Here is a 165,151-nt window from a genome sequence, read left to right on the forward strand (position 1 = left end):
CTCCGTGAAACGCCGCTGCCTCCGGTCCCGAAGGGTCACCATCGAAACGGCCAAGTTGTTGTGCAACATCGAAAAAACCCGGCGCCGGTAGTCCGCTCCGCGCTCGGCTGATCACGAACGCGGCAATAAAGGGGCGCTTGTTCGCCGCATCCTCTTTCATTAAGTGCTCAAGCGCTTCCGTGATCTGATGAATCGTATTCGGCGGCGCGACCTCCAGGGCGTCGGCGAGCGCCTTATAGGTAGTCGGTTCCGCCCGCCCGGCGATTCGTTGAAGATACGTCCGGACACGCTGGACTAACGCGGGGTTTGTCGTCAGCGAACCATCTACCGGCAAGACCGTCATGGTTCATCCCTCGCCTGAGTTCGCCGTGGCGGAGGCCTTTGGCTTCTCCTTCTTTGGTTTTTTAGCTTCCTTATTACTTTTGGCCATTGTCTTTCCTTTTACAAAAATAGCCCGATCTCCACCGTACCCGACTCTATTCACAAAACCCACTACTTCCGCTTTGGGTCAATTGCAGACAACAGGCAAAAACAATCGGGACGTCCCCTCTACCTTTCCAAGCCGACATAATTTGGATCTCCGGTTCCGCGGAAATGACGCCCGTCTACAACGTCACTTAATCCATCGATCTAATTTCAAGGAATGCTGTCTGAAATTTTTTGCTTAGAAATCACTGCGCTTAAGTTAAGTTAATGTAACAGTGCTCTAAAATTCAAACCCGTAATAGGCATATAAGCCAAGTGTTTCTCTTCGAACGCTTTCTTCTTCTGCAACTCCCCAACCCGCCATTATTTCAATCCCAATATCAAACGCATAACCAACAGAAAAGGCGGCGATGTAATCGTCATTGTCCACACCGCTAATTTCTGTGTCACGGCGTTGGTAAGTAGCGGACCCAAACCATTGGTCATAATTCAGGCCGAGCCCGATAGTCGCATATTTTGCGGTATTCCCATCAATGGCATCAGCATTATCGAAATAAGCAATCTCTGCCAGTGGCAGCAGAAGGAAATTTTCACTTATCGGCAATTCATACTGAACGCCAACAACATATCCAAGCTGGGTTTTATCGCCATCAATTCCATTATTCAGCGCCGAGAATCCTGCGTGATAGCTGAAACCTTCAACGGCATTGAACTGACCATCCAGGGCAAGTGCAAAGTTAGACAAATCCTCTGTATTGGTAGCCCCTCCGTCCGATTGCAACAAAGGCCCACGGCTTGTACCAAAGGAATCGCTTAAAAAACTAGTATCCAAGCTAAAGATACTAGCGGAGACGGTATGCTCACCCGCCGCATCAAAATTAACACTTCCGCCAAATCCAAGCATCTCCGCAAGTTCATAGTCTTCATTGATATCAGTTCCGAAAAGGCCAGGAGTTGCATACCAGGCAATACCAAAATTTGGTGTAAACTTACCGCCGTAAACAGAAAACTGATCCGTTTCGTAATTGGCTGTCAATACACCCACATAATATCCCTGATCTTCAAATGCCCGATTCTCTTCTGCAGCCTCCACCGGTTCTGCTGTTCCTTCAAAATTGAAAGAAAATTCCTTAGTGAATTCCAGTGTGGCACCTAGCGTGATCGTAGGATATAGGTCGTTGAGTTCTTGACTTTCATCTTCGGATTTATACACCCAGTCATCCTCCAATTCTATATCCAGAAACCCGGAGAATTTGGGGTATGACATCTCGTCAGCCAAGGCAGTAGTCCCGATCATCAAAAAAGGAACACAGAGCAAAGGAATTTTCTTCATCAATCTGTCTTTCGAATGTTATTTTACAACGACGTGTAGAATTCGGCTTCTAAGCGCCTCCGACAGTCTGGCTTAATCCAGTGTTGCATTTTGGAGGCTCCTCCAATTTTGAATTGTAATGTTATAACATAACATTTAACGATAGCAATGTTATAACATTACATTTTTAAGAAACTACCATTAATGAATTTGCCGCTAAGAACTATTTCTGGCGTTGTCACGTTAAATTTGTGGTGAGGAAATCACTGGTTTCTTAATCTCGGTCGATGAATAATTGTTTTTTAGCGGCGTCGTTTCTCTCCTCACATCAATCAACATAAAATTTGACTTTATGCCCGGTTTACGCAGAGCTATCGGGACGTTTTCTCTATTTTCCCAAGCCGACATCATGTGAACTTCCGGTTCCACGGAAATGGCTCCTTATTATAAAGTCGGCTTTCTGGTGATTTTCGTGACCCTGTTATGGAGAGCGCCCGTGCAGGAGGGGTTATGAGGTGGCGGTTAGCTATTGCGCCTTACCTCTAATAGCCGACGTTCATTCCCTAAATATGAGGATGTGCTTGTTTCTGCTTTGTGCCAAAAAGGGACGTTGAAAATACATTTCTTTCTTGCCATCCCCAAAGCGTACTATATAACATACGCTAATATGAAATTTAGTGTGAGGATTGTTGGATGTCCAGTCGAAACCGCCGTATCCGGCCACTCTCTGCAAATCACCTACTCGTCCATGAGGCACTCGAAAAGGCTGGGGGGCCGGTTTCTGCATATGATCTTTTGGGAGAACTCAGAGGCAAAGGCGTGACGGCACCGCCAACGGTGTATCGGGCACTCAAACGGTTGACGAAAGACGGACGAGTGCACAGGATTGAATCCCTTAACGCCTATGTCGTGTGTGCGGTAGATCATGCCCACCACAATAATGCCGGCTTTGCAATTTGCGATGATTGTGGTTCGGTGACCGAGTTTCCTAGCGAGGAGATCCAGGCACCAGTCGAAGAATGGGCGAAAGAAACAGCCTTTCAGCTTGCTGCCGTGTCACTTGAACTTCATGGTCGGTGTGACTCATGCGTTTTCGCTCATGCCGAGAGGCTGAGCTGACTGTGCAGTGCGTTATCCAAACACTCCTTTGAAAGAGCACTACAACGAGACATCTCCCCTATCTCATAGAAATCAAAGCCGGATTTAAAAAGGAATTCTTTATGCAAAAACGCATTATGGCCAGTATCTTAATTGGACTTTTCACTGGTACCGGAGCTACAAGCCATGCGGCTGAGACAATGCCCAGGCAAATGGATGCGCACGAGCACGGTCATGGTGAACTTATGATGGTGCATGAAGGCAACAACGTCATGATCGAACTGAAATTACCCGGCGTCGATGTCGTAGGCTTTGAACATACCCCTGAAACGGAAGAACAAAAAAATGCTGTTTCAGAGGCCATTGCCAAACTGAGGAATGCACCAGAGATATTCACCCTGAAGGAAAAGGCCCAATGTCGGTTTGTAAAAGTGCAGGCATCGTCACCCTTGGCCAGGGATGACGGCGATCATGACCATGATGGCAAACACGATGAAAAGCATGATGATGCGTCTCATGAACAACATGAAGACGAGGGGCATGCTGAATTCAGGGCAGAATATCACATCCATTGTGAAGCGCCCGAGCATTTCAGGAGCCTCGATGTTGGACTTTTTCGCGCCTTTCCATCGCTTGAGGAAATCGACTATCAAATATTGGTGCCCGAAGGCCAGTACAGTGGTGAGCTGGAGGCGGACAAGACGCTTCTCCGCTTTTGAACGGAGTCAATGATGGAACCCAATGGCAAAACCGAAAATAGCCCCCCCATCGTTGCGCTGAAGGAAATGAGATTTCAGTGGCAAGGCTCGACAACTGAGACACTAAACATCGAAAGCCTCTCAGTTGCCATGGGAGAACGTGTATTTGTCAAGGGCAACTCTGGTAGCGGCAAAACCACGTTGCTGAATATTATTGCGGGTGTCATCGTGCCAACTAAAGGCGACGTTAAAGTGCTTGGCGAGCAACTAAATTTATTGCCGTCCTGGAAACGTGATGCCTTCCGTTCCCAGCATGTCGGCATCATTTTTCAGATATTTAATCTCATACCGTATTTGTCCCTAATCGACAATGTGACACTGCCCTGCAGTTTCTCAGCAGAAAGAAAAACCAAAGCCATCGAAAGATCAGGGTCACTGGAAAATGAGGCCCGTCGCCTGCTGGAACATCTGGATCTGGATTTAGAAAATCTAGCTGGCAAGCCTGTCAGTCGTCTCAGTGTTGGACAGCAGCAACGTGTGGCCGTTGCCCGTGCGCTCATGGGCGGACCGGAGTTAGTAATTGCGGATGAACCAACGTCGGCGTTGGATGCCGACACGCGCGAGGCATTTCTGGAATTGTTGTTTCAGGAAGTTGAAGACAATGAGGCGACATTGATTTTCGTCAGTCATGATGCCAGCCTTGAGCGGTATTTCGATCGAGGTCTTCATCTTAACGATATCAATCAGGCGACAGGAGAGTTGGTGTGATCATCCTCCGACTGGTGCTGAAAAGTTTGTGGAATCGGCGGGGCGTTGCCGCCCTGACTGTGTTCGCCATTACCATCAGCGTAACCTTGTTCCTAAGTGTAGATAAAATCAGGACTGGCGCACGGGATGGCTTTGCCAACACAATTTCCGGGACAGATGTGATCGTGGGTGCGCGCACCGGTCCGGTCCAATTGCTTCTATATGCTGTCTTTCGCATTGGCAATGCGACCAACAACATATCCTGGGAAAGCTATTTAGATATAGAGAAACGCCGCGAAACCGATTGGGTAGTGCCGCTCTCGCTAGGTGACTCCCACAAAGGGTTTCGGGTTTTAGGAACAACTCAGGCATATTTCGAGAAATTTCGTTATGCTCGCAAACGGTCATTATCCTTTCAGGACGGGCGGCCTTTCAGCCATGTTCTTGATGTTGTACTCGGAGCAGAGGTAGCACAGGAACTGGGCTATGATGTGGGCGACAAGATTGTCATTTCCCATGGATTAGACAAAGCGGGCTTCACAAAACATGACAATCTACCGTTTTCCATCGTCGGCGTACTGGCTGCGACGGGAACACCGGTAGATCAAACGGTACATATCAGCCTGCAGAGTATCGAAGCAATCCATATCGGTTGGGGAAGCGGAAACGGCACCCGTAACAAAGCGATTGGCCCGCAAGATATTGAGAATATGGAATTGCAACCCAAGGCGGTCACAGCCGTCCTCGTCGGTCTTAAATCAAAAATGCAAGTATTTCGATTTCAACGGGCCATCAACGAATATTCAGGTGAACCTCTTATGGCGATCCTGCCGGGCGTGGCACTTCAAGAACTTTGGTCGTTAATGGGCACCGCAGAGAAAGCGCTGGTGATTATCAGTACGTTTGTCGTAATTGCAGGCCTATTGGGTATGTTAACCATGATTTTGTCCGGACTGAACGAACGACGCCGGGAAATGGCGATTTTACGCTCTGTCGGGGCCATGCCGGTGCATATTATGGCTCTATTCGTTACTGAAGCCCTGTTATTGTCCGTAGTTGGTGCTTGTCTGGGCGTAGTGCTGACTTTTGTCGGTTTGGGCCTTGCTCAACCCTTCATTGAAGCCCAATACGGGCTTTACCTGACAATTTCGCCTCCGGGCATGCGTGAAGGGATTGTTGTGTTGGGTGTTGCTGCGGCAGGTGCTATAGTCGGCCTATGGCCGGCATGGAGCGCCTATCGACTGTCCGTTGCCGATGGCCTTGTTGTTCGCCTATAGGAGGGCCGTTGAATTGAATAAGGTAATTTTGGCATTTTTTGTTGTAGCTCTGGCGTTTCCTATTGTTGCCTTTTCAACAGAGCCTGAGCGGAAAATCAGTTGGGATGACCTTTATCTCCCGCCTCCGCAGGATGTCACAATGCAAATGAAAGTCCTTAGAGACGGAGATCTGGCTGACACGCTTTCCAATGAAGAATTGCAAAGCAGATGGGAAGCGCTCGAAGAGCAGGCCTACCCAGTTGTTGAAGAAATGGACGGACAGATTGTTCGCATACCTGGATTTATCGTTCCTGTTGATTTTGAGGACAACGTAGTTCGTGAATTCCTTCTGGTTCCTTATTTCGGCGCCTGCATACACACACCGCCACCGCCGCCCAATCAGGTCATTTTCGTCAAGGCTGGAATAGATTTTGAAATGACGGAACTGTATGATCCTGTGTGGGTGACAGGCGAGATCAGAGTATTGAACAAGAGTACCGAGCTGGCCGAGACCGGTTATACTCTCACTGCGAATAGTATCTTTCCATATGTTGAGGACTGATGTCGCAAGATGTCTGCTTTGGGTCAAGAACAGCTGTTTTCGATAGTCTGAAAACACTTCTGCTTTGTCGCCGCATAACGGACATTGAAAATATATTTTCAGATTTCTCAGAAATAACTTCCGCTATCCACACTGTAATGGACACAAACTCGTCGGCAGTGTAGTGGCGGCGTGTCTTATGTTTGATTGTACGAATCGTATATTCTGAATCCGGTCCACGGGTTCCTGAATTTTGTCTCATGAACGCTGGAGAAAAACACTTATTGTTGGAAAATGATTGTAGTTTAATCATTCTCTAACCGGTTGGACGACCTTAAGTTTTACTAGGGGGTTACTCGCCAAAAACTGGCGGGCGTTTTCATATTTCCAGCTTTCTTTTTCTAAACAATTGTTATTGGAACACTGAGCCAGTGAAAGTTCTAAACGGAAGGCTTCGAGAGGATCAAATAGCAGCGCATATGCCAAATGCTGATCGCTCGAAATACTGCCTGGTAGTTTTTTAGCATAAAATTCCTCAAAATTTTGGTCTCTGAAAATATGCCAGCCAGCGCCGGGGAGCCATCTTGGACTAACCGGGCCTTTGCCGTCCAAATCCCTTGCCAGAAATGGTTTTTGCTGCTGCAAGTCGATTAGAGTTTGTTGCGCGGCAATTCTTTGATTGTAAGTAAATTGGTACTTAGCATCCGCCAAACCAAGCAGACTTATCCCAGCGTGATTAATATCTTCATACCGTTCCTTAGACATGATTTTCGGTTTTTGTTTCGGACGTGATTTGGATATCTTATCTTTCTTCGTCCATCCGGCGTAATAGGGTTTAGGCCAGTAGCGCCAAAAAGCATTTGGCTTTGCTTTGTCCACTATTTCCCAGCTATCGACAAACGCTTTTGCTAGTCTATTGGCTCTCGTCACTAGTGCTTCATTGTCAGATACCTCGCCAACATGTCGCAAAACCGGCACCCACATCATGTGCCAGTTCCATGGAGCCCACATTCCATCAAAGCGAAAATTTGCGCCATACGGTATGTGATAAAATCCAGTCTCGTCATCATACCATTGTTCGTAGGCTCTCACGAGTTGTTGGGCATTGTGATCTATTCGACCCTTTAAGCGAACCGAACATTTCATTGCTAGTGACCGACAACTCGCAATTAAACTGGCCGAAATCATCGCTTGATTGATCATAAAGGAAATGGGTGTTTTGCCATCTGCGGAATAGATCCGGGAAGCCCATGCAGACGATGGATTATAATCGCCAACAATATTCAATTGCCCATTTGATTGATCCAGTGTGTTTGTCATCGCCCGCGTCGCAAGCGCTGAAAAAACCGAATGTTGTGTTTTCCGATAAAGCTCTGCAAGTGTTCTGGTCCGATATGACTGACTCCAACTTTGTTTTCCGCTTTCGTCAGAGCCAACAGACATGGGTTCACCTAAGTTTCTGAGAAGACTACCGGATACTGCATGAAAGAATTGCCTCCCATTATTGTTTCCTGAAACACTCAAAACAGGCACCGTACCATTTTGGTATTTTGCCCAAGAATAGGCAAGGAATTCATCTTTTTCAGTTGCGCGAATATCCGTTATTCTGCCTGTTTCAAAATCCAAAAATTTAACATCACTTCCTCGATCGGAATCGCAGTACGCTGCTAAAGCAATACCTGTATTGACAACTTTACTACTCAGAACGGAACATGCGGCCAATTCTCCAATACGAATTCCTTTGGTTGAAATCTTTCCATTCTGATCACGGGGGAACCGCCAAAATTGTGTGAATTGCGTTTTGTCCACATAAACAGAAATGAAAACGTTTTCTTTTCGATAACCGAGGATATTAACCAAAGACAGTCGAGGCCATTTCAAAATAGGGCGCCCATTCTGATACAGCTCGACAACTGCTTTTGGGCCCTTAGTCGTCCGGATGTAAACAGTAGATCCCGATTTATCGAAACGAAAACTGTTTATTCGAGATACGTCAGAAATATCGTAACCATCAACAATTATTTTGCGATTATAAGTTACTGTCGCCCGAAAGGCACCAGCTTCCCAATAGGATTCCAAAATGTTATCGCCACTGCGCGAAACCGAAACCAAATTTTCACGACGAATACCTTTTCGTTCGGACAACCCACTAGCGGTATCAATGGAAAATCCAGTCCCTTGCTGCAAAATATGCCAGTTTAAGGCCGTATCCAAATCCGCGGCATAAAGCGGCGAGGCAACAAACGTCATAAGCAATGCCAATGTAAAATTTTTCACGGTTCTCACCTTAAAAATTGAAATAAATAAATTCAGTCAACTCATCCAAGCGATAAATCTGGATGATGCTTGCCAATCCGATAATAAAAAGCGCCGCCGACCACCCTGGCGACGGACGCCATGCCAGAGATCGCCACCAAGACATCGATTGCCAAGCCCGACCTTTTATCAAGGCCCTAATCTCAAGGGCGGGACGATACTTCCGAACAATTTCAACTGAGTTGGGATAAACAAATACAATAACAGCGAGAAAAAATGCCTGGGCCCAGAAAAATCCACCATCCTGCAAGATATCTACCCAAATTTTTGCACTATGGTATTCGGAGACACCGAACATTCCGCCTAAAATTTTAGTGGCGCCGGAAATACTCTCTGCGCGGAAAAAGACCCACGCAATGATTACCGCCGTCAAGGTAAACATCCGTGCGCCCATACTGTAAACGAAGGGGGATAGATACGTTTCGCCGAGGGCAGGTAGGTCTAAACCTCTCCAGGCATGATTGATAATCAGATACGTACCGTGCAACGCCCCCCATATAACGAAATTCCAACTAGCGCCGTGCCATAAGCCACCAAGGATCATGGTCGCTGTGAGGTTGATGTATCTACGGGGAACGCCTTTTCTGTTACCCCCCATCGGAAAATAGAGATAATCGCGCAAAAAGGTAGATAAGGTGATATGCCAGCGCCGCCAGAAATCAATTATGCTCAAGGATTTGTATGGCGAATTGAAATTCAACGGTAACCGAATTCCAAACATCCGAGCAATACCGAGCGCCATATCGCAGTATCCAGAAAAATCAAAGTAGATTTGGAAGGTATACGCAATTGCACCCATCCAAGCGGCTTCCATAGGCACTGCTTGACCAGCGTCCGCAAGGTTGAAGACACTGTTTGCCATTGGTGCAACGCCATCGGCCAGCACAATTTTCTTAAATAACCCAATAACAAAAAGTGTTGTACCGACGGAAAAGTTCAAAAGCGATTGATGCCGAAATATCGACAATTTAAATTGCGGTATCGTATGCTTTTGCAGAACAATTGGTCCGGCAATCAATTGGGGAAAGAAAACGACAAAAAGACAATATCTGGCGAAGTCACATTTCACCACGTTTCCTGCATATGTATCGTAAAGAAAAGAAATCTGCTGAAAAGTGAAAAATGAAATAGCTAACGGCAACACGACATGCAGTAAGGGTGTCTGCGTTTCCGTAATCAAATTGAAATTACCAATCAAAAAATCGGCATATTTGAAGTAACCTAGCGTTGCCAGATTTCCAATCGTGCCAATAATAAGAGCTACCTTACTTTGCTTTTTCAAGATTATTTTGTGTAATCCAAAATTGATACCGACTGACGACAGCAACAGGATCAAATGTAAAGGTGACCACCACCCATAGAAACCCAGAGATGAAATAATAAGCCACCAAATTATTCCTTTCTCCCAGTTTAGATGACGTAAAAGGAAAAATACGGCCAAGACAGGCGGCATAAATAGATAAATAAACTCCAGTGAACTAAAAACCATTACCTGTACTCCCCTTCCTTAACCACAAAATCTGACGACTTCGTATTTGACGCCATTGATGCTTCCAGTTCCTTGAGGAAACTTTGCGAACCGGAATGACCTAAGCGACTCCCCAATCCAGCAAGGCGCAGGGCCGCCTCTCGATCTTTCTCTACGAGGTCGCCTGTCTCATACAGCCGCGCAAGTTCTTCCATAGATCCGCCGTGACCAGCCGCAACACCGCGATCAAACCAATGGACCGCACCTTGTTTTGGTAATCCGTATTTTTGTTCAAGATGGAATCTGCCGAGGCTTGTCATGGCTCCGCTATGGCCATTTTCTGCTGCTTTTCGGAGCCAAAAGATTGCATCTTGAGGCTGTTGCTCGGCGGTTGGATTTGAGAGCAACAACCTTGCAAGATCATGCATTCCACCGTTGCTCCCAAGGTAAGCGGCACGGCGGAGCCATTTTTCGGCCATATCCAAATCTTGTTCAACCAGAGCACCTTTTCGATACAACCGCCCGAGCTGTTTTGCCGCTGATGGAGAACCCGCTGTAGCTTTCCTATCCAATTGTATCAACGCTTGAGAAGTAAGATCTTGCGCTCGCTCAGGGTCCACTCTCAAACCATATTTTCCATCCTTCAGCAAACGAGCGAATTTTAGATGCGCTTGCTCATTTCCAGTTGTTATGGCTCGTTCGTAGTAATAGACCGCCTCTTTAAAGTCCTGATCGACGCCGAGGCCTTTTTCATAATGAATCGCCAACTGTAATGCCGCTCTACTAAATCGCCAATCCATTGCCTTCTTGAACCATTCAACGGCAATTGTGTTGCAATCCTTACCTTGCGACCGTTGAAAGAGACGACCGAGTTCATAAGCGGATTCACCTCTAAACGAAAACCCATACTGTACAGCCAGCAGCAGAAAATGCCTCGCCTTGTCTAGATTGGGATCGATTCCCCATCCCTTGCTGTAGGCCTTCGCGGCATAGAACATTGCTTCGGGATACCCTTGAAGCGCATAATTCTCGTAGACTATAAATGCCTCTGATAGAGCACCTTGTTTTTGTAGTGCACGAGCCTGGCCTAAAGCTTCAATAACGACAGGGTCCTGGCGTGCGTTCTTCGCTGGAACCTCCGCCATTCCAACAATGTTGTATAGAAATACAGCCAAAAGAACCGGCGGGATGACAGACAATCCAGCGAGAATTTTTTTGTTTTGACTACTCATCGATCGCCCTCCAGATCCGGCAGGACTTACCCTCTAAGACCTCCATAAAATCGTCAGAGAAGCGCGTTAATACATCTTTCTTCCGAAGAGGGCAGGAAATTTCCTTCCGGCGTTTTAAAGCGAGATTCAAGACTCTTTCTGAAGGTTCTGAAAGTTGCGCAAGTTCACCAACAATTTGTTTAGAAATCTTGTAATTGAAATGATAAGCGTCGGTAAAATTCGCCAAATTGCGGGTTAGTTTATTATCGAAATCAAAATCAACTACAGTGCCGAGTGAAACTAGCCTCTTACGAAGGTTATGCCGTTCTGCACCGAGACCAAATTCAGCAATACGCTGCTGCATCTCGACAATTGTCGGCGGAATAACAAAGATTAGATCAACATTATTCTGTCGACACCAGATAGAAATTTCTGAAAGTTGTGACCAAAATAAATCTGCGGCTTCAAAAGATTGCCAATCCGATGCAGCATTCTTTCGCACTTGGCGTTCGAATTTGCCGGTCAAATTTCTTCTACTTACTGACGCATGCCAAAATTTCCCCCATTTACCCAATTGGGTTAGAAAATGCGATTTACTTATCGGCGTGTACACAGGATAAGGCGTCGCTTGGATTTCTTGCGGAAGAATACAGTTGGCGCAGCGCTCGGGAAGAAGCAGCTGTTCCAGCCTCCCCTTTTCAGAAAATGGAGGTTCAGCAGCCTGTGCTGTCGATACCAAACTTAAATCTAACTTGGTCGAAACTTTGAATCTGTCTTCAAATGAATTAGCGAGAAGTTTTACGCTGATGCGAGAGGTGAACCAATTAGAGTAATATTTCAAAGAGCTACTTGTCAGCCGAATAGCTTCAGGAACTCTGTTCATCCCGCCTTTGTGGTCAAGATCGAAACTTCTAAGTTGAATACCGACAACCAAAGTCCGCAGATTCTTATTCGTCTTTACATATTGAAACGTATCATAAACTTCATGGAGGGTCGCACCGCCATAGGCGAAATTATAGGCACCGTCTACTCCCAACTCCTGCCAATATTTGTCGCGCAGCGCCCGTGCCCGACTATCGCCCAAAATCACCAAATTTGATTTTTCACTAGGATAGTGAACCATTTTCCACAAGGGATAATGAGATTTCTCACTAATTTTTTCTTTTTCTAAGTCGATTTTGACAATGTTGCCAACCTCATATGGATCAACAATGATATTCAGAAAAAGAGGCCCTAATCCGAAAACAAACATAAGAACAGAAATCACAAAATAGAAACGTGGTGTTTTTTTGAATTCGATCATTTGGATACTCCTTTCTTACTTCAAATGTAAAAGAGCAAGTATCAGGCCATACTAGACAAATAATTTTCTATTTAGAAACAACATGTTATAATATATTTCATTCCACGTAGGTTTTAAAAATCAAAGTGATAGTCATTTTGAGAATACGAAACTAACTATTTCCAATAGTGGACATTACCAGTGTCATGCTCGGAAAATCCACGAGCTTCGAATAATGCAAGGTTGTCAACGCCAGAAGCACAACAGCGATTGTTGTACACCAAACCGCCATAGAATTTCTGGCCGTCTCAACTATGGAACTCCCTCCTGAGCCAGAGCTTTGATTACCGCGATTAGACCATTTCTGTTTTGAAAGACGAAAAATGCAGTAGACTTTTACCGAGGCGTTAATCAGTTGATTTAAGTAGAGGATCCAGGGATAGGCCATTTCTACTTTTCGCGAATAACCATACAAAAAAAGTGACAACAGCATTCGACTGAGTGCAACGAAAACGATGTAGGAAACAATATATGTAGGGCCTGTTGCAATTGTTGCAAATACTGCGAGTACAGGGCTCAACAACATGGTCCACATGGATAATCGCTGGTCAATCAAACACCACCAAATGAAAAATGGCATTTTCGTAGGCCCCAATGCAATGGCACGCGCACCATTTCTCAGCATATTTCCGGACCAGCGCCGAAAATTCTGAACCATTCGATCCATCCCTGAACCATCAATAACTTCAACGGTATAGCCCAGAGCGTCTGGAACATAGAGCATCTTGGCATTATTTTTTAGCATGTAATACCAGGTGCTTTTGTCATCTCCGGACAGAAATCTAAAATCCCCCCAAAGCCAATGGTTTAGGTGATCCGCTTCAAGAAGCCGTATAAATTCCAGTTTTAAAAGATGAGAGGCCCGAAATACTGACATGCGCCCGGTTAGCGTGAGAACGCGACCAGATAAGGCATGAGACTGCATCGCCAAGCGGCGCTGTGAAAATCTCATTTTAAGCCAAGTCTCAATCCATTTCGGACCAATACAAATAACTTCTTCATCCGTGGTACAAGCTTGAAGATCCGGATACAAATGGAATAAAGGCATACAACGACCGACCGCACCCTCCGCGAGGATAAAGTCGCCATCCATAAAAACCACGAGATCATCTTTATCAACCGATGCTCTGCTCATTGCCCTCAAAACCAAGCCTATGGCCGCCCGTTTCCCCGGCACGTTCTGTCGAATAATGCGAAGAGTTACATCGAGGCCTTTTGCCTCCCTCTTCATGAATTCTGCAACAATATCTTCGTCAAATCGGTCAGATGATCCGAGCCAGATAGTACCTGGAACGTTTGCGTTGCGGATTTCGAGCAATATGGAGCGGATAACTTTTTCCGTTATGTCTCTATGTTCTTTGTAGGTCGTCATCATGAAATGCATATGCTGAGGACGCCAACCGGCGTTCCAAATGGCTTCTCCCTTTTTACGAAGTTTGGGGTAGACAACATGGCCGTAAATTAATGCTCGAACGGCATGGGTAAACCACCAGCCATATCTCCAGATCCCTAATGCACCGACAACCACTGTTACCTGCCGCGCCTCTGGATCCCATAATCGATTGGGCAAAAGCAGGATAGCGAGAACGCAGCATGATAAATAAAAAGCAATATTGAATAGTGCCCACGGGTTCCATTTTTGCCAACCTTTTGGCCAATAAGTTGGATCGTCTACATGATGCCGTTGATTAGATTTGTTGATATTTGCCATTTGCCTGCTTTTCCCGTGGGGCGAAATTAATAACTCCTTTGATCTTCGCCCAAATGTCATTTGTTTCTTTACGGTCAAAAATCACAACTACTGGAAGTCCTGCGCGCACATGTGCCGCAAATAGCGGATCCAGATTTAGTTTGAGGGTTACGGCTGCAGTTTTGTCTTTTTCATCTTGCCAGGTATACTGTGTAGCTCCCTTATTCAGGAGTAATGAACTCCGATCTATTTTAGAAACAATAGCCGGAAAATTTTTGCTCATTGCCGGTATATATACAGAAGCTTCGTCGTATAGGCCTATTTGAAGAATTTCGTCCTGATTCATATAGGCCGTAACAGAAATTTCATCCGCTCGCTCCAAAACAACAACGGGTTCGTTGCGCAATACATTTGTATTAGAGGATTTAAACAAGCTTACAACTCTTCCATCAAAAGGCGCTCGCATTACCAATTTTCCTTTGGCCTGTTCCAGTTGGTTCAGTTTTTCTGTTTCCATTTCCAAGCTGCTGTAGGCCATCTCAAGATCGACGGCCAGCATATCCAGATCGGCTACAAATTCTTTGTGATTGTAATGGCGCCTTTTCGAAACCGCATCCATAGCAGTATGTTTTTCTAAGAGTAGTTCAGCTTCTTTAACTGCGGCTTCAGCTATAATCTGGTCTTCTTTTGCCCTCTCCAGTTGAACATCCGTAGCGACGCCTTTTTGCTTGAGTTTACTCATTCGTACAAATCGAGAGTCTGCAGACTTCAATCGTTCTCTTAACGAAGAAAGTCGAGCCTTTGAAATTACCATATCTGTACGATTTACGATCTGATAGAGCTTCATACGCTCCGTCTCGATCCGCTGTTTTTGCTTCGCCTGCCAAAGAGATTTGCTTGCCGCTTCCACTTTTAGCCTTGCGTCCTCTATTCGTCGCTCAAGCTTTAAATCAACAATGGTCAGAAGTTCATCGCCAGCCCTTACGTCGTGACCTGTTTTATAGTTAATTTTGCGAATAATTCCATCAACTGGCATTCTGAGTGTTTGTAGTTCCGTTGAGACAACGGAACTCGGAATTTCAAGACGCATAAAATTCGAATAAAGCAATATTCCCAGATAGGAAAAAACAGCCAAACCAAGAAATACGTAGAAGGTCGACATTACAATGGTTTTGACTGGAATGCGTCGTACCGGTGTTTCGGAAACATGGTTTTTAGAAGGCTCCGTGGAAATCGGCGTGACCGGAACATCTATTCGACAAATACTGTCTTCGACAGTGCCCATCTGACCACGAACCAAATCTTCTATGAAATAACTGAGAAGGTCAGAAGATCGCTCACTCAAGTTCACAAATTGCATACCCGCGAAAGATTTCTCAAAATCTATTCTGGCAACGCTAACTTCCGCCTCAAATGTCATTTCGTATCCCTGAAAAGGCAGCGTTATACTAATTGTAATTTCGTCTCCAAGATCAGGTAATTTTCGATCCGTAAATGAGAGGCCTAACCCTCCTAAACTCCAATTGTCTGCAAGAATTCGCTCGTAACCAAGAAGTTTCACATACAAAGGTGCTGTAAGACGGTGATGCCTTCTCTGGCTAGGTTTCTCGCGTATCACTTTCATAGGAACATGCATTTCTTATAAAATAAGACCTTCAAAGACGCCGTTTGAACGCGCGCGCTTCATTCCCTTCGTACTAAGCAAGGAATAGGCCATAAATTTTATGTTTATTATCAGGTAGTTGTGTCTAATCGAAACCAGCAACACGAGAAATTTTTCAAAATGACAATCAATTTGAAAAATCCGATGAGAAAGAAATTGTTCTGGGAAAACCGTTAATTTTTACGTGATTTCAATCTTTTAGGGCTATTCATGACAGGAAATCTTATCGACAGAATGAAATTTCATCGGCAGAATGAAGTACGGATACGCCCATGAACTTAACCAGAAAGCGCCATCAAGTTCCATGACAATTGATCACCGGCAACATATCTTACTCGTTGAGGACGACCCTCCCTTGGCGAGGGTGTATCAGGAGTACTTAAAAAACGAGCCATACCAAATTACCCACGTGGCCCGCGGTGAAGAAGCGATGAACGCTCTTAAAACAACAATCCCAGATGCCGTTCTCTTGGACCTTAAACTCCCTGATATGAACGGCATCGAAATTCTTAAGCATATTCAAAATACCAAAATATCAACCACTGTCATCGTCATTACGGCCCATGGCTCTATCAACACCGCTGTAGAGGCAATGCAAGCTGGCGCTGCTGATTTTGTTCTTAAACCTTTCAATGCGGATCGCCTCGTTTACACATTGCGAAACGCGCTCGAACGTGATCAGCTTTCGCGGATAGTTAAAACATTTAAAGAAGATTTCAATCGCCAAGAGTTCGCGGGTTTCATCGGGTCTTCACTTTCCATGCAGGCTGTTTACCGGATAATTGACAATGCAGCTTCAAGTTCCGCTACAATTTTTATAACCGGGGAATCCGGAACTGGAAAAGAAGTTTGCGCTGAAGCAATTCACGATAAAAGCCCCCGAAGGAACAGAAGAATTGTTGCGCTAAATTGTGGCGCTATACCCAAAGACCTGATGGAAAGTGAGATTTTTGGGCATGTGAAAGGGGCTTTTACCGGCGCTCAATCTAACCGCGATGGAGCGGCCAAGCTTGCTGATGGTGGAACATTATTTTTAGATGAAATTTGCGAAATGGATCCGACATTGCAAGTGAAGCTTTTGAGGTTTATCCAATCAGGCACGTTTCAGAAGGTTGGAAATTCTGAAACGGAAACTGTTGACGTCCGTTTTATCTGCGCGACCAACAAAGATCCCTGGAAAGAAGTACAAGCAGGGAACTTCCGCGAAGACCTTTATTATCGGTTACACGTAATTCCACTTCATATGCCGCCTCTACGCGAACGGGAAAATGATGTAATAGAAATCGCAGAACATTTTCTTGAAACCTATGCTTCAGAAGAAGGTAAGGATTTCAATCAATTATCCGAGGATGTAAAGAATATTTTCTTATCGCAAGGCTGGCCTGGAAATGTGCGTCAGCTGCAAAATACTCTTCGCAATGCTGTGGTTCTGAATGAAGGAGATATTTTGGATGAAAGCATGCTCCCAGATATGGTGAGCCACAATTTCATCGCCAACCCGGTGACTTCAACGCGCGACCAATCTCTATCACCACAGGTCACAAATCACTTAAAAAATCCAGTAGATGGGGACGAGACGTCCACCATCGCACCAATGTGGCAGGTTGAGAGGCAAATGATCGAAATTGCAATGAGTGAATTCGAAGACAATGTTCACAAAGTTGCAACGGTTCTAGAAATTAGCCCCTCGACTTTATATCGACGCCTTAGAGAAATCGAAGATGATAAAAAACAGAAAGAAAACCAGGCATAATTGCGTTTTCTTCCTGAATTTTTCTCCGGTTTAGTAGGCTCACAAAGCCCACCAGCTAAATAGCTTGTTTTGGATTTGTGTCTTTTTCTCTTACGCGCCCATACACGTCTTCCAGTCTGACGATATCATCTTCACCTAGATAATTGCCTACTTGTACTTCAATCAAACGGACAGGAACGCTACCTGGATTGTAAAGCCGGTGAACTGCGCCCACAGGAATGTATACTGATTCATTTGCCGATAATTGGCTAGTTTCATCGCCTACGGTTACTTCAGCTGTTCCGGCAACCACCACCCAATGTTCCGACCGATGGTGATGGTACTGAAGAGATAGTTTTTCGCCTGGATAAACAACAATGTGTTTCACCTGATGCGCCTCGCCTAAATCAAGACCCTCATAAGTTCCCCAAGGTCTATGGACTTTTTTGTGGTTATCCGCTTCCTTACGCCGCTTTTTCTGCAGCGAACCAACTATAGCCTTAACTTCCTGCGCTCTATTCTTTGGGGCAACAAGCAGCGCGTCAGGCGTATCAATTATGACATGATCTTCAAGTCCAATTGCGGCAATCAATCGCGTATCTCCGAAAATACAGGTATCTTTGCAATCCTCTAAAATTGCGTCACCTTGAACAACGTTTCCATAATCATCAGATGATTTTTGATCCGAAAAGCTTGGCCATGAGCCAATGTCACTCCAACCTATTTCCGCCGCGACTACAACGGCATTTGATGTCCTCTCCATAACCGCATAGTCAATTGATATACTTTTCGATCGGCAAAATTCTTGTGGGTCCGGCCGTAACGTTCCTGCCCCATTCTTTCCGTTTGAGTAAGCGGCACGACAGGATGCATACATCTCTGGCTCGAATTTTCGAATTTCCGCCAGATATTTTTTTGCCGAGAACAGAAACATTCCGCTGTTCCAATAGTAATCTCCGGAAGCAACAAATTCCTTTGCTTTGTCCAAACTTGGCTTTTCTTTGAAACTACCAACTTGGAAGCATTCACTATCATGTTGGAACGCTTTCCCTTTCTGGATGTACCCATATCCGGTTTCCGGGGAATGGGCTGTCATCCCAAATGTTACCAACGCACCTTCTTGTGCCGCTGTCGAACCGGTTTGCACCATTTCATTAAAGGCAGATGGATTGCCTATTACATGGTCAGAAGGTAAAACTAGTAAAAGAGCATCTTGATTTCCGTTTAGCGCTGACAATGCAGCCAATGCAATTGCTGGCGCTGTATTTCTCCCTTCGGGTTCGAGAATGAAAGTACCCATCGTCAATTTTGCTTCTGTTAGTTGACGCTTTATGAGGAACTCGAAATCTTCGTTGGTTACAAAAATTGCAGGTTTGAACTGTTTTTTATCACCAACATGTTCAGCAATGTTCTGCAGCATCGACTTTTCGTCCAACAGGGATAGAAACTGCTTCGGCATAGACTTACGCGATGCAGGCCAAAGCCGTGTTCCTGATCCACCACATAAAATGACAGGTTGAACGAGTGCAGTACGTGAAAGTTTCTTGGGCATAGATTGCTCCTTCAGTTTTGCGAGTGAACGAATTTCGTGACTGAGTGAGTAATCGCAATGACTGTGCCAAAGGAATTGGCTGAGTAGAATGGCTTAAAACTGGGAAATACCGGCGCCCATCGATGACAGATTTACTTTCCTGACACGCAAATTGAGAATTCACACAACATTTTCTCAAAATGGCGAATGTCGTGGTCATGCTGAACAAATGGTTTCTTAATAGAGGTAACTATAAATCGTTTGTTTTCTTCTTTTTGGTTCGTATGAAATTGCGGCTTTCGAAGCCACTCCTGATCAATGTCAGAATGACAATATTATCAAAACGCAACGCCAATATGATAAATAAATTAAATAATAGAAGCTGTGGAATTTTATAGCTCCTTGTTTTTAAACATTATTTATGGATATCAGCATTCTGGCCTGTTCTCTGCAACTTTGCTGTCAGTGAAATTCTCTGAGGAGCAAAGTTAATGACAAAGACAATGAATAATACGGCGAATGATGTCTCAAATTGTTTTGACAATAGTCTAAATAATATACTGCCGCGCCTAAGTATTTTCGGCCTTGGCTACGTTGGCGCCGTATCGGCGGCCTGCTTCGCAGAACTTGGGCATCAAGTAATCGGTATCGATCCAGACGCTCGCAAGGTCGCTTGTATCAAGTCAGGGAAAGCACCAATTGTAGAACCCGGCCTCAACGATCTTTTGTCCAAGGGAATTGGTCAATCCCTAATAGACGCATCTTATGATGCTGCATTTGGAATTGCAGAATCTGATATTTCATTTGTTTGCGTTGGAACGCCAAGCGCCAGCGACGGCCGCTGCGATTTAAAATACTTAGAACAGGTATCAAGAGATATCGGTAAAGCTCTTAGAAACAAAGAAGGCTATCACGTCGTCATTTTTCGAAGCACAATTCCTCCAGGAACCACTAATAAAATCCTAAAACCGATTTTAGAATCTGAGTCAGGGAAAAAAGCCGGTGTTGATTTTGGTCTTGGGTTTCATCCTGAGTTCTTACGTGAAAGCACTGCAATCGAAGATTTCTACGAACCACCAAAAACAGTAATTGGTGGAATTGACCAGCAATCCAAATCAGTCATTGCTGCTATGTATGCCGGTATTGATGACACCGTAATTGAAACATCAATTGAAGCCGCAGAAATGGTTAAATATGTGGATAACACCTGGCACGCACTTAAAGTTTCCTTTGCCAATGAAATAGGGAAAATTTGTCAAGCGGCGGGGGTTGATAGCCATGAGGTTATGGACATCTTTGCCAAAGACACAAAACTCAATATATCATCCTACTATATGAAACCGGGGTATGCTTTTGGCGGTTCTTGCCTGCCCAAAGATGTGCGGGGCATTAATCATCTTGCGAGCGATTACGGATTAGATACCCCTATTCTCAGGAACATCATTGCCAGCAATGAAGCACAGATTGCCCATGCTGCGGAAATTGTTGAACAAACGCGGCCAAAAACCATTGCATTTCTCGGCGTAACCTTTAAAGCCGATACAGATGATCTTCGTGAAAGCCCTGTTCTGCCGTTGATCGAGAACCTTTTGGATAAAGGATACGATGTCCGGATTTACGATCAAAATTTGGACCTGGAATCCTCAGTTCGACATCATTTGCAGCACTCTAAACACTCGAAATCAGATAAAGTTGATTTGATGTCACGGCTTCCCGAGTTCGTCTGCACTACAGCTAAAAGCGCCTGTCAAAACGCAGACACTATTGTCGTATCGCATAGTGATGAGGCCTTTAGGAAGGTAATATCTTCACGGCAATCAAATCAGAAAGTTGTTGATCTTGTACGTATCTTCAGTCAACGGCAAGGCTGGCAGGAAATGTTTGATGCAGGCATGAACGACTATATCCAAAAGCCTGCGCAATCCGCGATGATTGAAGAAAAATTAATGCTGTGGACGCAAAAACCTGAACATCAGGGACTCTCAATATTGCTAGCAGAAGACGATCCTGTGAATGCAGCGGTTATTCTATCCAAACTTAAAAAATTCGGACACGCGGTGCATGTCGTTGCAAATGGACGGGAAGCCGTTGAAGTTGCATCAATCAAATATTTCGATGTTGTTCTAATGGATGTCCTAATGCCAGAAATGAACGGTATCGAAGCAACTCAAAAAATTCGCGCCCTCTCTTTAGAAAACCAAACCCTTCCGATCCTCGCATTAACGGCGCATGCCATGCCAGAGCAAAGTGCTACTTACTCCGGCATTTGCTGGTAACTGATTGAATAAGGAGTATGTCTCATGGAATTTTACCAGGACATAATGAATCCGAACCCACGAGACTCATCTTTGAAAAACAGTAGCCTAGGGGCAGAGATAAATAGCGGGCAATCGCATAAGTTTAACAAAGCTATCTTGCGTGAATCAGACATACGAGGAATTGTCGGTGAAAATCTCGACGCTACTGATGCTTACTATATTGGGCGATCTTTTGGTTCTGTTGTTCGTCTTTGCGGAGGCGAAACAGTTGCTGTCGGATATGACGGCCGACTTTCATCGCCAGGGCTTGCTCACGCGTTAGCAGAAGGCCTGAAGCATTGTGGCGTACAAGTTCTTGATATTGGTCTAGGACCAAGCCCTATGTTGTATTATGCGGTTCATTCTCTAAATTTGCATGGTGGAATAATGGTAACAGGTTCTCATAACCCGGCTGAATATAATGGTTTTAAACTGATGTTGGCGCAAAGCTCATTTTATGGAGCAGAAATACAAAAATTGGAAAAAATCGCATTGGCGGGGGAATTCGTAACTGGAGAGGGCCGCGTAGATCCGACGGTAATACTGCCCGAATACATAAATAGGCTACTCCAGGATGCGATTGATTTTTCAGGCCTAAGAGTAGCCTGGGATCCGGGAAACGGCGCAGCCGCTGAGATCATCTGCAAGTTGACTAAAAAATTAAAGGGGACACATTTTCTTATCAATGAAAGAATTGACGGTACATTTCCAGCCCATCATCCCGATCCAACGGTTCCCGAAAACCTTGCCCAGCTTATTGAAACTGTAAGATTAAATAATTGCGACCTCGGGATTGCCTTTGATGGTGACGGCGATCGTATTGGTGTTGTTGATAGCAGCGGCAGAATATTGTGGGGAGATCAATTGATGCAACTTTTTGCAAAAGAAGTATTAATGGAATCGCCAGGAGCGCCAATTATAGCCGATGTAAAGGCTTCACAATCTCTCTTTGATGAAATTTCTAATATGGGTGGCACGCCCATAATGTGGAAAACTGGCCACTCTCTTATCAAGTCAAAAATGGCTGAAACAAAAGCTCCGCTTGCCGGTGAAATGAGCGGCCATATATTCTTCGCGGATAAATACTATGGATTTGATGACGCGGTTTATGCTGCGATACGCCTTTTATCCATTCTCGCAAAATCTTCAACTTCAGCGACTGAGGTATTTAATTCACTACCACAGGCTGTTAACACTCCGGAGATCCGATTTGACTGCCCGGAAGATGAAAAAAAAGCCATTGTAGATCGTGTTCGTAGAAGCTTAAAAAAATCGAACGCAAACATGATTTGTATTGACGGCGTCAGAGTTGAAACAGAAAATGGATGGTGGTTGTTACGGGCCTCTAATACTCAACCCGTTCTTGTCGCACGGTGCGAGTCTACAAACCAAACTGGTTTGAAAATATTATTTGCAGAATTAACAACTCATTTAAAACAAAACGGATATCAAGGCACTATTCCGCATTTTTAATATTTTGGGAATATTGCTCTAATGCTTCGTGTGCATCAAAGCACTGCTTTTCCAATTCACTAGCGAGTGCAGTGACTTTATCGACATCTGACCTAGCAGCGGCTTGTTCCAACTCCAAGGAAAGATTGTTAAGTCGATCAGCGCCAAACGTCGCTGAACTGCTTTTCAACGAATGTGCTTCCAATTCAATCCGCTCCATATCATGAGTAATCAAGGCAGATGCAATGAAGTCTTTGCGTTCATCCATGCTGCCTAAATAGGTGTCAATCAATTCCGGCAGCAAGGAGAACTCAGTATCATTTCCGAGGTCTTCTAACGCACGTTCATTCAATATGAGAATACTCTCTGAAATCAGGTCGGATTTATGTTCTATGGACGTCGCCATTATATCGTCAGATGGTTTCTCCGAAATTTCTATCCAGCGAGAAATTTTCCGCAATAATATGGATTTTCTAATCGGCTTAGACATGTAGTCGTCCATACCATTGTCCAGAATACTTTCTCTATCTCCTTGCATGACATGCGCCGTCATTGCAATTATTGGTGTTCGGGATCTTTTGCCAGGTAATTTTCGAATTGCGGCCGTAGCTTCCAATCCATCCATCTCAGGCATTCCTATGTCCATCAATACAAGATCATAGGGCCGGGCAGTTAGAGCTTTAACAGCTTCCAAACCATTTGCTACAACGTCCACTTGAAGTTGTTCCTTTTCCAGCATTGCTCTTGCAACAACTTGATTGGCGGGATTATCTTCGGCCAGCAATATCCGAATGTTTCTCAATCGATCAAAAGAAATCTCGGTAGTGTCATGACTGTCCTGCGACATTGTTTCCAGCGATGCTGAGATTTCTTTTTCTGTCGCAGGTTCCAAATCTACTTCAAACCAAAATGTGCTGCCTTTTCCTAACTCACTAGTAAAATCAATAGTACCGTCCATATGATTTATGAGCCTGCGGGAAATAGCGAGACCGAGCCCTGTCCCCTGGAATTTCTGGCTGTAAGTAGGCGTCAGCGTCAAAAATTCAGAGAATAGTTCTTCGTGATGTTTCATATCAATACCGACACCAGTATCTTCTACTTCTGCTCTTAATCGTATTCTTCCATCTTGCGCAGTTGTCGATGAAATTCTGAGAATCACATTTCCGTTTTCTGTAAATTTAACGGCGTTTGAAGTTAGATTGAGTAATACTTGGCGAATTCGGCTCGGGTCCCCTTTCAGGTAAGTTTTCCCTCCTATCGCGGACTCATAAATAACTTTCGTATGATTTTCATCGGCCCTTGGCTTGATCACATCAAGAATATCATGGACGATTTCCTCCGGTGAAAAAACGACCGTTTCAAAATCAAGATGCCCGGCTTCCATTTTCGAGAAATCAAGAATATCATTTATGACGTCGAGCAGCGACTCAGCAGATCGACGTCCTGATTGCACATATTCGGCTTGGTTTGAATTAAGTTCCGTATCTTGCAATAACCCAAGAAAACCCAGGACACCATTTAGCGGCGTTCGAATTTCGTGACTCATCATGGCCAAAAACTCAGACTTAGCTTTATTGGCAATTTCCGCACGGTCTCTTGCAATCTTTAGTGCTTCCGCATCCGCCCGCTGCTCCGTCGTATCGCGGATATAGCCCACAAAATTTGGCCCTTCTGCTTCTTGAGATACAGAAATAGATAAAGTTATCGGAAACTCAGTGCCATCGCTCCTAACAGCTTCAATTTCAATATGTTGACCAAGTACGGGACCCTCACCTGTCTCAATATACTTTTTCAAGCCTTGCCGATGTGCATCACTATAACGCGCAGGAATGATAAGGTCCGCCATTTCTCGGCCAATTGCCTCATGACGTTTATATCCAAACGTTCTTTCGGCGGAAGGATTAAACTCTATTATTTTGCCGTACTGATCCATCTGAACAATACAATCAAGTGCAGTGTCTACGGTTGCCCTGGTTCTTTCTGCGCTTTCCCAAAGCGCTTTTTCCCGATCCTTTAGCTCTGTAATATCAATGCGGAATCCAACGGTTCCCCCACTTTCTGTTCGACGTTCCAAAATGCGCAACCATTGACCAGAGTCCAATTCCTGCTCAACTGAACCAGAGGGATTTCTATGATTTTCCAATCGTTCAGCCAGCCATTCTTCTTCTCGACCGAGGGCTTCTGGATATTGACCTCTTTCCATACCGAACCGAACAATTTCCTCAAACGTACTTCCGGGTCGAATAATATTTGAACTTTTCGAATAAATATCACGATACTTCTGGTTGCAGATAACCAGAATATCTTGCTCATTGAACAAAACAAATCCATCTGGCAAAGCGTCAATGGCTTCAAGCAACTGGCTTCTAGTTCTTCGAAGATCTTCTTCCGCTATTTTGCGATTTGTAATATCAACTACGGTTGATTGGATGGCACTTTGACCCTGCCAAGTCACAATCCTCACCCGGTTCTCGAGCCAGATAATTTTACCGCCCTTAGTTTCGCCGCGATACTCGTAATTTGAGGGGACAGCCATATTTTGCGTAAGTTTGCTGTCATAGTCTGTAATTCGGTCCAACTCGCCCGTAGCGAAAAGGGATTCAACGGAAGAGAGCTTGAGCAATTCATCTAGATCCGCATATCCAAAGATATCTGCGTAGGCTTGATTGACAAATAAAGGTTCGAAATTGCGATGAACCAAAATTCCTTGTATGGATCCTTCTATCAAATTACGAAAGCGCTCTTCGCTTTCCCTAAGTTTGCGGCGGTCGGCAGCTTGCTCATGGATCAAACCCGTTACGCGCTTTCCCGCGTCCCTTAAATCCAGGAACTCTCTGGAGGTATATCTCGGCATTACAATATCCCTGATATCACCGCCCTGCATAACTCTATCCAAACCTCCATGCAGTTGTTCTACGGGAACAACGATAACGCGTCTAATAACAAGGATGAATAGCAAACCAAGAATAAGCATGCCGGCAATTATATAAAGCCGAACGGAAAAAAGATTGTCTTCTATTTCACGATCATACTTCTCAAAACCCCATTGTATTTTTAGGATACCCACAATTTCATTTTCAAAATGAATATCGATTTCTTCGAAAAAATGTGAAGCGGGATGAATTGTTGCGTGACTTTTCCACTGGGAAACGAGGTTGCCCTTTTCATCCATCACGTCAATAAAATGTAAATCGTCAATATCGTTGCCAGCTTGCGTGAGGGTCGCCGCCAAATTCATTCTATCACCGGACACAAGGTCTTCAGCAATGATACGCGACAATAATGCAGAGATCCCTGACGTCCGCAATACCATGTCTTGATACATCTTCTGAGATTCAATCCGAGAGACGATTTCGCCGATCAAAATACCGCAAACGATGGCCAACACGAGTACGACAGATATGACTTGTGTCCACAAGGACCATGATCGGGGGCGCTTAGTTGTCAATTTCGTCTCACTTCTTGCCGGCAGGCATCAATGGCATAGCAAGTTCATTATTGAACACTATCCCAATATGAACTTCACATAACTAACATGCCATAGCAATGTGAACAGTTTCTAGTTTTCTAGACCCCTATTCCCCTTCAGCATTAGTGATACAGAATATTGAGTTTGCTTAACAGAGGGTTTGTGTTTGATCGTAAGGAATGGAGATGAAACTAAGCAAAGGAATACGAATGCGTAAATTCGTTCACTTACAAAGCTTTAACAATAAGTTGAAGGTATTAGCAAGTTAGAGAAACCACTGAGATGCGCCTCAGACTCTCCCTCCGAAGGCAGAGGTCACACGTTCGAATCGTGTCGGGTGCGCCAATCTTTTCAATGGCTTAGGCTATTGTTGACTTTGCGGATTGTGAGCTGGGGAAGCAGAGGGGAAGCAATAAAGATTGGGCAAAAGCATATTTATTGGACCCTTAAGCCGAACGGTTTTTCCCGGGTTACCCGTCCTTCCTAGTCAGGTTTTGCCGCTGGTTAAGACTGTTGTCGCCTATAGAGGCGTTGCAGTTCACGCACTAATGCGCATGCCGGTTGACACGCCATCTGGTGATTTATGAAATTTCCCGTCCTTCATGATCGCAACTAATCGATTTTTATCTTGAAGGATACGAACATCCGTTAATGGATCACCGTCAACCAAAAGCATATCGGCAAGATATCCTTCACGGATGAGCCCCAATTCATTTTCCATCTGCATGATTTGTCCGCCATATTTGGTTGCGGCCTGGATAGCTTCCATAGGTGTAAATCCGAGAAGATCGACGAAATATTCCAAATCCTTGGCGTTAGTACCCATAGGGGTCCAGGCAAAGCCATAATCGCCACCAATCAACACGCGAATGCCACGTTTATGCATTTTCTTCATTGTATCAATGGCGTTTTCTAGCTCGCGCTCGTAAGCGATAGATAGAGGGTCTCCCGGCTTGATACCGTATTCACCAGCGTTTCTCGCGGTATTTATCAGCCAGGCGAGGCCGGGCGCAACAATATGTTTATCTTTCGCCGCCTCTAGCATATCGAGAGCTTCTTCGTCAGAAAAAGACGCGTGATAAATAGTGTCAATGCCATGTTTGACGCAAAGTTTAATGGATTCGGCAGAACGGGCATGGGCAGCCAATGATTTACCCCGGCGCTTTGTTTCCGAGACAGCCATAGCAATTTCTTCTTGAGACATCTGATTGACTTCCGCGCCCATTCCCGCAATTTCTTCACCTGAAAGATTGAGCTTGATCGTATCGTTACCCCATTTGAGCATCTCTCGAACCGCGGCGCGAATTTCCTCTGGCCCCGACACAACAATGCCAAGGTTCAAGCCTTCATGGGGAATATGCGGCGGCACCATATCACCCAACCCGCCGATTGTGGTTATCTCGGGGCTTGCCGCTGTATAACGAGGGCCCGGGCAGCGCCCGGCATTGATTGCATCACGGATAACAACATCCAACCGCGGCTTTGCTGCTGCGGCTCCTCTCCCTGCCGTAAAACCGGCATCAAGAACGATTTTAGCCATATCGATACAGCTCAACACATGTTCTTCAATCGGCATCATTTGAATGGGGGCAATTCCTGGAGCATTATTCCAACTTAGATGAAGGTGCGCGTCAATAAGGCCGGGCATCAGGGTCATTCCACGACCATCGACCCGCTGACCACCATTATTGTTCCAAGTTGATCCCATACCACTTCGGCTAATCGTTTTGATCCGGTTGCCAGAAACTGTGACATCCCCCGAATACGGAGCCTCTCCAGTTCCATCTAGAATTCGGACATTTCCGAATGTGATATCGGCATTTCCATTACCAACTTCGCTACCGCCGCTCCAACTTGTAAAAGTATTATCTGACATTGGTCCTTCTCCTTATTATTTGTAAACTGCGGCCAGATGGTTGCGCAACAGTTCGGTAGATCGACCCGGCGCCTCCACCATCATCCAGTGTCCGACTTCGGGAATAATCTCCAAATGGGCAGTCGTTAAATTTTTCGCAAGCTGCTGGGCCATGGATACTGGCGCCACCGGATCTGCGTCTCCTGCTACCAGCAATGTAGGAACATTTATCGATGTATGATCCGCGGCTGAAGCCACGCTAAGCGCGTCACAGTGATTAGCGTACCCACTTGGATTCTGCCTTAAAATACTCTCCCGAACAAATGCGGAAGCAACAGGGCTCCCCTCGGAAACACTTCCCGCTGAAATGCTATTGGCTATCGCCGCTAATTGTCCGGTACGCGCCTGCTGGCCTCGTTCCTTTAAAGCCTGACGCGCGGCAACGGGTGGCTCCAGTAACGGGCCAAATAAAGTCATTCCGTCTACAATCCCCGTAGAACCGGCCGCAAGATATTGGCATATAAGCGTGCCCATGGAATGCCCGACAAAGTGGGCCTTCTTTACACCCGCAGCCTGCAACATATCAAAAACTGCAGAAGCAAGACCTTTAAGGTCAGCCCGGCCTGGCCTAAGACCTGAACGCCCTGCACCCGGTAAATCTGGCCGATAAGTCTTATATCCATCTAAAGCTGGCAACAAAGTTTGGAAGCTATTGGATGTACCGCCCAAACCATGGATCATTACAACGGGCAAGCCTTCTCCCTCGACTTCCATAATCATACTACCGAAGGAAAAGTCTGGCATATCTCAGATCTCCTCCACCGGGTTTTCCAGCGTCCCAATTCCGCCTATTTCTATTGCGACAATATCTCCACCAGCCAGATATCTCGGCGGTTTAAATCCGATACCGACACCTGCGGGCGTCCCAGTGGCTATTACATCACCGGAATTCAAAGTGATACCATTGGAAATCGCTGCTATGATTGTCGGAACGTCAAAAATCAACAAACCGGTATTCGAATCCTGCCGTAATTCTCCATTTACCCAGCATTTAATGGGTGTGTCGGCTAAATCAATCTCATCAGCAGTTACCGCCCAGGGGCCCATGGGACAAAAGCTGTCCTGAGATTTTCCAATCAGCCACTGATTATGATGTCCCTGTAAATCCCGCGACGTTACGTCATTGACAATCGTGTAGCCCCAGACATGCGACAACGCATCTTTTTTTGAAATATTCCGGCCGGGCTTACCAATAATGACAGCTAGTTCTGCTTCATAATCAACGGTGTTTGTAACTGACTTATCTAGCTTTATAGCTGATCCTGTCGCCTCAACAGTTTCAGGAAGTTTCGAAAATACGATAGGCGCTTCTGGCACGGCGCCTTTGGCTGCAGAGCTATCAAAGCCAGAAGCCGCAAATTCCTCTGCGTGAGCATAATAATTTTTGCCGACGCAAAATACATTTCGGCTTGGTCGCGGAACCGGTGCAAGCAATTCGACATCTGACACAGGGATTTTATCTGTGACAGCCGGTGAAGGGCGGCCAATTAAACTGACAACACCATCCTGCTCGAAAACACTTTCTGGAACATCAAGACATTCCAAGACCGTGTCGTTGTCAGCAAGTCTTCCGAGATGTTGTTTGCCATTATGAGTGAAAACCGCGAATTTCATTTCCTGCCTTTCAGTAGCTCATCGGGAATTAGAATGGTCGAGCCGGTGGTCATCCGGCCCTCCAATTGCCGATGCGCTTCTGGCGCGTTCGACAAAGGGTATTTCTGGCCGATTTCAATCGAAATAATTCGTTTTTCAAGAACACCAAAAAGCCTTTCGGTAATCGCCCGTAATTTTTCAGGCGTGTCCGTATAATGGCCAAAATTTGGGCGAGAAACAGTAGCTGAGCGAGAAGACAGGGATCCAATATCATAGGATCCAATATCTCCAGATGCCTGCCCGAAACTGATGAGGTGACCACAATCTGCCAATGCCGCAACTGAATGAGAAAAACTGTCCTTACCCACCGCATCGTAAATGACGTCCGCACCATGACCTTTCGTCAAGCGAAGAACCTGATCTTCCAAACTTTCCGAACCTGGTAAAATGACGTGATGAGCGCCTGACGCCCTGGCGATGCGTGCTTTTTCCTCACTGGAAGTTGCCCCGATTACTGTTGCCCCAAGATGATTGGCCCATTGACAAATAATTTTGCCGACGCCGCCGGCCGGTGCATATACAAGAACAATTTCGCCTCGCTTCAGCGCGTGAACACGATGCAATAAAAACTCTGCGGAAATACCTTTTAGTAAGCCGGCGGCAGCAACTTCATCATCCAAAAAATCTGGCAAAGAAAATACCAGGTCGGCCTTCATTGTCCTTACCGTGGTATAAGCGCCGACGGGAGGGCAGGCGTAGCCAACCCGTTGCCCCTGTGCGAGATGCCGAACTCCATCACCAACGGACTCCACGATACCAACTGCTTCCATACCTGGAATACCCGGCAACTCAAGCAAATCAAAATAACCCGAGCGGCAATATACATCTATGAAATTGACACCGATTGCTGTTTGGCAAATACGCACTTCGCCGGCCGCAGGTGCCACGCACACAACCGGGGAAAGGTAAAATTCTTCCGGGCCTCCATATCGATCAAGCATAACAGCTGTTCCTTCAAGAGGACTTTGATCGATTGGTGCGGCCGACTGCCCTGAAGTGCTTTCCCCAACGCGGGACCGGATCGCTTCGAAACCCCCTTCATAGACACCGTTTGCAACAAGCTCAGCAAGCTCATCTTCTTGTCCTTGTGGCGTCTCGAACCGTGAAAACCAGTTCCAATAAGTCGCATTCCCATCGGTTACCGGCCTTAATGACACTTCAGCAACATAATTTCTAAGAGGAATGTCACTTTCGACAATAGCATATCGGAAACTATGTTCCTTATCTGACATAGAGAGAAGTTGCTCTCGCAAGTTCTCGCCGCTCGTCAGTTGAAAATTACGAATTGCCCCGATTTGATCTGTTCGTTTTCCGTTATCCAAAACGCTCGTTGCAACAGCTGGGTGCCAACTGTCATGGCCATTGAAATCACGCAACAGTTCCCAAACTTCGTTAATTGGGGCGTTTATTACTGTGCTGCGTTGAACTGTCACCATTTCAGGTTTTAACCCGATCTTTAAGGCAATTTATTCCACCCAGAAAGACATTCTCGCCTATATGTGTCACCAATTCACTTTCACGCGCCGGGACACAATCAAATTCCGCAGTCCACTCCATAAATGTCCTGTTACCATCAGTAATCGGAAGCAGCTTCACTGTTGCAATATAGTTTTCAACCCCCATCGGGCTTTCTAGAATTGAATATGAAAAACTGTAATCATAATCCGAAAGTGCTAGCAACTGTTCGCGAATGAAACCACCGTCTATCAAGCGAAAAGCGCGGACACTGCCAATTTGATCGGCAGGTCGGTCCTGCTCAATTCGGCTTTCTGCGACAAAATCTGTCCAATTTGGCAGACCATTAAAATCACGGATTACAGACCACACCTTATCAACAGATGAAGGGAGGATGGAGGATACATATACCTGCGCCATGCTTAATCTTTCTTTTTCTTATCGTCGCTTGAATTTGCGGCAAGGCTTTGCACGTCCTTTGCCGATCTAAAGATATCTCCCATTTTCGAGACGCCGGCGTCCGGAATTCCAATTTCCTTCATCATTTCGTCAATTAAGGGTGCCTGTGCACGATAGCGAAGGGCGCTTTCAATGACTTCATCGGTTGGCGAACGATGTCTACCTCCACTTCCACCCGTTAACCCATCAACATGGAGTATCTTGATACCTTCAATATTTTCCATCGGTTTTACGCTTTCGCGAACGATACCTTCCAGGCGATCTAACAGCTTCGATCTTAATCTACCTGCTCGTGCATCTTCACTGAGTATATTCTCGGCTTCGTTCAACAATCTCTGTGCTTCTGCAGAAACCGCAGCCGTAATTTTATCTGATTCAGCCGCGATTTTCGCTGTATCGGCATCTTTCTCGGCTAGAAGTTTATCAATCGCAGCAACTCGCTCCGCAATTTTTGTTTCTCTAATCGTCACAACTTTTTCAGCTGCCTCCACCGCGGACGCTTCGGCCGTTTCAGTTTCCACACGTGCACTGGCTTCATCAGTGCGTTTACCCAACACCAAGATTTGACGTTCTATTTCTGCCAATTCTAACGCCTGATTCCGCTCAATCTCCAACCGTTTCAGATCACGTTCTTTAAGAATACGCGCCTCATCCAAACCGCGATCTGACGCGATCCGTGCTCTTTCCAATTCTTCCTGGGCGGAAATTTCGTTTTCTTCCACTGACTGGCGTAAGGAAATTTGCTGCGAACGTAACAATCGATCCCGTTCAATTCGAGCCTTATCGAGCGCCTGCTCTTGGACAATGCGCGCCGCCTCAACCGTTTTGTGGGCAGAAATTTTAGCCGTTTCTATTTGTTGATTGCGAGCTATATCTCGGTTTTCTGTTTCCTCTTCTGCCATTATCCTGGTTTCTTGCAATAACCGATCTGAAACAATTCGAGCGCGTTCGATATCCTCATTCGCCGCAATTTCAGCAGAATCTATTTCGTGGCGCTGCTGTATTTGCTTTTCTCTTATTTTCTTTTCACGCTCAATTCGAAGAGTCTCAAGTTCCTGTTCTTGAGCAATTCTGATTTTCTCAACAGCTTCTTGAGCATCAATTTCCGCTGCTTGAAGCGCTTTTTGCCGAGAAATTTCCAGTTCACGCGTTTTCTGTTCATTGGCAATACGTGATTTTTCTGAATCTGCTTCACTGGCAGTTCGCGTATGTACGATCTCAGCTCTCTGCTCAGCCCTAAGCGCTTCCAATTCTCGTTCTTGCGTAAGCCTGGAACTCTCACTTTCTTGCTCCAGTTTCAAAGTTTCCTTTTCGGCTTCAAGATTACGAGTGCGTATCGCAACGACAGACGATTGTTCAATGTCATTTCGCATTTTCCGACGGGTTTCAATGGTTTCGATCAGCTGCGTCAAACCTTCGGCATCGAAACGATTTGCGGGATTAAAGTGCTCGAGATCTGTCTGGTCCAGATCGGTGATGGCAACTGTCTCCAATTCCAGCCCGTTGCTGGCCAGTATATCTGCCGCACGCTCATCAACCTTTGTGACATAGTCGCCACGCTTTTCGTGCATTTCATCAAGTGTCATCTCCGCCGCAACGGAGCGCAATGCGCCAATGAATTTACCAGAAAGAAGATCCGCAAGGTCCTCAGATACTAGAGTCTTCCGACCAAGTGTCGACGCTGCGGCTGCGACCGCTTTTTTCTCCTGAATGACACGGACAAAAAACTCTGCATTGATATCTACGCGCATACGATCTTTAGTAATAATTGCGTTTTCTTTGGTTCGCTTCACTGGAATGCGAACAACATTAAGATTCACCGACGTGGTTTCATGAACAATTGGGAAGACCAAGGCGCCACCATTTATGACCACTTTTTCTCCGCCTAAACCGGTTCGGACGAACGCAACTTCTTTCGTCGACCTGTGATAGAGCCAATGCAAAAGATACGCCGCAATAACGATTACGATTATCGCAATTATTAGGACCAGGATAATTGATCCGGCAAGACCAGTTGTCATTTTGTCACCCTCTCTTTAGCCAATATTCAAAGCCTTAAAGGCCTTGGTTTGTTCTGTTAATGCGCGTTCTGTTGGCAAGCGCTCCATTGAAGATGCTCCGTAAAAACCGTGGCAAACCTTAGCATTATCCAACACATACTGCGCATCTTCCGGCATTGATACCGGACCGCCATGTACCAGAATGATAACATCCGGATTGACCGCGAGAGCAGCACCGCCCCATTTATCTACAAGAGCTGGGCAGTCTTCCAATTTCAAGGCTGTATCTGCGCCAATCGAGCCGCCTGTTGTTAGGCCCATATGGCAAACAATAATGTCCGCCCCAGCTGCGGCCATGGCTGCGGCATTTTCTTCGCTGAAAACGTATGGCGTCGTAAACATGTCTTTCTTATGCGCAAGATTGATCATGTCCACTTCAAGTGAATAAGACATTCCGGTTTCTTCCAGATTTTCTCGGAAAGTTCCGTCAATCAAGCCGACGGTTGGGAAATTCTGGACGCCAGAAAAGCCGACTGCTTTCACCTGATCAAGATAATGATCAAAATGACAAAACGGGTCAGTACCGTTCACACCCGCCAAGACGGGCGTCTGCTCAACAACTGGTAATACTTCGCGGGCCATCTCCATAACGATTTCATTCGCATTTCCATAAGCTAGCATTCCAGATAAAGAACCCCGGCCAGCCATGCGATAGCGACCAGAATTATATATGACAATAAGATCGATTCCTCCCGCTTCCTCGCATTTGGCGGATAGGCCGGTGCCGGCCCCTCCACCAATTATTGGAATGCCATCTTTTTTCATGGACTGGAATTTGGTCATTAAGTCTTTACGCTCAATACGCGACATGTCTTTTGCTCCTCGTCGTCGTGCTTATTTCTTCTAATGCAATTTCAACCACTTCCGTAAAAGCGGGGTCGTTAATATTGTGGGGGCTAACAATCACTCGGCGGTTCGATGTTTCCTGAATTCGACTTCTCAATGCGTCGAACAAAGCTTTATCCGCTGCGGGATCATGAAAGGGTTGACCGGGCGCATCCAAAGCGGAAACACCGCCCTCTGGAATAACAAACCGAACCGGCCCGTTCATTTGATTGATACGATCTGCGATCCATTCCCCCATCCGCGTATTTTCCTCTGCAGTCGTTCGCATCAAAGTAACACTCGGATTATGTTCAACAAAAAGACGGCTACTATACTTTTCAGGTACTGTGTTTCTGGCGCCAAAGTTGACCATATCCAAAGCGCCAACCGAGCCAACCCAAGGTATACTTGTCCTGATAAAGGCGCCGAATCGATCTTCGTTCGAGGGGAAGACACCTCCCATCATCATGTCGCACACTTCGGTCGTAGTCAGATCTATAGCGGCTTCAATAAGACCGCTGTCCGCCAGTTTTTCCATAGACCTGCCGCCGGTTCCTGTCGCATGGAAAACCAGACACTCATAAATCGGATCAAGTGCCGCCGTAAGCTGCTGAACAGCCTGTGTCGTCACGCCGAACATGGTTAAGCCCAGACCGGGTTTATCGTCGAGTTCTTCCGCATATCTTGGTGATTTCTGCCGATCTTGAAACATTCCCACCATGGCGTTGGCACCATTTGCAAGAACCTGCCGCGAGATTTTATTCAGTCCCTGAACATCCGTTACGGAATACATCATCATAATGTCCGTCGGCCCCACATAATGGCCAACTTCACCGGATGCCACTGTTGATATCATGACCTTTGGAACACCAATTGGAAGTTGTCGCATAGCAGGCGTCGCCAGCGAAGTTCCACCGGATCCCCCGGCAGAAATAATGCCACCTACACCGCCTTGTCGGACAATCCAATTTTCAAAGGCGAGGGCCATTGCCTCTACGGCTTTACCGCGATCATCCAGAAAAACAGCATTTGTTCCGCCCGGATGAAACGCCGCTATTAAATGGGGAGGAACATCGGCAGAAGACGGCTTTTGCGACGTGGAAACATCAATCGTTTTCACGGTAATATCGTGCCGCGCAATTTCATCGCGTATAAAGCCCAATTCCAATCTTTTCGTATCAAACGTTCCAACCACATAGACTTCATTACTACTGGACGTATCCCGAGATATTCTTGGCTCCCGGAACATCGGTGTTGGAATAGCATCAAAAGGAAGAGGCGGTTTTTCCTCATTTTTTTCAGTTACTGTTGTTTCTTTCCATCCGTCTTTCGACCAGCGTGTCGGCGGCTGATAAACTCTGATTTTTTCGACGGTATCTGACGTTTCTTCATCTTGGGCAGGCGCTTCCACTTCGGCCGGAACAGAAACTTCTTGGGAAACCGGTTCCGGAAGTTCAACATCTTCATGTGAATGGCGTCCAACGCCCAGAAGTCGCTCCTGAAGCGGTCGGTCCGACGCCAGTTGCTGAGACGGAATAACACGGCTGATACGGCCATTGACCATTATGGCAACATTTTCGGATATGGCCGTTGCGACGGCGATATTCTGCTCAATCAATAAAATGGCAACGTCCGAGTCGGACGCGAGGTCCGCCAACAATCTTTCCAATTGACTCACAATGACCGGCGCAAGCCCTTCTGTGGGTTCATCAAGTATCAATAATTGCGGGTCTTGCAACAGAGCCCGCGATATCGCGAGCATTTGCTGCTCACCACCGGACAGTTGTCCTGCGCCATTCCGCCGTCTTTCGTACAGCCTTGGAAAAGTCTCGTATATGCGCTCTATGTTCCAGGAACCACCTTTGTCGCTTAACTGCATATGTTCATCGACGCTTAAAGACGGCCAGAGACGACGACCTTGAGGGGTATATCCAATTCCTTTATTGGCAATTTTGTAGGGCGGCATTCCCGATATTTCTTCGCCGTGATACTTAATTGATCCGCGTCGCGCAGGAAGCAATCCCATAATTGAATTGCATAATGTTGTCTTTCCCATACCGTTACGGCCGACAACGGAATGAACACCATGATCGAGTGAAAGATTTACACCCTGCAGGGCGTGGGATTGTCCGTAATAAACATGCAAATCCTTTATTTCCAAGGCCGCGGCAGGGGCTCTGCGATTACTATTACGATCAGCCATTGCCGTGCCCCAGATAAAGCTCTTGCACTTCTGGATCATTTTCTATTTCGTCGGGCGTGCCTTCTTTGAAAATCCGACCATTGTGCATCATGGTAACCGTTTCCGCGACGCGAAGGGCTACATCCATGTCATGCTCAATAATTACAAATCCAATATGCGCAGGCAAACTTTGGAGAATTTCTATAAGCTGCGTGCGTTCTGTCGGTGATAGCCCTGCCGCTGGTTCATCAAACAATATAAGACGGGGGGCTCCGGAAAGGGCTAGCGCTATTTCAAGTTGCCGTTGTTGGCCATGACTAAGTTCTGCGACAAGTGTTTGGGTGACGTCTTCCAGATGTACGGCGCTAGCCAATACTTCTGCAAGCTCCATTGCGCTGTCATCCCATTTCGGGCGGCGCAATGAAAACCTGCCGCGGCTAACACCCCGACACGCCAGATAGATATTGTCAATGACACTTAGGCCATCAAACAACAAGGAAATTTGATACGTCCGCCTCAAACCCCGACGGATACGTTCATGACTGGGTAGATCCGTAACATCCTCACCGAACAAACGAACACGCCCGGTTGTCGTCGGATAGTCGCCAGTAATGGCGTTAAACAGAGTGGTCTTGCCCGCGCCATTTGAGCCTAATACCGCCCGCCGCTCTCCCGCTTTAACGGTCAGATTTATATCCGCCAAAGCAACCAGCGCACCAAAATGGCGGCTGACGGCTTCCAGTTCCAGCGCAAATTGGCCAGTACTTTGAAGGCGAGAGAGTGCGTCGATATTAGGCATTGTCGTTCAGTCTTCCTTAGCTACAGCTTGGGTTTTCACGACCGACCTTGCCGTATTTCATGAATTCTTCATAAGAAACACCAAGGGTCTGATTAACTGCAGGGACGATTTTAATTGTTTTATTGGCTAATTTGCCGTCAGCATCTTCAACAACTTCCGTTAGGAAAACATCAGCGATAGCTTGACGGCGCTCGTCGAGTTTGACCATGCCAGTCGGGGTATCAAAGGACAATTTAGCCAAAGCTGCGCGATACTTTTCGCCACCATCAGAAAGATCGCCATTGACCTCAGCTAAGCCCAACAGAGCTGCCTTGGTACTGATGTAGTAACCCACTGAAAATAGTGAAGGTCTTGGGAAACCATCTGGAAATCGCTTTTGATAGGTTTTGACAAATTTATTCCAACGAGGATCATCCCAAGTGTCTGAAACCGGACCGCCTGAAGGGGTGCCAATAACGGATTTACGAGTTTTCCCTTTGGAGCCAAGTACGGATTGATCAACGGTAATTGTACCACCAATAAGAGGCAGGTCTCCGCCCGCCTGTTCGTACTGAGTAAGGAAGTTGACGGCGTCAGCACCGCCAAGAGCGACAAAGATAGCGTCAACGTCATCGGGAAGTGCTGCAATGACTGAAGAATAATCTTTGTTACCAATAGGCACCCAGAAGCGTGCCTCAATATCAGACTTGCCGCCTAAACGACAGAAGGGCTCAAGAAAACCAAAAACCTGAGTATAAGGGAATGAATAATCTTCTGCCAGAACAGCAACGTTCCGATAACCTTTTTCATTGTAAGCATATTCACCAAGACCAGCCATCCATTGTGCGCCATCGCCGCCAAACCGGAAAAAGTTGTCAGCCGGGCTACGCAGTGTTGTATCCTGAGCGGCTGATGTGCCGTTGAGGAAAGTTACGTTGGGTTGAGTCTTGGCATAATCCTTTACGGCCAACCCTTCAGAACCGGACAAAGGGCCGACGAGGATCTGGACGCCGTCCTGCTCAACCAATTTTCGTGTTGCTCGAATGGCACTGTCTGGAGTCGCATCAGAGGAGCCGGAAATCAATTCGATCTTTTTACCGGCAACCATGTAGTTGACCTCTTCGAGTGCCATGGTGACACCTCGCATGCTCTCTTCTCCAAGTACGGCGAATGCGCCTTCATGGGTCGCTAATGCGCCCATCTTGATACTGTCCTCAGCAACCGCGGGGCCAGCCAGTGACGCTGCCACTGCAGCCGCCATTGTATATTTTAAGATTCCCATAACTATGCGTTCCTCCTCTATTTAGTTTTTATCAGACGATCCGGCTTCTGCCGTTTCGCTATTTGCAACACGGCCAGCAGAAAGCTGAGTGTCTCTTTTAAACCGAAGTTTGGGGCGAATCCGGTTCCAAAGTCCTAGTAGGCCATCGGGTGAAAATAGAACGACAAGTAAAAATGCCGTTCCGATCACCATATTGAAACGCTCCCTATCAATAAGGTCGATGGCGAAATTCTCGAGTAATACAAATGCAATGGCGCCTAAAAACGGGCCGATTGGGTGGCGCATACCGCCGACAACCGCAATTACCAGAATATCAATTGCGACATCAACGCCAATAGTGCCAGGTGATACGCGACCGTTAAACCAGACAAGCAGCACACCTGCGACACCAGCAATAATCCCGGAAAAGAAATACGCCGTAATTCGGTGTAGAGTCACGTTGTACCCGAGCGCCCGCATTCTGCGGGGATTATCCCGAATGGCTTGTAAACTGAGGCCAAAAGTCGACTTCGCGCCGTAATAGACAGCCCAGAAGAAACCGGCGGCAACGAAAAGGGCTAAATAATAGAACGGAGTTGGATTGCGCCAATACACACCGAAAACTGTGGGAGGCTCAACTCCCGCAAATCCGCTAAATCCATTAAAAAGAACATAATTCTGTCGCACGAAGAAGAAAAACGCCACGGCAATGGCCAGCGTAATCATGATGGTATAAATACCTTCTGTCCGTACCGATACTGCACCAATAAAAGCACTGAAAAGCGCAGCACCTGTAATCGAAACCACTACAGTGAGCCACCAGGGCCAGCCAAGGCCCATAACTTCAACACTATTATCACCCAGTATCGCCATTAGGTAAGCTGCGAAACCAGCAACGGTTACCTGCGCTAAACTGACCATTCCGCCATATCCGGCGAGCATCATCAATGACAGGGCGATGGTTCCGAGAATTAGAGTATAAGCCCCTATCTGAAAAACGAAAAAATCACTGGCAAATGCTGGATAGGCCAATAGAAAAATGCCGGCCAGGATTGCCGCTGGATGAATTTCGGTTATAGAGAAAGATCCGGAGAAAATACTACGAGTATTCATCTATCGTTCTCCCATGATACCCTGCGGCCTAACCGCTAGGACAACCACCATAATCAGAAATGTCAGAACAACGCCGTACGTGGGAAAGTATGCAAGCCCAAACTGTTCGGCCAAACCAATGATCAGTGCCCCGATAGCAGCGCCGGAGATGGACCCGAGACCACCAACAATGACCACAACAAGGGATGCTAACAGGTAACGGACGTCTTCGCCGGGCGCAATTGACAACGCCGTACCACCAATAACACCGGCAAAACCTGCGAGACCGGCACCAATTGCGAAAACGACTGAAAACACCAACTGGACATTGACACCAGAAGCCGACAGCATTTCGCGATCATTGACTCCGGCTCTTATCATCATGCCGATTTTCGTACGGTTCAAGAACAACCATAAACCAACGCCGACCGCGACGGCAACCGCCAGAACGGCCAACCGATACACCGGATATTTAATATATACTTCCGCACCAGAAGACTTAATGACCGAGATAACGGGTAATACGGTCGCACCAAACAACCAGTCCGGCGGAGAAAATTGATAGGTTGTACCTGTCCAGACAGCGAGCATTACGTCCGCGGCGATTATGGAAATTCCGATTGTCACCAATGTCTGACGTAAATCATCCCCTTCCATTCTTCGAAATATCAAGACCTGCAGCAAGATGCCGCTAAAACCGACCGCGAGGAATGCAACCACCAATCCTAGGAACCAATTACCTGTATACTCTGCGATTTCGAACCCTATGTATCCGCCCAGCAAATACATGGCGCCATGGGCAAGATTTACATTTCGCATCAGCCCGAAGATCAATGTGAATCCACTGGCAACAAGAAAATAGAGTCCGCCTAGTGTAATACCGTTCAACAAGGTGTTTACAAAAGTTTTCTTCCGGCCGAGCGCTTGTACTAGCCAATCTGGCCAGACGGCGAAGATCATCCACAACAACATTGCTGCAGCCACCAGTATCACAATGGCCCAGAAGGTATGCCGTTCTACAAAATTTCTCATTTTGCAGGCTCGGATTGGCTCGTCCGAAAAACGGACAGCATGTGATAGAATCTATCTTTCAATATTTTCCCTTAATCTCACCTCCAGTCTTTCTGAAGGCGCCCTCCCCAAGATTAATTCGACGATTTGAGGTTAGTTGTTTCTCTTTTTAGTCGAACTGCGTCTTTTCATTTTCTTTAAGCGTGCCTTAAATAGTATCTTTTATGCAATAGCGAGTATTTTCCATTCGGGGTAAATTTGGGTAAAAAATCATCCATACCGTTGAATCTTAGTGATCAGCTTTAGCCGCCTATAGCATCTGACTTCAATTCAATTAGCCAAACCGAGCTTCGTTCCCTTATTCGCCTAAAAAAATACGACTTCTGATTCTTGATGCCGTTTTGTACCAGAAAAATCTAAAACAAATTTTATAATTGGTGTCAATTTTTTACAGACTCTAAAATAAAATACATTAATATCAATATGTTATACATTTATAAATACATACCAATATAATTATTGGTATGTTACTATTGATGCTACATTAGGAATCGGAAGAGAATATTTTGGTAAAAACGAGAGAATCGGCAACGATCGCACTTGAAAATTTCATTGAAAGCGGTCATTACGCACCACAATCGAAACTGGCGCCAGAACGTGAACTTGCTGCACTACTACAAATATCTCGATCAACCCTTCGTGCTGCCTTGGCAACTTTGGAGGCGAAAGGAAAGGTATGGCGACATGTGGGGCGCGGTACTTTTGTTGGAAAACGCCCGCCGGAAGGAAAAGAAACTTTCCCCCTTCCCGCTGATATGACTAATCCAGCAGAAGTAATGGAAGTTCGTCTTATCATCGAGCCGCAAATTGCCGATCTCGCGGCCCAAAGATCAACGGCTGCAGATATTGCCTTTATGAAACAATGCCTGGATAAAGGAGAAGCTGCCCGCGATACTGCGACGTACGAAATGTGGGACGGAGCATTGCACCGCGCAATTGCAGAAGCCGCAGGAAACTCCTTATTGCTTGCTCTTTTTACCGCCGTTAATACAATCCGAGAGCATGCGGTCTGGGGCAAACTCAAAGAAGCAACGCTGACGGATCAACGGCGCAGGCGGTATTCGATACAACATAGAAGTCTCGTCCGTGCCATAGAACAACGCGACGCTGTAGATTGTATGCGTTTAATGCGTGAACATCTTACAGCGGTTCGTGACGATATGTTAAATCGGCGTGTTTAGATATGTCTAAGATAGAAATGCTTTCTTGGAAAATCGTTCTCCGCGAGAATATACGAGTACGTGAAGCAAACATTCCAGAACAAGTGCTAACAATCGCGCCCGCTTTTCAGCATGACAACATGCCCCTAGAAGTTAGTTTGTTGCTGCCAACCAGTATGGGCCCCAGGCATTTTTTAAAGGAAATCAACCAGAATACTTCCGTAAGCGACAGTGCAATACTTGGCCTGTTCCTGAATGATCCACTATTGAATATCACAACTGAAAAATCTCGGTTACTGCAATCGGGCTTTCAGTGGATAGCAAATTTACCAAGCGTGGAACAACAAGATCACGAATTTGCGCAGCAACTGTCAGATGTCGGTATCGACAGGCAACGAGAATTTGATCATCTCGAGCGGCTAAAATCTGAAGGATTCAAAATAGCTGTTGTATTGTCAGATAGCGCCGCCGTACCCAGTGTCGTTAAAATAAACCCGGAAATTATTATTGTGGTTCCAAGGGTTTCCGACTTCGCAGCAGGATTCGCGTCACCACGTCAGCGCAATCAAGCGGCACAGGATGTCTTTCAGGCGACGCAAATTTTAGGTTGGTCTGGCATATTACTTGGATACGGTGACCATAGCGAGATTGATCATGAACGTCTCTGGCCAAATTGTGTTCACGGTCTTTTGTGCCGCCCTTTACCAGTGCTTCCCTGACTAACCAGAGAGCTCAAATTTCTTGATTTTGTTATAAAGCGTTTTTCGTGACATCCCCAAAGCCAATGCTGTTTTTCCTCGATTAAAGCCATTTCGCCAGAGCGCTTCAACAATGCGATCTTTTTCTGGCAGCCTATCTACAAAATCCTGTTCATTGCGTTTGTCAACATAGCTCAACTTTCCAGCAATCTCTTCAGGTTGAACGGGCTGCTTGGACGGCCGTCCTTTTAAGCTTCCGAGCAGTTTTTGAAGTTCCTGCTCATTTCCAGGCCAATGATATGCCCGAAGTTTCTGGATGGCGGCTGGAGCAAAAACAGGATCCCCAGACGCCACCGTTCCTTGTTCCGACAAAAATTCTATAATAGCTTGTAGATCTGTCAATCGATCCCGAAGCGGAGGAAGCCGGAGCGTCCAGCCAGAAATGCAAGACATCAGCTCTGGCTCGAGGCCCGCCGCAAGAAGGTCTTCTTCGATCCTACCTTCGCGGACCGACAAATGGCTAAGAAATACAATCCTAGGTTCAAGAGGGAGCGACTTTCGGGACCCCGATACCTGAAAAAACCCGTCTTGTAGTGCACGTGCCAAACGCCTCTGAAGTGCCTTCGTCAACCGCTCCGGCGCTTGGATGACAACAAGCTTCGCATTCGCATCGGACAATACAGGTTTTTGGCTATTAATACTGTCACGATGGCCGAAGAGAACATTTCGAGCACGGGCTGGAAAATTCTGATCCGCAACATCAATTTGCGTAAAATTCATTTCATCTCTTGGCTTTTGTGCACCACCAAGCACTTTAATAACCGGGCCCGTCGACTGGCCCGGTTCGGCAACAAGCAGCACCGGATTCCGTGTCGTGATCATTTGTCGTAAACGGCGTAACATAGCCAGATGGCTGCTGGCATGGCCGACAAATCCAAACTGAACCGCCCATTGCACCAGTGCCCGATCGTCATTCTTTAGACCAGCGCGGGCTGAACTGGCCTGCCGAAAACCATCGATCAAGCTCGCAACAGACGATTCCAGAGGCATGCGGTCTATGGTTGATCCGCCAACATATCCATCCAATGGGGCGAGTTCAAGGACCCTCGAAAGATCTTCAGGAGTCGCAATCGGGCCGCCTTCAACCAAAAATTTGGACTGAGGATTAATGCGTTTCACAAGACGGCCAATTTCTCGCGCAGCCACGGCGACCTCCTCTATGGATGTGCGCCTTCGATGGCCTAAGGCACCGCCAGCATTCCATCCAATATTCAGGCAGATCATATCTATTCCAGCATCTGCGGCCAACCTTGCCTGTGTCCTGCTTGCGCAATAAAACATCGCGGTCAAACCAGTATCCTGGACGGCTCTTAAAAGCTCAACTTCCTGCTCAATCCCACGGCCGGCACGGGAAAGGATCTGTTGCATCGGCCGTGAATAATGCATGCAGCTTGGAAAATTTACAGCTCCAGCAAATCCCTCTTCGCTAATCTTCTTTGCTGTGCCAACAGGGTCAAAAAATTTATTCCAGACATTTGTTCCCAGCAACACAGGTATTTTGCACAATGCAAGCAACTCTTCCCTAGCAAAACCATCTGTAATGGCATTTGCGTTATAAACCGGAAGCATGCAGGCGATCGACGGAACACCCATATTCCGAAAACGCCCAGCGTTTATGGCCAGAAGAAAATCTGCCCCACCGTGCTCGGCAGCCAAAGCGTTACTTCCGGATCCAATCGCCGCTCCAATTAGAAAATCAGACTTCACTTGACCTCTCTCAAATATATGATGGCGCCTTGCTCACCATAGCACATGTGTAATGCAGTCCCATAAATTTTGAAAAAAACTCCCGGTGTCATGGTCTGAAATTAAGCCAAATATACAATAAAGCTATACGTCTTCCGCCAATGGTTACGCCTTGAGTCTGAATTTCTTGGCAATGGCCATTTTACACCTCTAGCTACAATGTTAACGTCACCCTTGGAGCCCAAACCATTCGAAGATCAGTCTCAAATTGCATCACACTCAGCAGCGCTGAACGTGCCCCGATAGGCCATCGGGGACGTGCCAACATGCCTCTGAAAAGCTCGCCTGAGGCGCTGCTCATCTAAAAAGCCGGTGTTGAAGGCGATTTTGGCAAGCGGCAAATTGCTTCTGGCAAGTGCATGTTTGGCGGCATCGACTCGCATCATCTCTACCGTTTTAGCGGGTGTAATGCCCGTTTTCTCTTTGTATTTTCGTGAGAAGCTGCGGGGGCTCATGGCTAGACGTTCTGCCATCTTTGGGACACTCAGATCGCTTTGCAAATGCCCCGCGATCCAGGCATGAAGATCCGCGAACAGACCCTCGGTCTCTGATGCCTGAATGCTCAATATGTCGCTGAACTGCGACTGCCCGCCAGGGCGTTTGAAAAAAACGACCAAAGCCTGTGCAACTTGCATCGCGGCGGTGTGCCCCATGTCCTCTTCGATCATTGCGAGGGCCAGATCGATGCCGGCCGTAACACCTGCTGACGACCACATTGCGCCGTTCCTCACAAAGAGCGGATCGCGTTTAACATTGATTTTGGGAAAACGCCTTTGCAGTTCCTCAACATGACGCCAATGTGTTGTGACATTCTGCCCGTCTAATAGTCCTGCAGCTGCTGTCAGAAAAGATCCCATGCAAGTTGATGCTACTCGCCTGCAATTGGGACTTTGCGCTTTGATCCAAGACACAATATTTCGTTGGTCTAAAGCGTCAAAAACTCCGTCGCCACCTGCTACTATCAGTGTGTCGATGGGTTGGACGGCGGCGTGATCAAGCGAAACCGTACCGAGATCAACCAGGCAATCAGTGGCGACAGGCCCGCCTTCAGGAGAGGCAATCGCGACTTCATAGACGCGCCGCCCTTCCGCGATCTCTGTGTTGTTCGCGCTTGAGAAGGCCTGCAACGGACCTGCAACATCCAAGAGTGTCACGCCCGGATAGATGACAAAGACAACGCGTTTGGCTTCAGTTTCAATAGTTCTGCTGATATTGGCTTTTTTTGACTGCATACTGTCATTTAAGCCAACCGAAGTGATGTGTAAACCCATTATAGAACACATACTGAAAGGCATACGCTTGACCAACTCATCTAAAAATTACCGATCCTTTCTAGTCATAGGGCTCTCTTTTCTCGCGTTAGCATTGACATTTTCAGCGCGCGCTTCCCTAGGATTGATTATGCCTGTACTGGAACAGGAAATGGGGTGGTCTCGCGGTTTCACCTCCGGAGCAGCAGCTCTTGCCTTGTTGGTGATGGCGGTCATAGCTCCCTTTGGAGGCCGGCTTGTTGATAAGCAGGGCGCCCGGGTCATTCTGCTGATCGGTCTGGGGGCTCTTGCCACAGGGTGTTTTCTCATCGCGGCCACAGCCAATCCGATCGCCTTCTTCCTTGCGTTCAGCGGTATTGCGGCAGTGGGGTTTGGCCTAGTCGCCACACATATCGTCTCAACAGCCGTTGAACAGGAAGTCACGCACAACAAGGGCCTTGCCATAGGTATTGCGACCTCCGGCTCTACGGGCGGCCAATTTCTTTTTGTGCCACTGTTGGCACTGCTGATTGGCACTTATGATTGGCGCATGGCCTTTGTTGCTTTGGGGCTCGGAACGGTCGTTATCATGGCCTGCGTGTACCGTTGGTTTCCACGACATTCGCCGCTTTCTTCTGATACCGTGATCTCGACGAGTTCACGACCCAACCTTTTGCAGGATGTTATCAGTATCTTGAAACTGCCCACATTTCAGATTCTGTTCTGGAGCTACTTAATTTGCGGATACACAACATCTGGCGTGATCGAAACACATTTTCTGCCCTATGCTTCCTTCTGTGGCTTTGGTCCTGTTCCCTCCGCCACCGCCTATGGGCTTTTGTCGGCTATTAATCTCGTCGGCATGATTCTAGCTGGATGGCTGACCGACCGCGTGAACAGACCGCTGCTGCTTGGCGGTATTTATCTCGTTCGCGGGCTCACTTTCGTCATCTTAATCAGTGTCGGCACCAGCTTTGAAACTCTAATATTCTTCTCGATCCTATTTGGTCTGGTTGATTACTCCACAGTACCGGTAACAGCCAGCCTAGTGGCGACGCATATTGGAAAAAGTGTCATGGGATTGGCCTTCGGCTTGATTTCGGCCGGGCATCAGATCGGTGCCGCCCTTGGCGCCTATTTCGGAGGTGTACTTTATGACCTTTATGCCCAATATGATTGGGTCTGGTGGTCATCGCTTTGGCTCGCTGTTTTTGCCGGTGTACTAGTATTCTTGATCAAAGAAAAACCGGAGGAAAATTCCGCACAAACTACATAGGTTTCTGAGCCCACAGCTCCTCAGTGTCTGAGAAGCCGACATATGCGCCGACGATCGCAATGTCAGAATTATCTTTATGGGCGTCATTTTTCGCTAAATGGCGACGGGAAAATGTGGCCGAAAGAGACATTCGGGGAAGATGTCCAATGTCCGCTTAAAGTAGCGATGATGTTTTTAAACAAGTTATGTTCCTGCTATGAATTGTAGCTATGCCCCCTAAACTGCACGTCTACCTAAAAAGGTTGATCCTTAGCTGAGGCCTAGGCGCAAAAATCACGTGGGCTGCACCCTAGAGTGCGGCGAAACATGTAACTGAACGCGCTTGATGATCCATATCCCATATCGAATGCAACAGAGCTGACTTTCTCTCCTGCGGCAAGCTTTGAAATGGCGTGAAGAACTCTAGCGTATCGCAACCACCTCGAAGGAGGCATGCCCGTTTCAGCGACGAATAATCTTTCGATAGTTTTGCGGCTGGCCGGAGCATTGGTAAGCCAAGTGTCGACCGACGTGATAATGCCCGGGTTAACGAGCGCAGCTTCGGCAACCCGACGAATTCGCGTGTCCTGGGGCATTGCTATAGAGAGAGGTACATCCCGTGCTGCAACAAGTTCATGGCGAAGTAGGTCATGAAGAGCATTATTGTGGTCGTTAGCACGGCCAGATTCTTTGTAGGGCATGGTGCTGGCCATCAAGGCGCTCATTAACGGCGTCATTTCCATGATTCGGCACATCTCACCGATTTTCTTGGCTTCGTCTTGGTTCACATCGACATAACGCATTTCGTTGTTTGCGCCATATCGCATCCAGTGTTCGACGTGCGGTGGAATCCACAACGTCATGGCCGGGCTGAGGAGCAGAACGCGACCCGGCGTGCCGACATACATGGACCCAGAAGCGGCAGAAATGAGCTGGCCGAAGTCGTGGGCGTGCCAGTCGTAGCTCTCACCAGATGTCGGCTTGACTGTCTCTCCTAGATAGCGGGGCACAACGGTTCCGGCAGGATTGTTGAGAGGATGGTGCTGCGGGTGGGTCATGAGTATTGACGATTCCTCGATATATTTTGTCTTTGCATCGACTGTAAGACATATAGAATTGATATAAAGTGCACAAGTATTTCGGGCAGGTTGTCCGCAATTTTGGATGACAGTTTGCTGACGCTATGAAAAACCGTACCTTAACAATTTGGCTCATGCTTGGGCATTTCGCCAACGATTGGCCGATCACTGCGCTCTGGTTGATCGTACCGGCAGTCGGCCTCTCGATGGGGCTTTCTCCCGTTGAGGTTGGCCTTCTATTTACCATTGGTAACTTCGGCGCCGCTCTTGCGTATCTGCCCGCCGGCATCCTCGCAGATCACGTTTCAAATCGCGGACGATTGTTGCTCGCAACATTTTGGTGGGTCAGCGCGGGCTATCTGTTAGCGGCCACAGCGTCCGGATTCTGGAGCCTTGCGTTGCTGCTTGCCCTTGCCGGGATGGGGGATGCCGCATGGCATCCAATTGCAACGGCCGTCCTGACGCGCGAAAACAAGGAGCGCCGCGCTTATGTGCTCGGTTTGCACGCCGTCGGTGGTTCAATGGCTGAAGTCCTGGCCCCACTTGCTGCCGGCGTGCTCCTGGCATATGTCGATTGGCGAACGGTGCTGGCGCTTTCGACAGTGCCCACCATGATTATGGGAATTTGCTTTATCTGGGTGGCCCGCACGATCCCGCAGGTTAAGAAAAAGCGGGTGAAAAAGCATGATTTTATTCATCTTCTGAATATTTGGCGTAAGGGCAACGGCCTCCGCATGGTGGCGATGATCTGCTTCTACAATATGTCATTGATGGCGCTTTTCAGCATGATTCCCCTTTACCTGGCGGCCCAGCATGGACTGGAAACCTGGATTGTTGGCCTGGTGATTTCAGGGATATTGATCTTTGGCGCGCTGGCCCAGCCCGGGATCGGAAAAGTTTCTGATGTTGTCGGGCGCAAAATTATTGTGGTCGGCGGAAACCTGATAGCAGGGCTGGCCTGTATCGCGCTTGTTTTCCAACCGTCCCTTTGGATTATGATCCTTGCAATGTTCGTTGCGATCACCCCACTGGTCGCGATCCGCGCAGCGGTTCTTGCGGGGGCGGTCGATCACTCTGACCGCAGCGAAGGGGCAACACTTGGCCTTGCCTTTGTGTTATTGGACGGGATCGGGGCGTTCGGTTCGTTGCTTGCCGGAGCCGCCGCCAACATTTCGTGGGTGTATATGTTTGGTCTTGCTGCCGCTTTCTCGATGAGCGCTGCTGCACTCGGTATATTCACAGTTTTCGGACGCACGGCAGGTTCAACGCCACGGACACAGTCTCCAACGAAAGCAGGACTTAGCTAATCCTATGCTCGCGGTTTCTTTGTCCACAGTGCCTAAAAATGCTAAACCCATTTTTATGATGGCGGGCACGAAAAACCTTAGCCCTGCTTATCGTTTATTGTCAGGCCCGTTCAAAAATCGCAGCCAAACCCTGACCGCCACCAATGCACATGGTTTCCAGCCCGTACTTCACATTGCGCCGATCCATTTCCCTGAGCAAAGTGGCAAGAATACGCCCACCTGTTGCCCCAACCGGGTGACCAAGCGAAATACCAGAACCGTTTACGTTCATCCGCTCAAAATCAGACTCGGTTAAATTCCAGTCACGAGTACACGCCAGAACCTGCGCTGCAAACGCCTCGTTCAGTTCAATAAGATCAATATCCTTGAGACTGAGCCCTGCCCGCTCAAGCGCCTTGGCAGTTGCGGGTACAGGTCCTATACCCATGATTTCAGGTCCAACACCAGCAACACTCCAGCTTACCATGCGGCCATAGGCTTTCAGACCCAGCTCAGCGGCAATTGCACGGGTGGTGACTACACAGGCTGAAGCCCCATCATTCTGCCCGCTTGCATTTCCAGCAGTGACGGTTGACTCGGGGTCAGCTTTACCGAGGATAGGCCGAAGCTTGGCCAGTCCGTCTACGGTTGCTTCCGGACGGGGATGCTCGTCTTTGGCAAAAACAGTGTCGCCCTTACGATTTGAAACAGTCACCGGTATAATCTCATCGTCGAAGTGCCCCGCGTCCTGCGCTGCCACCGCGCGACGATGGGATTCAACTGCAAACCGATCCTGCTCGTCTCGCGGAACATTGTGGCTGCGCCGTAAATTCTCCGCTGTTTCCAGCATGCCGCCTGCAACAGGAAAATTAATTCCACCTGCTGTGACACGACCCCGTGCCAGCGCATCATGAAACTCTAGCGATGTACCCTTGATCCCCCATCGTCCGGAAGTCGAATAGAACGGCGCGTTGGACATGGATTCAGCTCCGCCCGCTATCACCAGGGACGATCCACCGGTTGCAACTTGCATAACCGAATTGATGATTGCCTGCAGGCCAGAGCCACAACGGCGGTCCAGCTGATAGCCTCCAATACCGATCGGTAGTCCGGCATCGAGACCAACCACTCGCCCAACTGCCGGAGCATCCATCGAAGGATAGCATTGGGCAAAGATCACATCCTCGACTCGTTCAGCCAATCCCTCGCAACGAGAGAGCAAACCCTCAATGGCTATACGTCCAAGTTCATGAGCATGTAGATCCTTGAATTGGCCTCCGAAGCGGCCGACCGGCGTGCGAACTGGTTCACAAATTACAACTTCTTTTAGCATTTTTCTTTTCCTTACTTCTTTGAGTGGCAGGTTTATGTATTTCTATTCAGTGGTAATTTTAAAGATGGCGAAGAACCATCCGCCAGCAATCGTATCCTCACCTAAATTATATGAGACCTAGTTATTGATTTACACAATACGCGCACCAAAGGCTAGGGTAGTTAAGGTTGAACGCCTTCAGATAACTGCTCACCAATCCATTTTCTGAGCTTCCTAGTTTTTCACGGTTTCTCGCGCATATTGGAAACTGGTATAATGTATCAAGATCTTCACCATTACCATTGTATATAGAAGCAAAGCTTTTCATAAAGTGTGGGTAATAATATAGCCGTACATGCCTTTTAGCCCCTCCAAAGGCAGAGAGCATACGTTCGAACCGTGTCGGGTGCGCCAATTTTTTCAATGGCTTAGGTAATTTTCGCTTCACCCGTATTTTGCTCGGGGAAGCATGGGGTTGCCCAATGAAATTAAACCCAAACTGTTCCTCTAATTCCTCGCCGCCTTACACAATCTGCAGATAACCCAAATATTCATTGGTCGGAACGAAGAGGCCGGTGATCGGATCAAGCGTTAAGTTAGTATATTCTATCGCATTTGCCGCAAGCTTTAAGTCGCTCATCTAATCTTCCCCTCAATTATTTACTTGGATAGGAGACACTGACCCGCATCAGCATCCCATCTGGAAACCATTTGACCCCAACACGCTGACTATAGGCCCGCCATCTTACAAAATACCGCCACAGACCACTCGTTGGGTATTTCGGGAACTGCCCATCCTTCAGACACCACGAACCGCCAACTCCCGGCATTCTTGCCCTCAGATCAAAGCCAAACTGCAACATTAACGAGCCACCGCCGCCTTGCCAGATTGGCCCTTCTGCTCTAAATCCCTGATATCTCAGCCATTCCATAACGGCCTCAGGGCTTCTCAAATCACTGAATATTCGAAATAAACAGACTTTGGCGTCATCATCAGTATTGATCTCGTCCCAGTCGATATGATACAGCGCCGGAACGGCCTCCGTTGCCAACTCCGCAGCATTGGATTTAAGACAGGAACTGACATCCGGGAATTCCTTAATGGCCTTTTTCATGCCCAAAGTGATATTCATCGCTCCAAAGCCCGGCCTGTAAACCGGTGGATACTTTGGTGCCCGAAAATCCTCCGTCTGTACATAGCCAAACGCAAACAGCCCCAGAAACAAAGCCGCCGTTCCCGAAGCCGCCCACCGGTACCCAAACCGGCGCCCCGCATACCGAAACAAAGCTCCTGCCAGCCCCAAAATCAGGGCGATCAGGAGCACCAAAATCAGGACCATCATCACCAGCTCGCTGCCAAAAATCCGTTGCAGCACTAGCATCACTGTTAGCACGATCCCCAGAAATATCAATTTCTTCCGATGTCGTTTGATAAATCCCATTGCCTCAACCTCGCAAACTCAGCACGCAACCCTGACGATTGTTTATGGTAACCACATGGTTAATCCCACTGCCGTTCTTGCCGATTTCTAAAATTCACTCTGCCGTGGCAATGGTTCCAGTAGGATGGAATTCACCTTCCGGAAGATCGCCAGACATCACCTGTTTATAGGCATGCCAAGTTGCGTGGCCGATAAGCGGCAGAGTGAATATTAGCCCGATCCCGGCTGTGGCTAGGCCAATTCCGATGAATATCACGATAATCATTGCCCATAGGATCATTGCGTTACGGTTATGAGCGACCGCATAGGCACTCGTAATGATTGACGGTAAAAGCACAGAATTTCGGTCTATCATCATCGGCATGGAAAAAGCACCGACAAAGAAGATACAAGTGGCAAAAACAGCGCCAACAACGGCCATGGAAATCCCGAAATATACACCTTCCATACTAAGAGAACGCATCAAGATGATGCCCCAGTCCGGCATAACACCCGGGAAATTCAATGCAAAAACTGTGAAGGAAATGCGGATCCAAATCTGAAAAACAAAGGCAAGCGCTATACCAAAGCCAAAAATTCCCAATTTATTGTAGCGCGCGGCGGTAACCGTAGCCCAAAGAGAGACCTTCTCGCCAGCAGCATGACGACGGCTAATTTCGTAAAACCCAATCCCGACAGCAGGGCCGATAAGGAGAAAGCCGGTCAGGCCGGGCAGGATTAAATACGGCCAGCCCAAGAAGTAGAAACCAAAAGATAAAATTAGCCCGATGATAATGAACAAAGCGGCATAGCTGACACTTACAGCAGTGTTGGCTTTCAGGTCCCTCCAGCCAGCGGCGAGCCATTTCCAGACATCTTCCGTACCAACTTCGCCTACCAAGGCCATCTCCTTGATTAGGAAAATGACATTTTGTGGTCTGTGATGCGGTTGCGGGGTTTGTGATTCGTGTGGTTGTGGCGTGCTTGCTGGTGGCTCCCCAATAGGTGTGGTGTTTTCTTCATTTTTCATGTGTCCTCCCAAGTACACCTATATATCCGAGAAGCCTAAAAGGATTATGAGGTATAGTAAAGTCTCCTAGAGGTTTCAAAAGGAGTAAGGCCGATCTTTTTAATCACCGCCGCCGGACCACGCCCATAGGCATATCGGAAAGCCGCTTCATCTCAGATGTTTCAAACAGAGCCGGGTTGTCCAGAAAATTTAGCATCATGTCCGTGGCATCGCCACCCCAGAAAATCTCGCCTTCCGCTACGAACGTCGGCACACCAAACACGCCAGCGGTGATCGCTTGGTCGGTGTTACTGCGTAAAGTCTCTTTGACTTGTGGGCGAGACATGGCTGCTTCAGGATCGGGAATACCTAAAGCCTGCGCCATCGCCTCAACGCCCTCTCGCGTATCAGGTTGTAGGCCTCTCCCGTAAATCACGTCGTAAACAGCGCGGACATGTTCGATCCGGCTACCTGCGGCCACGCACAAGCGAAGTGCGGGAAGCGGATTATAAGGATGGCTTGGAGGCATTGTGAAAGGGATGCCCAACTGGTCGGCATTCCATTTAAAAAATCGATAGACAAAGCGTCGTTTAGGCAGAACTTCTGCCGGTCCAAGCTGCCCCCAATGCTTCAACAGGCTCCCAAAAACCACAGGAACAAGTGTGACTTCCACGTTACTTGGTAACTTGGAAAATTGGGCCATTTGCAGATATGCAAAAGGTGAAATAAAATCGAAATACCAGGTGACTTTGGTCATGTCCGGCAGCTCCGTGCATTAGCTGACACAAATATTATTACGAGACTTACTCGCACAATCGTTTATCCTATGTTCAAAAATAACGGAGTCAACCAACATGATCGACCTTTACACTTCCCCCACACCAAATGGCTGGAAGGCCGCGATGATGCTCGAAGAAATTGCTTTGGATTATACCGTCAAATACATTGATCTGGCCGCCGGGGATCAGCATAAACCCGCATTTCTTGAAATGAATCCAAATGGGCGGATACCCGTAATTGTGGATCGCGATGCGAACGACCTTACCGTATTTGATTCAAACGCTATCTTGTTCTACCTCGCGGAAAAAACAGGAAAACTTATACCCACATCTGGTCCCGCGCGCCACGACGTAATGCAATGGATGATGTTTCAGGCCAGCGGGATTGGACCCATGCAGGGGCAGGCCGTAGCTTTCGAGCGTTATTTTCCTGAAGATGTGCCGGCTGCCCGAACCCGGTATCACAATGAAACCCGCAGGCTCTACGCCGTGCTGAACACTCAGCTCTCGAACCGTGAATGGCTGGCCGGTGATTTTTCAATTGCTGATATTTCAAATTGGTCCTGGATCCGCAGTCATAGATGGGCTCGCATTCCAACTGACGGCTTGCCTCACCTTGAACGCTGGATGGGCCAGCTGCGCGCTCGACCTGCCTGCGAGAGGGGCCTCAATATTCCGCCTTCGGCGGGGCGCGCGGATGCGGTCAAATCACTCGGCAGCGCGATGACGACAACATGACAGAAGAAAAACCAGCGATAGGCATCAATGGGATGGCTCACGTGATTTTGACGGTTAGCCAGTTCGATAAAGCTCGCACATTTTATTCAGGGCTTTTGCCACAATTTGGTATGGCCCTAGTCCAGGATGGTCCGGATTTCTGCTACCATGTTGGCGCCCGCACCGCGATCGGAGTCCGCAAATGTGACCCTGAGTTTGAAGGCGAGCGCTTTCAACAATATCGAGTTGGATTACATCATCTGTGCCTTCGCGCTCGGTCACGTGAAGACGTTGATAAAACGGCATCGCTAGCCGCCGATTTGGGGGCAACTATTATCCGTGGCCCAGAGGAACGTGACTGGGCGCCCGGTTACTACTACGTGTTGTTCGAAGATCCAGATGGCATCCGTCTGGAAGTCAATTTCATACCCGGCGCGGGATTACTAAAAGAAGGTGAAAATTTCGGATCCGCAGACGATTATGTTCGCGTGGGGGGACAGGACCTGGTGGACGACAATTAGCAGAGTGACGTTATCCAGACGTCACACATCGCGGCAAAATTATCTTCCGTCGATGCCACTGCTTATTGAACCCGATAATAATATGATCGCATTTTTAATGTTGCACTGCTGACGTCTCTATTACATTGACAACAACCGCTGTATTTGCAGTATTGGTACCGAAAAATAATAATAATCAGGGAGTGAACAATGTCCGAATCCGATCAAGAATTATTTAACCTCGCAATGTCTGAAGACGCGCAACCACTGATGTATGCGGTAAAAAAGCATATTCAGGAAAATGTTGACCCTATTTCCGATGAATTCTTTGCCCTCGACAAGGGGAAGGAAGACCGCTGGGTTTGGCATCCACGCCAAATGGAATTGCTCGACGGCGCCAAAGCGAAAGCAAAAGAATCTGGATTATGGAATTTCTTTTTGCCGGACGCTGAAACTGGCGAAGGGTTAAGCAATCTTGACTATGCCTACATTGCCGCCGAACTGGGTAAAAACCCGCTAGCGCCAGAGACCCTCAATTGTAGTGCTCCGGATACTGGAAATATGGAAGTGTTGGAGCGGGTAGGCACACCCGCCCAGAAGGCAAAGTGGCTAACTCCGTTGTTGAACGGCGAGATTCGTTCTGCGTACGCGATGACAGAGCCCAGCGTCGCCTCGTCTGATGCGAAGAATGTTTCCACACGAGCCGTTCTAGAGAATGGCGAATGGGTTATCAACGGCGAAAAATTCTACATTTCCGGCGCCGGCGACCCACGGTGCAAAATCATGATCGTCATGGTCAAAACCAGCCCAGACGCCGCTTCCTCAAAGCAACAGTCTCAGATCCTGGTACCCATTGACACCCCTGGCGTTGATATTGTGGAAGGCATGCAATTCTTCGGCGAAGACGGCGCGCCACACGGTCATATGCGCATCATTTTCGACAATGTACGGGTACCAGAAGAGAATATTTTGTTAGGCGAAGGCCGCGGCTTCGAAATTTCGCAAGTGCGACTTGGGCCAGGCCGGATACATCATTGTATGCGTTCCATCGGCCAAGCGGAAAAGGCGCTAGAGTTAATGGTCAAACGCGCAGGCAGCCGAGAAGCTTTTGGTAAACCAATATTAAAGCTCGGTAAGAATGTTGAAGTCATTGCCCGTGCGCGTATTGAAATCGATGCAATGCGATTAATGGTGCTGCAAGCAGCGAAAGCAATGGACGTACTGGGAAATCGGGAAGCCCGGATTTATGTTAGTGCCGTAAAAGCGATGGTTCCGGAAAAGGTATGCCAGATTATCGACCAGGCAATTCAGATACATGGTGCAACGGGTGTCTCACAATGGACGCCATTACCCAGCATGTATGCCATGCAACGGATTTTACGTCTTGCTGATGGCCCTGATGAAGTTCATCATATGGTCGTTGGCCGCGCCGAAGCACAGAAACATGATTGTTGGTAGAATCTAGCATTAGACCGTTTAGTAATTTAAATTGAATTCATCCCACGATTTTACCTCTCTTCAGATGGAAGAAATATCGTGGGATGAATAATCGTATGTAACAGGGCACCTACCCGAACTAATCATGATTTAGGCCGATTTACGGGATCTAACACCCTCACATAACACTCAAAGAACGTTTGAAGTGTATGCGCGGTTTGCTGTCGGACTGATCACCAATTGATTAATACAAATCCGTTCATGCATCTGTGCGAGAAACAAGATCGTTTGACCCAAGTCTTCAGCTTGTAACATAACTTCCTTTTGCTCGTCCGTAATTGGCACCGGCCGATTATCAAGAATTGGCGTCGCCACCTCACCGGGACATAAAGCACAAGATCGAATCCCATGGATTGCTTCTTCCATATTAATAGATTCACTCATCGCGACCATGCCATGTTTCGCCGCGTTATAGGCAGGGCCGGTCATTTTCGAGACATGCACACCCGCCCAGGATGCGACATTGATTATCAACCCAGATTTTTGCTCTCTCATTATCGGCAAGACCGCGCTACAGCAGTAAAAGGCACCATTGAGATCAATACTAATAACGTCGTCCCATCCTTTGGTACTGACGTCATTCCAAGATCTAGCCTTCACGTTGATACCAGCACTTAGAACCGCGATATCAAGACGCCCGAACTTTTCGCTGATACGTGCGACTACCCGTTCGACTGCCGTTGCATCCGCTACATCTAGCTCCTCGATTACAGGCTCGATGCCAAAAGTTCTTACAAGCTCCGCGGTTTCATCGAGATTAGATCTTCGGCGGCCAGACAGAATAACATTCATACCCGCACTCGCCAGAGAAACCGCGGCCGCTTGACCAATTCCTGTCCCTGCACCGGTAATCCAGGCTACTTTTTTTGTAAGGTCGCGTTGATAGCCAACTTCATTCGATGTGGAAGAATTCGCCATAGATGGTATCCCTTATTTTTTTCTATTTTTATGATGATTACGTTTCTACGCAGAAAAGTCACGATAATATGGAAACTATCCGGCACAAACACAGTACTTCTGTCAGCACCGACCCCGTAATGTAAGAAAGCAAGCAAATCCAATTTCGCATGGTTTCATTCACTCTGAATTACGATCAGCCCCAAAAGCGCCCCTATTTAAATTGAAAAAAGTAATATATTTCAATCAATTAGCGCACAATAGTCGATGGTGAAAAATGCAGTGTAGCATCTCATTATCAAAAGAGTTTAATAGAAATACACCCAAAAGTTGTGTAATAAATTTTTGGATTCCAGATTAGCACGCTCAACTACACCCGCATATATTTTTCTCTATGTCAAAAAAACACAAGTAATAATTATCTTGGATGATCAATTTTGCAAACTGTCTCCACAATTCATGAATACACTAACAACAATTAATTGCAAAACTGCGCGTTTTTGTGGCTTTTTCTACATTATTTAACCTGATAACCACATAAAGGACGGCAAAACAAAGCGACTCCAATGCGGCATAAAGAGTGAAATAGCATTATTTACCTTGACAATCGGGCTTCCAATTTCATACTTCATACTCCTTTTAAGGGTTTAGGATAAAAAGTAATGCGTACGGACAACCTAAAAAAATCAATTTCGGAAAACTCATTTTTGCTCTCCCTGCCGCGTATTCTCATCGTGGATAGTGATAGATCGTTTGTCTCAGAATTATCTGATTACATGGTGGAGAATGGCTTCGTCGTCGACATGGCAACAAGCATCCAACAAGCCTTTGAGATAGGCGCAGACCGCTTTTATGACATCGTGATTGTGAACACTCACGTAGTGGGCGTAAGCGGAATACATTTGATTAATTCAATCAATGAAGAAATGGGTGTCATAAAGATTGCAATAATTGATGATCACTCACAAGAAACCGCAAAAATCGCGGCCCTTGAAGCCGGCGCCAATGATTGCCTGTCTAAGCCAGTAAACTGCCGAGAACTCATATTACGAATTCGACATCAAAAGAAACTGAATGTGGCGGCCGATACCTCGGATGCTCCACCCTTCGTCGCAGTCACCACAAAACAAGAGATTTACTCGCCCACTCAAAAGAAACTTAATTTAAGTGGAAATGAATTTCAATTGATGGTGCTGTTCATGAATAATAGCAATGAAGTGATAACACGAGATTTCATTTCTGCTGAAATTTACTCTACGCAATGGACTTACGAAGATCGACGAATTGATAATTTGGTTGCCAATCTCCGAAAAGTTATAGAACCGGTAGGCGAACCGCCCATTTACATAAAAACTGTCCGGAACAAAGGCTATGTTTTCGTTGGAGGTGCGGAAATTAGCGCAACGTAATTGACTTAAATTTCAATAGGTACCTCACGCTATGCAGTGTCTTTCCGAAATTTCATGGTTATCCATCAAACATCCTTTGCAAGCGGCAAGTAATCTTTGATAATGCAATTGTCGAGGTGAATCCTGGCGCCATATTAATCCAATCGATCTAGTAACAGGAAATCCTTGAATTTTACGGAGCTTCACTCGGTCTTCTTTTCCAAATTCAGACACTACATAGTATTCAGGAAAAAATGATAATCCTTTACCGATGGATACCATTTGCCGGATAGCGTCCAAATTGTTGCCTACATACTCTTTGTGTATTGACGCGCCAACGGCGTCGCAAAATTCTTGGAGTCTCTTGCGATAACAAGTATAGTCATAGGATAATCCGAAAAACTTCTCGCCCTTGAACATTTCGGGCAAAAGACGTTCGCATTGGGAAAATTCGTGATCAATTGGAATACCAATCCACAAGGGTTCGGCGATAAGCTCATCATATACCAGCGTTGTTAGATCCTCGAACGGGGAAGTTAACGCGCAATCCAATTCACCATTTATTAGGCCTTCGTGCATATCGCCCCAACTGCTCTCCATAATACAAATTTCCAATCCTGAATATTGTGTGTTTAGTGCAGGCAAGAGATACGGCAGAAAATATGGACCAAAAGTTGGGCCTACTCCCAACCGAATTTTTCTTCCAAGATTATCATTAGTACTAGCAGCCGTGTCCATTATCTCCGTCAGGCCTGCCAAAACGCTTTTAGATTGATCGATTATCTTATGCCCAACTGGCGTCGGCCAAGCCCCATTCCTGGACCTTTCGATAAGAGTTACTTGAAGCCGATCTTCCAAAAGCTGGATTTGTATCGATAAAGTCGGCTGCGAAACATGGCACAGCCGAGCGGCCTCCGAAAAATTACCAGTTTTGCTGACCGCAACTAAATACTCAAGTTGCCGGGGGGAAGGTCGAAAGCACGCCATACGATTGATCTCTCTTGTACATACTACTTACTTCCTTGTTATATAGGAAAGCCCAATAACGGGAACAACCAGCGAACCGCTAATTATCCAAACTTGCTTTTAGAAACCCTAAAATCAGAGCCATACAGTTTCTCTATACTGCACATAACCATTATGAATTTGATCCTCAATCAAAACGGCTTAGATTTCGATTAATGTGAATTGAATGGAAGACGAAAGCAATTAAGGACCTAACATTAAGGTTAGTTATTGTTATCGTCACAACATAGTTTGACGTAATTTTGAGCGCTGTTTCAAAGCGCTAATCTAGATCGTTGGAGAGAAACAAATGTTTCCTCCCAAGCTTTCAATTGTCGGCAATCAATCCACTTTTTAGAAACATTTGATTCGCGCCGGCACATTATACTGCGCGGGAGATACTCCATGACTGCTCAAGCCAAGCCAAGGTCCTCATGCACCACAGCTAACTTAAATAGTGCGCAAGAATCCTTCACTATTCAGGAATTAAGGATACTTGCCGCTCGCGCAAGTACCCTAGAAGAACGGTTAACGGGACAATACGTCCCAAAGGAAACGCAGAAGAATTTTGCCCTAGCAAAAAGCCGTTTCAAGACTTGGATTAAATCGGCATCTGGAGGAGATCCTTTCTTGATGGGCGATATACTGGCAGAGCAGAGAATAGATCCGTCGAAAGCAGAACCGCTATTTGGCGACGTAACGCTCGGATCCAACCAGCATCTTCCAGAATGGACGAACTTATTAAAACAGCTGCTCAGCAACCACAAGGAAAATGAACCCACTCATGAAGCATATAAGGCCCTGCCAAAAGATTTGCTTTCCCACGAGAAGATTTTCTACCCCTTGGTCGAAAAAGCAAGGCACTTGCGAGATGTCAAAACCGAAGATAATTGGCTGCAAAACCTATCGTGTGAAGCACTTTTGGATCTGGATTTTGCTTTACTTGAGTCCATTTCAGACTGCTGTATCAAGGCAACAAATACTGCGGCAAAATTTGGTATTAGCAGCGAGCAAAATACCACTATTCAAATAGTAAATAAGGAGGGGCTGAAAAAATTCTTCTATAAACGACCCGTACTTGCGCGGCTGATTACAACAATGGCCGCGCAATGGCAAGCCACCACCCTGGAATTTTTGGAGCGATTATATCAGGACTTAAGCACCGAAATTTTTTCGTTGACGCAGACCCATACTACAGGAAAGGTCACAAATATCGAATATGGCCTTTCTGAATTATATAATGAAGGAAAATCTGTCTATAAGCTGACTTTTGAGAATAATCTTAGTATTGGATACAAACCAAGGGATTTACGTATTGATCAAGCATGGAACACACTGATTCAATGGCTTGATAGTCATGGCGCCCCGCTGTCCGCCGGAGTTCCAAATACGCAAGTGTGCAATGGTTACGGTTGGGTGGAATGGATCGCTCCCAAATCATGCGAGACAATCGCAGAAGCAGAGGAATTCTTTCAACGCTCAGGCGCCACTCTTTGCTTAATCCGATTACTTCAAGGGAACGACTTTCATTTTGGAAATATAATCGGATCCGGCACTACACCTATCCCGCTTGATCTTGAAACAATTGTACAAGCACAACCGAAGAGAAACACTCAATTGCTAGGTGCGGAAAAGGCATTCGAAAAGGCTTCTGAGGCCATTGTAAATTCTGTCTTAAACACAGGATATCTACCGGGCTGGTTTAGCACTTCAAATGAGCAAACGGCCCGGCTGGGCGGCCTCGATAATGTAGAATTATCCTCTACTCCTATTGATAGCACTAATTCTCAAAGCCGGAAAATCTCTAACAAAAATACTCACTATCACAATATCCCTAGTTTGCATGGATCATTATTGAACGTGAAAGAATATGAAAAACTCGTAATTGCGGGCTATGAAGCAATGTTCGCCTTTTTCATCAAGCATGGGCCAAGAGTCATTGAATTTGGTGGCCCGCTAGACACTTTTCAAAATGTCTCCTTCCGTTCAATTTTGAGGCCGACACATGTTTATACGAAGATGATGGAAAAGGCCCTCAAACCCAAAAATTTGGGTAACGGTGTTACTTGGAATTCGTATTTTGACATGTTGCTCCGATCAGAATTTACGCGAGAAGAATTCAACGCAACTGCAGTGTTTAGAAACTATGAAAGAGCCTGTCTTACGACATTTAATATTCCCTTTTATAGCGGCACCCCGACATCTGTGAACCTGTTGTGCGGCGATCAACGCATCGTCAAAGACTTTTTCAATGTTCCTTGCCTCGATCAAGTTAAATCACGCCTGCAAAACTTGAACTCCGAAATACTCAAGGGTGATCGCCTCATGATCCAGCAATGTATTAGCGTCACTAAGATAGTTGAACCCCATGGTTCGTTGCCGGCCGCAAAAGGATCATTTTTGGCTCCAGCGAGTAACAAGAGGATTATTGAACAAGCAAAAATCTTGGAAAAGGAAATCAATAAGTCGGCCTTGAAATCCGGTGGTGGATCAGCTTGGCTTGGGTTATTACCGGTTACAGCTGATGAGCGTAAATTACAACTCAGCATACTCCCACCATCGTTTTTTTGTGGCACACTTGGAATAGGCCTTTTTCAAGCCGCACTTTACAAAATAACCAGTGAAGAAATCTATCGAAGCCGTGCTGTCGAAACAACTGCGATTGTTCTCGAGCGCGCAAGGGATATTGCCCAAATGCAACGCATGGGACACTCCATGTCGCTCGGACTTGGATTTGGCCTTGGAGGAATTATTTACGCCCTTGTAGCCTTTGCTGATATGCTGAATGAAAGTCGATATTTAAGCTTTGCGCAAATCTTCGCACAAACAATAACGCCTGCGAAAATAGCATCCAGTAAAGATTGCGGGCTGATGTCTGGGGTTGCCGGATCGATGATCGGTCTCCAAGCTTTTTATCATCGGTATCCCAGCCCAGAAATCGCAAATCAGATCCGAGATTGCGGACGGCATCTTTTGGATAGTTCAACCGCCCTAACTTGTGGAAGTAAAGCTTGGAGAAGCCAGAACTGGGCCGTACCTTTAACGGGACTAATGCATGGTGCCAGCGGCATCGCGCTCGCACTCTCCCGCGCAGCAAAAGTATTCAATCTACCGCAATTTAATGACGCGGCAATAGATGGTCTTGAATATGAAAGTGCTTTACGAAACAGGTTTGGATCTTGGCCAGACTTACGGGATGTAGACAATTCAACTGATTTTTCTCCAGCACCTCAATTACTTGGATATGCTAATGGTTTGGCAGGTATCGGTTTGGTGCGTCTGGAGCTTGAAGCACTAAAAAGCCCCTATACCAGCTATTCAGAAGATATAGACTACGCAGTAAAAAGATTATCCAATCAGTCGTTATCAGACGCCGACGATCTTTTTTCCGGAAATATCGGTATCCTATTTTTTCTGGTCCGAGCTGCGCGAGACACCCGCAATAAAAAACTAGAAAAGCAGGCGCTCTCACAAATTTCTAGTGTTTTAATAAACGCTCAAAAGAAAAAAAGCTTTCAGTGGCGGGTGGGAAATGACGCCGAGAATCCTGGTTTCTTTAACGGTGCTGCTGGGGTCGGAATGGCACTTTTACAAATTGCCTCTCCCGATCAAATTCCGGACATTCTCTCATTGAGGCATAGCAATTAAAGTACCAAACGGTTTTCCCGAAATACCAAAAGAAAGTTATAGAACCGTCATACTTAAGGGTAGCAAAAATATCATACCCATTTAACTATTTCCAAGTTCGCGAAGCGCGCTAATCTCTCGAGTTCTTTGCTTAGCTTAGCTCTTCTATTCTCCGACCACTTTACGCTGGATTCAGGCCAAAACTGGATAACCTGCAGAGCCTTATCTTTACGGTCCGCTTTTAGTTCTATGCGGCCGATAAAACGATTCCCTTCAAGCAGAGGATAAACATAATACCCCCATTTTCGTTTGGCGGCTGGAACGAAAATCTCGATCCGGTAGTCAAAGCCAAATAGCTTAGCAAGGCGCGATCGATTACGTATTGATGGATCAAACGGATTTAAAATCCTCAATCGGGACGTCGGAGAAGGTGCTGTATTTAGTCGGTCTTCAATATTTATTGGCGCAACGGCTTTTGACCAATTTCCGTCAACATCTTCGATTTCTACGGGGATCAGCTCCTTGCTGTATTGTTCGGCCCAGTTTTTAACCTCTGCCCGATCCGTAGCCGCCCAAAACCGTTGAATATCTCCCAGAGATCCGAAACCCAATCGACTTAACGCCGCAGTGCAAAGCCAATTGACTTGTGCCTCGTCCTCATGATCAAATTCAAGAATTTCGGCGGGTATGATCCGCTCAGACAAATCATAGAATTTCTTGAAGCTTTCGCGATGAGATGTCGACAATTCACCGGAGTACCACATCTGATCAAGCATCAACTTATGGGGCGGTCGAGACCACATCTTCTGTTTCCCCGTTACCCTTGTGTCGAACGCGTGTGTAGAAAGCGGTCCTTCTTTTTCTATCCGGGCTCGTATTTCGTCACGACCTGTTTTGCCGAGTGGTGTGCGATAGTAATTTGAATTTTGAACACGCTCTCCCAACCGGGAAAATTGCCGTCTCCACATTGGGTAAAATTCCATCGGAAGAACGGAAGCATCGTGTGTAAAATGCTCGAAAATATCACGATCTTTTGCCAAAAGTTTATCAAGCATTCCTTCGCGGTAATTCTGATTGCGGCTCCATAAAATGTGATGATGCGCCCGGGATACATTCTGAATTGTATCCAATTGAACAAACCCGAGATTTTTTATGATTTCCAAGGTGTCAACAGAACCAGTCGGCGCTGCCGAAAGCAAATTTGTATGTAGCCACAGCCTTCGAGCTGTTCGATTTTCTATCTTTAATACCATGGTATTCTTTATGACATGTTTTTACGCCTGCACAACATTCGTCTAATAACAGATCAGTTAAGGTGATATGGCATAATTGAAATTATGATTTTAAAGCAGAATATCTTGGATTTGTTTATGGTTCCAACAAAACTGGAAGCGGCAGAGTAAACATACGGTGGTTCCCGTGACTCGTTCTCAAGAGCGGTCATTGCCAAGAGCCATAACTCGTCGAGTTATTGCTAATAGTCGGTCACAGGCGTCGATCAAACAGGGTGATAAACACTCGCAATACATTTTGTCAAAATTAGCGGCCGCGCGCTTTGTCGAGATCTACCATAATCTTGTCAATCATCACGAAAACCGCATCTCTTGATGCTGTACTTTTACCGCCAGCACTTGGCTCTTCTTGTGCTTGAACACCAAACATTCCAGTGCGATAAACACTGATCGGAAACTCAATAAACCGGTCAAGAACGACGCGCGCTTCTGGATTTTCCGTGACAACTTCTTCGCCTTTCAGGTAAGTCTGCAGATTCAGGGAAACTGTTGTTGCACATTGCGTCCCCAATAACCCAAAGCTGTTGCTCGCGACATTCAATAAAACATTCATTCTCCTATGATAACGCGTTTTTTGATCAGAGAGTTCATCATACCATTACAATAACACTGGCCGTAGAAATTTTTTTCAAACCCCATTATTCAAGACTGTTTATTGTCAGCATCCGATTAAGGAAGAATATACTCGGGCACGCGCCGGTGCCACCCCGTATCTAGTCCTGTGCTGTTCTAATTGTAACTGCCATCAGAGAAATCGCATCGATCGGTGATGGAGCATCCCTAGAAAACCTTAACAAGGGAAACTTTAGCAACATATTGAAAGACGGCTATGTCTGAGCCTCGAGGTTCTGATTTGGACTCTTGTTTTTTTTAGCACCCGAAAAAACACCTGAATAATATCCACGGCTGTGTCACAGTGGTTGCCACAACAGATGACCTTTTAGAGCTGCATAGCTTACAGTTTAGAATACATTCCAACCCTGTAATAAGTTGATATCGATGTCCATTACTAAGAGGAAAGAATAGTGCCGCTGGGGTGACTTGAACACCCGACCTATGCATTACGAATTTTAACGTCCAGACCTTTGAATTACTTTGGATATGGCAGGCTAGCGCACGCTAACGCCTTATAAGTACTGATCTATTTTTGGCAGCTGTTTTGGACAGAGCCAGACGACGTTTGCCAAGGTTGGACACAGATTCCCTACTATGGCCCTACTAATTACAACCCCACCCTACTAACGGGGAATAACGGCACCTTTGGTCATGCCGCTCTCGGTCCAGATGAGTTGGCTGTCATAGGAGATCAATCTGAGCATTGACGAATATTGGTTGCGCCGAATGTCCGCTTTTTGACGTAAAGCCGTCCCCGATGATATTCGCGCTCTATGTCCACCAATGACCCAAAGCGGAAGTGCGCAGGTTTGTCCAAACTTCCACTCTGCGGGCAAATCCGCCGAAATATTTTGCCATGCTATCCAGATAGAGGCACAAAATTAATAAGCATTTCGGTACTGTTACTATTACGCGCCAAATCTTGGTTCTGGAACACCTTGGATGCCCAGGTCATAGATGGCAAACAGGCTTCCGCGCAGGACACCATCATCGGGAAAACGTGGAAGAGGAGGTTTTGCCATCGAAGTTACATATAAAACATCCATTTTTGGGCCGCCGAAATTGACACTCGTAACTTTCTTAACAGGCATCTCTATAATCCGGTCAATCATACCATCAGGCGCATAACGTACAAGTTTGCCATCATAAACAAGCGCATTCCACAGGTACCCTTCGGCATCTACTGTTGATCCATCTGCCGCGCCACCGTTACGACAGTCAACTTTGGCAAACGTGCGCCGATTTGAAAGGTTTCCCGTGTCAATATCATAGTCATAGGCCCAAATCTCACCTGTCCAGGTGTCCTGAAAATAGAAAGTTTTATCATCGGGGCTGAAGCACGGGCCGTTGGAACAGATTATTCCATCCTCTACCTTTGTGACGATTAAATCCGGATCTACTCGATAAAGAGCACCAGATGGGCCTTCTTCCTTTGTATCCATAGAGCCTGCAAAGAAGCGGCCTAGTCTATCAACCTTACCATCATTGATGCGGTTATTAGGTATATCTGGTTCCGGGTCGTGAAAAAGGTCACATTCTCCAGTTCCAAAATCCAGTAGATGGAACCCCTGCTGCAATGATACGATAGCACCTTCGCCATTTTTTCTTAGGGCCATAGATCCGATTTTTCCTGGCACGTCCCAAGCGCGTATCTCGGTTCCTTCGGCGGTGCAGCGAAAGACACGCCCGTCTATCGAATCTATAAAATAAAGGCGCTGCTGGTCGATATCCCAAACTGGCCCTTCTCCAAGAGTGGTTTTTACATCCAATAAAACTTCGATACGCATTTATTGCCTCCATCAATCATGACTGAATATTTGACTGCTAGAAAGCGACCTGATCGCCGCCTTTTAGTGAAAGAATCTCCCGAGCTTCGTCTGGTGTGGCAACACTCAGGCCAAGACCTTCTATGATCTTTCGAACTTTTGTAACCTGAACTGCACTGGACGTCGCAAGCTCACCTTTTCCGGCCCAAATACTATCTTCCAGCCCAACCCTCACATTGCCTCCAAGGGCGGCAGCTTGTGCAGCAATTCTGAACTGATTTGACCCTGCTCCAAGAACTGACCAGCGATAGTCCGTTCCAAATAATCGATCCGCTGTACGTTTCATATGCATAACGTCTTCTGGATGGGGTCCTATGCCTCCAAGAAGTCCAAATACTGATTGGACAAAGAACGGGGCTTTGACCAATCCACGATCTGCAAAGTGTGCGAGATTGTAGAGGTGAGAAATATCATAGCACTCAAATTCAAATCGCGTGCCATTGCCATAACATGTCGACAACACATACTCGATGTCTTTGAAGGAGTTTCTGAAGACTAGATCGCGCGAACCTTCAAGATGCTCTCGTTCCCATTCAAACTTGAATTCCTTGTATTTATTGAGAAGCGGAAACAGTCCAAAATTCATGGACCCCATGTTAAGAGAAGCTACTTCAGGCTGATATGTGGCTGCAGGGCTCACGCGTTCTTGAACTGTCATATATGGGCTGCCGCCCGTGGTAATATTGACAACTGCATTAGTGCCTTGTTTGATGCGAGGCAAAAAAGGTGCAAAGGCTTCTGGATTTTGGTCAGGTTGGCCGGTTTCAGGATTGCGGGCATGAAGATGTAGGATAGCTGCTCCGGCCTCAGCGGCCGCCAGGGCATCTGCGGCAATTTCATCGGCGGTGATAGGCAGATGAGGCGTCATGCTTGGCGTGTGAATGGCGCCTGTTACTGCGCAGGTAATAATAACTTTACCTTTTTGCGATTGGGTTGTCATTGTCTCACTTTCTGATCCTGACGATGAATTTCATTGCTATAGAGCCTCCACATTTCCATCGACTGCGAGAGACTGACCTGATAAGTTTTTGCCAACATCGGAAAGCACAAAAGCCACGGTGTTAGCGATATCGTCCATGGTGACCATTCGGCGGAGTGATATATTTTTCAGATATTCCGCCTCCATATCTTCGTAGCAAACGCCAATCTGTTCAGCGCGATTACGAATTACTCCTTCCATGCGGGCCCCTTCCACAATGCCGGGAAGAATTGCGTTCACTCGGATATTGTCCGGTCCCAATTCTTTGGCAAGGCTTTGCGTAAGACCAATGATTCCGAATTTTGCAGAAGAATACGGTGTTCTGAAGGCATATCCGTGTTTGCCTGCCGCTGATGACATGTTCACAATTGAGCCGCCACCGGCCTCCTTAATCATTGAAACGGCACTTCGTGCGCACAGAAATTGGCCGGTAAGGTCTATATCAATACACCGCTTCCAGTCTTCTATAGAAATGTCCTCAATCTTGCTTGTGGGACCCGCTATTCCAGCGTTGTTGATTAAAGAGTCCAATCCACCAAGTTGTTGTTTCACAGCCTCAAAAAAGGCTTCTACAGCGGCTGGGTCGGAAACATCAGCGTTCATAGCCAAACAATTGCCGAGCTCTTTGCGGGCAAATTTGATTGCCGTATCGTCAACATCGCAAATCGCCAGTATTGCTCCTTGCATTGATAAAGCCTTTGCAATGGCAAAGCCAATGCCATTGGCACCTGCTGTTATCACTACGCGTTGTCCTTTCAAACCCGGCAATTGAAACTGGTTAATATTTTCCAAATTACTCACTCCTTTTTTCCCGCAATGCGATAACAGCAGCGAGAATTACCAATCCAAAAAATACGGAACGAAAAGCAAACGGTAAGGTTGTACCTGCAAGCAGTGTTTGCATGGCGGTCAGTAAAAGTGCGCCCCCGAGCATACCCAGGTAATGGCCGCGCCCACCGGTAATCAATGCTCCGCCAACCACAACGACCGCAATAGAAGGAAGCATGTAATCATCTCCCATGCCTAGGCTTGCCTGTCCCGAAAATCCAGTCAATAAAATCCCAACCAGAGCGGCACAAAGAGCTGACAATATATAGACGCCAATCAGGACTTTGTTGGTCTTTACACCTGACAAACGTGCGGCTTCCTCACTGTTGCCGACTGCATAAATTCGCCGTCCGAATGCAGTACGGCTCAGTAGCAAAACACCAAACATGCCGAAGATTGACAATAAAAATATGACCGGTGTAATGCCCAATGCTTTGCCCGTCATCAGCCAGCGCAGGGCTGGAGCGGCAAAGCCTGAAGGCGTGCCATCTGAGTAAATCAGCGCCGCGCCCTGTATTATCCCGTTCATTGCAAGAGTTACAACAATTGGAGATAGACCCAGAGCAACGACCCCCAATCCATTAATCAAACCGATCCCTGCTGCTGTAATTAGAACCAGCGGCACTGCATATATGAGTGCCAAGTCAGCGCCTTGAACTATGTCCGCCACCAGAATGCCGGACAGGCCAATCACCCAGGGAACAGACAGGTCTAGGCCACCGGTTAAAATCACAGAACCTTGGCCTAGGGCTAAAATGGCAAGAAAAGAGGATAGGACAAACAAAGCGTCCCAATAACGGAAGCCAGTGAAAACACCACCAAGCACAAATTCTGTGACAATCACCACTATCAGCAGGCAGCCGTAGGCTGGTAACGCGTAGCGTAGGGTTTCCCCATGTTTTTTTATGAATCCCGGTTTAGATGAAGCAGTAACTTGTTCACTGGAAACGAACGACAAACGTCGATCAATTTGTTCAAGCTGTGAAACCAACATTTTCTTTTGTCGTGCAAGATGCCGCCGACCAAAATCTTTTATTCTATTGGTAAGGATGCTGTTTTTCGAAAAAGTGCCAGCTAAAACGGCAATGATCAATACTGCACTTTCAGTAATCGTCGAATAATACGCCGACACATTGAGCGAAAGCAGGATGTTGATTACAATAATTAGAATGTAGGCGCCAAATACCGTGCCTATCAGTCCGCCTTTGCCGCCGCCAAGCCGAGTACCGCCAATCACAACCGCCGCAAATGTCGGAAGTAGCAAGGAATTACCGACGAGGGGATCACCGGAGCCTGTCTGCGCACTGACAAATACACCTGCCAACCCGTAAAGGCCTCCTGCCAATACGTATGTGAAAAATGTTACCAACGTCGTTCGCATGCCCGTGGCTTTGGCGGCTTCAGGATCACTTCCGATAGCATATAATGCTAGTCCAAAACGGGTATTGGCTAACCAAAGCCAAAGAAGGAGGAGAACACCGATCAAAACAACTGACGCAGGAAGCACGCCGTCTATTGCATCGCCCATATAAATGTTTCCCAAAGAAGGAGAAACAAATCCGCCCGGTTTATCGAGGACAAGCAGCGTTCCTCCTTGAATGATAAACATGGTCGCCAAAGTGACAACTATGGGCTGCAATCGAAGAAAGGCGATAAAGAATCCATTAAAGGCACCAACAATCATACCGACCCCAACTCCCACTGAGGTCCATAAAATCACGGATGCTTCAAAATCTGACGGATCCATGAAAGATGCAAGGACAGCATTGACCAGGGAAACCACTGCTCCAGCTGACAGATCAAATCCGCCTGACAGGATCACAAGAGTTTGCCCCATGGACGCAAGGGCTGTAGTTGCACCTCCACTTGCAAGAAAAGACAGGTCAAAATAAGAAAGCGGATATGGACTGATCCAGCTGGTTGTAAGCAGCAAACAAACGAATACACTCATGGCAACCAAAACGGAATGATTGCGCCGTAAAATATTGCTGTATGCTGGATTTCCCAATGTACGGGCCGGTTTTTGATTGGCGGTGCGCGTGTTCATCAAACTGCTCCCAATACACGCCTGGATTTGGATGCTTTTCCTCCGAGGGCGGCTTCCATCATAGCCGTTTCGTTAATTTCTTCGCCGCTTAGCCAGCGGTTAATCTGCCCTTCATACAAAACAGCAACACGGTCGCTGAGATGAACTAGTTCAGGAATTTCAGTCGAGTGAAATAAAATAGCCCCGCCCATCTTGGTATAGGCGTGCATCAACTGATAGATTTGGTGTTTTGTACCAACATCAATGCCCCGTGTAGGATCAAAGAGCAGAAGAATTCGGCTTCGAGAGAATAGCCATTTTGCAATCGCTATCTTTTGTTGGTTACCGCCGGAAAAAGTTCCAACGGAAGTGAAACTCGCCCTGGCATCTACTTCCATTGAAGCAAAAACCTGATCTGCCTGCGCACTTTCGGCGGCAAGGTCTATCAAGCCGTGGCGGCAATATTCATCAACTACTGGAAGGCTAATATTTTTAATGCCATCCAGCTTCAGAAACAGGCCTTGAGTCTTTCGTTCTTCGGGCACCATCCCAATTCCAACCGATGGATGTACCGCATCCGCAGGTGAGGCAAGGTATATGCTTTTACCATCCAAAAGCATTTCACCCTCTTCAATGGGAATTGCCCCAAACAAGGACAGGAAAAGCGCCTGAGCTCCCATGCCCTGCAGGCCCGCTACTCCAAGTATTTCACCGGGGTGTAGATCAATATCGATGGCACTGAGTTTATCGCCTGCGGCAAGATTTCTAGCCTGAAGTACAGGCGAAGCATTACTCAACTCTGCAACGCACATTCTTGGTGGAAAGGTATTGTCTACTGAACGACCTATAATAAGTTCAAGCACTTCATTGTCACTAATGCCTGCAACATCAGCGGATTTCACATGTTCGCCGTTACGCAATATCGTCAGCGTGTCACAAAAAGCTCGCACTTCCGCCATCCGATGGGTAATGAAAATTACTGTAATACTCTTCTCTTTACATTGTGCTGTAATTTGCCCCAGCCATTCCACATCGTCACCAGAAAGAGAGGATGTTGGTTCATCCAACAGTAAAATTTTCGGTTTCTTATATAAGGCTCTGGCAATTTCTATTTTTTGTTTTGTTGCCAAGTCCAACCCACCGGCTAGCGCGGACAACTCGATGTTAAGACCAAGCTTGTCAAAATGGGATGAAACTGCACGTCCAGCCCGGTTTCTTTGCAAAATCGAGAGAAAATTCGTTGGTCCGGCAGGCAACATCATATTGTCAAGAACGGTAAGATCAGGGATTAATGTCAATTCCTGAAAAGCCGTCTGTATGCCGATTTTGTGGGCGTCTCGCGGACTCTTGAAACTTACATTTTGCCCATCAACTTTAATTCCACCTGTATCCGGTTGAACCAGGCCGGAGAGCAATTTCATGGTAGTGGATTTGCCCGCACCATTTTCACCAAGCAAGGCATGTACGCTTCCAGCTTCTACTGAAAAACTGACATTCTTGTTGGCAATTGTTGGCCCAAATGCCTTGGTGAAATTGTATATCTCTACTGCGGGTGCGATTGACACAGGCGACCTCGTTGAAATTACCAAGCTAACATTGTAAGAGTTGGCTTGGCCACCCGGGGCGGCCAAGCCATAAATTTTTAAAGGTCAGGTTGGCCAACAAGAGCAGCATTCAATCCAACTTCCGGCAGTTCCGCCGAATAGATTGAAGCAAACCAACCAGGATTGGATACAAGCGAAGGTAAGAAGGCGTTGCAACCCGCTTTCATCTCTTCCCATGAGCCTGTTTCACATAACTTGATGGATTCACTGGTCACGATTGGCAGCGGTAGTGTCGTCAGCTTCGGCACATCTTTACCCTCGAGAATATCGATGGCAAGTTTCAAAGCCAGCGCACCGGAATAGGGTGGAGAGGCATAGGAGATGCGAGGAGCGCCTAACGGTGCATACGGCAAGGAAGCCCCCTCGACCTTAGTCCCTTCAGGGAGCATCTGTATGCGCCCCCCATTAGCTCCTTCACCCGCACACGGGAGGAGATCACTTGATTGAGTGCCAGCCTCAAGCTGCATGGCATTGGCAGTAAAACAGCCCACCTGCATCCAAAGTCCGTCTATGTCGTTCCATTCACGGGTCGCAAGAATTTTAGATAGTTCGGTACGTGCAACTGCCTGACTCCACATGCCGATGGCTTCACCAACAATATTGATACCGGGATGTTTGGCAAAAACGTCCTTAGCAGCTTTTGTACGCGCTGCATCTACCGATGTACCAGGTACACCTGTCATCATCACGATATCGCCTTTACCGTTAAGACTCTTGACAAGCCACTCAGCGGTAACCCTGCCTGCCTCGAGTTGATCAATGGTGACATTGTATGCGCAGGGTTCGGAGATTTCTCCGTCATAGGCAATGATTGTTACACCCTTGGCGCAGGCATTTTTTACTACATTGTTCAGCGCGGTCGGAGAGATTGGATAAACCACAATAGCGTCTGCTCCGGCTTGTACCATGGCATTAATTTGTTGAATTTGACGCTGCGCACTTGGGCCAGCGACCTGCACCTGCAAATTCATTTTCTCGGCAAACTTTGGATGTGATGCGAGTGCCTTGACCATATTGGCCGCTTCAGCTTGCCAGTCATTCCCGATATAACTCATTGACAGATATATATTTTTCTTTTCTTCGGCCTGCACCGCGCCTACAGCAAGTACAGACGTTGCAGCAACAAATGCCGCTATTTTTAATTTCTTTAAAAGAGACATGTTTCCTCCCTAGATCTTCGGTTAAGTATTAAAATGCAGTATATTGATAATTGATATTTGATCAAAAGTCAAAACTCTTTTAATATGATATCAAATGAACTACTCTCTCATATCGGAAAGCGAGGCTGTTGAATGGGCATGAAATCAATTGAATCAATCACTCCGTTAAAACGGAAAACACTGCAAACGGAAGTGTATCGACAATTGTGCAGTCTTATTTTGGAGGGGGGCCTGGCGCCAGGTGAATCCTTCACAATAGCCAGCATAGCCAATGCTCTGCAGGTCAGTCCAATGCCCGTAAGGGAGGCGGTGACCCGTTTGATGGCTGAAAAGGCCCTCACAATCGTATCAGGACGATCCATGGGTGTCCCTGATCTTAACAAGACGTCCTTTGAAGACTTGAAAAACGTTCGGGTAGAAATCGAGTCACTGGCGCTAAAATGGGCTATGCGCAATACATCTCCAAAATTTATTGCAGATCTGGAGGAAAAGCTCATAATCATGATAGCCGCGGAAAAATCTTCTGAAGTGAAAGGGTTTATCCGAGCTAACTACAACTTCCATTTCGCGATATATAATCATGCCAATTCGCCGATCCTTTACAATCTGATCAGCAACCTATGGCTTCGTATAAGCCCCTATCTTCACGTGCTCAGCGAATCTGGCCACTACAAAATTTCAAATGAACAGCACCACAACATATTGGCCGCTGTCAAAATGCATGACGTTGAGAAAGCAACCGCATCTTTGATTGAAGACATTACGAGTGCCTATGACACATTGGTGGCGACACTTATCACTGATTAACAGTTCTGGTGGATTAAGACTGATATCCGCTTCAATATTGAATGATTTGCATTTAAAATGTGATGCAATATTTATTCAGAATTCGATATAGCTGCAATGTTTCTCATGGGTGCTAAACCGAATTTGAAATCTCGGGCCATTACGTCCGCTCATGGCACAAATGAGACTCCGAAGTTACGGGAGTTAAATGTCCGCTATTGACCCAAAGCGGACATTCGTTGCCGCGGCGGCATCAATATCGGTTTTACGTAGGCGAATGAGATCATTAGCTACGGGTTGAATGTTATTCGCGAATTTAAACCAGGCACTCAGGCAGGCGTCCAGCCTTTTGCGAGAGGATTTGATTTTCACTGTAGCAAAAAATTCTTCTTTGATGGCAAAACGGTCATCGGCGCGTTTCACCGGCTCCATCAACAAACCGCCCGTGACTTAAAATGCAGATACACGGATTGGCGGCTAACATCCTAATTTGAAAGCACTCCTTGGGCTTTATACAGACGAAGATTATCGCGATTGTTTTGGGCATCGAATTGCTGCCTGTGAACAGCAAAAAGTAATAGTTTGCGCAGGCGGAACTTCCAATTATGGCACATAGCGGTCATCATCGGTGCTACTGCGTCATGTCTGCTTTTGGGGTTAAAGTGGACGTCGATCGAGGCCTGTCAGAATGACCGTTTCTGACCCAAAGCGGAACAGGGTTTTCGATATTTACTTAATCAGGGAAATCAAAGCAGATGCAATAGTTTCCGGGTTGTGTTGTGGTGAGAGATCGCCAATTTGTTGATGAATGAGGGGTCCATAAACCTTCCACATTTGCTTTCGAACTCGTTGGCCGTCTTCTGTTATCTTCAACACTTTACCTCGACCATCATTCTCAAAAGCGAATTCCTTTACAACCCCTTCACCAATCATACGGCGTAGTTGTCGGGACAAATTTGACTGCTCGAAGATCAATATTCTTTCAAGTTCAAACGGACGTAACCCTGACTCTTGGGCGCGCTCCAGCTCCCATAGAACGTCATACCAGCGTAAATTTGGTAAGCCCTCGCTTTTAAGAACGGTATCAATTATTCGATAAATTTTCGTTTGCGAGAGGTTCAGAGCAACCCACAATTTTGTCTCTTCTTCGGTCGGGTACATGTTTCACTTTTCCGTGATGGTCTGCAGGTTAGCGGTCTTCTATATTGTGTATAGATGTAAATGCATCTATACACAATATTGCTCGATACTCAATGACCTTAATGTATCACTCAGGCGAGCAAAGAACAGTCTGATTATTTAAATAGTTCGAATAGGAAGAGGGAATTTCCGATGAAATATGCCAAGATATCCCGACTTGCCGTGTTGTCACTTTTTCTTGTCTTGCCGAGCATGTCGGCTTTTGCTGCGGAAACATACTATACGGATCAGGGACATACCGAGGTTTTGTTCTCATGGAACCATGCCGGTGTTTCAATTCAAAGCGGCGAATTTACCATGGCGAGTGGAAAACTGAGCCTTGATCCTGACGATGTTGGGCAATCAACGATCGATGTAACAATTGATGCAAATAGCCTTTCTACCGGTTTCGGGCCGCTGGATACGGATCTGAAAAGCAAGAACTTTCTGGACGTTGAAACCTTCCCTGAGATCACCTTTAAAAGTACTAAGGTTACTAAAACCGGAGAAAATACGGCTGACGTGACGGGTGATTTGACAATTCATGGCGTTACCAAACCAGTGACATTGAAAACAACAATGACCCACCGTGGGGATCATCCAGTTGCGGCGGTGATTGATTATTACAAAGGCAAATGGGTCGCCTTTTCCGCAACAACCGAAATTGACCACCAAGCTTTTGGTGTCGGTCCCTTCTCAACCGGGCCTATTACAATCTCAATCGTTACGGAAATGAAAGACCGCGAAAAATAGAGTGGACTAGGGGTTACGGTTACGCCTATTTCGAATAGGCGGCATCTCCTATGGCGCCGATGACAGGGCACCATAGGGCTTCTGCTTTAAAGCCTAAACACTTCGGTTGATTGGACCGCAAGCATGCTTATCAACACTCGAGAACGTTATGGCCTGATTGCGCAACTCTTTCATTGGCTAACTGCTTGCCTCATTCTAATCTTGATCCCGCTTGGCCTTTTCATGGTGCAACTGCCGATTAATTCCACTGAGGAAATCGGGGATAAGTTCTGGTTCTATTCCTTACACAAGACCCTTGGCATAGCGCTCTTCGCCGTTGCGGGTCTGCGGGTAATCTGGGCAATTTTTCAACCGCATCCCGTCCTTCTCAACGGCGAGAGCAAGCTCGAAAGTCTGGCCGCACAAACAATACACTGGACACTTTACGGCTCGATTATCCTTATGCCGCTGACTGGCTGGATACATCACTCTGCTTTAGAAGGTTTTGCTCCAATTTGGTGGCCATTTGCGCAAGATCTGCCCTTTATACCCAAGAGCCTCCTTTTGGCATCTATCTCCGGTACCGCGCACACCTTTACGGCCATCCTGCTCGGCATATCTGTAGTTCTCCATGTTGGAGGAGCCTCAAAACACGCAGTCATTGATCGCGATAGTACATTGGCCCGTATGGTTCCGTGCATGGTCCCTACAATACCCGCCGATCTGCCGAAACCACATTTTCGGTGGCTTACGGTTTTCTTGTCTGGAATTTTGTTTGCGTTTCTTGGTACAGCAATTGGGATAAACACGGTTGTCGATGGATCTGGAAGCGAGCCCAATCAGATCATTACCGAAAATGCCCGCAACTCGGAAAATGGATGGATGGTCAATCATGACAAAAGTACGCTTGCAATTGAAATTGTTCAATCGGGTACTCAGGTAAGCGGCAGTTTCTCCAACTGGAATGCGAAAATCAATTTTGATGCAGAAAACCTCGGTGGTTCATATGTTGTCGTTGATGTAGATATCTCGAGTCTCACGCTTGACGGCATAAGCCAGCAGGCCCTTTCGTCAAATTTTCTCAATGCTGTGTCTTTCCCGCTCTCGAATTTTACATCGGATGAATTCATTGAGAACGAAAAAGGCAATTACGTGGCGCAAGGTCAGCTGACACTGGTCGGCCAAACCAAGCCTCTCTCTCTTCCGTTTAGTCTGAAGATTGAAAATGACCGGGCGTTCGTCCGGGGCCAAACTGTTGTTCAGCGTTTGGAATTTGATATCGGCAAAAAGGGATATTCAGAAGGCGACCAGATTGGCCTCGAGGTTCTCGTCAAAGTTAAAATTGAAGCCGAAAAAATATTCAGATAAGAAGCGGAATAAATGTCTCTTCATAAGAACACTTCCAGCTTTCGAGATAAGACTAGATGTCCACTTCTGGTACTTTTGAGACCAATTCAGGATCGTATGATTCCTTCCGCTTCCGGGCTGTAAGCTGACCTCTTCTTTCTCCAATTGGAGTGACTGCTTTTGACCCATAGCAGAACTCACAATTCTTTTTATATCGACGAATTGCGATGACTAAGTGCTTGAAATCACATTAAACGAGAACCCGTTGCAAGAAGAAACAATTTCGCGATATTGTCTCTCCCAATGCTATGCAATTTATGAAGGAATCATCATGCCAGTCCGTCCCTTGGGTCAGAAAACAATTGGTGTCCTCGGCGGCTGCTCCAACGTGGCTACTGCAGAATATTATCGGTTCCTCAATGCGGGTGTGAATGAGCGGCTTGGCGGTTGGGAGATAGCAGAGACGCTGATAGCTGGAATGAACTTCGGCAATATAGAAGCCTTCGTTCGTCAGGACGATTGGGATGGGCTTGAAGCTTACACGCGCACTAAGATCGAAGGCCTTGTCGCAGGTGGAGCCGAAGTGTTGTTGTGTGTCTCCAACACGCTTCACAAACCCCTTGAGATTCTTATGACGAATATAGCGGTGCCAATGATTCACATCGCAGATCCGACTGGGCAGGCCATGAGCGATGCAGGCCTCAAAAAGGTTGCACTTTTTGGCACGCGTCCCGTGATGCAGATGAGCTACCTTAAGGATCGCTTTCGTGAAAGTTTCGGTGTCGAGACGATTAGTCCGACAGAAGAGGAACAGGACGATATCGACAGGATCATTTTCAACGAACTTGTGAAGAACGTTATGACGAAAGAATCCAAGGCACGCTACTTAGAGATAGCAGAGCGAATGCACCATGAAGAAGGAGCCGAGGGCCTTATCCTTGGCTGCACAGAGATCTTCTTGCTGATCGATCAGCCTGACATGTCACATTTACCTATGTTCAACACTGCTAAATTGCACTGCGAAGCTGCGATCGACTTCGCTTTGAAAGAGACCTAGTCGCAGGTTTATTTCAAGCGGCAGACAACGACTTCATAGCCGAAGCCGCAAAATTGAATATATGGAAACCGTAGCTGGATTACGCATAGCTAGTACGTCGCTTATTGGCACAAAGCAGTCTTCATCGGTGCAACACCGTCATGTCTGTTTCTAGGTTTAGAGCAGACGTTGATTGAGACCTGTCAGAATGACCCCATTGGACCCAAAGCGGTCCTCACCTTCCAGATGGCGGAACGACAACTACGCGGGCAAACTTGCTTTTGAGAATGTGACTAACCCGGCTCAGAAATTGCTCGCCATACCTTTAGATGAACTGCTTTATATTGATTTTCCAATGCTTGGTCTAAAAAATTGCAATTTTTCACCAAGAACTGCGAATGTTATCAGCGCAATCCCTGTTCCCTGTATCCAGTCTGGGCGCACGCCATATACGGCAACATCAAAGATCAAAGCGGTAAGTGGATAAAGGAAAGAAAGAATTGCCAGTCGATTAGTTTCTAGCGATTGCACGGCGCCATACAGCAACACATATAGTAACCCGGTGTGAACCACGCCGATTGTGAGCAAGAGCCCCCAACTGTCACTGTCGACACGCAATCCGGCAACGGCGGCTAACGGCAGCAACGCCAATGCGCCGACCAGAAGTTGCACAAGCGACAAAAGACTGGCCGGAACTTCTGCGAGATGCTTTGTGATTAGCAATGTGGCCGCATAGCAGATCATCGCGGCCATCGTCAGGCCAAGACCCGCAACACTCATCTCTGCACCTTGCCCAGTCCCGCGCGCAACAAAGACAACACCGAGGAAGGCGCATATTGACCACCCAATTGAACGAGCGGTAATTTTCTCGCTAAATATCATAGCCGAAGCAAATAGAAGCACAAAGGGATACACGTGATACACAGTTGTAACCATCGAGATCGAAGCGTGGCTATATGCCATGAAGAACATCACCCAATTGGCCGCCATGGTCAGCCCGCTCAGACCCATCATTAGAATGTTGCGCAAGGTCAACTGGGCAAAGTCGTTCCGGTTCACAAACAGGCAGTAAATCAATAGGGCGAGGCCGCCGATCAGGCATCTATAAAATACCACAGTCAGAGCTGTCTCGCCACTTTCGACCACAAAAATGCCGATACTCCCGGCCAGGGCCATCGCTGAAATCATCTTTAGACTGGGTGCGTTCGCTGTGAAAAACGGTATCATCGTTGTCTCCTTACTGGGCTACACGATAGGCATATTTATAAATCAAATAAAATGATTTTAAATGTATTTTAAAATCTGCTATAGTGATTTTTATGCTACTGGACCTAGATCATTTACGCAGCTTTGTCGCCGCCGCAGACTCGCTTAATTTCTCCGATGCGGGGCGGCGTGTCGGGCGTGTGCAATCGGCCATTAGTGCGCAGATCAAAGCGCTAGAGGAAACAACCGGACAAACTTTGTTTGATCGCGGGCGTGGCAAGCCGATGGTATTAACCCCAGCGGGCGAAAAACTACTGGCGCATGCAAACAAAATGCTTCGACTGAACGCCATGACCCTTAGCGATCTCAGGCAGGATGCTGCGCGTAAGGCATTCAGCGTCGGCACAACCGAAACTTACGCGCTTTCCATTTTGCCTAGAATGTTATCGCAGTTCGCCTCCAGATACCCCGATGTAGATTTAACGGTGATCTGCGGTACTAGCCTTGAGCTCTTGGCGCTTGTCGAAAGACGCGATCTAGATCTTGCGATTGTCACCGATCAGCCAAAATCAGAGGGAAAAGTGCTGATCTACGAAGACGAACTCGTTTGGGTCGCAAGCCCGCGTTTACATGTGGGCACCGAGGAACCATTGCCCTTGGCGTTCATGCCAGCCGGGTGCGAGTTTCGCAGCCGAGCGCTCTCTGCACTCGATAAAGTGGGACGAACTTGGCGGATGACTGTGAACAGCCTCAGCCCCACAGGAGTTCGCGCCGCAATCCGTGCCGATCTTGCGATCTCCGTCATGCCAGCCGCATCGGTGGAGAAAGATTATCAGGTTCTTAGCACGACCGACGGTTTGCCGGCGTTAAAAGGGATACGCATTGTTAGCTATAGACACCCTGAAGCAGCAAACACCCTATCCGATGATTTCATTTCTCTGGCAACGAAGGCTTTTTAACTTTCCACGATAAGCCGGTAGGATTAGGCTCGGAATTGTCGTTCGCTTCAAATTCAGTTAGTGACCGCTTTTAGCGCAAAACAGACTTAACCAACGGCTTCTCTGAATGTCCGCTAATGACTCAAATCGGATATTCGCAGTATCGAAGATTCGTCCGTCATACTTTTCGGCTTTATGAGCAAAAGCGAAAAAGGGGAACCCCAGCCTCGGAAATATCTCGCAAGTTATGGCGTAATTGCGCCAACATGAAGGGGTGCCCTTGCATGTCAGCACCAAATGATTCAGTCCGCCTAGCTTAGCCGTTAGCGGCTGAACTTCAGCAAAACCGTACCGGACAGGGTGACGAAGGCCGAAAACAACCGACGCAGATCGAGGCGTTCTTTGAGGAAAAACACGCCGAAAAGGATGGCGAAGACCATGCTGGTTTCGCGCACAGCGGCAACCATGGCCAAGGGAGCTTGAGTTGCTGCCCAGAGCACAATCCAGTAGGCAAGGAGGGAGACGCCTCCCGACAGAAACCCGGCCTTCCACAATTTTCCGAACTGACTGCGGATCTGTCCCCGTCTCGCAATCAGGGCAATCACAATGATCGGCAGGCCATTGAAAATATTGAGCCAGAGAATATAGCTTGAGGCACTGGTGGAGAGGCGTGCCCCGGTGCCATCGATCATGGTATAACAAGCGATAAACCCGGCGGTGGCCAGGGCCGCCGCAATCGCCTTTGGTTGCCGCACCCCTTCCGCGCCTTTTATCAGCACCATGCTCATAATACCCATGGAAATCAGGAAGACCGCTAGCAAGGCCTGCCCGGACAATGCCTCGCCGATAAAGATAAAGGCCAAAAGTGCTACAATCAGCGGCGCCGTCCCCCTCGAGAGAGGATAGACATGGCTGAGATCTCCATACCGGTAAGAGAGGATCAGAAACAGGAAATATCCGGTATGAATGAATGTCGAGGCGAGTATATGTGGCCAGGCCACGGCCGGAGGAATGTCAACGAATGGCACGAAGGCCAAGGCGATTAGAAAGGTTCCGGCATTGAAAATGGCCATCAAGGAGAGCCGGTCAGCGCTTACTTTGACCAGCGCGTTCCAGATGGCGTGCAAAATAGCGGCCCCCAAAATTGCAAAAAATACGCCTACAGACATGCTTTTCCTCCTACCGGGTCCTAATCCGCAATTTCCACGATCATCTCGATCTCGACGGCGATTTGGCCCGGCAAGGAGCCCATGCCGACGGCGGACCGGGCAGCTTTACCGGCTTTGTCACCGAAAACCTCGACCATCAGGTCAGAATAGCCGTTGATGACCTTTGGATGCTCTTTAAAGTCCGGCACCGCATTGACCATGCCGAGGACCTTGACGATTCTCGTGACCCGGTCGAGATCGCCGATCACCGATTTCATATTGGCCAGCATATTGAGGCCGACAAGACGGGCGGCATCATAGGCTTCTTCGGTGGTCAGGTCCGCCCCAACCTTGCCGGTCACGGCGCCGCCTTCGAGTTTTCTCGGGCCGACACCGGACATAAACAACAAATTGCCGGTAACAACGCCGCCAATATAGTTGCCGATGGGAGAAGGGGCTCTGGGCAGGCTGATATTGAGCTCGACCAATTTTGCATCAATGGACATTTGATAAATCCTTATATTTTGGGGATGGAAAACCTGGAGATGATAGGGAAATTCTATCGGAAAAATGCAGTTTTTCCTAGAAACTCGCTATACAATTAATTGCTGTCATATTTCTTTTGATTCTTACGCATATGACCTTATCCACGACAAAAGAATGATGTAAGGCGCGTTATTCTGGAGCAGGCATGCTGGTATTGATCATGTCGCGATGCAATTGCCATTCTCCACCGGTCTTTTTCCAGACAACCAAGAATTTGCCATGGTCCGCTTGAACGCCACCGTCGGCCATAAGTTCATATGTCCCGACCTCAATGGCGGTGTCTCCCTGTAGATCGACTTCGTTTGTACTGAGCCGTATCTCTTTGATGCCCATATCGAGCACGGCCTGGAAAAACCCTCTAATTTCATCACGGCCTCGAAGAAAATCCGAATTCGAGGCAATGAAGCAAGCGTCCTCTGTGTAAAGAACCATCAGACTATCCAAGTCGGCATTTGCGACGCAAGCACTGAACTTCTGGTTCACTGCAGCTATTTCCGATGCACTCATATCATCCTCCAAATAAGGGTCATTTTGGCTTCACTCGGGGAGCTCAGTGAGGAAACCAACTCAATAGTATAGTACGCCCGTAAAGTGAATTTCCATAATATTTAATAGCATTATTTGTTACAAGGGATAGGCTAAGGTAAGTCCGATTTTTCTCTACCTACTGCTCCATCGTGACAAGTATTGCAGAATAATTTGCCACTTCATAGAAAACGGGCGATGTCTGCTTTTGGCACAAAGCAGGCCCTTTTCGATCGCCGAATTTATGTCTGTATTTTCACGGTAAGCGGAAGTTATTTTTGGGAAATCGGAAAATCCATTTTCAATGTCCGTTATGCGGGGGCAAAGCAGAAGTATTTTCAGGCTATCGAGAACAACAGATGTTGACCCAAAGCGGACATTATTAGTCCTACCATTATGGGTATGAATAGCATAGAAATCCCGAATAAAAATTTGATGCATTAAAGAGAATAGAGGATTCTGTCAGATGATGCTAATCTGATCTTCATGACGCATATGCCTCCTCAATTACCCTTAGAAAAACTCTTGTTGGAGCGTGAACGCCAAGGCGTCCGAACACTTAGCATTGTGCGCGGCATCTTTGTGCTAATTCTGATGGTTTCAGCATGGGTGTTGGGATCAAACTGGTTTGAGAAGGTCACCACAACCGTTATTTGCCTAATACTGTTGGGGCCTATTTTATTTTCTCTGTTCCTTTTGTCACGAAGCAGAGCAGTTGGCTTTATCGGGATAGCAGGATGCCTGCTTGATATCATGGTTTTAGCCATACTCCCCGTCATCTGGTATATTTCTGTTGGCGGAAATGATGTCCCGCCCGCATATATGCTCAAAACACAACTGACCATCATAACGCTATTTGTAATATCGGCTAATACATTGGCCATTCGGCCCCTTTATCCCATGCTGGTCGCTGCTGGTAGTGTTTGTATCCATATTATTTTACTTCTTTATATCCTGAATGACCCCCGCACCGTTGTGTCACCGGATTATGTAGATTCTGTCATGGGACCGGCACTCACGCTGGAATTCGCAATAGGGGGTATACTCGTAGTCATAGCTTTGGGCACCGTCATGACATACCTTGCAACTATTGCACGTCGAATGGTTATTGAAGGCGTCCGTCTGGAAATCAGTAACACTCAATTAGGGCGGTATTTTTCTCCTGGTGTTGTTTCAAGTATATCAAGTGGAACCGGCACCTTGAGTGGTTTAGGTGGGCGTTCGCAGAATGTCGCTGTTATGTTCTGCGATATTCGTGATTTCACAACTATCTCGGAACCATTGTCACTCTCGGAAGTGGTTGGATTTCTATCCGAATATCATACAAAAATGGTAGAGGTTATATTTACGTTTGGCGGCACAATCGATAAATTTATTGGCGATGCGATCATGGTTACTTTTGGCACGCCTGATCCAAAAGATGATGATGCTGAACGCGCCGTTCGTGCGGGCTTGGCAATGAATGCTGCATTGGAAGACTTAAACAAACAGCGTAAACTTCAAGGTTTAGCCGAAATTAAGCATGGAATAGGCATCCACTTCGGTTCTGTTATTGCTGGAAACATAGGTACTGAGGAAAGATTAGAATATACGGTGATTGGTGATACGGTAAACGTTGCAAGCCGCATTCAGGATACCTGCAAATCAGCGGACCAAACGTTACTTATATCTGATGCAGTAAGTGAAAATCTTCCAGATGATATTCAGCGTCAATATTTGCAAGAACAATACGTTAAGGGACGCCAGGCACCTGTAAATCTATACATGATCGCATAATGAATATTTAACTGACATAAACACAAGATCGGCAAAAGATTTTGTTAGAGCCGCAACACTAATACTGACGCCCTTCAATCTAAAGCAGCCAAAAATGTCCGTTACTGGCACTTAACGGACGTATGGAGACACCTTACTGAACTGACCCGAGGCGGCCATTCGTTGCACGGCTGCATAGAAGTGCCATCTGAACGACGGTAGTGCGGACTAACCGGTCTTAGAACCCAATTCTGCAAACGGCCAGTATACCATTCTTAGTGCTTGGGCGCCGATCCGCTGCTAAGGTATCTGCTTGAGAAACTGGACAAGGCGAGCTGATGGCATACCAACTAACCTCAGTTACCGAGGTTCCCGACAGAGCGGCCCTCGAAGATATGCTACTAGAGTATTGCGCAATAATTTTAGAAAAATTCGCTGCAGCGGGTGGCCCGCGCACCTATAAACCCGACGATCTGTTCGCATCATTCTGGCCCAACCTGCACAAATTCTTGCCACCCACAGGCCGCCTGATACTGGTTCATGACGAAAATCAACGTCTAGTGGGTTGTGGTACTTTGCGACAAGCCCGTCCTGATGCGGGCGAATTAAAGCGTCTCTATGTTCGGCCCGAAGCAGCAGGCCATCATTGATGCACGCATAAAGGCCGCACGCAAAATGGGATGGCGCGCACTTTTGGTCAATACGCCCCTCGGAAACCGCGAAATGCTACACCTCTATGAGCGAATGGGTTTCAGGTACATAGACCGCTTTCCAGAGTGTTCGGACCCGGCTGAAGTAGCGGAGTATTTCGTTTATTTGCAACTCGATCTTGATTGAGAGTGGGTGCGGCAAGTCTTCTCTGGACGTTGCAGAAGAGTTGCCGCGCTATATCAGCAATGTTGATCCGGACGGTTTCGTCGATCGATCGTTCCTAAAAGCAGAAGCATTCAGGTTTGTAGATCAATCTTGCAAAGATCCCTTCATTGGGAATGAGTGTATAGAGAGTAGCTATGGGGTTTTGTTGAGTATTCTACCTGACAACAGTGTGTGCAATCAATCCGCACCCTTCGTCAGCCCTTGAATTACCAACAAAATCAAAAATATACGACCGTAAGTACTTCATCTTTTTGGAGGAGTGGTGCCGCTGAGAGGACTCGAACCTCCGACCTATGCATTACGAATGCAGTGCTCTACCAGCTGAGCTACAGCGGCACATCTTGATTTCCGGCAACGTATAATAGCAAGCGCCGCAGAGAGCAAGTCTTTCGTTTAAGCAAAATCTTACTGACTATCCTTGCTCGTTCACAGAAATTTCTTGGACGACTTCGGCCTCGATGACATCTTGCAATTGAGGACCACGATCGGCTGTGCGCCAAGTAAAGCTGTCAAAATGACCGCAAGAAGCACAGTGAGAGTCCCAAATTTCTTCCTGGCGCCCGCACGACTTGCAAATCCAAAGAGGGTCCTGTGGTGCCGCGGCACTTTTCAAGATCCATTCACGCGCCGCAATCGCATCTGCATTTGCTTTTTCTTCAAGTTCTGCGAGTAAATAGTACATACTGGCTGCTGGCGCTTTATCGACCGCCTTCATAAGTTGCTCGCGAGCCGGACCCCAGTCCCGCGACGCAAGCGCGGCTTTCGCTAACATAATGTGCGTTTCTAAGTGGTCCGGATTATTTGCTGCGACAGTTTGCTGCGCCCGACGGAACCAATCCGGTGGTTGCTCCCCAGACTGAATGGTCCGGATTGCTTCGGCAAGATCCCGATGCGGCGCCTTCTTCCAACTGTCCGCGATGAGCTTGCTAAGTTTTCTCGATGATTCCAACTTTGCCGTTAAAGTAACAGACAAAATCGCTGCCGGGACAAAACTAGGGTCGAGATCATGTGAAGCAATGGCCAATGACAAGGCCTCCGCTTCTTTCCCCTGGCTTTTGAGCGCAAGCGCCCGCTCATACGAAATAACAGATTTCGCGCGAACAACAGCAGCGCCCTTCGCCGCCTTACCGCGTGTCATACGGGACAAGGTTCGGTCAGCCATTTCCCAGTTGCAGGTTTCAAGAGCAAGCTCGTAAAGTTCCTTAAGAACCCATGTCGTTCCAGGTTGGAGCTCGTCTGCACGTTTCGCCAGTGATATGGCTTTTTCTGTATCTGCCTCATTTCGTGCACGACTAATTAACCCACGCAAACCCAGGAATTCTGTATCATCGCGTTCAATCATTCGATCGTAATAAATCCGAGCAGCGCGATCATCTTCATTGAGTTCTGCCGCTTGCGCCGCCAGCAACAATGTCATGGGTTCGCCGGAAAGATGTTTCTCTGCCTCGATCGCTTGGCGTCGTGCTTCAACAGCATCGCCGGCTGCAATAGCTACCATACCACTGGAAAGAGCCTCGAGACCCTTCTCGCGCCGACGTGCAGAAAACACAGCCCCAATCCGCCCAGGCCCTCGTTTCATCCATACCCAAAACCGATACAAGAATGCGACGATTACCGCGAAAACAAGAGTAAGGGCTGCAACAACAACAATAGATGTCTCGACAACATAACCACCCCAGGTTAGCTGTACCGTCCCTGGATAATCCGCGAGCCATACGGCCACGAACGCGAGAAGCGCGAGAATCACAAAGAAGAAAATTGAACGTGTCATACTTGCCCCTCTAGTTCGACGATGGTGTCGAAATAGCCTCTGATGTTACTTTTTCAAGCAACCCAGATATTGCATTCTCAACATTCAGCCTTGCTTTCGCTTTTGCCAGCCAGTCTTGTGCGATTTCCGCTGATGGGCCCGTGAGTTTTTCAACTTCTGCAACCGCTTTATCAAGATCATTCGTGAGCAAGTCTTGCTCCGTACGGGCGACGATCGCGTCAACATTCGTTCCGTCGAGGTCATCTACACGACGAAATTTAACAGCCGAGGCAATGCGATGTAAAGTCTGGCCGTACCATGTTTCATCCGAAGGAAGGCGTGCCGACTGACTGATATCACTTGCAATATTGGCAAATTCTTTTTGCAAAGTAGGCATTGTTACCGCACCCTTCGGCGCAATAACGGACAGGAGGTCTAGTTCAGTTTTCAGATCCGATGTGGCAACAGCAGAGACTTGTGCCAAGCCATTTTCAAAGGGTTCATTATTTCTGGTTTCTCGTTGCAATTGACCAAGAGCGAGTAGCATTAAGGTACGCTTGTTTTCAGCCTGAACGCTTGCCTTGTTATCTGCCTCATCTTTAAGAGAGCTTTCAATTGACGACAGCAGCATTGCTTGAGTCTTAGAAGAATCCTGTTCTGTCGCAAGCTCGCTTTGGAGCGCATTCATCCTGGTTTTTAAGTCAAGAAGTTCATTCTTCAAATCGAGTATTTCGGATTGTGTCTCAGGGTTTTCGGTCTGTGCCGTGGGTTCAGCAACTTTCAAGCCTGAAATTTCGCTTTCTTGCTTAGCAAGTCGATTCGTCGCCATTTCTATTTTTTGCACTTGCTCTTCAAGTTGAGCTTGAAGTCCACCAATGCGTTGGTCAGTTGACGCGGATAAGCTTGCAACAGCATTACTGGTCTCAGGTGTCGTCGAAGTTGTAACCGAAGACGTTGCTACCGGCTTAGCTTTTTCAAGAGCATCAATTCGATTAGAAAGTTTTGCGTAATCCGTCTTCAGCGATGCTTGAATATTCGCAAGCTCCCCGGTCGCATCTAAACTATCCGCTCTCCCAAATTGACCAGAAATAATTTCCGCCGTTTGTGTCGGAAGATAAATTTGTACTTTCGGATAAAGAAGCGGCCATGCCGCTAATCCCAGACTAAAGACAAAAATCAACAAAAGTAAAACAATGCTCAATGACGATTTCTTCTTCGTTTCGGGTAAAGCTTTGCTGGCTTGTGCGTCAGATCCAGCGCTTCCTTTTACATCTGTTTCCAAAATTTTCTTAAGGCTTGGATCTTCTGCCGCCGCCGTTGTCTTTTGCGGCGTATCAGGCTTGCCTGATTTTTTATCGGACACTTTCTGCTCCCTTATCTTATCAGGGTTATCTGTTTTCAGGTTGGCCAAATTGACATCTTCTAGCAACATCAAAAGACTATCCTGATTAGGCTCTTTTGCGATCTTAACATCGCTCCAAGAAAAATCGTTTATTTTTTCCGCTACAGCATCACTCAAACAAAAAGCAATGACATGATCCAATGCTGCCTCGAGCCCAGCGGCCTTTATATTGGCTTTAAATATTAGGGCCGTTCTGGGCGAATAAAACAGGGCCGCATCTAAAGCCCCCGAATTAAACATACTAAAAAGGTCTGTATCCAGTTTTTCCGTGACTTTAGTTTCATACAAAACCGCACGATCACATTCAAACCCCGCAACTTTCAACAGCCCTGACAAATCACCAGCAACATCCGTGCCCGCTATATGGACAAGTTTTCCATTCTTCGGTTTGCAATCAGATATCACCTGCTTAGCCAACGAAGGGACATCTCCAGCGGCGCTCACGACATTGTCAAAACCTTCGCCGCGAACAGCCTCCGCAGAAGCGTTTCCAACCGCGAATACCTTGACGTTTCGAAAAGCAGTTGCACGGCCAAGCGCCCGCGCACCATTGGCGCTCGTCACCAATAACGCTTGTACATCCTCCGTCGCAATCTTTGTCCCCGGAAGATTTTCAATTACCATCATCGGCGCCAAGACAACTTCATGCCCCAGATCGCTTAAGGTTGCAGCAAGTCGGCTGGCGTCCGGTTCTGGACGTGTAACTAATATCTTCATATCACCTACTTTACACTGGAAAAGGAAGCATGTCGTCTCCCGCCCGGTTTTTCAATTCTTGACCAATCCGTTCCCCGAGTTCTTGCGCTTGCGCTAGTGGCGCTGTTCCTCTGGCATCTAAGCGAATCACGCCATCAGGACTGAGCAGGCTAGCCCTAAGTTCCAAATCACCAACGGCATTTACTTCCGCATAGCCAGCAATTGGCGTACGACAGGATCCATCGAGAATAGCCAGCATTGCCCGCTCGCACTGAACACGCGAAAAACTTACTGCGTCGTTAATTGGCCATAACAGCGCTTTAACATCTTGGTCGTCCGACCGACGTTCGATACCAATCGCGCCCTGGGCAACTGCCGGGAGCATCTCATCAGGAGTTAGCAAATCTGTTACTACCTTTTCTTTGCCAAGTCGCTTAAGGCCCGCATACGCGAGAAGTGTCGCATCGGCCTCGCCCTCCCGCAATTTTCTTAATCGTGTATCGACCGAACCGCGAAATATGCAAACCTTCAGGTCGGGGCGTCGGTTAAGTATTTGGGCTTGACGCCGTAGGCTCGACGTACCGATCATAGCCCCAACAGGAAGATCCGTCAGACTTATGCCATCGTCTGAAATAAATACATCCCGTGCATCCTCTCGAGGAAGAATACAGTCGATGATAAGACCTGGCGGAAGTTGCGTTTCCATATCTTTCATGGAATGAACCGCAAAATCAATCGCGCCTGTCAGCAAGGCTTCTTCAATTTCCTTTACAAAGAGTCCTTTACCACCAACTTCGCTTAACGCTCGATCCTGAATACGATCACCCGTAGTTTTAATGGCAACGATTTCGAGGTTTTTCGGCGTCAAAATATCGGGGTGAGCTTTTAACAGACGTGTACGTGTTTCATCAGCTTGGGCAAGAGCCAAAGGGCTTCCCCTCGTCCCGATCTTGTATTTTTTAACAATCGTCATGTTGCGGGATTATCCATCAAGTGTTAGAGCCATTATCAATCTGCACCGGTTTGTAATAGAAAACAAATGTCAAAGAAACAAATAGTAGTCTTGGGACTAGAAAGTAGTTGTGATGAGACCGCCGCCTCGGTGGTGACAGAGGACCGTGTTATTTTGTCAAATGTGGTTTTATCGCAAACTGAAGCCCATGCACCCTTTGGCGGCGTCGTGCCAGAAATAGCGGCAAGGGCTCATATTGTACAGATGGACCGCCTTGTTGCCCAAGCAATGTCCGAAGCGAAAATCGATTATCCTGATCTTTCTGCAGTCGCGGCGACGGCAGGACCTGGATTAATCGGTGGTGTTCTAGTTGGATTGATGACTGCAAAAGCCATAGCTGCCGTGGCCGACATTCCGCTGATCGGCATCAATCATTTGGAAGGCCATGCTTTGACCGCTCGCCTGACCGACAAAATTGCCTTTCCTTATTTGCTCTTATTGGTTTCTGGCGGGCACTCACAATTACTGGTTGTCGAAGCAGTCGGAAAATACCGCCGGCTTGGTACGACAATAGATGACGCCGTTGGTGAAGCTTTTGATAAAACCGCAAAAATGCTGGAGCTTGGATTTCCGGGCGGCCCCGCCGTTGAACGATCAGCTTTACAAGGGGACCCAAGAAAATATGCGTTACCGCGGCCAATGAAAGGCCGAGAGGGCTGCAATTTTTCTTTTTCCGGCCTCAAGACAGCTGTCCGTCAACTTCGTGAAAAAATAGGGATCGAGGCAACGTCACAGGATATATCTAATCTCGCCGCCAGTTTTCAGCAAGCTGCGATCGATAGTCTGATGGACAGGACACAAAACGCGGTAGATATCTTTAAAGATGAATATCCTAACGGAGACACTCTTGTTGTTGCAGGAGGTGTCGCGGCTAATCAATATCTGAAATCCGAACTAACCAACCTTACCCAGATGCGCAATATAAAACTTGCTGTTCCGCCGCCTGTCCTTTGCACGGACAATGGCGCAATGATTGCCTGGGCAGGTATCGAAAAATACAAACTCGGGCAATCTGACTCTTTGGCGCTCGCGGCGCGGGCCCGTTGGCCACTTGATCCGGACGCCGAACCCGCCCCTTACGCCGGCTACAAGGCCTGACAAGAACGAGGAAACATGATCATGACAGAAGACGAACAGAAACGAATGGCGGCTGAAGCCGCTGTGACCTATGTCGAAGACGGTATGGTTCTCGGTCTTGGAACGGGTTCATGCGCGGCAAAAATGGTCGATTTATTAGGGATACGTGTGCAAGCCGGGCTCAAGGTAATCGGCGTGCCGACGTCAGATGCCACCGCAAAACAAGCTGCTGAGCTTGGCATAGAGATCGCGAGTTTAGATCAAGTAAAGATCATCGACCTGACAATAGACGGTACAGATGAAGTCGATCCGCAGCGTCGCCTCATAAAAGGTGGTGGAGGTGCTCATTTGCGTGAAAAAATAGTGGCGTCTCTGTCAGACCGGATGATTGTCATCGCAGAGGCCAAAAAACGCGTGAGCCAGCTCGGTGCCTTCAAATTGCCGGTAGAAGTTGTCCGGTTTTCTGCACCGGCCCTTATGCCAAAAATGCAAGCATTAGGCAGCACGCCGTCTCTCAGACAAGATGGCGGCGGCGCTCTGTTCATAACGGATGAAGGAAACTACATCATAGATTGTAATTTTGGCATTATCACAGATCCAGAAAGCCTCGCTCTCACCCTCAGCACGATGCCTGGCGTGGTTGAGCATGGACTTTTTATAGATTACGCGGACACAATCATTATCGGAACGGATAATGGGGTCGAAATTATCGGTGCAACATAAGAAAATAGGGAGTTTTTCGAATGGAAATTGGCTTCATCGGGCTGGGAAACGTGGGCGGTAAGCTTGCAGGGTGTTTGCAACGGAATGGTTTCAGCTTAACCGTACGTGATCTGAATAAAATTTCGGCCGCGCCTTTCTTGGAGGCGGGTGCAAAATGGGCAGACAGCCCGAAAGATATGGCAGAAGCTTGCGATGTCGTTATTACCTGTCTTCCGAGTCCCGCCGCAAGTGCCGCCGTTATGGAGGCCGACGACGGTATTCTCGCCGGCCTGACGGAAGGAAAAATCTGGGCGGAAATGAGTACAACCGATGAGGAAGAAATTCAAAGATTGGGTGCGCTTGTAAAAGCCCGCGGCGCGTCTCCGGTCGATTGTCCGGTATCCGGAGGATGCCATCGTGCGGCGACAGGAAACATTTCCATTTTTGCAGGGTGTGATCGACCGGTATTCGAGAAAATGCTACCCCTGCTCACGACCATGGGCCGGCGGGTGCTCCATACCGGCGACTTGGGATCTGCGTCGGTGCTGAAAGTCGTCACAAACTATCTATGTACTGTACATTTAGTGGCTCTGGGCGAAGCGTTGATGACGTCAAAAATGGCCGGGATGGATCTCGCGACAGCGTACGAAGCCATTCGTATCTCATCCGGCAATTCCTTCGTGCATGAAACGGAAAGTCAAGTCATCCTGAATGGTAGTCGCGATATTAATTTCACCATGGACTTGGTTGTTAAGGATGTCAGTCTTTTTCAATCCGTTGCCGATAAGCATAAAGTTCCCTTGGAAATCTCCCCGTTAATTCTCGATATTTTTAAAGACGGCGAAAAACGGTATGGTCCTCGTGAATGGTCGCCAAACATAGTTGCGCGGCTTGAAGACGCTTGCGGTGAAAAATTGCTGGCTTCCGGATTCCCAGCAGAAATGTTGGATGATGAACCAGAGGAAACAGGCTACGAAGTCATCGTAAAACGCTAGGCTCTACCATTTTTGCTCTTTGTTTGAGCTTGCCCCAACTGGACAGGGTAGATACGATGGTTTCTTATCTTGTCTGGGGGGAAAGACATGAGAAAAATACCTAAATCTCGCACGTCTATTGCTGCTCTAAGGTGAAATACAAGCGATTGATCATTTTGATCTTACTCTATGCTGCTTTACTTTGGGGTGGGATCATCGCAGGTGATTGGCTGCCAGAGCTTATCAATCCAAACTCAGGATCGACTGACGGGCCCGCAAAACAAATGATGGTCGCAATGACGGCGCTACTTTTTGTCATTGTGTCAGCAATACCCTTTATTCCAGGTGCCGAAATTGGACTGGGTCTCTTGATGGTCATGGGAGCGCAGGTTCTCTTCTTAGTATATTTCTGCATGGTACTTGCGTTGAACATCTCGTATTTATTCGGACGCTTCGTGCCGGCGCGCGCAACAATTGCGACATTTAGCTTTTTTGGACTAAAGAAAGCCAGCGAGTTGGCCAAACAAATAGCGCCACTGTCCAAAGAGGAGCGGCTGACTTTTCTGACAAATAAAGCCCCGCGGTTTATAATCCCTTTTTTGTTGAAGCACAGATATCTCGCCCTTGTCGTCGTCCTGAATATACCTGGTAATACACTGATCGGTGGAGGCGGTGGCATCGCATTTATTGCAGGATTAAGCGGGATATACTCCTTCCCAGCTTACATTTTAACAATCTTGATCGCGGTTGCTCCGGTGCCATTGGTTTTTTACCTTTCTAGCAGCGCTTTCTGAATTTAATCTTTGTTGGATCCATCCCCTTTGCCTTCATCTTCTTCAGCAATTTGAGATAATACCTTCTGAAGAAGTGCTTCTGTTTTTCGGCGCCCTGCTATAGACATCTCCTTGAGATTGATATCGAGTTTCAGGTTTTGGAACTCTTCGTGAATGGCGTCAACAGACTGCAAAATTTCATCCCGTTCACTCAATATCTCATATGTCGCAACCGGGAATTTTATGCCCTTAACGGTTATCTGGTTTTTATTGCCACAGAGGATTTCTCCCTTGATGTTTGCGTAGGTTTCATGAGAAATTCTGATTTCACCTGTTGAGGCTGTTGATTCCAACCGGGACGCTAAATTCACCCCATTTCCAATCGCCGTGTAATCCATTCGCTCAGAGCTACCAAAATTCCCCACTGTGCAATAGCCAGTATTGATTCCTATACGGCTTTGTAGAGGTTTTTCTATACCAATCTCGAACCACTCTTCATTCAGCTCTTGTAAGCGCTTTTTCATAACAAGAGCCATTTTTGCGCAGGCAATGGCATCTTCCTTAACGCCTTTACTTTCCGGGTCGCCGAAGAAAATGACAATCGCATCGCCAACAAATTTATCAATCGTTGCGCCATGTGCCAGTGCTATCTCAGACATTTCCGTCAAATACTGATTGAGAATTCGCGTAAGATCTTCGGCTTCAAGACGTTCGGTGATCTCCGTAAATCCAACAATGTCTGAAAAAAATACTGTGAGCTTCTTACGGCGACTGGTGATATCGCCGCTATTGGTGCCTTCGAAAATTGACGCATAAACCTGCGGAGACAGATATTTCGCAAGCTGGTTCGACAACCGTTCCAAAGCGGTGGATTGTTCAGCAATTGCCTCTTCCTGACGCTTGATCTTGGTAATGTCGGAATACACAGCAACCGTACTACCATCTTCCGCCTTGCGTTCATTGATCAAAATCCAGCGCCCATTGACTCGTCGCTGAACATATGAACTTGATGTTTTGCGATGATTATGGAGGCTTTCCGTGATCCATTCTTCCTGCCGCCCTACAGCATCTTCAATAAAATCATGGGCCGCTGCCTCGCGCATGATCGTTTCAAAAGTCTTGCCATACTGCAAGTCAACGGATTGATCTGGAAAAAACTGACTGCAATACACGCTGTTACAGACAACCAGGCGATCATTTGCATCATACAAGGAAAAACCTTCCGAAATGTTCTCGATGGCGTTTACCAATCGCCGTCGGGTGACTTCCAGTTCACGATGATTAGATTCTTGATTTTCCACCGCCGTATCCCTGAAGACGGCCAAGGCATTCGCCATGGATCCAAGTTCGTCATTTCTATCTCGAGAAGGAATCTCAATTGCCGTGTCGCCACTCGCTAACTTTGTCATAGTTTCCGTTATATTTTCCAACGGCCGAATTATTCTTGGCCGAATATAAAAAATCATCACAAACAAAGCGGTTAATACACTGGCCAATGCCACAAGTATGAGAAATGTTTTTCCAGACTGGACAACCTTGCCAGAGTGTATTTCAGCTACAACACTTCTATCCTTTGCCGTCGAAACTAGACCGGCGACTTCTTTATATAACGCCAGTGATATGGCTCTACTTACTCTCAGTGATTCCGCGGCACGTGTAGAAAATTCCAATTCACTTCGACGCGTCTCAAAGAGATTGTTATCTGCCGTCCCAATATCCAACAATCGGACGGTACTTGCAGCAAGATTATTATCCCGCAATATCGCGGAAATTTGCTCAAGCATATCGGCGATCCGTTTCGATGATGCTTCAAATCTTTCCTGAAAAGGGCCGATCAATGCCACATTGGATACATTTGCCGCTTCGCTCAAAATGCCTGCAACGAGATTTCCTTCGGCGCGAAGGGAGAGCAGCAATTGTAAGGTGTTGGCGCCGACATCAATCAATTGATTAATCGCAGCCGATGATGTTGTTGCTTCCTTCTGCGCTGCAACATCCAAATTCTGCAACTTGGATATCATCAATCGTGAAAATACTTGCTGAAAGTTCGCATAAGCTGCTTGCAAATAATTGTATTGCTCAATCAATTGAGTAGAAAAAACGGTTCCATCCGTACCTTGCTGGCGAAAAGAATTTCGCTTTATCGAGAAGATTTTGTTTTCGCTTCGCCCGATATCCAGAACAGACTGGCCAAGTACAACATATGCTTGGCTACTTTCGTCCAGTTGAAATTTCTCGCCTAGGCTTTCAACTACTTTTTGAAGCTGGTCAAATTCGCTTTCCAAGACTCCCAAACGCTTCGGGTCTTGCAAAAATATTATCTCCGCGAGCAGGTCTTCGGCAGTATCAATACTAATCCGAAACGCAAGAATAGCGTCAACTGATTCCATAGAATCACCTATTAGTGCACGAAGGTTGTCGCCGCTTTTAGCTGAGATTTCTTCACCATCCAGAACAAATTCGAATACGGCATCATCTATAAGTGGCTCCATCGTCAGCAGAAAAAACTGATGAATTCGCGCAAGTTCCGCCGTACTATCTTCTGTTTCAGTTTTTTTGGTTAAGCGCAAAACAACGTCATTTTTCAAATTTGAAAGGCTGTTCGATAATTCGTTTTCTACTTTGCCCAGTTTTTCCCACTTTTCCACATCACTCGTTTTAATCGGCGAGTTTTCTATGGCTAATCTCAATTTCGCGATGCGCTGATCAAGGATTTCAATTGTTTTACGGTGATCCTCCAAGCTAGTGTTGACCATTAAATCTGGTGCAGACGAAGAAATTTCGGCCGCATATTCAGCCAATTTTAAAGCGGATTCCATTTCCGGCAGGCTTTGTTTCGTGATTTGGTCCGTGGATAATGAAACATGGACGAAAGAATACCACGCTATTATACCGGCGATCACACTCATCGAGGCTAGCAAGCCCAACGCCAAGAACAGCTTACCATTGATTTTCAGTTCAAATTTACGCCGGTCGCTATGTGTATTATCTTCAGTCATTAGGAAGTTCTTCTATCGCATTATATTTTCCATCCGGAAGTATTTCTGTCAAAAATACTCCCTCCATACCTTGATTGTCGTCAGGCCCAAATGCGAGCTTGATGCCGCCCAAATCAAATTGTACTTCCCGATCTATTTGATCAATAAACCCTGATCGGGTTGGCTCGTTTCCCAGCCTCTGCAAAATTGCGATAACTAGTTTCCCTGCTATGTATCCCTCCAATGAGACGAAACCAGGTTCCGAAGACGAGTTCAAGCTAAGCAATGATTTTCTGTAATCTACAACCAGTGGAATACTGTTGTCTTCTGGAAACGGTACGACCTGAGTTACATAGACCTTCTCACCTTTCCCATCCAATTCGTTCGCCAAAGCTTTACTGCCAACAAAGGATATATTCATAAAAACAACATCGAATTTCAAACGACGGGCTAGTTTTATGAATTCGGCACTTGCTTTATAAGTTCCAATCATAGCGATCGCTTGCGGATCTCCGGCACGGATTGAAAGCAAGGCCCGCTTAACCGCCGTCGTATTACGTAAATATTTTCCTTCAGAAACAGCTTTCAAGTTTCTTTTTTCAAGCGCCTTCGTGACACCGGCAAGGCCTGCTCGGCCAAAGGAATCGTCCTGATAAAAGACGGCGACACGTTTTATCCCCAAGTCCTCAGTAAGATGCTCGATCCAGGATTCCGTTTCTTGTTCGTAGGAAGCACGCACATTCACGACATTTCGCAATGCAGGATCTCGTAAAAACGACGCGCCTGTAAACGGCGCGATGAAAGGAATATTATCGCGGGTAGCAATTGGCTGAACCGCTTTTGCCGTTGGCGTGCCGACCCCGCCAATCAATGCAAAAACCTTGTCGACCGTCAAAAGGCGATTGACGTTTTCAATTGCTTTTCCTGGATTATAGCCGTCATCGTAGGATTTTAGCTCTAGGCGCCTCCCATGAACGCCGCCCACCTTATTCACCTCATGGAAAGCCGCCAAAATACCATCGCGCATGCCCTGTCCAAGCGCGGATGCAGGTCCTTCAAAAGCCGCCGATTGGCCAAATAGAATTTCCGCGTCATTCACACCGGTTTCCGCATAAGCAAGTCGCGCAAATTCCAGTGACGCAGTTAGACAAAAAGCTGCAAGTAAAATTGAGCGGGCGCTTCCGCCAAGATTTTTTATCAAAACCGTTTAAGTATCCCTCAAAGATAGTCTGAAACGCATTTAAATAGCGTCTTGCGCTTTAATGACGTCAGTTATCAATATATCTCTAAACGACCCTAAGACAAGGAAAAGCCTTTGTAGCCTTTTTCGACAATCTCCTCGCAGGCGGCCAAATAGCGCTGAAAGCCCAGGTACGGCATGAAAATGCGAGGTTTCCCCGGAATATTTGCGCCCAAATACCACGAATTGCATGTCGGAAATAAAGTATGGCTGGCAAGTTCGTTCGTTTGAGCAACCCACGCTTCTTCCGCATCACTAGAAGCTTCAACCCTGTTGCAATTGGTTTCGCGACAATAATTAATGCAATCGGAAATCCATTCCACATGGTGCTCAATAGCTGGCATCATGTTTGCGAGCACAGAAGGGCTTCCAGGGCCCGTCACAATAAACAAGTTTGGAAAGCCAGCAATAGCCACACCAAGATATGTTTTGGCACCTTCAGCCCATTTCTCTTTTAATGTTGTTTTATTGCTACCTTTAATGTCAATTTTGGCGAGGGCGCCCGTCATGGCATCAAATCCAGTTGCAAAAACCAGCTCGTCCAATTCGATTTCCGTCCCATCACGTCGAATACCTGTTGTCGTAATTTCGTCAATTGGATGCTCAGTGACATCCAACAACGTCACATTATCCCTATTATATGTTTGATAGTAATTTGTATCGACGCACATTCGTTTACAACCGACGACCGTTTGCGGCGACAGTTTTTCAGCTAAATCCGGATCATTGACGACCTCTTGGATTTTACTTCGTACGAAATCTGCCGCTGTATCATTAGCCTCTTTGTTGGTTAAAAGGTCGTTGAAAGCCCCTAGAAAAGTCAGGCCGCCCCTTTTCCAGCGTTTATCATAAGCTACTTGCCTTTCCTCTTCGCTGACATCCATCGCCATATCTTCATTTATGGCGAGAAGAAAACCGGATCTAGAGTTCTTTGCTTCTTCCCTGTAATTTTTATAATTTGCTTTCCTCTCGCGCTCATATTCAGGATCATAAGGTCCATTGTACGCAGGTATTGCATAGCTCGGTGTTCTTTGGAAAACGTATAGATGATCCGCCTGTTCTGCGATAATTGGAATAGACTGGACTCCAGAAGAGCCAGTACCGATGATCCCAACTTTCTTACCAGTGAAATCTGCCCCGTGATGTGGCCAGCTTCCAGTATGGTAAGTACCGCCAGCGAATTTTTCTCGACCTTCAATTGCTGGAATATTGGTCGATGAAAGGCAGCCTGTGGCCATTACACAAAAACGAGAGACGGTCGCTTCACCGTCGGCCGTTGTTATTGTCCAGCTATTTGACGTTTCGTCAAAAGCCATTTTCGAAATGTGACTATCGAACTGGATATCTCGCCGCAATTCAAACCTATCCGCCACATGATTAGCATATTTCAAAATTTCAGCTTGCGTCGCATACCGCTCCGACCAAACCCATTCTTGCTGCAATTCTTCAGAGAACTGATAAGAATACTCGAGACTTTCAACATCACATCTCGCACCCGGATAGCGATTCCAATACCAGGTGCCGCCTATATCTCCACCTGCTTCAAAAACTCTAACTGAAAAACCCCGGCTGCGTAGGTTATGCAACATGTATAAACCGGCGAATCCGGCCCCAACGACAATAACGTCATAGTTATTTTTGGCCATATTTTTAGCTGTCCTCAGTTCTTATTATTTTTTTAAAGGCTCTTTCAATAGGCGCTCAGTTTATCACAAGTTGCTTACACAGCAACAACTGCCGACAATTCATTGCTTTTTGTTCCGCCTCGTTCATGTTAATCAAACGCATCAAATGCGTGACTACGATAACTTTAGGATACAGATGACTAAGCTGACTGTTATAGGAGCGGGCGCTTGGGGTACAGCCCTTGCAAACACGGCAAGAAAAGCCGGAAATGATGTCATCTTATGGACTCGTCATGGCGAACATGCCGACTCGCTTAACGCTGAGAAATCAAATTTGGCGTACTTACCCGGCATTCCGCTGGTTTCCGGAATTATGGCAACCTCTAACATCCAGCAGGCGGCTCGATCTGACATTATTTTATTGGTAACACCGGCACAGCATGCCCGGGAAACACTCTATCGATTAAAACCGGAACTCGAGCCTGAAACCGCACTTGTGATGTGCTCAAAAGGAATCGAACAAGAAAGCGGGAGATTGATGAGCGAAATAATGGAAGAAATTGCCCCGTCAAATCCCCATGCCATCCTTTCCGGACCAAACTTCGCCACCGAAATTGCGCGCGGGCTACCGGCTGCCGCAACACTTGCCTGTCGACATAGGGAACTTGGTGAAAGCCTAGTGAAGGCGATCGGCCTACCCACCTTTCGCCCGTACTTAACAGACGACATGATAGGCGCACAAATTGGTGGCGCGGTAAAAAATGTCCTGGCGATTGCCTGCGGTCTGGTTGCGGGTGGGCGGTTAGGTGAAAACGCCCGAGCAGCACTGATCACAAGAGGAATGGCCGAAATATTGCGATTGGGTGAGAAATTAGGGGCGCGCGCTGAAACCCTTATGGGCTTGTCCGGTTTTGGGGATCTCATATTATGCTGCACCTCACAGACTTCGAGAAATTTTTCACTTGGGGCCGCGTTGGGTCAAGGAGATATCTTGGAAGAAATACTTCAACAGAGAACTGCAGTAACGGAAGGCGTCTATACTGCTTCCGCAATCTGTAAGCTGGCAGAAAAATTTGGTATCGAAATGCCAATCTGTGCGGCGGTAGACGAGATTTTGAGCGGTGGAACAGCCGTATCCAGTGCTATTGAAGATTTACTCGCCCGCCCATTTAGAGACGAAAAACTCGCCGGATTTTAATTTGAACGTCAAAGGAAAAAACATGCTTTTTATCGCACATTGCACAGACAAGCCAGATCATTTGCAAGTTCGCCTGGATGCCCGCCCAGACCATCTAGATTTCCTTAAAAATAAGGGGGATTCGTTAAAAATTGCTGGGCCAACAATGACTGCAGATGGTGAAAAACCGAACGGAAGCCTGATTATTTTTGAGGATACCGATCTGGAAGCCGCAAAAGCTTGGATTGCCAGCGACCCCTACGCCGGAGCAGGCCTCTTTGAAAGTGTGGTTGTCAAACCTTGGAAACATGCAATCGGTGGCGGCGTCTAAGCAAGAAAGATTGCGGCTTCCCTCCCGCGGATAAATGTTGCTCCCGTAGTTTTCCTGTGATCTATTATTATAAAATAATAAACAAGAAACGAGGAATTCTATGCTGTTTACCCAAGAGCATAATGAGCTTAAGCGGACCGTAAATCGGATTATTGATGAAGATCTAAATCCAAACGTAGATGATTGGGAAAATGCGGATATTTTTCCCGCTCATGAAGTCATGAAAAAGATGGCCGATGCCGGCCTCCTTGGCATCGGAAAGCCTACTCAATATGGCGGTCTTGACCTGGATTTTTCCTTTGAAATGGTCTTCGCCGAAGCATTGGGTGGTATCCGCGCCAACGGTGTTTCAACCTCGATTGGCGTTCAAACCACTATGTGCACTCCTGCACTCACTAAATACGGCAGTGAAGAACTCAAGCAGGAATTTTTAGTTCCGACAATTTCGGGAGACCTTGTCGGTTGCATCGGAGTTAGCGAAGAAACTGCAGGATCTGATGTGGCAAATACCAAAACCAACGCAAAAAAGGACGGTGGCGACTATATTATCAATGGTTCGAAAATGTGGATTACAAATGGCGTGCAAGGTGACTGGGTTTGCCTCCTGTGTAATACTGCCGAAGAAGGCGGGCCGCATCGCAACAAATCTCTAATTATCGTACCACTGAAAACCAAAGGCGTTTCCGTTACCCGCAAACTGGACAAACTCGGTTTGCGCTGTTCCGATACGGCGCAGCTTTTCTTCGATAATGTACGGGTACCCGTTGGCTATTTGATTGGCGAAGAAAACAAAGGCTTTACCTATCAAATGAGACAGTTCCAGGAAGAAAGATTGTTTGTCGCCGCTCGCGCCCTTCGGGGAATGGAAATGGCTATTGAAGACACCATTGAATATACCGGACAACGCAAAGTCTTTGGCGGTACCATTTTGGACAATCAAGTCGTCTACCACAAACTCGCCGAAATGCAGAGTGAACTGGAGGCTGCAAGAGCGTTACTGTACAGAACTACCGAGCAATATGTCTCGGGTGAGGATGTCACAAAACTTGCTTCGATGACTAAGTTTTTGATGGGTAGCCTTGCAAATAAAATTCCGAGCGCTTGTTTGCAATATTGGGGCGGGCAGGGGTTTATGTCAGAAAACTGGATATCCCGAGCCTATCGGGATTTGAGGCTAACCGGAATTGGTGGCGGGGCGAACGAAATAATGCTGGAAATTATTGCCAAAAAGATGGGAATATATCCCGGAATGCGAAATTAAGGAAAGCAGGGGCAACCCATGAATACCTGGCTAATAAAAACAGAACCTGGCTCCTGGTCATGGCAAGACCAGTTGGAGGCCGGCGAGAAGGGTACTTTCTGGGATGGTGTTCGCAACTATCAAGCCTCTAATAATATGAAAGCCATGAAAATTGGAGATCAGTGCTTTTTCTATCATTCTGTGAAGGAAAAGAGCATCGTTGGTATCGTTGAAGTAATCAAAGAGTATTATCCGGATCATACAGATCCTAAAGGTCGCTTCGGCATGGTCGATGTAAGAGCTTTAGGCACCTTGCCCTCGCCTGTAACGCTCGCCGAAATTAAAGCAGAGCCAAAGCTGGAAAATCTAGCGCTAATCAAGCAAAGTCGACTGTCCGTGGTGCCAATAGATACGGTGTCTTGGAAACATATTTGTATAATGGGCAAGCTTTAATTTTTGTACTGGAAAGCATTTGGTATATTCCCTCTGATCTCGTAAGGTCTCAGGCTTAGAATTATCGTTCCCAAAAATTGGATCCCATGAATATTCATCTACCAACTTCTGGCAGTAACCTGCAGGCATATGCTTTTCTGGTTATAACCACATTATGTTGGGGCATGAACGCCGTTTTAGGAAAATTCGCTGTTGGTGAAGTCTCGCCAATGGCTTTGGTTTCTTTACGTTGGATGGGTGTCGTGATTTTAATGATGATTATCGCCCGCCGTCAGATTGTCAGGGACTGGCCTATCTTGAAGAAAAGATTGGTGTACATGTTGATCATGGGCAGCCTCGGATTCACGGGTTTTAATACACTGTTTTATGTTTCCGCTCATTCGACGACTGCTGTAAATATCGGTATTCTTCAAGGATCAATCCCGGTATTCGTTATCACTGCCGCTTTCTTTGCTTTAAAAGCAAGAGTCACTCCCATGCAGATCGTCGGAGTTCTCGTCACAATCATCGGTGTTGTCATCGTTGGTTCAGGTGGCAGTTTGGATCGCCTAGCTAGCCTTGCACTCAATCGGGGCGATGTCATGATGCTTGGCGCATGTGCACTTTATGCAGGATATACTGTTGCACTCCGCTTCAAACCAGAGGTTTCCGCCTTAAGTTTTTTCGCAGTAATGGCAACAGCTGCCTTTGTAACGTCCTTACCGTTCGCTTTTGTAGAGATTCACCTTGATCATTTCTTGGCGCCGACCTCAAGCGGTTGGATCGTTGTTATTTTGGTCACGCTTTTTCCTTCATTTATTGCGCAGCTCACCTTTATCCGCGGCGTTGAGATTTTGGGCCCTGGCCGCGCAGGCGTCTTTGCAAACTTGGTTCCGGTATTCGCGTCTATTTTCGCCGTAAGTTTTCTGGGTGAACCGTTCGAAATATATCAAGGAACTGCTTTAGTCTTAGTCCTTTTCGGTATTTGGTTATCGGAGCGCGGGAAAGCTTCTTAAAAATCGCTCACAATACCCTTGCGCTCCCAATCCCCATACCGCGTCGGCTCCAGGCCCTTGGGACCACCAATCTCACCTTCCGCCTGAGTTTGCTTTATGGCTGTTTTTTCGTTTTTCTCAACGCCATTATCAGAGGATTCTTGCGCGTCAGTATCTAAAGTCTTTTTATCATCTTTCATTTTTTTGTTCCGCTTATGTTAATCTTGTGTCTCATGGCATAAAAATAGGGCAGTAATCCATAGACTTCCAGTAATTCCAACCCCTCTATAGACCGAAAGGTCATTTTCCCGTATGACACCGACATGAATGACATACAAATCAATCCCCGCCGTGCCGCGGTTCACCTGTTAACGCGCGTTCTGCAAAAACACCAGCTTTTGGAAGAGATCCTAAATCCGGTCCTCAAAGGTTTGTCACCGCGCGACCGGTCCCTATCGCGAGCTCTGGCTTCAACCACCCTTCGCCATTTGGGCACGATCGATGGCCTGATTGATAAAATGCTGGACCGGCCACTTTCCGACAAAATGTTTGAAATCAGACATATCCTTAGAATTGGTATTGCCCAAATCCTGTTCCTCAACATTCCATCGCACGCCGCCGTTCATGACACTGTAGAGCTAGTTTCCGAAAAAAGTAAATATCGCGGAATGATCAATGCACTACTCAGGAGGACCGACAGGCAGGGTGCAAAGCTATTAAGTCAAATGGATGTCCCCAAACACAATACGCCATCTTGGCTTTGGGATAAGTGGGAAGCACATTATGGCAATGAAATTACCCATGAAATAGCTGCCGCCAATATGACAGAAGCAAAGCTCGATATTTCTGTGAAAGGCGATCCACAAAAATGGGCGAAATTGCTCGAAGCCGATATTCTTGCAAATGGATCTTTACGTCGACCTGTTGCCAGTGATGTAACGTCTTTGCCCGGCTTTAACGAGGGAGAATGGTGGGTTCAGGACGCTGCCGCAACGATCCCGGCTGCGCTGTTCGGAGACGTTAAAGGAAAAGCAATTCTAGATAACTGTGCAGCGCCGGGAGGAAAAACAGCACAATTAGCTGCCGCTGGCGCCAAAGTAATTGCCCTTGATAGATCAAAAGGCCGCATGAAGCGCTTGATAGAAAATATGGATCGCCTAGGGTTGTCGGTTGATATACAGATTGGGGAGGCAGAGAATTTTTCTCCCAAACAACAATTGGATGGAATACTACTTGATGCCCCTTGTTCCAGTACCGGGACACTCCGGCGCCATCCAGATGTCGCCTATCTAAAAACATCTGCCGATATAGAAAAACTTTGCTTGTTGCAGACACGGCTTCTTGATGCCGCATCCAAGCAACTTACACCCGGCGCTATACTTGTTTACAGCGTTTGCTCGCTGCAAGCGGAAGAGGGTGAGAACCAAATTGACGCCTTGCTGAAGCGTGATTCTAGCCTTAAACGACAACCCGTTAATGCAAAAGAAATTGGAGGGCTGTCCGAAGTGATTAACACAAATGGCGATATTCGTTGCTTACCCCAGCATTCAGGCGGCATGGACGGATTTTTCGCAGCACGGCTCATTAAATTATCTGCCTCATAAGCTTGAGCAGAACCGTTTGAAATGTTAAAGGAATATCATGCAAAAACCCGTCCGAATAGCACCGTCAATCCTTGCCGCTGATTTCGCCAAACTAGGAGAAGAAGTCGCCGCCATCACGGCCGCTGGTGCTGATTTTATTCATTTGGATATCATGGACGGACATTTCGTTCCCAACATCAGTTTTGGACCCGCAGTGACGAAATCAATTCGTAGCTTTTCAGATAAACCTTTTGACTGCCATTTGATGATTACACCGTTTGATCCGTTTGTTGACGAATTCGTCGATGCCGGTGCTGACATTATTACGTTACACCAAGAATCCGGCCCGCATGCTCACCGAAGCCTGCAATTGGTGAAATCGCATGGATTAAAAGCAGGCATTTCTCTGAACCCGGCGACGCCTGCGTCAACACTTGAACATGTTATAGATGAGGTCGACTTAATACTGGTAATGAGTGTCAACCCTGGTTTTGGCGGTCAAAAATTTATCACATCGCAACTCGATAAAATCCGAACCATTCGATCCATGATCGATGCATCTGGACGGGATATCGATTTACAAGTTGATGGTGGCATTAACGTAGAAACCGCCCCTCTGGTAATAGAGGCTGGCGCAGATTTACTTGTCGCAGGTAGCGCGGCATTTAAAGGCGGACCAAGCCAATATGCTGCCAACATTAACACATTGTTGGGCAGAGCATGACAGCCGCCGCGAATTTGCCTGCTGTAGGAGGCTTACCATCGCGGCGTACAGTTCTGGATATCATTTTCGCAAGCGGCCCATATCAGGCAAGCTTGAAAACACGCGTTCCTAAACGGCTTTCCCTTGTTCCCGTCGATGTTTTCCCCGGTGATAGTGACCGTGCTGATAGTATTTTTCAGGGGCATTTTGATTTTGCAGGCCACGAATTTTATTTAGCCTCGCCTGAGCCCTGGCACGCCGAGGGCCAGCCTCTTGCCTGGCATAGAGAACTACATGAATTTGCATGGCTTCGGGACTTTTCCGCAAATGGCAGTGAAGCCGCAAAACGTCATAGCAGAGCACTTGTGCTTTCCTGGATTTCGCACTTTGAAACTTATACACCTTATGCTTGGGATGAAGATGTGTTGTCTCAGAGACTAATTAATTGGTTTTGTTACAGCGGTTTCCTTATGGAACGAGAAGATAGTGATTTCAATTTCAAGTTCCTTCGCTCCCTCAGACGGCAATATTTACATTTATCGCGCATAAGTAAAAGAAAGACGGCTCTGCAAGATCGCTTTGGTTTATGGCAGGCCCTAGTGTATGGCACTTTATGTTTTCCGGATTTACGAAAACAGACTGACAAAATCATGTCCGGCCTAGAAGCAGAAATTGGGCGTATCGTTATGGCTGACGGCTGCCACATTTCCAGAAGCCCCGAACAACATTTAATATTGCTCGGGCATCTTGTCAGCTTACGCAACACCTTGATGGCCGCAAATGTAATTGTTCCCATTATCCTTAATAATACAATCGATCGACTTGCTCCCGCAGTCCGGTTTTTTCAGCATGGAGATGGCAAGTTGGCTCTCTTCAATGGCGGGAGTTTAATGGATGATGGTTATTGCGATACGCTCCTCTCCATGTCTGATGCAACGGGCCGTGCACCGCATCGTTTCCCGCAAGGGGGGTTTGAGCGACTAAAAGCAGGACGGGCTCTACTTCTGATCGAAACTGGTGAAGGGGGTCGAGACAAACGCGACCTTCGATATTCAGGCCTTCTTGGTTTTGAATTTAGTTACGGGAGAGAACGTTTGATCGTGAATTGCGGTGGATCTCGAGATCTAGATTCCTCTTGGGGGAAAGCCCTTGCGTCCACTGCTGCACATTCTACGCTTGGTTTTGGCAATTTAAACGCCGTTTTCCCATCTAGTAATGACGGTGAAAATGAGCACAGTGCGGTGGTCCGCAATGAGGAAGAAGGAAATGTCTGGCTTGATTTGGAAAGCACGGGATATCTGTCGTCTGTTGGGTTACGTCATCGCCGCCGTTTATATATGGATGCAAGTGGACTAGCTCTGCGTGGCGAGGACCAACTCATTCCAGAGCGACGGCCTTCAGCCAATCGATCTCATTTTACACTCCGCTTTCACCTTCATCCCGATCTGAGTATTTCACGAAGTGCGGGGGGTAAGAATATTTTGATCAGAACGCTGAGCGGCTCTGGCTGGAAATTCCTGACTGGCGCTCCTTTGCTTACATTGGAAGAAAGCGTTTATTGCAGCATTCCAGGTGAACGACGTCACAATCAGCAGATCGTCATTGGCGGCCATATTGAAAATGAAAGCCCTTTGCTCGTTAAGTGGGCCCTTACTCGATTGTCAGAGTAAAATTTAAGTTACGCGCCGCCAATCAAGTATTATTTTTAAAGCTGCCAGCGCTTGATGTTTGAAGAAAATTCAGTATTTCGCCAGATCCCTTTTACATCGGCAATTAACCCTTCCTGGGTCATCATTGCTTCCAATGCGGATGCCGAAAGAGTTGTATAAACAGAATGCGCGACGGCGCCAATAATCGCGTCATATCCTTTTAAGTTTGAAAGACTCTCAATTAAATCAATATCCAGGAACTGGCGCGCTTCTTCTTTGTCGGCAAGTGGATCATGGATATCTACTTGATGCCCCAGTTCACGCAATCTGGAAATAATGTCTGTGACTTTTGTGTTCCGTAAATCAGGAACATTCTCTTTAAACGTCAAGCCCAGAACTAATATTTTGCTGTTTCCATCGAGTTTCGTATCAACGCTTTCAGCGATAAAGTTTCCCATGGACTCATTTATTCGACGGCCCGTCAAAATCAAATCTGCAAAATGCCCGACTTCATCAGCTTTATGCGCAAGATAAAAGGGGTCAATGCCAATACAATGACCGCCGACCAGGCCAGGGGTGAAATCTAGGAAATTCCATTTTGTTCCAGCTGTTTCAAGCACATCAAAAGCCGAAAGGCCAAGTTTTTGAAAAATCATTGTGGCTTCATTTACAAAGGCGATATTAATATCGCGCTGTGCGTTTTCTATTACTTTTGCTGCTTCAGCTGTCTTGATATTTCGTGCGCGAAAGATACCGCCGGATGTCGCAGCACCATATATATCAGAAAGAATATCGGTAATTTCTTCGGTTTGCCCGGATACTACCTTAATAATTTTATCAACCGTATGCACTTTGTCGCCAGGATTGATACGCTCCGGAGAATATCCCAAATAGAAATCCTGTCCCGAAACCATACCGGAGTATTGCTCCAATAGAGGACCACATACATCCTCTGTCACACCCGGATAAACAGTACTCTCTACAACCACGATAGCGCCTTTTTTCAATATCGAACCAACGCAGGCGCAGGCGCCCTCCAAAGGCCCTAAATCAGGTTTATTATTTTTATCAACTGGTGTAGGTACGGTAACAATATGAACATCAGCATCAGCAATATCCCCGATTTCTGTCGTAACGACCATGCTGCTTGCCCGCAATAGAGGCGGGTCGATCTCGAAAGTTCTATCCACTCCTTGTCGAAGTTCCTGGACGCGCTCCTCGTGAACATCGTATCCAATAACAGTAAACTGCCGCGCCAATGCAACCGCTAGAGGCAGACCCACATACCCAAGGCCTACTATGGAGATCGTTGTTTTATCGCTCACTTTTTCCAAGCCATGTAAGGCTGCCGGAGAAGAATTCGCCATACTGTCTGCTTCCAATATTGAATTACTCGTCTTTGGTACTGCCGCGAGAAGAGAATGTCTAAGTTTTTTTCGTTAATTGTTCCGAAAACTTGCCCATCATGCTATAGCGCCAGCGTGTCTTCAATCACCTTAGCCAAGGATACATTCACCGATGCCTACCAGTGATCTACAGCCAGTAAATCGTGCTCTCATTTCTGTCTCTGACAAAACGGGGCTCATCGACTTGGGTAAAGCGTTGGCCGTACAGAATATAGAAATTCTTTCGACCGGCGGCAGCGCCAAAATGCTGCAAGACGCTGGAATATCGGTCACCGAGGTTGCGGATCATACACATTTTCCAGAAATGATGGGCGGCCGCGTTAAAACGCTTCATCCCAAAATACATGGCGGTATTTTGGGACTCCGAGATAACGAAGACCATATGGCTGCAATGAGCCAACATGATATTGGCCCAATTGATCTAGTCGTTGTCAATCTCTATCCATTTGAGGAAACCGTTGCAAAAGGCGCCGATTTTCACACTTGTATTGAGAATATCGATATTGGTGGTCCAGCGATGATTCGATCCGCCGCTAAAAACTATGGATTTGTAAATGTCATTGTCGAATCAGATGACTATGCGGAGATAATCAAAGAGCTGATAGCTCATAATGGAAAAACGAGCATCGAACTACGCAAGCGCTTGGCGGCAAAAGCCTACGCTCGTACCGGCGCCTATGATGCTGCGATCTCATCTTGGTATGCTGAGCAATTAGGACAAGAGTTTCCGGATCGTCTGGTTTTCAGTGGCACACGACAGCAGGTTATGCGTTACGGGGAAAACCCTCATCAATCCGCTGCTTTTTATTCGAACGATGAAATCCGGATCGGTGTCGCTTCGGCGACGCAACTCCAAGGGAAGGAACTATCGTATAACAATTTCAATGATACTGATGCAGCCTTTGAATTGGTCGCAGAATTCAACCCTAAAATTTTCGGGCCCGTCTGTGCAATTATTAAGCATGCCAATCCCTGCGGCGTCGCTTTGGGATCGACTTTGTCAGAGGCCTACAAATCAGCGCTTGCCTGTGACACAACGTCGGCTTTTGGTGGAATTATTGCCTTAAATCAAACTTTAGATGTTGCGACAGCCAAAGAAATTATCAAAATTTTTACAGAGGTGATCATTGCACCTGATGCCGACGATGATGCAAAAGCTATTATTGCTTCGAAGAAAAACCTTAGGTTGCTCCTAACAGGCGGGCTTCCAGCGCCGGAAAATGACGGCCAGTTGATAAAATCACTCGCAGGCGGGTATCTCGTCCAAGATCGCGATAATCAACTAACGGCCCAACCGGAATTACAAATTGTTACGCAGAAAGTTCCAACAGAACAGGAACTATCTGATATGAAATTCGCTTTTACTATCGCCAAACATGTTAAATCCAATGCAATCGTTTATGTTCGCAATGGGGTAACTGTCGGTATTGGTGCAGGTCAGATGAGCCGAGTAGACTCCTCAAAAATTGCCGCCAGTAAAGCCCTTGAGGCAGCGAAGAACGCCGGCGAAGAAGCTTCTTGGGCCAAGGGCTCAGTTGTTGCCTCTGACGCCTTTTTCCCGTTTGCGGATGGACTGCTTGCAGCGGCAGAAGCAGGAGCGACGGCAATCATACAACCCGGTGGATCCATGCGCGACGATGATGTTATAAAAGCAGCTGACGAGGCTGGTTTGGCTATGGTGCTAACTGGAATGAGGCATTTCAGACACTAAGGTACTCAAGACAAGAAAGGGTGCACGAATGATCATTACAACAACGGGATCCGTTGAAGGAAAGACTATCACGGCCTATCATGGCGTTGTCGCCGGTGAAGCGGTTATGGGAACAAATTTCGTTCGCGATTTTTTCGCAAAAGTAACCGATAAAATTGGAGGCAGGTCTGATGCCTATCAAAAGGAAATCAAAAATGCACGAGGCTTCGCTCTCGAGGACATTCAAGAAGAAGCTGAAGAATTAGGCGCCAATGCCATTGTTGGTGTCAGCGTTGATGTCGAAGTAATCGGTGACAGCATGCTCATGGTGGTTATTTCAGGAACAGCCATCTCTGTCGCGTGATCCTAGTGGTCGGGCTCACGGACAAAACTCATCAAGGCAGCCCCGATCAACAGTAGAATAAAGATTACGATCATTGCCGGTCTTTGCTGCCCTGTTGCTGTCGTCACGACGCCAATTAGGAGGGGTGCGATAAAAGCTGTTGCTTTTCCGGAAAGGGCAAACAGGCCAAAAAATTCCCCGATCTTTTCCGGTGGAGACAAGCGCGCGATCAAAGTCCGGCTTGCTGCCTGTGCTGGTCCAAAAAACAATCCCATTATAAAGGCAAAGCCCATAAAGACCATTTCGGCCGGGCTCGCAAATAAGCCGCCGCCTTCAACTGGCATCGCCGCCGGAAGGCCGAATAGAACCTGGCCATGACTGATCGACAGTACGCCAACGGAGGCGAAAGACAGCCCCAGGACCGATATTACAATCGTTGGCTTTGATCCGATCTTATCATCCAACCAGCCCCCGATAAAGCAACCACCGATGGCGAAGAAATTTATCAAGATGCCAAAAATACCGAGCTGTGTCGTTTCCCAGCCGAACAAACCCGCTGCATAAATTCCAGAAAAACCGATCAACGCCAAAATGCCATCGTTGTAAAACATCCTAGCAACTAAAAAAAACATAATGTTCTTGTAGTTTCTCAATGTTCGCAACGTCGTGAGCAAAGATGCAAGTCCTTGTGTGATCGCAACGCGTTTGGAGACACCTGTTGGTTTTGTATCAGGAGTGAATAACAACATGGGGACGATAAAGATAAGCAACCAAATCGCCGCCATTGGCCCGGTGATCCGGTCTGGCTCATGAGTTGCCTTGTCCAACCCAAGCAAGGGTTCTGCGGGCATGGAGAAACCAAGGAGCACGATAAACAAGGCTATTAGCCCGCCGATATACCCCAATCCCCAGCCGAATCCACTAAGGCGTCCCAATTTCGATTGCGGTACCAGATTTGGCAACATGGCATTATTAAATACTAGGCTAAATTCAACACCAATAGTTCCAATAACGATCGCAACGAGGATCCAGATTATTCCGCTTTGCTGGCCCGGCACGGCCCACCACAAAGCAAAAGCGCCAACAGCACACATAATTGAGAAAAAGACGATCCAGGGCTTACGGGCCCCGCCCGCGTCAGCAATAGAGCCAAAGACCGGGCTGAAAAGTGCAATTAAAATTCCGGCAGCCGCTTGCGTATAGCCCCAATACGCTTGACCTTGTGCAGGAGTAGAAGCCACAAAGGAGGTAAAATACGGCGCAAAGATAAAAGTCGTGACAACAGTGAAATAAGGCTGATTAGCCCAGTCGAACATGGCCCATGAGAATTTCCCCAAACGGCTTGCTTCTGCCGCCTTTGTCCGGCTTTCCCCCATTGTCCCCTCCATGATTAGACTCCGCGCCTTGTCAAGCTACGACAATGTCCGAGCTTATTCAATCTCGATCAGGTGGATAAAATATAAACTAATTCCCTAGCTGATCATGGATCGGAACTGACGATTGGCATAAGCCAATTTGGACACGTCCAAAACTCCCATGGCTTTGAACTCCTTAATCAATTCAGAGGATCGCTTGATAGGTGTCTGATGCTGCTTCACCCAATGTTCAAAGGCCTTCCGCCCAGCATGTCCGTTAGCCCCAACAAAAACGGAGTTCGTGAGCGCCCGTTGTTGACCGTAAAGATCATCTATGATCGCTGCAATAGCGAGGCGATCCCAGTTAGATTCTGGTTCAATTGTTTCGGCTGCAGAGCGCAACCAATCCAAATTAAGTTCAGCCCCAACGGCAAAATAGACTTCGCCCACTTCCGTGATGGGGCGCGTGTTGCTATTACCTACCTGAACTACATCTAGCGACGACCGCAATGGACCCAACGCTGCCATTCGGCGCGCCAGATCTTCCGGAACGCCCGCTGCTATTAGCTGATCAGATCGATCGACGAATAAATTGCGGCCCTCATCACTCAGCAGTCCTTCCAAACCGCGTTCAAGTTTACGCATATCTGCGGATAGTAGTTTAACTTCGGCTGCAATGTCGACACTACTGGACAACCGACGAAGGCACCAAAGCGTTGCCCGACGCGCCAATTTCTGGGTTACATCGATCATGCGTCCCTGGATATCACTCGAAATTTTATTATCTTGCGCTTCAATACCCGCCCATAAACTATTCAAGTCAAAAACATCACAGACCAAGGCAAAAGCCCGTGCAACTTCTTCCGGGCGACTTCCCGTCTCCTCCGTCATCTGCATGACAAAGGTTGGCCCGGCACGATTGACCAGCTGATTGACAATGATCGTTGTGATAATTTCCCGACGCAGTCTGTGGCTCGAGATAAAGGCTGCATATTTCTTACGAAGTTGCGGTGGAAAATACTCTGTCAACCAGCTATCATAGTAAGTATCGTCAGGCAGTTTTGTTTCCAGAATATCAATATACAATGTCATTTTCGCGTAAGCCAGTAACACAGACATTTCGGGCCGGCTCAAGCCTCGCCCGGTTGCTTGTCGATCAGCAAGTTCTTCATCATCCGGAAGAAATTCTACATGTCTGTTGAGGCGATCTTTTTTCTCCAAGCCAATCATAAAGCGGACATTCTCAGAAAAACTATCCAAGCCTTGCCGCTCCGCTGTAGTGAGTGCCTGGGTTTGCAGATAATTATCTTGAAGAACATGATCAGCAACATCATCGGTCATCTCGACCAATATTCTGTCCCTCTGCTTACCCGTCATCTCCCCATCATCGAGTACAGCGCGCAATAAGACCTTGATATTAACTTCATGGTCAGAGCAATCCACACCCGCGGAATTATCGATCGCATCCGTGTTCAGGCGACCGCCACTTTCTGCATATTCAATACGACCGAGCTGAGTAACGCCCAAATTACCGCCTTCACCAATAACTTTCGATCTAACTTCGCTACCGTTGACACGAATAGCATCATTGGCCCGATCACCTGCATCACTGTTGCTCTCGTCCGCGGACTTAATATAGGTGCCGATGCCACCAAACCAGAGAAGATCGACCTTGGATTTGAGAATTGCCACCATCAATTCATTTGGCGGGACTTCAGGTTTCTTTATGTCCAGGAGTTTTCTAATTTCCGGCGAAAGCTTAATGATTTTCGCTTTGCGATCAAAGATACCGCCGCCCTTGGAAATCAATTTTTCATTGTAATCTTCCCAAGAAGACCGGGGTAATTTGAAAATTCGTTCGCGTTCGATAAAGCTTTTTGCTGGATCTGGAGAAGGATCAATAAAGATATTTCGATGATCGAAGGCCGCCACCAACCGGATTTTTTTCGACAGCAACATACCGTTACCAAACACGTCTCCCGACATATCGCCGATGCCCGCAACCGTGAAATCCTTTGTCTGAATATCATGGCCAACCTCGCGGAAATGCCGTTTGACAGATTCCCAAGCACCGCGGGCGGTAATGGCCATTTTCTTATGATCATATCCCGCGGCCCCGCCTGAAGCGAACGCATCACCGAGCCAAAAGCCATAAGAAATCGCTACTTCATTGGCAATATCAGAAAATGTTGCGGTTCCCTTGTCTGCCGCAACGACAAGATAGGGATCATCTGCATCATGTCGAACCACATTCTCTGGTGGGACGACGGCGCCACCAACATAATTATCCGTAACGTCCAGCAACCCGGAAATAAAAATCTTGTAACAAGCAATACCCTCAGCCTGTACTTCTTCACGCGTGCCGCCGGAGGGTAGTTTTTTTGGAAAGAATCCACCTTTTGAACCTACCGGAACAATTACGGTATTCTTTACCATCTGAGCCTTCATCAGGCCGAGTACTTCCGTTCTGAAATCTTCCCGGCGGTCCGACCAACGCAAACCACCACGCGCCACTTTACCGCCCCGTAAATGAACACCTTCCACACGCGGGCTATAAACGAAAATTTCCACATGGGGACGGGGTAACGGTAAGTCATCTAACTTCTGACTATCCAACTTAAATGAGTAGTATAATTTGTCCGTGTTCTTGGCGTCTTTCTGATACACGTTTGTACGTAACGTATTGACAATTAAATTGACGAAACGTCTCAAAATCCGATCATCATCAAGGCTGGCAACATGATCAAGTTCGTCCCAGATATGTTTCAGTATTCGCGAAACACTTTCAGTCCGATCTTCAGGAAAGGAAGGATCGAAACGAGTCTGGAAAAGCTCAACTAATAGTTTCGATATATTGGCATTTTCCGACAACGTATTAGACATATACGACTGGCTGAACGTGATACCGGCTTGTCGCAGATACTTTGCATAAGCCCGCAGAACAACAACATTTGACCAAGCAAGTCCGGCCCGCATAACCAAACGGTTAAAGCCGTCACTTTCCATTTTTCCTTTCCATACCCGCTCAAAAGTTTCTTCAAATTTTTTCTTTAGTATATGGAGTTCAAGAGCCTGGCCACCCGGCTCTACGAGTTCAAAATCATGGATCCAGATCGCTTCTTCTGTCCCCCCGATTGATACATAATATGGGTTTTCTGACATTACCTTAAGACCCATATTCTCCATCATCGGCAAACAATCCGACAGGGAAAGCGGCTCGCCAGGACTATAGACTTTGAATCTTACTTTGTTATCAGGGTCATCGATCCAACGATAGAGGTTCAATTCAACGTCTTTGCTTTTGCGGACCCGTTCGGTCTTTTCAATATCATGCAACGACAATTCTGCATTAAAGCGTTCTTTATAAGCAATCGGGAAGGCGTCACCATAATGAGCCTTCATCCGAAGGCCTTTTTCCTCACCCCATTTATCCAACAATGCGTCATAAAGCTCGTCAGACCATTCTCTAGCAGCTGCAACCAGCCGTCGCTCCAGATCCGCGACATCAACTTCCGGCTTATGCTTGCTTTTAAGCGCAACGATATAATGGATACGTGCCAACGCATCGTCACCGACCAGCGCATAATGAGAAGACAAAGTACCGTTATGCACTTCCGCCAAAATGTCCGCAAATTTTTTGCGAAGCTCCGTATTGAATTTTTCCCGTGGAACATAGACTAAAACAGAAACAAATCGCTCAAACCGATCACGCCGGATCAGCGCACTAATACGCGGTCGTTCCTGCAGGGTCAGGATTTTTGATGACGTCTTGAAAAGATCATTGACGGAGATCTGAAATAATTCATCTCGTGGATAGGTTTCCAGAATATGAGCCAGAGCTTTTTCATCGTGACTGCTTTTCGCCAGTCCGGCTTTTTCAAGAGTTTGCGTTACCTTGCGACGCAAATAAGGAATGTCACTTGGAATTCGGTTATAGGCAGCCGAGGTAAACAGTCCGGTAAAGCGATACTCGCCAATGACTTCACCTTTCTTGTTGAATTTTTTGACACCGACGTAATCCAAATGAACTGGCCGATGAACCGTAGAGCGCACATTGGCCTTGGTGACAATAATTAATTCGCGACGGCGAAGAAAATCTCTGACTTCCGGCGTCATTTCCCGATTACCCGTCATAATTCTACGAGTTGGGTCGCGTAAAATTCCTAACCCGGAATCCTTGACAATATCCCAACTGTCTTTTCTACCTTTTGCCGCCTCTCCAAACTCAAATTCTCTGTATCCGAGAAACGTAAAATGATTATTTGACATCCAATTTAACAGGGCGCGCGCTTCATCCACCTCCTCTTTTACCAAAGGTGGCGGGTTATCTGTCAGGCTTTTGATGATACTATCGACTTTGCCTAAAATAGGCCTCCAATCCTCAACGGCCAATCGCACATCTGCTAACGTATTTAATAGTTCATGCTCAATATCTGCGAGAGTTTTTGGATCTGATTGTTCATCAATTTCCAAATGCATAATGCTTTCGCGTTGACTCTTCTGACGGCCGGTTGGAGGCTTATCGAAGGTGCGAATGCGTTTCCCTTTTTCATCCCGCTCCACGAAGATAACAGGATGAATCACCAAATGAACGGTCAATCCTCTCCGGCTTAAAGTTGATGTGATACTATCAACCAAAAATGGCATGTCCTCATTAGCAATCTCAATAACCGAGTGTGATGTTTTCCAGCCATGCTCTTCGAGATTTGGGCTGAAAGCCCGCAGTTTCGCCTTTCCATGAGGGCGTTTTTCGGAGAATTTATACAGCGACAAAGCAGATCCATAAAGATGTTCCGTCGAGACCTCGTTGATATCTTCAGGTGAGAGGCGTTCATAGTAGTGACGAACAAAAATCTGTACGTCGTCGGCTATTTTCTTGTCCAGCCGTTCTGCTACCATAGATAGAACTTTTTCAATTTTCTCGTTCTTTAACTCTTCGGCTTTCGCTACCATTTCAACGTTTCCCAGCACATATAAAAGATCATGTTTCCGTCACGCATTTTAAGAAACTTTAATTAAATTATCCTTTAAGGAGGAAAAAGCAATCAAAATTCTTCTCTAAAAAGTTTCGATTTTTCAATACGTTATTTATCCTCTGCCTGATTTATATGCAGAAGAAAAATTCGCGACACAAATTGCTGTGATATGCATGATAGAAGAAAGGTGCAGGCAGTGATTGCCATAGCCTTTGACGTAGAAAACAACGGCTTCGAGCTTGAACATAAGAGAATAATTTTATTGCAGATCGCTAAAAATAACAAACGTTTGGTTGTGGGTTTTGAGGCTGTGTGGAACGCCTTTTAATTCTCGTGAATATTCGGGAGCTTCGCGATATCAACTGATTGAAAGCGGCAGATGGTCTTACGATTGTCATGATCCATTTAACGAACACATGTTCGTATTACGCATTTGCAACAATCGCAAAAAGATTATTGGTTTTTGACTTGCGGCCTAAGTGTCGCAGTTTCCGCTCATAGCGAGTCCTAGTTGGCTGGCGAGATCACGGGCAGGCGAGAACATCCTTTTTGAGTTGATATAAGTGTACCGCATAGGGGCCGAATTTGTCTTGAAATGATTTTTTCTCCATACGAACAGACCTGTTTTCGTCCAGAACGTTAAAATTCTGATCCTAGGCCATATGTTTCACGTGAAACGTTGCGTCTACCTCTTACCCAACCTTTGATCCCGCAAAAATATAAAGGTTACAACGATCTCTAAAACGGCATGATTGATATTGAGATCGACTTGGTGCCGAGCATTTTCACCGGAGACAATAAGTCAAGATCACCAATACCCATTGCATTGAAGAAACAAGAAAGCGGCAAGAAAAAGTCACAATATATTTTTGCTTCTTCCGTAAAGAGCAAGGCACGTCAAATCATTCGAATAGAACGCGCCGGTATCTATTCCTATTCGGTTATCCTTAAATTCCGGCTGAGCAGAAATACTGTGGCCATGAACAATCACTTTTTCATATAATCTATCATGAGTAAGAAACTCGCTTCTGATCCACAATAAATCGCGTTCCGTTTGATCCGCAAGAGAACGTTTTGGATTTACTCCAGCATGTGTAAAGAAAAAATCTCCTAACGAATAGTAACCCTTGAGCCCGTAGAGAAATTCTTTGTGATTGGCTGGTAATGCCGCAGCGAGTTCCGCTGATTTTGCTGCAATATCTACCTCTGTTACGGTGTCGAGTTGAAAATCAACTCCATAACTGCGCAGCGTTGCGTCGCCCCCAAAATGCAGCCACCGTTTACCTTTAAGCGGTTCATCCAGAAAACCTCGCATGGAAGCCTCATGATTACCATCTAGGGTCACAATATTGAAATCCGGTAGATCGAGATCAACAAGCGTTTGTACTACTTCCTTGCTCATGTTGCCTCGATCTACATAGTCACCTAATAAAACGATATGCCGTTTTTGGTACTCGTAGACATAATCTTGTTTAGTAATACGCTCAATCACCGAAAGAAGTAAGTCATTACGCCCATGGATATCGCCAATCGCAAACGCGATTTCCCCGGCGGGCATTCGCGCATCCGCCAGGGCAACGGTTTCGCCTTGTACTTTTTGCGTGAGTTTCGACATCACGGTTGAAATTCGTGGCAGCTCCATTAAGCAATAACCTTAAAGTAAAAGTGATCCGACACCAATTGTAGTCCACATTTATTCTAGCTTGGATATTAGCACATTAATCAATTTTACCCACTGAGCAAAAAAAGTGGCGGCCACTTGGGCCACCACTTTATATGTGCATAAAAATTTACTTCTAAAAAAAAATTTGAACCGCCGCCAATAAATTGGTTTTGCTTCATTATAAATTCACTTCGTAAAATCCAGATAACTTGACATTCTAATCCTTAACCAAATAATTCTTTTTTTCCTTACGGCCCATCCAACCAATTGCTGCCAGAGCAAATCCAAATAATATTAGAGCGATAGAAAGCGGGTTCTCGCTTTTGCTAAACTTGTCTGCAATGGCGCTTAAAAAATTATCTGTATTTCCTGTATTTACGACTTTCACCATCGGTGCCTGCGCGACCTCAGTATACTCAGTCATATTAAGTTGCGTCTGGACCACCGGATTGGGAGCATCAGATGCAGGTGCATTACCTGTCGACAGCGGTGATGCACCAGCAGAACTCAAGTGCAACATCGTTATCAATAACGCGGCCAGACATGATAGTCCAAATTTCAAGATAGCTTCTCCTGTTTCGTGCTAAAAATAACAGTCTTTTCTGTCATTTGTGTACCTATGCTGCTTACAGAATTAGGGCATCTTGAAAAAAACCGCATCCCTCATTTGGGTGATGAGGATGAAGTTTATTTAAGTTTACACAGGGAAAAGAGTTTTGCTAATTCTTGATAAGTAACTGCGCAACAAAAGATTTAGCATACAAGAGTCGATTATTCTTCCCTTAGAGCCCTATTAAAACTCAATATTATGGGATCGACAAAATAGTCGAGGGCTGTGCGCTCGCCCGTCGTTATCATGACGTCAGCCTGCATGCCCGGCCGCAGTTGCGTCACTTCGATATTGGCATTTTCAAGGCTTTCTATTTTGACTCGAGCCAAATAGTGATAGGTACCAGTCCGTTCATCTTCTAAGCTGTCAGCAGATACACTGATCACTGTTCCTTCGGCGGGGAGGGAGACACGTTGATTGAACGCCGGGAACCGTATTTGCGCCTCAGAGCCGATGAAGACGGAATCAATATCCGCTGTACTAACCTTTGCTTCCACGATTAACGTTACATCATCTGGAACAATATCAAGCACGGTCGCACCCGGTGCAATCACTCCACCAGACGTATGGACCTGCAAATCGACTACGTAGCCGGCCGTTGGTGCCCTGATATCCGTCCGGCTCAATACATCTTCGGATGCTCTTGATTGTTCTTCCAAATCAAATAACTGTGCTTGAATATCCCGCAACTCGCCAACGACTTCGTCAATTAAACTATTTTGCAGTTCGTTTATTTGTAGTTTTACTTCCCCGATGGCTTGTCGTGACTGCGCTATTTTCGACAGGTTCTGGCTGCGATTTCCACGCAATTCTGCGAGGTTGCGTTGCAGTGCACGAAGACGAGGGCGCTTCGCCAGGCTCTTTTTCACCAAGCCAGCCACATCCTCGATTTCCTCGCTGATTAACTTTATCTGGCGATCCGAAGCAAAAACTTGTCCCCCTAGTCCTTTAATTTCTTCATCCAGTTGGGCAATTTTTTGCTCAAGAATTGTTATTTGGCCTAATCTGCTTTTCCTGCGAGATTCAAATATATTTTGCTGGCCCTGCATCACTTCTGATACGTTGGATTCTGCTTTTCGTTCCTCCAACCATTCTGCAAAAGCAATATTATCGAGACCATCGCGTTCCGCTTCCAATCTGGACTTTTGCGCTAAAGCAACGGTTCTGCGCCCACGGACGATCTCCATAGAAGCTTTTGATTGAATTTCGTCCAGAATAATCAGAATTTGACCTTCCTCAACAAATTCGCCCTCTTTCACTTTGATTTCCGATACAATTCCGCCTTCAAGATGCTGAATGGTCTTACGATTACCCTCAACACTCACCGTTCCTTGAGCGATAGCGGCGCTACCCAATGGCGCAAAGGCAGCCCAGCCCATAAAGGCTCCGAAGAATATGAAAATAACCACTAAACCGAAAATTATTGGTCCGCGCACGTCCATCATCTTTTAAGGTCCTCCAGATAATTCAAGGCACCTTTTTGATCCCCTTTTACAAACATTGCATATATTTTCGATATCTCCCCATCGCTAAGAGGATGTGAAGTAAGCGATTGAATCTTTGTTTTGATTTTATCGCTTGGTCCCATTGTTAAAACAGCGGCCTTTTTTTGAACGGGCAAGCCGCCGCCGTTTAACTGTAATCTGCTTTTTTGCATTACGGGTTTTACGGAGATGTCTCGTCCATTTTTAGAAGCTGGCGATTGCGCGCATTTTTCTCCATTGGAAACAGTCCGCACGACAGGTTTTGAGTAATCTTCAGATACGCTGGGTGAGCGAACAAACGGCTTACGAACGACACCTTCGCTCTTCGCAGCTTTGCCGACTTCTTTTCGTGTCTCAAAATTTTGCGTTCTCGGCGCGGGGAGTGATTTTTGCGTTCCCTGCAATTTCATCATCACGTCGTCCCGCTCTCCAAAATCCTGAAGCATGCCGTCTTTTAGAACAAGTATCTTATCTACATGCTTAAGGATGTTGGGGCGATGGGCTATCACGATAATTGTCATCCCTTCGGCCCGAAGGTTTTCCATCGCACTCATCAGTGCGCTCTCTCCAACGCTATCAAGATTGGCATTTGGTTCATCAAGGACGAGAAGGCTTGGGTCACCAAAAAGAGCACGGGCTAGTGCAATTCGTTGCCGTTGCCCCCCAGAAAGTGCAGCACCCCCTTCACCGATTTCTGTCTCATAGCCTTTTTCCATCCGCAAAACCATTTCATGGATACCAGCTTTTTTGGCAGCGGCAATCACTTCTGCGGGGTCGCCCTCACTCATACGGGCAATATTTTCTCTAATAGTTCCTGAGAAAAGCTCAATATCTTGGGGCAGATACCCTATATGCTTGCCTCTATCATCCGGACTCCATTCGGCAACATCCATCTCGTCAAGGCGAGCAAATCCGATTCTAGATTTCAGATTTCCGACAAGGATTCGAACAAGCGTCGTTTTACCAGCTGCTGTCGGACCTATAATGCCGAGAATTTCACCGGGATTAATTCTAAAATTAATATTTCGGAGAATTGGCTCCGTTGTATTTGTATGTGTATAACTCAAACCTTCAACTGATACCGTGCCTTTGGGTTTCGGAAGCGGCATAGCGACTTCTCTTACGGCGCTTTCATCCAGTTCTGCTTTTAGGCGCCCATAAGCGGATCGAGCTGAAAGAAATCCTTTCCAGGAGCCAATCGCTTGTTCGACCGGCGCCAAGGCGCGTCCCATTATTATTGAACCTGCAATCATTGATCCGGGGCTCATTTCCGCTTCAATAACCAGCCAGGCCCCGGCGCCCGTTACGCCAATTTGAAGCAGGACCCGAACAAGCTTAGAAGCCGCCGCAAACATACCCCCCCGATCACTCGCAGATGCCTGAAGTGCCAGCGCATCAGAATGGCGATCATTCCACCGCTGAATGAGCTGCGGCATCATACCCATGGCTTCGACCACATCCGCATTACGAGATGCTGTTTCGGCCTGCTTCATAGCAACCATCGATTGACCGCCAGACTGAGTTAGTAATTTGCGGGTTGCCCGTTCATTGGCAATTGCAATTCCCAAAAGAATAATGGCCCCAATAACAGCTATCCACCCAAGCAAAGGGTGAAGCAGAAACATTACGCCTAAGAAAATTGGTGCAAATGGAGCATCTAGTATTGGAAACACGCTTGGGCCGGTTAAAAATGATCGAAATGTTCCGAGATCACGTAAGGCCTGGATACTGGCATCCTTACCAGAAGTAAGTGTCGATACAATACTGGCTGTAAGGGCTGCCCCGCCTATTCTTTGATCTAGCCAACTACTGATGCGAACGAGAACAAACGTCCGGGCTCCTTCGAGAAGTGACATGGTCAACAATGCAAATCCGGCGATCAACATTAATAGTACCAGCGTATCTGTATTCCGACTCGTGATAACGCGATCAAACACTTGCATCATAAATAACGGCGCCGTTAACATGAGCAAGTTTATTGCCAATCCAAAAACGGCAATCACAATAAAAACCCGTGAACACTTGTCGAGAGTCTCTTTAAGCAGCGGGTTTTTATTATTACTCACTCTTTCCCCGATTTTCAAAAATTATATACATTGTAAATTATACCGATTTTAGCCATTTTTGCCAATGCCCAATCAAGAAGAAACACTACAAATAAAACGCTGCCAAATCGTTAATTTGGAGTGGCAGTTATTCATTTTTCGAATGTAACTTGATGATCAAGTATATTTTCATAGTGGAATAATGTTGCATTATGGCCCTTATTGGAGAAATACTAGGCAAAATTATGTCATTTAGCTTAGAAAATTGAATTTGACTGTGCTAAAAACTGAGAAACACCGTCTGTTTGTTTAGATTAACCAGTTCTGACACATAGCTCAGAATACATTTTATTAGGGGGAGGCATAACGTGTTTACGCTTAAACAAATTCAGTCCGCTGCCACCCGGACATTAGTAATATCACTCGCTCTGTTTTTTGCAGCATGCTCGTCACAAAATGAAGCCGCATCAACTGCACCGGTTACTCTTTCAGATTCTGCAGAATACATCATTGGTCCAAACGACGAACTGGATGTATTTGTCTGGCAAAATCCAGATCTTTCCGTGACGGTTCCTGTTCGCCCGGACGGTCGAATCTCAACGCCTCTCGTCAACGACATGGTTGCCGCATCAAAAACATCGGCTCAGCTCTCCAAAGATTTGGAAAAAGAATTAAGCCAATATGTAAAAGATCCATTGGTGACGGTTAGTGTAAAAACGTTTAATGGTCCGTATAGCCAACAGATCCGTATTGTCGGACAAGCGTCACAGCCGATGGCCATCGCTTTTCGCAATCGCATGACTGTTCTGGATGCCATGATCGCGGTTGGTGGTATGACAGAATTCGCAGCTGGCAACCGGACGGTAATTGTTCGTGAAGAGGGCGGCGAGAAAAAGTCCTACGGCGTTCGTTTGGACGACCTTCTTTTAAATGGTGACGTCAGCGCAAATGTTCCTTTAATGCCAGGTGATATTCTTATCATCCCTGAAAGCTGGTTCTAGAACTGATGCGATAGTGTCAGTAATCTGACATTTAATATCAAAATAAGGGTATTCATATAGTGATGTTTTCCAATCCTTCAGTTTTCGGATTACGGTCTATAAAAGCCGGCGCCTTCAGCATTGGGCTGTTGGGAGGTGCCGTTATAAGCACTTCCACAGCTATAGCCGCAGATTGGATTTTTACACCGTACGTTGGGATTAGAGAAGCCTATACTGATAACGTTTTGTCCACTGCGACAAATACAGAAAGTGATTTTCTTACAACACTCAGTGCCGGCTTTACAATCGACGGAATCGGCAACAGATTGAATTTGCGTGGATCGTATGATGGCGCATACGACAAATATGTAGATACGTCAGAATTGGATGGCTTCCGCCACAGCTTGCTAGGTAGCGCGAATGCAGAGCTAGTAGAAGATCATTTCTTTCTCGATGGGCAAATTGCCTACACACCTGAAGATTTATCAACTACTGGGGGGGGATCCTCCGCGATTGATAGAACACTTTCGAGTGAGCAAACCCAAGTACTAAATTATAGTATCAGCCCATATTACTTGCAACGATTTGGTGGGACTGCCGTCGGGATTGCTCGGTATCGGTTTTCCCAGCTTAGATTTGACGAAACAGATGTTGGCGGTGCCGCAACCAATCCTGGCAATGAAACATCGAACGAAATCAATCTAATTCTGGAAAGCGGTAGAGATTTTACCAGAACCAGTTGGACAGCTGAAGCTTTTGGCATAGATACAGATGTCGAAAATGGCGACGACCTAAAACGTGGTACTTTTGTCACTTCAGGTCAGTATTCAATTAACAGAAATGTCGCGTTGCTCGGTATAACTGGCTATGATGAGTTCGATGGCGAGAATATCGATAACGAGGAAATCAGTGGTGCATTTATTGGCGCCGGTGTTCGCCTTACGCCGGGTCCAAGAACAGATTTGAGCTTGGGCTATGGTTACCGCTATGGCGGGAGCATTTGGAATATGGATTTTTCCTATATCATCTCCAGTGCGGCTATTCTTACAGCGTCCTATGCAGTTGATATAGGAACGGGTGGTCAGGCCTATTCAAATAGAGATGTTCTTGACGCAGACGGTCAGCTTGTAAATGCAAATTTTTCAAATTCAGAATTCGCCGATACAACAGCAAAATCCGAAACTTTCGATTTCGCTCTCGTTGGAGCGAAAGGAGTTAACAGCTATAGCGCCGGTGGCGCTTATGAAAAGCGGGACTTTCTCACAACCAATACAAATGATGAAACAGTTTCAGTCTTCGGCCGATATTCACGGGAACTCTCTCCGAAACTTGGCGCCTCAATAGACGGATCTTGGTCGAAGGTCGTCGAACCTGAAACCCCCGGTACCGCGGAAACAACAATTCGAGCTGGGGCATCCCTAAACTATCGATTTGGGCATAATTTTACCGGATCGTTAGCGTATAATTACTACGACCGTGATGCTGATATTGCAGCGGATAACATTAGAGAAAATGCCATCTCTGTTTCCCTCAATAAATCTTTCTAGACAATTCTTAAGAAGTCGGGCGGTTCAAACTCGAGACTTAGGTGTGAGTGCGAAGCTTTTTAAAAATTAGTTTCGCTAATTCTTTGTCGTGAATAACAAGTGCCGGTTTATCTTCCGGATCTTCTTCTTTCTTTTCTAGTGCCACGACATTCTCATCAGCCTTTGTCTCTTTCGGGGGCCCAACATCAAATATGCCATGTTTCCGTTTGTCATCGATAACTTCTCCGACAATCTTAGCGTCAATTTCTGGAGCCATTCTAGCAAACCCATAGACCAAGCATGTATCACATAGAATGTTAATTATTCTTGGTATACCGCGGCTCGCGTCAAATAACTGTTCGCATGCCTCACGCGTAAATAAAGGCATCTCACGGCCCGCTATGGACAAACGATGAGCAACATATACTTCGATATCATCTGCTAAAAGTGGTGACAGATGGAAATCAGAAGCCACGCGCTGTGCGAATTGCACGAGCTCCGGGGCTTGTAAAAGCCCTTTCAATTGCGGTTGTCCAACGAGTATCAATTGAAGAAGCTGGTCATTATCCGCATTAATATTCGACAAGAGTCGGAGTTGTTCCAAAAGCCTTGGTCCGAGATTTTGCGCCTCATCCACTATTAATATTGTGCGCCTACCCGCCGCATATTCACGAATTAGAAACTGTTGCAGCTCATCATGCAAGGCTACATGAGACTTATCTTCATAAGGTTGACCAAATGCCATGAGTACCCATTGAAGCAGTTCGCCATCTTGAATATTCGAAACCAAGCCAACCGTGTACTCTTCATCCAGGCGTTCAAGCAAGTGACGGATCAAAGTCGTTTTACCGCATCCAATTTCACCCGTCACAACCGTAAAGCCAGCTCTATTCATAACCCCATATTCCAACATGGCATAGGCGAGGCTGTGACTATGCCCCCAATACAAATAATGAGGATCCGGCAAAATAGAAAACGGTTTTTGGGTTAATCCGTAAAACTCTCTATACATTCAGACAATCTTCCACCGGATACACCGGGTATAACAATTTTTGTAAAAAATAGACTTTGGCTAATTTGATTTTGCAGCACGTATTTCTTCTAACGCCTGTTTTGCTTCTTTTACTTGAGTAAAATTTTGTCGTTCCGCAAGTTTCAACGCCGCTTCAAGTTCCTTTTCCGCTTCGTTCAGACTATTTTGCGCCTTATACGCCAAACCCAAGTGATATCTAATTATGGCCATGTTCGGAATGGCTTCCGCCGCTTCCCGTATCAAAGGTGTTGCTAATTCATACTCGCCTAAACGATAATGGATCCAGCCTAACGTATCCTTAAAAAATGGAACTTTCGTGTTTCTAAAACGTTTCGCAAGTGCATAGGCTCTGCGCAAACTTTCTTCGTCTTGCGCTCCCTCGGCGATGAGACTCGCCAGATTATTAACGACAATTTCCGAATTAGGCCTGTCGACCAGCAATTTCTCATATACGGCAATCGCCTTCTCAACGTCACCTTTCGCTTCATAGAGCCCGGCCTGCGTCAAGTTCATTGTAAAATCATCTGGAAGCGCCGCCAATCCAGACGTCAAAATGTCCTGTGCTTCTTTTCCCTGGTTGCTCGCCAGATAATACCTAGTCAGCATCATATAGCCTTCCGGACGATCCGGATTATTTTTAATGAGATCCAGAAATTCCGTTTCCGCTTTTTCACGCTCTCCTTTACCAAGTGCAATTTGGCCCAACAGCAATTTTGCTACATAGTTATTCTCGCTTCTTTCAAGAACCGAGTTTAAAAAGCTTTCGGCTTTGTCAACTTTACCATTTCTAAGGTAAGATTGAACCAGAGACACCATGGTCTGCCCTGAATCTGGTGTAGACTCATAAGCTTTTTCAAATTCTTGCTCACTATCATCTGCATTTTGTAATCCCGCGGCCGCGGCCCCACCTATTTGAAGTCCCGCAACATCGGATGCATCAATTTCCTTAATTTTGTCCGCAATTTCCTCAGCCGCGCTCCAATTCTGTTTTCGCAATTGCAGTTGCGCCATCGCCTTCAATATATCGGTATTCTTTGGATTTCTTACAATCATTTTTTGCAAAAGGTCTTCCGCACGATCTGGCGCGGATTGGCGCACAAAGAACTGCGCGTATGTCAAGCCCACCACCGGCGCCCGCTTGCTAAACCGATAAGCCGCAGCTAATCTATCTTCCGCCAGTTCAAAAGCACCGTTTATTTCATGTGCCTTCGCCAGTAATAAAGACGTTCTAACTGAATCCGGATTTTGTTTGAGTGAAGATCGCAAATTAGAAATTGCATCTTCGATATTGCCTTCGTCAATTTGCATTGCGGCACGCATTACCAATGCCTGGTTATTTTGCACGTCAGCAGCCAAAACTTCATCTACAAGAATTCTAGCCTGAGCCAAATCACCCTTCGTCAGATATGTCCGAGCTACCCGGTTCCGTGCGACTAATACATCTTCTGCGACATTTGCGTCGTCAATTATGGATTGAAGAATAGATTCCGATTTTTCTTGATCACCCATTCGTTCTGAAAGTTCAGCAAGCGCAAACCTAAACTTAAATTCGTCCGGAAAATCTTTGATCAATTGTTCAAGTTCTCCGCTTGCTGCTTGATCATTTTTTGTACGGCGAGTAAATCTAACTATATCAAGCTTCGCATCGACATCATCCGGATTTTCTACCACGATATCGCGTAGCACTTCTTCAGCTTCATCAATACGATTTCTTGCCTGATAAAAAGATGAAAGACTCTTTCTAAAATTTCGATCTTCTGGATTCTCTGCAATGAGTTCTTGAAAAACGTTAATGATACCTTCGTCATCGTCTTGTGCCGTCAAGGCTCTTAATTTAATCATCTGTAGGGAAGTATTTCCAGGTCGGTGAACTAATCCTTCATCTACTACTGCAACCGCCTCTCCCGGTTGCTTTGCCTCCAGTCGTTCCGCCGCGAGAACAGATACAGCATCAATATTTGAGGGATCCGCTTTCAATGCCGCTGTTGCCGCGGCAACAGCGCCGGGCTTATCATCAAGCCTGAATAAAACTGCCGCCTTTAAAGCTAAAGTATCTGCACTGTCTGGATCCAATTCGGTAATCAAATCACTTGCTTTCAATGCGTCTTCAAGTCTTCCTGAAAGAAGCATGATTTTTCCGTAGCGAGCTTGAGCTTTAACATGCTTAGGGTCCAACTCTATCGCTTTTAAAATATCACCCGCATATTTCGGCCAATTTCCTTCACTTTCTTCTACTAACGCAAGACCATACCATCCGTTTGCGAGAGTCTCATTCAATTGCAAGGCATTTCTAAATTCAATTCCAGCTTTAACAAAATTACCCGCGTCTACGAATTCCATTCCCGACTTATAATGCGCCGCAGCCTTCTCTTCAGGAGAATCACAAGCTGTGACCACCAAAATGAAAATCGCTGCCGCAAGGTACCTGCATACATTAGAAAATTTTGTATTTTTTACAGTCATCTCTGTAATTCCTGTTTCTCTGTTTGAGCATGGTCCAGCTCTATTAGTTTTTCAAAATAAACATTAGCTATATGTTTAGCAAGGTGGCGAACATTTCTATTTCACCGGCCATTTCAATGACAAGGTAGAATTTCTTTCAACTAAATATTGTAAACGCTATTTGAAAGAATGCCTTAAATTTCTCAATATATACTTAATTTTGATAAAATTTGCGCATAAATCCTGCAATAAATTACCGTGACAAAAACTATTCCAGAGCAGACCAAACTTCTTTAGCTTTGGTTGACCAAGTGTGTTCCCGGACTCGACTTCTAAAAAACTCTGGCTCAACGTTGTTTTGAAGCGCCTTCTCAATTTTCGCAGCAAAGCCCTCTGCCTCCGTAGCCACAGCAATATATTGATCAAAATACTCAACTTCCGGAAAATAGGTGCTCACGACAGGTTTTCCAACAGCCAAATATTCTTTCATTTTCACTGGATTACATGCTCTAATCCACTCACTCTTGTTCCACGGCATTATTAAAACATCACTAGCCGCCATATATTTTGCCACTTCCTCGTACGGTCTTTGCCCTAGTAAATGAACATTTTTTAGCGGACACCAACCTTCTGGTAAAGAGCAAGCTCCGATCATTAAAAACTCAACTTTGGGCAGCAATTTCGCGACCTCATTAAATAGTTCAGGGTCAAAGGTATGGGCGTCAATACCGCCTATAAACCCAACACGTGGCCGGCCTATCTTGCTAATATCTTGTGGCTCTCCGTGGCCATTACTTGCCAAAATACCTGCCTGTTCAAAGGTTTCAAAATCAACGCCATGATCTACAAAAATTGAATTAGAATTTTCCACTTTCTCAACTTTGAATAATTCTCGTGAACAAAATAGAACTATATCAGATTTTTCTTTCAATTCCTTGTCGAAACGTTTGATTTTCTCGACATCTACCCCTGCAAAATCTTCAAAACGATCGGTTCGTTGATATACTGTTTTTGCCGCCTTAAGATCATCTAGTATTATCGCGCCGGGAGGACAGGCAATCCAAACAAGAGGGGTTTTTATACCGCATCGACGCGCCGCTAATCGAACTTGAAAGGAAAGGGCTGTTTTGGCCAGCCATGAGCTCAGCTTTCCTCCTCCGCCTCCTGGTATAGTAGCGGGACTGAATACACTAAAATTTGGCCGCACTCGAACGAGTCCTCGCCCAAGGCTTTTTATTTTTCGTGCCACGCGCTTAAAAAACATCGCACCCTCTCCGACCTTCGGAGGGCGCATGCCGATGGAATTCACATAGAGAACAGGTACAATTTCACTGAATTCACGCATCATCTGTAAATCATAATGCCCTCGATTATGGTACCACCAATCAACGCCACCAAAGCAAATGACACCATCAAAAGACGTGAGAGTGGGAAGTGCCTGCTTTTCTTCAAGCTCTTTCGGCAAAGTACGGGTCATTTTTTGCCTCCTGACTTGGAATCTGCAAAAATAAAGCTTCGAACCGCCGCAATTAGCTCTGGACCTGCATGAGCGGCATCCGCTTGCCCAGCCAACTCCTCATTCGGTTTCGCCAACAACTCGTCTAACAAAGAGCCCAACACAATCTCATCTTTCGCAACGTAAATGCCTTCACGAGAGGCAAATTGCTGCGCCGTCGCAAGCTGGTGGTCATTTCTGTGTTCGTACAAATCTGCCCGACGAGGCATAATGACGATTGGTTTGGGATGTGTCAGCGCCGAAATAATCGATCCCATGCCCGCATGGGCGACAATCAATTTTGCTTCTTCATATTTCTGCGCAAACTCGTCCGGATCAATAAAGTCTTTGAAATAGAAATTTGATGGCATATAACCTTTATCGCCTGGATCCGCAATTTGACCAAAAATGCGATCGGGGGCCTGGCCGGTATTCCAATTATCCAGTGCTTTTACTAATCGGTCAAAAGGTAATTGTGTACCCACAGTAAGAAAAATCATATAACGCTGCCTTTATATTCTGGGCCTCGATCGCCTTCCTTAGTTTCCGCAAGATGAGGCCATTGCGTCATCCAAAGATCTGCGCAATTCGCTGCTTTTTGTCCAGATAATGATAGAATTTCCGCATTTGCAATACTATCAATCCAGATTGTTCGAGCACCAAATAATTTTCCAAATTTGAGTGCGAAAAATCCCGGAGCTGCACCCGTAGAAATAACAACATCGGGCCGTGTTCTGATGATAACAAAAAGAACTTCGAAAATTTGACGTATCAGGCGAAACTTTTGCCACCTGTTCGCATCCGTCACCACGTGATAGTCGGGGATTGTTTCTCCTCGATCCCGCGCATCCGCTTCAACCTGAGTTTTGTATCCGGACGTTGTCGTTACATATGTAACACGGCAATCACTCCAAGCTGTCCGTAACCTTTGTAGCTGAACCCAATGCCCGCCGGCGGAGGCGATCGCTAGAACCCGCGGTATTTTTGTCATTTTATACTACTAACCTTGCTACTAAGTTTGATGGCAAATCAGGCTTATCCAGACAACTAACTCTCCAAACGACAATACATTGAATTTTCTCCGCTTGGCCATTTCAAAAGAACATCAGGCGCCCGCGAGTATTATCAATTTCATTTAATCCATCCGTGTCAAAATTAAATATAAAGCACTTAATGTCGAAAATTCGTTAATTTTTTCCCAATTTTCCTAGATACGATAGCAAAACACTTTTTCTATTAACTGTTTGCAAACTTTGACGCCTGCTATAGGGCAGTCGATAGGCTACTTAACGCTTCAATCCTCTGTAAATGTTTTATCAGAAACCATCAAATCCTGATATCGGACTATGTACGAAACAATACCTTCTTGTATACGGTTGCCTCGAGATCAAGCAGAGTGATCCACTTGAATTTTGGTTGATATGAGATTATAATTGCGTTGATTTCTATTAGACATTTTCTCAAAAATTCTATTCTGGAAAATAATTGTGTCTCCAGCGCCAAATAGGCTTTTTTGAAGTTATGATTGGGCGGATTGCTATGGCATATCTTTATCACCATCCTGCTTTATCGAAGATAGTCTTTTGCATCGACATGAAAAGTCCAGGCTCAGGCACCCGAGAGCAGGAAAATCACAACTACACTGAACGGGAACACGACTAGAAAAGTAGTTTTTCGATTAGAATTCGTGTTGTTACTCGTGCTTATTGATTATTGTATCGGGCGAATTCGGACAGAGGATTACTTATTCAGTATTCTTTTCACACGCACCTTTAGTTTTGGGACTATGTCTCCTGGAAAATCATAAATCGGGTTTATAACAATGTAATGCTCTGCAACTCGCGAAATTTCTTGCGGGGAAAACTCTCCCTTATATTTATAAATGAAATAGCGGGAATCACCTTTCGAAATATTTGCATTATACCCCTCTAAGTCAAATTGGGAGCACCCGCTGTCTTTCGCCCACTTCATGCCTTCGAACCATAAAAGCGGAGATATCCTAAGGTTTTTCAGATCTTTGAGTTTATCATTGTCGCCCGCAAAATGGCGCCCGTGAGCCATGTCTTTACTTCTGTAAATTTGCAAACCTGCCAACAAAATATTGTCATGCCAAGCACACAGAACTACACCGTGGTTACCGTGTTTGTAGAAGTGATCGAAAGAAAATCCCATCGTACTTTCATCAAGTACGGAAAGGTTTCTTAATTTTCTCATCTGATTGAGGATTTTGAGGAAAGCAACATACTCCTCTTTTCGCGAAACCGCTGTCACAGTAACATTCATTCGCTCTGCTCTACGTACTTCCCTACGAGCACTTTTGGAGAAAGATGCCAAAATTTCTTGCTCGGACCTTTTTAGGTCTACCAAACCGGTTTTTCTTAAACTTGATTTCTCAGCAGATTTAAAACCAATCTCGGCTAGTATTTTTTGAGCCTTTTCAGCATCAGACGCTAGCCAATAAGGGGATACAAAAATCCTACCGGCGTTATTAAAGACGCGCTCATTTATTAGACAGGTCAAAAATTCCCGCAATTTTTCTGTGTCATCGCAGATGGGACCGCTCAGTATTGTCGCATAGCTATACTTGCCCATCAAAAGTTTGTGTGGGATACGACTAACGAGTGCCGCTGCACAGATGCGTTCATTTTCCGTACCGATCACAAAACAAGGGTGGCGACCTTCTGCCTTTTCAATATCGGCAAATAGGGGAAACTGCCTCGGATGCTGATTTTTAGATTCATAAATGAAAGTATCCCATTCGACTCTCATAGCCCCATCTAGTTTTTCAAGATATTCCAGCTTCATGCTGCGTTCCTTTCTCCAAACTCAACTATCTGACATTCATTGTTTTCTAAAAGTTTTTTGAGTGTCTCGATCATATAGACGATCTGTTTTGGTTCGAGATACTGGTGGATTGGAAGAGAAATCAAATGATCTTTTAGGAAACAAGCTGCCTCTTGATTATCCCAATCAAGGCCCAAATGATAACCGGACCACCATGGGGTAGCATCAATCTGTGCCTCATTGAGCGCTTTGCATAGTATTTCCTGCTTACTAACTAAGATAGGAAATGAAAGCGGACAAACTCCTTTTGGCAATGTACTAAAAAGAGGCGTCGCAAATTTAACATCTTTCAACTCTTCCTGAACCAACAGGAAGTTCCGTCGTCTTGCGGCGACCATATCCACTGGATTGTAAGATAAGAGGAGTTTCTTTGTGACTTTGCTTATCTGTGCTTGATCAAAAACCGAGTTAAAATAATAATTAAGTGGCATACTTGGTCGGGAATTCATTTTTGCAGACGTCTTGTCCACCGCGTCTTTTCTTAATATCCTTTTTGCGGTGTTTACGAGATTGCGGTAGATATACTCACCGAACACAGTCTGTAACAATGATTTTATTATTGTGTTTCGTTCCAGCCTTTTGGGAAAAGGTTTGTTGAATTTTTGTGCCATATCGGCCTGATTACATACCAGCGCACCACCACCAATGACCGGATAGTATTTATAAAAACAGTAAATTGAGAAATCACTACTGTCTTCAATGTCGTCTGTTTTCGCTTCAGAAAATAATGATAGAGCGCAATCTTCAATAACAGGAATTCCTTTGGTTCTGGCCAATTCCAATATTCTGGGCATTTCAGGTTGATGAAATCCGAAATAATGGATGATATATATTGCTTTAGTATTTTTCTTGATCCTCGATGCGATCTCGTCAGCACAAATAATAGTGTCTTTCCCGACAGGAAATAATGTAACTTCTGCCTTAAGTACTAAAATTGGATCTACTTCCGATCCACAATTAAATGCGGGCACCAAAACATGATCGCCGTCGCCAATATTAAGTGATTTAACGGCTTCGTAGATGCCTGCTCGAGCGTTTGCACAATATGAAACCGTCTTTCCTGGAAAAATTTCTGTCAAAAAATCAGGAATGGAATAAGGAAGAGGTCTTTTTATCAAATTCCAAAACGCTATTGTTGGATTCTTACAGTGTTGCTTTCTTATGAAGACCATCACAAATTAGGCCCTTTCGTTGGTTCCACGAAATGCTGATTTTTGGTATAACATTTGCGACTTTCAGGATCGTCAGATTTAAAGCCGATAATTTTGATACTACTTTAATTGTACATTGATTAATCTAAAAACTTAAACAATCTGTTACTATTTACTCCTAAATAACTAACAAAATTTGAACTGTTTTTTTATTTAAGATAACCAAAAATTTACAAAGTTGCGGTATGTTCCGTCTTCTTGATACTAGAGAACGTTGCGACTTCGATTTTCGGATAAAAATTACGCCTGAAAGTTCAGAATATGAATACAAAAGTGTCGGTTATTATAGTAAACTGGAACGTACGCGATATGGTACTGGATTGTATTCGTTCTATTATCGAACATACGCAATCAGAATATGAAATTATTGTTATCGATAATAATAGTTCCGATGGGTCAGTTGAGGCGATCAAAAACGGATTTGATACTGTTCACATAATAGAAAATGATAGTAACAGGGGTTTTGCGGCAGCAAATAACCAAGGCTTGAAGGCTTCACGAGGCAGCTATGTTCTCATACTTAATCCCGATACACTAATAGAAGACAGTGCCATTGATAAGATGCTTCAGTGGATGCAGACGGATCACTCAATAGGTTGCGGGGGGTGTCAAGTTTATGAGTCTAAAAATTCAATCCAAAAAACATGCTTTAGTGATCCGACTCTGTGGAATTTAATACTGATTCAAACTGGTCTGCATCGTGTTTCTAAATCCAGTCGTTTTTGGGGAAAGCCAGAATATTTCTGGTGGGACCGTTGTTCAGAAATGGAGGTAGATGTTGTTTCGGGAATGTTCATGCTTATTCCAAGAAGAGTACTCGAGGAAGTTGGTGAAATGGACGATACCTTTTTCGTTTATGCAGAAGAGGCTGATTGGTGTCGGCGTATCCGAGCGCATGGTTACAAATGCGTTTTTACACCTTTAACACATATCATTCACAGAGATGGCGGGAGCAAAAGCACGCATCAAATTCGTCCCCAAATGTATGTTCAGCTCCAAAAAAGCCAAATGATATATGCAAGAAAACATTATGGAATTATGGGGTATTTCCAACTCAAACTGTTGTATTTAATTTCTATGTTTTCCCGCAGCGTTTTGTTTAGTGTTCTTTCCTTGTTATCACAGCGGGCACATTTTAGGGAAAATGCATATCTTGCGATCCAGGGTCTAAAGTTTCACACCCTAGGTAGGGAGCCATCGAAATAAAATGACCTTTGATCAATGTCCCCAGGATTCTATGAGTTGCACTCAATTATCGCTTACGGTTTTGCAGTCTGTGGAAGAGCTCATTATCCACCAGGAGGAATGGGACGGTTTTGTCAAGACCATTGGAAGCGATATATATTTTCTGGTGGACTGGCTCGAAACTTGGTTACAATTCTACGCAAAAAAATGTGATCTCCGATGTTTTATTGTCAGAGAAAACGGGAAGGTCATTGCCGCTCTTCCTTTTTGTATAGAGCACCTTCGTATTGGTTTTGCATCCATCCGGATTGCAAGAATTGTGGGATCATATGGGACGATCGCGGTCTTTTCTCCTCCTGTTCAGCCTAATTGCGAAGCTAAGGTTATGAGGGCGGTACTTTCTAAGTTGCTTTCTAGTGATAAATGCGATGCTGTTTGCCTCTCTCCCATTTCCGGAATAAATTCGTTGTCAACTATAAATAGTTGGAATGAGATATTGGAAGATAATTTTGTTCTTCTCGAAAAAAAGGATGTCGGGGTTCACACTGTTTTTGATCTTCCTGAAACTTTCGATGAGTACTTGCGTTCTTTGGGGAAAAGTAAAAGAAAGAAATATCTCAAAAGTAACCGGCTTCTGTCAAACGAATTCGATCCCGAGAGCCGGATGATTGAAAACGAAAACGCATTAAAAAGTTTTGAAATCTTCGTAGACTTTCATACTAAGCTTTGGAATCGTTTAGGTAAACTGGGTCATTTCGGAGACTGGCCATTGAGTCTCGAGTTCAATCGCGAGCTAGTGCGCAAATTTGCACCAACAGGCCACGTCAAATTTTATGAACTATCAACCGGCGGTAGACCCTTATGTCTAACCTTTTCCTTTGAACTAGGGATGACTTCTTATCGAAGACTGTCCGCTCGCGATGCAGATCCAGAAATGGCACCTTTTTCGCTAGGACGAGTTGGGTATGTGAAAAGCCTGGAAATTCTTATAAATGATGGTAAAAAATTCGCTGATACTGGACCAGGGCATTACGAATACAAAACAGCACTTGGTGGCCAAGAATATCAGATGAAAAGACTGGTTTTTACAAGATCGGGTTCGAGGATAGTCGCCAAAACTCGTGTCTATTTAAAAATGTCAGAATGGCTGCATTTTGTTTATTATCGCGTTTGGTTCTTGAAGCTGTCTCCTAAACTTCGGTTAAAAAGTAGACCGCTATGGGCATTTTGGATAAAAATGAAGTTGTGATGTTTTAGTACGGCAAGTACTAGCTTTTAGATGAGGTCAAGTTGGAGAGCAAATCGCACGCAAGATCCTGAAGAAAATTTCTTAATCCTGATCGGCCCTTTTTACAACTGGAACAATTTACAGAATGAATGGTCTTCACATAAAAATTCTTCTTGAAGGAGAATGGAATAAGCATGTTGCTGAATTTAGTGACTATAACTACCGGCAACTTTGGAGTTATGGTATTGAAAGCGCTCGGCGTATAGCCTCGGAATCAGAGTTTGTCGGAATTTATTTCAAGGAAACCTTGATCGGGCTTACGAATGTACGACTGAAGAAAATCCCAATATTCTCCGTAGGAATTGCTTATGTGAATGGGGGCCCAATTCATATTTGCAAGAATAGTGAAGTACAGGTTGAACATAATTTCAAGCTGTGTTTGCAGGCCTTAGTCGATGAATATACACATACAAGAAATTTCGTTTTGCGAATAAAATGCCCTGTATATTCAGAAACAGGGAACCTTAATCGGACTAGAATATTTGAAGATCTTGGATTTAGAAGAACCAGTACGTCGGACCAATACAGGACTTTTCTAGTAGATATAGAAAAAGAAATAGATGACATCAGAACATCTTTGAATGGGAAGTGGCGAAATCAATTGAACCGGGCACAAAAAAATGAACTGCTTATCTCCACGGGAACCGACGGAAGTTGGTTTCAGAAATTCGAAGATTTATTCATTCTGTTAAAAGAAAAAAAGGGTTTTAAAGTTTCATTGGGTGTTGATTTTTATGAAAAGGTTCAAGAAAATTTGACAGGCGACAACCAATTTTTTATACAAACTGTCTCAAAAAAAGGTGAGATACTAGCGGCTCATGTAGGGAGTTACATTGGCGATACTGCGGTTTACCTTCTCGGATCATCTACGCCCAAAGGCAACCAACTTAAAGCATCATATTTATTACAATGGCATGCAATTCTTGAAGCTAGAGAGCGAGGTTGCAAATGGTATGACCTTGGAGGAATTGATCCTGAGGGAAACAAAGGTGTTTTTCACTTCAAGAAGGGTTTTAATGGCATAGATGTTACTGCGGCAGGACCGTATGAGATAGGTAACCAAGCTCTTGTTGTTTTTATGAGATTGGTAGAAAAGGCCTACAACATTTTGAAAAAGAAAAAATAATCGAGTATTGATGTATGAGTATTGCAGGAAAATTTATAGAGAAGCTAGATAGAAATATTGCTCGTTATGCTTGTGTCAAATCCGGAGATCTAGTTTTTGAACAGCCAGTTGTCAGTTTTACTTTCGACGATTGCGCACGTACTGCCATAACGGTCGGCGGTGAGATGCTGAAAGATAAAGGGGTATCGGGAACCTTCTATTTATGCGGCGGCTTGACGAATGGTTTCGAAAATGAATTACCCTGCCAGACAGAAGAAGATCTTGCCTATCTTGTAGAAAGTGGTCATGAGCTAGCTTCGCATCTATACAATCATAAAAGATGCGCAGATTTAACCGGTGATCAATTGGCCCTAGAGATAGGCCTAAGCAAAAATTATATTAATTCAATCATAGGAACTAATGAACAGCTCAGTTTTTCTTATCCATTCGGTTCGGTTAACTTGCGAGCAAAACGGATGGTTTCTGAGCAATTTTTGACGGGGCGGGGTATAAATCCGGGCCTCAATGTAGGAAGATTGGATCTTTCCTGCCTAAAAGCATATGCCCTGTATGAAGATCAGATCTCGGCGCAAAAAATTGCCTTTCTTATTGACATGGCAGTGAAAAAAAAAGGTTGGCTCATCTTTTATACGCACGATGTTCAAACCTTGCCCTCTCCTTATGGAGTGACACCAAAGACCCTTGAATATGCGGCGGACTATGCGCTTCAAGAAAATTGTGAGATCAGGTCAGTTGCTGAAGTTATGAATAGCTTTCGGTGACCCGTGAGATGCTGAAGGTAGGAAGAACAAGTGATTGAAATCCTCCAAGCACTAAGGGCATTTGCCGCGACTATTGTCATTTTCGCACACGCAACTAGCACCGTAGTCACTATAAAAAGCCAACTGAATAGTTCAAGTTATTTGTTGATTGGGGTGCGAAAGGTGTAAGTATCTTCTTTATCATTTCTGGCTTTGTTATGCAACATACTCAGATGCAGACCTAGCGGGGCGTGGAATACTTTATTTATCTCGCCTATTCCGTATCATGCCGGTCAAATGGTTTCTTACAACCTTTGTTATTGTTGCGTTCCTACTACTTCCCAATGCTTTCTGAGAGTTGAATGTGACATCAGAATAAGCTTTGGCTTGTTTCTAATTTAATTATCAGCAAGACCCCTATAGTATACATTGGTTAGACATTAGAGTGAGAAATACTCCTTTATTTTATGCTTGAGTTAGGACTGATATGTTTTGAAGTAAGTATATTTGACGGTATAGGAATGTTCGCATTTTTGAGAAACCGGCTACCAATATATTACGATGAATAACTGCTGTATCTTCTACAATAGTGATTAGTATAACAATCAGAAATGGTCCGCTTACTGAACGGCGCAGAAAACTTACTGCCTTCTCCTACAAGACGGGGGAACAACGCAATCTTAGTTCTGAAGAGCAGACAAGGCTTAGTATGATATGCTCTCCCTGAAATTTCTTCACTTTTAGGTTAGTCTCCTTTTAACAAGGCAGACGCTACAGATTTATTGGATTCCGTTTCCAAAAGGCAAAAGAAATTGGCTTATACTCAGTCTTTCTAACCACATAGGCAACCATAAATATCCTAGTCGAGAGAATTGCAACCGCAGTAGCTATTGCTGCTCCATCTATTCCATATTTGCCAATTAGCAAAAAATTCAAAATAATATTCAACAATATTCCAAAAGCATTAATAATAAACAATGCTTTTTCTCGCCTATTCAAAATTAATAAGGCACCAACGGTACCGCTGAAAACATCCGCAAGGCTTGCGATAAGCAAAATTTTGAGCACTGCTTCTCCGGCAAGAAAAACTGCACCAAATAGTCCGAGAAAAATGGAAGCGCCAAAAAAAATCACTAATCCAGATATTATTCCAAGTCCCATCAATACCGTAGACGCCAATGTAACAATCTTTTGCGCCTCATCCTTATTACCTTTTGCCATCTCTTTCGATAGCATTGGCATTAGAATTTTGTTAACGATAACAAGTATTAAGCCGATTAGGGCTGCTCCACGACTTGCAACACGATAAATGCCAATATCACTGTCTTCAAGGTACGCCCCAATCATAAGAATATCGATACTGCTATTAATTAAATATGTGAAACTCACGAAAACCAGCGGGATAGATGCTTTTAGTAAAGGAATTGGATCTAATTTGGGTCTTGCGACAACGCCAACTATTTTTTTAATCCGCTTGATAAGCAGAAATAGAAGCACACATACAGCAGCGAAGACGCAGACAACATAAATTACCAAGGTTACTTCAATATCCAGTTCTCTTGATGAAGCTACCCACAAGAAAAGTAACGCCAAATACGAACCCTGCATTACCAGGATACTGATAAGCTGCGGAATAATTATATTCTGAAATGCGTTGTTAAAACTATTTACTGAGCTATTCACTGCAATAACGAAAGCGATAAGAATTGTAAGAAAAGCGCCGGGGGCAAGGGAAATGAAATCTAGACTCAACAGTAGTTTCAATACTAGATATGCAACAAATGTTGTCACAATAAAAACGAATAAAATTGTAACTATTAATCCATAAAATTGTTCAAAGCGCCTTTTTTCGATCATGTTCGGGACTTCCCGGATACACACTTGATCAAATCCCAAGTTAATAAACAAAGCCATCATTGTGGCCCATGTAAATACATAGACATATGCACCATAGCTATCAATGTCGAGAGTTCGGGTAATGAAAATGGTAATTGCGAATTGCAGTAGTGTTGAAGTTATTTGCAAAGGGATTGAAATCACCACACGTTGTGTAAAAATTGGCAATTTCTTATTAAAGCGTCTTATCAATTTTTTTCTTTCGTAATTTGAATGTCACGCCTAGTCAAGGTTCGTCGAATCCCATCCGCATTCAAAAGCAATTTCTTTCGGAGAACGTGTAATTGGCTGGGCCAATTCCTTCCTTTTACTGTGTGTCAGCCACATGGTTAGACTGTTAAATTCAACGGTGAAAGGTCGCCAGGTAAGTCGGGCGCATGTGGTTCTAATGGGGAGTTTTCGTCTCCATTTTCTTCGCATATATTTGAAAGAATCAGCATAATCATTACCCAATATTTCATGAAAGGAATCGTTATGGACAACTGGCAAGTGCACAATATAGGCCCCAAATTTATTCTCATTGGCCATTTGCACAATATCAGTTCCATACATATGGAAATTCGGTAAGTTCTCATCAAATCTCAAATTTGATGAGCGCTTGAGAACAATCAACAACTCATCAAGACTTTGCGCTGCTTCGGGAATAGTCCTTTCCTCACCAAGTACGCGCCCTAAACTTGAGGACCAAACATATCCACAGTGTTCGTTCATTATTCTTGAAATTCCATATGAACCAAGTATCGCCCAATTCGGGTCGTTCTCTTCAAGTTCAGCAATCAAATTTCGCAGATTAAGCAGCCAGTTTTCTGGCAAGTAGACGTCTTGATGGACAAATACAATTATATCTTCAGTTGTTGTGTCTATTATCTCATTATAGGCGATCGACGCAGATTTTGCATCGCGTACCATCCGAACATCTGCCTGCCCCTTTTTTAAAACTGGAGACGCAAGAACGTTTTTCTCCAAAATGTCTTCATTATTCACTGCTACGCCAATAGCAACTGAGAATTCTTCTTCCATAATCTACTCTACCTTTTCTGGGTAAACTCGTAATGTGATACTACCCTAAAGCCCACTATTAAATGCTTAACTGTCTATAACAATACTATCCAAATAGCCCAGAAAAACCAGTGAGTTTGCCCTGCATTCATGGGCCTTACATGCTGGCATCGGAACCCTTTCGTTTAAACAACCTAATCGTGCAGCATTTTCAACAATCATATGCCAATAGAATGAGAAACCGGGTTTGTCGAACACTTTGTTAGATTAGTCCCAAGGGTCCGGCGTCTTGGCCCCTTTCCTCCATATCATTCTGGTCTGGCAGGCTCAGTTTATTTTGTTTTTGCGCATAATCAATTAGCCATACAGATGATCCAACGAGAAACATCAAATAGCAAAAGGTGGCGTTCCAAACATGAACTGTACAAAGCGACAAAAAGATACCAATGATCGAAAACAATATGCCTTTCCTGCAATTTGACAACCAGGTATCCGAAATCTTAAGCTTATAAATTCTGCGGATAATAATAGAAAAGCCGAACGCCAGAAATAGAAAACTTGGAATGCCGGAAGTCATCGCCGTTAGCAGCCAGAAATTGTCAATGCTTGATGGCATCCAAGCCGGCCTTATCCACTCATGCAACCCTAGGCCAAATATCGGGTTACTTTTTACATTCTCCAGGCCAAAATTCCAGATATGAACACGAAAGTATGATGTGTGACTATTAAAAGCAATATGGCCGATGATTACTTCGATCGGGCTACGATTTGAAAGCAGATCAATCAGCACATAAAGCGCCACCAGTCCACTAGCCAATTTTACCCATGAATTTTTCACTTTACGGGTGGTTTTGTCCCAAATTATGAAGCCAATCTGTGCGGCAACGGATATGTACGCTCCCATAGAAAGGGAGAGAAATGTTGCGAAGCCGGAAACCGACGCGCCGGAAACTCCGGAGGTATATTTAGATTTACCGATTTTAGTATAGTAAAATAGAGCAAAACCACTTGAGCAAAAAACCCCGAAGAGGATCGGGTGTTCGAATGTTGTCTGTACCCTAAAAAATCCGAGGCGAGGCGGATAGGCGGCCCAATTATATGTTTTTGCGACTAAACCGACGACATCATTGATCAGCAAACGTCCAGTAAAGGTTTCCACGACACCCACTGCAAGCAAAATAAGAATAATGATAAACAAAATCCTGACAAACTGTCGGAATTGGGCTGGGTTACGAATATAAATTCGAGCCAATAAATACGGCCCCAAGGTCTCAATTGTATGACTGCCAATCAGCTCCCATACAATGCCGAAGGAATGGTTATATATATAGGCTATAGAATACCAAAAACAGTACAGTACGATCAATACATCCGGTAATATGATCTTTCCGTACTTTCCAGATAACCATTGCATAACCAACGGTATAAACAAGATTAATAAAATAATTCTGTAAGATGATAACCTAATAGAACCGACGTAAAATATCGCCGGCGTGATCAGCATAAAAAAGAATACCCAGACCCACGGCGAGATTTTTTGTGTACCTACTGCTTTTTGCACGCTGATCGAATCCCGTTTCTATTCTATTGGCTCCGTAAATAGCCTAGCAATCTTTATAAAGAATAAGGGTTAATTTATTATGCCAATTTGATGTATATCCGCCTAAAGAAAGAAGAATTTCGTTCATTTAAAAACCATTAGAAATCTCTTATCTCCAAATACCAACGATAATAACGACTTTCCCCCATCCTCTCAACAACGAAGGATGCGCCCTAGCGGCAGCAATTAGCAGCTTTCTAGTATCCCCGGATTTTAATTCATATTCAACTCTTGCATATGATAAAAGTCCGCTGCTATATCTCTTTTGAGCGAAACAACGCTGGTTGCTTGTAAGGTTTTCTTCCAATAAATTCGCAATGATTGATATGTTTGACGACGCTAAATAGCGCTTATGCGTTCGCTCTTGATTAGTCAGCGCGATGTCATCTCCCTCGAGACGTCTCACTGTACCCAATGATTGCATTGTTTAGAAACCAAGGTCCTAGCAGTTCTAAATGACTGTACAAATTGATGTCTTCATACATTAAATATGCAGTATCAAATCCGTTCAGCTGTTGAAGCAGTACTCTACGAGCGACTAAGCACTGCGAAAACACACCCGCCAACGCAATTTCCAATGGAGAGAAAGTAGGAAGCGCTTTTCCTTCAGGGACATCAAATCCTCTAGTCTCGAATAAATCTAGATTAGCCGTTGCATACTTGACCATATTATATGCGATGAGCGCGCAAACGCCCTCGGGGAAATTTTTAACATCTTCATAGAATACCTCCAGGCGATTAGGGAACCATAAGTCGTCCGAATCCAGAAATGCAATCCACTCACCGGCAGCCTCTGACAATCCGGCATTCCAAGCCACGCTTACGCCACCATCCTTCTGCCGGATAATTTTTATCCGACCACCAAATTCTGTAAGTATTTCAGGTGTTTTGTCGGTCGAACCATCATCAATAACCAGTATTTCCGATGGCGGACGCGTTTGGCTCGAGACACTATTAATACAATCACGAATACTTTTTTCACGGTTTTAAGTTGGAATTATTACCGAAACTCCAGGTTCGCCTTTACCTAACTCATCGCCTTTCCTTAATCACTTGTACGTCGTTTTACAATCCGGTCAACCAGGAAGCACCAAACACGAAAAGCATATACCCAGTATGATTAACCGGGCATATACAATCAAATCAAAAGTGGATTGCCAAAATTGCAAAACCAAACTCAACCGGTAATTTAGGCCAGGAAATCACTGGCATGAAGATCGCTTAACGAAACACCGATCAATTCAATTTCCATATCAGCATTTTGATCTCCATTGAAATCAACAGAAAGCACTTGGCTGGGCTCGTCAAAAGTGATTTGCGTATTTCCGGCATAGTGATCGAAAGCATGATTGTCATCAAGATTATCAATAGAAACCGTCCTTGCAACGGTTGTTTGAGAACCATCTATATCGAGAGCTTCATTTATGACAGAGACATCTGCGATCTGTCCGTTGAGCTGCTTGCCCCCCCAACCCGCTCCGCCGGCCAATGCATCCCAATAGGAGGCAGGCTGGATTTCAATGTCCTTGTCAGAGCCGGAGTAAACAGATTCTCCATTAACCCAGAATTCAAGAGTGCCGGCAGCAGCATCATGTACCACTTGAACATCATTCCAGCCCGCATTATCAATTGCATCCTTCACTCTGATACTATTTCCGCTGCCATCAGATTGTCTAAACTCAAACACCAAGTCATCATTTTGTACATAGAGTCCATAATTTGTATGGGTATAAAGCAAAGCTTGCTTTCCACTGGTTAAGTCAGCTAGCTCAAACGTTACACTCATTGTGAAATCGCCGGCAAGGTCGAAAAGAGAGGCATCTTGTCCAATTGACACTTCACCAGATCCAAAATTTTCGGCAATATTATCTAACGACCAATTCTCGTTTCCAGCCTGCGAACTTTGAGCATAGAACTCGCCGCCCCCAAGAAACTCAATGCTACCGCTTCCAATACCTTCAAAGGAAATTTTATCTCCGCTACCGAAGCCATCGATAGCATATTTAGTGCCCTGTCCGGTGGACCCGACTGTGGTTTGAGAGAAGTCGAAAATATCACTATCAGCGCTGCCCGTAAGCAATATAGTATCCACGTTACCTGGGTCAACACCATCGGTAGGAGTGTCGACAACAACATCGGTAGGAGTATTGCTGTTACCTCCGGTCGTGTTGCTGCCTTGCTGCCCAACTCCTCCGGTGCTGGAATTATTAATAATTGCCTGAATATCTGCGCCTATATTCACGCCGTCCTGCTGAATAAAGTCTTCTACATTATTCGAAGCCGCATCGAGGGGCTGAGCAAACAGGTCTTCGTAATTACTACCGTACTTACCATTAAGTTCCGTTGAAATGTTTCCACTCGTGTTGTAATTCGCTTCGTTGTCATATGACATTCTCGTAGCAATATTATCATGCACTTCAACGTTATTAGAGTCAGTTACTTGAATCCAGAGCGTATTTTCCTTACTTCCAACAGTCGACAAAACTGTATTGTTTTCTATGGCCAAACCATCAATACCATTTGCGGTAATGCCGTGATAAGTACTTTGATATATGACGTTATTCTGAATGACAAAATTCGAGTAGCCAACACCAGCCTCATCTCGGATAAATATTGCCTGTGCCTCTCCGCCACCAGATTGCGCCATAAAATTATTTTGGATGGTGACATTAGAAGAACCTACCGTTTCCCCTTGTGTCCAGAACTGAATATAATCCGGGTGATCCCCGTCGGCGGGATAAAAATCAAGGAATGTATTTCCGTCAATGTTGGCACCGTCTACAGTAATAAAATTAAACCCGTCTGACCGAATATTATGAAGCGTATTATTGCTAACCGTAAAATCACTACTATGATCAAAATTTGCGCCACGAGTTAAAGACGTGAACTCATTACCGCTTACAATACTACCCGTTGACCTAGTGATACTCAAACCACGCGTATCGCCATCTCGTATTTCATCGGTCCCGCCATCAAAAACATTATTGAAAAAATTAATATCTTCGCTATCTCTTACCCAGGCCACAAATATTCCCGCTTCGCCTGGGTTGTTCACTTTAAAATCAATGTCTGCAAAGCTGATATTTGCTGAATTTCTAACGTCAAGGTCAGCCATTCTCGCAGGGTTGTCAGGGTCCGCCGACGTTATAACAATATCGTCAGTAAAGTGCATATCTTTAATACTAACGCCGATATAGTCGCCAGGAAGTAATTTTATAGTTACGTCGCCGGAAGTATTGTTTGACAAAGCTTGAAGTAATTCTGCAGTGCTGCCAACCTCAATAACAGTAGTCGGTAGCGGCGGCATGTCTGCTCCACCACTCGCAGTGCCACCACCCGTAGCACCGCCTCCGGAATCAGCAACGTCATCATCCACAGGAGGGGTAGGAGTCCCCGCGCCGCCGTTGGAGTTATCACCACCACCCGAAGAACCGCTACCAGAATCAGCAACGTCATCATCCGCGGGAGGAGTTGGATCATTTGCGTCGTCATTTGTACTATCACCACCACCATCAGTACCGTTACCAGTATCAGAGCCAGAACCAGGCTGATAGTCAGGGTCAGGTTGGTAGCCGGACATAGAAAACCCCGACACATCGCTTCCTTGATCCAACTCAAGCATACGATCATAAATTGATAGAGAACTGTCAACAGGCACAGCTTCATTATGTACGGAAAAATTGGCTACCTGTCCATCAAGTGGCTTATCAAACGCATTCCCAAGCTCAACATCCCAATGGGACGGGCCGCCTATATCTATACCTTCAACCGCTTCGGAATAAACGGATTTACCGTCGACAAAGAATTCCAATATTCCTGTTTCTTGGCTGTGTACCACCTGAACGTCATGCCATCCCGCTTGATCAATAACGTCCCGAACACGAATATCTCCCTCAATTCCCCGCAGATTTACGATAAGGTCGTTTTGATCTACCAGAATACCATATTGCGTATGGTTCCATAGTATGCCCTCTTTGCCATCGTTAATACTATTTAGCTCGAAGGTTGCGCTGATCGTAAAATCTGTAAGATTAAACAATGAAGGGTCTTTGCCAATATTCACTGTGCCCGCGCCAAGTTTTTCGGCTGCCGCCAACAGTAATCCGTCTTCAATCTTTTCTGCATTAGAAATTTCAGTGCTCATCACAATTAATTCTCCTGAATACTTAGTAGAAATATCCGAATACTGCGTATAATCTCCCGGCATCAACAATATGCCAACTATAGAAGAAATATATAGTAAATTCATAAACATTTCGTTAATAATTATAAATCAAAGAGCAAATTAAAAGTAACAAATTTCCTAAAATTATATACTTAGTTTAATTACAACAAATAATCACTCTCATCAATGTTTTTTACATGCTTCTTATTGTTCTATATTGATACAATTCATCCTAGACAATAAACTTCTACGTAAAAAATGGCCTAATTAGGGCAAGAATGGGTTTGTTTTAAAGCAATTAGTAGTTAATAATTAATTTATGGCATTTCTTCACAATTTGTACCAAATTGAAGCAATCTTTTGTGCGGCAATGAACCGAAAATTTATGGCCAAGCCGCAGCAGGAATACGGTCCCACAATTGTCAGGATGCCATAATTAGTAGTGAGCAGGCTTTATTCAAAGGAAAATCAGTATATTTGCGTCACTAGATAAAAAGCATGACGGAGACGGTTAGAAACTTTCACGTTCGTAATCGGCAGCACGGATAATGCAAATTGAAGATACTCTCTCGCCTACCGCGTCCCTTGCAACTTCAGGCAATCCAAAGGCGCGATCGAACTCCCAAAAAACGATCTATTTACAGTCCTTGACATTCTTAATGCCCAGAAATTAATGCTTCCCCTGCAGTCGAAGCCGACATAGCGTCAATCCCGATTCTATTGACTCGTCAGAATACTTTGTCAACTCCTCCATAAATCACTCAAAATACTATTCCTTTTTACGGGACCTTCTTCTCTTGACAGGAAATATAAAGATTACTAGGAAAAAGAATGAAAATTAGTCAGGAACGTAATCTGGCATAACTTTAAACAATTCTTCCGAAAACAAAGTTAGTTCCTGATCAGCAATAACTTCCGACATGGTGGTCTCTATTGGCATATAAAGTCGCACCAAAGCGCCGTCCGTCCGCGCAGAAGACATGCCTCCCAACAGAAGATTCAGTTTAGCTTTGTATTCGTTTGCAATAAATTTACCGCGCTGCTGGAACCAATAGTAAACGAGGAGTTTATTTTCACCACGGCTAATAAGAACTCGATTTACGGGGACTTTCCGATCGCCGTTTTGCAGTTCGATTTCCGTTATAGCATCTATTTTCCAGCCCCCTGACGGTATGCAAACACGTGGCGAGTGGGGCGTATTGCTAGCAGATTGCTGCTCGTAGTACCCAATGAACAAGGTAATTGGTGATCTAGATTTTGCTCGATAATGACCGAGAAAATAGTCGCTCATATTCAGGATTGTTTGTTCGATTCCAGGAAGAATATCCTCTTCCGCAATCATGCCGTTAATTTTCAAAGGAAAACTTGTGAACTGGCGACGGTCCGGGATTTCAGGGTCGATATTCCGAACAAACAGTACGGAAACAATCATTAAGGCACATAAAAGCGCGCCGGTTATAAGCGGCGCAATTGGTATCGGTTTTTCAGTTGCAACCTCTTCAGGAACAGAAACCTTTAGTACACCTTGCCCAATTGTGGATTTTTCTTTCCTACTCAACGCCAGATAACAAAATGCCATCATTACGGCGAATGAAAAAAGGAAGAATACCCACCCCTCAAACAAGTGGAAGAAACCGTCCGAGACCGCAGTATCAGTCCAATCTGCTATCGCCCCCGTTAGGAAAATTCGAACACTATTCATCAAAATGGATACAACTGCAGCAATAACCACAAATAACCCTCGCTTCCACAGTGGTATGTCAAATATCATCCCCGCCATAACTCCGAGGCCAATCATCGGGTATAAATACCTTAAGCCTGCACAAGCTTCCACAACCGCTAGCTTTATTGTCCCCATATCAATTATTGTGCCATCTTGGAAAACAGATAAGCCGGCCGCTCGCAACATCACAACGCTCATATCCGTGGACAGCAATTGAAGTCCGTGTGTTAAGTTCGCATTTAGAAAAGCCGGCGGCGGAACCACAAATGGCAACAAAATCAGGGATGGCAAAATAAATCGTCCGTAAGTTACTCCGCCAAAGGTGATAAAGAGTCCGAAAAGTAATAGGAACAGGCTAAGATGTCGGAGGTTTTCAATTCCGGATTTCGAAGCAAGCGCGTAAACAAAAATTGCGACCGCGCAAAAAAGTACACCATACCAATTTCCTCTTGTGTCGAACGAATTCAGAAGTGCCCGCCTTGCCCATAACAAATAGACAGACACCGCCAACATCAACGGGCCATGGCTAAACTCTTCCAAATTCATCCAATCGGCCCACAGAAGTTCGCCATCCGGAATGTACAAAATAAGAACGAGAACAAGTACGACTGGTAACGCCAGTTTCGCCAAACTCAATCGTTGCGCTGTCAGCTCCATAAAGACCTCAATATATATCTAGACATTTTTTGCAGCCCCCTTCAAAAAAGTAAAAAACTATTACTCGCAATTAGTAGTAATATCCAGCCGCTTTCTCATCTGATTTATTTAGAATTACACCGAGTAGATTATGAGCCTGAAGTTGCCTTCGACATTCCTTCACATCCGATGGTTTAGTTTCCCCACTTGCAACGACAAGCAATACACAATCCACTTGTGGTACAAATGCAATTGCATCATCAGTAGACTGCAAAGGAGGAAGATCAAAAATACAAATCCGTTTCTCATATCTATCTCGTAAATCCGTCACCAGCGATTTTACTTTGGGAGACGTAAGAATTTCCGTAGATTTACGGATCGCTGCATGATTTGGCAACACGACAAATCTAGGAATACCTGGATTAACTAAGGCATCAGTGAAAGGAATTTTACCATCAATATAGTCAGATAATGTATTCTCATTCGGCAATCCCAGATAACTTCCTACTCGGGGCCGCCGAAGGTCAAAATCCACTAACAATGCTGTGTAATCAGTTTGCTTTGCGATACTTAATGCCAGATTTATGGAAACTACTGTTTTACCGCACTCTGGTGTTGGTGAAGTAATAGCGAGAGTACGCCATTGGTTCGCTTCCATCTTCGCCAAAACCTGAGTTCTTAATATATCAAAACTTATTGAATTCGGGTCTTCACTATCAAGGGTAATAATACGGTTTTCTTCTAAATGCTTAATATCAAGATTGACGACCCGTGTTTGCCGGTAACTAATCTCACCGTTCTCAGATTTTCCACTAGGTGTTCCGTTAGCATCTTGGGTTTTTGGAGAAGGCAGCACAACATCAGGTTGTTGCTCTTTAGCCTTCGCAATTGCTTCTTTTATACGTTCCACATCAAACCTCTAAAATATTGAAATGCTAAGTTTGTCCAGCGCAATCCAGGCTTTGTAAAATAATACATCCAAAGGTCTGTAGAGAAAATGCACCGCGGTTAACGCGGCACCGACAAATAGAATTGGAGCCAATAAATACAATAGCAACATATACCGGCGCTTACCGATTTCCGACGGTGTTGTGATGTAAGGAATAGAAACGATCGGAGGGTGTTTCATGATTGCCTCGAGTTCAGAAGCGCTTCTTATACGCCTATCCAAAAGCTCAATAAGAAATACAATACCAACGCCTACAGCAAAAGCGAGAAAACTTCCAATACCCATAATTTTTAACCGGTCAGGACGGATAGGCTCCGTTGGGACGACTGGTGGTTCTAATAGAATGAAGCGTTCCGCTTTCTTGTCTTCTTCCAGGTTCTGCGAAAGCTGAGCCTGAGCCTGTTTAGATTCTAAAACATTAAATTTTTCAAGAATATCCCCGTAGGTTCGATTCAACACACTCAAACCCCGTTCGACTTGAGGGATTTCGATAATGATCGCCTCTATCTCTGCAACTTTTTGCTTCGCCTCTTCTATCTGTCGACGTGCATCAGAGATTTTGCTATCTATTGAGCTAATCCGGATCCCCAGCTTTTCAACTAAGGGATTGTATACAGCACCCGCAACCGGTGTATTCTCAGCCACCGCCCTAACGGCTTCTTTATCTTCTTCAATCTTTTGCTGTTCTAAAGCTTCAATACGCTTCTTGAGTGCCTTCATACTAGGGTGAGAATCAGTCAAACGCGTTGAAGCATCCAATAACTCTTTTTTCAAAGTTTCGATATTTTCTTGTAGCTCAGATCGGATAAAAGCGCCGCCGGCACCAGCTCTACCTGTTCTCGCAGTTGTTAATTCAATTTGTAAATAACGTTTTTCTTCTTCTAACGCCCTAATTTCTCGAACATATTCTCGCAGGTCATTCTCTGATCGTTCCAACATTCTCAAACGAAGATCCAAATGCTCCGGCAAAGCGTCCCGATATTTTTGCTTATAAGCAACAATATCGTTCTCAGTTACTACAAGCGCATCCTGCAATTTTTGTGTTTCTGAATTTAAGAATTCCGTAGTTTCCGATGCACGCGCTGTACGAGTTTTAACGTTCTCACTTAAAAAGAGTGTTACCAACTCGTTGGCTACTTTTGCTGCGATTTCTGGATTCTCGTGATCAAATGAGAGTTGAAAAGCAATAGTTGACGTCCCGCCTCTGCCTCCAGAAACCTCAGATGTTATAACATTTATATTTATCCATTCCTGCATCTTTTCTATTAACTTCGAAACTGGTAATTTTTGTCTTTCTTCTCCGAACACATCGAACTTATCAATAATCTGCAAAAGATTTCGACGCGTCATGACACGTTGCTGAATTACCGTAATACGCTGATTCGCATCCGATGTAATTGATGACTGAATAAGATCCGATGGTATTTGTTGGGTCTCAACTAAAATTGTGCCCGTAGATTCATAAACCGGCTTCAACGACAGTATGACACCAATACTAATAAATAATATAAGCAAAAAGGGTAAAAGAAAGAACATGTATCGACGTTTCGCCGCGCCTAAAATCTGGTGAAAATCAATGGATGATGTTTCTTCTTCGTGGTGTAAATAATCTTGGCTCATCACTTATGCTCGAATTCTCTATTTGTTTAAAACTGCAGTCGCATCAATTCCAAATTGGATGGTTCACAGGTATCACTATTCTAAACCGCCCTTCGTACCGTCGATAAGGCTATACCTAAAGAGTTAATTAATAGTTCTATCCCTACAAAAAGGCGAAATGTTTACTGATTTTTAAAGCGCGGTTTTACCGGCAAACAACCTTTCTACTTCTACGATTTACTTCAATAGGCGTTTTTATTTACAAAGCCAACAAATGCTGTCATCGCCAAAATTTGTAGGTCAAAAAAGAAAGACCAATTTTCTACATAATAGGTATCGTAATTAACTCTGAATTCCATTTTCTCAAGGGTGTCCGTTTCTCCCCTAAAACCCTTCACCTGTGCCCAACCGGTAATGCCCGGTTTAACTTTATGTCGCGCAAAATATCCGTCAATAAGCTCTGAATATTCTTCGTTATGATCGACGGCATGTGGACGTGGACCGACAAGGGACATATTGCCAATCATGACATTGAAAAGCTGGGGTAACTCGTCCAGGCTTGTTTTACGAATAAATTTTCCAACTCGTGTTATTCGATCGTCGTCTTTAGTTGCTTGAAGTGTTACGCCCGCTTCAATCTTTGCCGGACGCATCGATCGAAATTTATAAATTTCAAAAATTTTGTTATTATATCCGTACCGTTTCTGCTTGAAAATAATCGGGCCTTTACTGTCCAAGCGAATGGCAATTGCAACGCAAAGCAAGATGGGGGCAAAAGCCAGAACGAGCAGAATTCCGAGTATCCTATCTTCCAACGCCTTCACAACAACTTTAAAACCAGAAAGCGGAGAATCGACGACCTCAATCATCGGTACACCGCCAAAATGATTGGGAGAGGGTTGGTATGGAAATCGAAAACCAACGAGATCAGAAAGTAAATGAACATGTGCAGGAAGTTCACGTAAACGACTCACAATTTCTATCTGTCGCTCGTCTGCATTCCATGGCAATGCCACAATAATGTCGTCGACATGATTACTGCGGACGAAACTAACGAGTGCATCTATATTTCCAAGAAGCAGATGCCCGCCGACAGTTGGACCTACACGGCCAATGCGGTCATCAAAAATACCAACAACCTGATTGATAGTTGGCTTTTCTGTCGCGAGCTCTGCAAGCAGTCGTTCTGTCTGCATGCCGCTGCCAATTATTACAACATTCCGCGTACAAATACCCTTACCGGCCAAATACGTTATTACGAAATAACCGACTATTCGGGAAACCATCACAAAACAAAACGTCGTCAATCCAAAACTGTACATCCAAATTCGAGAAAAATCTTCTGAGACTTTTAACGAAAAGGCGACCGCCAGCAACAGCATGAAAGAAGTCAGACACGCGATGGCCAACTTGGGAATGTTCAAAAAGGGAGCAAGAATTGTAGAAAAGGAGTAAATTCCTGCATACCGGCCCAAAAAGAAAAAAATCAGCCAAATAAAGCAAATCGCAAATAAATATCCATCACGTAGCAAAAGACTGCCGCCAACTACAAATGAATAGGATAAATATCCCGCTAAGATTATCCAGATGGAGTCCAAAAAACTAAAAATTGACGAAAGGACATTAGAAGACAAGGGGTATCCGCCACCAATCTTAGTCTGGTTCGATATAGAAACCTCGTCAGTAAACTTGTTCAACGATTGCTATCCTTGTAAATCTACAATTGCAGAGCACGGCTAAGTTAATACAAAATGCCGATAATCTTTCGTCAATATATTTCTACTAATATTAATATTAGATAAATTCGGACGCACGTTTAAAGGAATAACCCTAACTGATGCCATTAAACAATACAAAAATATTCCTTTGCTTTTGGACGCTTGGCCTTATTGCGGCTTTTATATTCTCATTAACTCCCGTCAAGCACTCCTCAGACATCGGTTTTCTAGTATATGATAAATTTCTGCATTTATCATGTTATTTTGTTATGTCGACCGTCGCCTGTCTATCTGGAAAAACATGGACTATGCGATATTTTCTGTGTTTCGTGACGCTGCTTGTCAGTATCAGTATAGAATTTTTGCAGCCTCTAACAGGCCGCAGCTTTGAGGTGTTTGATATGGTTGCAAATCTTCTTGGAATCATAATTGGTATTTTAGTGATGAGACTATTTATGTGGCGTTTTCCAGCATTCATTTCCCGATAAACATCCGCCCTACCTTAAACCCCGATCCCATAATTGGACATGTACACCGAACTTATCTTCGCGTACCGATAAGCTAGCTGTTTCAAGCTGCCAGGAAAGAGTAAGCGGGTTTTCAACTTTATGTGGCTTTCCGTATTTTTCCTCAAACCGCTCAATTATCGTCAGTTCCGCGACTTTCTTGTCTGGAAAAGTTGCATCAATTTTCCAAATTCTATGCCCTGCATCCGGAGCCGTAAAATTGACGCGATAAGTCACTCTTTGTGAAACCTTGCCGCGGGCAACACAGACATATCGAGAGATTGCACCTGTCTTCGGATCTCCATACCTGCCTCCGACAGCACAAGATGTAGTTCCTGATTTTTCGTCGACAACGGCTTCATTTCCAAGCTTGTATCCCGTGTTGTCGAATAGCGCCTGATGCAATACTCCGCTCGTTTCTGTCTGCGGAGACGGGCCGGCGCAACTCAAAAGTAGGAGAGACAATCCAAAGAAGAAAATGCTGTTGAAAACATCTTTGGGGTAACAAAAACTTCTAAACGCCTTCATTCTCATATTCAACAATCCCTCTAAGTTACCTGATGCCACAGGAGAAAGGCCCGATTACAAACAAGTATTCCTATTAAATTACCACTCCACCCGTCGGTCGGTATTGTTCTTTTCGAACTTCTTGAACTATTCCTATTGGATCCTCCATTCGCCTAATCTGATCAAAGAGCACTGACGATTGTTCGTAAGTTCGGCCTAAAAGCTTTATCCATTGTTTCAGTCGACCCATTTGTCGGTTGTCATTCTCCATTGATTTTGTCAGATTATAATAATCTACAACGAAATTTAAGATTATTGGCCACGCAAACAAGCCAACTTGAGAATATTGCTCGCCCTTGGAATTTATCTCAAGTCCTAGGCTGGGCCGTGCAATTACACCTCGCCCAACCATCACATGTTCACATCCACTTACTGCCAAGCATTGTAAAAAATCTTCTTTCGTCCATATTTCTCCGTTAGCTACGACAGGAATACTTAAATTCTCCGTCATCGGTCGCAAATATTCCCAATAAGCAGGTGCCCGATATCCTTCAAGTTTTGTCCGCGCGTGAACAGTCAATTTCGACGCGCCCGCACTTTCGATTGCCATAGCATTTTCAAGTGCCAAGGATTTCTCCGAAAACCCAAGTCGCATCTTGGCACTGACCGGAATGTCTTTTGGTACCGCACGGCGAACCGCCGAAACGATTTCATATAATCGCTCAGGCCATTGTAAGAGAGTAGCCCCGGCATCATGGCGATTGACGGTTTTCGCCGGACAGCCAAAGTTTATATCGATTCCGGGGGCACCCAATTCCGCTACAAAAGCAGCATTTTCAGCCATTACAACGGGCTCTCCACCCATTATCTGGACATGAACGGGAACGCCTGAAGATGTCCTTCCACCTGTCAAGAGTTCTGGGCAATAACGATAGAAAACTGCTGCGGGAAATAAATTTTGGCTTACGCGAACAAATTCTGACACACACAGATCAAAGCCGCCGATCCCCGTCAGAAGTTCCCGCATATATACGTCAACCACGCCTTCCATTGGAGCAAGTGTTACTGTCGCCACTCTTGTTTTTCCTTTAACAGCGCAAATCTATTGTTCTGACATATTTCGATGTTAGAATAGCGCTTATACAAAAAAGATCAAAAAAGAAGGAACTGTCATAGGGGCAGTTCGCAGTTAAAGGAAGACTTATATGAGTGAATTTCTGTCTGCGACAGGCAATAATCACGGAAATGCTACAAATCTCCAAGAGTTTACAGACGCGACAGAAGCTGTCGCCCACATTAAAAACATCTACGACGAAAATATTGAAAAAGTAAAATCTCGTTTTGCGGCCTTTGAAGCTGGAGATAAGACAACACCAGCCTCACCTGCTTTTTATCCATATCTAGGACTAACGATTGAAGCAAGCGACATCAATCTTAGCGGGAAACGCGCATATGGAAACATAGATGCCGCCGGCACATTCGGGACGACGTTGACGCAACCTGCTTTGTTCGAAAGTTATTACAAAGAGCAGATAGATTTAATACTTCATAATCACAAAAGACCCGTTTACGTTGGTGTCGGAGCGCGGCCTATGCCGCTGCCGTTTGTGATTGAAGCCGCGTCTTCCGGTGTCTCAGCTGATGATATGCAAGCGCTGCAATCTATATTCTCCATGCCGGAGCTGGCAAATATCAACGATACCATCGCGAATGGGACGTATGTGCCCATTGAAAACAAACCCAGACCACTCTCTCTCTTTACAGCGGAAAGAGTCGATTATTCTTTACTCAGGCTTTCACATTATACAGGGACCGCGCCGGATCATTTTCAGCGATTTGTTCTGTTTACCAACTATCAACGATATGTGGATGAGTTTATCGAATACGGTAAGAGCCAGATTGCAACCGGTGATGAGTATCGGGCCTTTGTTGAGCCGGGAAACGTGATAACACACAATACAGCCTTGACGGATAACCCGCCGGTTGGTCAGGCGCCAAATCATTTACCCCAAATGCCTGCCTACCATCTTGTGAGAGACAAACATATGGGCATTACCCTGGTGAATATTGGAGTTGGGCCTTCCAACGCTAAAACGATCACGGATCATATAGCCGTTCTACGCCCCCATTGCTGGTTGATGATTGGTCATTGCGGAGGACTGAGACGAACACAGCGGCTCGGTGATTTTGTGCTCGCTCATGCGTATGTTCGCGAAGATCATGTCTTGGATGAGGACATTCATCCGTCCGTTCCCCTTCCCGCTATTGCCGAAATACAGGTAGCGCTTACCGATGCTGTTGCGCGCGCGGCGGATCCTGCGACCGAAGGAGCTGGTTTGAAGGAACATTTTCGAACCGGCACCGTTTACACAACTGATGACAGAGATTGGGAACTCCGCCACAAAGAGCTTGCGATTCGATTTAATCAATCCCGGGCAATTGCTGTTGACATGGAATCCGCGACAATTGCCGCGAATGGGTTCCGTTTTCGAGTTCCTTATGGCACCTTGCTTTGTGTCTCTGATAAACCCATTCATGGAGAAATTAAACTTCCCGGAATGGCTAACAAATTTTATGAAAATAGAACAGCTAAGCATCTTCAGATTGGCATCGATACGTTACGACACCTTCGAATTGGTGGCGTTGAAAGCTTGCATTCAAGAAAATTGAGAAGCTTCGATGAGCCTGCCTTTAGATGACAGTTAGTTGGCTTTAAGGTGGGGCAAGATCAAGTCGACCAGATGATCACACAAGGCTGGTGAAAGATCATGTCCCATTCCCTCAACCAATTCTAGACGCGCATTAGGAATTAGCCGCGCCGTTTCTTTTCCTGCTTCAGATAAAACCAACAGATCCTCAGTGCCATGGATAACCAGCGTCGGAATTGTCAAACCAGATAGGGAAGCGGCCCGCGATGGCGATCCCAACACAGCAGCATATTGGCGAACATACCCGGCAGGATAATAACATCTTTCCACACATCTGCGAATATGAGCGGTCAATTCCTCCCGGTTCCATCGATAGCCGGGGCTTCCAATCACGTCATTGACGTTAAGACCAAAAGCGACAACATCTGAAAGGTCCTCACTGGCCGGTGCGGACATAAGTACTGTCGTTGCCGCAGCTGTCGGTGGTGGTAATGCGGAGGAGCCACTACTGGACATAATCGATGTCAGCGATTTAAGGCGTTCCGGATAATGAATTGCAGCTAATTGAGCTATCATGCCGCCCATGGACATTCCAATTAAGTGAACAGAATCGATCGTTAAAGCATCCAGTATACCAACGATGTCCTTCATCATATCCGTTAGGTTATAGGGAAGGTCCAAGACGTTACCCGATCTGATTGTTTCGCCTAAGGCGACTAAATCAGGAACCGGCTTTTTATCAAGCTTTTGAGAAAGGCCGATATCTCTATTATCAAAACGAAGAACGAAAAATCCGGTTGTCGCTAGTCGTTCACAAAAATTAACTGGCCAGTCGATGAGCTGAAATCCAAGGCCCGCAATAAGAACAATGGCGGGATCCGATGGAAGGCCAAAAGTTTCGTATTCCAAAACTAACCCATTGCTCTTTACCTTCGCCATGATTTCATTCCATTCTTTACCAACAATTGGACGCTATTGACTACGGTGTTCTGCACACAAAAAAGCGGACCGTTTGGTCCGCAAATTTGCAATTCATATGAATTTGGTGGCTAAACTAACCCGCGGATTTAATCCATTCTTCGATCTGGCCTTTGGGTGAGGCACCAACTTTCGTTCCAGCAATTTCGCCATCTTTAAACAGCATCAATGTCGGGATACCGCGCACACCATATTTAGTCGGTGTGTTTGGGTTTTGATCGATATTTATTTTTGCAACTGTAAGCGCACCTTCCATTTCATTGGAAATCTCGTCCAGAGATGGGGCTATTGTCTTACAAGGTCCGCACCATTCAGCCCAGAAATCAACAAGGACTAGGCCAGAGCTATTCAAGACATCTTCATCAAAAGAGTTGTCGGTGACTGTCGTAGTGGTCATAATTTCCTCATTTCCGGTAATAATTGCTTCGTATTGATCTGCGCCCCGGCAGAACATCATTTTATCGCTTATAATTACGTATTGTGCCTGGGCTCGTCAAGAGACAGTGATCACATATCTGTATCGGAAAGTATCATTAAATGCGGCCCATCCGTCCATAAAAGCGCTGATTTTATAGGTTTTCCGGGGTACATCTGTAACAATGCTTGCCGATAAAGACTCATTTGACGTAAATACTTTTTTGGAACATCATCGATAGATCGTGGCGAGGGTCGGTTTGTTTTGTAATCAACGATCAGTATCTCTTTTTCAGTGACCAATAAGCGATCGATTTGTCCTGACATGACTTGATCACCAAAAACGCCTGTAATTGGTACTTCCGCCATGCTCCCCTCGCCGAAAATCTGTCCAAAATCCGGGTCATTGATCACTGCAAAAGTTTCATGCAATATCTCGTCCTGAGAAGACGTATTCAAGCCATGAACAGGACGCGCGAGCCAGTTTCGCGCTATCTGTTCCCGTAATTTTGGGGTAACAGCTGGAAGACTTTCCAATAGTCGGTGGATTATAAGTCCGCGATGGAATCGCCGTCCGCCATCAGCTCCGAGAGGCGATCTGATTGCCGGTTCTTCTTCTTCTCTGGACGGAGTTAACGGATGCGGCAATGCTGGTTCGTCCGGCGCCGGTTGCGTCACCCATGGCGGAGTCACATAAGAAACATCCGCATTTGCTTCTTGTGAAACTGCAATAGGTGCAGGTGTCCCAGAGTTGCGTTGACGCGCAATCTCCCCCCAAGGCAACAAAACTTCCGCCACTCCTTCTCCGAATGCTGGGTCGATCATCTCATACCAGCAGTCCGGCGACCTTCGTTTTTTTCCTTCCCAACCGCAAATATATAATCGATCCTCTGCCCGGGTCAAAGCCACATATAACAACCGTTTCTTTTCATCTTTCTGCCGTTCTTTCGCAACTGCCCTGGCCTTGGCAGACAGTGGGTCATCATTTTCTGTTTTTGCCGGCCACAGCGGGAGTGAATTATCATCATCCGTCCAAAGGATCGGCGTACTGGTGCCGGAAGACTGGCAAGTATCTGGTAAAAATACTATTGGTGATTGCAGTCCTTTGGAGCCGTGAACAGTTAAAATTCGGACTTCGTCTCGTCCCTGTTCCATATCGCGTTTAACATCTGCCGCACCGGCTTCTACCCAGTGAAGAAAGGCTTGCAACGAAGTCGCTTCCGTTCTTTGGTAATTGAGCGCTAGAGACAAAAACTCTTCAATAGGATCCGCGGCTTCGTCTCCTAGCCGGGCCAGTAGTTTTCGTCGCCCGCCACTTTTCCCAAGAATATCAGCAAAAAATTCGTAAACAGGCACATAATCTGCTCGGGCCAGGAGTTCCTTTAAAAATGCGCACGCATCATCAAATACTTTCAGGCCCGGCTTATTATCTCGAAGGGCGCGCCAAAGACTTCCTTGTCGACCATAAGCTAACTCGAATAGTTGATTATCATCGCAACCAGCAAACGGGCTTTTCAGAATTATCGCGAGATTGAGATCATCCTCAGGCAGCAAAACAAATTTTGCCAAAGCCACTAAATCCATGACCGCTAATTGCTCCGTCAGTACCATTCGGTCTGTTCCCGCGACTGGCACATCCTGTTGCTTTAACGCGCGCACAATATGACTGAAAAACGCATTTCTTTTTTGCACCAGGATCATAATATCTTTTGGCGCAATTGGGCGACCTTGAGCAGCCAAGATCTCTTTCGTATCTAACCAATGGCGGATTTGTTGAGCGATATTTTTTGCAAGTTGCGCCTCTGGCTTTGTATCAAGGCCTTGCACAATTGGCATATCCCAAGGATCGGTAATTTCTTGATCCGGATGTTTGACCGTCGGCCAAATTTCGACCAACCCCGCCTCTCCCGCTCGCTTTACAAGATGTTTGATCTCATCACCAGATGAAGTCAAACCGCCCCTTGTTTGGGCATCCCTAAATACAGCGTCAACCAGATTCAAAACTGCGTCTGTCGATCGAAATGACAAATCAAGGGGAACATTCATCCAGGATTTATCAGATTCTCGTGCTTTTTGTTCAAATGTATTGCGCATGATGTCAAACACGGCAGGATCTGCGCCTTGAAAAGAATAGATAGATTGTTTCTCGTCCCCAACTACGAATACGGTTCTATCTACTTCCACGGCACTCAGCCCATGGAAAAATTCCTCCGCCAATGCGCCAATCACTTGCCATTGGTCTGGACTGGTATCTTGCGCTTCGTCAACAAGAATATGCTCAATACCACCATCGAGCTTAAACATCACCCAAGGGGCCACATTTTCGCCGGTAAGCAAGTCTCGCGTTTTGAGGATCAAATCATCATAGTCGAGTTTACCGCGCCGATATTTCTCTGCTTCATAAAGATCCATCAAAGCCAGCCCGAGGCGCATGAGGGCGGCCGAATTTTTTAAGACCCTTACCTTCTTTTGATTGTCCATAACAGTTTGCAGACGTTCTGCCTCACACGTCATGATCTCAATAATATTCGGCTGACGCTCAATGGATTTTTTGGTTGCCAGGTTTTTGGCAGCCTTGATGCCACCGTCTTTAGTGAGGTAAACTGACCGGTAAATAGAATAAAGACGTATTCTTTCTGTCGGTTGGGCCAGCCAGTCCGACATAATTTCTGCGCGTTTTACTTCGGCATCGGTCCCAGCAAGTAACGTCTCGCATGCATGTCGCAAACCAACTCCATCAAAGACATCTTCCTCGGTCGCATTGAGGATCAAATTTTCTTCTGTTTCTGATAATGCAACACCGATGCGTTTCGACATCATTTCTATGATCCCATTTGCATCTTCAAAGGCCGATAACAAATGCTTTAATCGGCTACGCTTTCCGCTCAAATTCCGGGTAAGATCTGAAAAAGTGCTTTCATTGATCTTTTCGCTCACTAATTGCAACGCATTTGAAAGATCATCGAACTCGGGGTCTTTGCTTTGTAATAGTAACCTGTCGCGAGCCGATTGCATAATCTCACCGGCTGTACGTTCATCCATCACTTCAAAATTTGGAGAAAGGTTCGCCTCCAACGGAAACCGCCCTAGAATGGATTCGCAAAAAGAATGAATTGTCTGGATTTTCAGTCCCCCCGGCGCGTCAAGGACACGCGCAAACAATCGTCGGGCTCTCAGCTTTTCATCCACAGATGCGGGATACCCTATTAAATCTGCGAGATTAATTTCCAATTCCTGATCAGAAATTACAGACCAATTGCCAAGAGTACTGTTCAGGCGATTGGCCATTTCAGCAGCCGCCGCTTTCGTAAACGTTATGCAGAGGATTTTTTCCGGTCGCGTTCCGTTTAACATCAACCTCAGGCAACGCTCAACCAGAACTCTCGTTTTCCCCGATCCAGCTGACGCAGAGACCCAAACTGATCGTTGCGGATCAGCGGCTCGTTTCTGACGAGAAATTCCTTCGTCGATCATTGTGGTAAGCGTCATTCCGAAGCCTCCCCACTCGACCATTCCTTTATTCTCGCAAGATGTTCGTAGTCATTAAAGCGTCCATACAAGTCAGGTCTTGGGCGGCATAAATAGGGTGTTGCCTGCTTATCAAAAAGAATTATTAGTCGTTGCAAGCCATCAAAGGCGGATAAGGCCAATTCCTCGACAGACACGTCTTTACTTGCCGATCTCAAGCCGCCGGCAGGCTCTCCGCCAGTGACTTTGACAAACGCAAGCTCCGCAACCGGAGATGCTTCTATCGTCGAAAATCCGTGACGGGCAATCATCGCTGCTTCCAATGCCAATTGTGGCGCGACACCGGTTTCAACTTCCTTTACCGAGGGTACAGATCCCGTCTTATAATCCAACACTGATATCGAACCGTCCCTATGTTGATCAATTCGGTCCGCTGTGCCACTTAGAAAAAAGTCTGCATGGGGTGCCGGTATTTTGATTTCACCCCTGACCTCTACTTTCAATGTTCGGTAACTCACGCGACGCGTCCGTTCAAACTCGACGAACCAATGCGCTATTCTCTCAAACCGTGGCCACCAAAAAGCCCAAACTGCCGGATAGGATAGGATATCTCCAAATGCTTCTCGGCCGATTTCAAGTAACTTCGCTTCTGCATCCAAAGGCATTTCTTCAGGATAAAGCCGAACAAATTTTTCGAGGGCAGCGTGAATAAAATTTCCTCTGTCCGCTGCGCCTGGATCTTCTGCGAGATCCGCCAACGGCCGAACTTTTAAGATGCTGTCAGCAAAGATCGAGTAGGGATCCTTTATCCATTTCTCAATTCTGGTAACAGATAGACGGCGCGGTCGCGCGGCAACAGGCGGGGTTGGTCTTGGCGCGGGACAAGGCGAATATGTATCTGGTTGATCTAGCAGACGCTGCCACGCCAATACCGGAGTGTCCTCAGCACCGCTCAGTTTAATATCGAACTTCTTCAGTAAGGTTTCAAGTCGCAAAAGCCATCGTGAGGGCACCGTTGGTGTTCCGTCGATTTTTTCTGCTCTCGTCAAAACAATTTCTTTCCCGCAAAACGCCTGCTGAAAATCATGAGCGGAAAGCCCAATACGCTGTTCTGGTAAAGGAAGTTTAAAATCTTTGCGCATAGGCCTACTCATCCAGGGATCGTTACCTGTATCAGGCGGCCAAACGCCCTCATTCAGCCCCCCTAAAACCATAAGGTCTGCGCGCTGTAATCGCCCCTCCAATGGACCCCAGATCTGCAATCTGGGGTGCTGTCCGAAATTTCTCCGGACCATCCGACCAGTCATCAAATTATCAAGCAACTCTGGCCAGACGGATGGGGAAACTTCTCCCATCACAGGCGCTGCCCGTAATAATTCAGAAACAAAATTGGCGGCAGCATCTCCATAACTGCCATCCCAAAGCGAAGAATTTTCTGTCGCAGCAGGTGTCGAAAGTTTTTCAGCAAATCGAA

Annotated in this window: 126 protein-coding genes, 1 tRNA gene and 1 pseudogene; 46 read left to right on the top strand and 82 right to left on the bottom strand. The window is 45.9% G+C overall.

The features are described 5' to 3' along the window. On the bottom strand, positions 1-343 hold a 343-nt coding region (locus tag V7723_RS04775), incomplete at its 3' end, for a hypothetical protein (protein WP_335683294.1). A gap of 363 nt (positions 344-706) precedes the next feature. Beyond that, positions 707-1,759: a hypothetical protein gene (locus tag V7723_RS04780; protein WP_335683295.1), complete on the bottom strand. Its 1,053-nt coding sequence runs from the start codon at positions 1,757-1,759 to the stop codon at positions 707-709. 672 nt (positions 1,760-2,431) lie between these two features. Here V7723_RS04780 and V7723_RS04785 point away from each other — a divergent pair. The 5 genes from V7723_RS04785 (at position 2,432) to V7723_RS04805 (ending at position 6,099) form a co-directional block, all read left to right on the top strand. Further along, positions 2,432-2,857, top strand: coding sequence for a Fur family transcriptional regulator (locus tag V7723_RS04785; RefSeq protein ID WP_335683296.1), 426 nt, complete (start codon positions 2,432-2,434; stop codon positions 2,855-2,857). 101 nt (positions 2,858-2,958) lie between these two features. Next, on the top strand, positions 2,959-3,555 hold the full coding sequence (locus V7723_RS04790) for a DUF2796 domain-containing protein (protein WP_335683297.1): 597 nt from the start codon (positions 2,959-2,961) through the stop codon (positions 3,553-3,555). Between the two features lie 9 nt (positions 3,556-3,564). Then, positions 3,565-4,302, top strand: coding sequence for an ABC transporter ATP-binding protein (locus tag V7723_RS04795; protein WP_335683298.1), 738 nt, complete (start codon positions 3,565-3,567; stop codon positions 4,300-4,302). Continuing rightward, the gene (locus V7723_RS04800) at positions 4,299-5,558 is read left to right on the top strand and encodes an ABC transporter permease (RefSeq protein ID WP_335683299.1); all 1,260 of its coding nucleotides are present in this window, start codon (positions 4,299-4,301) and stop codon (positions 5,556-5,558) included. The genes V7723_RS04795 and V7723_RS04800 overlap by 4 nt, the downstream gene beginning before the upstream one ends. 13 nt (positions 5,559-5,571) lie before the next feature. Then, complete coding sequence (locus tag V7723_RS04805; RefSeq protein WP_335683300.1) at positions 5,572-6,099, top strand: DUF3299 domain-containing protein; 528 nt, start codon at positions 5,572-5,574, stop codon at positions 6,097-6,099. A gap of 288 nt (positions 6,100-6,387) precedes the next feature. On the opposite strand, the gene V7723_RS04810 is transcribed toward V7723_RS04805, so the two are convergent. The 6 genes from V7723_RS04810 to V7723_RS04835 form a co-directional block, all read right to left on the bottom strand. After that, a complete protein-coding gene (locus V7723_RS04810; RefSeq protein ID WP_335683301.1) occupies positions 6,388-8,355 on the bottom strand; it encodes a hypothetical protein in 1,968 nt (655 codons plus the stop codon). Positions 8,356-8,365: 10 nt separating this feature from the next. After that, on the bottom strand, positions 8,366-9,883 hold the full coding sequence (locus V7723_RS04815; protein ID WP_335683302.1) for an MBOAT family O-acyltransferase: 1,518 nt from the start codon (positions 9,881-9,883) through the stop codon (positions 8,366-8,368). Continuing rightward, the gene (locus V7723_RS04820) at positions 9,883-11,094 is read right to left on the bottom strand and encodes a tetratricopeptide repeat protein (RefSeq protein ID WP_335683303.1); all 1,212 of its coding nucleotides are present in this window, start codon (positions 11,092-11,094) and stop codon (positions 9,883-9,885) included. Before V7723_RS04820 ends, V7723_RS04815 begins: the two co-directional genes overlap by 1 nt. Then, complete coding sequence (locus tag V7723_RS04825) at positions 11,087-12,376, bottom strand: hypothetical protein (RefSeq protein ID WP_335683304.1); 1,290 nt, start codon at positions 12,374-12,376, stop codon at positions 11,087-11,089. The genes V7723_RS04820 and V7723_RS04825 overlap by 8 nt, the downstream gene beginning before the upstream one ends. Before the next feature lie 151 nt (positions 12,377-12,527). Continuing rightward, positions 12,528-14,126 (bottom strand): glycosyltransferase, encoded by a 1,599-nt coding sequence (locus V7723_RS04830; protein ID WP_335683305.1) that lies wholly within the window; start codon positions 14,124-14,126, stop codon positions 12,528-12,530. After that, on the bottom strand, positions 14,104-15,729 hold the full coding sequence (locus V7723_RS04835) for an HlyD family efflux transporter periplasmic adaptor subunit (protein WP_335683306.1): 1,626 nt from the start codon (positions 15,727-15,729) through the stop codon (positions 14,104-14,106). Before V7723_RS04835 ends, V7723_RS04830 begins: the two co-directional genes overlap by 23 nt. A 292-nt stretch (positions 15,730-16,021) precedes the next feature. Between V7723_RS04835 and V7723_RS04840 the strand changes: the two genes are divergently transcribed. Beyond that, the gene (locus V7723_RS04840) at positions 16,022-17,521 is read left to right on the top strand and encodes a sigma-54-dependent transcriptional regulator (RefSeq protein ID WP_335683307.1); all 1,500 of its coding nucleotides are present in this window, start codon (positions 16,022-16,024) and stop codon (positions 17,519-17,521) included. Positions 17,522-17,576: 55 nt separating this feature from the next. On the opposite strand, the gene V7723_RS04845 is transcribed toward V7723_RS04840, so the two are convergent. Next, entirely contained in the window at positions 17,577-19,052 is a 1,476-nt protein-coding gene (locus V7723_RS04845) for a mannose-1-phosphate guanylyltransferase/mannose-6-phosphate isomerase (protein ID WP_335683308.1), read from the bottom strand. Between the two features lie 470 nt (positions 19,053-19,522). Between V7723_RS04845 and V7723_RS04850 the strand changes: the two genes are divergently transcribed. Together V7723_RS04850 and pgmG are read left to right on the top strand one after the other, a co-directional pair. Next, positions 19,523-21,307, top strand: coding sequence for a nucleotide sugar dehydrogenase (locus V7723_RS04850; RefSeq protein WP_335683309.1), 1,785 nt, complete (start codon positions 19,523-19,525; stop codon positions 21,305-21,307). Positions 21,308-21,331: 24 nt separating this feature from the next. After that, complete coding sequence (pgmG, locus tag V7723_RS04855; protein WP_335683310.1) at positions 21,332-22,801, top strand: phosphoglucomutase/phosphomannomutase PgmG; 1,470 nt, start codon at positions 21,332-21,334, stop codon at positions 22,799-22,801. On the opposite strand, the gene V7723_RS04860 is transcribed toward pgmG, so the two are convergent. The 13 genes from V7723_RS04860 to V7723_RS04920 all read right to left on the bottom strand — a co-directional run bounded on the left by V7723_RS04860 (position 22,785) and on the right by V7723_RS04920 (position 40,961). After that, positions 22,785-26,228 (bottom strand): PAS domain-containing hybrid sensor histidine kinase/response regulator, encoded by a 3,444-nt coding sequence (locus V7723_RS04860; protein ID WP_335683311.1) that lies wholly within the window; start codon positions 26,226-26,228, stop codon positions 22,785-22,787. The two genes, pgmG and V7723_RS04860, sit on opposite strands and share 17 nt — an antisense overlap. Before the next feature lie 559 nt (positions 26,229-26,787). After that, positions 26,788-28,125, bottom strand: a complete 1,338-nt coding sequence (locus tag V7723_RS04865) for a metal-dependent hydrolase family protein (RefSeq protein ID WP_335683312.1) — start codon at positions 28,123-28,125, stop codon at positions 26,788-26,790. Positions 28,126-28,140: 15 nt separating this feature from the next. Next, a complete protein-coding gene (locus tag V7723_RS04870; protein WP_335683313.1) occupies positions 28,141-28,908 on the bottom strand; it encodes an alpha/beta fold hydrolase in 768 nt (255 codons plus the stop codon). A 3-nt stretch (positions 28,909-28,911) separates the two neighbouring features. Continuing rightward, a complete protein-coding gene (locus tag V7723_RS04875) occupies positions 28,912-29,778 on the bottom strand; it encodes a fumarylacetoacetate hydrolase family protein (protein WP_335683314.1) in 867 nt (288 codons plus the stop codon). Continuing rightward, complete coding sequence (locus V7723_RS04880; RefSeq protein WP_335683315.1) at positions 29,775-31,253, bottom strand: zinc-binding dehydrogenase; 1,479 nt, start codon at positions 31,251-31,253, stop codon at positions 29,775-29,777. The genes V7723_RS04875 and V7723_RS04880 overlap by 4 nt, the downstream gene beginning before the upstream one ends. Before the next feature lies 1 nt (position 31,254). Beyond that, entirely contained in the window at positions 31,255-31,692 is a 438-nt protein-coding gene (locus V7723_RS04885) for an SRPBCC family protein (RefSeq protein ID WP_335683316.1), read from the bottom strand. A 2-nt stretch (positions 31,693-31,694) separates the two neighbouring features. Continuing rightward, positions 31,695-33,752 (bottom strand): flotillin domain-containing protein, encoded by a 2,058-nt coding sequence (locus V7723_RS04890; RefSeq protein WP_335683317.1) that lies wholly within the window; start codon positions 33,750-33,752, stop codon positions 31,695-31,697. Positions 33,753-33,767: 15 nt separating this feature from the next. Continuing rightward, on the bottom strand, positions 33,768-34,601 hold the full coding sequence (locus tag V7723_RS04895) for a phosphoenolpyruvate hydrolase family protein (protein WP_335683318.1): 834 nt from the start codon (positions 34,599-34,601) through the stop codon (positions 33,768-33,770). After that, on the bottom strand, positions 34,588-36,819 hold the full coding sequence (locus tag V7723_RS04900; protein ID WP_335683319.1) for an ABC transporter permease: 2,232 nt from the start codon (positions 36,817-36,819) through the stop codon (positions 34,588-34,590). Before V7723_RS04900 ends, V7723_RS04895 begins: the two co-directional genes overlap by 14 nt. After that, positions 36,812-37,597 carry an ABC transporter ATP-binding protein gene (locus tag V7723_RS04905; protein ID WP_335683320.1) on the bottom strand — a complete coding sequence of 262 codons (786 nt, stop codon included), beginning with the start codon at positions 37,595-37,597 and terminating at the stop codon, positions 36,812-36,814. The genes V7723_RS04900 and V7723_RS04905 overlap by 8 nt, the downstream gene beginning before the upstream one ends. Positions 37,598-37,613: 16 nt before the next feature. Next, the gene (locus V7723_RS04910) at positions 37,614-38,858 is read right to left on the bottom strand and encodes an ABC transporter substrate-binding protein (RefSeq protein ID WP_335683321.1); all 1,245 of its coding nucleotides are present in this window, start codon (positions 38,856-38,858) and stop codon (positions 37,614-37,616) included. 21 nt (positions 38,859-38,879) lie between these two features. Next, positions 38,880-39,950: a branched-chain amino acid ABC transporter permease gene (locus V7723_RS04915; RefSeq protein ID WP_335683322.1), complete on the bottom strand. Its 1,071-nt coding sequence runs from the start codon at positions 39,948-39,950 to the stop codon at positions 38,880-38,882. Beyond that, a complete protein-coding gene (locus tag V7723_RS04920) occupies positions 39,951-40,961 on the bottom strand; it encodes a branched-chain amino acid ABC transporter permease (RefSeq protein WP_335683323.1) in 1,011 nt (336 codons plus the stop codon). A 545-nt stretch (positions 40,962-41,506) separates the two neighbouring features. Here V7723_RS04920 and V7723_RS04925 point away from each other — a divergent pair. Together V7723_RS04925 and V7723_RS04930 are read left to right on the top strand one after the other, a co-directional pair. Next, on the top strand, positions 41,507-42,181 hold the full coding sequence (locus V7723_RS04925; protein ID WP_335683324.1) for a FadR/GntR family transcriptional regulator: 675 nt from the start codon (positions 41,507-41,509) through the stop codon (positions 42,179-42,181). A gap of 2 nt (positions 42,182-42,183) precedes the next feature. Then, the gene (locus V7723_RS04930) at positions 42,184-42,879 is read left to right on the top strand and encodes a hypothetical protein (RefSeq protein WP_335683325.1); all 696 of its coding nucleotides are present in this window, start codon (positions 42,184-42,186) and stop codon (positions 42,877-42,879) included. Here the strand turns inward: V7723_RS04930 and V7723_RS04935 are convergent, their stop codons facing one another. Together V7723_RS04935 and V7723_RS04940 are read right to left on the bottom strand one after the other, a co-directional pair. Then, positions 42,880-44,625 (bottom strand): phosphoenolpyruvate hydrolase family protein, encoded by a 1,746-nt coding sequence (locus V7723_RS04935; RefSeq protein WP_335683326.1) that lies wholly within the window; start codon positions 44,623-44,625, stop codon positions 42,880-42,882. A gap of 242 nt (positions 44,626-44,867) precedes the next feature. Then, positions 44,868-45,896, bottom strand: coding sequence for a GlxA family transcriptional regulator (locus tag V7723_RS04940; protein WP_335683327.1), 1,029 nt, complete (start codon positions 45,894-45,896; stop codon positions 44,868-44,870). A gap of 25 nt (positions 45,897-45,921) precedes the next feature. Here V7723_RS04940 and V7723_RS04945 point away from each other — a divergent pair, with 25 nt between their 5' ends. Further along, complete coding sequence (locus tag V7723_RS04945) at positions 45,922-47,190, top strand: MFS transporter (RefSeq protein ID WP_335683328.1); 1,269 nt, start codon at positions 45,922-45,924, stop codon at positions 47,188-47,190. A 260-nt stretch (positions 47,191-47,450) separates the two neighbouring features. Here V7723_RS04945 and V7723_RS04950 read toward each other — a convergent pair whose 3' ends face one another. Continuing rightward, on the bottom strand, positions 47,451-48,179 hold the full coding sequence (locus V7723_RS04950) for an AraC family transcriptional regulator (RefSeq protein WP_335683329.1): 729 nt from the start codon (positions 48,177-48,179) through the stop codon (positions 47,451-47,453). A 173-nt stretch (positions 48,180-48,352) separates the two neighbouring features. On the opposite strand from V7723_RS04950, the gene V7723_RS04955 reads away from it, so the two are divergent. Further along, on the top strand, positions 48,353-49,555 hold the full coding sequence (locus V7723_RS04955; RefSeq protein WP_335683330.1) for an MFS transporter: 1,203 nt from the start codon (positions 48,353-48,355) through the stop codon (positions 49,553-49,555). Between the two features lie 100 nt (positions 49,556-49,655). Here the strand turns inward: V7723_RS04955 and V7723_RS04960 are convergent, their stop codons facing one another. From V7723_RS04960 to V7723_RS04975, 4 genes are all read right to left on the bottom strand, one after another. Then, entirely contained in the window at positions 49,656-50,867 is a 1,212-nt protein-coding gene (locus V7723_RS04960) for an acetyl-CoA C-acetyltransferase (RefSeq protein ID WP_335683331.1), read from the bottom strand. A gap of 635 nt (positions 50,868-51,502) precedes the next feature. Next, complete coding sequence (locus V7723_RS04965; RefSeq protein WP_335683332.1) at positions 51,503-52,288, bottom strand: hypothetical protein; 786 nt, start codon at positions 52,286-52,288, stop codon at positions 51,503-51,505. Positions 52,289-52,382: 94 nt separating this feature from the next. Beyond that, a complete protein-coding gene (locus tag V7723_RS04970) occupies positions 52,383-53,297 on the bottom strand; it encodes a DUF2189 domain-containing protein (protein ID WP_335683333.1) in 915 nt (304 codons plus the stop codon). 103 nt (positions 53,298-53,400) lie between these two features. Continuing rightward, entirely contained in the window at positions 53,401-54,033 is a 633-nt protein-coding gene (locus tag V7723_RS04975; protein ID WP_335683334.1) for a 2-hydroxychromene-2-carboxylate isomerase, read from the bottom strand. 97 nt (positions 54,034-54,130) lie between these two features. On the opposite strand from V7723_RS04975, the gene V7723_RS04980 reads away from it, so the two are divergent. The 3 genes from V7723_RS04980 to V7723_RS04990 all read left to right on the top strand — a co-directional run bounded on the left by V7723_RS04980 (position 54,131) and on the right by V7723_RS04990 (position 56,730). Next, positions 54,131-54,793: a glutathione S-transferase family protein gene (locus tag V7723_RS04980; protein WP_335683335.1), complete on the top strand. Its 663-nt coding sequence runs from the start codon at positions 54,131-54,133 to the stop codon at positions 54,791-54,793. Beyond that, entirely contained in the window at positions 54,790-55,293 is a 504-nt protein-coding gene (locus tag V7723_RS04985) for a VOC family protein (RefSeq protein WP_335683336.1), read from the top strand. The genes V7723_RS04980 and V7723_RS04985 overlap by 4 nt, the downstream gene beginning before the upstream one ends. Positions 55,294-55,482: 189 nt before the next feature. Next, positions 55,483-56,730, top strand: a complete 1,248-nt coding sequence (locus V7723_RS04990; protein ID WP_335683337.1) for an acyl-CoA dehydrogenase family protein — start codon at positions 55,483-55,485, stop codon at positions 56,728-56,730. 168 nt (positions 56,731-56,898) lie between these two features. Here V7723_RS04990 and V7723_RS04995 read toward each other — a convergent pair whose 3' ends face one another. After that, entirely contained in the window at positions 56,899-57,687 is a 789-nt protein-coding gene (locus tag V7723_RS04995) for an SDR family oxidoreductase (RefSeq protein ID WP_335683338.1), read from the bottom strand. Positions 57,688-58,328: 641 nt separating this feature from the next. On the opposite strand from V7723_RS04995, the gene V7723_RS05000 reads away from it, so the two are divergent. Then, entirely contained in the window at positions 58,329-59,075 is a 747-nt protein-coding gene (locus tag V7723_RS05000) for a response regulator transcription factor (protein WP_335683339.1), read from the top strand. A gap of 24 nt (positions 59,076-59,099) precedes the next feature. Here the strand turns inward: V7723_RS05000 and V7723_RS05005 are convergent, their stop codons facing one another. Next, entirely contained in the window at positions 59,100-60,041 is a 942-nt protein-coding gene (locus tag V7723_RS05005; RefSeq protein ID WP_335683340.1) for a LysR family transcriptional regulator, read from the bottom strand. Between the two features lie 423 nt (positions 60,042-60,464). On the opposite strand from V7723_RS05005, the gene lanM reads away from it, so the two are divergent. After that, positions 60,465-63,707 (top strand): type 2 lanthipeptide synthetase LanM, encoded by a 3,243-nt coding sequence (gene lanM / locus V7723_RS05010; protein WP_335683341.1) that lies wholly within the window; start codon positions 60,465-60,467, stop codon positions 63,705-63,707. Between the two features lie 71 nt (positions 63,708-63,778). On the opposite strand, the gene V7723_RS05015 is transcribed toward lanM, so the two are convergent. From V7723_RS05015 to V7723_RS05050, 8 genes are all read right to left on the bottom strand, one after another. After that, positions 63,779-64,939, bottom strand: coding sequence for a winged helix-turn-helix domain-containing protein (locus V7723_RS05015; RefSeq protein ID WP_335683342.1), 1,161 nt, complete (start codon positions 64,937-64,939; stop codon positions 63,779-63,781). 286 nt (positions 64,940-65,225) lie between these two features. Next, positions 65,226-65,531, bottom strand: a complete 306-nt coding sequence (locus tag V7723_RS05020; protein ID WP_335683343.1) for a hypothetical protein — start codon at positions 65,529-65,531, stop codon at positions 65,226-65,228. Between the two features lie 970 nt (positions 65,532-66,501). Then, entirely contained in the window at positions 66,502-67,380 is an 879-nt protein-coding gene (locus tag V7723_RS05025) for an SMP-30/gluconolactonase/LRE family protein (protein WP_335683344.1), read from the bottom strand. Positions 67,381-67,417: 37 nt separating this feature from the next. Then, a complete protein-coding gene (locus V7723_RS05030) occupies positions 67,418-68,359 on the bottom strand; it encodes a 3-keto-5-aminohexanoate cleavage protein (protein ID WP_335683345.1) in 942 nt (313 codons plus the stop codon). A gap of 36 nt (positions 68,360-68,395) precedes the next feature. Then, complete coding sequence (locus V7723_RS05035) at positions 68,396-69,199, bottom strand: SDR family oxidoreductase (RefSeq protein ID WP_335683346.1); 804 nt, start codon at positions 69,197-69,199, stop codon at positions 68,396-68,398. Beyond that, positions 69,192-71,273 carry an ABC transporter permease gene (locus V7723_RS05040; protein WP_335683347.1) on the bottom strand — a complete coding sequence of 694 codons (2,082 nt, stop codon included), beginning with the start codon at positions 71,271-71,273 and terminating at the stop codon, positions 69,192-69,194. Before V7723_RS05040 ends, V7723_RS05035 begins: the two co-directional genes overlap by 8 nt. Then, a complete protein-coding gene (locus tag V7723_RS05045; RefSeq protein ID WP_335683348.1) occupies positions 71,273-72,817 on the bottom strand; it encodes a sugar ABC transporter ATP-binding protein in 1,545 nt (514 codons plus the stop codon). Before V7723_RS05045 ends, V7723_RS05040 begins: the two co-directional genes overlap by 1 nt. 77 nt (positions 72,818-72,894) lie before the next feature. Beyond that, on the bottom strand, positions 72,895-74,016 hold the full coding sequence (locus tag V7723_RS05050) for a sugar ABC transporter substrate-binding protein (RefSeq protein ID WP_335683349.1): 1,122 nt from the start codon (positions 74,014-74,016) through the stop codon (positions 72,895-72,897). A gap of 138 nt (positions 74,017-74,154) precedes the next feature. Here V7723_RS05050 and V7723_RS05055 point away from each other — a divergent pair, with 138 nt between their 5' ends. Beyond that, entirely contained in the window at positions 74,155-74,823 is a 669-nt protein-coding gene (locus tag V7723_RS05055; RefSeq protein WP_335683350.1) for a GntR family transcriptional regulator, read from the top strand. A gap of 183 nt (positions 74,824-75,006) precedes the next feature. On the opposite strand, the gene V7723_RS05060 is transcribed toward V7723_RS05055, so the two are convergent. Beyond that, on the bottom strand, positions 75,007-75,234 hold the full coding sequence (locus tag V7723_RS05060; protein ID WP_335683351.1) for a hypothetical protein: 228 nt from the start codon (positions 75,232-75,234) through the stop codon (positions 75,007-75,009). 297 nt (positions 75,235-75,531) lie between these two features. Beyond that, the gene (locus V7723_RS05065; protein ID WP_335683352.1) at positions 75,532-75,963 is read right to left on the bottom strand and encodes a MarR family winged helix-turn-helix transcriptional regulator; all 432 of its coding nucleotides are present in this window, start codon (positions 75,961-75,963) and stop codon (positions 75,532-75,534) included. Positions 75,964-76,134: 171 nt separating this feature from the next. On the opposite strand from V7723_RS05065, the gene V7723_RS05070 reads away from it, so the two are divergent. The 3 genes from V7723_RS05070 to V7723_RS05080 all read left to right on the top strand — a co-directional run bounded on the left by V7723_RS05070 (position 76,135) and on the right by V7723_RS05080 (position 79,117). Further along, a complete protein-coding gene (locus V7723_RS05070; RefSeq protein ID WP_335683353.1) occupies positions 76,135-76,734 on the top strand; it encodes a YceI family protein in 600 nt (199 codons plus the stop codon). Between the two features lie 123 nt (positions 76,735-76,857). Beyond that, on the top strand, positions 76,858-78,081 hold the full coding sequence (locus tag V7723_RS05075; protein ID WP_335683354.1) for a cytochrome b/b6 domain-containing protein: 1,224 nt from the start codon (positions 76,858-76,860) through the stop codon (positions 78,079-78,081). Positions 78,082-78,391: 310 nt separating this feature from the next. After that, complete coding sequence (locus tag V7723_RS05080; protein WP_335683355.1) at positions 78,392-79,117, top strand: aspartate/glutamate racemase family protein; 726 nt, start codon at positions 78,392-78,394, stop codon at positions 79,115-79,117. 318 nt (positions 79,118-79,435) lie between these two features. On the opposite strand, the gene V7723_RS05085 is transcribed toward V7723_RS05080, so the two are convergent. Continuing rightward, positions 79,436-80,323, bottom strand: coding sequence for a DMT family transporter (locus tag V7723_RS05085; RefSeq protein ID WP_335683356.1), 888 nt, complete (start codon positions 80,321-80,323; stop codon positions 79,436-79,438). 92 nt (positions 80,324-80,415) lie between these two features. Between V7723_RS05085 and V7723_RS05090 the strand changes: the two genes are divergently transcribed. Continuing rightward, entirely contained in the window at positions 80,416-81,261 is an 846-nt protein-coding gene (locus tag V7723_RS05090) for a LysR substrate-binding domain-containing protein (RefSeq protein WP_335683357.1), read from the top strand. A gap of 302 nt (positions 81,262-81,563) precedes the next feature. Here the strand turns inward: V7723_RS05090 and V7723_RS05095 are convergent, their stop codons facing one another. The 3 genes from V7723_RS05095 to V7723_RS05105 all read right to left on the bottom strand — a co-directional run bounded on the left by V7723_RS05095 (position 81,564) and on the right by V7723_RS05105 (position 83,441). After that, on the bottom strand, positions 81,564-82,409 hold the full coding sequence (locus V7723_RS05095) for a DMT family transporter (protein ID WP_335683358.1): 846 nt from the start codon (positions 82,407-82,409) through the stop codon (positions 81,564-81,566). Between the two features lie 20 nt (positions 82,410-82,429). Then, positions 82,430-82,894: a RidA family protein gene (locus V7723_RS05100; protein ID WP_335683359.1), complete on the bottom strand. Its 465-nt coding sequence runs from the start codon at positions 82,892-82,894 to the stop codon at positions 82,430-82,432. A 169-nt stretch (positions 82,895-83,063) separates the two neighbouring features. Further along, complete coding sequence (locus V7723_RS05105; RefSeq protein WP_335683360.1) at positions 83,064-83,441, bottom strand: YybH family protein; 378 nt, start codon at positions 83,439-83,441, stop codon at positions 83,064-83,066. A 513-nt stretch (positions 83,442-83,954) separates the two neighbouring features. Between V7723_RS05105 and V7723_RS05110 the strand changes: the two genes are divergently transcribed. Next, the gene (locus tag V7723_RS05110) at positions 83,955-85,235 is read left to right on the top strand and encodes an adenylate/guanylate cyclase domain-containing protein (RefSeq protein ID WP_335683361.1); all 1,281 of its coding nucleotides are present in this window, start codon (positions 83,955-83,957) and stop codon (positions 85,233-85,235) included. A 317-nt stretch (positions 85,236-85,552) separates the two neighbouring features. Further along, positions 85,553-85,864 (top strand): hypothetical protein, encoded by a 312-nt coding sequence (locus tag V7723_RS05115; protein WP_335683362.1) that lies wholly within the window; start codon positions 85,553-85,555, stop codon positions 85,862-85,864. 486 nt (positions 85,865-86,350) lie between these two features. Here V7723_RS05115 and V7723_RS05120 read toward each other — a convergent pair. The 4 genes from V7723_RS05120 to hemC all read right to left on the bottom strand — a co-directional run bounded on the left by V7723_RS05120 (position 86,351) and on the right by hemC (position 90,911). Further along, positions 86,351-86,426: transfer RNA gene (locus V7723_RS05120), tRNA-Thr, on the bottom strand. Between the two features lie 76 nt (positions 86,427-86,502). Continuing rightward, positions 86,503-87,861: a heme biosynthesis protein HemY gene (locus V7723_RS05125; RefSeq protein WP_335683363.1), complete on the bottom strand. Its 1,359-nt coding sequence runs from the start codon at positions 87,859-87,861 to the stop codon at positions 86,503-86,505. Between the two features lie 10 nt (positions 87,862-87,871). After that, entirely contained in the window at positions 87,872-89,959 is a 2,088-nt protein-coding gene (locus V7723_RS05130; RefSeq protein ID WP_335683364.1) for a uroporphyrinogen-III synthase, read from the bottom strand. A gap of 10 nt (positions 89,960-89,969) precedes the next feature. Further along, entirely contained in the window at positions 89,970-90,911 is a 942-nt protein-coding gene (hemC, locus tag V7723_RS05135; RefSeq protein WP_335683365.1) for a hydroxymethylbilane synthase, read from the bottom strand. An 81-nt stretch (positions 90,912-90,992) separates the two neighbouring features. Here hemC and tsaD point away from each other — a divergent pair, with 81 nt between their 5' ends. The 4 genes from tsaD (at position 90,993) to V7723_RS05155 (ending at position 94,497) form a co-directional block, all read left to right on the top strand. Beyond that, positions 90,993-92,048: a tRNA (adenosine(37)-N6)-threonylcarbamoyltransferase complex transferase subunit TsaD gene (gene tsaD / locus V7723_RS05140; protein WP_443024191.1), complete on the top strand. Its 1,056-nt coding sequence runs from the start codon at positions 90,993-90,995 to the stop codon at positions 92,046-92,048. 21 nt (positions 92,049-92,069) lie between these two features. Beyond that, complete coding sequence (gene rpiA / locus V7723_RS05145; protein ID WP_335683367.1) at positions 92,070-92,750, top strand: ribose-5-phosphate isomerase RpiA; 681 nt, start codon at positions 92,070-92,072, stop codon at positions 92,748-92,750. A 20-nt stretch (positions 92,751-92,770) separates the two neighbouring features. Further along, entirely contained in the window at positions 92,771-93,724 is a 954-nt protein-coding gene (locus V7723_RS05150) for an NAD(P)-dependent oxidoreductase (RefSeq protein ID WP_335683368.1), read from the top strand. Positions 93,725-93,870: 146 nt separating this feature from the next. Further along, entirely contained in the window at positions 93,871-94,497 is a 627-nt protein-coding gene (locus V7723_RS05155) for a hypothetical protein (protein ID WP_335683369.1), read from the top strand. Between the two features lie 2 nt (positions 94,498-94,499). Here V7723_RS05155 and V7723_RS05160 read toward each other — a convergent pair whose 3' ends face one another. From V7723_RS05160 to V7723_RS05170, 3 genes are all read right to left on the bottom strand, one after another. Further along, positions 94,500-97,475, bottom strand: coding sequence for an adenylate/guanylate cyclase domain-containing protein (locus V7723_RS05160; RefSeq protein ID WP_335683370.1), 2,976 nt, complete (start codon positions 97,473-97,475; stop codon positions 94,500-94,502). Continuing rightward, positions 97,468-98,655: an ABC transporter substrate-binding protein gene (locus V7723_RS05165; protein ID WP_335683371.1), complete on the bottom strand. Its 1,188-nt coding sequence runs from the start codon at positions 98,653-98,655 to the stop codon at positions 97,468-97,470. Before V7723_RS05165 ends, V7723_RS05160 begins: the two co-directional genes overlap by 8 nt. 95 nt (positions 98,656-98,750) lie before the next feature. Further along, the gene (locus V7723_RS05170) at positions 98,751-100,340 is read right to left on the bottom strand and encodes a flavin-containing monooxygenase (RefSeq protein ID WP_335683372.1); all 1,590 of its coding nucleotides are present in this window, start codon (positions 100,338-100,340) and stop codon (positions 98,751-98,753) included. A gap of 175 nt (positions 100,341-100,515) precedes the next feature. On the opposite strand from V7723_RS05170, the gene V7723_RS05175 reads away from it, so the two are divergent. From V7723_RS05175 to V7723_RS05195, 5 genes are all read left to right on the top strand, one after another. Beyond that, positions 100,516-101,517, top strand: a complete 1,002-nt coding sequence (locus tag V7723_RS05175) for an NAD(P)H-dependent glycerol-3-phosphate dehydrogenase (RefSeq protein ID WP_335683373.1) — start codon at positions 100,516-100,518, stop codon at positions 101,515-101,517. A 22-nt stretch (positions 101,518-101,539) separates the two neighbouring features. Beyond that, positions 101,540-101,827: a YciI family protein gene (locus V7723_RS05180; RefSeq protein WP_335683374.1), complete on the top strand. Its 288-nt coding sequence runs from the start codon at positions 101,540-101,542 to the stop codon at positions 101,825-101,827. A gap of 100 nt (positions 101,828-101,927) precedes the next feature. Then, on the top strand, positions 101,928-103,088 hold the full coding sequence (locus V7723_RS05185) for an acyl-CoA dehydrogenase family protein (RefSeq protein WP_335683375.1): 1,161 nt from the start codon (positions 101,928-101,930) through the stop codon (positions 103,086-103,088). 18 nt (positions 103,089-103,106) lie between these two features. Continuing rightward, a complete protein-coding gene (locus V7723_RS05190; protein ID WP_335683376.1) occupies positions 103,107-103,520 on the top strand; it encodes an EVE domain-containing protein in 414 nt (137 codons plus the stop codon). Between the two features lie 86 nt (positions 103,521-103,606). After that, entirely contained in the window at positions 103,607-104,515 is a 909-nt protein-coding gene (locus V7723_RS05195; RefSeq protein WP_335683377.1) for a DMT family transporter, read from the top strand. On the opposite strand, the gene V7723_RS05200 is transcribed toward V7723_RS05195, so the two are convergent. Next, a complete protein-coding gene (locus V7723_RS05200) occupies positions 104,512-104,694 on the bottom strand; it encodes a DUF1674 domain-containing protein (protein ID WP_335683378.1) in 183 nt (60 codons plus the stop codon). The genes V7723_RS05195 and V7723_RS05200 overlap by 4 nt on opposite strands. Positions 104,695-104,817: 123 nt before the next feature. Here V7723_RS05200 and rsmB point away from each other — a divergent pair, with 123 nt between their 5' ends. From rsmB to V7723_RS05215, 3 genes are read left to right on the top strand one after another with little or no spacing between them, the layout of a single operon-like run. Beyond that, positions 104,818-106,098, top strand: coding sequence for a 16S rRNA (cytosine(967)-C(5))-methyltransferase RsmB (rsmB, locus tag V7723_RS05205; protein ID WP_335683379.1), 1,281 nt, complete (start codon positions 104,818-104,820; stop codon positions 106,096-106,098). 37 nt (positions 106,099-106,135) lie between these two features. Continuing rightward, positions 106,136-106,801, top strand: coding sequence for a ribulose-phosphate 3-epimerase (gene rpe, locus V7723_RS05210; protein WP_335683380.1), 666 nt, complete (start codon positions 106,136-106,138; stop codon positions 106,799-106,801). Next, a complete protein-coding gene (locus V7723_RS05215) occupies positions 106,798-108,450 on the top strand; it encodes a heparinase II/III family protein (RefSeq protein ID WP_335683381.1) in 1,653 nt (550 codons plus the stop codon). Before rpe ends, V7723_RS05215 begins: the two co-directional genes overlap by 4 nt. Before the next feature lie 35 nt (positions 108,451-108,485). On the opposite strand, the gene V7723_RS05220 is transcribed toward V7723_RS05215, so the two are convergent. Further along, the gene (locus tag V7723_RS05220) at positions 108,486-109,796 is read right to left on the bottom strand and encodes a nucleotide sugar dehydrogenase (RefSeq protein WP_335683382.1); all 1,311 of its coding nucleotides are present in this window, start codon (positions 109,794-109,796) and stop codon (positions 108,486-108,488) included. A 151-nt stretch (positions 109,797-109,947) separates the two neighbouring features. Between V7723_RS05220 and purH the strand changes: the two genes are divergently transcribed. Further along, complete coding sequence (gene purH / locus V7723_RS05225) at positions 109,948-111,546, top strand: bifunctional phosphoribosylaminoimidazolecarboxamide formyltransferase/IMP cyclohydrolase (RefSeq protein ID WP_335683383.1); 1,599 nt, start codon at positions 109,948-109,950, stop codon at positions 111,544-111,546. A gap of 28 nt (positions 111,547-111,574) precedes the next feature. Continuing rightward, complete coding sequence (locus V7723_RS05230; RefSeq protein WP_335683384.1) at positions 111,575-111,889, top strand: heavy metal-binding domain-containing protein; 315 nt, start codon at positions 111,575-111,577, stop codon at positions 111,887-111,889. 2 nt (positions 111,890-111,891) lie between these two features. Here the strand turns inward: V7723_RS05230 and V7723_RS05235 are convergent, their stop codons facing one another. The 6 genes from V7723_RS05235 to V7723_RS05260 all read right to left on the bottom strand — a co-directional run bounded on the left by V7723_RS05235 (position 111,892) and on the right by V7723_RS05260 (position 124,022). Beyond that, a complete protein-coding gene (locus V7723_RS05235) occupies positions 111,892-113,256 on the bottom strand; it encodes an MFS transporter (RefSeq protein WP_335683385.1) in 1,365 nt (454 codons plus the stop codon). Positions 113,257-113,340: 84 nt separating this feature from the next. Continuing rightward, positions 113,341-118,176: an NAD-glutamate dehydrogenase gene (locus V7723_RS05240; RefSeq protein WP_335683386.1), complete on the bottom strand. Its 4,836-nt coding sequence runs from the start codon at positions 118,174-118,176 to the stop codon at positions 113,341-113,343. 879 nt (positions 118,177-119,055) lie between these two features. Then, a complete protein-coding gene (locus tag V7723_RS05245; RefSeq protein ID WP_335683387.1) occupies positions 119,056-119,841 on the bottom strand; it encodes a metallophosphoesterase in 786 nt (261 codons plus the stop codon). Positions 119,842-120,079: 238 nt separating this feature from the next. Then, positions 120,080-120,424: a hypothetical protein gene (locus V7723_RS05250; protein ID WP_335683388.1), complete on the bottom strand. Its 345-nt coding sequence runs from the start codon at positions 120,422-120,424 to the stop codon at positions 120,080-120,082. Between the two features lie 209 nt (positions 120,425-120,633). After that, positions 120,634-121,917, bottom strand: coding sequence for an HlyD family type I secretion periplasmic adaptor subunit (locus V7723_RS05255; RefSeq protein WP_335683389.1), 1,284 nt, complete (start codon positions 121,915-121,917; stop codon positions 120,634-120,636). Beyond that, positions 121,914-124,022, bottom strand: a complete 2,109-nt coding sequence (locus tag V7723_RS05260) for a type I secretion system permease/ATPase (RefSeq protein WP_335683390.1) — start codon at positions 124,020-124,022, stop codon at positions 121,914-121,916. The genes V7723_RS05255 and V7723_RS05260 overlap by 4 nt, the downstream gene beginning before the upstream one ends. Positions 124,023-124,369: 347 nt before the next feature. Here V7723_RS05260 and V7723_RS05265 point away from each other — a divergent pair, with 347 nt between their 5' ends. Then, positions 124,370-125,002, top strand: coding sequence for an XrtA/PEP-CTERM system exopolysaccharide export protein (locus V7723_RS05265; protein WP_335683391.1), 633 nt, complete (start codon positions 124,370-124,372; stop codon positions 125,000-125,002). A 62-nt stretch (positions 125,003-125,064) separates the two neighbouring features. After that, the gene (locus V7723_RS05270; protein ID WP_335683416.1) at positions 125,065-126,528 is read left to right on the top strand and encodes a TIGR03016 family PEP-CTERM system-associated outer membrane protein; all 1,464 of its coding nucleotides are present in this window, start codon (positions 125,065-125,067) and stop codon (positions 126,526-126,528) included. A gap of 37 nt (positions 126,529-126,565) precedes the next feature. Here V7723_RS05270 and V7723_RS05275 read toward each other — a convergent pair whose 3' ends face one another. The 7 genes from V7723_RS05275 to V7723_RS05305 form a co-directional block, all read right to left on the bottom strand. Continuing rightward, the gene (locus V7723_RS05275; RefSeq protein WP_335683392.1) at positions 126,566-127,519 is read right to left on the bottom strand and encodes an ExeA family protein; all 954 of its coding nucleotides are present in this window, start codon (positions 127,517-127,519) and stop codon (positions 126,566-126,568) included. Positions 127,520-127,579: 60 nt separating this feature from the next. After that, on the bottom strand, positions 127,580-130,003 hold the full coding sequence (locus V7723_RS05280) for a tetratricopeptide repeat protein (RefSeq protein WP_335683393.1): 2,424 nt from the start codon (positions 130,001-130,003) through the stop codon (positions 127,580-127,582). Between the two features lie 247 nt (positions 130,004-130,250). Further along, entirely contained in the window at positions 130,251-131,459 is a 1,209-nt protein-coding gene (locus tag V7723_RS05285) for a glycosyltransferase (RefSeq protein ID WP_335683394.1), read from the bottom strand. After that, positions 131,456-131,977: a glycosyltransferase gene (locus V7723_RS05290; RefSeq protein WP_335683395.1), complete on the bottom strand. Its 522-nt coding sequence runs from the start codon at positions 131,975-131,977 to the stop codon at positions 131,456-131,458. Before V7723_RS05290 ends, V7723_RS05285 begins: the two co-directional genes overlap by 4 nt. Next, positions 131,974-132,468 carry a hypothetical protein gene (locus V7723_RS05295; RefSeq protein WP_335683396.1) on the bottom strand — a complete coding sequence of 165 codons (495 nt, stop codon included), beginning with the start codon at positions 132,466-132,468 and terminating at the stop codon, positions 131,974-131,976. Before V7723_RS05295 ends, V7723_RS05290 begins: the two co-directional genes overlap by 4 nt. A 749-nt stretch (positions 132,469-133,217) precedes the next feature. Next, positions 133,218-134,282 (bottom strand): lipid II:glycine glycyltransferase FemX, encoded by a 1,065-nt coding sequence (locus tag V7723_RS05300; RefSeq protein WP_335683397.1) that lies wholly within the window; start codon positions 134,280-134,282, stop codon positions 133,218-133,220. Next, the gene (locus V7723_RS05305; protein WP_335683417.1) at positions 134,279-135,493 is read right to left on the bottom strand and encodes a DegT/DnrJ/EryC1/StrS family aminotransferase; all 1,215 of its coding nucleotides are present in this window, start codon (positions 135,491-135,493) and stop codon (positions 134,279-134,281) included. Before V7723_RS05305 ends, V7723_RS05300 begins: the two co-directional genes overlap by 4 nt. A 300-nt stretch (positions 135,494-135,793) precedes the next feature. On the opposite strand from V7723_RS05305, the gene V7723_RS05310 reads away from it, so the two are divergent. The 4 genes from V7723_RS05310 (at position 135,794) to V7723_RS05325 (ending at position 139,892) form a co-directional block, all read left to right on the top strand. Beyond that, positions 135,794-136,738, top strand: coding sequence for a glycosyltransferase family 2 protein (locus V7723_RS05310; RefSeq protein ID WP_335683398.1), 945 nt, complete (start codon positions 135,794-135,796; stop codon positions 136,736-136,738). Position 136,739: 1 nt separating this feature from the next. Further along, the gene (locus tag V7723_RS05315) at positions 136,740-137,966 is read left to right on the top strand and encodes a GNAT family N-acetyltransferase (RefSeq protein WP_335683399.1); all 1,227 of its coding nucleotides are present in this window, start codon (positions 136,740-136,742) and stop codon (positions 137,964-137,966) included. 124 nt (positions 137,967-138,090) lie between these two features. After that, on the top strand, positions 138,091-139,131 hold the full coding sequence (locus V7723_RS05320) for a lipid II:glycine glycyltransferase FemX (protein WP_335683400.1): 1,041 nt from the start codon (positions 138,091-138,093) through the stop codon (positions 139,129-139,131). A gap of 14 nt (positions 139,132-139,145) precedes the next feature. Next, complete coding sequence (locus V7723_RS05325; protein WP_335683401.1) at positions 139,146-139,892, top strand: polysaccharide deacetylase family protein; 747 nt, start codon at positions 139,146-139,148, stop codon at positions 139,890-139,892. A 750-nt stretch (positions 139,893-140,642) separates the two neighbouring features. Here the strand turns inward: V7723_RS05325 and V7723_RS05330 are convergent. The 9 genes and pseudogenes from V7723_RS05330 to V7723_RS05370 form a co-directional block, all read right to left on the bottom strand. Then, positions 140,643-141,914: an oligosaccharide flippase family protein gene (locus V7723_RS05330; protein WP_335683418.1), complete on the bottom strand. Its 1,272-nt coding sequence runs from the start codon at positions 141,912-141,914 to the stop codon at positions 140,643-140,645. A gap of 75 nt (positions 141,915-141,989) precedes the next feature. Then, complete coding sequence (locus V7723_RS05335; RefSeq protein ID WP_335683402.1) at positions 141,990-142,787, bottom strand: glycosyltransferase; 798 nt, start codon at positions 142,785-142,787, stop codon at positions 141,990-141,992. Between the two features lie 241 nt (positions 142,788-143,028). Next, entirely contained in the window at positions 143,029-144,018 is a 990-nt protein-coding gene (locus V7723_RS05340; RefSeq protein WP_335683403.1) for an O-antigen ligase family protein, read from the bottom strand. A 731-nt stretch (positions 144,019-144,749) separates the two neighbouring features. Then, positions 144,750-145,340: pseudogene (locus V7723_RS05345) on the bottom strand (glycosyltransferase family 2 protein); the annotation flags it as partial. Positions 145,341-145,555: 215 nt separating this feature from the next. Beyond that, the gene (locus V7723_RS05350) at positions 145,556-148,621 is read right to left on the bottom strand and encodes a right-handed parallel beta-helix repeat-containing protein (RefSeq protein ID WP_335683404.1); all 3,066 of its coding nucleotides are present in this window, start codon (positions 148,619-148,621) and stop codon (positions 145,556-145,558) included. A gap of 748 nt (positions 148,622-149,369) precedes the next feature. Beyond that, the gene (xrtD, locus tag V7723_RS05355) at positions 149,370-150,911 is read right to left on the bottom strand and encodes a VPLPA-CTERM-specific exosortase XrtD (protein WP_335683405.1); all 1,542 of its coding nucleotides are present in this window, start codon (positions 150,909-150,911) and stop codon (positions 149,370-149,372) included. A gap of 70 nt (positions 150,912-150,981) precedes the next feature. Beyond that, complete coding sequence (locus V7723_RS05360; RefSeq protein ID WP_335683406.1) at positions 150,982-151,800, bottom strand: CpsD/CapB family tyrosine-protein kinase; 819 nt, start codon at positions 151,798-151,800, stop codon at positions 150,982-150,984. 9 nt (positions 151,801-151,809) lie between these two features. Further along, on the bottom strand, positions 151,810-153,459 hold the full coding sequence (locus V7723_RS05365) for a GumC family protein (RefSeq protein ID WP_335683407.1): 1,650 nt from the start codon (positions 153,457-153,459) through the stop codon (positions 151,810-151,812). Between the two features lie 221 nt (positions 153,460-153,680). Further along, complete coding sequence (locus V7723_RS05370) at positions 153,681-155,135, bottom strand: undecaprenyl-phosphate glucose phosphotransferase (protein ID WP_335683408.1); 1,455 nt, start codon at positions 155,133-155,135, stop codon at positions 153,681-153,683. A gap of 140 nt (positions 155,136-155,275) precedes the next feature. Here V7723_RS05370 and V7723_RS19750 point away from each other — a divergent pair, with 140 nt between their 5' ends. Continuing rightward, positions 155,276-155,644: a VanZ family protein gene (locus tag V7723_RS19750; protein ID WP_443024190.1), complete on the top strand. Its 369-nt coding sequence runs from the start codon at positions 155,276-155,278 to the stop codon at positions 155,642-155,644. A gap of 9 nt (positions 155,645-155,653) precedes the next feature. On the opposite strand, the gene V7723_RS05375 is transcribed toward V7723_RS19750, so the two are convergent. Beyond that, positions 155,654-156,196, bottom strand: a complete 543-nt coding sequence (locus tag V7723_RS05375; RefSeq protein ID WP_335683409.1) for a hypothetical protein — start codon at positions 156,194-156,196, stop codon at positions 155,654-155,656. Positions 156,197-156,263: 67 nt separating this feature from the next. After that, complete coding sequence (locus V7723_RS05380) at positions 156,264-157,244, bottom strand: tRNA dihydrouridine synthase (protein WP_335683410.1); 981 nt, start codon at positions 157,242-157,244, stop codon at positions 156,264-156,266. A gap of 130 nt (positions 157,245-157,374) precedes the next feature. Here V7723_RS05380 and V7723_RS05385 point away from each other — a divergent pair, with 130 nt between their 5' ends. Further along, positions 157,375-158,868, top strand: a complete 1,494-nt coding sequence (locus V7723_RS05385; RefSeq protein WP_335683411.1) for an AMP nucleosidase — start codon at positions 157,375-157,377, stop codon at positions 158,866-158,868. A gap of 3 nt (positions 158,869-158,871) precedes the next feature. On the opposite strand, the gene V7723_RS05390 is transcribed toward V7723_RS05385, so the two are convergent. From V7723_RS05390 to addB, 4 genes are all read right to left on the bottom strand, one after another. After that, entirely contained in the window at positions 158,872-159,756 is an 885-nt protein-coding gene (locus tag V7723_RS05390) for an alpha/beta fold hydrolase (protein ID WP_335683412.1), read from the bottom strand. A gap of 115 nt (positions 159,757-159,871) precedes the next feature. Continuing rightward, on the bottom strand, positions 159,872-160,192 hold the full coding sequence (gene trxA / locus V7723_RS05395; protein ID WP_335683413.1) for a thioredoxin TrxA: 321 nt from the start codon (positions 160,190-160,192) through the stop codon (positions 159,872-159,874). Positions 160,193-160,302: 110 nt separating this feature from the next. Then, positions 160,303-163,698, bottom strand: a complete 3,396-nt coding sequence (gene addA, locus V7723_RS05400; protein ID WP_335683414.1) for a double-strand break repair helicase AddA — start codon at positions 163,696-163,698, stop codon at positions 160,303-160,305. After that, positions 163,695-165,151 (bottom strand): double-strand break repair protein AddB (gene addB, locus V7723_RS05405; protein WP_335683415.1); only part of this gene is annotated, 1,457 nt, incomplete at its 5' end. The genes addA and addB, both read right to left, overlap by 4 nt.

The organism is Sneathiella sp., assembly GCF_036960985.1.
In the GTDB taxonomy this organism is placed as follows: domain Bacteria; phylum Pseudomonadota; class Alphaproteobacteria; order Sneathiellales; family Sneathiellaceae; genus Sneathiella.

Coding starts and splice junctions, on each gene's coding strand:
- V7723_RS04850 (WP_335683309.1), top strand. CDS start 19,523: ATGACAAAGACAATGAATAATACGGCGAATGATGTCTCAAATTGTTTT.
- V7723_RS05230 (WP_335683384.1), top strand. CDS start 111,575: ATGATCATTACAACAACGGGATCCGTTGAAGGAAAGACTATCACGGCC.
- V7723_RS04820 (WP_335683303.1), bottom strand. CDS start 11,094: ATGAGTAGTCAAAACAAAAAAATTCTCGCTGGATTGTCTGTCATCCCG.
- V7723_RS04960 (WP_335683331.1), bottom strand. CDS start 50,867: ATGCTAAAAGAAGTTGTAATTTGTGAACCAGTTCGCACGCCGGTCGGC.
- V7723_RS04940 (WP_335683327.1), bottom strand. CDS start 45,896: ATGCAGTCAAAAAAAGCCAATATCAGCAGAACTATTGAAACTGAAGCC.
- V7723_RS04970 (WP_335683333.1), bottom strand. CDS start 53,297: ATGAAAAATGAAGAAAACACCACACCTATTGGGGAGCCACCAGCAAGC.
- V7723_RS05125 (WP_335683363.1), bottom strand. CDS start 87,861: ATGACACGTTCAATTTTCTTCTTTGTGATTCTCGCGCTTCTCGCGTTC.
- pgmG (WP_335683310.1), top strand. CDS start 21,332: ATGGAATTTTACCAGGACATAATGAATCCGAACCCACGAGACTCATCT.
- V7723_RS05280 (WP_335683393.1), bottom strand. CDS start 130,003: ATGACTGTAAAAAATACAAAATTTTCTAATGTATGCAGGTACCTTGCG.
- V7723_RS04955 (WP_335683330.1), top strand. CDS start 48,353: ATGAAAAACCGTACCTTAACAATTTGGCTCATGCTTGGGCATTTCGCC.
- V7723_RS05075 (WP_335683354.1), top strand. CDS start 76,858: ATGCTTATCAACACTCGAGAACGTTATGGCCTGATTGCGCAACTCTTT.
- V7723_RS05190 (WP_335683376.1), top strand. CDS start 103,107: ATGAATACCTGGCTAATAAAAACAGAACCTGGCTCCTGGTCATGGCAA.
- V7723_RS05105 (WP_335683360.1), bottom strand. CDS start 83,441: ATGAGTGCATCGGAAATAGCTGCAGTGAACCAGAAGTTCAGTGCTTGC.
- lanM (WP_335683341.1), top strand. CDS start 60,465: ATGACTGCTCAAGCCAAGCCAAGGTCCTCATGCACCACAGCTAACTTA.
- V7723_RS05275 (WP_335683392.1), bottom strand. CDS start 127,519: ATGTATAGAGAGTTTTACGGATTAACCCAAAAACCGTTTTCTATTTTG.
- V7723_RS04890 (WP_335683317.1), bottom strand. CDS start 33,752: ATGACAACTGGTCTTGCCGGATCAATTATCCTGGTCCTAATAATTGCG.
- V7723_RS05315 (WP_335683399.1), top strand. CDS start 136,740: ATGACCTTTGATCAATGTCCCCAGGATTCTATGAGTTGCACTCAATTA.
- xrtD (WP_335683405.1), bottom strand. CDS start 150,911: ATGGAGCTGACAGCGCAACGATTGAGTTTGGCGAAACTGGCGTTACCA.
- V7723_RS05090 (WP_335683357.1), top strand. CDS start 80,416: ATGCTACTGGACCTAGATCATTTACGCAGCTTTGTCGCCGCCGCAGAC.
- purH (WP_335683383.1), top strand. CDS start 109,948: ATGCCTACCAGTGATCTACAGCCAGTAAATCGTGCTCTCATTTCTGTC.
- V7723_RS05170 (WP_335683372.1), bottom strand. CDS start 100,340: ATGGCCAAAAATAACTATGACGTTATTGTCGTTGGGGCCGGATTCGCC.
- V7723_RS05235 (WP_335683385.1), bottom strand. CDS start 113,256: ATGGAGGGGACAATGGGGGAAAGCCGGACAAAGGCGGCAGAAGCAAGC.
- V7723_RS04975 (WP_335683334.1), bottom strand. CDS start 54,033: ATGACCAAAGTCACCTGGTATTTCGATTTTATTTCACCTTTTGCATAT.
- V7723_RS05080 (WP_335683355.1), top strand. CDS start 78,392: ATGCCAGTCCGTCCCTTGGGTCAGAAAACAATTGGTGTCCTCGGCGGC.
- V7723_RS05000 (WP_335683339.1), top strand. CDS start 58,329: ATGCGTACGGACAACCTAAAAAAATCAATTTCGGAAAACTCATTTTTG.
- V7723_RS05320 (WP_335683400.1), top strand. CDS start 138,091: ATGAATGGTCTTCACATAAAAATTCTTCTTGAAGGAGAATGGAATAAG.
- V7723_RS04915 (WP_335683322.1), bottom strand. CDS start 39,950: ATGAATACTCGTAGTATTTTCTCCGGATCTTTCTCTATAACCGAAATT.
- V7723_RS05390 (WP_335683412.1), bottom strand. CDS start 159,756: ATGGCGAAGGTAAAGAGCAATGGGTTAGTTTTGGAATACGAAACTTTT.
- V7723_RS19750 (WP_443024190.1), top strand. CDS start 155,276: ATGCCATTAAACAATACAAAAATATTCCTTTGCTTTTGGACGCTTGGC.
- V7723_RS04795 (WP_335683298.1), top strand. CDS start 3,565: ATGATGGAACCCAATGGCAAAACCGAAAATAGCCCCCCCATCGTTGCG.
- rpiA (WP_335683367.1), top strand. CDS start 92,070: ATGACAGAAGACGAACAGAAACGAATGGCGGCTGAAGCCGCTGTGACC.
- V7723_RS05115 (WP_335683362.1), top strand. CDS start 85,553: ATGGCATACCAACTAACCTCAGTTACCGAGGTTCCCGACAGAGCGGCC.
- V7723_RS05325 (WP_335683401.1), top strand. CDS start 139,146: ATGAGTATTGCAGGAAAATTTATAGAGAAGCTAGATAGAAATATTGCT.
- V7723_RS05015 (WP_335683342.1), bottom strand. CDS start 64,939: ATGGTATTAAAGATAGAAAATCGAACAGCTCGAAGGCTGTGGCTACAT.
- trxA (WP_335683413.1), bottom strand. CDS start 160,192: ATGACCACTACGACAGTCACCGACAACTCTTTTGATGAAGATGTCTTG.
- V7723_RS04990 (WP_335683337.1), top strand. CDS start 55,483: ATGTCCGAATCCGATCAAGAATTATTTAACCTCGCAATGTCTGAAGAC.
- V7723_RS05130 (WP_335683364.1), bottom strand. CDS start 89,959: ATGAAGATATTAGTTACACGTCCAGAACCGGACGCCAGCCGACTTGCT.
- V7723_RS05220 (WP_335683382.1), bottom strand. CDS start 109,796: ATGGCGAATTCTTCTCCGGCAGCCTTACATGGCTTGGAAAAAGTGAGC.
- V7723_RS05270 (WP_335683416.1), top strand. CDS start 125,065: ATGTTTTCCAATCCTTCAGTTTTCGGATTACGGTCTATAAAAGCCGGC.
- V7723_RS05300 (WP_335683397.1), bottom strand. CDS start 134,282: ATGAAGCTGGAATATCTTGAAAAACTAGATGGGGCTATGAGAGTCGAA.
- V7723_RS04995 (WP_335683338.1), bottom strand. CDS start 57,687: ATGGCGAATTCTTCCACATCGAATGAAGTTGGCTATCAACGCGACCTT.
- V7723_RS04900 (WP_335683319.1), bottom strand. CDS start 36,819: ATGGCTGATCGTAATAGTAATCGCAGAGCCCCTGCCGCGGCCTTGGAA.
- V7723_RS05200 (WP_335683378.1), bottom strand. CDS start 104,694: ATGAAAGATGATAAAAAGACTTTAGATACTGACGCGCAAGAATCCTCT.
- V7723_RS05050 (WP_335683349.1), bottom strand. CDS start 74,016: ATGTCTCTTTTAAAGAAATTAAAAATAGCGGCATTTGTTGCTGCAACG.
- V7723_RS05005 (WP_335683340.1), bottom strand. CDS start 60,041: ATGGCGTGCTTTCGACCTTCCCCCCGGCAACTTGAGTATTTAGTTGCG.
- V7723_RS04880 (WP_335683315.1), bottom strand. CDS start 31,253: ATGGTGACAGTTCAACGCAGCACAGTAATAAACGCCCCAATTAACGAA.
- V7723_RS04845 (WP_335683308.1), bottom strand. CDS start 19,052: ATGCCCAAGAAACTTTCACGTACTGCACTCGTTCAACCTGTCATTTTA.
- V7723_RS04790 (WP_335683297.1), top strand. CDS start 2,959: ATGCAAAAACGCATTATGGCCAGTATCTTAATTGGACTTTTCACTGGT.
- V7723_RS05055 (WP_335683350.1), top strand. CDS start 74,155: ATGAAATCAATTGAATCAATCACTCCGTTAAAACGGAAAACACTGCAA.
- V7723_RS05020 (WP_335683343.1), bottom strand. CDS start 65,531: ATGAATGTTTTATTGAATGTCGCGAGCAACAGCTTTGGGTTATTGGGG.
- V7723_RS05160 (WP_335683370.1), bottom strand. CDS start 97,475: ATGACTGAAGATAATACACATAGCGACCGGCGTAAATTTGAACTGAAA.
- V7723_RS05245 (WP_335683387.1), bottom strand. CDS start 119,841: ATGGAGCTGCCACGAATTTCAACCGTGATGTCGAAACTCACGCAAAAA.
- V7723_RS04895 (WP_335683318.1), bottom strand. CDS start 34,601: ATGTCGCGTATTGAGCGTAAAGACTTAATGACCAAATTCCAGTCCATG.
- V7723_RS05030 (WP_335683345.1), bottom strand. CDS start 68,359: ATGACAACCCAATCGCAAAAAGGTAAAGTTATTATTACCTGCGCAGTA.
- V7723_RS04965 (WP_335683332.1), bottom strand. CDS start 52,288: ATGGGATTTATCAAACGACATCGGAAGAAATTGATATTTCTGGGGATC.
- V7723_RS05310 (WP_335683398.1), top strand. CDS start 135,794: ATGAATACAAAAGTGTCGGTTATTATAGTAAACTGGAACGTACGCGAT.
- V7723_RS05240 (WP_335683386.1), bottom strand. CDS start 118,176: ATGGTAGCGAAAGCCGAAGAGTTAAAGAACGAGAAAATTGAAAAAGTT.
- V7723_RS05350 (WP_335683404.1), bottom strand. CDS start 148,621: ATGTTTATGAATTTACTATATATTTCTTCTATAGTTGGCATATTGTTG.
- V7723_RS05095 (WP_335683358.1), bottom strand. CDS start 82,409: ATGTCTGTAGGCGTATTTTTTGCAATTTTGGGGGCCGCTATTTTGCAC.
- V7723_RS05060 (WP_335683351.1), bottom strand. CDS start 75,234: ATGGAGCCGGTGAAACGCGCCGATGACCGTTTTGCCATCAAAGAAGAA.
- V7723_RS05285 (WP_335683394.1), bottom strand. CDS start 131,459: ATGACCCGTACTTTGCCGAAAGAGCTTGAAGAAAAGCAGGCACTTCCC.
- V7723_RS04780 (WP_335683295.1), bottom strand. CDS start 1,759: ATGAAGAAAATTCCTTTGCTCTGTGTTCCTTTTTTGATGATCGGGACT.
- addA (WP_335683414.1), bottom strand. CDS start 163,698: ATGACGCTTACCACAATGATCGACGAAGGAATTTCTCGTCAGAAACGA.
- V7723_RS05025 (WP_335683344.1), bottom strand. CDS start 67,380: ATGCGTATCGAAGTTTTATTGGATGTAAAAACCACTCTTGGAGAAGGG.
- V7723_RS04910 (WP_335683321.1), bottom strand. CDS start 38,858: ATGGGAATCTTAAAATATACAATGGCGGCTGCAGTGGCAGCGTCACTG.
- V7723_RS05175 (WP_335683373.1), top strand. CDS start 100,516: ATGACTAAGCTGACTGTTATAGGAGCGGGCGCTTGGGGTACAGCCCTT.
- V7723_RS04875 (WP_335683314.1), bottom strand. CDS start 29,778: ATGAAATTCGCGGTTTTCACTCATAATGGCAAACAACATCTCGGAAGA.
- V7723_RS05185 (WP_335683375.1), top strand. CDS start 101,928: ATGCTGTTTACCCAAGAGCATAATGAGCTTAAGCGGACCGTAAATCGG.
- V7723_RS05180 (WP_335683374.1), top strand. CDS start 101,540: ATGCTTTTTATCGCACATTGCACAGACAAGCCAGATCATTTGCAAGTT.
- V7723_RS05375 (WP_335683409.1), bottom strand. CDS start 156,196: ATGAGAATGAAGGCGTTTAGAAGTTTTTGTTACCCCAAAGATGTTTTC.
- V7723_RS05255 (WP_335683389.1), bottom strand. CDS start 121,917: ATGATGGACGTGCGCGGACCAATAATTTTCGGTTTAGTGGTTATTTTC.
- V7723_RS04835 (WP_335683306.1), bottom strand. CDS start 15,729: ATGAAAGTGATACGCGAGAAACCTAGCCAGAGAAGGCATCACCGTCTT.
- V7723_RS04840 (WP_335683307.1), top strand. CDS start 16,022: ATGAAGTACGGATACGCCCATGAACTTAACCAGAAAGCGCCATCAAGT.
- V7723_RS05150 (WP_335683368.1), top strand. CDS start 92,771: ATGGAAATTGGCTTCATCGGGCTGGGAAACGTGGGCGGTAAGCTTGCA.
- V7723_RS05385 (WP_335683411.1), top strand. CDS start 157,375: ATGAGTGAATTTCTGTCTGCGACAGGCAATAATCACGGAAATGCTACA.
- V7723_RS05040 (WP_335683347.1), bottom strand. CDS start 71,273: ATGAACACGCGCACCGCCAATCAAAAACCGGCCCGTACATTGGGAAAT.
- V7723_RS04980 (WP_335683335.1), top strand. CDS start 54,131: ATGATCGACCTTTACACTTCCCCCACACCAAATGGCTGGAAGGCCGCG.
- V7723_RS05295 (WP_335683396.1), bottom strand. CDS start 132,468: ATGACAAAAATACCGCGGGTTCTAGCGATCGCCTCCGCCGGCGGGCAT.
- V7723_RS05215 (WP_335683381.1), top strand. CDS start 106,798: ATGACAGCCGCCGCGAATTTGCCTGCTGTAGGAGGCTTACCATCGCGG.
- V7723_RS04785 (WP_335683296.1), top strand. CDS start 2,432: ATGTCCAGTCGAAACCGCCGTATCCGGCCACTCTCTGCAAATCACCTA.
- V7723_RS04985 (WP_335683336.1), top strand. CDS start 54,790: ATGACAGAAGAAAAACCAGCGATAGGCATCAATGGGATGGCTCACGTG.
- V7723_RS05335 (WP_335683402.1), bottom strand. CDS start 142,787: ATGGAAGAAGAATTCTCAGTTGCTATTGGCGTAGCAGTGAATAATGAA.
- V7723_RS04930 (WP_335683325.1), top strand. CDS start 42,184: ATGTCTAAGATAGAAATGCTTTCTTGGAAAATCGTTCTCCGCGAGAAT.
- V7723_RS04885 (WP_335683316.1), bottom strand. CDS start 31,692: ATGGCGCAGGTATATGTATCCTCCATCCTCCCTTCATCTGTTGATAAG.
- V7723_RS05305 (WP_335683417.1), bottom strand. CDS start 135,493: ATGGTCTTCATAAGAAAGCAACACTGTAAGAATCCAACAATAGCGTTT.
- V7723_RS04815 (WP_335683302.1), bottom strand. CDS start 9,883: ATGGTTTTTAGTTCACTGGAGTTTATTTATCTATTTATGCCGCCTGTC.
- V7723_RS04865 (WP_335683312.1), bottom strand. CDS start 28,125: ATGTCAGATAATACTTTTACAAGTTGGAGCGGCGGTAGCGAAGTTGGT.
- V7723_RS04830 (WP_335683305.1), bottom strand. CDS start 14,126: ATGGCAAATATCAACAAATCTAATCAACGGCATCATGTAGACGATCCA.
- V7723_RS05070 (WP_335683353.1), top strand. CDS start 76,135: ATGAAATATGCCAAGATATCCCGACTTGCCGTGTTGTCACTTTTTCTT.
- V7723_RS05365 (WP_335683407.1), bottom strand. CDS start 153,459: ATGAGCCAAGATTATTTACACCACGAAGAAGAAACATCATCCATTGAT.
- V7723_RS05110 (WP_335683361.1), top strand. CDS start 83,955: ATGCCTCCTCAATTACCCTTAGAAAAACTCTTGTTGGAGCGTGAACGC.
- V7723_RS04945 (WP_335683328.1), top strand. CDS start 45,922: ATGTGTAAACCCATTATAGAACACATACTGAAAGGCATACGCTTGACC.
- V7723_RS04825 (WP_335683304.1), bottom strand. CDS start 12,376: ATGATCGAATTCAAAAAAACACCACGTTTCTATTTTGTGATTTCTGTT.
- rpe (WP_335683380.1), top strand. CDS start 106,136: ATGCAAAAACCCGTCCGAATAGCACCGTCAATCCTTGCCGCTGATTTC.
- V7723_RS04905 (WP_335683320.1), bottom strand. CDS start 37,597: ATGCCTAATATCGACGCACTCTCTCGCCTTCAAAGTACTGGCCAATTT.
- V7723_RS05085 (WP_335683356.1), bottom strand. CDS start 80,323: ATGATACCGTTTTTCACAGCGAACGCACCCAGTCTAAAGATGATTTCA.
- rsmB (WP_335683379.1), top strand. CDS start 104,818: ATGAATGACATACAAATCAATCCCCGCCGTGCCGCGGTTCACCTGTTA.
- V7723_RS04920 (WP_335683323.1), bottom strand. CDS start 40,961: ATGAGAAATTTTGTAGAACGGCATACCTTCTGGGCCATTGTGATACTG.
- hemC (WP_335683365.1), bottom strand. CDS start 90,911: ATGACGATTGTTAAAAAATACAAGATCGGGACGAGGGGAAGCCCTTTG.
- V7723_RS05290 (WP_335683395.1), bottom strand. CDS start 131,977: ATGATTTTTCTTACTGTGGGTACACAATTACCTTTTGACCGATTAGTA.
- V7723_RS04870 (WP_335683313.1), bottom strand. CDS start 28,908: ATGCCAGACTTTTCCTTCGGTAGTATGATTATGGAAGTCGAGGGAGAA.
- V7723_RS05065 (WP_335683352.1), bottom strand. CDS start 75,963: ATGTACCCGACCGAAGAAGAGACAAAATTGTGGGTTGCTCTGAACCTC.
- V7723_RS05100 (WP_335683359.1), bottom strand. CDS start 82,894: ATGTCCATTGATGCAAAATTGGTCGAGCTCAATATCAGCCTGCCCAGA.
- V7723_RS05195 (WP_335683377.1), top strand. CDS start 103,607: ATGAATATTCATCTACCAACTTCTGGCAGTAACCTGCAGGCATATGCT.